Below are 222,914 nucleotides of genomic sequence, written 5' to 3' on the forward strand. Positions count from 1 at the left end.
GCGCTGGACCTGGTCGGCAAGGCCGATGTGCTTGTCGAGGGTTTTCGCCCCGGCGCGATGGAACGGCTCGATCTCGGCCCCGACCGGCTGACCAGCCTCAACCAGCGGCTGATCTACGCGCGCATGACCGGCTGGGGCCAGACCGGCCCGCTGGCGCACAAGGCAGGCCATGACATCAACTATCTCTCCCTGACCGGCGGGCTCTATCTGATGGGGCCGCATGACGGCCCGCCCGTGCCGCCGATCAACCTCGCCGCCAATTTCGGCGGCGGCGGCATGATGATGCTGTCGGGGATATTGGCGGCGCTGGTCGAGCGGTCGACCAGCGGACGCGGCCAGGTGGTCGATGCGGCGATGCTGGACGGGGCCTCGCTGCTGCTGACGCAGATCTTCGCCTGGTCGCGCATGGGCCGCTGGCATGAAGGGCGCGGCGGCAATGTGCTCGACGGCAGTGCCTATTTCTACCGCTGCTACGAGACCGCCGATGGTGGTTTCATCGCGGTCGGCGCGCTCGAACCCCAATTTCACGCGGCCTTCGTGACCGGCCTGGGCTTCGACCCTGCCGAGTTCGGCGACCATCTGAATCCCTCGCATTGGGCCGAACGTGCCGCGCGGATCGAACCCATCGTGCGTGCGCGTAGCCGCGATCAGTGGGTAGCGCATTTCGACGGGCTCGATGCTTGCGTGACCCCCGTGTTGAGCCCCGAAGAAGCGCTGGAGCACCCGGCCAATGTCGAGCGGCAGGTGCATGTCGCGGTCGACGGCGAGTTGCAGCCGGCGCCCGCCCCGCGTCTCAGCCGTACGCCGGCGGAGATTTCCTCGGCACCCGGCCTGCCGGGCGAAGGCGGGGAGGCTCGACTGAAGGCCTGGGGTGTGGATCGCACGAGCGGCACAGGGCTCGCCCAGGCGTCCTGAGCAGCGGCCGCATCACGCGACCGCCCAATTCGTTACAGCAGACCGGTCAGTACCGGACGAAAGCCCTTCCCGTCGCGCACGACACGCGCCGCGTGGCTGCCTGCGAAGTGCGCCGGAACCAGCAAGGCTTCCTCACGCGCGGCTTCCTCGAGCAGGGTCCGCCGCGTCTCGCGCGCCTGGTCCTGGTCCTCGCAGAAGATGCTGTTCCAGTCGGGACGATAGACCTGCGCAGGATGGTGCACGATGTCGCCGACGAACATAGCCTTCTCGCCATCGGAGGCGACGTGCAGCGACATGCTACCCGGCGTGTGGCCCGGGCGACAGCGCAGGATCATGCCGGGCACGACCTCGAAACCCTCGTCGGCCCATTCGGCGCGTCCGGCATCGAGGATCGGCCGCACGCTGTCCTCGAACATATTGGCGTTGACCAGCGCGCCGATGCCCTGCGGTCCGGCGCCGTCGATCAGCGGATCCCAATAGTCGCGGTCGCGGATCGGCAGGACATAGCGGGCATTGCGGAAGGTCGGCTCCCAGCGCCCGTCGACGAGCCGGGTGTTCCAGCCGACATGGTCGACATGGATGTGCGAGCAGACGACGATGTCGATATCCCCGGGCTGATAGCCCGCCCGTGCGAGGCGCCCCAGGAAATCGGTCTGGAGATTGCCGAAGATCGGCAGATTGGGGCGGTCCTTATCGTTCCCCGCGCCGGTATCGAACAGGATGCGGACGCTGCCGGTGTCGATCACCCAGCTCTGCAGGCAGCCGAAGACCTTGCCGCTGTCGACATCGTAATAATCGGGGGTGAACTCCGGGCGCTGGCGTTCCCAGCTCGCTTCCTCATAGCCCGCGAAAAGTTCGGATGGCGGCGCGAAGGGGCCCGCCCATTCCTCGATCCGGTGCACCTGGATCTTGCCGATCGCGAAGCTGTCCATCCTGCCGCCCGTTCTCTTCCGTAAGAAAAAGGGGCGAACCTTTCGATTCGCCCCTCTTGGTTCAGAAGTTGAAGCCGAGTGTCGCACCATAGGTGCGCGGCGGCATCAGCGATCCGACCCGCGGATAGGCGTAGGTCGCCGCCGCGATGATGTTGTTGGCGATGATGAACTTGTTGGTCAGGTTCCTCACCCAGCCGGTCAGCGTCCACTGGTCGTTCGGTGAATGATAGGCGGCGCTGGCGTTGAACAGGACATAGGAGCCCTGCACCGCGTCGCGGTTGTTGAATTCGCTGAAGAAGACCTTCGACTGGTACTTCATGTCGCCGCCGAGGCTGATCTTGGCCTCGCCCATCGGGATGTCCCAGTTGAACCCGCTGCCGAACGAATAGCGCGGCGCGTTGGGGAGACGGTTTCCGCTGAGGTCGACCAGGCCGGCCTGGCCGGGGCACGGCGCATAGGAGATGCCCGGACGCGCCGGGAAGGCCGCGCCATAATAAGCGTTGCAGAATTTGGTGAACTTGGCGTTGAGGTAGGAGGCGTTGGCGTTGACCGAGAATTGCGGCGTGACCTTCGCTTCCAGTTCGAGCTCGCCGCCATAGTTGCGCGCGGTCGCGGCGTTGATCGTCTGGACGATGCTGTTCGCGTTGACGAAGCTGACCTGCAGGTTGCTGTAGTCATAATAGAAGATCGCACCGCTCAGCATCACGCGATTGCCCGCGAAGCGCTGCTTGAAGCCGCCTTCATAGCTCCAGACCGTTTCCGGGTTGATCGCGGGATCGGCGCTGCCGACATTGATCACGCCCGACTTGAAGCCCTTGGTCACGCTGGCATAGAGCATCGTGGTGTCGGTCGGGCGATATTCCAGCAGCAGCTTCGGCGTGAGCGCCGACCAGCCCTTGGTTTCATCGGTCGGGATGTTGATGCCGATCGCGTCGAAGCGGAAGAAGCCGTCGCCCTTGCGCCGCTCATAATTATAGCGGGCGCCGGCGGTCAGCTTCAGGGTCGGGCTCAGATCGACCGCGCCCTGGAGATAGACGCCAACGGCATCGATCTTGACGACACCATTCTGCTCATAGGCGCCATTGTCGAAAGTGTTGGCCGGCAGGCCGAACAGGACACCCAGATTGGTGGTCGGCACGAGCACCGAGCCCGTCAGTTTCTCATGCAGGTACATCGCGCCACCAAGCAGCGTGAAGCCATTGCCCTGATAGTTGACCGTGAACTCCTGACTGAAGGAGCGGCTCTTCTCGACATAGTCGTTGCGTCCGGCGAGGTTGACCTGCGAACTGTCGAGATCGTCACGCTGGAAGCGGTCGAAGCTGCGATAGGCGGTCGTCGACTTGACCGTCGCCGCGCCCAGATCCCAGTCGAGCAGGCCGGTGAAGCCATATCCGTCGCGCTTGTTGATCGCTTCCTGGTCGGAATAGATGTTGCGCAGGTTCACCTTCTCGCCGCGCGCCTGATAAAATTCGATGATCGTCCGACCACCGATCAGCTTGTGCGGCAGGCCGGTCTCGGGAACGACCGATGGGCCGAAATAGTGGAAGGCATAGTTGTTGTCGTCTTCCTTGAAATGGTCGACGATGACCGTGCCGGTGACCGTCTCCGAGAATTTCGCGATCACGGTACCGCGCAGCGAATAGGCGTCGCGGTCGTCGACCTCGGCGCCGGTGAAGATGTTCTTGCCGTAGCCGTCGCGTTTCTCATATTTGCCGGCCACGCGGACGAGCAGCTTGTCGCCCGACAGGCCACCGCCGACCGCGGCTTCGAGGATCTTGGCGTTGTAATTGCCATAGGTCGCCCGGACATAGCCTTCCAGCTCTTCCTTCGGACGTGCGGTCACCATGTTGATCGCACCGGCGGTCGCGCCGCGACCGTAGAGGATCGACTGCGGACCGCGCAGGACTTCGATCTGCTCGAGATCGAAGAAGCCGCTGAGCTGCTGCGCCGGACGCGGCAGGATCGCGCCATTCTGGAGGAACGCAACGGCACCTTCGCCGCCGACGTCGAAATTGTTGAGGCCGACGCCGCGAATGAAGGTCCGGTTCACGCCGAACTGGTCGCCGATCGAGACGTTGGGGACGACGACCTGCAGATCGCCGATATTCTGCACGCCCCCCGGCGCGATGTCGGCGGCGCGGACCGCGCTGACGGCGGCGGCCACGCGGCTGAGCGCGGTGTTCTGGCGCGTCGCGGTGACGATGATCTCGGCGGCATCCGCCACGGCGTCCTCGGCCGGCGCCTTGGCGGCCGACTGGGCGCTGACGATCGCTGGCCACATGACCAGCATGGCCAGCGACGCATTGCGGACGGTACGAAGATGGATTTTCATCTGGCCTCCCCTAATCGGATGAACCGCTGCCTTACTCTTCAGCGCTGATTCATACTGGTGGGTATATATTCCTTTCACTTGGTACTCAAGCGCTTTCGCGCTGGCACTCGGGCAGCGAAGCCGCCCTTGCCCGAGGGCAAGCGCGGCCGATTTTCAAAGCCTGGAACAAGGGTTTCGGCAGACATATCTGCCGTCGGAGGTAAGGGAGCAGCCGAGCTGCTCCCTCGCCGTCAGTCGAAGTCGCCGAGATCGACGAGCCCGGGGGTAACCCCCGCCAGCTTGATGGCAGAGTCGATGGCACCCGCCCCGCTGCCGGAGAAGAACAGATAGGTGTCGACACCCACGGTAACGGCAACAACCTCGCTGTTGCCGACATTGGCATCGATCGCCCCCTGGGCGGCCGTCAGCGCGGTGGTCAGATCGGCCGCCGTGGCGGTCAGCAGCGCTGCGGGATCGAAATCCAGGTCGATTTCATCGATGCCATGCTGGAAGTCGCCGATGGTCTCGATCCCGCTGCCCGAATAGAGCGCCGAGTCCGACGAATATTTGAAGACATCGGCACCATCGCCGCCAAACAACAGATCGACGCCGAGATCGCCGCGCAATTCGTCCGCGCCGTCTCCGCCGTTCAGCTGGTCGTCCCCCTTGCCGCCGCGCAGGCTGTCATCGCCGACGCCGCCCGACAATGTGTCATTGCCGAGGTTGCCGTTGAGGCGATCATTGCCGGCGTCACCCGAGAGGGAGTCGCTGTCCGCCCCGCCGTTGATCCGGTCGGAGCCGGAACCGCCGACGAGCGTATCCGCCCCGGCATTGCCCTGCAGATAATCGGAGCCGTCCCCGCCCGACAGGCTGTCCGCATCGTCGGCGCCACCACTGGCACTGCGGCCATAGAGATGGTCGTTGCCGCTGCCGCCGATCAGCGTGTCGCGGCCATTGCCGCCATAGAGGGCGTCATGCCCGCTGCCGCCGTCGAGGCGGTCGCCGCCTTCGCCGCCTTCGAGATCGTCGTCGTCGTCGCCGCCGCTCAGATCGTCGTCGCCGTCGTCGCCCCGCAGACGATCGCGGCCGCGCCCACCGCCGAGATTGTCACTGCCGAGGCCACCCGACAGGCTGTCGTCTCCGTCCTCGCCCTCGAGGTCGTCGTCGCCATCATCACCGCCGAGATCGTCGTCACCGCCGCCGCCGAGGATCGAGTCGTCACCGAGGCCGCCATTTTCCACATCGGAATCGTCCGACCCATCGACCACATCGTCATCGGACCCGTCGCCATCGCGGTCGTCGTCGTCGCGATCATCCTCGACATCATCTTGAGGGTCGTCATTGTCCGACCCGCCTTCACTATCATCGCTGCTGCTAAAAAGCGCCGCCTTGGCGACGGCGGACAGCGCGTCGAGTGCGTCCGTCTCGCGATCGATCATAGTCATCAGCAATTCCCCGCTTTGGTCATCATCTCCCCGACCGCTAGATGATCCCCCTGACAGGAAGCTGACGATTACGGTTACTACCTGACCATCGCATCGGGGATAGCGCGCAGCGGAGCGGCCTCCGGCTAGGAAGATCGGCGCTGCGCTTCTAAGGGTCTTCGACAGGAGGCCCTGCCCGATGACCATGACGATTATGGCAGCAACGCTCGACGGTTGCGGTTGTAGTGAAGCGCCCTTCGCGACGTCCCGGCCGCTGCGGCTCGACGCGCTGGACCTCGCCCCGCCCCGTCCCGGCGAGTTGCTCGTCCGGATCGAGGCGGCGGGGCTCTGCCATTCGGACCTGTCGGTCATCAATGGCGACCGCCCGCGTCCCATGCCGATGGCGCTGGGCCATGAGGCCTGCGCGACCGTCGTCGGCCTGGGAGACGCAAGCGATCCCGACTTCCGTATCGGCGACCGGGTGGTCCTCGTGTTCCTGCCGGCCTGCGGGTCCTGCGAGGAATGCGCGTCGGGGCGCGGCTATCTGTGCCCGCGCGGGGCGGCGGCCAATGGTCGCGGCGAGTTGTTGCACGGCGGCAGCCGGCTGTCGCGCGACGGCGAGACGGTCCATCATCATCTCGGCGTGTCGGCCTTCGCCAGCCACGCAGTCGTCGATCGCCGCTCGGCGGTGAAGATCGACGGCGACATCCCGCCCGAGATCGCCGCGCTGTTCGGCTGTGCGGTGCTGACCGGGGTCGGCGCAGTGTGGAACAGCGCGCGGCTCGCGCCCGGCGAGACGGTGACGATCTGGGGCCTCGGCGGGGTCGGTCTCGCTGCGCTGCTGGGTGCGGTGGCGGGCGGCGCGATCGACATCTGCGTCGTCGATCCGTCGCCGGAGAAGCGGGCGCTGGCGCTGGAGTTGGGCGCCGCCCGCGCCTTCGCGCCCGACGATATCGACGCGCTCCCCCGTTCGCAGGTCGTGATCGAAACGGTCGGCAAGGCTGCGGTGCTGGCGCAGGCCTATGCCGGGGCGGCGCGCGGCGGGCGCATCGCGACGGTCGGCCTGCCCAACCCGCAGGAGATGCTGTCGATCCCGGCGATCTCGCTGGTGGCCGAGGGCAAGACGCTGATCGGCAGCTATATGGGCGACGCCATTCCGGCGCGCGACGTTCCCCGCTACATCGCGCTCTGGCGCGCCGGGCGCCTGCCGGTGGAGCGGCTGCTCACATCGGTCAGCCCGCTCGCCGACATCAACATGCTGATGGACCGGCTGGCGGCGGGCGAGGCCATTCGCCAGATCGTCCTGCCCGGCACATCGACCGAGGAAAAGTGATGGACCGCACGCCGCTCTCGCCGCGCCCTGCCTATCGACACTGGACATCCATCCAGACGCTGTGGGCGGACAATGACGTCTATGGTCATGTCAACAACGCCGTGCATTATCGCTGGTTCGACACGGCGGTGAACGCCTGGCTGATCGAGCGCGGGCTGCTCGACATCGAAAAGGGCAATCCGATCGGCCTCGTGGTCGAGACCGCCTGTCGCTACGCAGCCTCGCTCGCCTATCCCGAGATCGTCGAGATCGGCCTGGCGGTGGAGAAGATCGGGACGTCGAGCGTCACCTATCGGCTCGGGGCCTTCGGTGCCGGCAAGGACGAACCGGCCGCACAGGGCCGCTTCACCCATGTCTATGTCGACCGCGCCTCGCGCCGGCCGGTGCCGCTGCCCGAGGATTGGCGCGCTGCGTTCGGGGAGTTGCTGCTCGACTGACAGGCAGGCGGGGCCGACGCACGCAGCGCCGGCCCGGCCGCTCAGAGCATTTCGGCGGGAACGTCCAGGATCGGATCGGCGCCCTCGCGGATCGCGGCGGCCAGGCCGAGCGCCTGCGGCAGGACGCGGCGGACATAATAAGCGCCGACGCCGCGCTTCGCGGCATGGAGCGGTTCGTCGCCGCGTGCGGCATCGACCATGCGCACCCACATCCAGCCCATCGAGACCAGCGCGAACAGGCGGAGATAATCGACCGCCGCAGCGCCCGCCACATCGACCGACGCGCCGCGCACCGACACGGTAATGTCCCGCAGCTCAGCCAGCGCCTCGGCCACGCGCGACGCCATGGCGCGCGCCTCGGCCGTCTCGACCCCGCCAAGCTCCGCCGCGATCAGGTCGAAATAGCCGTCGACCACCGCACCGCCGGCCAGCGTCACCTTGCGGCCGATCAGGTCCATCGCCTGGACCCCGTTGGTGCCCTCGTAGATCTGCGCGATGCGGGCGTCGCGGACGAACTGCTCCATCCCCCATTCGCGGATATAGCCATGGCCGCCGAACACCTGCTGCGCCTGCACCGCCGCCTCGAAGCCGATATCGGTGAAGGACGCCTTGACGACCGGGGTCAGCAGCGCGACCAGCGCATCGGCCTTGGCGCGCTCGCCGCTGTCGGGGTGCGAGGCGGCGCGGTCGAGCTGGAGCGCGGTCCAGCCGGCCAGCGCGCGGCCCGCCTCGACGAAGGAGCGGACGTTGAGCAGCATCCGGCGCACATCGGCATGTTCGACGATCGACACCGGCCCGCGAGCCCCATCGGCGCTACGCCCCTGCAGACGATCGCGCGCATAGGCCACCGCCTGCTGATAGGCGCCGCCGGCAATGCCCAGGCCCTGGATGCCGACCATCAGCCGCTCGGCGTTCATCATCGTGAACATGGCGGCGAGCCCGCGATGCGGCTCACCCACCAGCCAGCCGGTGGCGCCGTCATAATTCATCACGCAGGTCGGCTGGGCGTGGATGCCCATCTTCTTCTCGAGCGCACCGACCGACATGGCGTTGCGGACCGTGAAATTGCCGTCCGTGTCGGGCAGGAATTTCGGCACGAGGAACAGGCTGATCCCCTTCACCCCCGCCGGGGCATCGGGCAGCCGCGCCAGGACGAGGTGGACGATGTTGCCGCCGAAATCATGGTCGCCCGACGAGATGAAGATCTTGGTGCCCTGCACCGCATAGCTGTCGTCGCCATTGGGCGTCGCGCGCGTCTTGAGCAGCGCCAGGTCGGTGCCGGCGCCGCTCTCGGTCAGCGCCATCGCGCCGGTCCATTCGCCGGTGACGAGCGGGGCGAGATAACGCGCCTTGAGTTCCTCGCTCGCATGGGCGGCGATCGCCTCGCAGGCGCCGCGCGTCAGGCCTGGGAACAGGCCGAAGGACAGGTTGGTCGCCGAGATCATCTCGTCGAGCCACAGCTGAAGCACGAAGGGCAGCCCCTGCCCGCCATGCGCGGGATCGCCCGACAGCGAGGCCCAGCCGGCCGCGACGAACTCGCGATAGGCCTCGGCATAGCCCTCGGGCGTGTGGACGACGCCGTCGATCAGGCGGCTGCCCTGCTCGTCGCCTTCGCGGTTGAGCGGCTGGAGCCGTTCGGCGCACATCTTGCCGGCCTCGTCGAGCACGGCGACGGCCAGGTCGGCGTCGACCTCCTTGCCCATCTCGGCCATGGCGCCGTCGAAGCCGAGCACCTCGGTCAACAGGAACTTATAGTCGTCGATCGGCGGGATATAGGTCTGCATCGGACATCCTCTGAATGGCTTTGGCGCCTTATACCAAACATCTGTTACAGTCGCAATGTGCGCGCCCCTGCCCCTTCGGCCACTCAGCCATCCCGGGGCGCTTCGCCCACGTCATGGCGGAACAGCAGCGCCACCTGACGCGCGATGTCGCGCGGGGTCAGCCGGCCCGGCCGGTACCAGTCCGCCGCCGAGTTGAGCTGGACCAGCAGCATGTTGCGATAGACCGAGCGGTCGATATCGGCCGGCAGCGGCAGGCGATCGATCAGGTCGCGGAACAGCGTCTCGAACCGGTCGCGGCGTTCGATCAGCGCGGCACGCACCTCGGCGGGCACCTCGCGAAAGTCGTTCATCATCGGCATGGTCAGCGAATTGGGATCGAGCTGCAGGTCGAGCAGCGCCCCGCACGCCGCCTCCAGCTGCGCCCAGGGATCGCCATACAGCGCCATCTCCCCCGCGATCTTCGCCTCGGCCGCGTCGAGCGCGGCATTGTGCAACTCGACGAACAGCGCGTCCTTCGACTTGATATGATGATAGAGCGAGCCGCCCAGTACCCCCGCCTGCTCGCCGATGTCACGCATCGACGTGCCGCGAAAGCCCTTGCGCGCGAACAGCTGCGCCGCGATCTCCAATATCTGCCGCCGGCGGTCGCTGCCCTTGTCGTCCTGTCGCGTGCCCGACGCCATCCCTGCCCCGCCTGATGAACCTTCGATGGGCTTATAGCCGCCTTCGGGCCCGCGCCAAGCCGGACAGCGCCAAGCCGCGCGGCGACAAGCGGGACAGCGCGGGGGCTCGACGCCGGCCCGGCTTTCGACGACAGCATAGGGCCATAGTCATTCGAGCGAGTCCTTCATGAGCGAATATATCCGCGCCGACCGTGCCGACCGCGTCCTTATCCTGAGCTTCGCGCGGCCCGACAAGAAGAACGCCATCACCCTGGCGATGTACGACGCGCTAACCGCGCATCTGACCGAGGCCGCGCGCGACGCGGCGATCGGCGCCGTCCTGTTTCGCGGTGACGGCACGATGTTCAGCGCGGGCAACGACCTGCTCGACTTCGCCACCGTCGCGGGCGCGGGCAAGGTGCCGGAGAACGCCCCCCGCTTCATCGACGCCATCGCCGCCTTCCCCAAGCCGGCGATCGCCGCCGTCCAGGGCCGTGCCGTGGGCATCGGCACGACGATGCTGCTCCACTGCGATCATGTGCTGCTGGCCGAAGACGCGCTCCTGACGGCGCCCTTCGTCGGGCTGGGCCTGGTCCCCGAAGCCGGCTCCAGCCTGCTCCTCACCGCCCGCCTCGGCCACGCCCGCGCCATGGCGATGTTCGCCCTAGGCGAAGCGATCGACGCGCAGGCGGCGCTGGCGGCAGGCATCGCCAACCGCGTCGTCGCGACCGATGCACTGGACGCCGAGGCGCTGGCGGCGGCGCAGGCCTTCGCGGCGCTGCCGGCCCAGGCCTTCGCCGAAACCAAACGCCTGATGCGCGACGGCGCGGCACTGGCGAGCCGGATCGCGGAGGAGAATAAGGCTTTCGGGGAGCGGCTCCGGTCGACCGAGACGGCGAAGATCGTGGCGGCGCGGATGGGGGCGATTGGGGCGAAGGTTTAGTGGGTTTGGGGGGCATGTTGGATGTCGGAAGTTGTAAACACCATCGAGAGCATCCTAGGCGCCCTTGGACGGCAGTCTCTTGACTGGCATTGGGACATACGGGCCGTTCGCCTAGCAACGGTGGCTGAACGATCAGTTACCGCAACAAGGGCCGGCTCATATTCCCTAGCGGACTGACGTTCATGTCATCCAGATCATCTGCGGCAGCAATGACGGCTTCATCCAGAAATATGGCGAAGCTGCCTTCGGTGACCCACTTAGACTCGATCGGGATGAGCGCTCATGCCCCCAATTTAGAAGGAACAATTTTACAGCGAGCAGCTTCTTGGCGAAGATAGGCAACGCAGCCGAGTATCCAGCGATCAAGTTCAACTACAGTTTGCGGTAGGTGTGCCACGCCACCTCCGGGCGGGCGCCACCAGAGCGCTGCGCTGGCAAGGTGCATGCTTTCCACCGTTAGGCCCATGAGTAGATCTGGCCCATCAATGGATATGGCATTGCTGTCAAATTCGACTGCGGACTGCGAAGTGAATGGTTCATCGAATCGAACTGTAGCCGTGGGAACAATCGACCGAGCACTTTCAAGAACGTCGAGTTGCCAATGTGGATGTCCGGCCACGTCGACAAAGGCCCGACTTCGACGGCCAACCCATTCGCTCCGAAGAATTTGCGGCTTCGTGACATCTCCCTGGCGGCCAAGATGGAGCGTGAAGCCAGCCTCCACGAAGCGAAAGTTCTGCTCAGACCCTTGTTTCTGCCAAGCCTCGCGGTATCCCGTCCAAACAAAAACGTCGTTGCTTAAAGCAGCAAGCGGTACGACTCGATGCGATCTGCCACGGTTGCGAGCGATCATTTCACTAGCCCGGCCCCCGAGCGTCATAGTGGCTACAGTGCTGCTGACTTCAGGTGCAAAGGCGAGATCGCCGGTCGGCAAGCCGATTACACCGCCAAAGTCTACCGCGAGACGCTTACAGCGCTGTAACAACGCTGCAACCGACAGCTGAGGCTCAGGCGCCTCAGATTTCGCCAAGCTCTGGCACTCCATAGAGGTGCGCGACTAAGCGATCGACGTTGATGCCAGGGATCATCTGCCCCGTCTCGGCGGCACGTGAAGCGCGCGCCAGATTGCGCACATGATCGGAATAAAGCGGGCTTTCGGCCTTGTCCCAAAGATCGGGCAGATGAACCGGATTAAGGAAACGACTGCTGAGATCGTATTGGCCGCCGGCGATCGTGACAGAGCGCAAAGCAACCAAACGCATAAAAGCCGTGGAGTTTAACAGCGCCACATAGGCGCGTAGTACCTCCAATGTAGCCGCTTCTCCGACGCCCTCAGCCCAACCCTCATCCACATCCTCGTCGGCCTCCTCTGCGGTTAGCAGAGCGGCTCGCTTGGGCGTCCAGACATGGCCCGTCGAGGGCAGATAGCGCGCCGCCTCGTCAAGGACGAAGCTGCCTTCGCTGCCAAAGAACTTCGAGATGAGGCGTGGCTTATCATCGAGCGCAAACGTGCCGGTACGCGCGTGCATTAGCCCCCACCAATCCTTACGTTTCGCACGGACGATAGATGCACGCGCTTTAAGCACCGCTTCGTTCGGCTTGAGGATTGTTTGATAAAAAATCGGCACCGCTTCCGCGAGCGCCGCTTCATCATCCCCGAACAATGCCCCCCCGCTGCCGTGGGGGAAGAAAAGATGATAAGTCTTTACGATGCGTCCGTGCTCGATCGAATCGGTCATCAGGGCTTCGCGAAAATATCGCTTTTCCCGAGCGGGAAGGTTTAAGCGGCGGAACTGCTCCTCATTAAAAAGGAATAGCTTTAGATTACCCGCCTGCACACCTTGAGAAATATCGAACAAGCTGCCGACTGTGGGAGTTTGAGCGGCTTCCAGCGCGTCAATAATCCGGCGCTGTTCCGGCGTTAGAATCCGCCACGGAAACTTGCGTTCAAGAACCGATGCCGGCGCGGAGAACAAAGTCCATTGTCTATCGCCAATGCTGCGCGACGGTGCCGTGCCGTGCGTCTTGCGCAATTCTCGCAGGGCATCCCCCGTGGCCCCCGGCTCGTTACCCGTTACAAGCGCTGCAAACTCCTGCCGCGGCGAGGAGTCTTTCGCGAGGACCACACAAGCGACGTGTACGAGCGCCTGACTAAACAGGCCGAAATCGCCGATGCGCGCCAGCAACCGAATATCGCCGGCCTCAGCCAAATGTTCGCGCCAAGGTGTTGCAGCTTCATGGGTGAGCAGATTTGCGGGAAATAGTGTTCCCATTGCTCCGCCTTCTGCAATAGAATCGAGCGCGCGGGTAACAAATGCCATACTATAGTCGCCGCGACCCCCAGCCTTTTCGCCAACCACGGAGCGCAATTGAGCCTTCTGTTCGGGTGTTTGGGCGATGACCGAGATGAACGGAGGATTCATAACCGTAACGTCCGAAGCAGGGAACGCCGGCTGCGCCAACGAGTCTTCAACAGCGAGGTCAAGGACGGCACCGCCATTTGGTGTCCAGTCACGCAATGCCAAAGTGAGCGTGAAGCGCGCCATAGCAATGGCCGGAGGTGAAACGTCACGACCAACGATAGTGAGCGCGCCATCAAAGTTAACTCGCTGCAGCCCTCGCAATGCCTCGTGTAGAAACGCTGCCGAACCGCATGCGGGGTCGCTGAGCGTCAGCGTCGGGCGGCTACCGACATCGGTGATTTGAGCCAATGTATAATCAACAATGCTGCGCGCTAACGCTGGAGGCGTGAAGTGTGTTCCGCCGCGCGAAACACGATCCGAAGTGGCAGCGTCAACAAAGCCGAAGAGATCAGGTGGCGGCGCTCGAACTAAGTCAAAATGTGCTTCCTGGAACAACTGACCACCAGCATGCCGAATTGCGAGATTTGGATGAAGCGTCAGCATCGACAAGGTCGCGGGAGCCGTGCGAATTTCACGCAAAGCCTCCTCCAAGGAGTGACCAGCTATTCGCCTACGCAACTCTTCGGCATCTTCGGGTAACCCGAACTCGGCGGGCTGGGCAGGAGCTGCCTCGCCAGCAATGAGATCGCCCAACACAGTCACAAAAGCATCGATGGCGCGCGCGTCCGGCAGGCGCGCATGCGCAACGAGCGCTCGCACTCGGCCGAAAAGCGTGATCAGGTGCTGTACAACTGTTCGGTTGGAGCGCAATCGATCACGGCAAAGATACCGATAGAATCCATCAAGGTCGCGAGACACTGAATCCAATGAATAGACCTGTGCGTCACGCGCAGCATCCCAGCGTACGACCTGCACCTCTTTTTGCGTGACGGTAACATGATGCGGCAAGTCACTAGACCAGGCCCAGCCAGCGGCTTCCGCGGGTGCTCCCAGTTCTTCGACGACTGATAGACCGAATGAACCGTAGCCGCCGTCGAGCAGCACATCATGCTCCCCTTCCGGCCCATAATGTTCGAATGCGAACATCGGGGAACGTGCAAGGCCAAAGCGCTCGCTCCACTCTGCCCCCAGTGATTTTTCGGTCATCGCAAGGTCCCCACCTGCGTGACGAGTGGCAACTGCCCCTGTAACTCCTCGGGCGTGGCGCGACTGGAGATGACTGTTAGATGCGGATCAAGCGGGACGAACAGCGCAGCGCTGCTTGATGGCAGGGCAGATAACATGCTCAGGTACGCAGAGTTCTGATTCGGAAAGACCACGCCCCGCCCCCACAAATTAGGAAAAAATTGGCCGCCCAAGCAGCTCCGCAGCTCCCCAATGCCAGTCGCCAACTGCTTGCTCGTCCACCAAACACCTGAAATATCTCTCTAAACACTCGAAGTGCTATCAAATCCTGCCAAGAATATAGCGCCACCCGGCCAGGCCCACGCGCCGGGGTGGTCGGTTGGAATAGCCCACGTTTGCCACACCACTCCCTGAGCTGACTTTCTGACAGCTCGGTCAAGCGCATCGCATCTGAGAATTGGACAGGCTCCATGCCGAGTGGGTATTATACCCTCTTGCATTGGTCAAGCAGGGCGCCGGATGCCCCGGCATCGGGTGCTCAACCCAACCTCACAGCGGTTAGTTTTAGGCGCGGAAGGGCAAGGTTAGAGAAAATGCCTGCCGTTCACGTCGACTACATTGAGCAGATACAATTTTCTCAAGTAACGATCCCCAATCCGTTACATCTCCCCCTCACACCGGCAACGCCGTCACATGCTTCGTCAGCGACAGCGCGAAATGCGAGGAGGCCGTCGCCACCGAGGGATGGTTGAGCAGCGTCCGCATCAGGAAGGCCTCATAATCCGCCACGTCGCGCGCGACGACGCGGAGGAGGTAGTCCCATTCGCCGGACATGGAGAAGCATTCCAGGATTTCGGGCCGCGAGCGGACGAAGCTTTCGAAGCTGGCGCGGTCTTCGGCGCTGTGGCTGCGGACGCGGATGTTGCAGATCACGTTGACGCCATAGCCGAGCCGCGCGGCGTCGACGGTGCGGACCGCGCCCTTCAGCAGGCCCGCCGTCTCCATCGCGCGGATGCGGCGCCAGACCGAGGCGGAGGAGCTGCCTACGCGCTGGGCCAGATCGGCGTGGCTGATCGCGGCGTCGGTCTGGAGCTCGGATAGGATGCGGCGGTCGATCGCATCGATGTGAACGATATCATTCATATCCGGCTCCATAGCGATATGGTATTTCACCAAATCGCCGAAAGCCGATCACTTTGAAAGGCTTTTTCGCCGATCCTCTGCAATGATCGCGTCATGACCACCAACGCCTCCACCCCGCCCGCCGGGGCCGCCGCCGACTGGACGATCCCGCAGGGCTGGGAGCGCTACACCGCTGCCGAACATGCGATGTGGGACAGGCTGTTCGCGCGGCAGGCGACGCTGTTGCAGGGGCGCGCCGCGCCGGAGTTTCTCGCCGGGCTCGACGTGCTGCGGATGGAGCGGCCGGGCATCCCCAATTTCGAGGAGCTGTCGGAGCGGCTGATGGCGCTGACCGGCTGGCAGGTGCTGGCGGTCCCCGGCCTCGTCCCCGACGACGTTTTCTTCGACCATCTGGCGAACCGCCGCTTCGTGGCGGGCAATTTCATCCGCACGCCCGAACAGCTCGATTATCTGCAGGAGCCCGACGTCTTCCACGACGTGTTCGGCCATGTCCCGCTGCTCGCCGATCCGGTGTTCGCCGATTATATGCAGGCCTATGGCCGGGGCGGGCAGCGCGCCGGGGCGCTCGGCGCGATCGAGCGGCTGTCGAGGCTCTACTGGTACACGGTCGAGTTCGGGCTGGTGCGGCAGGCGGACGGCCTGCGCATCTATGGCGCGGGGATCGTCTCCTCCCACGCGGAATCGCTGTTCGCGCTCGACGATCCCTCGCCCAACCGGATCGGCTTCGACCTGCGCCGGGTGATGCGGACCGAGTATCGGATCGACGATTATCAGCAGAATTATTTCGTGATCGACAGCTTCGAGGATCTGCTGCGGCAGACGCTGGAGACCGATTTCGGTCCGGTCTATGCGCAGCTGGCGCTGGAGAGCGACATTCCGATCGCGACGATCCTGCCGGGCGACGACGTCATTACGCGCGGCACGCAGGCGCATGCGCTGGCCGCGAGCGGGGCTCCGGCCGCGTAAGGGGCGCCGGGCCTCCGAGCATTTTCAAGTTGACCGTACACGGTCAACGGCTCGGAAAATGCGGCATCGAAAAACTACAAGGTCCAGCGGCGGACGCTCTCCGGGGTCGCCACGTCGCGCCACATACCCTTGAGGTCGGCGAGCAGGCCGTCGGGCTTGAGCAGCGCCGCCAGCCGGTCGGCGGGCATCGCGGCATAGTCGCTGTGCGACACCGCGCCGATCACGACGTCATAGCTGCCCGACAGCGCGTCGCCGGCCAGTTCGACCCCATATTCGTGCCGCGCCTCGGCCGCGTCGGCGAGCGGGTCGTGGATCACCACCTCATGCCGCAGCCATTCGAGCCGGCGGACGACGTCGATCACGCGCGAGTTGCGCAGGTCGGGGACATTCTCCTTGAAGGTGAGCCCCAGGACGAGGACGCGCGCGCCGCTGCCGATGCGCTCGTGGATCTGGTCGGCGATCCAGCCGCCCATGCCGTCGTTGATGCCGCGCCCGGCCAGGATCACGCGCGGATAATGGCCAAGCTGCTGCGCCAGATGGCTGAGATAATAGGGATCGACGCCGATGCAGTGGCCGCCCACCAGCCCCGGCACGAAACGGAGGAAGTTCCACTTGGTTCCCGCCGCCGCCAGCACGTCCCACACCGAAATGCCGACCTTGCCGAAGATCTGGGTGATCTCGTTGATGAAGGCGATGTTGATGTCGCGCTGGGCATTTTCGATCACCTTCGCCGCCTCGGCGACCTTGATCGAGGCCGCACGGAAGGTGCCGCCGGTGGTGACCGCGCCATAGACGGCGCACAGCCGGTCGAGCACCTGCGGGTTCTCGCCCGCCACCACCTTGGTGATGCGGTCGACCGTATGCTCGCGGTCGCCGGGGTTGATCCGCTCGGGACTGTAGCCGAGGAAGAAGTCGACGCCGCGCTTGAGGCCCGACAGGCGCTCGATCTCGGGCCCGCACATATCCTCGGTAACGCCCGGATAGACGGTGCTTTCATAGACGACGATCGTGCCGCGACCCGGCTTCAATATGCCCGCCAGCGCGCGCGTCGCCGACATGACCGGGCGCAGATCGGGGTCGTTCGCCTGATCGACCGGGGTGGGCACGGTGACGATGATGACGTCGGCATCGGCGCCCGCCGCAATGTCGGTGGCGTATTCCAGCGGGGAGGCGGTGAGCGTCGGCCCGTCGATCTCGTTGGTGCGGTCATGGCCGGCGCGCAGCTCGGCGACCCGGGCCTGATCGATATCGATGCCGACAGTCGGGAAGTGGCGGGCCAGCGCCACCGCCAGCGGCAATCCGACATAGCCCAGACCGACCACCGCGATCCGGCTTTCTTCCACCCGCTTATCGATGCTCACGAACGACGCCCCCAATCACTCTGGCCCACTTACCCCGAAACCGAACGGCTCTATTGGCCCACCTTGGCGTTCCCGCAATACCAAGGCAATGCCTCGCGCAGCCCTTCGCCCAGACTGTGCGTCGGCGCATAGCCGATCGCGGTCTGCGCGGCGCCGATATCGGCGAGCGAATGGCGCACATCGCCCGCGCGAAAATCGGCATGGGTCGCAGCCCGGTCATAGCGATGGCCGAGCGGGCCCAGCCCGTCGCGCAACAGGCCGAACAGCTGGTTGAGCGTGGTCCGCTCGCCATAAGCGACGTTGAGGAAGCGCGCCTCGCCCACCGGGGGCGACAGGGCCGCGCGCAGATTGGCCTGCACCGCATTGGCGACATAGCAGAAGTCCCGGCTCGTCTCGCCATCGCCGTTGATCACGACCTCCTCGCCCGCGATCATCGCGGCGGTCCAGCGCGGGATCACCGCCGCATAGGCGCCTTCCGGGTCCTGCCGGGGACCGAAGACGTTGAAATAGCGCAGGCCGGTCGAGGCGAAGCCATAGCTGCGTGCATAGATGCCCGCGACCAGCTCGTTATGCAGCTTCGACAGCGCATAGGGCGACAGCACCCGCCCCACCCGGCCCTCGACCTTGGGCAGGGTCGGCTCGTCGCCATAGACCGAGCTCGACGAGGCGAAGACGAAGCTGCCGACCCCTGCGAGCCGCGCGGCGTCGATCATGTTGGCGAAGCCGGTGGCGTTGACGTCATGCGTCGTCAGCGGATCGGCGATCGAGCGCGGCACCGAGCCGAGCGCCGCCTGGTGCAGGACATGGTCGATGCCCTCGACGGCGGCGGCGCAGGTCGCCCGGTCACGAATGTCGCCCTCGATGAACGCGAAGCCGGCCCACGCCGCTTCGCCGACCCACGCGCGGATGTCGTCGAGATTGTGGCGGTGGCCGGTGGCGAAATTGTCGAGCCCGCGCACGCGCTGCCCGGCCCGGAGCAGCGTCTCGACCAGATGCGAACCGATGAAGCCCGCCGCCCCCGTGACCAGCCAGTGTGCGCGGCGCTCCGAAAGCAGCGTGTCGAGATCGTTCATGCCCGCTGCCTAGCCCAGAAATCGGCGCGCGGGAATCGGCTATCGCCGCGCCCTGCCCTCCCATCGGCGATTCCCCACTTTGAACCGTCACGCCGCATCGCTATCTGCGCGGGCATGAACAACTATCGCCAGCCCGCCGAATGGGCGCCGCACGACGCCGTATGGATCGGCTTTCCCAGTCATCCCGAGCTGTGGGAGGACGATCTCCAACCCGCCCAGGCAGAGGTCGTCGCCTTCGCACGCGCGGTCCATGCCGGTGGCAAGGGCGAGCGCGTCATCCTCGTCGCCGCCGATGAGGCGTCCGCCGAGCAGGCGCGCGCGCTGGCGGGCGACGCCGCCGAGGTAATCGTCGAGGCGTTCGGCGACATCTGGCTGCGCGACAGCGCGCCGATCATCGTGCGTTCGGATGCCGGCCTCGCCGCGACCGATTTCGACTTCAACTGGTGGGGTGGCAAATATGAGCTGCCCGGCGACGAGAGCATCGGCGCCCGCCTCGCCGCGCGCACCGGCTTCCCGACCCGCCGGCAGGAGTGGGTGTTCGAGGGCGGCGCGATCGACGTCGACGGCAGCGGCATCGCGGTGACCACCGAGCAATGCCTGCTCAACCCGAACCGCAACCCCGATCTCGACCGCGCGGCGATCGAAGCGCGGCTGGCGTATGGGCTGGGCGTCGAGCGGCTGCTGTGGCTCGGCGACGGGCTGCTCAACGACCATACCGACGGCCATGTCGACAATCTCGCGCGCTTCGTGGCGCCGGGCGTGATCGCCATTCCCGAGCCGGCCGGCGCGGACGACCCCAATGCCGGGGTCTTCGCCGATGCCCGCGCCCGCGCGGAGGCCTTCGGGCTGAAAGTGGTCGCGATCCCCTCCCCCGGCGCGGTGGAAAGCGACGGGGAGATCATCCCCGCCTCTTATATGAACTTTTACATCGGCAACGCCGCCGTGGTCGTCCCGCTCTATGGCGCCGCCAATGACGAGGCCGCCGTGGCCGCGATCGCCGCGCTGTTTCCGGGCCGGACGGTGACGGGCTTCCGCGCCGACCATATATTGACCGGCGGGGGCAGCTTCCACTGCATCAGCCAGCAGATCCCGGCGGCGTAAGGAGAAGACGAAGATGAGCAAGATCAAGGTCGCGGCGCTCCAGCTCGCTTTCTCCGACGACATCGACGAGAATATCGCCGAGGTGTCGAAGCTCGTCCGCGAGGCGGCGGGCAAGGGCGCGCAGGTGATCCTGCCGCCCGAGCTGTTCGAGGGCCATTATTTCTGCCGGGTCGAAGACGAAGGCCTGTTCGCGCGCGCCAAGCCGACGAGCGAGCACAAGGCCGTGACCGCAATGCAGGCGCTGGCCGCCGAGCTGAAAGTCCATATCCCGACCAGCTTCTTCGAAGCGGACGGGCCGCACCATTATAACAGCCTGGCGATGATCGATCCCGACGGGCGCGTCCAGGGCGTCTATCGCAAGAGCCACATTCCCGACGGCCCCGGCTATGAAGAGAAATTCTACTTCCGGCCCGGCAATACCGGCTTCAAGGTCTGGCCGGCCGAGGACACGACCGTCGGCGTCGGCATTTGCTGGGACCAATGGTATCCGGAAACGGCGCGCGCGATGATGCTGATGGGCGCGCAGATCCTCTTCTACCCGACCGCGATCGGCAATGAGCCGCATGACCCCGATCTCGACACCAGCCGCCTGTGGCGGCGCGCGATGATCGGCCATGCGGTGTCGAACGTCGTGCCCGTCGTCGCCGCCAACCGGATCGGGACCGAAGACGGCCAGACCTTCTACGGCCACAGCTTCATCTGCGACGAGCGCGGCGACCTGCTGGCGGAGTTCGGCGCGACCGAGACGGGCGTTCTCGTCGCCGAACTGGACATCGACCTGGCAAAGCGCCACCGTGCGGCCTTCGGCTTCTTCCGCGACCGGCGCCCCGAACTCTACGGCCGGCTCGCGCAGGATATCTGACAAACGGCCGCTGAGGAGAGGGACGATGACGATCGCCAGGGTCTATACGATGCACGCCAAGGAAGGCATGTCCGGAGAGATGGAGGCCGCGCTCAACCATCTGATCGACGGCGTGACGGCGATCGACGGCTCGCACGGCGCCGAACTGCTCCGCGACGCGGGCAATGACCGGCGCTTCATCCTGATCGAGAAATGGGAGAGCATCGAGGCGCACAAGGCCGGCGCCGAGGCGTTCAAGAAGGTCGACATGTCCGCGCTGATGGCGGCGATCGACGGCCCACCCGACAGCGCCTATTTCGATTATCTCGTCCGGCAATAAGTCGGGCGGACATCCCGAAAAAGATCGAGCCCCTCGACCGGCGGTCGGGGGGCTCTTTCATGTCGGCGTTCAGGGCGCGTGGGCCGGTTCGATCTCGGCGGGTTCGATCACGTCGAGATGCTTGGTCTCCCACTTGGCCACGACGACGCTGGCGACGGCATTGCCGACGACATTGGTGGCCGAGCGGCCCATGTCGAGGAAATGGTCGACCGCGAGGATCAGCAGCAACCCTGCCTCAGGGATATCGAAGAAGGCCAGCGTCGACGAGATGATGACGAGGCTGGCGCGCGGCACGCCCGCGATCCCCTTTGAGGTCACCATCAGGATCAGCAGCATCGTGAACTGGTGCCCGAGGGTCAGCTCGACGCCATAAGCCTGCGCGATGAACATCGTCGCGAAGGTGCAGTAGATCATCGATCCGTCGAGGTTGAACGAATAGCCGAGCGGCAGGACGAAGCTGGCGATGCGCGGCGGCACGCCGAAGCGGTCGAGCGCCTCGAGCGTGCGGGGGAAGGCCGCTTCCGACGAGGCGGTGCTGAAGGCGAGCAGGATCGGCTCGCGGATGTAGCGGATGAGCAGGCCGGTGCGCGAACCGACGACCAGAAAGCAGAGGGTGAGGAGCACGCCCCACAGCACGAGCATCGACAGATAGAAGCTGCCCATGAACTTGCCGAAGCTGATCAGGATCGTCGGCCCCTGCTCCGCCAGCGCCGTCGTGACCGCGGCGAAGACGGCGAAGGGGGCGAAGCGCATCACATAGTCGGTGATCTGGAGCATGACCTGCGCCAGCGCCTCGATGCCGCGGACCAGCGGCGCGGCTTTCTCGCCGATCGCGGTCACCGCGACACCGGTGAAGACCGAAAAGACCAGGATCTGCAGGATCTCGTTGGTCGCCATCGCCTCGAAGAAGCTCTTGGGGACGAGATGGGTGATGAACTGCTTGAGCGAGAAATCGCCCTGTGACAGGCCCGCGCTCGCGCCTTCGGGCGGCAGGACGAGGTCCGCGCCGACGCCGGGCTGCAGCAGGTTGACCATGACCAGGCCGAGGGTCAGCGACAGGAGACTTGCGCCGAGGAACCAGGCGATCGCCCGCCCACCGACGCGGCCCAGCGCCGCCGTGTCGCCCATGTGCGAGATGCCGACGACGAGCGTGGCGAACACCAGCGGCGCGATGATCATCTTGATCAGGCGCAGGAATATCTCGGTCAGGATCGAGATATAGCCGGTGATCTCCTTGAGCGTCGCCGGGTCGGCGACCGTCTTGTTGAGCGTGATGCCGAGGATGATCCCGAGGAACATCGCGATCAGAATGTACATCGTGAGGCGCTTGGCCACGGGCGTCTCCGGAATATGTAAAGCATGTTGGTCGTCGCAAAGCGGGCTGCGGTCAAGGGCAAGCCTGTCGAAAAGGGCGGCTTTCCGGGCGGCGCATCGCTTGGCGGGACGACTCTGCCCCTTCCCACCCCGCGCGGCCTCGCTATGCTGGTACTATGAACAGCATATCGGGGGACGGCGGCGAGACCGCCGGGGACAAGGGCATCATCGCGGCGATCCGGCCCTATATGGAGCCGGCACCGCTCGCCGCGCTGTTTCTGGGGATAAGCTCGGGCTTTCCCTTCGCGATGATCGGCGCGACCCTCACTACGCGCCTCGCGCAGGACGGGATCGACAAGAAGGCAGTGACGGCCTTCACCCTCGCCTTCCTCGTCTATAATCTGAAATTCCTGTGGGCCTGGGTCGTGGACGGCGTCCGCCTGCCGCTCCTCGGTCGGCTGGGGCAGCGCGTATCCTGGATGCTGGTGATCGGCCTGCTGGTGATAGCAGCGGTGTTCCATCTGGCGCTGGTCGACCCCAAGGCCGGGCTGATGCAGACCGCCGTCGCAGCGATCCTTGTGGGGGCAGCGGGCGCGACCTTCGACATCATCATCGACGCCTATCGGATCGAACTGCTCGAAGCACGGCAGTTGGGCGTGGGCGCGGGCATGTCCCAATATGGCTGGCGGATCGGCTCGGCGACCGCTGGCGCAGTGGCGCTGGTGCTGGCCGGGCGCTTCGGCTGGGAAGTCGCCTATGCCGCCTGCGCCGCCTTCGCCCTGCCCGCGATGATCACCGCGCTGGTGATGGGCGAACCGGAACGCCACCGCGAGCCGACCGGTCGTCGCAGCGGCGGCGAGGTCTGGGCTTCGATCGCCGGGCCGCTGCTCGAATTCTTCCGGCGGCGCGGCGCGATGCTCGTGCTGCTGTTCATCCTGCTGCACAAGATCGGCGACACCCTCGCCAACCTGACCTTCCGGCTGCTGTTCGACGATCTCGGCTACACCAATGACGAGATCGCGATCTACGATGTCGGGCTCGGCTTCTGGGCCTATCTGATCGGCATCTTCGTCGGCGGCATCCTCTACTCGCGGCTGGGCATGAAGCGATCGGTGCTGATCAGCCTGATCCTCATGGCCGTCTCCAACCTCAGCTTCGCCGGGCTGGCCGCCAGCGGCCATGATAACTGGGCGATGGCCGGCGCGATCGGGTTCGAGAATATCGCCAGCGGCATTGGCGGGGTCTGCGTCGTCGCCTATTTCTCGGCGCTGTGCGACCTGCGCTTCACCGCCGCGCAATATGCGCTGATCTCGGCGGCGGCCAGCGTGGTCGGGCGGATCATGACGGGCACCACCGCCGGCGCGATGATCGAGGCGGTCGGCTATGTGAATTTCTACCTGCTCACCACGCTCGCCGCGCTGCCGGGCATCCTGCTCTTCTGGTTGATGATGCGCGCGGGTCTTATCGACCAGTCGATCGGCAGCGCGGGCGAGGACGAGACGGCGCCAGGGGCCTGAGCCGCCGCCCTATCCCTCGCTCTCGCGGGCCAGCAGGCGGCGCTTGCGGTCGGGTCCCCAGCGATAGCCGGTGATCGACCCGTCAGACCGCAGCACCCGGTGGCAAGGCACCGCGACCGCGATGGCGTTGGCGGCACAGGCGGCGGCCACGGCGCGCGACGCGCGCGGCTCCCCGATCGCCTGCGCGACCTCGGCATAGCTGCGCGTCTCGCCCGACGGGATCGCCCGCAGCGCCTGCCACACCCGTTGCTGGAAGGCCGTTCCTCTGATGTCGAGCGGCAGCGACAGGCCGTTGCCCGGCTCCTCGATCAGATCGACGACAGCAGCGACCGTTTCGCAGAAGGCATCGGCCCCCTCGCTGATCGCGGCGTTCGGAAATCGGCGATGGAGGTCGGCGATCATCGCCGCGTCCTCGTCGCCCATCAGGATCGCGCAGATCCCGCGCTCGCTCGACGCCGCCAGCACACGTCCGAGCGAGCAGGCAGCGACGGCGTAGCGGATCGCCATTGCCTGCCCACCCCGGCGATAGGCCGCAGGGGGCATGCCGAGCGCCGCATCGGCGGCGGCGTAGAAGCGCCCGCTCGATCCGAACCCGGCTTCGTAGAGCGCCCGCGTCACCTGTTCGCCGGCCTCCAGCGCCGAGCGGAGCCGGCCGGACCGATGCGCGACCGCATAGCCTTTCGGCGTCAGCCCGGTGACCGCCTTGAACAGGCGGTGGAAATGATAGGGGCTCACCCCCGCCGCATCGGCAAGTTCGCCGAGCGAAGGCGGCTCCTCGGCCGCCTCGATCCGGCGACAGGCTTGGGCGACCAGGGCCGCCTGTCGCTCGGCGCGCGGCGCCTCGTTCGGGCGGCACCGCTTGCAGGGGCGAAAGCCGGCCGCCTCGGCTTCGGCTGGCCCGGCATGGAAGCGGACATTGCCAGGCTTCGGCGTGCGCGCACCGCAGCTTGGGCGGCAATAGACGCCGGTCGACGCAACCGAATAGACGAAGCTGCCATCGGCGGCGGCCGACCGCGCGACCAACTGGCTCCAGCGGGGATCTTCGACGATGGGGTCCATCAGCATATCATAGCTCCTTCGACCGATATTGTGTCGACAGGATCATGCTGCTGCTCGCCGGCGGCTGCTCCCCGGCTCTTGCTTTCGAATTGCCGGACGGGCGTTCAGGCCGCCGCGCGACGCTCCGCCTCGCGTTCGCAATCCGGACAGGGGCCGATATGCGGATAGGGATGCGCCGCCTCGTGCCAGTGGGACACGGCCGCCTCGAAGATGTCGATGCCCTCGCCATAGCCGAGGCCGCGCAGCACATCGTTGGTCAGGATGTCGAGCGCGCGATGCGCCTCGTGCCCGCTCATCGTCGCGACGATCTCGCGCGCGAGACGGGCGAATTCCTCTGCCGGGATCAGGGGTGCAGGCTTGGTCATCCGCGCGCCCCTAGACCCGAAAACCGGCCTTTTCAAGGCTTGGGCGCGGCCTCCGCAGGGGCCGGAACGGCGGCGGCCCCTGCGACGGGCGCCGGGCCATCCTCCCGGCAGAAACCCTCGCCTTGCTGGATCATCAAGCAATTCTGCTTGCCAGCCAGCCATTTGAGACCGGTCTGGTCGCCGGTCGCGGCGCGGACGCTCTCCGGCCGACCGTTGCGGGTGAAGCGGATCAGATCGCCATCGGCGGTGCCTTCATAGCTTTTGGTACCGTCGAGCAGCGTAACCGACAGCACGTAACGCCCGCGCTCGCCGGCAGGCTGAACGTCGAGCACCAGCCCCTCGACACCGATCCATTTACCCACCCAGGCATCGGTCGGCAGCGGCGACGCGGCATTGTCGGCGGGCGTCTCCGCATCGAGCGTATCGACCGCAGCCTGGTCGACGACCGAGACATTCTCGATCGGCTGTGCATCCTCGCCCCGCGCGCAGGCGCCGAGAAGCGCGAGGGCCGCGAGACCGGAAAAGGTAAGGCTCTTCATCGAACTATGCTCCGCGAACGACATGTGATTTCGTGATGCGCCACCTTGAACGGGATGAACCCCGCGCCGGTCAACCGAAAAGCGATCGGCGGAACAGTCCCCCCGCGCCTGCATCGCTTCCCCTTTGTCATGGCTTCGCGGCATTGCAGCGCAGCGCTTTGATCCCTAGAGGGTGCCGCAACCCGACTCGTAAATCACTGGACAGGATATGGCCGAGACCATCGCCATCGCATCCGATCATGCCGCATTCGACATGAAAGCCGCGCTGGCCGACTGGCTCCGCGAAGAAGGCCATGAGGTCGTCGACCTCGGCCCCGACAGCACTGCCTCGGTCGACTATCCCGATTATGGCTACAAGCTCGCCCAGGCGATTGCCGATGGCCGCGCCACCAAGGGCATCGCACTGTGCGGCTCGGGCATCGGCATCTCGATCGCGGTCAACCGGCACCCGGCCGCGCGCTGCGCATTGGTGTCGGAGGAGCTTTCCGCCCGTCTGTGCCGCGAGCATAACGATGCCAATGTCATTGCCATGGGCGCTCGCCTGATCGGTATCGAGCAGGCCCGCGCCTGCGCCGCCGCCTTCCTGTCGACGGACTTTGCCGGGGATCGCCATCTCCGCCGCGTCGACAAGCTCTCCAACCCCGCCTTCGACAAGGAACCCGCATGAGCAGCAACCCCGCAGCCACCCTGTCCCAGGTCCAGCCGGACGGCTTCTTCTCGCGCGGTCTGGCCGATGCCGATCCTGCGGTCTTCGCCGGTCTCCAGCAGGAAATCTCACGCGAAAAGAAGCAGATCGAGCTGATCGCATCGGAGAATATCGTCTCGAAGGCGGTGCTCGAGGCACAGGGTTCGGTATTCACCAACAAATATGCCGAGGGCTATCCGGGCAAGCGCTATTATCAGGGCTGCCACCCGTCCGACGTCGTCGAGCAGCTGGCGATCGACCGCGCCAAGGAATTGTTCGGCTGCGGCTTCGCCAATGTCCAGCCGCACTCCGGCGCACAGGCGAACGGCGCCGTCATGCTGGCGCTGACCAAGCCCGGCGACACGATCATGGGCCTCAGCCTCGACGCGGGCGGCCACCTTACCCACGGCGCGAAGGCCGCGCTGTCGGGCAAGTGGTACAACGCCATCCAATATGGCGTCCGTCCCGACGATCACCTGATCGACTTCGACCAGGTCGAGGCGCTGGCGCGCGAGCACAAGCCGACCCTGATCATCACCGGCGGCTCGGCCTATCCGCGCCAGATCGACTTCGCCCGCTTCCGCGCGATCGCGGACGAGGTCGGCGCGCTGTTCATGGTCGACATGGCCCATTTCGCGGGTCTCGTCGCGGGCGGCGTCCATCCGAGCCCGTTCGGCCATGCCCATGTCGTCACCACCACGACGCACAAGACGCTGCGCGGCCCGCGTGGCGGCATGATCATGACCAATGACGAGGCGATCGCGAAGAAGATCAACTCGGCGGTCTTCCCCGGCCTGCAGGGCGGCCCGCTGATGCATGTCATCGCCGCCAAGGCAGTCGCCTTCGGCGAAGCGCTGCAGCCCGAATTCAAATCCTACGCCGCCGCCGTGGTCGAGAATGCCAAGGTTCTCGCCGCGCGCCTGAAAGAGCGTGGCGCCGACCTCGTCTCGGGCGGCACCGACACGCATCTGGCGCTGGTCGACCTGCGCCCGATCGGCGTGACCGGCCGCGACGCCGACGAGGCGCTGGAGCGCGCGGGCATCACCTGCAACAAGAATGGCGTGCCCAATGATCCGCTGCCCCCGGTCAAGACCTCGGGCATCCGTGTGGGTTCGCCCGCCGGCACCACCCGCGGCTTCGGCCCGGCCGAGTTCCGCGAGATCGCCGACATGATCGCCGACGTGCTCGACGGGCTCGCCAAAGACGGCCCCGAAGGCAATGGCCAGACCGAAGCGCATGTGCGCGCCCGCGTCGAGGCGCTGTGCGACCGCTTCCCGATCTATCCGGAGCTCTAATTGCGCTGCCCCTTCTGCTCGCATGAAGACAGCCAGGTGAAGGACAGCCGCCCCACCGACGACGGGGCGGCGATCCGGCGCAGGCGCCAGTGCGAGGGCTGCGGCGCGCGCTTCACGACCTTCGAACGCATCCAGCTGCGCGAGATGACGGTGGTGAAGAGCGACGGTCGGCGCGAACCGTTCGATCGCTCGAAGCTCGAACGCTCGATTGCGGTTGCCTGCCGCAAGCGCCCGGTCGATCCGGCCCGGATCGAACGCCTGGCGACCGCGATCCAGCGCCAGATCGAGACGACCGGCGACAGCGAAATCGCGGCCAATGCGGTCGGCGAGATGGTGATGGACGGGCTGAAGGCGCTCGACAGCGTCGCCTATATCCGCTTTGCCAGCGTGTATAAGGACTTCACCGAAGCCAAGGACTTCGAGGATTTCGCCGGCGCCGTCAGCGAGGCGGGGCGCGAGTGAGCGGTACTAGCACCCCGCAACCCGCGATCGTCCTCGTCCGTCCCCAGCTGGGCGAGAATATCGGCAAGGCCGCCCGCGCCATGCTGAACTTCGGCATGACCGACATGCGGCTGGTGTCGCCCCGCGACGGCTGGCCCAATCCACAGGCCGGTCCGGCGGCTTCCGGTGCCGACATCGTGCTGGAAAAGGCCCGTGTCTATGACAGTGTGGCAGAAGCGATAGCCGACTGCACCCATGTCTTCGCCACCACCGTGCGCAAGCGCGGCGTGACCAAGCCGGTGATGACGCCCGAGGAGGCCGCCGGCGCGATCCGGAGCGAGCCGGGCCGTTCGGCCATATTGTTCGGTGCCGAGCGCTCTGGCCTGGAAACCGACGACGTGGCGATCGCGCGAACGATCCTGACGGTCCCGATCAATCCCGAGTTCGGCAGCCTGAACCTGGCACAGGCGGTAATTCTGGTCGCCTATGAATGGTCGAAGGGCGAAGCGCTCGTCTCGCCCACCGCAACCGATCTCGATCCGCCGGCCTCGCAGGACGAGCTCGACGGCCTGATCGACCATCTCGACCGGATGCTCGACGAATCGGGATATTTTTTTCCGCCCGACCGGGTGCCGACCACCAAGCGAATGCTGCGCGGACTGCTCACCAAGCCGGCCTGGAATGCGCAGGAGGTGCGGACGATGCGGGGCGTTTTGACTGCGTTGCAGCGACCCCGGCCACGGTAAATCCGGGAACTTCCCGGAACTTGAACGGTTAACAGCCTATCATAGCAATTGTAAATTGGATGTAAACCGCAAAAAACTGCGGAATCTTGCATTTACCAATTGTATACTGTAGATCACCTTATATGCGTACTGTGTATCGGGGGCCTTGGTTGGATGCGTAACAAGCTCGTCGCGCTGCTAGCTGTGCTTGCTGCTTGCCTGTCGGCGGCCCAGGCCCATGCGGCAAATCTGCTCGTCAATGGCGGGTTTGAAACCACATCCTTCTTCTACCTCGATGGCGGGGGCAATGCCATCTATCCCGGCACATCCTGGGGTCCCTATTTCCCGGCCCAGACGGTGCAGGGCTGGGACAATGCCGGCTATAACTTCATCTTCAACGCCGACCTGTCGGCTTCCGCCTCGGGAAGCCCGACGACGCCCGCCTATCTGCAGCTATGGGGCATGCCGGGCACGGGCGTGAGCAATGGCATCACGGCCAGCCCTGTCGGCGGCAATTTCGTGGCGGCCGACGGCGCCTATCTGAACGCGCCGCTGTCGCAGACTTTGACCGGCCTCACCGTTGGCGCGCAATATTCGGTAGCCTTCTGGTGGGCGGCAGGCCAACAATTTCCCTTCAACGGCGCCACCGCGAGCGGCTGGAACATCTGCTTCGGCACTTGCGCCTATACGACCAGCTACGACGCCAATGGCGATGGCTATGCGACCTTCACGGGAGTCGACAGCCAGATCATCAGCACGGGCATGGTGACGGTGCCAGAGCATGGCTTCGTGCCCTGGCGCTATGAATATCTGACCTTCACCGCGACCTCGTCCACCCAGACGCTATCGCTGCTGGCCTATGGCACCCCGCTCGGCCAGCCGCCCTTCTCCCTGATCGACGGCATCAGCCTCCAGTCGGTTCCCGAACCGACCACCTGGGCCATGATGCTGGTCGGTTTCGGCCTGATCGGCGGCGTGATGCGCGGCCGTCGTCAATCGCCATTCCGTCACAATCCGGCACACGCACAGATCGTCTGATCCGCCCTCGCTACCACGCCCTGGCCCGACGGCCGGGTGACGCACGCAGCGTTAACAGGTAGGATAAGGCATGACGCCCGATCTCGATCATTTTCTCCGGACCGCACTCAGCCTGTTCGTGTGGCTTGCGCTGCTGATCGCGATCTTCGTGCCGATCGAACGACTGGCCGGGCGCCAGCGTCAATCGACGCTGCGGCCGCAGATGCTCGCCGATCTTGGCTATTTCTTCATGACCGGGTTCATTCCGACCTTCGTCCTTGCCATGCCGATGGCAGTGATGGGCGCAACGGGGCGAGCGCTTCTTCCCGAAGGCTATTTGCTGTGGATCATAGGTCTGCCGATCTGGATCCAGATCCTCATGGCCCTGGTGGTCGGCGAGTTCGGCTTCTACTGGGGCCACCGGCTGATGCACGAGGTCCCCTGGCTCTGGCGGTTCCACGCGACGCACCATGAACCGCAGCGGATGGACTGGCTGATCAACACGCGCGCGCATCCGGTCGACATCATCTTCACGCGCATGTTCGGGCTGACCCTGGTCAACATCGCGGGCTTCGGTTCACCCGGCGCGGGCTCGGGCAGCCTCGTGCCGGTGATCGTGCTGATCATCGGCACCTTCTGGGGCTTCTTCATCCACGCCAATCTGAACGTCAACCTGCCCTGGTTCGAGCAGTTGCTGTCGACGCCTCGCTTCCACCATTGGCATCATTCGCGCGATGAGCATGTGAACCGAAATTACGCCTCGGTACTGCCGATCTACGACCGGCTGTTCGGAACTCTTCACCTGCCGGCAAAGGCCTGGCCGCCCAGCTATGGCATAGCGCCGCAGAATCGGCCGGAAGTGCTGCTCGATCCGGACGGACACATGTCTCTGCCAGCCGACAGCCCCTCCGAAGCGAACAGACCCGCCTGAGATCAGTCCTTGCGAAGTTCGTCGAACCGGTCGAGCTCGTGCGCGATCGAGCCTTCGACAAGCATGTCGTACAGTCGATAGGCCAATTTGGGGGGAAAGCCGCGATCGTCGGCGACCTTGACCGCATGGGCGATGACCTGGGCCTTGCGGACCTCGTCACGCACCGCGCCGCGATCGGGCTTAATCCGGGCAGCCGCCTCGATATAGCGCATGCGTTCGGCCAGCAGGCTCACGATCAGCGTGTCGAGACTGTCTATGGCGGCCCGCACCTCGTGCATTTCGGTACATTCGGCGGCGGGCAGGATCGTCTTTTCAGCAGGCTCTGTCATGCGCGCGCCCTTAGACCATAATGCGGCGCGGTTGAACCGCCCTAAGGGGCTTTTGTGAGGACGAAGGCCGGGGTGCCTGCTAGGAGGCGCGCAGGGGGACAAGATGACCGGATCGCGCAACTGGAAAGCTCTGGCGAGTCACCCGCTCGCGCTCATCTGCCTCGTCGCCTTCGCGCTCCGGCTGGCAAGCGCCTATCTGCTGCCCAACATCACCCATCCCGACGAGACCTTCCAATATGGCGAGCAGGCCTATCGCGCCGTCACCGGACGGGGACTGGTGCCTTGGGAATATGCGGTGGGCGCGCGCAGCTGGCTGCTGGCCGGTATGCAGATTCCTGTCGTCGCCACAGTCCGGCTGGTCGCTCACGATCCTGCGCTGCTGCGTCTGGCTCTGGCGGCGGCCATGTCTCTGTTCGCGCTGGCGAGCGTCTGGGCATCCTATCGGATCGGCCGCGATCTGGGCGGCAGCCGCGAAGCCGCGATCCTGTCGGCGCTGCTGGCCGCCTTCTGGTGCGAGTTCGTCTATTTTTCGCCCCACTTCCTGGCGGATACCGTATCCGCCGTCTTTCTGCTCCTCGGCGTGGCCTTCGCTGTCGGTTGGCGCCGCGCTGTCGAGCGGTCCGACCTGAAACCGGCGCCCCGCAAGCTCCTCGCTGCAGGCATCATGCTCGGCTTTGCCGTCGCCTTTCGGCCACAACTGGGCCCGGCAGCAATCATCCTCGGGCTTTGGACGGTCGGGGTCCGCCCGACCGCGCGCTGGCTATGGCTGCTGGTGGGGGGCCTGGTTCCGATCCTCGCCATGGGTGCGGTCGACTGGATCAGCTGGGGCAGCCCTTTCCATTCGGTCTTCACCTATGTCCGCGCCAATTCTGGCGGCATCGCCAATATCTTCGGGGTCGAGCCGGGCCATTATTATCTCGCGCGCGAGCTTGCCGTCTGGGGGGTGGCGACACCCCTGATCGTCGGAACCGCCATTCTCGGCGCGCGCCGGGCGGCCATATTGGCGATCCTCAGCCTGACCATTTTCATCACCTTCTCGGCGGTGCCGCACAAGGAATGGCGCTTCGTCTATCCGGCGCTGCCACCCCTCTTCTGCCTCTGCGCGATCGGATCGGCCGAGGTGCTGGCCATTGTGAGAAGGCGGCTGCCCGCCGTGAAGGGGGCGGCGATCCTTGGGGCGATCATCCTTGCGTGGCTGGCCCTGTCCCTGCTGAGTGGTGTGCGCGGCGCGATGCGGCCGGTGTGGATGCAGGGGTCCGAAAGCATCCTGGCGCTGGAGCAGGCGAGCCGCGACCCGAAGGCCTGTGGGCTGGGCGTCGAGCCGCCCGACCGCTGGATGCGGACCGGTCTGTCGCGGCTGCGCTCGGACATCGGCCTCTACCCGGCCCGCAGCGGCCAGGACGGCCTCTACAATTATGCCATAAGCTTCGAAGCCTCACGCAGCCGGTTCGCGCGGGGCGACGCCGGATTCGTCGAAGTGGGCTGCTATCGCGCCGGCACCTGCCTCTACCGTCGACCCGGCGGATGCACCGGCCAGGGTCCCCCGCTGCGCGCCGACCCCGAACCTGCGGTCCGCGACATGCTCGATCGCCTCGGCCTGCATGCTATCGACAGACCCGCCCGCTGACCGTCCCGCCCACACTTGACTCGCGAAGTCCACCACGTCATAGGCGCGCCTTCGCAATCGGCCCCGCACCCCGGTGAAGCGGTGGCCCCGATGTCCGAATGGACAAAAGGAGCGAGTACCGGGATCGACCCTGCTCCGCTTCGCGGCCGCAGGCAACGTAACAGCGATTGAAGGACGACATCATGTCGAAGCGCAACAGCGCCAAGTATAAGCTCGACCGCCGGATGGGCGAAAACATCTGGGGTCGCCCGAAGAGCCCGGTCAACAAGCGTGAATATGGCCCCGGCCAGCACGGTCAGCGCCGCAAGGGCAAGATGTCCGACTACGGCATCCAGCTGAAGGCGAAGCAGAAGCTCAAGGGCTATTACGGCGACGTCACCGAGAAGCAGTTCAAGAAGAACTACACCGAAGCGTCGCGCATGAAGGGCGACACCTCGCAGAACCTGATCGGCCTCCTCGAGCGCCGCCTGGACGCAGTCGTCTATCGCGCCAAGTTCGCACCGACCATCTTCGCTGCTCGCCAGCTGGTCAGCCATGGCCACATCCGCGTCAATGGCGTGAAGTGCAATATCGCCTCGCGTCAGGTGAAGCCGGGCGACGAGATCTCGCTGGGCAGCAAGGCGCAGGAAATGGCGCTGGTCATCGAAGCGCAGGGCCTCTCCGAGCGCGACGTTCCCGAATATATCGCGCAGGACGGTGGCGCGAAGGTTACCTTCGTCCGCGTTCCGACGCTCGACGAGGTGCCCTACCCCGTCAAGATGGAACCGAATCTGGTCGTCGAGTTCTACTCGCGCTGATCCGGACATCATTGCAGACACAGGAAAGGGCGGCCCTCGGGTCGCCCTTTCTTTTGTCATCGTCAGTTGACAAGCCGTGCCTGCACGACGATCACTTCAGCGCGGCATTTCAGCGGGCGAGCTAACCTGGCCTTGCCGCGTGTTGGGGGAGTGGCTTTTGGACAAGACGGGTCAGCCGAACAATATCGGCTTCCTGCGCCTGGTCTTTGCAAGTGGGGTGATCCTCACCCATGCGCACGAGCAATGGGGCCAGGCCCCCGCCGGGCGCGACCTGCTCCAGACGATGACGGGTAACGGCCTGACGGTAGCCGCGCTGTGCGTCGATGCCTTCTTCCTGATCAGCGGCTATCTGATCGTGCAGTCGATGCACCATTCGCGCGACATCGGCAGCTATTTCGCCAAGCGCGCGCTGCGCATCTATCCGGGCTTCCTCGTCGCCTTTCTGCTCAGCGCGCTGCTCGTCCCCCTGCTCTACGACCATATGCCCGACCTGGGTCAGTTCTGGCGCATGGCCATCCTTCAGCGGCCGGAACCATTTGCGATCGCCACGGCCATGATCGAGCCGAACACGCCGATGTGGACGATCTCCTACGAGTTTCGCTGCTATGTGCTGGTGGCGCTGCTCGCAGCCTTCGGACAGCTGGAACGGCGGACGATGCTGCTCAAGGCTACCGCTATCGCTTTCGCGCTGTTCTGCTTCTGCAATATCCCAGGTGTCTATTGGCGGGTCGAGCAGTTCCGCTTCCTTCCGCTCGTCGACATGACCCTCGGTGCGCCCTACCCCGCACTGCGCTTCCTGTCCGCTTTCGGGCTCGGCGGCTGCGCCTATCTCTACCGTGCCGAACTGCAGGCTCTGACCGGCCGTTTCGCCGCCGTAGCCGGCCTTATTGCCCTCGCCGCGCTCTTTTATCGCCCGATCGCGCAACCCTCTGCAATCCTCGCAGGCGGACTGCTGCTCTACTGGGCAGCATTCCGCGCGAACTTCGGTCCGCTGCAACGCATCAATGACCGCTTCGACATCAGTTACGGGACCTATCTCTACGGCTATCCACTCGGCATCCTGTGGAGCTTCGCCGCCCTGTCCTTCCCGCTCTTCGTGGCGGCAACCTTGCTGTCCGCCTGGGCCATGGGCGCGTTGAGCTGGGTGTTGATCGAACGCCCGGCCCAGCGCTGGAAGAAGCGCCTCGACGGCAAGGCCGCTGCCCTAGCTACCTGACCGATGTTCAGGCCGGGACGGGGCCGTAGAGTTGCATGAAGGTTGCCATGGTCCTGTCGGCATCCGCGGCGATAATCTCGGGCGACGCTTCTTCCATCAGCCCCAGCATCAACTGTTGATGGCACCCCGCCATGTTCAGCATGACGATCAGGTGCGCAGCGCTCTCGGCATCGCCGGAACGCAGCCTGCCTCGATCCATCATCGACTGCATGAAATCGGCCAGAACACGTTCGGTCGCGCGCGGCGCGCGTTCGTAGAAAATCCGGCCAATCTCCGGAAAGCGACCGCATTCGGCCATGATCAGCCGGTGCAGCGCGATCGCGTCGGGCGCCGTTACCCGTTCGATGAACCCCTGACAGAAGTTGCGCAGGCTCTGCTCCGCATCGCCGCACGAATCGAGAAGGAGCAGCAGCTTCTGCCTGAACTCGCTCGTCGCCTTTTCCAGGCCCGCTTCGAACAAAGCCTCCTTAGATGGGAAATAGCTCCAGAGCGTCGCCTTCGATCCACCGATCTCGGCCGCGATCGCCGACATGCTCGCTGCGGCATAGCCATGCTCAAGAAAGAAGCGCATGGCGACTTCGATGATCGCCTCACGCCGGTCCTGCCGCCGCGCTTCACGGCGGCTGAGCGGTGCCTTCTCCTGTGTCATTTTCATTACCGTACTATACGGTACAGATTTTCATTGACAAGGGCCTTCGTCGAGCGCAGAGCAAAACAATACGACACAGTACGGTTTTCTATGATCCCGAATCACCGAACAGCTCTCCGCAACGTGACGCCGCTCGCCCTGGCGATCGCCTTATCTGCGTGCGCATCCGTCCCCGATCTGGGCAACAGCCCCACGCCGCGCACTCCCGCCGCGATCGCATCCCAACAGAGCCTCGCGGCCAGCAGCGCCGGACAGTGGCCCGGTGACGGATGGTGGCAGGCGTTCGGCGATCCGCAGCTCGATGCCTTGATCACGGAGGGCCTCGCCGGATCGCCCGACGCCGCCGCCGCCGCCGCTCGGTTGCGCCGGGCCGAGGCCGCCGTTCAGTCGGCCGGAGGCGCTCTGCTGCCGTCTCTCGACGTCGCCGGCGAGGGAGGCTGGCAGAAGCAGAGCTATAATGTCGGTTTCCCCAAGGAGTTCGTCCCCAAGGGCTGGAAGCAGCGCGGTCAGGCGAGCGCCGATCTGTCCTTCGATCTCGATTTGTGGGGCAAGAACCGGGCAACGCTCGCCGCCGCCACCTCCGAGGCCGAAGCCGCCAGGATTGAAACTGCACAGGCCCGCCTAACCCTCGCGACGTCGATCGCGGCGGCCTATGCCGATCTCGCGCGCCTCTACGCCGATCGCGACGTGCTCGTGGCTGCACTCGACCTGCGGATCGCGACGCAGAAGCTGGTCGCCAACCGCGTCGCCACGGGGCTCGACACGCGGGCCGAGTTGAAGCAGGCCGATGCGGCGGTGCCGGCGGCACGCGCCGATCTGGTCGCGATCGATGACATGATCTCCGCCACCCGCCACCAACTCGCGGAGCTGCTCGGCGCGGGCCCCGATCGCGGCCTCGCCATCGCCCGACCGGCGCTCGCCCGGCTTCTCACGCCAGGCGTGCCGGCGCAGACGACCACCGAGTTGATCGGCCGTCGTCCGGACATTGCCGCAGCCCGTGCCCGCGCCGAAGCCGCCGCCAGCCGGATCAAGGTCGCCCGCGCCGATTTCTACCCGGCCGTGAGCCTGAGCGCGCTGGTCGGCGTGCAGTCGCTGGGCTTCGACAATCTGGTCAGGAAGGACTCGATCTTCGGCAATGTCGGCCCGGCAATCAGCCTGCCGATCTTTCGAGGCGGCAGCCTGGCCGGACAATATCGCGGCGCCCGCGCGACCTATGACGAGGCGGTGGCCGACTATGACCGCACGATCCTCGCCGCCTATCGCGAGGTCGCCGACGCCGTCACGAGCCAGCGCTCGATCGCCGAGCAACTGACACAGTCGCGCCAGGCGCTGGCCGATTCCGAGGAAGCCTATGCGATTGCGCGCAAGCGCTACGAGGGCGGCCTTTCCACCTATCTCGATGTGTTGACGGCGGAAGAGAGAGTGCTGCAGGCGCGCCGTGCCGCAGCCGAGCTCGATGCCCGGCGGTTCGGCATCGACATCACGCTCGTCCGCGCGCTGGGCGGCGGCTTTGCTGCGCCCGCCACCGTTTCGTCCAAGGAAGACCAGAATGGCTGAAGCCGATCAGAAGCCCCAGACCGCCCCAAGCCAGCCGGCCGGCGAAAGCCCCGAAGCCAAGGAAGCGCGCCTGCAGAAACGCAAGACCTGGCTGATCCGCTTCGCGATCCTGGTTGCGGCCGTCGCGCTGCTCTATGGCGCCTGGTATCTGCTGGTCGGGCGCAACCATGTCAGCACCGACAACGCTTATGTGAACGCCGAAGTGGCGCAGGTCACCCCGCTGGTCAGCGCACAGGTGGTCGAGGTGCTGGTCAGCGACACCCAGCCGGTAAAGAAGGGCGATATTCTGGTCCGGCTCGACGACAGCAATATGCGGATCGCGTATGCCCAGGCCGAGGCTGAGCTGGCGCGCGCCAAGCGGATGTTCCGCCAGAGCAGTGCGACGAGCGAGGCGCTCGCGGCCCAAGTGACGGCGCGAGGCGCCGATATCGCCAGCGCCGAAGCGGATTATCAGAAGGCGAAGGTCGACCTCGATCGCCGGCTCGCGCTGCAACCCTCGGGTGCCGTCTCGGGCGACGAACTGACCGCCGCGCGCAAGGCTTTCGCGGCCGCGCAGGCGAAGCTGGCGCAGGCCCGCGCCAACCAGGGCGCGGCCTCGGGCGAACTCGCCGCCAACCAGGCGCTGGTGTCGGGCTCCACCGTCGAGACCGACCCCGCCGTCCTCGCCGCCAAGGCGAAGCTCGAGGCCGCCAAGCTGGACCTCGACCGCGCGGTCATCCGCGCCCCGATTGACGGCGTCGTCACCCGCCGGCAGGTGCAGGTCGGCCAGCGGGTCGCGGTTGGCAATGCGATCATGATGATCGTCCCGGTGTCGAAGGTCTATGTCGATGCCAATTTCAAGGAGCGCCAGTTGCGCCGCGTCCGCCCCGGCCAGGCAGCGACGCTGACCGCGGACCTTTATGGCAGCGACGTCGTCTATCACGGCAAGGTCGTCGGCTTCTCGGGCGGCACCGGTTCGGCCTTCGCGCTGATCCCCGCCCAGAACGCCACCGGCAATTGGATCAAGGTCGTTCAGCGCGTGCCCGTACGGATCGAGCTCGACCCCAAGGAGCTGGCGGAACACCCGCTGCGCGTGGGCTTGTCGATGGAAGCCGAAGTGGACGTTACCGATCGCTGATCCGATGACGTCCGTCGATCCCTCTTCGCTATTGACCGGTCGCAAGCGCGCCCTCGCTGGCGCTGCGCTTGCGGCCGCCAATCTCATGGTCGTGCTCGACATGACCATCGCCAATGTGTCGGTGCCGCACATCTCGGGCAATCTCGGCATTTCGGCGAGCCAGGGCACCTGGGTCATCACCTCCTATGCGGTGGCCGAGGCGATCTGCCTGCCGCTGACCGGGTGGCTGTCGCAGCGCATCGGTACCGTCCGCCTGTTCATCCTTTCGGTGCTGGGCTTCGGGCTGTTCTCCATCCTGTGCGGCCTGTCGCCCACATTGGGCATGCTGGTCGTCGCGCGGATCGGCCAGGGCATTTGCGGCGGCCCGCTCGTTCCGCTCACCCAGACCCTTCTGATGCGGATCTATCCGCCGGAGAAGCGCCCGCAGGCGATGGGCATATGGGCGATCACGACACTGACCGGCCCAGCTCTGGGCCCGATCATGGGCGGATTCATCAGCGACAATTGGAGCTGGCACTGGATCTTCTTCATCAACATGCCGGTCGTCGCCTTCTGCGCCGGCATCAGCTACGCGATGCTCCGTCCTGCCGAGACGGAGGTGGTGCGCGTTCCGATCGACAAGATCGGCATCGCCCTGCTCGTCCTGTGGATCGGCTGCCTGCAGATCATGCTCGACATCGGCCGCGAGCATGACTGGTTCGCCGACCCGTTCGTGCTCGGCCTCGGCATCGCTGCGGCGATCTTCTTCATATTGTTCATCGTCTGGGAGCTGACCGACGAGCACCCGGTCGTCGACCTGCGCATCTTCCGCTATCGCGGTTTCACCCTGAGCGCGTTCACGCTGGCGCTGGGCTTCGGTGCCTATTTCGCCGGCATCGTCGTCATCCCCCAATGGATGCAGCTATCGCTCGGCTACACCGCGACGCAGGCCGGATTCGCCACAGCCTTCACCGCCATCGCCGCCCTGTTCGTGGCCCGCTTCCCGCCGCTGCTGATGGGCAAGATGGATGCGCGCTTCGTCCTCAGCTTCGGCCTGATCTGGCTGGGCGGATCGACCTTGTTGCGGACCAACTGGACCAGCGGCGCCGACTTCTGGTCGCTCGCCATGCCGCAGTTCATCATGGGCATCGGCATGCCCTTCTTCTTCGTGACGGTGACCTCGATCTCGCTGAGTTCGGTGCCGCCGCAGATGGTGACGTCGGCGGCGAGCCTGCAGAATCTCCTGCGGACGATCGCGCTCGCCTTCTCGACCTCGGTGGTGGTGACCTTCTGGAACGATCAGGCGCGGATGTTCGGCAGCGACCTGTCGGGCAACGTCAATCCCGACAGCATGACGGCGACGCTGACCGAGCGGGGCTTTTCGAGCGAGCAGATCCGCACGCTGATAGCGCAGCTGGTCGACAAGGAGGCGCTGACGCTGGCGACCGACAAGGTTTTCCTGGTGACGGGCACCCTGCTGATCGCGATCACCGCGCTCGTATGGCTGGCGCCGCGCCCCAGGATCAGCGGCCCGCCCAGCGCCGGGCATTGAGGCGATCTTCCGAACCGCCTGTCACGCATGTGCTAGGCCTGAGCCGCGCGACAGGCCTATGATCGGCAGATGACCGCACCCGCCAGCTTCGCCCGCCAGCCGCTTCCCGACGCCCTGATCAAGGACATGCGCGCCCTTCTGGGCAACCGCCTCCATCTCGGCGAGGCGATGCGCCGGCAACATGGATCGAGCGAGGCACATTTCGATGCAGTTCTGCCCGATGCCGTCGCCTTCCCGCATTCGACCGAGGAGGTCGCGGCTCTCGTGCGGCTGTGCGTGGCGGCCGGCATCCCGATCGTCCCCTTCGGCGCCGGGACATCGCTGGAAGGCAACGCCACGCCGGTGCGCGGTGGCGTCACCATCGACCTGAGCGAGATGAACCGCATCGTGGCGGTCAATCCGGAGGACCTCGACTGCACGGTCGAAGCCGGCGTCCGCCGCGAGCAGCTGAACGCGCATCTGCGCGACCAGGGGTTGTTCTTCCCAATCGACCCCGGCGCCAACGCCACGATCGGGGGCATGGCCTCGACCCGCGCATCGGGCACCAACGCGGTCCGCTACGGCACGATGCGTGAGGCGGTGCTGTCGCTGACCGTGATCACGCCCAACGGCACGATCGTCCGCACCGCACGGCGGGCGCGCAAGTCGGCCGCCGGCTATGATCTGACCCGTCTGATGATCGGCGCCGAGGGTACGCTGGGCATCATCACCGAAATCTGCCTGCGCCTGCACGGCATCCCCGAGGCGATCTCCTCTGCCGTCTGCCCATTCGACACACTGGCGGGGGCGGTGGACACGGTCGTGCAGGCGATCCAGCTGGGTGTGCCGATGGCGCGCATCGAACTGCTCGACGCGGCGCAGATGCGCGCCTGCAACGCCTATTCGAAACTCGACTATCCCGAGCAGACAACCCTGCTGTTCGAATTTCACGGCTCCGAACGGCATGTCGAAGAACAGGTCGCGACGGTCCGCGACCTGGCAGCTGCCAATGGCGGGGGGCCATTTCTATGGTCCAACCTGCCCGAGGAGCGCACGCGACTGTGGAAGGCCCGGCACGAGGCCTATTATGCGGCGATGAACCAGCGCCCCGGCGCGGTCGGGCTGACCACCGACGTCTGCGTGCCGATCAGCCGGCTCGCCGACTGCATATTGGAGACGCGACGGGACCTCGACGGCTGCGCGGTGCCCGCGACCATCGTCGGCCATGTCGGCGACGGCAATTTCCACGTCGTCTTCGCGATCGACCCGAAGGCTCCCGAGGAGATGCACGAAGTCGAGGCGCTCAACGCGCGCCTCGTCGCGCGCGCGCTGTCGATGGACGGCAGCTGCACCGGCGAGCATGGCATCGGCCTGGGCAAACAGGACTTCCTCGTCGACGAACTCGGCGAGGCGGTAGAGATGATGCGGACGATAAAGCGCGCGCTCGATCCGAAAGACCTGTTCAATCCCGGCAAGATATTCCAGCTGTGATCCAAGGCGCGGAATCGCGCGCGTACCGGGCAGGAGAGAGAAGCGGATGAGCAGTCGTCACCTTGTCGATGCGGAGATCGTACCGCTGATCGACATCTTCGCCGAAATGGCCTTCACCCCGGAAGCGCTGCCCGCGCTGCGCGAGGCGCCGATGACCGCGCCGTCGCCGCCCGACGACCGGGTACGGCACGAATGCGTGACGGTGCCGGGACCGGCCGGCGCACCGGACATCGACCTGCACATTTTGACCCCGGTCGCGGCGAAGGGGCCCTTGCCCCTGATCTACCACATCCATGGAGGCGGATATATCGTCGGCAAGGCGTCCGAAATGGTGCTGCGGCATCAGGGCCTCGTGGCCGAACTGGGCTGCGCGCTGGCGTCGGTCGAATATCGCCTGGCCCCAGAGACAGTCTTTCCGGGCGCGATCGAGGATTGCTATGCGGGCCTTGGCTGGATGTTCGACCATGCGGCCGAGCGCGGGATAGATCCGGAGCGGATCGGTGTGATGGGCGAGAGCGCGGGCGGCGGCTTCGCGGCGGCGCTGGCCCTGCTCGCGCGCGACCGCGGCGACTATCGGCTCGCCTTTCAACATCTCGTCTATCCGATGCTCGACGATCGCACGGGCACGCTATCCGAGCCGCATCCTTATGTCGGCGAATATGTCTGGACCGCCTCCAGCAATCGCTTCGGCTGGTCGGCGCTGCTGGGGCATGAGCCGGGGAGAGACGATGTCTCGCCTTATGCCGCTCCGGCGCGCGCGACCGATCTCACCGGACTGCCGCCCGCCTTCATCTATACCGGGGCGCTCGATCTCTTCCTGGACGAGGATCTCGACTATGCACGGCGGCTGGCGCGTGCCGGCGTCCCCGTCGAGTTCCACCTGTTCCCCGGCGCCTTTCACGGCTTCGAGCTGGCGGCGGACTCGCATCTGGCGAAGGAGGCGAGCCGGCTGAGCCTTTCCGCCCTGCGCCGCTTCATGCGTCTGTAAGGGGCATTGCGCCAGCCGGCAGTCAGGCTGGCACGCGCTCCATCCGCACCATTGCCGATGCCATGCTGCGCAAAGCCTCGGCCATCCTGGTCGAGAAGTCCGCATCCAGTCCATGGGCCGCGCAGTGCTCGCCGATCGCACGCTCCATCGCGTCGGCCCATTGCTGGGCCGTCTGCGCGTTCACGGCGATCGCCCCGTGCAGCGACATCACGCATTTGCCGGGATTGTCGACGAACCAGTCCCTCGGGCCGCCGAGCCAGGCGGTGAGGAAGCCGCTGAGCGAGTAGCGCATCGGATCGAGATCGCCGGCATGGAGCGCACGAAGTTCGCCATAGCCGGCGTCCTCGTCCATCAGATCGTAGAAACGATCGACGATGGCCCGCACGGCGGGCTCTCCCCCGACCATGTCGAACGGCATCATCCTGTTCATCGCGCGGGCCTCCTCCCAGATATGATCCCGCATTGATGAAGGCTGCGCGGCTTAGGCGCCTTGACCTTGGTCAAAGAAACATGAGCGATCGTTAATCCGGGAACCAGATCAGGATCGACTTTTTAGATTTAGAAACAGATATTAAATTACGGTGACAGTGCATTTAACTCTGCCTGCAGGCAGTTGCCTGTGCCGTTCGCTTTCGGCCCGCGCTTGCCCGGCTCTGGATCGCGCCGCGTCGTTGCTCCGATATGATCAAGGAAGCGCCATCTAGCTAGCGGCCGACGCTCTCTAAACGGCGCGATTCGGTCGAGAGGATTAATGCACTGTCACCGATACCGATGACCTCGCCGTCGCAGGACGAAAGGATAGCATGATGTTGAAGACAGCCCTTCGCTTTACTGCCCTGACCGTCGCGATTGCGGGGCTCGGCACCACGCTCGTCATGGGGGCGGCCAACGCACAGACCCCGACCGGCGACGTCCCGCTCTGCTCGCGGACGATCATCGACAAATGCATGAACCCCTCGCAGGCGCCGGGCCGGCATGTCGCGCACATGACGCACAAGGCGCATCATGTACGCCACGCCCAGGCGACAAAAGCCAAGGCGACCACCGCCGGCTGATATCCGAACACCCGACCGAAGCGATCAAGGGAGTAGCCGCCGGCCGCTCCCTTTTCGCATGAGCGCGGCGCTCATAGTATCGCCGTATCGCTGCGGACGTCTTCCTATGGTGCTTATATTCAAAAGCGGCCAATCGGCTAACGACCCAATAGCGAACGGTAGCGACCGCCCTACTTCCTGTTGCGACGCCGAAAGGTTGCCCACGTCAAGAAAGCCCAAATTCCTCCAACGGGAAGAAGGCCGCGTGTTGCAAAGAACCACGGCACCACTTCGGCACAGGGCCTTGGGTCTTCAGGGCTTTCGCATGGAAAACTGAGCAGGTTGGCCGACACCCAGAGAAGGCCGAGCAACACAAAGCAGGCGGCGGTGAACGCCACATAGACAGAGATGGCGAGGATACGTTTGCCGGTCATTCCGACACAATGGCATGTGCCACCGCCGGTGTCATGAGGGGGCTTTAAGCACTCGCTGAATGTCCGCTTTCCACCCAGTCCCGCATTGCGGTGGCATTGCGGTGACAGTGCAGTTAACTTGGCTGCACACTGGTTCCTGGTTCCTGTCTTCGCTTTCTGCCCGCGCTTGCCCGGCTCTGGATCGCGCTACGTCATTGCTCCGATATCATCAAGGAACGCGCCATCTAGCTGGCGGCCGACGCTCTCTAAACGGCGCGATTCGGTCGAGAGCGCCCGATTTAATGCACTGTCACCGTAACCCCGCTCATGACGCGCTTCCAAATCAGCCGATCATCCAGCCGCTATTCGGACATCCTTCCTAAAAACTATACTCTACCCCGATCGCCCCACTCCATTGATCGGCGTCGCCGATATCCTCCACCAGCGGCGAGCGGCGGTAGGCGCCGAGGATGTGCTGATAGCCGACCGTGGCGAACAGGCCTATGCCATGGGTGAGCATGCCCGCCACGCTGTGCACGGCCGTCGCGCTGAGATTCCAGTCCTTCCAGCCCGCCCGTTCGGCCCCGTCATAGGGGCGCAGGCCGCTGGCCGCCGCCTCGTCTGCGCCGATATCATAATAATAGCTGCCGAAGCCGCGCCCGACATAATCGGCCGATGCGGAGACGCTGACGAAGCTCGTTTCCGACAGCGGCGTGTCATAGTCGAGTTCGGGGCTGACCACATAGGACCCATGGGCCCCGGCCACGTCCCGCTGCCAGGAGACGCTGGCCGAGAGCGTGTCATAGGGGCTCGTCACCACGCCCGTGCGCTGGATGCCGACCGAGACGCCCGGCTCGACCGCGATCCGGCGATTGTCGAGCGCGTCGACCCGGCGGTCGCCGACATGGCCGTGCCGGTCGAGGCGCACCGCGAGCAACGGCCCGAAGACGGGCTTCCATCCGGTGCCGCCTTTCGAGCGTATGAGATCGAGATAGAAGGCGGTGCCCGAACTGTTGAAGGCATAGCCGTCCTTCTGGCCCTGGATCGCCAGGGTCGGCAGCACACGGCTGCGCGACGATCCGATATAGGTCGGGGTGGAGGACAGGCCGAGACCGATCGAGATCCGGTCCCCGCCGATCTTCACATCGTCCGGAACGCCGGAAACGTCCTGCGCGACCGCCGCCGTCGAGCCGAGCGACACCGCACAGAACAGGAGAAGGGAGAGCGCCCTGGTGCGGCCACGGCTCATGCGCGCGGCTTCGCTTGGGCGAGCACCGCATCCAGTTCGGACGTTATCGTCCGGAACAGGCGATCGGCGTCGCGGTGCAGGGGATGACCACCGGGCAGCGCGATCCGCCGGGCGTTGGGCTGCGTCAGCAGCGGACAGAGGCTGTCCTTCTCTTCCTGACCCTGGATGCACAGCAGCGGAACGCCCGTCACGGTGCGGCCCGTATCGATCGCCGCAGCATCGGGCCTGACGAGGTCGAGCGTCTCGGCGGGGGAAACGCGATAGATCACCGTGTCGGTCGGCACGACGAGAACGACCATCGCGAGCCGCTTCTTGAGATCGGCAGGCAGACCCGCAAAGCCGACATGGACCATGTCGGCGCCATAGGACTGGCCGATCAGCACCAAGCGATCGGCATGGCCGTAGCGAAGTCCGCGCTGTACGGCCTGCTCGAGCAGGTCCGTGGCCTCTTCCGCCGTTCTGCGATGGCGAAAATAGACCAGCGAGTCGACGCCGAGGACCGGTATCCCGCTGGCCGACAGCCGTTGGGCGATCCGACGCCCCATACCGACCCTGAGCCCCATGTCGCCCGACAGGAGCACCGCTGCGACACCCCGATGTACCGGACTTGCAGTGGCCTGCGCCGGAAAGCCGACATAGAGATCGCGGCCGCCGAAATAGCCCAGCCATGCGCCATACCCAATGAGGCCGGCGAGGATGAAGGCCACGACGGCCAGAAACCCACGGCGTACGCTGCACATCAGAGGAGCCCTTTCAGGACGGTCGCGGCGAGAGCGTCATCATTGCCGCCGAAATGATGGCCGCCCGCCAGCACGACCTGATCGACCAGCCCCGTCGGGAGCGACAGGCATCCGCTGCCGTCCTCATCGGCACCGCGCACGCACTGCATCGGCGTTCCGCGCAGCGCTTCCACGGCCGGACGGGTCGGCAGCGCGCCCTGGCCCGCCACGTCGAGCCAGGAGGCGAGGTGGAACTGGAAGTCTGCGGTCCCGCTGAGGCCTAGCATGCTGACCCGCGCGACCGCAGGGCGCAGCTCTGCGGGCAGCCCGCCGACGATATAGGGAAGATCGTCCGCACCGAAGGAATAGCCAAGGAACAGGACGCGCTTGCGGTGCAGTGCCGGCGCGAAATGCTCGACGATCCGGGCTGCATCGGCCGATGCCTGGGCCGGCGTCCGCGCGGTCCAGAAATAGCGCAGGCTGTCGACGCCGACCACCGGCACCCCGCGTGCGGCGAGGCTAGCAGCGAGATCACGGTCGATCCCTGCCCAGCCTCCGTCACCCGAGTAAAGAACGGCCATCAGGTCGGTTTGAGGCGCGCCGGGGTCGCGGACGACGGTAAGCGGAAGATCGGCGACGCTCGCTTCGCCCTGGGCGGAGCCTGGCGTCTCGGACGTCAGCAGCTGTTCGATCGCGTCGCGAAATTGCGGCATCCAGTTCCGCTGAACCGAAAAGCCATGGCCCACCTTCGGCAGTTCGATCAGCCGTCCCTGCGGCACGGCGGCCACGAAACGCCGCGCGGCATCCGCACTCACGACCTGATCGGCAGCCCCCTGCAGCACGATCCAGGGGCCGGGAAGATGGGCGGCCGGGCCGAAGAGCCAGCCATGTTCGGGCTTGGTGATCCGCGAGACGCTCACGCCGGGGATCGTGCACCAGGGTTTTTCCCCGCCGATATCGGGGCCGAAGCCGAGCGAAATCGCCGCCTTCCACGTACCCGCCGGAGCTTGGGCCAGCGCGGCATAGGCGATCGTCGCGCCCGACGAATAGCCGATCAGCATCGGCTGGACATAGGCCGGCAGACCGAGCCGATGTTCATAGTCCTGTGCCAGCGCCTGAAGGACGAAATTGGGATTGACGCAATGGCCAGCGCTGTGTTCCAGCTGCTTCTGGAAGGCAGGTACCGACAATCCCGCTACCGCCACGCCGCGCGCGGCGAGCGCCTGCGCCATGTCGACGACACCGAGGTTCCAGCCGCCGTCGCCCGACAGAAAGATCGCGACGCCCGGGATCGGCCCCTGCGGGCGATAGGAAGCTATATCGAGGCCCTGGCTGGTGAAGGCCGCGCTGTCGACGGCGACGTCCGCCGGCGGCGGCTCGACCGTGGCGACCGGGGCCGGCGCGCTGGCGACGACGGGGGTCGACGTCGAGGAGAGCGATGCGAGCAGCAGCGCGGCCGCACCGGCGATGATCGAAAATGCTGCGAACAGTCTGCGCACCGGACATCTCCTGAGCGGATCGATATCCGGTGCTAGCTCCTGGCTCCCTGTCGCAGCGTGGGGACGACGTTAAACATCGGTAATCCGCTCAAACAACCTTGCCGCGTTCCTCGACATGCAGGCGCAGATCGACGCGCAGACCGGGCGCATTGTCGCCCAATTCCAGCCGTCCGCCATGCAGATGTGCCACAGCCGCAGCCAAAGCGAGACCGAGCCCCGCGCCGGCCTTGCTGCGCGCCGCATCGAGCCTTCCGAAGCGACGCAGAGCCTCGGTCCGCTGCGTCTCGGCGATGCCGCTACCTTGGTCGGTCACCGATATGGTCGCCTCATCGACCGCGCGCCGCGCCGAGACGGTGATGCGGCCGGCGCCATATTTCATCGCATTGTCGATCAGATTGGCCAGCGCCTGCCCCAGCAATTCGCGATGCACATGGGCGGGGACCGGCCCCGCGATGTCGGCCACGATCTCGAACCCGTTATCCTCGGCCAGCGGGCCGTAGACCTCGACCAGATCCTCGACCATCACCGCCAGATCGATCGCGACGAACTGGTCGCGGCCCAGTCCCGCCTCTGCCCGGCTTATCCGCAAGGCGGTATCGAGCATGGCGAGCAACCGGTCGCCCTCGTCGATCGCCCGCGCGACCGAGCCGCGCGCCTCGTCGGACTCGCTGGCCTCGAGCGCACGTTCCAGCGTCGACCGCAGACGGGTGAGCGGCGAGCGAAGATCATGGGCCAGACCGTCCGTCGCGATCTTGAGCTCGGTCATCAGCGCATCGATCCGATCGAGCATCTGGTTGATCGTGACCCCCAGCGCGTCGAACACATCCTCGCTATGGTCGACAGGAACGCGCCGGGCGAGATCGCCCGCCGTCACCGCGCGGGCGGTATCGACGGTCGCTGCCAGCCGCCGGTGGATCAGCCGCGCAGCAGCCCAGGCGGCGAAAGCAGCCAGAGCGATCGCGACCGCGACGCCGCCGAGCATCGCCTCTTCGAGGATCAGCGTGAAGCGCAACTCGCTTTCGACGACATGGCCGACGAGCAGCCTCGCGCCATCGTCGAGAGACACGGCGGACGCATAGATGCGTTCCGATTCGTCGCGACCAACGCGGAAGAGCTCGAGTGTTGCCGGCGAACCACCCGGCGCAAGCGACGGCGGCCATTCGGCGAGATTCCCGGCGAGGACCTGCCCTCTGCCGTCGACAAGCAGCAGGACCCTGCCCTGCGCACGCGCCGGCGAGAGCGCCTGTCCGACCTCAGCCGCCAGCGTCGGCAGGCCAGCACGGCGATAATCGTCGATCAGCGCGCCACGCAGATCGTCGGCTTGAGCCTCGGCCTCGGCGGTGATCTGATGATGGGTGAGCAGGCGGACGGTACCGAGCAGCAAGCCCGCCCCCGCGAGCTGCAACAGGAACACGAGCGCGGCGAAGCGGAATATCGTCGACCGCGCGAGCGCCATGGCTCAGCCTTCGACGCCGAGACGATAGCCCGAACCGCGCACCGTATGCAGAAGCGGCCGGGCATGGCCCTCGTCGATCTTCTTGCGCAGCCGGCTGACATGGACATCGATCACGTTCGTGCCGGGGTCGAAATGATAATCCCACACCCCTTCCAGCAACATGGTGCGCGTGACGACCTGGTCGACATGGCGGAGCATGAATTCCAGCAGGCGGAACTCGCGCGGCTGCAGGTCGACGCTCTGCCCGGCCCGCTTCACCTTGCGCGACAGCAGGTCCATTTCGAGATCGGCGCAGAACAGGCGCGTCTCGGGCGCGGCGCCGGTGCCATTGCCGGCGCGGCGGATCAGCAACCGCACGCGTGCGAGCAGTTCGGCGAAGGCGAAGGGCTTGGTCAGATAGTCGTCCGATCCGCCCTCCAGTCCCTTCACCCGGTCCTCCGCGGATCCCAGCGCCGACAGGATGATCACGGGCGTCTCGATCCCGGCGGCCCGCAGCGCTCCGAGCACCGCCATGCCCTCCATGCCGGGCAGCATCCGGTCGAGGATGATGCAGTCATAGCTGCCGTCGGTCGCGTGGAAGAGCCCATCGCGGCCATTGTTCGCCTTGTCGACCACGAAGCCATGCTCGATCAGCCCGGCGGCGACGAAATCGGCGGTCGTGGCGTCATCCTCGACGACGAGGATCTTGTGACTCATTGGCTTTCCCCTGACCCGCGCGGGACCCCGATCTCCATCAGCTGCCCGTTACGCCTAACCTGAAGATGGACGATCGCAAAGCTGCCTGCGGCCACGTCGCGATTGAGTGCGGACATCGTCGGCGCCGGCCGGCCATCGACCGTCTCGATCGCATCGCCCACGCGCAAGCCGGCACGCTGTGCCGGGCCGTCCGACCGCAGGCTGGTGACGACCAGACGCGGCTGCCCCTCGGTATCGATCGTCGCCAGCGTCGCGCCGGTCGAGCGCCACCGTCCGGCAACGATATCGTGCCGCAAAGACCGATCCGACAGCTGCAGCGCGATCACGGTGATCGCCAGCAGCGCACAGATCAGCGCGACCCATCCCATCCAGGCCGGCGAGCGAGCCACGTCACTGCCCTCCCTGCTGCTGCCGTTCTCCAACCAGAACGGTCAGCCGCTCGATCATCTCGTGCAGCCGCAATATCTCCAGTTCGGCGCGCAGGTTGACCTCATAGTCGAGGCTGGCGGCCAGCCGGTCCTTTGCGGCCTGCCGGTTCTGGCTCATCATGATGATCGGTGCCTGGACGGCGGCGAGCGTCGACAGGATCAGGTTGAGGAAGATGTAGGGATAGGGGTCGAAGGTGAGGCCCCAGTGGCGGAGCACGCCCGTGTTCAGCAGCATCCAGCCGGCCAGCGCGAAGGCGAAGCCGATGATGAAGGCCCAGCTGCCCCCGACCGCAGCGACGCGGTCGGACAGCCGTTCGCCGAAGGTCGCCTGTGCGTCGGCGACGTCGGCGACATCCTGCGCGATCGGCTGGCGCGTCAGGATCTTGGCGAGGACATTCGCCTCTTCGGGATCGAGCGGCCGGTCACCGAGATAGCGGCCGGCCAGTGTATCGGGGGCGTTGCTTGCCATATCCGGCTCCTTTCACGAACGACATAGGGGACGGCATCATACCCCCGGATGGGCGGCACATTACGAATAGTTCAGTTGCCCCCCACAGCGCCGCCATCCCCGCAGGCCTAGGTCGGCGCCATGATCAAGCGGGGCTCATCGATGCGAAAACTCATCCTTCTTATCACAGGCCTTGCGACAGCCTGCGTCACCGGACCGGCCTCGGCGCAGAGCACCGTCGATGGCCTGTGGCTCAATCCCCACGGCACCGTTGCCGTGCGCACCGGGCCATGCGGCGACAAGCTGTGCGGCTGGATCGTCTGGGCCAGCCCGCAGGCGCGCACCGACGCCAAGGACAGCGGGGTCGACAAGCTCGACGGGCTCGAACTGCTCGAAGATTATCGTCCCGATGGCGAGGGCGGCTGGGAAGGGACGGTCTACGTCCCCGACATGGGACACCGCTTCTCTTCCACCATCACCCAGCCCGATGCCCGGAGCCTGCGCGTGAAGGGCTGCCTGATCGGCGGCTTCCTGTGCAAGTCGCAGGTCTGGCAGCGCATCGAAAGCCTGCCGCAATGAACCGCGTCATCGCCTGTGTTCGCGCCCGCCGGGCGCCTCTCTCCGCGCTGCTCGTGATCCTGCTGATCGGGTTGGGTTTCCTGGCACTCCACGATCTGACCCGAGAGATCGGGCTGCGCGACGTCAAGAGCGCCTATCATCTGATCGACCGCCGCCAGATCGCGGCCGCACTGGCACTGACCGCCGCGAGCTATCTCGCGCTTACGCTTTACGACGTGCTGGCGCTGCGCACGATCGGACGCCCGCTGCCGTGGCGGACGGCGGCGCTCGCCTCCTTCACCAGCTACACGATCAGCCACAATCTGGGGCTGGGCCTGATCACCGGCGGCTCGGCGCGGTTCCGGATCTATACGCGCGCCGGCCTCTCGCCGGGCGACGTGGTCCGCGTGGTGGCGATCGCCTCGGGCACCTTCTGGCTGGGTGTGTTCGCCGTTACGGGCACGGCGCTCCTGCTCGGCGGCGCGAGCGAGGCGACCGCGATGCTGGGCCTGCCCGGCGGCAGCGGACACATGGTGGGTGCGATAGTGTCGGCGGCGATCGCCGGGCTGTTCCTGATCCGCATCCTCGGCCCGCGCACGATCCGCCTGTTCGGCTGGACGGTCCCGCTGCCTTCCCCGGCGCTGCTGACAGGCCAGTTGATCGTCGCCGCGATCGATCTCGCCACGGCGGCGGCTGCACTGTTCGTGCTCGTACCTTCGGCCGCCCCCGCGATGATGCCGGCCTTCTTCGTCGCTTATGCACTGGCGATGATCGCGGCGCTGATCACCCATGTGCCCGGCGGCCTCGGTATCTTCGAGGCGGTGATCCTGGCGACGCTACCAGTCGACAAGGCCGGCCTTGTCGCCGCACTGATCGCCTACCGGTTGATCTACTATATCCTGCCCCTCGCGCTCGGTGTCCTGTTGCTGACCCTGCAGGAAGGCCGCGATCGGCGCCTGGGCCGGCTGCTGTCGCAGGCACAGAAGATGGCGAGCGGCGTCGCCCCCATGCTGATGAGCGTATCGAGCTTCCTCGGCGGCACGCTGCTGCTGCTGTCGGGATCGACCCCCGCCGTGCCCGGCCGTCTTCACGATCTGCACGCCGTGGTACCGCTCCCCTTCATCGAGGCATCGCACTTCGCCGCGAGCCTGTCAGGCACAGGCCTGCTGCTGCTGGCGCCGGCCCTGTACCGGCGGCTGGACGGGGCGTTCGTCGCGGCCCGCGCGCTCCTGCTCGCGGGAGCGGTCTTCTCGCTGACCAAGGGCATCGATTATGAGGAGGCGCTGGTCTGCCTCGCCATTGCCGGCCTGCTGCAGTGGACCCGCCCCGCCTTCTATCGATCGACAACGCTCGTATCGGGGATCTTCACCCCGGCCTGGATCGCCTGCGTGGGCGCGGTAGGCGCGCTGACCCTCTGGGTCGGGCTCTTCTCCTACAAGCATGTTCCCTATGAAAACGGCCTGTGGTGGGATTTCGCGCTGCACGGCGATGCGTCGCGCTATCTGCGCGCCAGCCTGGGCGCGACGATGCTGCTCGCCGCCGTCGCCTTCTGGCGCCTGTTCGCGCCAGCTTCGCCCCACCGCGCCCCGACCGGACTGCCCGACATCGTGCCGACCCTGTTGGCGGAAGCGGACCGGACCGACGCGATGCTCGCCTTGACCGGCGACAAGCGCTTCCTCTTCTCCTCGGACGGCGACGCCATGCTGATGTACCAGATCCGCGGTGCAAGCTGGATCGTGATGGGCGACCCGGTCGGGCCGCGCCACGCCTGGACCGAACTGCTCTGGCAGATCCGCTCTATGGCGCACGCCGCGCAGGGCCGCCTGATGCTCTATCAGATCAGCAGCGAGATGCTCGAACTGGCGATCGCGCTCGGCCTGCAGATCATCAAATATGGCGAGGAGGCGATCGTCGATGTCCCCCCCTTCTCGCTCGAAGGATCGCGGATGCGCTCGATCCGGCAGACCGTCCGCCGCGCCCAACGCGAAGGCGCGCAGTTCGAAGTCGTGCCGGCCGAAAACGTGCCCGCGCTGCTGCCCGAACTGGCGCGGATTTCCGACGATTGGCTCGAAAACAAGGGACAACGAGAAAAGGGCTTCAGTCTCGGTCGCTTCGATGCCGACTATCTGGCGCAGTTCGACTGTGCGCTGGTGCGGGTCGAAGGTCGGATCGTCGCCTTCGCCAATATCTGGCGGACGGCCAACCGGCGGGAATTGTCGGTCGACCTGATGCGACATAGCCATGACGCACCCACCGGCACGATGGACTTCCTGTTCGCGCAGCTGATGCGCTGGGGACAGGAGCAGGGCTATGCCCGCTTCTCGCTCGGCCTCGCGCCGCTGTCGGGTATCGATTCCCATCGCCTGTCGCCGCTCTGGGCCAAGGCGGCCGCAGTCATCTTCCGGCATGGCGAGCGGCTGTACGGCTTCCGCGGCCTGCGCGCTTATAAGGAAAAATTCGCGCCCCGCTGGGAGCCCCGCTACATCGCGGCGCCCGGCGGCGCGGGTCTCATCCTGGCGATGCGCGACCTCAATCGGCTGATCGGCAGCCCGATGCCGAGCCCTGCCGGGCGCCGCAACGCCCCCACGCCACGCATGGCGCTCGACGCTCCTGTCGCACCCATGACCGCGCTCGTCCCGGCGGAGTGAGGCCATGGCCAAGATGAACGGAATTTCACGCGGGGGTCACCCCGACACAAGGGGCGAAGCGGCATTCAACGGGGAACAGGAGGACCCCATGACCGTCGAAACCCTGATCGAAACCAAGCCCCGCCGCGTCCGCCCGTCAAAGCGCCGCACGATCGGCGCCATCACCCGCGCCTGCCGCGAAGGCCAGCATGTGCCCGAAGCGAGCTTTACCGTCGACGAACAGGGCATGCAGCACAGCCGCTGCCGTCATTGCGGCTGCTCGCTGGCGCGGGTGCCCGTCCTGCGCCGCTGGTTCCGGACGGGGCCCATGGGCTGAGCCCTGCAGCGGTCCGAGCGCTGACCTGTCAGCCCGGCAGAGACAGGGTTATGCTGGCGCCGGTAATCGTGCCGGCATCCGCCGACAGGAGGAAGGCGATCGCCTTGGCGGCGCCCGCCGGAGTCACCCAGCCCGACCGATCGGCATCGGGCATGTCGGCGCGGTTGGTCGGCGTGTCGATGATCGTCGGCAGCACCGCATTGACGCGGATCGACCGACTCTTGAGCTCGTCCGCGAAGCTCTCGGTAAAGGCCTTTATGCCCGCTTTCGACGCCGCATAGGGCGCCATGCCCATCGCCGCATTGCCGGCTGCCGCCGCCCCGATGTTCACGATCGCACCGCCGGCCTGCATGTGCGCTGCGGCTGCCCGCGACGAGATCACCGCGGTGCGCAGGTTCAGGCGATACATGCGGTCCCAGCTGTCGAGGCTGCCGTCCGCCACCGTCTCCCACAGGAAGCCGCCCGCGACGTTCACCAGTCCGTCGATCCCGCCCAGCCGCTCGGCGATCGTGACATAAGCGGCCTGCACCGCCGCCTCGTCGGTCAGGTCGACACCGCCCAGGGTCAGGGCACCCTGCGTCTCGCCCGAAGGCGTCGCCACGTCGACCACCGCGACCTCATGGCCCCGCGCGGCGAGTTCCGCCACCACGGCCCGCCCCAGCGCCCCAAGTCCTCCGGTAACGATGATCTTCATGCGATGTCGGTCCTCTTCCTGATGCCTGCGGCATTTTCCGGCCGACCGTGCACTTCGCGGGGAGGGGGTGCAAGACGACGATCGGCATCGGCGGACCGGTTGACCGGCATGGCTGCCGAGGCGATGCCGGATGGATCATCTGATGCACCTTCGGATCGCCCAGAACCCATTCGAACGTCCGGCGTCAGGGTGCGCGCCGTTCAGCTTCCCGACAGTTTGGACGCGAATCACTTTGATGCCTCCGCACCGTCGAAGCTGCGCCAGAAGCGCCCCGTAAAGTTACGGTAGCGTGCCGAATCCTGCGCTGCAGCGCCATTTTCCGGGCTTTTCCTGACAGGCTTGAAAGTCGCTGTCACAGTTGAAGAAGCTGCCACGGAACGGTAATAATCGAGGCATAAACACCGCGCCACTGGAGCACGGCCGGTGACGGACAGCGGTAGAACCGCCCGTGATGCTTGTGCGCCGCACAAAGCCATTTTTGGCGTCCAAAGGGGACATTTGGAATGCGTAATTTCTCGCTCGGCTGCGCGGTGGGCGCGCTTGCCATCGCCATGGTCGCGTCCGCGCCGGCCCATGCGCAGGAAACCACCTCCTCGATCTCGGGCACCGTGACGTCGAACGGAGCTCCCGTCGCCGGCGCGACGGTGACGATCCTGCACGTGCCGTCGGGCACAAAGTCGACGCTGACCACGGACGCTTCGGGCAATTTCAACGCCAACGGTCTCCGCATCGGCGGTCCGTTCAGCGTGTCGGTCTCGGCCAGCGGCTACACCAACGCCCAGGTCACCGACATCAACACCTTCATCGGCCAGCCCTACACGCTGCCGATCGAACTGACCGAAGTCGGCGGCCAGGAGATCGTCGTCACCGCCAGCAGCATCAAGAATGCGCGCACCGTCTCGCAGGGTCCGGCGACCGTGCTGACCTCGTCCGACGTCGCCAAGATCGCGACGATCAACCGTGATATCCGCGACCTCATGCGCCGCGATCCGTTCGCCCGTCTCGACGACACCCCGTCGGGCGGCCGCGCGGTCTCCTTCGCCGGCCAGAATGCACGCTTCAACCGCTTCACCGTCGACGGCGTGCCGATCACCGACAATTTCGGCCTGAACCCCGACGGCCTTCCCAGCCGCCGTTCGCCGATTCCGCTGGACGCCGTCGGTCAGTTCCAGACCAAGGTCGCGCCCTATGATGTGCGCGAAGGCAATTTCCAAGGCGGCGTGATCAACATCGTGCTGCGCTCGGGCACCAACGACTTCCAGGGCACCGGCTTCTACGCTTATTCGTCCGACGAACTGAGCGGCAAGAAGACCAAGGCTGGCCCCGGCGTGCCGACCGGCCGCGTGACCCTGCCAAACTTCAAGTACAAGAATTATGGCGCGGAACTTTCCGGCCCGATCATCAAGGACAAGCTGTTCTTCATGATCGCGGGCGAGCGCATCCGCGCACCGCGCCCGATCGCCGAAGGCTCGCTCGAGAACAACGCCGGCACCGCGATCCCGAACCTGACCCAGGCCTTGGTCGACCAGGTCGTCTCGACTGCCAAGAGCCGCTATAATTATGACGCGGGTGGGATCGTCAACAACACCGGCGACAAGGACGACCGCCTGGTCGCCAAGATCGACGCCAACCTGTCCGAAACGCAGCGCCTCTCCTTCACCTACGCCTATGCGAAGGACGAGATCGTTCTGACGAACAACACCAACAGCGGCAATGTGCAGCCGGCGCTGGGCCTTTCGTCCAACGCCTATGTCCAAGGCAACAAGCTGCAGATCGGCGTTGTCCAGATCAACTCCGACTGGTCGGATGACTTCTCGACCGAGGCGCGCGGCTTCTACAAGAAATATGTGCGCCTGCAGGATCCGCTGCTCGGCCGCGGCTTCGCCCAGTTCCGCGTCTGCACTGCGCCGACCTCGGATCGCGGCACCGGCACTGCCACCGGCACGACCGAAGCGACCAACTGCCCGAACGGCGTTCCGGTCGTCTCGATCGGCCCGGACAATTCGCGCCAGTCGAACGCGCTCAACACTGAGACCTTTGGCGGTTCGTTCCTCGCCCGCCTGAACCGCGGCGATCACGACATCCGCGCCTTCGTCGACTTCTCGGACGTGAAAATCTTCAACCTGTTCCTGCAGAACACTGCAGGTAACTATTATTTCGACTCGCTCGCCGATTTTTCGGCCGGCAATGCGCAGCAGCTGATCTATCAGAACGCCATTCCGTCGCTCGATCCGAACGACGCGGCGGCGCGCTTCCGCTATCAGTCCTATGCCTTCGGTCTGCAGGACACTTGGCGCCCGGATCCGACCTTCAGCCTGTCCTACGGCCTGCGCTATGATCTCTATGGCGGCAGCAGCCGTCCGACGGTCAACCCGAACTTCGTCGCGCGCTATGGCTTCAACAACGCCGCCTTTCTCAGCGGTCGCGGCCTTCTTCAGCCGCGCCTCGGCTTCGACTGGAAGCCCAGCCCGCGCCTCTCGGTCCGCGGTGGCGGCGGTATCTTCGGCGGTGGCGCACCGGACGTCTATTTCTCGAACAGCTTCTCCAACACCGGCGTGCTGTCGAACAACCAGACGATCCGCATGCTCAACAATGGCGGCTTCAGCGTCCCGGGCCTGACCGGCGCTGCAGCGACCGCAGTCGGCACGGCGGCGCTGATCAACGTGGCGGGCAATTCGATCCCCGGCGCGGTGAACCAGTATATCGCCAATGGCAGTATCGTCGCGAACTCGTCGACGAACGCGGTTGATCCCTCGTTCAAGATCCCGTCGCAGTGGCGCGCCACGCTGTCGACCGACTATCGCGCGGATCTCGGCTTTCTGGGTGACGACTGGCAGTTCGGCGTAGACCTCCTCTATTCCAAGGTCCGCAATCAGGTGTTCTTCACCGACATCCGTTCGGTGCCGATCGTCGGATCGCTGACCCCGGATGGTCGCCAACGCTACACCAGCATCACCTCGCTGGGCTTCGCCGACAACAACTCGGACCTCTTCCTGACCAACACCAAGAAGGGCCGCAGCTACGTCGCGGTGGCGCGCGTCGACAAGTCGTGGGACTTCGGTCTTTCGGCAGGCCTGCGCTTTACCTGGCAGGACATCAAGGACCAGACGCCGGCAACCTCGACGACCGCTTCGTCCAACTATGGCAATGGCGCCTTCTTCGACGCCAATGGCGCGGCCTATGGCACCTCCAACGACCAGGTGAAGTACAATATCAAGTACAACCTGTCGTTCGAGCGTGAGTTCTTCGGGGACAACAAGACTACCATTGCGCTGTTCGGCGAAACCCGTATCGGTCGGCCCTATAGCTACACGATGTTCGATCCGGCGTCGGGTCGCAGCCCGGTGTTCGGTACGACCGGCAGCGGATCGCGCTACCTGCTCTATGTTCCGACGATCGGCGGCGACCCGCGCGTTTCCTATGACTCGGCAGCGACGCAGGCTGCGTTCGAGAACTTCATCCGCAACTCGGGCCTGAACAAATATCAGGGCAAGGTTGCACCGCGTAACGGCTTCAACTCGAAGTGGTTCACGCGTTTCGACCTTCACCTGTCGCAAGAGGTTCCGACCGGCCTGGGGGACTCGAAGGTCACCTTCTTCGCCGACATCGAGAACTTCACGAACCTGATCAACAAGAAGTGGGGTCAGATCCGCGAGTATATTTTCCCGTACAACGTCTCGCCGGTCCGCGTGGCCTGCCTGACCACCGCGGGCAATGCAAACGGCCAGGGAACGCGGGCGACCAGCTCGTCACAGCCCTGCGCCCAGTACCAATATTCGCAGTTCACCAACCCGACCGACACGATCTATGCGAGCCAGTCGCTCTACGCGATCCGCGTCGGCGTCCGCTTCTCCTTCTGATCCGAAGGACAATCCGGCCATCGAAGGGCTCCGCTTTGCGGGGCCCTTCTTTTTTGTGGGCGGGCTGGTCTGAATCCCCTTTTTCCGCCACGGATAAACGATGATGTTCGTGCGCTTTTTCCGTTCCGTTCTCGCCGCCGGCCTTGCCCTGTTCGGCATGGAGGCGGCACAGGCGACCGGGCCGATCACCTTGTGCGAAGGCGTCTGGGTCGACCCCGGCCGCGAGCGCCCCATCCCCATCCGCATCCGCATGCCTGCCGGCGCCGAGAAGGTGGGCGTGATCCTCTACAGCCATGGCCTCGGCGGATCGCTCGATGCGGGGACGATCTGGGCCAATGCCTGGGCCGAGGCGGGCTATGCCGTCATCAACCTCCAGCATCGCGGCAGCGACAGCGCGATCTTCGGCAAGCCCGGCTTCCGGGCTGCGCTGGGCAGCCAGCAGTTGATCGCCCGGGCGCGCGACATGCGCTTCGTGATCCGCGAACTGGGCATCCGGCAGGAAGAGGGCATTTGCGATCTTCGACGGATCGACCAGCGCCGGATCGGCATTGCCGGGCACAGCTTCGGCGCGCAGACCGTTCAGGCGGTGGCGGGGCAGATCTTTCCCTTCCCCATCCAGCCACCACTGGTCGACCTGAAGGTCCGCGCCGCGCTGGCGCTGAGCCCCTCTCCGCCGCTGGTCGGATCGCCCGAGGTCGCCTTCTCGCGCATCCACATCCCGTTCCTGTCGATCACGGGGACCGAGGATGCCGTACCCTTCGTCATCCCGATTACCGCGCAGCAGCGGCAAGAGCCGTTCCGGCTGATGCCCGCCGGCGACAAATTCCTGCTCGTTCTGAAAGGCGCCACGCATGAGATGTTCGCCGGGCAGACCTTCGCCTCGATGCTCAACGGAGAGCCGCCCGCGCATATCCGCAATACGGTAATCGCCACGAGCATCGCCTTCTGGCGTGCGACGCTCGACGATGATGTCCAGGCGATCGAGTGGCTGCACGGCATCGACGGGCTGCGCGCGGGCCTGAAGGACGGCGATTTCTTCGAAAGCCGCTGAGCCGGTTTCAGGCGCCGCGCGCCGCGCGCACGGGTCGCAGCGACACAATCGCATCCGGCTCGAAGCGGCGGTTCAGGGCGACGGCGCAAACCGCCATTGCAGCCAGCAAGAACATGCTGCCCGCATAGGCGCGGTTGTCATAGGGCGTAGCGTCGGTAAGCCAGCGCATCGCAGCGAGCGACCAGACTCCGGTGATCACGCCCAGCGACAGGGTCAGTTGCTGGACGGTCGAATAGAAGCCTGTCGCGGCCGCCATGCGCTCCGCCGGCACCTCGACATAGGCGGCCGGGCCGATCACCAGCATCGCCAGCGCGAGGCCGAAGCCCTGCCCGAAGATCAGCAGATAGAAGAGCGGGATCGGCAGGTCCGAGTGCAGGAAGGCCGTGCCGAGCAGCGACAGCGCAAACACCGCCCCACCCCCGACCGCGACGCTCCTGGGATGCGACCGGGCGATCAGCGGTCCTCCGACGAACCGGCTGACCAGCACGCCGACCGTGCCCGCCGCAAGCATCACGCCCGTTTTGGCCGCCTCGAACCCCATCGCCAGCTGGAACCAGAGCGGCAGCAGGAAGGCATGGGCACCGAACAGGCAGCGGATCAGCGTGCCGGACAGCATCGACAGCCGGAAGCTGGGGATCGCCCAGAGCGTCAGATCGATGATCGGCGCCGCCGCTCGGCGATGATGGCGCAGGTAGAGCAGAGCGGAAACGGCCGAGAGGAGCAGCATGGCGACGGTGAGCGGTGGGCTGACCTGACCGGTGACCCCGCTCAGGCCGATCACCAGCGAGACGATCAGAATGGCGACGATCGCCGTGCCCGGCGCGTCGAAACTCTCGCCCTCTGCGTCGCGCCGGTCGGGGACGAGCCACAGGCTCATCACCACCCCGAGCAGCGCCATCGGCAGGTTGACGAGGAAGATCATGTGCCAGGACGCATAGCTGACGAGGAACCCGCCCAGCGCCGGCCCGATCAACGGCCCGACAATGCCGGGGATGACGAGCCAGTTCATGGCGCTGATCAGCTCGTGCCGTTCGGCCGATCGCAGGACGAGCAGCCGCGAAACCGGGATCATGATCGCACCGCCCACCCCCTGCAGCGCGCGTGCCGCAACGAGCGTCCCGAGCGACCAGGCCATCGCGCTGGCGACCGCGCCGACCATGAACAGCAGCAGCGAGGCGATGAAGGCGTTGCGCGCGCCGATGCGGTTGGCAAGCACGCCGCCGAGCGGAATGAACACCACGAGGGCCAGCTGATAGGCGAGGATCGCGACGTTGAGGTCGATCGGCGCGACGCGCAGGTCGGCCGCGATCGCGGGCAACGCGGTGTTGATCGCAGTGGCGTCCAGATATTGCATGAACACGGGGATCGATGCGGTCAGTGCGATGGCCCGATAGCCGCTCATCCGTCCCCCTTCTGCTAGCCGGGCGCCGATCTGCCAAAGCCACCCGGCGCCGCAAAGCGCTAAGTGGCGATGCCGCCCTGCCTTGCCGAAATGCGATGGATCAGTGAAAGTCGCGCGAGCGCGGCAGGATGCGGACGTCACGGGGGTGGCTGCCGCGCGGAACAGTGTGGCGCGGCATCTGCGGATGCTCGAACACATCGGCCCGCGACAGTTCAATCTCGGTGCGATGATCCTCGGACAGCCGATCGAGCTCGGCGCTGCGATCATGGACGATCGCGCCCATCAGGTGCACCACACCCTCGGGGCTGCGCTGGATCTCGCCTTCGACCAGCATCAGCCGGGATGCCATCACCTGTCGCCGCTGCACTTCGAAGGTCCGCGCCCACAGCAGGACATTGGTGACGCCGGTCTCGTCCTCCAGCGTGACGAAGATCGCCTTGCCCTCGCCGGGGCGCTGGCGGACCAGCACGACGCCTGCGACCTTCGCCCGCGATCCGTTGCGCGCCGCCGACGCCTCGGCACAGCTGAGCACCCCTTCGCGCCGGAACAGCTCGCGCAGGAACTGCATCGGGTGGCCCTTCAGCGACAGGCGGGTCAGCTGATAATCCGCCGCCACATGCTCGGACAGCGGCATGGCGGGCAGTTGCGCATCGGGCTCCTTGCCCAGCTCGCGAGCGCGCGCCGCCGCAAACAGCGGCAATTCGCCATCGGGCGTCCGGCGCGCTTCCCACAGCGCCGCGCGGCGGTCGAGGCCGATCGACCGGAAGGCGTCGGCATCGGCCAGAAGGCGCAGCGCGCGGCGCGGCAGATCGGCGCGGCGGGCCAGTTCCTCAATGCTCGCGAACGCCCCCTGCCCCCGCGCGGCGACGATCGCCTCTGCCCAGGCCTCGCGAAAGCCGTCGACCTGGCGCAGGCCGATGCGGAGCGCCAGCCGGTCGGGGGGCCCTTCGAGGCTGTTGTCCCAGCCACTGCGGTTGACGTCGATCGCCCGGATCTCGACGCCATGCTCGCGCGCGTCGCGGACGATCTGCGCGGGCGCATAGAAGCCCATCGGCTGGGCATTGAGCAGCGCGCAGGCGAACACCGCCGGATAGCGGCACTTGAGATAGGAGGAGGCATAGACGAGCAGCGCGAAGGACTGGGCGTGGCTTTCCGGAAAGCCATAGCTGCCGAAGCCCTTGATCTGCTCGAAGCAGCGTTCGGCGAAATCGCGCGGATATCCGCGATCGACCATGCCCCCGACCATCTTGCGCTCGAAGGTCGGCATGGTGCCGACATTGCGGAAGGTCGCCATCGCCCGGCGCAGCCGGTTCGCTTCGGCATCGCTGAACCCAGCCGCGACGATCGCCAGCTTCATCGCCTGTTCCTGGAACAGCGGCACGCCCAGCGTCTTGCCGAGCACCTCGCGCAGTTCGTCCGGATCATGGGGCGGCGCCGGCGAAGGAAAGACGACCGGCTCCAGCTTCTGCCGCCGCCGCAGATAGGGATGGACCATGCCCCCCTGGATCGGCCCCGGCCGCACGATCGCCACCTGGATGACGAGATCGTACAGCTCGCGCGGGCGCAGGCGCGGCAGCATGTTGATCTGCGCGCGGCTCTCCACCTGGAAGACGCCGATGCTGTCGCCCGTGCACAGCATGTCATAGACGTCGGGCTGGTCGGGCGGGATCGTCGCCAGCGCATAGTGGCGCCCGATATGGGTCTCGATCAGCGCGAAGGCCTTGCGGATGCAGGTCAGCATGCCCAGCGCCAGGATATCGACCTTCATCAGCTTCAGCGCGTCGATATCGTCCTTGTCCCATTCGATGAAGGTACGGTCGTCCATCGCCGCATTGTGGATCGGGACGGTCTCGTCGAGCCGGTCCTCGGTCAGGATGAAGCCGCCGACATGCTGCGACAGATGGCGCGGGAAGGTCAGCAGCTGCCCGACCAGCATGTTGAGCCGGCCGATCTCGACATTGGCGGGATCGAAGCCGGTCTCATGGAAGCGCTTCTCCTCCATGCTCGACGAGAAGCTGCCCCAGATGGTCGAGGTCAGGCGGGTCGCGATATCCTCGCTGAGGCCCAGCACCTTGGCGATCTCGCGCACCGCGCTGCGCGGCCGGTAATGGATGACGGTCGCGGCGATGCCGGCGCGGTCGCGGCCATAGCGGCCATAGATATATTGCATCACCTCCTCGCGCCGCTCATGCTCGAAGTCGACGTCGATGTCGGGCGGCTCCTTGCGGTCCTCGGAGATGAAGCGCGAGAAGAGCAGCTTGTTCGCGACCGGATCGACCTCGGTGATACCGAGGACGTAACAGATCACCGAATTGGCCGCCGACCCGCGCCCCTGGCACAGGATCTTCCGCCCGCGCGCGAAGCGGACGATGTCGTGCACCGTCAGGAAATAATAGGCATATTGCTCCTTGCGGACGAGCTTCAGCTCGGTCTCGACGAGGTCCAGCACCTTCTGGCCGGGCGCGTCGCCATAGCGCCAGCGCACCCCGTCGGCGACGAGCTTCTCGAGCCAGGCCTGCGGGGTCCAGCCCTCGGGCACCGGCTCGTGCGGATAGACATAACTGAGCTGTCCGAGGTCGAAACCGACCCGCTCGAGCAGACGTGCGCCTTCGCCCACCGCCTGCGGATGATCGACGAAAAGCCGCGCCATTTCGCGACCGGGCTTGAGGTGACGCTCGGCATTGACCGCGAGCCGCGTCCCCGCCTCCTCGATCTTCAGGCCCAGCCGGATGCAGGTGACGATGTCGTGCAGCTGGCGTTGCGCCGGGGTGGCGTAGAGCGCGTCGTTGGTCGCGAGCAGCGGGACCGACAATTCGCCCGCGAGCCGCGCCAGCCCGGCGATGCGGCGACGGTCGCGCCCCGCATAGCGCATGGTGACGCCGAGCCAGAGCCGGTCGGGCGCCGCGCGGTTCAGAAGGGCCAGCACCTGCCGCAACCGGTCCTGCCGTCCGTCCGCAGGAGGCACGGTCGATGGTGCGAGCCTGACCCCGTCGACCGTCGCAAGCGCCAGAGGAGGCCGCCCTTCGCTGCTCTCCTCCACGGATTGCGTGGTCGCCTCGGGATGGAGTCCCTGCCAGCTCGGGTGTGGCCGGGCGCCCTCCCCTCCCAGCACCAGCCCTTCGCCATCGGGGATCACCACCAGCAGCAGATCATCGAGATGGCCGAGCAGGTCGGCGAGGAACAGGATGCAGTCGCCCTTGATCGCGCGCCGGTTGCCGACCGTGAGCAGGCGGGTCAGCCGCCCCCAGCCATGGCGGGTCGCGGGATAGGCGACGATGTCGGGGGTGCCGTCGACAAAGACGAGGCGCGCCCCGGTGGCCAGCTTGAAGGGGAAATCCGGAAGGCCCTCTTCGGCAGCCTTCTCGCGCGCGTCACGCAGCGCCTTCCACGCGCGGACCACGCCGGCGACGCTGTTGCGGTCGGCAATGCCGAGGCCGGCATGGCCGGCGGCAAGCGCGGCTGCAACCATGTCCTCGGCAGGCGAAGCCCCGCGCAGGAAGCTGTAATTGCTCGCCGCCACCATCTCGGCAAAGGCCGGATCGGGTCGGCGTCTCATGCGAACAGGCCATGGATATACCAGGCGGGGCTGTTCGCCTCGCGCTCGTAAAGGCCCAGGCGGAACAGCCAGAAGCGCCGCCCCTTGCCGTCTTCCACGCGGTAATAATCGCGACTGAGCCCGGCATTGTCGGCGCGCTTCCACCACAGCGAACCGATCCGCTCGGGCCCTTCGGCCAGCGTCACCTCGTGCAGCTCGCGCCGCCAGCGGAAGCGCTGGGGCGGCCCGTCGGGAACGCCCGCCACCACCTCGATCGGCTGGGGCGGGTCAAAAAGATAGGTCGGGCGCAGCGGCGGCTCGCCCCGCTCAGGCTCGGGCCAGGGGCCGGCGGGCCCGGCCTCGATGGCAGGAAAGGCGAAGGCCGCCTGTTCGGGAATGTGGCTGTCGCGCGGTGCCAGCCGCCTGACCCGGTTGCGGCCGAGCCGGGTGGAGAGGCGGTCGAGCAGTTGCGCCAGTTCGCCCTCGGCCAGCGCCCCGCCCTCGAGCGGCAGCTGGATCGGGGCCATCGCTTCGAACACAGGCACCGCCAGACGCACCAGATCGAAGCCGAAGCCCGGATCGACCGGATCGGCCAGCGCGGCAAGGCGTTCGTCGAACAGCCGCATGATCGTCGCGGGATCGCGCACCGGCAGGCCGGTTTCGACGCGCAGCCGCCGGACGAGGCCATCGGTGCGATAGAGCTGCGCCTCGAAGCGGCGCCCGCCGCGATGCGCCTCCTCCATCCGCCGCGCGGCCCCTGCCATCAACTCGCCGATCGCGGCGAGCGCCGCCTCGGTGCGGCCGATCGGCTCGGCGAAGCGGCGTTCGAGCTGCAAGGCCGGCTCTGGACGGCGCGGGGTAATGCGCAGGTCGCGGCCACCGGCGACGCGGGCCAGCCGGTCGGCGGCGGCCTCGCCGAAGCGCGCGGACAGCAATTGCGAGGGCCGCGCGCGCAGGTCGCCGATCCGCTTGAGCCCGGCGCGGCGCAAGGCGACCGCCTCCTCTCCGCCAAGCTCGAGCGCTTCGACCGGCAGGCTTTCGATGGGCGCCTCCCCCGACCGCGCGTGGCGGGCCAGCGCATGGGCGGCGTCGGGGGTGTCCGCCAGCGCGCTGCGCGTGGTCAGCCCCAGCCGCTCCAGCCGCGCGCGCAGGTCTGCGAGCAAGCCCTCCTCGCCGCCGAACAGATGCGCGCAGCCGCTGATGTCGAGCAATAGGCCGTCGGGCGGGCCGATCGCCACCATCGGCGTATAGCGGTCGCACCCGTCGGCGATCGCCTCGATCAGGCGCGCATCCTCGGCCGGATCGGCATCGACGACGCCCAGATCGGGATGACGCGCGCGGGCATCGGCGAGCGACAGGCCGGGCACCAGCCCCAGGTCGAGCGCGGCCCGGCTCGACGCGACGAGCCGGATCGCGCCTTTCTGCTTTTCGACGAGGACGAAGGGCGCATCAGGCGGAAAGCCGGGCCGCGCCTGTCCGCTCCGGATCGCCCGCGCCAGCCGCTCGCTCGCCAGCAGCGGGAAGACCAGCGCCAGATAGCGGCGCTTCGCGGAAATGGTGTTCGTCACGATTCCACTCCAGCAACATGCGCATGCCTTCCAGCCCTCCGCGATGGCGCAACAATTCGATTTCGATGGCGGGATGGCCAGGCGCCCCCGCCTCCAGCGGCGCCGAGGCCGAGGAGCGGACCCGCCAGCGGCTATAGGCCGCGCTCGGCACCGGCTCCCCCTCCGCCCGCAGCAGCAGCACGGTCACCCCCGATTTCTCCGCCGCGACCGCCAGCCGCCTTGTGGCGGTCAGATCCAGCCCCCGCGCCGCCTTCCATGGCTCGATCAAGAGGACCGACAGCTGTGCGCAGCGCACCGCGTCCCCCGCCGCGCGGAGCAACGCCGCCTCGTCGGGTGCGACGATCTCGATCAGGCGCGCCGGATCGAAGCCCAGTTCGGCCAGCCCCGGACCATAAAGGCATCCCCCTGCCCGCACCGCCCCGTCCTGCCGCAGCCACAGCAGCGGCCCCGTCCCCGCGCGCATCGCCAGCATCAGCCCCGCACCGGCGAGCGCCGCGCGGTCGTCCGGCTCGGCGGCGAAGAGTTCGTGCAACCGGCCCTTCGGCAGGCCCCCACCCAGCTGCACGTCGAGGGAAACGCTACCCAGGGGGAAGAGCACGCTTTCGACGGGCTTCGGGCCCTCGATCGCGGCAATGCGCGCCCGAAGGTCGGCCAGGAAGGGGGACGACTCGCTCATGATATTTGTTCTTGTTATGTTCTTATCCTCCTTCTCCCGACAGCGAGTCAAGCCGGGTTGGAGGATCAGGCGGTGGGGATAACCGCAAAAGCCAGCAGCAGCGCATCGGACAGCGCCAGCAGGCCGAGGATGCTGCGGGCGGCGATCAGTTCGAGGGTCGGCATCGGGCTGTGCTCCATAAGGATGCCCCCTCCTGCCACGCCGGTCTTGCGCCCTGTCGTCAGAGCCGAAATCTTTTGAAACCGCCTGTAACGAAGCGCCGCTTCAATCCCCGAACGCCGCCAGGATCGGACAAGGGCCCGCCTCCCCGGCGGCACATTCACGCTCAGCCGCTCATCTTACTGGCGGGAATCAGGGGGCCGTCACAGATCCGCTTGAGCAGGTCGGCCTGTTTCGGCTCCAGTTCGACCAGCAGCGCCAGGACATTGAGCACATTGATCAGCTCGCTGGTATATTCGGGCAGCCAGCGATCGGGCTGGATCTCGCCCAGCGGAGACGGCGGGCGCCTGTCACCGATCACTGGGCGTTCGCGGTTCTTGCGGCGATAGCTGAACCACTGACGCAACACCTGCTTACCCGACACCTCATAGTCCCAAACGGCGGGCGGCACATTGTCGATGAAGCCGGTGCCGACGAGCAGGCGGCGCTTTGCCGCATCATAGTCGATCGTGTCGGGAAATCCCTCGGTCGTCGAGGGGATCGCCCCCTCCTTGGGCAGGGTCGGGCCACCCTCCGCGACACGCGGGGGCCGGGGCGGGTCTTCGGTGGCGAAGCGTTCGCCGAAGCTGTGCAGCCGGATCACCTCGCGACCCAGTATCGCGGCCTCGGCGAACAGCGTTGCATCGGCGGTCAGGGGCACGCGCAGGCCCGGGCGGACAAGGTCCTCGGCGAAGCTGGCGGTATAGGCCGGATGCGCGAGCAGCGCCGCGACATAGGCAAAGACATCGACCGGATCGACCGGCGCACCGAACGCCTTGGACAGGTGCGCGACGACTGCCGGAGAGACATTGGATTCGGTCGCGGCGGCGTTCTTCCAGAGGGCGAAGACGCGACCGCCGAATGAGCCCATATATTGATGGAGATCCGGTATCAACGCGGTAGCTGAGATGGCAGGCCCCGACTTCGGGCTGTGCGCCATCAGCGCCGAGAGATAGATCTGCTGATCGCTATAATTATCCCACAACCCTGGATTTGGCTGATTTATCACCCGCGCATCCGGCAGAATATACTGCCGGTCGAACGAGCGGAAACCATATCGAACCGGCGCCTCTCCGGCGAGGGCGCGACGCGCCAAAAGCCGGAGCTTCTCATTTTCATCATCGATCTGCTTCGGCGCATCTTCGATGGCGGTCAGCACTTCGCGTTGAGGCCACCAAAGCGCCTTCCCCGATTTGCCGATATGCCGGTCACCGGGTTTCCCATCGCGCATATGGGGCTGGAAGAGCATGGCGCGCTTCTCAGCATTCGGTTCGTCGATCAGTCCTGCCCAACGTCGCTTCAGCGACGCCTCATCCGGCGCGATGATCCATGTACGGCCCGGCATCACCCCCGAGCCGCAATCGCCGATCACGGCATCGAGCGGAGCGAACGCGCCCCAGCCTTCACGCAGTTCAGGCAGGAACGGCGAGCGAGGATCGAAGGCGCAATCACTCCACCCCTTGCCGCCCAGCGTGATGGTCTTCAGCTCCTCGAATTTTCGCTCACGATGCCCTTTGGCAAGTGCGCGATACCGTACCCGCCCGGCCCCCTCGCCCGGCGAGCGCGAGCGACTGGCGAGCACGATGCAGACCGGGTGCTGCACGCCCTGAAAAATGCGCGTCGGCACGTCGGGCTGATGGCCTTCGGGCGAACAGTCGATCACCCAGATATCGTCGCACTGGCTACGGAGATCGGCGCGCATTTTCTGGAAACCGGGTCCGTTGAGGAAACCCGACACGGTGATGTAGCAGACCATCCCGGCGAGCTTTTCTTCGACCGGCGGCTGCTTGTCGCGCCCGCCTGCGCCCTGCTCGAACACCTTCCACGCCGCCCAGCGCCAGAAATAGATGTAGAGATTGCGCAAATGCTTGGCGTGAGTCCCAACTTTCCAGGCCTTTGGCGGCTGCCAGTCGGCGAGTGGCGCAACCTTGTTGTTAGTGCCGCTTTCGACCCATGCCCCCTTGCCCTTGGCCTTTTCCTTATAGGGCGGGTTGCCGATCACCACGGTGATCGGTTCGCTGCGCTTGACCTTGTTCGCCTCGGTCCGCGATTTCGAAATCTCGCGATAGATGCCCTGACCCGTTTCGAGATCGGCAAAGGGATCGCCCAGCGTATCGGTCACGAACAGGCGCGGGGTCGCGTCTGCGCCGATCTCCAACATCTCCGCCAGCAGCCGCAACTGCGCCACGGCGAAGGCGCCGAATTGCAGTTCGAAGCCGATCAGCCGCTCGGCAATTTCGGTCATGGACGCCGCGACATTGCCTTCGCCGTCGCGCGCCGCAACGGTCTCCTTGATCCGCTCGATCAGGCCGAGCAGGAAAGTGCCCGATCCGGTGGCGGGATCGACGATATGGACGTCCTTGCCGGCCAGCCCGTCGGCGATTCCGAAACGCGGGCTTTTCAGCGCCTCGTCGCACAGCCGCACCATGGTGCGCACCACCTCGGGCGGGGTGTAATAGCTGCCGGTCAGCTTGCGCAGCTTATTGTCGTAAACCTCAAGGAAATTCTCGTAAAAATAGAGCCAGGCCTCGGGATCGCCCTTGGACACCTTCGCCCAGGACACCTCGTCCAGAACGCGGGTCAGCGTGTCGAGCGCGGGGCCGAGATTCAGGTCCTGCTCGGTCAGCAGCCGGAGCGCCGTGCCGATCAGCGTATTGGCCTTGCCCAATTCCTTCGCGACATGATCGAGCCCGCCGGTCAGCGCCATGTCTTTCGACTTCGCCATCAGCAGGCCGAAGGTGACCGCCTGCGCATAGCCATCGGCGAACTTGTCGTCGTCGGCATCGGGGAAGAGCAGCGCCTTCCAGTCGTCCTTCAGGTCCGTCAGCTTAGGATTCTTTTGCGAGGTGCCGAGCTGTTCCAGCACCTCGTCGCGCAGGAACCGGCACAGCCGCGCCGAGACGCGGGCCAGTTCGTTCGCGCTTTTGGGAGCGATGGGATTCCAGGTGAGGAAATCATTGAGCAGCGGCAGGAATGTCTGCGGCGCGGCGAGCTTCGCGCCGGCATGCTCGACCCCGCCGTCGAGATGGACGATCTGCCCGACCAGCGCCCCATCACGCCACAGCGAGAAGCTGTCGCCGTCGGTGTAGAGCAGGTTGGGCAGCGCCTTGAGCTTGTCCCATTGCTCCTTGTCGTGGCCGGTCTTCCACTTGCGCGGATCGGCTCCCTTGCCGGGTGCCTTCACCTCGATGAAGCCGACCAACGCATTGTTGACCTTGACCGCATAATCGGGCCGGGTGCGCATCTCGGCGAGCGAGGTTTCCCCGATCATCACGAGATTGTGGACGGCAGGATGCAGGATCGCCGCGACGTCGGCGAAGAGCGTTTCGAGCGGAGCGCGCAGCTGGTCTTCCGGCTGACCGTCCCCGCCCGCCAGCTTGGCCCTGGCCGAGGCGCCGAAATCTCCCACTGTTTTTTCGATGGTTTTGGCTTGCGTCATCCGATGCCCCCCGTTCATATTCTGTCGCACAGGGCGCGCGATGCCCGCAACGGCTTTGGACAGGTAAATGGCGGAAAACTCTGGCGATCTGTTCGGTGGTGCGGCCCAGCTGGGCTTCGACCTCGGCGACTCGGCGGCTGCGCCCTCCTATGAGCCGGATCGCGACGAAATCCGCCGTGAGTTGCAGGACCTTTTGAACGAGGCGAGAAGCGCTCAAAGTGAATGTCCGTGGGACGAGCGGACGTTCAAATATCACAAGGTCGTTTTCCCGCAGATGGCGAACTGGTTGCCCGAGGATGAGCGCGACCAGCTGCGGTTCGAGTTCGCCAGGGAAGTCGAACGGATCGAGTTGCTGCTGGCGGCGTGACCTTGCGGATGGTCGGCCGCCGCGCTTCGGTACCCGATGTCTAAACGACCGGCTTGCGGCGCTCTATCATCGGCCAGAGCGTGTTTAACGCCAGCCCCCCGATCACGAGCGCAGCCGCGCCGATCTTCCAGCCGGGCAGCGCCTCGCCCAGCACCAGCGCCGAGGTGCCCATGCCGAAGATCGGCACGAGCAAGGCGGTCGGCGAGATGCTGGCCGCCGGATGGCGCGACAGCAGCCAGCCCCAGGCGGCATAGCCGAACAGCGTGTTGCCGACCGACTGCCACAGCACCGCCGCCCAGGCGCCGCTACCGGCGTGGGAGATCGCCTGCGTCATGGCGGGCCAGCCTTCCATCACCAGCGAGGCAGCGAACAGCGGTGGGATCGAGAAAAGGCTCGCCCAAACGACGAACCCCAGCATGTCGCTGGTACCGCTCGCCTTGGCGATATGGTTGCCGCAGCCCCAGCTGAGCGAGGCGATGAGCGTCAGGAGCAAGCCGAGCGGGGTCGCGCTGGCATCGCCGTGCAGGATGATAAGCGCGATGCCGCTGGTCGCGATCAGCAGCGCCAGCCCCTGATAAGCGCGCATCCGTTCGCGGTTGACCAGCATCGCCAGCCCGATGGTGAAGAAGACCTGGCTCTGCACCACCAGCGAGGCGAGCCCCGGCGAGATATGCCCACGCATCGCGATATAGAGCAGGCCGAACTGGCCGAAGCCGATCAGCACGCCATAGGCCGCAAGCGAGCGCCAGCGCACCGCCGGGCGGCGGATGAAGAAGGCGGCCGGCAGGAAGGCGAAGGTGAAGCGCAGCGTTGCGAACAGCAGCGGCGGCAGTTCGTCGAGCGCCAGCCGGATCACCACGAAATTGGTGCCCCACACCGCGACGATCGCCAAAGCGAGCAGCAGATGCGAAGCGGGCAGATGATGGCCGGTGCGATCCATGGGACCGCTGTCTAGGGCGTCCGGCCGCACCGGAACATCCCTACAATCCGACTATATTGTCACGGGAACGATGCCGCCCGCCATGGTCGGGTGGACGGCATCGCAATCGTCATTCGGGCAGGAAGTCGGGCACCGACAGATAGCGCTCGCCGGTGTCGTAGTTGAAACCGAGCACGCGCTTGCCCGGAAATTCCTTCAGCTTCTGCGCAATGGCGGCGAGCGTCGCACCCGAACTGATCCCGACGAGCATGCCTTCCTCGCGCGCCGAGCGGCGGGCATAGTCTTTGGCATGGGCGGGATCGACCTGGACCACGCCGTCGAGCAGCTGGGTGTGGAGATTGGCGGGAACGAAGCCGGCGCCGATGCCCTGGATCGGGTGCGGACCGGGCTGGCCGCCCGAGATGACCGGCGAGAGGGTCGGCTCGACCGCGAACACCTTGAGGTCGGGCCAGCGCGCCTTGAGCACCTGGGCTGCGCCGGTGATGTGACCGCCCGTGCCGACGCCGGTGATCATGAGGTCGATCGGCTCATCCTTGAAATCGGCGTAGATTTCCTCTGCGGTGGTGCGGACATGCACCTCGATATTGGCCGGGTTCTCGAACTGCTGCGGGATCCAGGCGCCCGGCGTCTCCGCCTGCAGTTCCAGCGCGCGCTCGATCGCGCCCTTCATGCCCTTTTCGCGCGGGGTCAGGTCGAAGCTCGCGCCATAGGCGAGCATCAGCCGGCGGCGTTCGAGCGACATGCTCTCCGGCATGACGAGGACGAGCTTGTAGCCCTTGACCGCCGCGACGAGCGCGAGGCCGATGCCGGTGTTGCCGCTGGTCGGCTCGATGATCGTGCCGCCGGGCTTGAGCTTGCCGCTGCGCTCGGCATCCTCGATCATCGCCAGCGCGATGCGGTCCTTGATCGAGCCGCCGGGGTTGCTCCGCTCGGACTTGATCCACACTTCGGCGTCGCCGAACAGCCGGTTGACGCGAACGTGCGGGGTTCCGCCGATCGTTTCCAAGATCGATGCAAATCTGGTCATGCTGCCTTCTCCTGGCCTGGAACATCATCTAACGATGCGGGCGCATCGAGGGTCCTTGCCCGCAATATCTCGGGAAAGAGGCGCGCCCACAAGGCCGCCACGAGGATCGTGCCGATCCCTCCAGCGACAACCGCTGCGACCGGGCCGACGAGCGCAGCGAGGAAACCCGATTCCGCTTCGCCCAGCTCGTTCGAACCGGAAATGAACAGGGTCGACACCGCGCCCACCCGCCCGCGCATCGCGTCGGGCGTGTAGAGCTGGATCAGCGACTGGCGCACATAGACCGACACCATGTCGGCGGCACCGAGCAGGGCGAGACAGGCCAGCGCGACGGCCATCGGATCGGTTGCGCGATAGGACAGACCGAAGGCGATCGTGCCGACGCCGAAGACGGCGACCGCGATCAGCAGCTTAAGCCCGACATTGCTGCGCAGCGGGAACCGTCCCAGCCAGAAGGCGGTGAGCGCCGCGCCGACCGCAGGGGCCGCCCGCAGATGGCCGAGCCCCGACGATCCGATGTGCAATATGTCGCGCGCATAGATAGGCAGCATCGCGGTGGCGCCCCCGAGCAGCACCGCGAACAGGTCGAGCGAGATCGCGCCGAGCACCAGCCGGTTGCGCCGCAGATAGGAGAAGCCCTCGAGCATCTGCTCCCAGGGCTTGCCCCCGCGCGCGAGCACCGTGCGCGGCACGGGGCCGATCAGGAACAGCATCAGCGTAGCAAAACCGAGCAACACCGCCGCCACCGCATAAGCGAGCGGTGGATCGATCGCATAGAGATAGCCGCCGACGGGCGGCCCGGCGATGGCACCGACCTGCCACGCAAAGGAACTCATCGCGATCGCCTGGGGCAGCAGCGGGCGCGGCACCAGATTGGGCGACAGCGCCTGGAGCGCCGGCGCGGCGAAGGCCCGCGCGACGCCGAGCAGCGCGGCGATCGTGAACAAAGCCGGCAGGCTGATCCGGTCGGTCCAGGTCAGATAGCCGAGCGCGACCGCGCAGACGAGTTCGAGGGCCGTCGTTGCGCGGGCGATCCAGCGACGGTCGAAGCGGTCGGCGGCAAGCCCGGTCACCAGCGTCAGCAACATCAGCGGCAGGAACTGCGCGACGCCGATCAGGCCGAGCTGGAGCGCCGCCTCTCGCGGAGCCATCGTTCGCCGGGCGACGTCATAGACCTGCCAGCCGATGATCACGACCATGCCGTTGAGCGCGATCGTCGAGGTGAAGCGGGCCAGCCAAAAATGGCGGTAGGCCGGAATGGAGAAGGGAGACTCGCGCATGGCCATGGCTCTCTCTAGGCGCTGGGATCGATCGACCGCAACAGGCTCGGGCGGCGGCGCATGCAATTTCTACTGATATGCTAGAAATTATTTCTCGGCCGGCGAAACGAAGCTGTCGAGCACCCGCTTGCGGCCCGAATGCTCGAAGTCGATCTCCAGCTTGTTGCCCTCGATCTCGACCACCACGCCATAGCCGAACTTCGTGTGGAACACGCGCTGGCCGAGCGCGATGTCCTTGCGCGCCGGCTGGGCGAAGCTGACCGCCGAGGCGCGCGCCTCGACCACCCGCGCACCCGTCTGCGGAGCGCCGAGCCCGCCGGCGGCGGTTGCCCGCTGCCATCCGGGGCCCCTGCCCTGGCTGCGCCCAACATGCGCGAAGGGATCGGCATGTTCGGACCACTGCGCCCGCCACAGCGATTCCCCGCCCGACATGGTCGTCTCGGATTCGAGATGCGCCGCCGGCAGTTCGGCGATGAAGCGCGACGGGATCGACGAGGTCCATTGCCCGTAGATTCGCCGGTTCGCGGCGTGGAGGATCGTGCAGCGCCGCCGCGCGCGGGTGATCGCGACATAGCCGAGCCGCCGCTCTTCCTCGAGACTGGCGAGCCCGCCTTCGTCGAGCGAACGCTGCGACGGGAACACCCCCTCCTCCCATCCGGGCAGGAAGACCGTGTCGAACTCCAGCCCTTTGGCGGCGTGGATCGTCATGATCGTCACCTTCGCGCTGTCGGCGTCGGCGTCATTGTCCATGACGAGGCTGACATGTTCGAGGAAATCGCCGAGCGTGGCATAATCCTCCATCGCCCGCGTGAGTTCGCTCAGATTTTCGAGCCGACCCTCGGCCTCGGTCGACTTCTCGTTCTGCAGCATCGCGACATAGCCAGACTCCTCCAGCACCTGCCGGGTCAGTTCGGCATGCGGCAGCTGCGACAGCAGATCGCGCCAGCGGGCGATGTCGCCGACCAGATTGCCGAGCGCGCGCCGCGCCTGCGGGGTCAATTCGTCGGTGCCGAGGATGCGCGCGGCGGCGAGCGTCATCGGGATGCCCTCGATCCGCGCCAGCTGGTGGACCTTGGCGACCGCCTTGTCCCCCAATCCGCGCTTGGGCGTGTTGACGATCCGTTCGAACGCAAGATCGTCGGCCGGCTGGCTGATCACCCGCAGATAGGCGAGCGCATCGCGGATTTCGGCACGCTCGTAGAAGCGGAAGCCGCCGACGATGCGATAGGGCAAGCCGATCGCAATGAAGCGGTCCTCGAACTCGCGCGTCTGGAACTGGGCGCGGACGAGGATGGCGACCTGGTCGAGCCCGCGTCCCGATCGCTCATGTGCCTCGATCTCGTCGCCGACGCGCCGCGCCTCTTCGGGGCCGTCCCAGATACCGATCACGCGGACCTTTTCGCCATCGGCTTCCTCGGTCCACAGCGTCTTGCCGAGCCGCCCGCCATTGTTCGCAATCAGCCCGCTCGCCGCTGCCAGGATATGCGGCGTCGACCGGTAATTCTGTTCGAGGCGGATGACTGCCGCACCGGGAAAGTCCCGCTCGAAGCGCAGGATGTTGGCGACCTCGGCGCCGCGCCAGGAATAGATCGACTGATCGTCGTCGCCGACGCAGCAGATATTCTTGCGCTCCTGCGCAAGCAGCCGGAGCCACAAATATTGGGAGCTGTTGGTGTCCTGATATTCGTCGACCATCACATAGCGGAACCGGTCCTGGTAAAAGGCCAGGACATCGCGGTGCGTCTTCAATATGGTCAGCATGTGCAGCAGCAGGTCGCCGAAGTCGCAGGCGTTCACCGCGCGCAACCGCTCCTGATATTGCTCGTACAGCTCGCCGCCGCGCCCGTTCGCGAACTGCTCGGCCTCGCCGGCGTCGATGTCGGACGGCGTCAGCCCGCGATTCTTCCAGCGATCGATCAGCCCGGCCAGTTGCCGCGCGGGCCAGCGCTTCTCGTCGAGGTCCGCCGCCGCCAGCAGCTGTTTGAGCAGCCGCAGCTGGTCGTCGGTGTCGAGGATGGTGAAGCTGGAGGTCAGGCCGACAAGCTCGGCATGTCGGCGCAGCATCCGCGCAGCGACTGCGTGGAAAGTGCCGAGCCAGGGCATTCCCTCGACCGCCTCGCCGAGCATGCGTCCGACCCGATCGCGCATCTCGCGCGCAGCCTTGTTGGTGAAGGTGACCGCCAATATCTCCGACGGGAAGGCCCGACGGGTGGCGACGAGATGGGCAAGCCGTGCGGTCAGCGCGGCGGTCTTGCCGGTCCCCGCCCCGGCCAGGACCAGGACGGGCCCTTCGGTGGTGAGAACGGCCTCGCGCTGCGGCTCGTTGAGACCGCGCAGATAGGGCGGCTCCAAAGCGGGGGAATCCTGGGTCACCCGCGAACAGTTAGGGAACGAAAAGCGGAGGAGCAAGGCCCCTCCGCCTCCGGTCGTACCGCTGCCCAGGGTTTCCCCGGCCGGCAGATACGCACCGGCCGGGGCAGCGGAAGCTCAGAAAAGAAGAAGGCTCAGGACGCCTTCATGTTGTTGCTGACGTTGGTGAAGGTCGTGGTCAGCTGGTTGCCCAGCGCCGACATCGCCGTGATCGCCGCAACCGCGATCAGCGCCGCGATCAGACCATATTCGATCGCCGTGGCGCCGCGATTGTCCCGCGCAAGCTTGAAGATTTTCCGCATTCTCTATTCCCTTCCGACCCGATCGTGATGAGGATTAGCGCGGAGCCCTTAAACGCCTGTAACGGGCTAGGGTTAAGCGCCCGACAACCAAGAGAAAGGCAAAAAGGGAAGAAGAGGTGTCGCCGACATCGGTAGCGTCGGCGGGCTGCGAATTCGATTGCGGATATCACGAGCACGGCGTTCCAAACGGCCATGACCGGACGGCATGCCGGGGTTCGATGGCGCGTCGCGCCGATATGCTCTGGGAAAAATCTGGTGGGTCCGCCGGGATTCGAACCCGGGACCTCTCGATTAAAAGTCGCTTGCTCTACCGACTGAGCTACGGACCCACCGAAGCCGCCTCCCTATGAGCCGCGCGCCTCCGGGTCAACCAGAACGTCAGCTCAGGCTATAGCGGTTCAGACGATGCCGCGCGTGGCGAACTGTGCGGGCCGATCGGCCCACCCGCCACCCCGGCACGATATGTTCGAGCGGACGCAGGACGAAATCGCGGCGCTCGATTTCGCGGTGGGGAATGTGCAGCGCCCGCCCGCGTTTGCGACTCCAGCGGCCACCCGACCAGAGCAATATGTCGAGGTCGATCACACGGCTTCCCCAGCGACGCCCCCGACGCCGGCCGAACCGGACCTCAACATCTTTCAGCAGGTCGAGCAGGGCTGAAGGATCGAGCGGTGTGCGGACGAGGATCGCGGCATTGGCGAAGCGGCGGGCGGAAGGGCCCAGCGGCGGGGTGGCCAGGATCGCGGAGCGGGCCTCGATCGACAGTCCGGCAGCGGCCAGCGCAGCGATCGCGCCACGCAGCACGTCGGATGGCGCGCCGAACCGCCCATGCCACCGGTTCGATCCCAGTCCGATCGCATAGAGATGAAGCACCATGGCCGAGCCTATAGGCGCGTCGCCGAAACCATTCCATCGGCGTGGCGGGACAAGCTGCCATGTCCTGTCGACAAGCCCGACCACCACCACTCGTAGCCATCGAACCCATTCCACGCCTGCACCCACCACATCTTGTGTAAGTACGGTTCAACCACCGCCTGCACGGACTGTCGCGCCCGCCTCGGCTCGACGAAATTTGCCATGGAATCAGGGCGAAACGACACGAAAAAGGCTTGATCCGGGGACTCAGAGGTGATTCTGTCTTTGGATGAATCGCGCGCCCCTCATCCAGGCTGCACGCAGCGCCGCACTGCCGGCGGTGGCGATTCTCATCATCGGCTATTTCGCCGGTTCGGCGCTGGTCGGTCCCAATGGACTGCTTGCGCTCGGCGGTTATCGGTCGGAGCTCGCGCGCAAGTCTCAGGAACTCCACCGGATGGAGACGGTCAGGGCGAAGCTGAGCCATCATGCCCGCCTGCTCGACCCCTCGCGCGTGGACCCTGATTTCGGCGAGGAACTCGTGCGCAAATCCACCGGTCAGGTCCGCCCCGACGAGATCATCATTCCGCGCAACTGACCTTCGCCGATAGCCGCCGCAATCCATAGCGGCAGGCAATTTGATTGCGGGAGGCGACAATATTTTAACGTGCCTGCCGTTCGATTGCGTTGAAATCGCAGCGCGCGCGGGCCTATATGCGCGGAGTCACCCCTCCCCGGGACACCAAGGAGCCATAAGCTTGGCGAAACCAGCACAGCCCCGCGCCGCCGCGAAGAAGACGACGGCGCGCGCCCCCGCATCCTCCACCGCCAAGGCCGCTGCGGCCATGCCGCCGGTGCCTAATCGCGAACGACCGGCCGAACCGGAGCGCTATGAAGCGACCAAGGAGGAGATGCTCGAATTCTACCGGCAGATGTTGCTTATCCGTCGCTTCGAGGAAAAGGCGGGCCAGCTCTACGGCCTCGGCCTGATCGGTGGCTTCTGCCACCTCTATATCGGCCAGGAAGCGGTCGCCGTCGGGCTCCAGTCGGCGCTCGAAGTTGGCAAGGACTCGGTGATCACCGGCTATCGAGACCATGGACATATGCTTGCCTATGGCATCGATCCGAAGGTGATCATGGCCGAGCTTACCGGACGCGCCGCCGGCATCAGCCGCGGCAAGGGCGGTTCGATGCACATGTTCTCGGTCGAGCACCGTTTCTATGGCGGCCACGGTATCGTCGGCGCGCAGGTCAGCCTGGGTGCCGGCCTCGCCTTCAAGCATAAATATTCGGGCGATGGCGGCGTTGCCATGGCCTATTTCGGCGACGGTGCCGCGAACCAGGGCCAGGTCTACGAAAGCTTCAACATGGCCGAGCTGTGGAAGCTCCCGATCATCTTCGTGATCGAGAACAACCAGTACGCCATGGGCACCAGCGTCAACCGCGCCTCGTCGGAAGACCAGCTCTATCGCCGCGGCGAGAGCTTCCGCATTCCCGGCATCCAGGTCGACGGCATGGACGTGCTCGCCGTGCGCGGCGCGGCGGAGGAAGCCGTGAAGTGGGTCCGCGACGGGAAGGGCCCGATCCTGCTCGAGCTCAAGACCTACCGCTATCGCGGCCATTCCATGTCCGACCCGGCCAAATATCGCTCGCGCGAGGAAGTCCAGTCGGTGCGAGACAAGTCCGATCCGATCGACCATCTCAAGAAGGAGCTGGAAGCGCTCGGCGTCACCGAGGACGATCTGCGCAAGCTGGAGAAGGACATCCGGGCAATCGTGACCGAGGCGGCGGATTTCGCCGAGCAGTCGCCCGAACCCGAGCTCGACGAGCTCCATACAGACGTGCTGGTGGGACAATATTGATGGCTGTCGACCTTAAGATGCCCGCGCTTTCCCCGACGATGGAGGAAGGCACCCTCGCCAAATGGATGGTGAAGGAAGGCGATGTCGTCAGATCGGGCGACATCCTGGCCGAAATCGAGACCGACAAGGCGACGATGGAATTCGAAGCGGTCGACGAAGGCACGGTTGCCGAAATCGTGATCGCCGCAGGCACCGAAGGGGTGAAGGTCGGCACCGTGATCGCCCGTATCGCGGGCGACGATGAGGACGCAACCCCTCAGGCGAAGCCTGCCCCCGCCGCAGCCCCGGCACCGAAGGCCGCCGAACCCAAGGCCGACAAGCCGAAGACCGAAACCGGCACCGCGCAGCTGGTGACCGGTGCCGCCCCGGCCGTGGCCGATCCCGAAGTCCCCGAGGGCACCGAGATGGTCAAGACGACCGTTCGCGAAGCGCTCCGCGACGCCATGGCCGAGGAAATGCGCGCCGATGGCGACGTGTTCGTGATGGGCGAGGAAGTGGCGCAATATCAGGGTGCCTATAAGGTGACCCAGGGGCTGCTCGACGAATTCGGCGACAAGCGCGTCATCGACACGCCGATCACCGAATATGGCTTTGCCGGCATCGGCACGGGCGCGGCGATGGGCGGACTGAAGCCGATCGTCGAGTTCATGACGTTCAACTTCGCGATGCAGGCGATCGACCACATCATCAATTCGGCCGCCAAGACCAATTATATGTCGGGCGGACAGATGCGCTGCCCGGTCGTGTTCCGTGGCCCGAACGGCGCCGCCGCGCGCGTCGCCGCGCAGCACAGCCAGAATTTCGCGCCATGGTATGCGTCGGTCCCCGGCCTGATCGTCATCTCGCCCTATTCGGCGGCAGATGCGAAGGGCCTGTTGAAGGCAGCGATCCGTTGCCCCGATCCGGTCGTCTTCCTCGAGAACGAACTGCTTTACGGTCAGAGCTTCGACGTGCCCAAGCTCGACGACTATGTCCTGCCGATCGGCAAGGCCCGGATCGCCCGCCCCGGCAAGGACGTGACGATCGTCAGCTATTCGATCGGCGTCGGCGTTGCGCTGGACGCTGCAGCGAAGCTGGAAGCCGAGGGTATCGATGCGGAGGTGATCGACCTGCGCACGCTGCGCCCGCTCGACAAGAAGACGGTGCTCGAAAGCCTGAAGAAGACCAACCGCATGGTCGTGGTCGAGGAAGGTTGGCCGGTCTGCTCGATCGCGTCCGAACTCAGCGCGATCGCCATGGAAGAGGCGTTCGACGATCTCGACGCGCCCGTCCGCCGTGTCACCAACCTGGACATCCCGATGCCCTATGCCGCCAATCTGGAAAAGGCGGCGCTGCTCAAGGCGTCGGATGTGGTGGAGGCCGTAAAGGCTGTGACCTATCGCGGCTGACTGCCCGAAAAGCCATAACCGTCCCGCATATTGCGGGGAGGCCGATCGCGCACATGTGTTACACTGCTCCCGAGTCGCGTACTCGGGAGCGGTCACATGCCTGATGACCTTAAGTATAAGGCCGAGGACATACCCCTGATCTTGCGGGAAGCCACGCACTCTCCACGGCTGCTCTACGTCGAGGATATGGTCGAGATCGCCGAGGTTACCTGCCTGATGCTGGAGGACCTTGGCCTCGACATCACTGTCGTCAACTCGGCTGAGGAAGCCCTCGCCCTGACGGAACCCGAGACCGCCCATTTCGACATCGTCCTGACCGACGTCGTTCTGCCGGGGTTGAGCGGGATCCACCTGGCGCGCCGGCTCAACCGCCGCTGGCCGGACCTGCCGATCATCCTTGTCAGCGGCTATAGCGAGGAACTGGCACTCGGCTATGCCAACCAATATGAACTCATTCGCAAACCGTTCAGCCGGGGCACCCTGATCGATGCGCTCCAGCGCCATCTCGACGCCAGCGTCCATCCCCGCACCTGACATATTCTCGCTCGCCGACCCTGAAAGAGCGCTGGCCCTCAGCCACGCCGTCGCCGACCGCCGCTCGGCGCTGGCCACGCTGTGGGCACTCGACGAGCGCATGGGGGCGATCGTCGCAGCGGCCCGCGATCCGCTGATCGGATCGATGCGGCTCGTCTGGTGGCGCGATGCCCTCGAAGCGCTCGACGATCAGAACGCCAAAGTTCCGGCCGAACCGCTATTGCAGGCGCTGGCGGCCTCGCTTCTGCCTGCAGGACTGCGCGGAGGCGAGATGGCAGCCCTGGAGGAAGGCTGGGCCGCGCTCCTCGAAGGCGAAGCGATTGCGCCGGACCAGATCGGCGCCCATGGAGCCGGCCGCGGCGCGCCGCTGTTCCGGCTGTCCGCACGTCTGCTCGGGCAAGAGCCGGGGGATATAGATGCTGCGGGCGCCGGCTGGGCGCTGGCCGATCTCGGCCACCGCCTCCAGTCGTTCGAGAGCCGCGAACTGGCGAGAGCGGCGGCCCGGGACCGCCTCGCGCGGGTCGATATCGGCCGCTGGCCACGCAGTCTCCGCCCGCTCGGCCTGCTGGTGGTGCTCGCGCGGCAAGATGCCGAACTGCCGGCCGGACAGCGCCGTCGACAGGCTTCTCCAAAACGGTTGTTTCGCAGTCTCGCCTACGCGCTGCTCGGACGATAGACTGGTCCCCGGAGACGGGATTGCGGGGAGAGCGAGCGATGTGGCGCTATCTGGCGGTTGGAGCGGCGGGCCTCATGCTGGCAGGCGGCGGCCTGATGCTGTGGCGGAGCGACGCGGCGGGCCCCGAGATCCCGCCACCGGCTCAAACCGCCGCCGCCAGCGACGCGCCCATGTCCGTCCCGCCGGCAGCCAGCGAGAAGACCCGCGAGGAAAAGCGCTTCGGCCGTTATGACAAGGACAAGGACGGCAAGATCAGCCGCAACGAATATCTGGCGAGCCGCCAGAAGGCCTATGCGAAGCTCGACGCAAATGGCGACGGGCGGCTGAGCTTCGAGGAATGGTCCGCCAAGACGAGCGAACGCTTCGCCAAGGCCGATGCCGATCGCAGCAATATCCTGACCCCGGAGGAATTTGCGACCACCAAGGTTCAGCGCAAGTCGGCCCGCCCCGTCCCCTGCATTCCCGAAGCCGAGAGCTGACGGGGAGGCGTGGCGACCTCATGCTATACGGCAGGCACAGGCCTAAGGTGACCGAGGAACCATGACCACAGCTGCCGAACTTTCCATCCGCGTGCGCCGCGCCGCGTTCAACCGCGCGATCGCCGAAGGTGATCTCGCCGCAATCCAGCCGCTGCTTGCACCCGACGTCGTCATGGTAACGGGCAGCGACAGCGCGGTGATTGGGGGTCGCAAAGCCCAGCTGGCGGTGTGGAAGCGGGAATTCGCCCAGCAGGGACGCGAAATCTATGTGCGCACTTCTGAGAGCATAGTCATCTCGGCCGTCGAACCGCTCGCGCTGGAGACGGGCCAATGGGACTCGATCGCTCCCGGCGGCGGGACGCCGTCCTGCGGCGGCAGCTATAGCGCGAAGTGGCGCGAGGTCGGCGACCATTGGGTACTCGAAGCGGAGATATTCGTCACCCTGCGCTGATTTGCGAATGCATGAGGCTATGCGGAAACGCAGGCTTCGAGGTGAGCGATCTGGTTGAAGCAGAACGCGGTCGACCCGCCTTCGTGCCCAAGGGAATAGACAAAGGTCTTACCGACCGCCCCTTCAGAGAAATTCGTCTAATAATCAATCTGATATTCAGAACGTGAAATTGCCCTCACGAAGTTTCCGCAGCTTTGCGAGCGAGCTTGGGTAACCCGATTTTCACCCCCTTGTGATGGAATGGCCGCTGTCGCCAACCGAACCGAAAGGGTGAGCCATGAAAGCCAATCAAAGCCCTTCAACGTGGGCAGGGCGGACGGAAGTCCTGTCCGCTGCTCCGTCCATTCCCCTCGAGATGGCAGCAGCGATTATGCATGGGGAAACTGCCGCAGATCCGTTGGCAACCAGGTTTCTGAACGCATGGCCTCCCGGAGCCGGGATTGAAATCGGGGTCGGCATCCCAGGTAGGGCCGAAGCGATCTTTGCCTGACCGAAGCCAATAATGCGGTCGCGTCCGGCTGGTGCAATCTAGACAGGGTAAACTTCATGCTGCTTCGGAAGCCTTCGAAGAGCGGTATCGAATGCCGTATTTCAAGACTCGCGCTGTTCCCGTCGCTGGTCGCGGCGATCGCATGGCCAGCACCTTCGGCTGCCATATTGCTGGCGGGCAGACCAAAGTCCGACCAGTTCAGCTGGTCGAACGACCTCGCAACACGATTTGACACGGTCGGCGAGATCCAATGCCATGATCCAGCCAATCCCAGCGTCGCCAAGTCGGCAACGGGCTGGATCGTAGGCAGTAGCGACACAGTCGTAACGGCCGCCCACCTGTTTTTCCAGCGATCACGCGCAGGCGGCAGAGGGAGCAACACCCTGTCGCCCAGGCAATGCACCTTCCGCCTCTATGACGGCCAAGGCGCGTTGCGCGACGTTATCGGCTTTCGGTACGGACTGTCGGAATGGGCGGATGCGCGCCATCGCTATGACAGCTCCTATGATGTGGCAGTGCTCAAGCTTGAACGCCGGGTTGCCGTCAGATCGATTCCCGCCGTCAAGATTTTGAACCGCCTCTCCACGCCGACGGTCAAACTGGCCGCATTTCATGGTGGACCCCTGAGGAGAGAGCATCCCTGGCTGACGAGCGGCCAGACCAAGCTGTTCCCCAGCAACGTCGTCGTCGACCATGACTATGACATGCGGATCAGCGACACGTGGCGCATGTTGGCGGCGTCGGCGGATTCAACACCAGGCTCGTCTGGCGGAATGTATTTCGACTCAGCCCAGAATGCAGCCATCGGCATTCATGTCGGGTCACTCTGCGCCCAGGGTCAAACTCGCTATGATCCGGCAAGTTGCTTCAACTACGGACTTCGCTTTGATGCGCAAATTCTCAAAATGATCGACAGCGTCGCGACCGACAACCCGCCGATGGCGCAGGTCATCGTACCGAACCGAGATCCCTAGAGAATCAACCGCTTCATGCGCCCGTGAAGCCAGCTGCCGGCGGCCAGGATGGGGACACCAGCGCGAGCGCGCGGAACAGGGTGCCCATCTCCTCGTCCGCTGTCAGCCGGTGCAGCGCCATCCCGATCTCCTCGGTCCGCTCGGGATGTGCGCGGGAGAGCGACGCCGCGCGGGCGGTGATACCCAGCGTGTTCAGGAAGAAGCTCTGCGATACCGGTCCCTGCACGCGCGCGCCGCCAAGCTTGCCGACCCGCGCCATTGCGGTGAAATCGACATGCGCCGTGAGATCATTGGCCCCGGGATTGCTGAAGACATCGGCATAGGCATGGGCGTTGAGCGCCTGCAGCGTATCGCCGGCATTGTAATTCTCATGGCCATAGTCGATCGCCAGCATTGCCCCGCCCTGACGCGCCACCTGCCCCGCCAAGGCGCGGGCGATCGCGAGACCAGCTGGGCATGTCTCATAGATACTCCCCGCGATGGCATCATGCAGGCGCTCCGGCACCTTCTTCTCCGCAGGCTTGTCACCGGGAACCGAGCGGAAGCCTTCGTCGTCGAGGGCGACCATGCGTTCGCGCCATCCCGAGTAGGTCTTGATATATTGGTGATAGGGCAGCGCGTCGAAGAACTCGTTGGCGATGATCAGCAAGGGCGCATCGCTGGGAAGCGTTTCGATGGCATTGTGCCAGGTGGCATGGGGCAGACGCTGCCGCTGCTCGGCCCGCAGCACCGGACTCGTCTCGACGAAGTGGACATGGGGATGCCTGCGCTGCGACGCCAGCGCGCGCAAAGCGTCGACGGCCAGCGTTCCCCGGCCCGGCCCCAGTTCCACATAGTGGACCGTCTCGGCCCCCGAACGCGCCCACAGATCGGCGCACCACAGGCCGATCATCTCGCCGAACATCTGGCTGATCTCGGGCGAGGTGATGAAATCCCCCTTGGCGCCAAGGGGGTCGTGCGATGCGTAATAATGCGCGTTGCACGCTTCCATATAGTCGGCGACGCTTATCTTTCCCTGCTCCGAGATCCTCTGACTCAGCGTCTCGGAGAAGTTCGCTTCACTCTGCATCGGCCTGCTTCTGCGCCATTCAAATCACAGCACCATAATAAGATATGGTTAGAGAAGCTTTACCCTTGTGCGTCGATCGACCGCCGCTTCCCGGCCGTTGCGATCAGATAGACGCCTCCGGCCAGCATGGGGAGGGTCAGCGTCTGCCCCATGGTCAGCCCCCAGCTCAACGTGCCGAGCTGCACGTCGGGCTCACGGAAGAACTCGACCAAGAAGCGGCTCAGACCATAGCCGAGCAGGAAGATGCCGACGAGCTTGCCCGGCTGGTTGCGCGCGTTGGTCCGCCAGAAGAAGAAGGCGAGGATCAGTCCCAGCAGCAGGCCCTCGAGCCCCGCTTCGTAAAGCTGGCTCGGGTGGCGGGGAAGCCCGTCCGGTGCAGACGGAAAGATGATCGCCCAGGGCACATCGGTGGGTCGGCCCCACAACTCCCCATTCACGAAATTGGCGAGCCGCCCGAAGAACAGGCCGAAGGGCGTGCAGCAGGCGATATAATCGTGAATACGCAGCCAGCTGAGCCCGTCGCGCCGCGCCATGTAGAATATGCCGACCGATACGCCGAGCGCCCCGCCGTGGAACGACATGCCGCCCTGCCACAGCTTGAACACATCGAGCGGGTGCATCAGGATTTCGGGCTGATAGAAAAACACATAGGCGAGCCGCCCGCCGATCAGGATGCCGAGCGTCGCATAGAAGACGAAGTCATCGGCATGGCGCCGCTGCATCGGGGCATTGGGCTGCGCGATCAGCCGGGTCAGATAATACCAACCGAGCAGGATGCCCGCGATATAGGCCAGCGAATACCAGTGTATCTGCAGAATCCCGAGATCGAGCGCGATCGGGTCGAGCCCCAGATCGCTGAAATGAATGGCCGCAGAAGCGGCGGTACCGGACAGTTGCAATGTCATTCCCCGTCAGCGGACAGGCGCCTGCCATAGCCCCTGCTCCGGATCAGCGAAAGGGCCACCGCAAGCGCTCCGTAACATGAGCCGGGACCGTGCCGGGCTTCATGCCGCCCGCAGGCGGAACGTCAGTTCGTTGCGGCCCGCTGTCCGGCGATAGTCGAGGATATCGGTCCATTGCCGGACCAGATCGAGCCCCGCCCCGCCCCCCCGCTCGGGAACCCTGTCGGCGGCGACGTGCGACCGCGGGTCGTGGGGCGTGCCCGGATCGGTCAGGGTCACCACGAGTCCCTCGGGCCCATCCGCAAGTGTCAGGTGGATCGGCTGGTCCTCCGCCACGCCACCATGTTCGCGGGCATTGATCACCAGTTCCTCGACCAGGATGGCGAGGCGCGCCGCCTGCGCCGGTGCGAGGCATCGGTCGGAGGCGAAGCGCCTTGCCGCTTCGGTCAGCATGCCGACGGCCATAGCCCCATTGCAACCTATGGTTACGCGCGCCGATTTCGAGTCCCGGTCAGCCATTAATGCGCTATGTCACGACTTGCTGGTCATGGGGATGGCGAGAATCATGAAACGGGCTTTGCTTATCCTTTCGGGCGTGCTTCTGGCAGCTCAACCTGCCTGGGCGGAGATCGCCCGCATCAAGCGCGCCACCGGCGTCACCTCGATCGAACGCGGCGCCAACCGGATGACGCCGGCCCCCGGCTTCCAATTGCAGCCGGGCGACGTGCTCGTGACGGGCAAGGACGGACAGCTGAGCCTGACCTTCATCGACGATACCCGCTTCTCGGTGGGGCCGAACAGCCGCATCGCGGTCGACCAGTTCGACTATAATCGCACGACGCAGACCGGCGCCTTCGTCACACGCGTCGATCGCGGTTCGCTCGCGGTCGTCTCGGGCCAGATCGCCAAGTCGAAGCGCGATGCGATGAAAGTGCGGACCCCAACCTCGCTTCTGGGCGTTCGAGGTACCCGGTTCATCGTGGAGGTACCCAAATGACCCGCCGGTCGATCCCGCCCCTGATGCTGGTCGCCTGTCTGAGCGCCTGCGCGACCGGACCGACCCTCACCCTCCTGCCGAGCGAAGAGGGCAAGCAGGGCGCGGTCGCGGTCGCGGTTCTGGAGGAGAATGGCAAGCCGGTCGACTATGTCGTTACCGAGCTCAACAGCAGCACCAATCTTTCAGGCCGCCCCAAGACCCGCTCGATCAACCCCGACAAGCTGAACGCCCGACGGCTGGCCCTCCTGCAGGCACTTCCGCCGCCGCCCGTCCGTCTGCGGCTCTATTTCCAGCAGGGCACGACGCGCCTTACCCCGGAATCGCAGCCCGGCCTCGACTTTCTGAAGAAGGAAGTGGCGGAACGCCCCGGTGCAGAGGTGCAGGTCACCGGCCACACCGATACCGTGGGCAAGCTCGAAGATAATGACGTCCTGTCCGAGCGCCGTGCCGAAGAAGTGGTCAAGGCACTCGCCGAGCTGGGCATCGAGCCTGTGCTGCTGACGGCGGTAGGCCGCGGCGAGCGCGATCCACTCGAGGACAAGGGCGACAATGCCCCGTCGCAGGCCAATCGCCGCGTCGAGGTCATCGTCCGCTAAACGGCTGGCGATATTTTCCCGGCATCCTGCCCGAGATAGCGCAGGGCAAGGATCGTCAGATCGTCGCTCGGCTCGCTGCCATTCTCAAAGATGCGCACCGCATCGCGCAGACCATCGGCCATCGCCGTTGCGCCTGAAAAGCCGGCGAGCGCCTGCGTCAGTCGCTCATGGCCGAACAGCTGGCCGTCTCGATCCTGCGCCTCACTGACGCCGTCCGAGATCAGCACCAGCGTCTCACCCGGTTCGAGCGTCAGTTGCTCCTCGGGATAGGGGAAATCGACGATGCAGAAGGGCGGCCCGCCGTCGAGCTTGTGCACCGCCACCTTGCCGGCCGCATCGATGTGAAGCGGGTCTTCATGGCCGGCGTTCACCAGCAGCACCCGGCCATCGGTCAGGTCGATGACGCCGACGATCATTGTGACGTTCATCGCCTCGCCATTGTCGCGCATCAACTCCTCATTGAGCACCCAGGCGACCTCGCCCAGATCGGGCAGTCCGCGCAGCGCGACGCTCTTCGCGAGTGCTTTGGAGAGCGCCATGAAGAGAGCGGCGGGTACGCCCTTTCCCGTCACGTCGCCGAGCAGAAAGGCGATGCGATCCGCATCCAGGCGGATGACGTCGTAGAGATCGCCGCCGATCGACCGGGCGGGTTCGAGCACCGCGTCGACGTCGAGCCTCGGATCGGTCCGCGCCAGCTGGTCGCGCGGGGGCAGCATCCCGATCTGGATCGACCGAGCCGCCTGCAGTTCGCCCTCGGTCGCCGCCGCCGCGAGCCTTTCCTGCAGCAGCGCCTCGCGCAAGCGTTCGCGTTCGCGCCGGGCCTCGACGAACAGCCCCGCCGCCACGCCAAGCGACGAGCCGCCAGCCAGCATCAACGGCCGGACGGGGTCGAGCAGCATTGCGAGCTGATCGAAGGCGAACCAGCACGCCAATCCGATCAGGACCAGGACCGGCAGCGGCGCCCAGCGCCAGCGGGAGCGAACAGGCAGAAAAGCGATGCACGACAGCGCCAGCCCGATACCCAGCACCCATTCGATCGGGCCGGCCCAGACCGGGCGCCCCAGCCAGCCGCCACGCATGATGGCATCCACCGCCTGCGCCTGGACGAGCGTGCCGAAGCCCTCCGCCGCCATCGGGGTCGCGACGATATCGGCGGTGCCCTCGGCCGACAGGCCGATCAGAACGATGCGACCGGCAAAGGCGTCGGCGGGGAAGCCCTGCCGCATCACATCGGCTGCCGAAACGATGTGCGTCGGCGGCACATGGCCGAAGCGGATTACCATCGCGCCGCGTTCGTCGTTGGGGATGCGGCGGTCGCCGAGCGCGACCTGCCCCGGTGCGAGCGAGAGCGCCTCCTTATCCGCAGCGACCCGCGCCAGTTCCATCGCAAAGCCGGGCATCGGCCGCGCGCCGACGCGCATCAGCAGCGGCACCGACCGCACCCGGCCGTCGGGATCGGGCGGGCCGTTGAGCAGGCCATGGCCGAGCGCCGCCTGTTCCAGCGGATCGATATTGACGACCGCGCGCGGCTGAGCGGACAGGCCGGACGGGAGCGGACCATCTATGACCGGATCGACGATCAGACCCGCAGGATCGCCGCCGGGGCCGTCCGTGGCCGCCCTTCCCAGCACCACCCGCGCTCCCGCGATCACCTGCCCGAACAGGCGATCCATCGACGGCAGAGCCAGCACCTCGTCACGTGTCGCGCCGCTGAGCTCTGGATAAAAGGCGGCGAAAATGTCCGGGCGGATGCGGTCGGGCTCCGGAAAGATCATGTCGAGACCGATCGCGGCAGGCTTGCGCGCCGCAATCTCCTCCACCAGCCGCGCGACATGGTAGCGCGGCCAGGGCCAGGGCCCGACCGCCTTCAGGCTTTCGGAATCGATCATCACGATCCGCACCGGCGAAGCGGCCAGGTCGCGGGGGGCCATGCGCTGCCACAGATCGAACAGCGAGGTGCGCAGCCCAGCGCCTGCGAGCAGCGTGAACAGGGCCGCGAGCAGCAGGCCGGACAGCCCCCCAAGCCAGACCCGGCTGCGGGCCTTCGCGATCAGAGCTTCACCTCGAGCCCGTCATAAGCGCACAGCACTTCGAGTTCGTGATCGCGGCGGGTGAGTACCTCGTAGCGGATGCTCTCCTTGTGCATCCGCTCGATGTCGGCGTCGCTGTAAACGGGCTCATGATGGAACAGCGCCAACCGGCGGGCTTCGGCCTGATGACAGATGTCGATCGCGACGATGTTCGAACTGTGTCCCCAGTCCTCCTTCATCGAGACAGCGTCGGCAAGCGAGTACATCGTGTCGCAGATCACCAGATCGGCCTGGCAGAAGAAGCGGGCGACGGCGTCCTCATCCTCCATGCTGTCGATCTTGTGCTCGCTGTCGGTGGAGAAAACCGCCGTCTTTCCGGCCGCGTCGGTGAAGCGATAGCCGAAGCTCCTGTGGCTGTGGTTCTGCTCCATGATCTCTACCGCCACGCCGCCGATCGCATAAGTCTCGCCCGGCACCAGCGTACGGAACTCGATCTTCGCGCGCAGCCAGTCGAAGGCGACGGGAAAGCTGATCTCCTCCTGCTGGCGGCGGAAGGCCTGTTCGGCATCGGCGTGGCCCGAATGGATCACGATCCGGGAATGGGGATCGAAGGCGGGACCGAAGAAAGGAAAGCCGCCGATATGGTCCCAATGAAGATGGGACATGAAGATGTTGAACTCGCGGCTATGGCCGGCCGCCATGCGCCCGAAGGCGCTGATCCCGAACTCGCGGGCGCCTGTCCCGAAGTCGCACAACAGGAATGAGCCATCCCCGGCATCGGTCTCGATCTCGACGCAGGTTGTGGCGCCGCCATAGGTGGCGCCCGCCGCAAAATCGAGCTCGCCCTCGACGAAGGCCAAGGCCTCTGCCTTGTCGGCGAAACGCCGTCCCTCTGCTGCGACCAGAGCGCCTGCGATCTTGTCACGAACCGACGTGGCGGTCTGCGCCACCGCCAGCGAACCCCGCGTGCCCCAGAAACGAACCAGCATCGCATCCCCCAGGATGACAGGTCAGGCGGTCAGGGCCGCCTCGACCGTGTCGGTGACCCCGAACAATTTATCATAGCGGCTGATCGCCAATATCTCGCGGACGATCTCATTGGGTTGTGCCAGCAGAATGCGGACACCGGCCGCGTCGGCCTTGCGCTTGGCCAAGGTCAGTGCCCGCAGGCCCCGAGACGACATATAGTCGACGCCGGCGAAGTCGACGATCAGCCGTGCCCCAGCCGCCGCGCTCAGTTCCACCGCCTGCTCGAGATGCGTACCGAAGGCCGCAGCGGTTGTCTCATCCACCCGGCCGGCGGGTGCTGCTACGACCGCGCCGTCCTGCGCCTCTTCCGTCCACTGCATTCGTCGCCCTCCCGAATGGGCGTCTATCTACCCGCGAATGGGGGCCTGAGGAAGTTAGGCAAATGTTACAAATCTACACGCGCCAGCCAGTCCGCGATCATGCGCCGGCCAGCCTCCACCGCCCTGCTGCCATGGCGGTCATGGTCGTCGCGCAACGCATCCACATTCGTCCCTGCGGCAGCAATATAGGGTTCATCCTGCAGCCAGGCATCGAAGCGCGGATCCTCGCCCATTTCGGGATGGCATTGCAGGGCAAGGATGTTGCTGCCCCGGCGGAAAGCCTGATGCGCATATTTGTCCGACGAGGCCAGCAGTTCCGCCCCCTTTGGCAGATCGAACGTGTCGCCATGCCAGTGCAGGACCGGCACGTCCGCGATGTGCCGCAGGGGGGACGACAGCCCCGCATCGCTGATCGAGACCGGCGCGAAACCGACTTCCTTGACGGGGCCCGCATAGACGCGCGCGCCCATGGCGGCGGCGATCATCTGGCTGCCGAGGCATACGCCCAGGGTCGGACGGTCGAGCATGATGCGCCGCGCCAGCCGGGCGATCTCGCACCCGATCCACGGATGGCGGTCGGTCTCGTACACGCCCATGGGCCCGCCCATCATCACAACCAGATCCGGGCTGTCGAAATCGACGTTCGGAAATTCGGGGTCGGTCACGTCGATGCGGTCGATGACATAACCCGCCGCTTCGACGGGCGCGCGAAAGCCGGCAATGCCCTCATAGGGCACATGACGAATGACAAGGGCAGTCTTCATGCAGCGATCTTATCCGGATCGCCGCCGATTCGAAGCCCAGCCATTCTTAGGCGCAGGAAAGTTTATCTCTATCCGCCCGGTTGAATAACCGGACGAACAGGCTCAGTCGCCGGTCAGGATGCGGTCGACCAGCTGCTTCACCGTGGGCACGAAGCCGTTGGAATAGAAGGGATCCTGATTGAACTTGTACGCGGCATGGCCGGCGAACATCAGGTTCTGCTCGATCGGACCGCCATGGGCGATGTCCTGCAGCGTCTTTTGAATGCAGAAGCTGCGCGGATCGGCGAGGCGGCCGGTCGAGTTGTTCTCATTGTCCGCCCAGGACGAAAAGGCGCACTGGCTGAGACAGCCCATGCAGTCGGCCTGGTCCTTGCGGATGATCTTCATCTCTTCGGTCGTGACGAAGACGAGCGTGTTGTCGGGAGTCTTGAGCGCGTTGGTAAAGCCCAGGCCATACCATTCGCGCGCACGGTGCAGATCGCCCAGCGTGACCCAGAAGCTCTTGCCCTTCACGCCGACGTCCAGCTGATACTGATGGTCGCCGGCTGCCTCCATCGAGAAGGCGATCTGGCGCTCCGAACGGGCCTCGAGGTTGCGCAGGAAGGGATTGCGCACCGCCGAGGAATAGAAACCCGTCGGCGAGAAACGGTGGAGCAGCACGTCACCCGGCTCCAGCTTGGTAAGTTCGTCCTTCCACCCCTGCGGGATCGGGCTTTCCTTGGTCAGCAGCGGTCGCGTGCCGAACTGGAAGGCGATCTGCCCCAACTCGGGATTGTCGATCCAGTCGTTCCAGTCGCGCAGATACCAGACACCGCCCGCCATGATGATCGGGACATCGTCCGAAATGCCACCCTGGCGCATCGTGTCGCGCAGCGCCTTGACGCGCGGATAGGGATCCTGCGGCGCGCGGGGGTCTTCCGCGTTCGACAGGCCATTATGCCCGCCGGCCAGCCAGGGGTCTTCGTAGACGACCGCCGCGAGCCATTCGGCCGCCTTGGAGTAAGCGCGCTTCCACAGTGCGCTGAAGGCACGGCCGGACGAGACGATCGGCAGATAATGGACGCCATAGGACGCTGCGATCTCGCTGAGCTTGTAGGGCATGCCCGCACCGCAGGTCACACCCGCAACCATGCCGCGGGTGCGTTCGAGCACGCCGTGCAGCACGCGCTGGGCGCCGCCCATTTCCCACAGGACGTTGATGTTTATCGCGCCCTTGCCGCCGGCGATCTCGAAGGCGCGCTTGACCTGCTCGACCGCACCGTCGATCGCATAGGCGACCAGTTCCTCGTGCCGGTCGCGACGCGTCAGCGCACGATATACCTGCGGCACGATCTTGCCTTCGGCATCATAGCTGTCTGCATTGACCGCCGATACCGTGCCGATACCGCCCGCTGCGGCCCACGCTCCCGAACTCGCATGATTGGTTGCCGCGACACCCTTGCCACCTTCGATAAGGGGCCAGACTTCGCGCCCACCATAGACGATCGGCCGCAGACCTTTGAACAACGAGACCTCCAAAAAACCACGAACAACAGGATTGGGAATCCGCGCCCTATAGGGCGAATGGCAAAAAAAAGCGCGCAAAATCTCCGCTGCGGTGTTTGCCGCAAGCTAGGGGCCTGGCCGAAGCCGCATCGCCTCCCAATAGAGCGAGCGATAGCGTGCGATCATCGCCTGCTCATCATAACGCTCGAGCGCGGCATGGCGGTTGGCGGCACCGATCGTCCGCCGCACCCCCGCATCGCCGGCGAGCGCCCGCAGGGCCGCCGCCAGCGCCTCCTCATCACCGACCGGGATCACATAGGGGCGGTTTTCCGCCGCGACCATATCGGCAATATCGCCCACATCCGTCGTGACCGCAGGCAGGCCGCAGGCCATCGCCTCGATCAGCGAGATGGGAAATTGCTCGCTGTCCGACGACAGCAGAAAGATGTCGAAGCCCGACAGATAGCGAACGGGATCGCGGACGAACCCCGGAAGGATCACCCGATCCGCGACCGAGAGCCGCTCGGCCTCGTTCAGGATCGCCGGTTTGTCCGGCCCGCCGCCCAGAATGACGAGCCGGGCGTCGCCGGGGGCGCCGGCGGCGAACATCCGCACCATGCGCGCGAGATTCTTGACCGGACGGAGACCTGCGACCGTACCGATCACAAGGCCTCTGCCCGGCGGGCAGCCCTCTATCGGCAACGGCGCGGCCAGTTGGCTCTGCGACGGCAGGGCGATGCCATTGGCGATACGGACGACGCGATCGGCAGGCTGCCACCAGTCGCCACGCGCAATACGCTCGAGCCTCCGGGACGGCACGACCAGCCGATGGGCAGCACCGAGCGCCAGCCTGCGAAACCACAGGCGCGCCGGCTTTTGCCGCACGACTTCATCCTGGTTGAAGCCATCCTCATGGTGGATCAGTGGCGGGAACCGTCCGGCACCGAACAGGCGCCGTGCACCGACCACGTCCATCGCCCCCCAATTATAGCTGAGGACGAGGTCGAACCCCGCCATGTACCGCGCCAACCGCTGGTAGCGGCGGATCCCCGGCAGCCCCTGCAACGACGGCGCAGCATCGCCGGGGAAGGCGACCTTGATCGCTGGGTCCAGCGCGTCGCGCGCCGCCAGAGCGCCCGGAACTGCGGTCAGCACGACATGCTCCGCCGCCTCGCCGAAGGCGTTCATCAGCCGGACCGCGCGCGCCTCCTTGCCACCCAGCAGAAAGGTCGAATGGCAATGGAGGATGCGTGCCGGACGGGCCATGCGATCAGGCCGACACGGCCTCGGCCGCCTCGATCCGTTCGAGCAGTCGATCTATCGCCGCAGCGCATTCGGGCTCGAACAGGGTCGGCGCATGGCCGACGCGGGCGATGTCGATCCGTTCCATCAGCGGCAGGGTCTCCACCATCCGGTCGGCGGTTTCCGCAGACAATATGTCGGAAATTGCGCCGCGGACGAGCAGCGACGGGATAGGCTTCATCGCCTCCGCCAGCGGCCAGAGGTCGCCCGGGGCTTCATTGCCGGGAACGCGGAAGGGCTCGGCGAGGCTCGCATCATAGTCGGCGACGATCCGCCCGGCCCCGGTCAGCTTGAACAGCCGCTTGGCCATGTCGAGCCAGTCGTCGAGGCCATAATCTGGATAGGCCTGCTGATGGACTTCGGCGAGGCCTCGCGCGGCGTGGAGCCAGGTCTGATAGCTGCTGCCCTTGCCGACATAATTGCGAATGCGGATCAGACCTGTAGGGTCGATCGCGGGCCCGATGTCGTTGAGCAATAGCCCCGCGACCTTGCCGGGCTGGGTCGCGGTGATCAGCATCGACATGATTCCGCCGAGCGAGGTGCCGAACAGGATGAAGCGGTCGAGGCCGGCCTGCTCGATCAACGCGGCCAGGTCCTCGAGATAAGTCGCGGGGACGTAGGTCATGGGATCCTTCGCCCGCTCGCTTTCCCCCCGCCCGCGCAGTTCGACGCAAAGCAGGCGCCAGCGATCGGCGAGACGATCGGCAACCGCTGCGAAATCGCGGGCGTTTCGCGTCAGGCCGGGGATGCAGATGATCGGTGGACGTCCCGCTCCATCGGCCGGCCCATAATCCCGATAATGGAGCCGCAGGCCGTCTTTCGACGTCCAATGACCGTCCGTCCAATCCGCCATGCTTGCACCTCACCATATCCAGCCCCCATATTGCCGCATGACCATTGCCCCGCAAGCCGCCGCCTATCGTCCAGATCCGCAAATCGCCAAATTGGCCGACAGATTGGCCGATCCGGTCCGCGCGGCCGACTTTCCGCAGACGATCCTGCGCTTCCGCAATCGGCGCTGGGATGGGGCGGTGGGGCTCGACAGCCTCAGCGACGAGCAATGGGTGCGGCATTTCGGCCGGTTCGAACCGCTGCCAGGCAATCTGCCGCAGCCGCTGGCACTGCGTTACCACGGGCACCAGTTCCGCCATTATAATCCCGATATAGGCGACGGCCGTGGTTTCCTGTTTGCACAGCTGCGCGACGGATCGTCTGACCAGCCGGGCGGACGGCTGCTCGACCTGGGCACCAAGGGATCGGGGCAGACGCCCTATAGCCGCTTCGGCGACGGGCGACTGACGCTCAAGGGCGGCGTCCGCGAAATATTGGCGACCGAGATGCTCGAGGCGCTCGGCGTCGAGACCTCCAAGACTTTCTCGCTGATCGAGACCGGCGAAGCTCTCCAGCGCAACGACGAGCCATCCCCCACCCGATCGGCGGTGCTCGTGCGGCTCAGCCATGGCCATGTCCGCATCGGCACCTTCCAGAGGCTGGCGACGCTCGACGAACCGGACGCGATGCGCGACCTCATCGGCTACACGCTGACGAACTTGTACGGCGAAGAACCGGGCAATGCGGCGGCCGGGCAGTTGCTCGATCTCGCCTGTCGCCGGACCGCGCGGCTGGCCGCAAGCTATATGGCGGCCGGCTTCGTCCATGGCGTGCTCAACAGCGACAATATCAACGTCACCGGCGAGAGCTTCGACTATGGCCCATGGCGGTTCAATCCGACCTGGGACCCGGCATTCACGGCGGCCTATTTCGATCAGCAGGGCCTCTACGCCTTCGGGCGGCAGGCGCATGCGATCCACTGGGATGTGGTCCAGCTCGCAAAATCGCTGCGCCTGGTGGCCGAAGCCGAAGAACTGGCGCCCGCACTCGACTCCTGGCCCAGCTATTATGAGGGCGAGGTCGCGACGGCCCTATGCGCCCGGCTGGGCGTTGCGCCACGGGGCGATCAACCCGACCTCGAGCTGATCCAGGCGATGGATGTGGCCCTGCAGACCAGCAAAGCGTCGATCGACCGCTTCTTCTTCGACTGGCGCGGGGGGCGGCGTCGAGGGCCGTCTCCGGCCGATGCCCTTTACGATGGCGATGCCTTTGCTGCGTTTCGCGAGATTATCTCGCGATATGAGGGCGTCGTTTCCCTCGATCACCCCTATTGGTCGGACACCGAGCCCTGTGCGATGCTGATCGACGAGGTCGAAGCGATCTGGTCGGCCATCGACGAGAGCGACGATTGGGCACCGCTGCACGCCAAGGTTGCCGCGATCCGGCGCATGGGCGAAGCGCTACGCTCCTGAAGTCCGCCGGATCGAGGCACGCAACAGCTCCATCGGCTCCTGCGAAACCTGGATGGTGCCGCTGACCGAGCGTTCCAGATCGAAGATCATGGTCAGCGCGAGTGCGAGCAGGAGAAGAAGAAGCAGAGCCGCGAGCCTGTGGCGGGTTCCCGATGCGCCGATCGTGTAACCCAGCATGAGTGCCGCCAGCGCGGCACTGAAGCAGAGTATCTCCAGTACCGCCGCTGGAATATGGGCGCTGCGCGCCGCCGTGCGCGCCGCTGCCAGATCAAAGCTCTCGTTGACGGCATCCATCAGTCCGCGTGTCAGCTGCTGCGATGGATCGGACCGAACCGCGCGACCGACTTCCGCCCAAATGCGCTGCTGCAACGCAGCCTGGCGAGGATCGTCGGCGCCGGCTGCGGACCGCAGTGACCAGCCCACGCGCATATCGACATAGGCGGAGAGCAGAAGGTTCATCCGATCCCGCGCCGGCGCCTCGAGCAGTTGTGAGCGTAGATAGGCCGTTCCCAAGGCATTGGCTTCGGCCACCACCAAGGCGCGGCGATCTTCGTAGCGGTTCAACGCGAGCGAGAAGGTAAAGCCAAGCAGGAGCGCCAGAAGGCCCAGCATGGCGGTCAGAAGGTGATCGGGAACGGGCCCGGCATCGCTCTCGCTGTGAGAACGCCTGGAAAGAAGACCCTGCCATCGCCTGCCCGCCTCCATAGCCAGCGCCAGCACAGCCAGAAGCGCCAGACCGATGAAAGACAGTGAGAGCGATCCCATCGTTCACAACCTCCAAGTGAAGAGAAAACACTGCGATTCGCGCCGCTGCTTCACCTCTATCTTGAGATGAACAGTAAATGAATGTCTGCTTGTTTCAGTATCGGCAATATGAACAGAACAGCAGGATTGCTTTATTCATTCCGTCCATCGGTCAATTGGGTCATTTCGTCGCCAGAGTGGAACCCGTTTTGAACCCAGGGCCGTTTGTCTGGTCATGAGGTACGCAATCAACCCCGTTCGCCCCGGCCTGGCTGCGATTGCCGCAGTTCTGGCCCTGTCCGCAACCCCGTCCTTTGCGCAGGAAGCGCCGTCGCTCGATATAGCGACGCCTGCCATAGCGCCGGACACTGCAGCAGCTTCGAGCACGGCAGAAGCCAGTGCACCGACCGTCGATGAAGCTGCCCCGATGCTCCAGCAGTCGCCGGGCGATGCCTCTACCGCTTCGACCGCAGCACCGATTTCCGTGCAGTCCCCCACACCTACGGCTTCGGCCACCACCAGCACGCCTGTCATCGCCCTTCCCGCACCTGCCACAATGGTCGACGCGCCGCCGCCGCCTGCCGCGCGTACGGTCACCAAAGCTTCGTCGTCGCGCAGCGTCGCATCGAGCCGAGCGGCAACTGGCCCGGCCTCCGCAAATGTGCAGGCGGGTCCGGCAAATAGTGGCATTTCGTCTGATCTTTCCGCTGCGCCGTCGGCCAATAGTGTCGCGTCGAGTGATGCAACCCCTGCTGCTGCCGCAGCATCGGCTCCGCAGGTCCCGACCTCGGTCGCGGCTAATGACGACGATGACATGCTGCCGATCGCAGGCGCAGCGGGCGCCGCACTCCTTCTGCTGGGAGGAGGCATCTATGCCGCCACCCGCCGCCGTCGCGCAGCGGGGGAGCCCGCTGAAGTCGTGTATGAGACCTCTTCCGGCGAGATGGTGACGCCGCCTTTGACTGCGGCTCCGGTGATGGCGGCTCCCGTGATTGCTCCGGCAATGGCCCGGACCGATCCCAGGCCGCCCGCCGCCGCTTCGTCGCTGCCTGCGGACTTCGACCTGTCGCGCTTCGGCCGCCACACCCAGGCCGCCTATCGCGGACCGACGCCGGAAAATCCGTTCCTGTCGCTGCGTCGACGCCTGAAGCGGGCCAGCTTCCTGGACGCCCGCGAGCGTGTTGCGGCGGCGCCAGTCGCGGCCAGTGTTGCTGCACCGCAGGGCGCGCCCGCAGCCGCAACCGCGCCGGTCCGTCAGGCCGGTCTGGTGACGATGAAGGTCCGCCTGCCCCAGCGTCCGGGCTTCCGTCCGGCCTTTCAGGGCTGATCGACAAGCCCAAAAAAATTGTCCCGCTGCAACCTCGTTGCGGCGGGACAATTTCATACATGCTCCGATGAATACGCCGCAGGTCAGTCAAGACTTTGAGGGCGGCAGATCGGGATTACTCGGTCAGATCTTCCCACATGCCCTTGAGCCGCGAGAAAAATCCCGCCGATTGGGGACTTTCCTCGCCGGTTTCGGTCGCCCGGAACTCCTCGAGCAGTTCCTTCTGTCGCGCGGTCAGCCGCGTCGGCGTCTCGACCTCGATCTGGATCACCAGATCGCCATGCCCGCGCCCGTTGAGCACCGGCATGCCGGCCCCGCGCTGGCGGATCTGTTTGCCCGACTGGATGCCGGCCGGAATGCGGATCTCATGCTTCTGCTTGTCGAGACCGGGCACTTCGATGCTGCCACCAAGTGCCGCCGTGGTGAAGCTGATCGGCGCCCGCGCGAACAGGGTCGTTCCATCGCGCTGGAAGATCCTGTGCTCGGCAAGGTGGATGAAGATGTAGAGATCGCCCGGCGGGCCACCACGGGCTCCTGCCTCGCCTTCGCCCGTCAGGCGAATGCGCGTTCCCTCGTCGACGCCGGCAGGGATGCCCACGTCGAGCGTCTTGGTCTTCTCGATCCGGCCTTCGCCATGACAATCAGGGCAAGGGTCGGAGATGACCTCGCCCGCGCCATGGCAGGCCGGGCAGGTCCGCTCGACAACGAAAAAGCCCTGCTGCGCACGCACCTTGCCGTGGCCGCCGCAGGTCTTGCAATGCTGGGTGCCCGTGCCGGGCTTGGCACCGCGCCCGTCGCAGGTGTCGCACTGCGCCGCCACGTCGACCGTGATACTGGCCTGCTTGCCGGCATAGGCATCCTCAAGCGTGATCTCGAGGTCGTAACGCAGGTCGGCGCCGCGCCGGACGCTGGAGCGCTGCCCGCCGCCCCGGCCACCGCCGCCCATGAACTCGCCGAAGATATTCTCGAAAATGTCCGAGAAGCCTTCGAATCCACCACCGCCGCCGAAACCGCCGCCGCCCGGACCGCCATTCTGGAACGCGGCCTTGCCGAACCGGTCATAGGCGGCGCGCTTCTGCGGGTCCTTCAGGCAGTCATAGGCCTCGTTGATGGCCCTGAACCGGGCTTCCGCCTCCTGATCGCCCGGATTGCGATCCGGGTGATATTGCATTGCGAGGCGCCGAAAGGCCGTCTTGATGACCTTGTCGTCGGCAGTGCGCTCGACCTGCAGAAGTTCGTAATAGTCCGTTTCCGTGCTCATCGCACCCCGCAACCCAGCTTGCTGTCCGCCGCCTGCTACGGCCCCCGGCGAAAAATACCGGTCGATCCATGGCAGACATTACACGGCCCCGCCAGCATGGACGGGGCCGGTAACGTCGCGCTTCCGAAGAAGCTTACTTCTTGCTGTCGTCGACTTCCGAGAATTCGGCGTCGACCACATCGTCATTCTTCGGCGCCTCGTCCGAAGCAGCACCGGCCGAAGCCTGCTCCTTCTCGTAGATCGCCTGGCCGAGCTTCATCGCCACCTGGGCGAGGGCCTGAGCCTTCTCGGTCATCGCATCGGGCTCGCCGCCCTCGACCGCAGTCTTCGCCTCGGCGATGGCTGCCTCGATCTCGGACTTCAGCGCGCCATCGACCTTGTCGCCATGCTCCTGCAGCTGACGCTCGGTCGTGTGGATCAGGCTCTCGGCGTTGTTCTTCGCTTCAGCCGCCGCACGGCGCTTCTTGTCCTCGTCGGCGAACTTCTCCGCATCGCGGACCATGGCGTCGATGTCGGCGTCGGACAGACCACCAGATGCCTGGATCTTGATCTGCTGCTCCTTGCCGGTGCCCTTGTCCTTGGCCGACACGTTGACGATGCCATTGGCGTCGATGTCGAAAGTGACCTCGATCTGTGGCACGCCGCGCGGCGCCGGCGGAATGCCGACCAGATCGAACTGGCCGAGCATCTTGTTGTCCGCCGCCATCTCGCGCTCACCCTGGAAGACCCGGATGGTCACCGCGTTCTGGTTGTCATCTGCCGTCGAATAGACCTGCGACTTGCGCGTCGGAATGGTCGTATTGCGGTCGATCATGCGGGTGAACACGCCGCCCAGCGTCTCGATGCCCAGCGACAGCGGCGTCACGTCGAGCAGCAGCACGTCCTTGACGTCGCCCTGCAGCACGCCGGCCTGGATCGCCGCACCCATGGCGACAACCTCGTCCGGATTGACGCCCGTGTGCGGTTCCTTGCCGAAGTAGCTCTTAACCACTTCGCGGACCTTGGGCATGCGGGTCATGCCGCCGACCAGAACGACCTCGTCGATGTCGCCGGCCTTGAGGCCCGCATCGGCAAGCGCCTTCTTCACCGGCTCGATCGAACGCTGGATCAGCGGCTCGACCAGACGCTCGAGATCGGCGCGGGTGAGCGACTTGACCAGATGCTTCGGGCCGGTAGCGTCGGCGGTGATGAAGGGCAGGTTGACCTCGGTCGTCTGCGCCGAAGACAGCTCGATCTTCGCCTTCTCGGCCGCTTCCTTCAGACGCTGAAGCGCAAGCCGGTCCTTGGTCAGGTCGATGCCTTCGGCCTTCTGGAAATCGCTGGCGAAATATTCGACGAGCTTGGCGTCGAAGTCTTCACCGCCCAGGAAGGTATCGCCGTTGGTCGACTTCACCTCGAACACGCCATCGCCGATCTCGAGAATCGAGATGTCGAAAGTGCCGCCGCCAAGGTCATAGACCGCGATCGTCTTGCCGTCGTTCTTCTCAAGGCCATAAGCGAGCGCTGCCGCCGTCGGCTCGTTGATGATGCGAAGCACCTCGAGGCCGGCGATCTTGCCGGCATCCTTGGTCGCCTGGCGCTGCGCGTCGTTGAAATAGGCCGGGACGGTGATCACGGCCTGAGTGACGGTCTCGCCCAGATAGCTCTCGGCGGTTTCCTTCATCTTCTGCAGCGTGAAGGCCGAGATCTGCGACGGCGAATAATCCTCGCCACCTGCCTTGACCCAGGCGTCGCCATTCGGTCCCTTGACGATGTGATAGGGCACCAGTTCGGTGTCCTTCTTCGTCACGGGATCGTCGAAGCGACGACCGATCAGGCGCTTGACCGCGAAGATCGTGTTGTCCGGGTTGGTCACCGCCTGGCGCTTCGCCGGCTGGCCGATGAGACGCTCGCCATCCTTGGAGAAGGCGACGATAGACGGCGTGGTGCGCGCACCTTCCGCATTTTCGATAACCTTCGGCTTGCCGCCTTCCATCACGGCGACGCAGCTGTTGGTCGTGCCGAGGTCGATACCGATTACCTTTGCCATTCCAGTCCTTTCAAACCCCCATAGCGCGATCCCGGCATGCCCCCAGATAACGAGGCGAACATGCGGCCGATCACAATGAACGGGGGCGATATAGGTGGGGATTCGATTGCTGCAAGTCGCGAGACCGCCTAATTGCCGAGGATGTTGAAGGAGTTTTCGATGCGCCGCTCGCCGTTCGCCCTTTTTGCCTGTGCCGCCCTTGCCGCCTGCGGCCCGCGCGGCGGCGACCGTCCCGTCGTGGAAGATGTGCGGGTGCGGCTCTCGGCGGTCGCAGAGGCCCCGTCGGCCGGCTATTTCACACTGAAGGGCAGCAGATCCGACGATCGCCTGCTGCGGATCGACAGCGCGGTGGTCCAGAAGATAGAGATGCACGAGTCGACCATGGACGGGGGTGTAATGACGATGCGGCCATTGCAGGAGGTGCCTATACCCGCAGGCGCCACCGTCAGCTTCGCGCCGGCCGGCAGCCATGCCATGCTGTTCGGCATCGACAAGCGCATCACGCCCGGCACCGGCATACCGATGCTGTTCACCTTCGCGAGCGGCGCGAAGGTCGAGGTCGAAGCCAAGACGATGGCACCGGGCACGCACGACATGGACGGCATGCAGCACTGATGGCCTCCGCGCCGCTTCCTCCGCCGACCCTGCTTGTCGCACCGGCCTTTTCGGGGACCCGGGCGCTGCGCCACATCCTGTCCGCGCATCCGGCGATCAACATCGCGCCCGAGCTGGACGTGCTTGTCGACGCGATCACCCCCGACGGGCGCTTCATGAAGCGCGACGCCTTCCTGCGCTCGGTCGAATATGATGTCCGGTTCAAGCGGCTCGGCCTCGCCATCCCGACGGGGGAGAATTTCGCCGGCATCGCGCGCAGCCTGTACGAGCAGATCGCCGCAGCGCGCCCCGACGCGTCGGTACATGGTTTCACGCTGGAGCAGGATTTCGATCGCATCCTGTGGCTCTGGCCGGACGCGCGGTTCATCCACCTTGTCCGCGACGGTCGCGACGTGGCCGTAGGCAATGTGCGTGCCCACCGCGCCGGCGATCTGTGGCACGGCATCGCCGACTGGGCCGCGTCCGAAGCGCTGTGGGACCGGATGTCGCACAAGCTGCCCGCAGACCGGCAGTTTGCCCTTCGCTTCGAGATGCTGGTCAACGAGCCCGATTATGAGCTGCAGCGGCTCTGCGCTTTTCTGGGCTTGCCGATGGTCCCGGCCATCTTTCAACAGGCACCGGTCCTGTTGCAGGAGGCGCAAGGTCTGTGGCGAAAGGCGGATACGAAGGAAGTTTCCGCCGCCGAGCATCGTGCGGCGCGATGGCTGCTGCAGAACAGCTATTTCCTGAGCGGTACGGTCAGACCGCCGTCGATCATCCGTCGCACCCTGCTGAACCTTAGCAACCGGCTCGCCGTCACGAACCATCGCCGCCGGCTGCTGGGAACCGGTCTGTGGTTGAAAAGCAAGATCGTGGGAAAGCTGGGCACGCGCAAGGCAAAGGCCCGGATCAGACGTCGACAGTTCGACATCATGAGCCGCCAGCCGGATTGAGGCGTCCACCACGCCTCATGCGGCGCGGTGGACGAAAGCGTCAGGCGTCGGGTGCCTTGGCAACCGCGACCAGAGCCGGCCGCAGCAGCCGATCCTTGATCATGTAGCCGCCCTGCATTTCCTGAACGACGGTGCCCGGCTCGGCATCGGCGGAGGGGATCTCCAGCATCGCCTGGTGACGGTTGGGATCGAGCTTCTCGCCGACCGCCTCGATCTTGGTGATACCGTTGCGCTGGAACACATTGTCCAGCTCCTTGGCGGTCATGTCGATGCCGGTCAGCAGCGACTTGACGCGCTCGTCCTCGCGCAGGTCGGCGGGAATGGCTGCGAGCGCACGCGCCAGATTGTCGGCCACCGACAGCATGTCCCGCGCGAAACCCGTCGCCGCATAAGCGGACGCGTCGATCTTTTCCTTTTCAAGACGGCGGCGCACATTCTGGGTCTCGGCCTGCGCGTACAGCACGTCGTTGCGAAGCTTCTCCAGCTCGTCCTGCAGCTTGGCGAGCGGGTTTTCGGCCGGAGCCTCCGCCTGCTCGGTCACCGCCGGATTTTCCACCTCGTTCGCGTCGATCTCTTCTGCGCTCATGCTTTCTTCCGGTTGTCTTGCGGGCGATATCCGCCCTCGTTCCGTGCGCTGATATAGTGAAAGACAGGCGCTCGACCAGTGCCCTGCATGATTTTCGTGCTCCTTCCCCTTCGACCGGTGGCACGTAAAGCGCTTCCCCCTCGCCCGTTCAGGCTCTAGGGGCGCAGTCCATGTCCATTCTCGATTCCCATCGGGAGGCACTGTCCCTCTTGGCGCGACGGTCGCGCACCCGCCGCCTGATCCCGCGCGGCGGCCTCGATTTCGCTTCCAACGACTATCTGGGCCTCTCCCACGCGCCCGAACTGCGCGATGCGGTGGCCGCAGCGCTGGAACGGGGAGTCGCGATCGGCGCGGGCGGGTCGCGCCTGCTACGTGGCAACGACCCCGAACATGAGGCGCTGGAGGAGGACGCCGCACGCTTCTTCGGCAGCGAGGCCAGCCTGTTCTTCTCGTCGGGCTTCGCCGCCAACAGCGCGATCTTCTCGACCTTGCCGGCGGGGCGCGACCTGATCGTCCACGACGCGCTGATCCACGCCAGCGCGCATGAGGGCATGCGCCTCGGCCGGGCCGCGACGGCGGAGGCCGACCATAATGATGTCGACGCCTTCGCCGATCGCATCACCCAATGGCGCGCGGCAGGCAATGCCGGCCGCGTCTGGATCGCGGTGGAGAGCGTCTACAGCATGGACGGAGACGTCGCTCCGCTGGCCGACCTTGCCGCGCTCGCCGATCGCGAAGATGCCTTTCTGGTCATCGACGAAGCCCATGGCACGGGCGTCTTCGGTCGCGACGGACGCGGGCTTGCCGACGGGCTCGACGGTCGGGACAATGTCATCACGCTGCGCACCTGCGGCAAGGCGCTCGGCTGCGAAGGCGCGCTGGTCTGCGCCCCGCGCGTCCTCACCGACATATTGGTCAACAAGGCGCGCGGCTTCATCTTTTCGACCGCCCCCTCCCCGCTCGCTGCCGCAGCTGTGCGCGCAAGCCTGAACCTGCTTCTTAAGCAGCCCGAGCGGCGGCAGAGGCTGCACGATCTGATCGCGTTCGCACGTACGCGGCTGCCCGTCCGGAACTCGCAGATCATTCCCTACATCATCGGCGAAGACGCCCGCACCATGGCGATCGCCGGCGCGCTCCAACAGCGGGGTTTCGACGTTCGCGGTATCAGGCCGCCGACCGTCGCACGGGGCACGTCGCGGCTGCGCATATCGCTTACGCTCAATGTCGACGAGGACGCGGTGCGCGATCTTGCCGACGCCATCGAGGAGTTGATGCAATGACCCACAGGATCGTGGTGACCGCCACCGACACCGACGTCGGCAAGACGATCTTCTCGTCCGCGCTCGTTGGCGCGCTCGACGGCATCTACTGGAAACCCGTCCAGGCAGGCATAGACGGCGGCACCGACAGCGAAACGGTGCGCCGCCTGTCCGGCCTGTCACCCGACCGGATATTGCCCGAAGCCTATCGGCTGGAAACCCCGGCCTCGCCCCACCTGGCAGCGGCAATCGACGGAGTGACGATCGACCATGAGCGCCTTGAACCGCCCTCGGTCGATCGGCCTCTGGTGATCGAAGGCGCGGGCGGACTGCTCGTCCCGCTGACCCCCGACTATCTGACCGCCGACCTGTTCGCGCGCTGGAAGCTGCCCACCGTCCTCGTCTGCCGGACGTCGCTCGGCACGATCAACCACAGCCTGCTGTCGATCGAAGCCCTGCGCGCACGCGGCATACCGATCATCGGCGTCGCCTTCGTCGGCGATGCGCATGAGGAGAATGAGCGCATCATTCCCGCACTCGGCAAGGTCCGCGGATTGGGCCGCCTCCCGCGTCTCGACCCGCTGGACGCGCCGACGCTCGCAGCCGCCTTCCGGCAGGCGTTCGACATCGCGGACTTTGCCGTATGAGTTCGCCCGTCTGGCACCCCTTCACCCAGCACGGCCTGAACGAGCCCATTCCGCAGGTCGCGCGGATGGAGGGGGCGAGCATCCACACGGTCGATGGTGAGCGCTATGTCGATGCGATCTCGTCCTGGTGGGTCACGACGCATGGCCATTGCCACCCGCGCATCATGGCCGCAATTAGCGCACAGACCGAGACGCTCGACCAGCTGATCTTCGCCGGCTGGACACACGAACCGGCCGAACGGCTGGCCCGCGGGCTGATCGAGATCGCGCCGAAGCCCCTCGCCCACGTCTTCTTCTCCGACAGCGGATCGACCAGCGTCGAGGTCGCGCTGAAAATGGCGCTCGGCTATTGGCTCAACCGGGGCGAGCCGCGCCATCGCATCATCGTGATGGAGCACAGCTATCATGGCGACACGATCGGCGCGATGTCGGTCGGCGAGCGCGGGGTTTACAACCGCGCCTATCAGCCGCTGCTGTTCGACGTCGACACCCTGCCCTTCCCGAGCGACGATGGCGCGAACACGCTCGAGGCGCTCGAAACCTTGTGCCGACAGGGTCCGCCGCCCGCCGCGCTGATCGTCGAACCGCTTATTCTCGGCGCGGGCGGCATGCTGATCTATCCCGCCCATGTCCTCGCCGCTATGCGCGAGATCTGCCGCGCCCATGGCGTGCTGTTCATTGCCGACGAGGTGATGACCGGCTGGGGCCGGACGGGCATGCTGTTCGCCTGCCAGCACGCTGGCGTGGCCCCGGACATCATGTGCCTGTCCAAGGGGCTGACCGGTGGCGCGATCCCGCTGGCGGTCACTCTGGCCACGCGGGAAATATTCGACGCGCATCTGTCGGAGGACAGGGGACGGATGTTCTTCCATTCGTCGAGCTACACCGCCAATCCGATCGCCTGCGCTGCCGCCAACGCCAATCTGGACATCTGGCGCGAAGAGCCGGTGATGGACCGGATCACCAGCCTGGCGCGCCGTCAGGCGGACCGGCTCGACCGGCTGGACAGCCCGCAGATCGTCCAGCGTCGACAGCTGGGCACGATCACGGCGATGGAATTCGTCGATCCCTATGGCGACTATCTGTCCGCGCTGGGCCCGCTGCTCAACCGCTTCTTCCGCGCGCGGGGGTTGCTGCTGCGGCCAATGGGAAACACCGTCTATGTGATGCCCCCCTATTGCATCGACGACGAGGATCTCGATCGGATCTACGGCGCGATCGCCGAAGCCGCGATCGAGATTGCGCGATGAAGCGGGAAATCATCGCCCTTCTGCTGCTGTCGCTGCTGCTGCTCCCGATGTTTGCCGGGGTCCGCCGGCTCAAGTCGCTTCCGAAACAGCGGGCACCGGAAGACGCGACCCCACCCGCGCTACCGCGCGACGCGGATGAAGGCGAGGTGCAGGAAAAGGGTCGATAGGAACGAGCCGATGATCGCAGCCCAACCCATCCCTTCCGGCCCGAAGCGCGGAACCAGGGCGAAGATCAGGCCGAGATAGCAGCCCGTCGCCAGGCTGCGCGCCGCAAAGGCGGTCCATGGCCGGCCGGCCGCCACGAGAGTCGGTTCCAGACCGAAGCCTGCAAGCGTCACGGCCGAAGCCGTCGTAAGGAGCAGCAACACCGGATAGGCCTCGACATAAGATGCCCCTCCGATCAGCCCGAGAGCTGCCTTGCCGGCAAGGGCGACGACGAGGAGCGCGATCAGCCCGCAGGCTGCGGTGCCGCCGACGATGCGGGCGAGCATGGGTCGCAAGGCGGCCGGCGAGCCGCCCTTGACTGCGATGACCAGCTCCGGAAACAGCGCGCGAGCCAGCGCAGTGACCGGTTTGGTGAGCGCGGTGCCGAGTTGCGCCGCCAGCCGATATATCCCGGCCCCCGCTGGACCGCTGAACAACCCGACGGCCAGCGTCGGCAATTGCTGCCAGACGAGGCCAACCGAGGCAGCCGCGCTTGTGGCGAACAGAAAGCGCAACAGCCCTAGATTCTCGACCAGGACGGGCGCCGGGGCGAGACCTGCCTCCGGCGTCTCCGGCAAGCCGCGAAACATCAGCCAGGCGGCGCCCCACACCATGAGGCTGCATCCCGCTTCCGCCAGCATCCAGGCCAGCAGAAACGCGCCCACTCCGCCTCCGGAGAGATAGGCGATGACGGCGCCGATCAACCTGAACACCGGCAGGGAGACCTCGGCCAGCGCGGCGTGGTCGAAGCGACCCGCCATGCGCAACAGGCCGAGGGGCGTCCCACGTTGCGCCAGCAAGAGCGATAGCAGGAAAAGCGCTGCCAGACGCTGCGTATCTCCCGCCCATCCCATCGCCGGCCCGGCCCAGACCAGCACGCCGAGCGCGACGAGGATGCCGACGGAAGCGGCACCGAGATCGGCCGTCGCGGTGAAACGGAGCAGCCGGCCCAGCCGGGTCCGGCGATGGGACGCGATGTGCGGCATGCCGAAGCGGACCACCGCCTGCCAGGACTGGAAGCTGGCAAGATTGGCAAAAGCCTGCCCATAAGCCTGGATCGTTGCGAATATTCCGAACTCGACCAGCCCCAGTCCCCGCGCCGCGAGCGCCAGATAGGCGAGGCTGAGCAAGCCTCCGGCCCCCTTGCCCCCGAGCAGCCAGGTCGCATTGCGAAGCGCGCGGGCGACAGAGGGCGTGTCGTCGATCGTGAGAGCAGGTTGGGCAGCCATGTTCTCATCGATCGGGCCGCGATGTCACCGGCGTGTTTCAGCGTCTGAAACAATGGCGCTACGCGCCGAAATCCGAGCGTTACGAGCCCCCTGCAGCATGGCCTAACCCCGCTCGGAGTTGCCCATGATGCTGCACGACAGTTCCCCCTTCGAAGACCGGTCTCAACCGCTTGGCGCAGCAAGCCGACTGCGCATCTGCTTCCCGCTCAACGCCCAGCTTCACCAGGCCCTTCACGCCCTGCCCATCGCGATGGAACTCGCACGCTATCCCGACCTATCGGTCGATATAGTGGCGGCAAGCGAGGAGCATCTGCGGCTGGCATCGCGCCTTGCGAACGCTGCGCAGACCGGCCCGATCGGCCATTATCTGTCGACGGGGCCCCTTCTTGCCGCGCTTGCCCGTGCGGGCGGGCGCAGCATTCCGCCCAAGCTCCTGACCCTGTGCGCCCAGGCCCGGCGCCTGAACCGCTACGACGCCATCGTGCTGCCCGAAAGAACCTCGCTTCTCCTCCGCCGGCTCGGCGTCGGCCGTCCCCTGTTCATCCATAGCGCGCATGGCGCGGGCGACCGCGCGGTGGGCTATGATCCACGCATTGCGCGCTTCGACTTCGCGCTGGTGGCCGGGGTCAAGCAGCGCGAGCGCCTGCTCGGCTCGGGCCTGATCCGCCGAGACGAGCACGCCGTGGTCGGCTATCCGAAGTTCGACGCCGTGCGCTGGTTGTCGCCGGAAGCGCCCGACATCTTTCCCGAGCGCAGGCCGATCATCCTCTACAACCCGCATTGCGATCGGCGCCTTTCATCGTGGGCGCACTTCGGCGAGCCGCTGATCAGGCGCCTCGCTGCGGACAAGCGCTACAATCTGATCGTTGCCCCCCACATCAAGGCCTTCGACCACAAGGAGCGCAAGCGCATCGAGCAACAGCTGGCGCCGTTCGCTGCCCTGCCCAATATCCATATCGATCTGGGGAGCATGCGGTCCTGCGACATGAGCTATACGCGGATCGCCGACCTCTATGTCGGCGACGTCAGCAGCCAGATCTACGAATACATCGCCCAGCCGCGACCGTGCCTGCTCCTCGACGGCCATGGCCCCGCCTGGCGCGACGATCCATCCTATCGCTGCTGGCATTATGGCCCGGTAGAAAGCGATCCGGGGCGGCTCACATACGCAATCGACGAAGCTTTCGCGACCCATGGACGCTATCTGCCCGCACAGCTTGCCGGTGTCCGCGACACCTTCGCTCAGCAGGGTCAGCCCGGCTCCGTCCGAGCGGCGCGCGCGATCAGGGCCTTTGCCCTGGAAAGGGCCGGCCGTGGCTGAGCAGGACATCATCTGGCTCGTCTCGCGCGTCTTCCCGCCCGACGAAGGCGGCGTACAGACCTACGCCGAGCAGGTCGCCGAGGCCTATCGCAGCAACGGGTACAGAGTGCGCGCCTTCGTCAAATCGTCGGCGGGTCCGCGCCGGATAACGCATGGCAAGCTGGACATCGTCGATGTCGGACCGGGATCGAAGATGGTCACCTATGTCAGGCTTTTCCGGGCCATAAGCCAGGTCTGGCGCACGGGGGAGCGACCCGCTGCGATCCATGCCTGCACCTGGCGTGCCGCGCTGGCCGCCCTGCCTTTCCCCGCGCCACTGGTCATCACGGTCCACGGCCGCGAATTCGGCCGGCCGCAGGGGGCGGCGTTCCGCCTGATGCGGCGGGTGCTGTACCGTGCGCAGCGAGTCGTCGCCGTCAGCCAGACATCGCGCACCATGTTGCTGGAACGAATTCCCGAGCTTGCCGCGCGCTGCATCACCGCCTGGAATGGCACGGGCACGCGCGCCGCCGCCTTCCAAGCCGGCGCGACCAGCGCAGTCGCGGACCGTCCGCAAATCCTCACCGTCTGCCGGCTGGTACCTCGCAAGAACGTCGCCGCCGCAATCGCTGCGGCCGCATCGCTGCTCCGGCTCGGCTATCGCTTCGACTATCGAATCGTCGGCCGCGGCGAAGATCTGCTCGATCTTCAGGCCTTGATCGATGGGCTCGGCGCCGCGGCATCGATCCGGCTGCTCGGCTATGTCCCGGACCGGGAGTTGCGGCAGCTTTATGCCGCATCGGATATCTTCCTCCATCCCCAGATCGCGCTCGAGGACGGCGCCGAGTTCGAAGGCTTCGGGATCAGCGTTGCCGATGCCATGGCCAATGGACTTGCTTGCATCGTCGGGAAGGACGGCGGCCCGTCCGAACTCGTCCGCGACAACGACACCGGCCTGATCGTCGACGGTCGCTCGGTCGACGCGATCGAAGCCGCCGTAGAGATGCTGCTCCGGGACGTCGAACTCCGACTATCGATCGGGCTGCGCGCGATGGACTGGGCAACCCGCGTGCTGGATTGGCAACGCCATTGCCAGCAGGCGCTCGGATCGCTGGCGCACGAGAAGGTGGCAGGCGAAGGCGTCGCGCGCAAAACAAAGGCCCGGGCATGATCGCACCGCTCTTCCACATCGGCTATCACAAGACCGCTACGACCTGGTTTCAGCGAGCCCTCTATCCCCACGTCCGCAACCGTCGCTATGTGCCGCAGGCGCAGGTCCGGCATGCGCTGATTACACCCAACGCACTGCATTTCGATCCCGCGATCGCCCGGCAGATCGTGAGCAGCGAGGGTGGCATTCCCATCTGTTGCGAGGAGAATCTGACGGGCGGGCTCCACAGCGGCGGCCTTGCCGGATGCCAGTCCAAGGACATCGCCCACCGAATTCACGCCAGTTTCCCGGACGCGCACATCGTCATTTTCGTCCGAGACCAGGTCGACGCCATCGCCGCCGCCTATGTCCAATATGTGAAAGGCGGTGGCACCCATGGTGTCGACCGCTATCTGTTCGGTGCTGCGCGCCTCGGCCCCCGCGCTCCCGAGCGCGACGAGATTCCGCGCTTCCAGTTCGAGCATTTCGCCTATGACCGGCTGATTGCCCAGTATGACGCGTTGTTCGGCGAAGCGCGGGTTCACGTCTATCGCTACGAGCATTTCCGCGCCGACCGCCGAGCATTCATGGCGCACTTTGCCCGACATCACGACCTCGACATCGCGCTCGACAAGGTCGACTTCAGCGTCGCCAATCCCGGGCTCAGCGTTCGCCTGCTGCGAGCGATGCGAGTGGCGAACCGTTTCACGCGCCGCGCGGTCGCGGACAAGAGCCACCTCGTCCACCTGCCCGGCTGGTACAAGCTGAGCCGGCGAGCGATGCGCCAGATTGCGGCGAGCGGCTGGAACGGCAGGTCCGCAAAGGCGTCCGACATCCTGCCGACCTCCCTTATCCAGTCGATCCGCCATCGGTTCCGGGCGAGCAATGCGTGGCTGGACGAACGAATGGCCCGACAGGATCGGCGCCTGGCTGCGAGACCGGAGCCTGAGGCGATGGCAGCGGGCCGGGCCGACTTCGACCTTTGTCTCAGCACGGCGGAAACCTTTCGTTAACCATCATCAGCGACAATTAAGGGATGTTAAGGGGACGCCGCCCATGACCTGGCCAACCATCGGCAGCCGCGCGACGCGAGACGCCAACGGCGTGCGCGACGCGATCGGGCGCGCAGCCCAGCGCGTCGGCGTCGACTTCACCTATCTGCTCAACCAGGCGAAATCGGAAAGCGGCCTCAATCCGCAGGCCAAGGCGCAGTCGAGCTCGGCCGGCGGCCTGTTCCAGTTCATCGACCAGAGCTGGCTGGGTGCGGTAAAAACCTATGGCGCCAGACATGGTCTCGGCTGGGCCGCCGACGCGATCCGCCGCCGGTCCGACGGCAGCTGGGCGGTCGATTCCGACATGCGCCAGCAGGTCATGGGCCTGAAGAACGATCCCGAAGCCTCCTCGCTGATGGCAGCGGAGTTCGCCAGCGACAATGCGCAGGGGCTGGAAAATGCCCTCGGCCGCCAGCCCCGCTCCGCCGATCTCTATTTCGCGCATTTCCTGGGTCTCGAAGGCGCGACGCGCTTCCTCAAGGCCGCCGATGCGCAGCCCGGCGCGTCTGCCGCCGCGCTGTTCCCGCGCGAGGCGCGCGCGAACCGCTCGATCTTCTACGATACGGGCGGGCAAGCAAGGTCGCTGTCCGAAGTCTATGCCCTGATGGCACGGAAGATCGATGACCAGGGCAGGCCTCTGACCACCGACCCGACGGGACCAGGCTCGGCAGAAGCGCTCCGCCTCGCTTATGCGAGCGAGGTTTTCGAAGGCGATGGCAAGACGACACCTGCCACCGACACCGCCGAGCTGCTGGCGATGCTGGAACAGGGGCAGCGGGTCAATCTGCTCAAGCCGAACCCGTCCAATGCCCGGCTCGCCTATCTCATGCTCGCCTCCGGCGGCGACGCGACCATTTACGACAGCAGCCGGGACGCCTGACGCTCAAACGCGCCAGCGCATCCCCCGACCATCAGTGCGGTGCCTTCGCTGCCAGCTGCGCTTTCGCGGCTGCGGGCATCGCCGTCGGATCATCGGCTCCGCTGGTCGCCATCAGATCGACCGGTCCTTGGGTAGCCGGCGCATCGCCAAAGCCTGGCTGCATGTCCGACCACGCCAGCGTGATCGACATGCGGCGGTTGCGCGGGTCGTACGGATCCTCAGCGGTATAGGGCTCACGATCGGCCACGCCCTCGATCCGCAGGAAGCGGCTGTCCGCCACGCCGAAACCGGACAGCGCCTTGCGCGTCGCCTCGGCTCGCGCCGCCGACAGCGTCCAGTTGTTGACCGTGCGGCCCTTGGAATAGGGCATGGCATCGGTGTGCCCGCGCACGATCACCGAATTGTCGGCGAAGTTGGTCACCTCGGCGACCTGGCGCATCAGATCGAGCGCCTTGGCGGAGAGCTGGTCGGTACCCGATTTGAACATCGCGAAGTCGGCCTGGTCGACCAGGTCGATGCGAAGGCCCTCGCGGGTCTCGACCATCCTTACGCTCTTCGCCAACTGCCCCATGCCGGGGGTCTTCGCCATCTTCTGCTCGAGCGCTTGCTTTAGCTTCTCGAACGCGGCCCGATCACGCGACCGGATCGACGAGCCGCCTTCCGATTCGCCACCGGTTGCATCCTTGGGAATGGTGATCGACTTCGACCCGGTCTGCGCCGCGCGGTGCGGATAATTGTCGCGGTCGACGATCGACTCGCCACCGAACAGCCCGTTGGCGCCAGCGCTCTTTTCCTTGAGCTGGACCAGCGTCGGGGTGAAATAGTCGGCGATGCCCTTGCGCTGCTTCTCGGTCGTGGCGCCGAGGATCCACATCAGCAGGAAGAAGGCCATCATCGCCGTCACGAAGTCGGCATAAGCCACCTTCCACGCGCCGCCATGGTGTCCACCATGACCTTCGGCGATGATCTTCTTGATGATGATCGGTCTGGGTTCGGGCTCGTTCTTGCCACGCTTCGAGGGCGACTGGGCCATGGATCGCTATATCCCTGTGTCGGACCGGATCAGCGGCCGCGCATGCCGTCGAACACGTCGGCGAAGGCCGGCTGGTTCTCGTGCGAGATGCCCGAGCGGGCAGCCTCGATCACCAGCGGCAGCGGGTGGCCGTGGAGCGAAGCGATGATGATCTGCTTGACCACCCCATAGATGGCGGCGTCGGCCTCGATCACCTGACGACACCGGCCCGCGAAGGGCGCGACGATACCGTAAGCGAGCAGAATTCCGAGGAAGGTACCGACGAGCGCCGAACCGATCATGGCGCCAAGAATGGCTGGCGGCTGGTCGATCGAGCCCATCGTCTTCACCACGCCGAGAACCGCCGCGACGATGCCCAGCGCCGGCAGCGAGTCCGCCAGGTTCTGCATCATGTCGGCGGGCTTGATCGCATCGTGGTGGTGGGTCTTGAGCGCATTGTCCATCACGTCCTCGACCGCCATCGGATCGAGCGTGCCCGACGAGATCACCACCAGCCGCAGCGTGTCGGTGATCATGTGGATCAACGTGCCGTCCTTCAGCAGCTTGGGATATTCGGCGAACAGGGTCGACGCCTTCGGATCCTCGATATGCGGTTCCAGCGCGACCGGTCCCTCGGTGCGGAGCTTCTTCATCAGCGTGGAGACGAGGAAGATGACGTCGAGATAGTCCTTCTTGGCGTAGGTCGGCCCCTTGAACACCTTGCCGAAGCCACCGCCGAAGGCCTTGAGTTCCTTCATCGAGTTACCGGCGATGATCGCGCCGACGGCGGCGCCGCCGATGATGAGCATTTCGTGCGGGATCGCGTGCATGACGGGTCCCAGGTCGCCCCCGGTGATGGCGAAGCCACCGAACACCATGGCCATGAGGACAACGAGACCAATACCTGCGAACATGCGCGATCACTCCCACGCGAAACCATCGAAATGCGGCGCGCTCAGGCACCTGCTCCCTCGATCATCGTTAACGGCCGGCTAAGCGTCTTTTTTACCGTCCACGGCCGTAAAATTAGCGGAGATAGTCGAACAAAGTGTTACTGTTGACCTTGGCAAAAGCCATCTGTGCCGCCTGCAGGCTCAGCGTTCGGGCATTCAGCTTCATCACCGTTGCGGCGACGTCAGTATCCTCGAGCGAGCTGCGCTCCTCGGCCAGCTGCGTCGCGGCCGCCTCGACCGTGTCCGCCGCCGTATCGAGCTGCGCCATGCGCACGCCCTGCGCCGCGCGCTGGTTGGTCACATGGCTGATCGCCGTGTCGATGTTGGCGAGGCTCGCATCGGACAGCGTCCGGCGCGCGGCCACATCGTCGGTAGATATTGCGTCGATCGCAGCCCCGATCGCCCAGTCGAGCGACGCGGTTCCCTGCGTGTAGACCAGGCCGTCGAACATGGTCGAGCGCTGGGTCGTTGCCGGCAGGCGCTGCGTGGCCGAGGTCGACACCAGCAGCGGTGCGTCGACGGGAAACAGCGCCTGGCCGGTCGCTGTCGTCTCGATCTGCAGGTTGTTCAGCTGCGTGCGCAGCGAACTCATTTCCTGCACCATCGCCTGCCGGTCGATAGAGGACACCGATTCGCTGGCGCCCGCCAGGGTCAGCTCCTTCACCCGGTTGAAAATGTCGTAGGCCGTGCCCATCGCGGTATCGACTTGGGCAGCTACGGACTTTGCGGTCTGGATATTGCGCGACCAGACGTTCTGGTCGGCCTGCGCGCGCCGGATTTCGGCGATGCGAGCGGCTGCGATCGGATCGTCGGAAGGCTTGTCGATCCGCTTGCCGGACGAAATGGCGGCCTGGGCCTTGGCGATTTCCTCGCCAAGCTGAGACTGCCGGTTGATCTCGACCTGTGCGCGATAGCGTGTTGCGGTGATCACGGATGTCTTCCCTTAAAACAGACCCAGAATGTCCTGCAGCATTTCCTTCGCGACCTGGATGATCCGCGCGGAACCGCTATAGGCTTGTTGATATCGCAGCAGCTGCGCCGCCTCGACGTCGAGATCGATGCCGGTGATCTCGTCCAGAGACTGCATCGCACCGTCCCGGTAATTGGACGCAGCAGTCTTCTCGGCATTGGCGGAAGACACGCTCTGCGAATGGATCGAGACCAGCAGCGACCATTTCGCCTCGGGGCCGGACGAACTGCGGGTGGTCTTCAGGTCGAGCGCATTGCCGTTTGCGACGCCCGATGTGGATGCTGCGGCGATCTTGGACAGGTCGCTGACGACGACGCTCAGATCCGCAGCGGTCGTACCGCTGAGGAGCGCCGCACCGGCATCGCCATTGCGGTCGATGCCCGCCTCGTTCCACGTGTTGAGCGTGTCGGCGAAGCTGGCGGCGATGGCATCCAGAGCTTCGCGCCGCGACGCGATCGCACCGGCGGCCTCCACGAGACCGCTGAGCGCACCCGACTGCGCAGTGATGCTGACCTGCGTCTGGAGCCCCGAGGCCACCAGCGACAAGCGACCGTCGCTCGCCCGGACGACGCCCACGAGACCGGGATAGGGCTCGCTCGAATCGACCAGCTTGATGACGCTGTTGCCGAGCAGCCGGACATCGGCGCGACCGTCATCCTCGAAGCGGACCTCGACGCCGATCGCATCGGAAATGCCCTTGAGCGTGGCGTCGCGCTGGTCGAGCAGCAATGCCTGGCCGGCCGAACCTGGCGAGGCGCGCAACAAGCCGACGTTGATCTTCACCAGATTGGCGAGGTCTGAATTGAGCTTGCTGACAGACGAATCCGCAACCGAACCCAGTCCATCCGACACCGCCTTGAGCGAGCCTGCCGTGTTGTTGAACTGGTTGCTCACCTCGGTGAGCGCGGTCAGCATCGTGCGACGATTGGTGTCGCTAGACACATCGGTGCTCAGCTCTTCCGCTGCGGTAAACACCGACGCCATCTTGACCCCCAGACCGACCTGGGAGTCGTCGAGAGCCCCTTCCGCCGTGTTGAGCCAGCTCGCCCTGGCCTCGGCCTTGGCGGCCTCCGAATTGGCAAAGCGCGCATAGGAACTGCGATAATTGTCGTAGACGCGCTGGACGGCGGCCACGGTCACCCCGCCGAACACGGCCGAGGAGCGATATTGATAGTTGTTCGACGTCGCCACGGCGGACTCGCCCAGCCGGACGGTCCGGCGGGTATAGCCCTCGGTCTCAGCGTTGGAGACGTTTTCGCCAACCGTCGATAGCGCCGCCCGATAGGCGACGATGCCCGAGCGGCCAATGGCGAGGAGATCGCTCACTCAGCCCCTCCCGGCGAGGATGTCGAGAAGCCGGCCTTCGACGATGGCGCGCTGCCCGTCGCCACGGTTGTCGCACCGTCGGAGTCAGCCGACGGTGCCTTTTTCGACACGCGGGCCTCGAACTGCTTCACCAGCATCTCGGCGATACCGAGCGCGCCCTTGTCGGCGAGATCGGTGGCGAAGTTCGAGTCCTGCATCTCGCGGAACTGGTCGGTCGCTTCGCTGCCGAACAGATCATCCTCGTTGAGTTTCGCTTCGCGCATCGACTTGAGCATCTGGCGCGTGAAGATCGCCTCGAACTGCTTCGAAGCGGCCTTCAGCTTGTCGAGTTCGCTCGCCTTGGTGTCGCTGAGCGCGCCGGTGCGGATGGAAACGCCGTCGATCATAGGACCACGAGCTCCGCCTTCATCGCGCCCGCCTGCTTGAGCGCTTCCAATATCGCGACCAGATCGGCCGGCGACGCGCCGATCGCGTTGACGGCCTTGACGATGTCGGCAAGCGACGCGCCAGGCTGGAACTCGAACATCGGGCGCGCTTCTTCCTGAACATTGATCGCGCTCGACTGCTGGACGGCGGTCTCGCCCTTGGAGAAGGGAGCCGGTTGAATGACCTGGGGCTTCTCGTCGACCTGGACGGTCATCTTGCCATGGGTGACCGCAACCGGCGCGATGCGGACCGCCCCATTGATGACGACGGTGCCGGTGCGGGCATTGACCACGACGCGGGCTGGCGCATCGGCCGTGTCGACCTCCAGATTTTCGATCCTGCTCATCAGCGCGGTGCGAAGCTCGGCACCGGGCGCGGCATCGATGGTGATGGTGGTGGCGTCGATCGACCGGGCGACCGGCTGTCCGATGGCGCTATTGATTCGCGCGGCAACCCGCTGCGAGGTGGTCAGGTCACCCTCGGCCAGATCGAACCGCAGCTGGGGCGAGGTCGCGAAGCCGGCGTCGACGCTGCGCTCCACCGTCGCACCGCCTGGGATGCGGCCGGCCGTGGGAACGTTGATCGTCAGCTTGGATCCGTCTGCCGCATCGATACCGAGGCCGCCGACGGCGAGGTTGCCCTGCGCCATCGCGTAAATCTGTCCGTCGGCGCCCATCAGCGGGGCCATGATCAGCGTACCGCCGCGCAGCGACTTGGCCTTGCCAAGGGCGGAAATGGTCACGTCGAGCCGCTGGCCGGGCTTGGCGAAGGCCGGAAGTTCGGCGGTCAGCATGACGGCTGCTGCGTTCTTCAGCGCGGGATTGACGCCGGCCGGCAGCTGCAGGCCGAAGCGCGATGCGACGCCCTTCATACCCAGCGTCGCATAATCGAGGCTGTCGTCACCCGTCCCGGCAAGGCCGACGACGATGCCGTAGCCGGTCAGCTGGTTGGCTCGCAGCCCGGCGAAAGCGCCGATGTCCTTGATCCGCTCCGCCTGCGCGGGAAGCGACGGCACGAGTCCGGCGATGCAGAGCAGGGCAGTGAGCAGAAAGCGGAACATTAACGGCAGATCCTCAAAATTCTTAAGTCAGAATGGACTCAACATGGAAAAGAAACGGTTAAGCCATCCCTGCCGCGAGCCCCGGGCGATCTCGCCCTTGCCCGAGTAGATGATCTTGGCGTCGGCCACGCGGGTCGAGGGGACCCGGTTGTCCGGGCCGATATCGGCGGCGCGAATGAAGCCGACGATCCCGATATTCTCGTCGCCGCGATTGAGCGTGAGAAATTTCTCGCCGCGCACCATCATCGTGCCGTTCGGATAGACCCGCGCGATGGTGACGCTGATCTCGCCGTTCAGCTGGTTGGACTGGGCGGCGTTGCCCTTGCCGGCGAAGGTGCCGCCGCCGCTGATGGCGGCATCGGTCGCACCGAACAACGAAAGCGGCCCGGTCGTCGGCGGCGTGATCCCGACCTCGCCCGACCGGTCGGTCGACGCGCTGTTCGATTTCACCGCCTGCGTCCGTTCGACGAGCGTGATCGTGACGATGTCGCCGACCATCGCCGCGCGGGCGCCATTGGTCAGCGCCGAATAGCCATTCGCCGCCTGGAAAATGGCGCCGTTCGCCTCGGGCGGGCGCGGCTCGACCGCGAAGCTCGGCATATAGTCCGGATCGCGGAACTTCTGCTTCGCCTCTGCGCGATCGAACGCGATACCGCCGATCAGCATCGCGACCATGGCGAGGGTTCCGATCGCCTTCATGTCGCTATCAGAGGTTCTGGTTGACATTTTGCAGCATTTGGTCGGTCGACTGGATCATCTTGCTGTTCACTTCATAGGCACGCTGCGTCTCGATCATGTCGACCAGTTCCTGGACGATGTTGACGTTCGAGGATTCGAGCGCGCCCTGCCGGACGCTGCCGCGCCCGTCGATCGCGCCGGGGCCGACCTGCGGCTGCCCCGATGCGGAGGTTTCGGTCAGGACGTTGTTGCCCTCGGCTTGAAGACCGGCGGGATTTGTAAAGCGGGCGATTTCGATCGTGCCCACCTGCGACGCCTCGGTCTGTCCCTGCAGCGTCACGCTGACCGCGCCATTGGCCGCGATCGTGATGTTGGCGGCGCCATCGGGGATCTGGATCTGCGGCAGGACCTGATAGCCGTCGCTGTTCACCATGGTCCCCTCGGACGACAGGTGGAAGCTGCCATCGCGCGTGTAGCCGATGCGACCGTCGGGCAACTGGATCTGGAAGAAGCCGGAACCTTCGACCGCGAGGTCGAGAGCATTGTCGGTCGTCTGCAGCGATCCCTGCGTTTCGATCTTGGCGGTGCCGTTGATCTGCACGCCCGAGCCGAGATTGGTGCCGGTCGCGAAGCGGGTCGATTCCGACGAGGCGGCGCCGGGCGCGGTCATCGCCTGATAGGCGAGCGTCTCGAAGCTGGCCCGGTCGCGCTTGAAGCCGGTGGTGTTCACGTTCGCCAGATTGTTGGCGATCACCTGCATCCGCATATTCTGGGCATCGAGGCCCGTGCGGGCGACGTGCAATGCTGCGTTGGTCATCGTGACTTCTCCGTTCTAGTTCAGTCGAAGCGCATCAGTTCGCTGGACGACTTGTCGATGTCCTGCGCTGCGCTCATCATCTTCACCTGCATGTCCCAGCCGCGGCTGGCCTCGATCATGTCGATCAGGGTCGAGGACACATTGACATTCGATCCTTCCAGCGCGCCCTGTCGGACCTTCGCGTCGGGATCGGAGGGAAGCGTCCCCCCGTTGCGCGGGCGAAACAGCCCATCGAGGCCCTTCACGACCTGCATGCCGCTGGTCCCGGCCAGCTTGAGCCGGTCCACCGTCTGCACCTGAGACGGATCGCCCCCCTGGGGCACGATCGAGATCGTACCGTCGGCCGCGATCGTCAGCTTGTCGAAAGGCGGCAGGGTGATGGGACCGGCATCACCGAGCACCGGCAAGCCATCGCCGGTCGTCAACAGCCCGCTGTCGCTCAGTTGCAGATCGCCGCGACGCGTATAGGCCTCGTCGCCCTCGCGGCTCTGCACCGCCAGCAACGCGTCCTTGGTATCGAGCGCAACATCGAGCATCCGCCCAGTCTCGCTGATGGTACCCGCCGTCATGTCGGCCGAGTTCACCTCGCCGGAATTGGCGACGCGGCTGTCGAACCCGTCCCCCTTCACCCACAGCGCGGCGCTCGAGCTCATTTCCGCACGGAAACCCGCCGTGTTTGCGTTGGCGAGGTTGTTGGCGGTCGTCGTCTGACGCGCCATCGCCGAACGCATCGCCGACAATGAGCTGTAGATCAGCTTGTCCATAGCGGGGCTCCGTCAACCGGTCTCAGGATCAGGCGCGCAGGTTCACGATGGTCTGGGTCATCGTGTTTGCGGCCTCGATCGCTTTGGCGTTGGCCGAGAAGTTGCGCTGCGCCTGGATCAGCGCCACCAGTTCCTCGGTGATGTCGACATTGGCCTGCTCGAGTGCGCCCGACTGGATCAGACCGGTGCCGTTGGCGTTCGCTTCGCTGATCATCGGTTCGCCCGAGATACCGGTCGAACCCCATTTGCTGTCGCCGAGCTGACGCAACCCTTCCGGGTTGGAGAAGGTCGCGAGGATGATCTTGCCCAGCGCCTGGCTGTCGCCGTTCGAGAAGGTCGCGACGACCAGGCCCTGTGCGTCGACCGAGACGTTGTCGAGCTGGCCGGCCGCATAGCCGTCCTGGGTAAAGCTCGTCAGCGTGAACGGAGCCGAGGCCTGGCGGGTGTTCGAGCCATAGGTCAGCGCGAAGCCGATCGGGCCGGTGGCGCCCGACGGACTGACCTGGTTGGTGGTCAGCGTTCCGGGCGATGCGCCGTTGATCGTGCTCAGCGTACCGAAGCTGTCGAATACGAGCGTGGCAGGGGTCGCAGGCGTGCTCACCGCGGAATCCATGCTGATCTCCTGGTCGCCGATGAAGGTGCGTGCGGTCCAGGTCGTCGTGGTCGTCGTCGCGTTGGGGACGTTCTCGCGGATATAATAGGTCGTCATCGGAAAGGAGGTTCCCGACGCGTCATAGACGGTCGTCGTCGTCGACTGGTTGTAGCTATTCGCGTCGAACCGGTCGAAGGCATAGGGATTCTGCGTCGTGTAGACCGAGCGGTTCGAGGGCACGTCGGCATCCGCCGGGAAGGTGATCGAGAGATCGACCGTCTGGGTCGCGCTGGACGTGCCCGAGGTCAGCGGCAGCTGCAGCGACCGGGTCGAGCTGAGGCCGGTCGCGGTCAGGGTACCACGCGAGTCGGTCGGCAGGACCTGCAGATAGGCGCCCGAACTGTCGACCACATAGCGCTGGGAGTCGACGCGGAAGGAGCCGTTGCGCGTGTAGGAGACCTGCGAGTTCGACGTCGTCGAGCGGGTCACGAAGAAGCCCTGGCCAGAGATTGCGAGGTCGAGCGATCGCTCCGAGTTCTCGAAGCCGCCCTGGGTGAACTGCTGGGCGATGCCGCGCAGACGCGTACCCTGGCCGGCCGTGGTCGAGCTTTGCAGCGGCGCGGAGGAGACGATGTCGCCGAACTCGGCCGCGCTTTTCTTGAAGCCGGTGGTGCCGACATTGGCGACGTTGTTGGAGATGACCGCGAGTTCGGTCTGCGAAGCCTTGAGGCCGGAAAGAGCGGTATAGAAGGACATGGTCTAGAGAGCTCCGTTACCGAAAATCAGGAAATCTGAAGGGCCGCCGCCGGATCGATCGATCCGAGCGGGGTGACGAGCTTGGTCGTGCCGCTCGCCGGCGAGCGGACGCCGGAGACGGTCGTCCAGCTGCTGGTCGACGAGGCCAGCTGCTGCGCGGAACTATCCTTGGCGTTGACCGAGATGGTGAGCGGGCCTTCGACGGCCTTGCCCTCGGCATCCTTGCCATCCCAGTAGAAGGGGATATCGCCCGCCTTCACGTCGGTCGCACTGCCGTTGTAGACGACCTTGCCGGTTGCATCGACCAGGCTGATGTCGACACGCGACGCATCCTTCTCGATCGTCACATTGCCGGCATAGGCACCGTCGGACAGGGCGGTGGCGGACTTGGATTCGACCAGCACGGCCTTGCCGATCCAGCTCGCGGCGTCCCCGACGCGCGAGGACGAGAGCGTCTCGGCGATCCCCTTCAAAGACTGGTTCATCTCGGCGATGCCGGTCGTCGACGAGAATTGCGCCATCTGCGCGACCATCTGGGTGTTGTCGACCGGGTTGAACGGATCCTGCGTCTGCATCTGCGTGGTCAGCAGCTTCAGGAATGACGCCTGATCGAGCGTCCCGTTCGACTTCTTGGTCGTGGTCGTCGAGGACGAGCCCGTATTGCCGAGACTGTCGAGATAAGAGCTTCCGGTGGATATCGTCATTTGCCAAGCCTCAGCGTGTCGAGGGTGAGCGTCTTTGCGGTCTGCATGACCTGGACGTTGTTCTGGTACTGGCGTGCGGTCTCCATCATCTCGACCAGCTCCTGCGCCTGATCGACGCCCGCCTCCCAGACATTGCCGTCCTTGTCGGCCTTGGGATGGTTCGGATCGTAGCGCTTGATCGGTTCGATGTTGGAGGCGACGACCTGATCGACCTTGACGGTCGCCACGCCCGGCGCGTCAGTGACCGACGAGAAGACCGGCTTGATCGCGCGGAAGGCCTCGGCCTTGCTGCTCGCAACCGAACCTGCATTGGCGAGGTTCGAGGCCGAGGTGTTGAGGCGCACCATCTGCGCCGACATGGCGCGGCCGGCGATGTCGAAGACGGAGAGATTCCCGGCCATCGTCACTCGCCCTTCAGCGCTTGCATGATGGTGCCGACTCGGCCTTCGAGGAAGGACAGCGTCGCCTTGTAGTGCAATGCGTTCTCGGCGAACTGGTTCTGCTCGGTGGACAGTTCGACCGTGTTGCCGTCGAGCGAGGTTTCCAGCGGAACCCGGTAGCCCAGATTGCGGTCGGCCGCCTGACTGGCGGAAAGGCCTCCGGTCGCGTCCGAAAGCGCCTTCTGAAAGTCGATGTCGCGCGCCTTGTAGTTCGGCGTGGCGGCGTTCGCGATGTTCGAGGCGAGCAGCGACAGGCGCTGCGACCGCAGTTCCAGTGCCTTCCCGTGTATCCCGAAGAGCGGATCAGCCATTTTTCGCTCTACCTTCTAAAAGTGCTGGCTATCCGGTCGTTAACCCTCACGGGACTTGTCTGCGGATGCCTTCGGTATCGCTAATGCAACTGCCGTGCCAAACGTGGTTAACGGGCTCTTCAACCCGATTTCACCTCGCAAATGGTGGCGGAGCGGCAGCGGCTTGCCGGCGGCGGCAATTTCTTGCCGGTCCCCCTTGCCGCTCGCGTTAGCCATATCCGGCAACGCTCTGTTGACCGGTCGGGGAGATAAGGGGGACATGATGATCGCGCTCGAAGGCATTGCCCGATACATCGACCCGGTCGCCCTTTTGATCGTGATCGGAGGCACTCTCCTCGTCACGATCTTCCGGTCTCCACTCCGCGACATCGGCGCAGCATTTCGGGCGCTCGCGCTGATCGGGCGCGCCGACCCAGCCGCCGACGCCTCGGCCGCCCGGGTCTGCGTCAGCCGCATCCGCGAACTGGCCGAATTGCGTAGCCTGTCCTGCGTCGATCGGGTCGAGACCGCGCAGCGTTTCCTGTTGCGGGCGGCCCGAACCCTGTCCGACGCCCGGAGCGCTGCCGACTTCGCACGCTGGGCCGAAACCGAAATCGAGGCGCGCCGGCAGCGCCATCAGGCCGGCATCTCGGTCTGGCGGGGCATGGCGGAGGCGGCTCCAGCGATGGGCATGATCGGGACCATCATCGGCCTCGTCCAGATGTTCGCGCGGATGGACGATCCGGCGCAGCTCGGTCCTGCGATGGCGATCGCCATGCTCACGACCCTCTATGGCGTCATCCTCTCGTCGGGGATCGCGGCGCCCGTCGCAGGACGGCTGGAGAGCCTTTCCGAAGCCGAACTGGCCTGGCAGGCAAGCGCCTGTCGCCAGCTCGAGCACATCGCGCGCGATGAGCTGGACCGTGCACCACCGCCTGCCCCCGCCGCGCGCCCGCGCCTGCGGACCGTTCCATGAAGCGGGAGATCTCTCAGCGCTGGGTGCTGAGCTTCGCCGACCTCGCGCTTCTCCTCCTGTCCTTTTTCGTCCTGATGCAGGCGCAGGTCGCGGACCGCATCAAATTGGCCACCGGACTGCGCGAAGCCTTTGGCGGCGGACCGTCGACAGGCGCCCAACATCATGATCTGGGCACGACGCTCGTTGCGGGCGCGCTGTTCGAACCCGGCGAAGCCGTTTTCCGCGCGGGTCAGATCGATCGACTCCGCCGCATCGGTGCCGACGCCGCGCGCGCGGGCAAGCGGGTGCTGGTGGCAAGCGAGGGCCGCGACGGCGCCAATGCGCGTCTGGACGCCTGGGAGTTGTCGGCCGCGCGAACCACGGCGGTTGCGCGTGCGATACGGGGCGGCGGCCTGCCCGACGCAATGATCGATATCGCCATCCCCCCGACCCGCCAGGATGACCCCGCTCGCGGCCAACGCATCGCCGTTCGCCTGCGGCCCGTCCGGGACTGAGCGAAAGCACGGCGGCCAAAGACAAATGCGGCGTTAACCAAATCTTTGCGATCGCCGCTCTATCGTCGCGCCATGAACCGGAAAACCACCGCTTCCCGCACGCTGCACCGCCTGGCCCTGGCCTTGGCCTGCGCCGTTGCATCTGCCGCAGCCGGAGCGCAGACCGCATTGCCGCCTGCGCAGAATCTCGACACGCTCGAGCGGATGGTTGTCGCGGCACTCGGCGCCGACGTCGGCCAGGTCGGTGGTCCGCTGGCTCCTCTCGACCGGCGGATGCGGCTCGCCGACTGCGGTGCGGCCGTTCAGATCGATCCGCCGAGCATCGGCGCAGTCACCGTCCGCTGCCCGGCATTGGGCTGGCGGCTGCGCGTTCCTCTCGCCCGCTCGGTGACGGCCGTCGCGCCTCGGGCCGGTGCGCAGACCGCCCAGACCGCATCGCTCCCGTCCAGCGCCGTCCGGCGCGGAGACCCCGTCAAGCTGCTGGCAGTGGGTGAGAGCTATTCGATCAGCATCGACGCCACGGCGATGGAAGACGCCGATATCGGTGGCAGGGTAAGGGTTTCGACGGCAGCCAAGGGATCGACCTTGTTCGCCGAGGTGATCGACGTCGGTCGCGTTCGCTTGCTCGGATTTAAATAATTTGGAAACCTGTCGTTATACTGGACAGAGGTGAAATCCCGGGCATCGCGCCCTGAGTGAAAGGACAAGTCATGATCAATGGGGTAGGACCGGCCAGCCCGACCCGCATCGGTCAGGTCAAGGACGACAAGGTCGCATCGGTATCGCCGACGCAGCCGACGGCTCCCGTCGCCAGCACGCCGGACATGGCGCCATCGCTGGTGAAGGCGCTTGCGGAAGCCGGCCCGCCGATCAACAGCGAGAAGATCCAGGCTATTCGTCAGGCTATCGCCAACGGGCAATATCCGATCGACGCGAAAGCCATCGCTGCCAAGATGATCGCACTCGACCTGCCCAAAGGCGTGGCGTGAGCCAAGCCCTCGTCGATGCTCTTGCCGCATCGAGCGCCGCCCTGGTTGCGGCGCTCGATGCGCAGGATGTCGACGCCATCGAAAAGACTTTGCCCGATCTCACCGCCCGTGTGGCGGAAATGAAAGCGCGGGGCGCGTGGGCCCCCTCGCCGCGCCTCAAGCAGAGCCTGCTCGCCGCTCTGCAGATCGTGGACGGCGCCCGCTTCAGGGTGCGCTATCTCGCCGACCGCAACCAGCAGCATATCGATATGCTCGCCGAGGCCGCCGGCCGCTTCGACTGCACGCCAGCCACCTACAGCCGCAACCCGCGCTAGACTGCGCGCCGGAATCGGTCCGCTGCCGTGGGATGGGTCCCGGCCAGCACCGTGTCGAAATGGCGTTCGACCAGCCCGTTGCACTGGCAGGCCAATCCCTCCAGCCGTTCCGCATCGATCACCTTGATCACGCCGCGACGCACCGTGATCAGGTCGAGCGCCTTGAACCGCCCGACCACCCGGCTGACATAGCTCCGCCCCACGCCCATGATCGAGGCGAGTTGCTCCTGCGTCATCGTGATCTCGTTGCTGCCGGTTCGGGCAACCGCCGCACAGAGCCACTTCGCCGCCCGCTGCTCGATCATGTGGTTCGCGTTGCACGCTACCGACTGAAAGACCTGAGCCAGCAGACAATCGGCATAGCGCGCGAACAGCCGGCTGATCGATGGGGAGCGATCCTTGGCCCGTTCGAGATCGCTGGTCGAAATCGACAGAAAGGGTCCGCCGTGCAGTACCCCGGTGCGCGCGAATGCCGGCAGATGGCCACTGCTCACGATCCCGCCGACCGCGCCTTCCCGGCCGATCATGGCAGTTTCCACCGCATTGCCGTCTTCGAGCATCACCATGAAGGATGCGACCGAGGACCCGCAGGGAAAATAGCAGCGCTGGATGACGTCGCCGGGTTCGTAGAGGACATGCCCGGTGCGCAGGATGCACTCGCTAAGGCTCTCGGCAAGCAGCTGTCGGTCAACAGACTGCAGATTCATCAATAGGTTGCTTCCGTCGAGCAGCATAGATCCTCGTTACGCACAGGATTTCACTTTTTGTCGGAACCCGCACCCCCGCAGGAAAGTTCCTCCTATGTGCACTTGTGGGCAGACAGACGTTTCGGTCATGCTATGCTATAATTCGAGACAAGCTGCCTTGGGCAATCGCCTCGCACATTGCACAAGGTAGCGTTCGCATGTTCCGTAAAGTCAATTCGTGAGGGCGCCATCTGTCGGCGTTGGGCCGAAACTTAGTCAGGGGTTGCGTGAATATTTGCGGGATGGTTCCCGGGATGCTCATGCAGCTGTGGACGCCACCTTCGGCTTGCTCGATCTGAGCCGACGCGACGATTATCGGAGGTTCCTCGCGGCGCATTACATGGCCGCCTTGTCCCTCCAACCGCTCCTGGCCGGCTTTGCGGAGCGGCACTTGAAGATGACAGCGCCGGACTATTCGGCGCTTCTGGAAGACGATCTGGCAGGACTTGGGGTGAAGCCGGAGCAGCTTCCGCACCTCACCCTCGACATGCCTGACGAGCCCGCAGCCAGTTATGTGCTCATTGGCTCCCGCCTCGGCATGTCGATGATCAGGCGGCAAGGTTATTGGGGCGCGGCCACAGGTCGGCCCTCCGCCTATATGGAGGATGATAGGGGTATCGTCGTCTGGCGGCGACTACTGACGTGGTTTGCGGAGCAACGCATGAACCCGGAAGTTGCCGCCGAGACGCTCGAGGCAGCACGACGCTGCTTCGATCTTTTTAGAAGCGCCTTTGCCATGAGCGAGGGCGTGAAGGGCTGATTTATGGCTACGGCGATCTCTCAACAGGAACTGGACCTTGCCTATTGCAACCGCGAGCCGATCCAGTTCATCGGCCGGATTCAGAGCTTTGGCTGGCTGATCGCCTTTTCGAGCGACTGGATCATCACCCATGCCTCGGCCAACTCCCGCATCCTGACCGGTGCGGAGGCGCTCGACATGGTCGGGCGTCCGGCGAGCGAGTATATCGATCCGCGCGCGCTTCACGACGTCAGGGGGCGGCTGCAGATCCTGGCCAGCGCCGAGTCCGTGGACCGGCTGTTCGAGGTCGATCTGGTCGGAGACGGCCGGACCTTCGACATCGCGGTCTATCGATCCGACCGATCGTTCGTGCTCGAAATCGAGCCCAGCGAATCCGGACGGCTTCGGGATCTGGTCAGCTATGTGCGGCCGATGGTCGCCCGGATGCGCCAGTCGAAGACGATCGAGGAACTGTGCCAGTCGGGCGCACGCCATCTGCGCGCCCTCACCGGCTTCGACCGCGTCAAGGTCTATCGTTTCGACCAGAACAAGAGCGGCCAGGTCATCGCCGAGTGGCGCGCCCCCGGCATGGACAGCTATCTGGGTCTGCGCTTCCCGGCGACGGACATCCCCTCCCAGGCACGGGCGCTCTACGCCAAGAACATGCTCCGCATCATCGTCGATGTCGATGACAGGACGGTCGAGGTCCTTCCGGAAATCAGCCCCGAAGGCAATCCGCTCGACCTGACGATGAGCGGCATCCGCGCCGTTTCGCCGATCCATATCGAATATCTCAAGAATATGGGCGTCAAGGCGTCGATGTCGGTATCGATCATGAAGCGGGGAGAATTGTGGGGGCTGTTTGCCTGCCACCACTACAAGCCGCTCCGCCTGCCCTATTCGGTCCGGACCGCCGCCGAGCTCTTCGGCGAGTTCTTCTCTTATATCCTCGAACAGAGCGAGAGCGATGCCGTCCACGTCCGACAGACGCGCGCGCGCCAGATCCACGACGAGATCATGGCCCGCGTCGCGCGCGGCCATTCGCTGGGCGACACGCTCAACGACTTTGCGACGACGATCGCGGAGGTCATTCCCTATGACGGCATGGCGGCCTGGATCGACGGCGAATATCGCTCTGTCGGTATCGCGCCCACGCGCGAGGAATTCGAGCCCCTGTCGCGCTTCCTCAACACGGCGGCATCGAGCACGATCTGGTCGACCGACAAGCTCTCGGCCGCATTCCCGCCAGCAGCAGCCTATGTCGACCGTTGTTCGGGCCTGCTTGCCTTGCCGGTCTCCCGCGTGCCGCGCGACTATATCGTCCTGTTCCGCCGGGAGCATGTCCACGAAGTGAACTGGGCGGGCAATCCGGAGAAGGCGGCGGAGCTCGTCGATGGCGACAGCCGCATCCATCCGCGCAAGAGCTTTGACCTGTGGAAGCAGGAACGGCGCGGCCATTCGCGCCCTTGGGAAGAGGATGAGATCGCGATCGCGCAGAGCCTGCGGGTCACGCTGCTCGAAGTCGTGCTCCAGCTGGCGGACGCCGCGCATCGCGACCGCGCACAGGCTCAGAAGCGCCAGGAATTCCTGATCGCCGAACTGAACCACCGCGTTCGCAACATCCTCAATCTCGTCCGCGGCCTGGTCACCCAGAGCGCGTCGGGCAGCGACTCGATCGAAGACTTTGCCGAGATCGTCGGCAAACGCATCTACGCGCTCGCCAGGGCGCATGATCAGGTCACGCAGGCCAACTGGTCTCCCGCCTCGCTCTACGCGCTGATCCGTACCGAATGCCGCGCCTATGCCGATGGCGATGCCGAACGCGTCTTCCTGCGCGGACCCGACGCGATGCTGACGCCGAGCGCCTTCACCTCGCTGGCTCTGGTCGTCCACGAGCTGATGACCAACAGCTCCAAATATGGGGCATTGAGCAATGAGGAGGGCCGCGTCGAGATCGCCATGTCGCGCTCGGCCGACGACAGCCTGACGATGAACTGGGTCGAACGCGGCGGTCCGACGGTCGTACCTCCCACACGGAGCGGGTTCGGGTCGACGATCATCGCGCACACCGTGCCCCATGAGCTGGGCGGCACGGCAGAGATCGACTTCCGGCCCGAAGGCTTCGTGGCGCGCTTTTCGCTGCCGCGTGGCGCTATCGCCGAGTTCGCTCACCCGCAGGCTGCAGCGCCCTGCGCGACCGTCACGCAGCTTCACCCACGATCGCAGGCCGAAAAGCAGGCCGAAAAGCAGGCTCTGGGGATCGCGATGGTGGTCGAGGACAATGTGGTGATCGCGCTCGAAGCCGAGCAGATGCTGCTCGATCTTGGCTTCTCGGCGGTCCACGTCTGCGGCTCAGCCCGGCAGGCATTGGCGATATTGGAGGAGGGCGAGGTCGCGTTCGCCTTGCTCGACGTCCATCTGGGCGAGGGCGAGACCAGCGAGCCGATCGCGGCCCTGCTCGCGCGGCGAAGCGTTCCTTATGCGATCGTCAGCGGCCTCGGCGAGCAATCGGCGATTGCAGACGGCTTTGCCGGAGCACCGCTGGTGACGAAGCCCTATCTTCGGTCCGACATCGAGCGGCTGCTAGGTTCGGTGATCCTGCGCTGACACGCACTACCGTCAGCCAGAGCATTTTCAAGTTGACCGGATTCGGTCAACGGCTCGGAAAATCCGCGCATCAGAAGACAAGAGCTTATTCACCCACCGTGAACACGCTCCTGGCGGCGGGAATCTCGGGCCGATTGCGGGGCCGCTAGCCTGCGGGCTCACCCGATAGCGGCCATCTGGTCGGCCAGCGTTCCGTTGGCACGACGCCCGCAATGCTCGCACCCCACGGCGCGGCGACGGTCCAGCAAGGCAGTGGACAAGGTCCGTACGTCCCGGACTATCGGCGTGACACGCAAAGATCCGGCAGGGCAGGCAGCAAGATCGCCCCGTGGCGCAGTGCCACAGGCAGCAGCCTGTCGCGTTCCCCCAGAACCATGATCGAGCCCGCCATCCGGCCAAGGCCGACGATGCGGACGTCGTCGCGATGACCGAGCCAGATCAAGGGCGACGCACTGCCCAGCGGCACCACCAGCATCGGGCCGGATGCCGGTGGGGACAGTGCTAGCGCCACCACAGCGGCGACGACCGCGATACATTGCAGGACCAGAGCGACAACCGACGTTTCGCTGCGTTTGATCGATTCGGACATCGGGTTCTCGGATTTTGCCCGCCCCTTCTGACCCTAAAGCTTTGTAATCGGGTTAATGCGCGGGCGTCTGGCGCAACAATCACCATATGTCGGCCTGCTGCCGCTGCGGACAACACCTGTCGCGGGGCAAAAGCCGGCAGCGGGGAATCGTGCCTAACGCTAAATTAACCATGTTGGCCGCACTGATCGCCTTGCATTCCCGCGAAGGCGATTGAGAGTCCCATGGCGAACGACAGGAAAACCGCCGAAAATCAGAGCAACGGGCGCCGATTCCGTGCCGGGGACCGCTGAGTCATGGCGGGTGCCACTCCGATGACGCGCAAGCTGTGGGCGATGACGGGACGCAATGCGATCCTGCCCATGGCGACGCTCATGCTCGTCGGGCTGATGGTCATTCCGGTGCCGGCCTTCGTCCTCGACATCGGCTTCATCGCCAACATCATGATCTCGCTGGCGGTACTGATGGTGGCGTTGAACGCCGCCAAGCCGCTCGACTTCTCCGCGTTCCCGACGGTCCTACTGTTCGCGACGCTGTTCCGCCTGTCGCTGAACGTCGCATCGACCCGCGTCGTCCTCGTCGACGGCCATAACGGCCCGGCGGCAGCCGGACATGTGATCGAGAGCTTCGGCAACTTCCTGATCGGCGGCGACTATGCCGTCGGTCTGTTCGTGTTCGGCATCCTGATGGTGATCAACCTGGTCGTCATCACCAAGGGCGCCGGCCGCGTGTCCGAAGTGTCGGCCCGCTTCACCCTCGACGCGATGCCCGGCAAGCAGATGGCGATCGACGCCGACCTCAATGCCGGCCTGCTGACTCCCGAAGAAGCGAAGGCGCGCCGCCAGGAAGTCGCCACCGAGGCCGACTTCTATGGCTCGATGGACGGCGCGTCCAAGTTCGTGAAGGGCGACGCCGTCGCCGGCGTGCTGATCCTCGTGATCAACATCTTGGGCGGGCTGATCCTCGGCACGCTGAGCCACGACCTCTCGCTGTCGGACGCCGCCTCGACCTATATCATCCTGGCGATCGGCGACGCGCTCGTCGCGCAGGTGCCGGCGCTGCTGCTCTCGATCGCAGCCGCCGCCATCGTCACCCGCGTGTCCTCGCCGCTCGACCTGCCGGGCCAGATCAGCAGCCAGTTCGGCTCCGCCCGCGCCTGGGCACCGGTCGCCGCGATCCTGACCATCCTGGGTGTCGTTCCCGGCATGCCCCACTTCATGCTGCTCGCCGCCGCCGGGCTCGCAGGCTTCGCCGCCTGGAAGCTCTCCAAGGCGAAGAAGGTCCAGGAAGCCCGCGAGACGGCCGTTGCAGAAGCCGCCAAGGCCCCTGCCCCGCTCGCGCCGAACAGCATCGACTGGAACGAGATTTCGGACGGCTCCGCGCTGGGCCTCGAAATGGGGTACGGCCTGGTCGGCCTGGTCGACGAGCGCAAGGGCGCGCCGCTGATGAGCCGGATCACGGGCATCCGCCGCCAGTTGTCGCGCGAACTCGGCTTCGTCGTGCCGCTCGTCCGCGTCCGCGACAATCTCAACCTGCCGCCCAACACCTACCGCATCACCGTTGCCGGCGTGATCGTCGGCGAAGACGAATGCTATCCCGACCAGCTGCTCGCACTCGACAGCGGTGATCTCGACGGCCGCGTCGAGGGCCGCGAGTGCCGCGATCCGAGCTTCGGGCTCGAGGCGGTCTGGATCGCGCCGGACAAGCGCAGCGAAGCGATCGTCGCGGGCTATACCGTCGTCGACCCCGCCACCGTCATCGCCACCCATCTCAACCAGATGATCATGGCGACCTGTGCCGACCTGTTCGGCATGGACGAGGCCCAGCATCTGCTCGACACGCTCAAGGACTCCGCACCGCAGCTCGTGGCCGGCCTGACCCCGCAGCCGCTGACGTTGTCGCAGATCGCCGCCGCCGGCCGCGCGCTGCTCGCGGAAGGCGTGCCGCTGCGCGACTTCCGCCGCATCGCCGAGGCGATGGTGGACGCCGCCGGCCAGTCGAACGACGGCATCGCGCTGGTCGAGAATATCCGGTCACGGATAGGTGCGCTGATCGTGCAGACGCTCGTGCCGGTGAAGATGCCGCTGCCGGTCATCACTCTCGATGCCGGCCTGGAATCCTTGCTGGCACAGGCCGTGCGCACCTCGCCGGGCGCAACCCACCCATTCGAACCCGCACTCGCCAACCGGATCGTCGGCGCAGTATCGGAGGCGGCCCAGCCGCTCGTCAACGGCGCCGTCCGCTTCGCCATCGTAACCTCCCCCATCGCGCGCCGCGCGCTGGCGAGACTTCTCAAGCCGCATCTGCCCGAGACCCCCGTCATGTCCTTTCTGGAGATCCCGGACGGCAAGGCGGTCGAAGTCGCCGCGGTGGTCGGCGGTGGACCCGCTAACAACAGCAGTGCCGGTGCCCTGAGCGCCCGGCCCATGGAGACAGCCGAATGAGCTTCACCTGGCCCCGAGTGTCGGACCTCCCCGGCTCCGCCGCACATGCGCGCAGCGCCCGGGTGATCAGCATCGCCTGCGGCCGCAGCGGTGTCGGCAAGACCACGATCGCGGCGAACCTCGCTTTGTCGCTGTCCAAGATGCACCGCCGCGCGATGCTGGTCGACTGCGACCCCGGCCCGACCGACGCGACCCGCACGATGGGCTTCAACCCGCGCGAGTCGATCGACGACGTGATCGGCGGTCGCCTGACGATCGACGAGATCGTCGTCGACGGCCCAGAGGCGCTGTTCGTCGTTCCTGCCGGCCCCACCGATCGCGCCGGCCGGGTCGACCTCGCTGCCCGGCTCAAGCTCGCCGACGCTTTCCGCCCCCATCGCCGCTCGCTCGACTTCGTGATCGTCGACACGCCGGGCAGCGCCGACCCCGACACGCTCGACATGATCGCCTCGGCGGATCTGCCGATCGTCGTTCTGGCGCCGGACTCGGACCGCTTCATGGACGCCTATGGCACCGTCAAGCTGCTCGCGACCGACCATGGCGTGCGAGACATCGCGGTCGTCACCAACCGCATCACCGACGAGGCGATGGGCCGCGAGCTGTTCCGCCGCTTCCGTGCGGTCGCCGGGCGCTTCCTCGATCGCACCACGCTGAGCTATCTCGGCGGCATCCCGACCGACGAACGCGTGCTTACCGCCGCTGCCCGCCGTCGTCTCGTCGTCGATCAATATCCGCACGCCCGCGCATCGCAGGCGATGGGCCATCTGTCGCGGACGATCGACACGCTGGATATCCCCGCAATGGCCGGGGGCGACAGCTTCTTCGGGATGGAGGCCGTGCTTCGTGGGGGCTGAACCTGCCATCAACGAGATGCAAGTCTATGGGCGCGTCCCCAAGAAGACGCGTCAGGAGGACCTTGTCCGGTCCCATATGCAGCTCGTCCGCAAGATCGCCTGGCATGTCCATGGCCGGGTTTCCTCGGCGATCGACGTCGAGGATCTGATCCAGATCGGGATGATCGCTCTGGTCGAGGCGGCCAACGGCTATGAGGATCGCGGCCACGCCTTCTCGACCTATGCGTCGATGCGCGTCCGCGGGGCGATGATCGATCACCTTCGCCGTCATGCGTCGATGAGCCGTTCGGCCATGGTCAAGCGGCGCGAGATGCTCAAGGCCAAGGCCGATTTCGAAAAGAGCCACGGCCGCAGCCCCAGCGAGTCCGAACTCGCCCAGGCGATGGGCCTCGACGGCGCGGCGCTGCGCGCATTGATCGACGAGACCGCCGCGACCTATCAGGAGACGATCGACGAAGTCTATTCGGACCAGTCGATGTGGTTCGCCGATGTCGAGGAGCGCGTCGACCAGTCGATCGAGCGCGAGGAACTTGCGGCCGCCCTGGCCGAACACATCTCCGCGCTGCCCGAGCGCGAGGCCAGCGTGCTGCAGCTCTATTTCGTTGAGGAGATGAACCTCGAGGAAATCGGGCAAACGCTCGGCATCGGTGCCGCCCGCGTCTGCCAGATCAAGAAGGCCGCGCTCGACAAGCTGCGCTCCTCGCTCCGAGAATGGCGCTGAGCCTCAGCCCTGGGGCCTGAGCCCCGCCGCTGCGATCCCCGCCATCGCGGCAAGCTCGTCACTGTCGGACGTATCGCCGGTCACGCCGACCGCGCCGATCGGCAGCCCTGCACCGTCGACCACGATCACGCCGCCGGCTGCGGGTACCATTCCCTGGGACGCCATAGACGCCAGACTGGCCACGAAGGTTGGCCGTTCGACCGCCATAGTCCCCACCACCCGCGAAGACACACCCAGCGCGAGGGCGCCGGCCGCCTTGCCGATCGCGATCTGTGCGCGCATATTCGATGCACCGTCCGCACGGGCGAAACTGATCAGATGGCCACCCGCATAGAGCACTGCCACGCTGAGCGGTTTCAGGCCCAGTTCGCCGCCCTTCGCCATCGCGCCGGCGATGATCCTGCTGGCATGTTCGAGGGAAATCCGGCTCATCGGGCAACTCCATTGGAGGACTGTTCGCGCGTCGGACTAGTCCTGGCGCGCGACGTCGTCCAGCCGGCGGCTCAATGGGCCTGGCGTGCGGCCATCGCCTCGATCCGTTCGAGCTTCATGCCGACTTCCTGGAAGCGGCTGTTGGTCGCCATCTGGCTCTCGCGCACCGCCTGAACGAACTCGCGAACCGGATCGCGCTGGATCAGACCGGCCTGAAGCGCCTCCATCCGGTGCTGCAGTTCCTCGCTGGTCACCGGGGCGCTCGCCAACTGGGCCTGCTGCGCCTTGAGCAGCTCGATCTGCTTGTCACGGACGAGCTGGAGATCGGCGATCAGCTTGTTGGCCTGCTCCAGCTGATGCTGCCGCTCCCGCGCATCGGCAACGACAAGGCTCGCCGAAGACACGACCCGCTCGGCTATGATCAGGCCAGCCGCCGACACGACGCTCGACAGCAGGCCAAGGCCGATCGCCACTTTGGTCCACAGTCCAGCTCGAGCGCCCGCGCGGACGGGCGGGGCAGCTTCGGCTTGGCCGTCGGCAGGCGCTGGCATCGTGACGGGTGGCGCGATCGGCGGCAGTTGGGTCACCAGCGCGTCGATATCGGGCAAGGCGTCCACCGCCATGGTCGGCGAGCGCTCCTCCTCCGCAAAGGCTATGCCGGGAGAAACGACCAGCGCAGGCGAAACGAAGCTCGGACCCGGCACCGGTGCCGCATCGACCGGCGCCACTACGGCCGCTGCGGCAGGCGGGACCACCGGCTCGGCGGCAACGGCGGCCGATGCCATGCTTTCCGCCACAAGCTGGTCGAGGTCGATACCACCCAGGTCGGCAGGCGCAGCATTGGCGGCGTTGTCTTCCTGGCTCTGGCTGATGCTGGTTTCCAGATCCTCGAGCGCCTTGAGCGCTGCGTCGAAGCCGTTGTCGCTGGAAGAGGAAGTGGCGTCCATCGATCGATGTCCCGTGGCGAAGGCCTGAGAAAGAAGAAGGCCCCCGGCGCGGGGAAAATTGCGCCGGGGGCCCGCTGAGACGGCCGGAGGTGTTTAGGCCGTCCCGAACTTAACGCAGGAGGCTCAGAACGCTCTGGCCGCTCTGGTTCGCCTGAGCGAGCATCGCGGTCGAGGCCTGCTGCAGAATCTGCGACTTGGCGAGCGCGGCCGATTCCGTGGAGTAGTCGGTATCCTCGATCCGCGAGCGGGCCTCGGACATGTTGTTGACGTTCGCGGTCAGCACGTTGACGGCGGCGTCGAGACGGCTCTGGATCGCACCAATGCCGGCACGGACCGTGTTGACCTGGATGAGGGCATCATCGGCCTTCGTGATCGCTGCGGATGCATTCGTCGCGGTGTCGACCTTGACGGTGCTGACATAGGCCGCTGCCACCTTGTCGAGGCCGCTGATCGAGATCGACGTGGTGTCGCCCGAATTCACGCCGGTCTGGATCGAGAAGCTGGTCGCCGTCGAGGTGGCCGAGAACAGCGTGTTGCCGTTGAACTTGGTCTTGGTGACGACATCGGTGATCTGCGACTGGAGCGCGGCGACTTCGGTCTGCAGATTGTCACGGTCGCTCGACTGGTAGGTGCCGTTCGAGCCCTGAACCGCAAGCTCGCGGACACGCTGCAGCATGTTGCTGACTTCGCCCAGCGCACCTTCGGCGGTCTGCGCCAGCGAGATGCCGTCATTGGCGTTGCGGATCGCGACGGACATGCCGCGGATCGTCGAGGTCATGGACGAAGCGATCGCCATGCCGGCGGCGTCGTCGCGAGCGGTGTTGATACGCTTGCCGCTCGACAGACGGTCCATTGCCGTCGCCTGCTGCTGAGCCGCGAGACGACCGGCGTTCTGCGCCCGCAGAGACGAAGAGTTGGTGTTGATGACAGCCATTGAGTTAATCCTTCCGCTACTACTCGGCGTGCCGGTCTACTGCACCGTCCTCGCCACGATCGGAATAACGACCCACCAAAACCTTGCTTAAGGAACAAAGATGGTTAAGCTAGATTAACCCTAATTTTTCTGATTAAGCTCGGATTATTCAAATTGACCGATACAATAATACTTGTCCGATCGAGAAAGAACGTCGAAGTCACATCCTATTTTGAAGCGATCGACATCGAGAACGCGCTATTTGGCGCGATGATTAGCGCCGGACTTACCCGAGACTGTGCCAGGACGATGAGCGGCCAGCCACTCCTGCGCGCCGGTGCAGAGTATCTCGACGTCAGCCGGACGCGCTGAATGCCAAAGCGCCCCCCGCTGCTTTCGCAACGGGGGGCGCCTCGGCCAGCAACTTATAGGAAGCTGTTACTTGAGCAGGCTGAGCACGTTCTGCTGGCTCTGATTGGCCTGGGCCAGCATCGCCGTGGAAGCCTGCGAGAGGATCTGGGACTTGGCGAGGGCCGCCGATTCCACCGAGAAGTCGGTGTCCTCGATCCGCGAGCGGGCTTCGGACAGGTTGTTGACGTTCGCGGTCAGCACGTTGACGCTCGCCTCGAGGCGGTTCTGGCTCGCACCGAGGCTCGCCCGGACCGTGTTGATCTGCGCCAGCGCCTCGTCGGTCTTCGTGATCGTCGTGCCGGCGTTGGCGGCGGTGTCGACCTTGACCGTGCTGACATAGGCCGCAGCCACCTTGTCGAGGCCACCGACCGAGATCGAGGTGGTGTCGCCCGAGTTCACGCCGGTCTGGATGGCGAAGCTGGTCGCCGTCGAGGTGGCCGAGAACAACGTGTTGCCGTTGAACTTGGTCTTGGTGACGACGTCCGTGATCTGCGACTGGAGCGAGGCGACTTCGGTCTGGATGTTGTCGCGGTCACCCGACTGGTAAGTGCCGTTCGCTGCCTGCACCGCCAGTTCGCGGATGCGCTGCAGCATGTTGTTGACCTCGCCCAGCGCACCTTCGGCGGTCTGCGCCAGAGAGATGCCGTCATTGGCGTTGCGGATGGCGACGCCCATGCCGCGGATCGAGGATGTCATCGAGGAAGCGATGGCGAGACCGGCTGCGTCGTCCTTGGCCGAGTTGATGCGCTTGCCGCTCGACAGCCGCTCCATCGCGGTAGCCTGCATCTGAGCAGCCATGCGACCGGCGTTCTGAGCACGAAGCGAAGAGATGTTGGTGTTGATGACGGTCATTGGATCAGTCCTTATCCTGGTCAAAGGGGCGATGATCCGGTGCTGGCCGTTCTCGCCTCGATCCCATTAACGGCCGTGCTTACCCCCACTTTAACCAGGAAAGTTCACCACACTCGATTTTTGCCCAAGATCGAACCTATCTATCTGATATAGAACGATATAAATTTTGCACTTTTCGCCTTAAGCCGCTCTCGACCCGCCCGCCGTCGCGGGAAAGGGCATCGGAGCAGGGTAAATCACCCGGCAGCTCCACGGCAATTTCTTGCCGCACTAGACCAAAGGCTTATGCCGGCTTCGGCTTCAAATTTTCTCATTTTATATCAGTGATTTAGACAACCCCTTACGCGGGAGCATACGGGCGCGGAAGCGGGCGCGCGCCGGCCCGTACGCGGGTGCGCGCAGTCTATTAAGACTTTCGTAGTTAATTCAGCGGTAATCATCGTCCTCAAGGAACTGGTGTGGCTGGCACGCTAGATCCGACGAAGGACGGCGACGATGAACATCGGCATCTCCGAGAAGGCCCAGGGCTCCCATCCGACGCTAACCGCGTGGCTTGCAGGCGCGGGCATCGACTGGCTGCTGATCGATCCTGCCGACGCGACGGTCCGCCAGGCCCAGCGCATCCTGCACGTCACCGAGATCGGCCTCGCCCGCCAGCACGACATCCTCATCGATTTTGCCGATGGCACGCCGGTGCTCCGCCGCGCCAAGATCGGCCGCCCCACCACCCTCGTCTTCGGCTTCGAGGACATGGCCTTCGGGCACGCCCTGATCGCCGAGCTGATCCGTCCCGCCGTCATGCCGGCCTGCGGCGAACCCGACAGCGCCAAGTTCCTCCAGCTCGCCGCGCGGATCGCGCGCAGCGAGGCCAGCATCCTCCTGCTCGGCCAGACCGGCACCGGCAAGGAAGGCGTCGCACGCTTCATTCACGCCGCCTCGGGCCGCGCCGAACGCCCGTTCGTCGCGGTCAACTGCGCCGCGCTCCCCGAAACCATGCTCGAAGCCATGCTCTTCGGCCACCAGAAGGGCGCGTTCACCGGCGCCAACATGTCCAGCGAGGGGCTGTTCCGTGCCGCCGACGGCGGCACGCTGCTGCTCGACGAAGTGGCCGAACTGCCGCTCTCGCTGCAGCCCAAGCTGCTCCGCGCGCTGCAGGAACGCGAAGTCCTCCCCGTCGGCGCCACCACCCCGGTCCCCGTCGACGTCCGTATCGTCGCCGCAGGCAACCGCGATCTGGCCGCCGAGGTCGAGGCAGGCCGCTTCCGCGCCGACCTCTACTGGCGGCTCAACGTCATGCCGCTGTCCCTCAAGCCGCTCGCCGAGCGCCGGCAGGACATCCGCGCGATCGCCGCCGCTTTGCTGTTGCGCCATGCCGGCCAGCATGAGGAGCTGCCATGGCCGACCGCAGCAGCACTCGATCGCCTGATGGCGCACGACTGGCCCGGCAATGTCCGCGAGCTCGAAAATGTCCTCCAGCGCGCGATGCTGATGCGTGAGGGCAACCGTATCGACACAGCCGATCTCATCATCGATCGCGCGCCCGGCCTGCCGACGCACGAAGGCTCGGCCACGGCCGCTCAGGAAGACACCGCGCTCAGCCTCGCCGAAGCGCGCCGCCTCAGCCAGGCGCGCGCGATCGAGGAAGCGCTCGCCGCCACGGGCGGGCATCGTCTCCGCGCGGCCCAGCGGCTCGGAATCTCCGAACGCACGCTCCGTTATCGGCTCGCCGATATGCGCGCGGCCGCTTGAGGAGGGTTGAATGACCACCATCAACACCAGCAACATCCTCGCGATGCGGCAGGCGATCCTGCAGCAGAACAGCGCGCTGCAGAAGGCCGCCGCCGCACCGACGCCGCTGGACGGTGTTCAACAGGTCGGCAGTGCCACCAGCGCGCCGGAGGGCAGCTTCGCCTCGACGCTGCGCGGCGCTCTGACCGAGGTCAACGGCCTCCAGGCCAAGGCCACTGCGGCGACCGAAAGCTACGAGCGCGGCGAGACCACCGACATCGCGGCGGTCATGCTTCAGCGCGAACAGTCGAGCATCGGCTTCCAGGCCACCTTGCAGGTCCGCAACAAACTCCTGTCCGCCTACAAGGACATCATGAGCATGCCGGTATAATCCATGGCAGACATCGTCCCCACCGCCCCGACCGCTTCGGCCCTCGCCACCACCGCCCCGGCTTCGGTCGGCACTTCGGCCGTGCTCGAACGCATCCGCGACTTCGCGGCCCAGCCTGCCATCCAGCGCAGCCTGCCGATGATGGGGCTGATCGGCCTGCTTGGTGCCGCAGCGCTGCTGTGGGCGACGATGTCGGGCGCACCGCAGCGCGACCTGTTCGCGGGCATGAGCGACGGCGACAAGGCCGCCGTGGCCGATGCCCTGAAGGCCGCCAACATTCCCTATGAGATCAACCGCGACACCGGCGCCATCACCGTTCCGGAAACGGCCTTCTATCAGGCGAAGATGCTGCTCGCCCAGCAGGGCCTGCCCAAGGCCGCTCCCGACGGAGACGCGATGATCTCGTCGCTGCCGCTGGGCGCCAGCCGTGCGGTCGAAGGCGAGAAGCTCCGCTCGGCCCGCGAAATGGATCTGGCGCGCACGATCGAGGCGATCGACGCGGTCGATACCGCGAAGGTCCACATCGCGGCGGGACAGCCGACCGTCTTCCTGCGCGACGAGAGCAAGCCCCAGGCATCGGTCATGTTGCGTATGCGCGCCGGTCGCACCCTGTCGGACTCGCAGGTTCAGGCGATCGTCCATCTGGTCGCCTCCTCGGTTCCGGATCTGTCGCCCGACAGCGTATCGGTAGTCGATCAGGCAGGCCGGTTGCTGTCCAGCTCGGGCAGTGATCCGCTCAGCCAGGCATCGGCTCGCCAGGTCGACATCCAGACCAAGATGGAGCAGCGCTATCTCGAAGCGCTCAACAAGATCCTGACGCCGATCGTGGGTGCCGGCAATTTCACCGCAGAGGTGCATGCCGACGTCGACTTCACCGAGACCCAGGCGACGCGCGAGAGCTATCCCAAGGACACCGCCGTGGTCCGTCAGGAACAGGGCAGCTGGACCGGCGACAAGCCCGCCGAGGCCGGTGGCATCCCCGGCGCGCTGTCGAACCAGGCGCCGGCGGCCAGCCAGGTTGCCGCCGCGCCGAACCAGACCCTGCCCGTTCCGCCTGCGGCCGGCACGACGGCTGCGGCCAATGGCGCCAAGACGTCCGAGAATTACAACCGCACCTATGAACTTGGCCGCGAGGTCTCCGTCACCCGCGCCCCGATCGGCACGGTCAAGCGCCTGTCGGTCGCCGTGGCGCTGCGTGAAGGCAGCCGCAAGTTCAGCCGGGCCGAGCTGGCGTCGATCGAGACATTGGTGCGTGGCGCCGTCGGCGCGGACGCCAATCGCGGCGACGTGGTAGCCCTGTCGGCCCGCAGCTTCGCAATGGCCGAAGAGGCCGAGGTCAAGCCGAACTGGTGGGAAGCCCCCTGGGTGTCCACCCTCGCCCGCAACCTGTCCGCGCTGCTGGTCGTCGCCCTGCTCGTCTTCGGGGTCGCAAAGCCCCTGCTCAAGCGCCGCGCGGCGCTGGCCGAGGAGAAGCAGACCATGGCGATGGCCATGGCCGATCCTGCAGCCCGCATCCCGGAGAACACCAACCCCGCGATCCGCGCCGAGATCGCGACCGTTCTGGCCCAGCAGGCGCTGCAGGATCCGAACAAGCCGGTGACGCTCGACATGATCGAGGCAACGCCCGGCTATGCCAACCGCGCCGAACTGATCCGCAATTTCGTCCGGCAGGACCCCGACCGCGCGGCTCTTGTCGTCCGCGACCTGATTCGCGCCGACATGCCCAGGGGCGAATGATCCATGGCTGACGAAACCCCGATCGACACCGACGACGCCAACCCGCTCCCCGGCGGGAGCCAGGCCGCCGCGATCCTGATGATGCTGCTCGGCGAAGAGGAAGCCGCGACCGTGCTCGCCCGTCTCGACCCGGCAGAGGTGCAGCATCTCGGCGGTGCGATGTTCAACGTCGCCAACGTCTCCGAGGAAGCGATCGACGGCGTGTTCGACGTGTTCGTCGACCGCGCCAAGGCCCGCACCACGCTGGGTTTCGGGGTCGAGCGCCAGATCAAGGGAATCATGCACAAGGCCCTCGGCCAGGAGAAAGCCGACCAGGTCCTGCAGCGCATCACGCCCGTCCAGCACACCACGGCGCTCGAAAATCTGAAGTGGATGGACGCACGCCAGATCGCCAATCTGATCGAGTTCGAGCATCCGCAGATCGCCGCGATCGTGCTTGCCTTTCTCGACGCGCAACGAGCCGCAGATGTTCTCGCGCTCCTGCCAGAGGACATGCAGGCGGGCCTCGTCTATCGCGTCGCCACAATGGGACCGGTCACCGAAGCGGCGCTGGTCGAGCTCGACGACTTGCTCAACCGCCCCGTCGCCGGCCAGAGCAACGGCGCGATCACCCGGCGCGGCGGTGCCGGCGAGGCCGCCAAAATCGTCAACTCGTCGCGCAAGGCGGCCGAGCAGCGGATCATCAAGGCCCTGCAAAAGCTGGACAAGTCGGTCGCCCGCAATGTCGAGGAAGAGATGTTCATCTTCGACAATCTGATGGCGCTTTCCGAAAAGGATCTCGGCACCCTGCTGCGCGCCGTCGACAACGACATTCTCGTCGTCTCGCTCAAGGGCGCAGACGAAAAGCTTCGCGGCAAGATCTTCGGCTGCATGTCCAGCCGCGCGGCACAGTCGGTACAGGACGAGATCGCCGATCGCGGCCCGATGCGTCTGGCCGATGTGCAGGAAGCGCAGAAGGCAATGCTCGCCATAGCGCGCAAGCTGGCGGCCGAAGGCACGATCAGCCTGGGCGGAAAGGGCGACGATTTTGTCTGAGATCTGGACGCAAGACATTGGCGATGCCGCCACGCGCGTCGAAGCCTGGGCCCGCCCGGCGTCCGGCACGCAATTCACCCCCTGGGGCGGCTCGCCCCCGCGCCGTCGTGCCAGCGACTTCGCCCCGCGCTCGCCCAGCCCCGCCTCGGACGCGGGGCCGGCTGCACCCGTGGACATCGAGGCCGTGCAGGCAGAAGCCTTCGCCGCGGGTTTCGAGCAAGGACGTCAGGCGACCATCCTGGAGTTCGCCCGCGAGCGCGAGGCCCTGGCCCAGCTCGTCCGCGCAGCCGAGGCGCTCCAGCCGGAAGCGCAGGGGCCGCTCGCCGCAGTCCTTGCCGAAACCGTCACCCGCATGGTCCGCCAGATCGTCGGCGAGGTTAAGATCGATCCGGCCCTGCTCGAGCAGCGCGCCACCGCGATCGCCGAACTCGTAACCGCCGAATGCGGCCCGGCGCGCCTGCGCCTCCATCCGGACGATATCGCGCTGCTCGACGGCGTCGATCTCGGCCTGCCCCTTGCTCCGGACCACCATCTCGCCTCGGGCACGATCGTGCTCGAAACGGGCGAAGGCTGGATCGAAGACGGTCCACAGGTCCGCCTGGCCCGCCTGCGTACCCAGCTCGACGCCATGGGGCTGCCGCGATGAGCCTGGCCCTGCTCGCCCGGACCATGCTCGATGGGGTCGAACCCGATCAGGGCGGACCGCGCCGCATCGGCCGGCTGGCCTCCTATGACGGCCTGATGCTCGAAGCGACCGGCTTTCCCATGCCGGTGGGCTCGAACGCCCGCGTCATCGACGCCGACGGGCACGCCGCCCTCGCCGAGGTCGTCGGTTTCCGTGGCAGCCGCACCCTGCTGATGGCGCTCGACGCCGATGCGCCCCACAGCGCCGGCGCACGCGTCGAACCCGATCGGCGCGGCGGATCGGTGGATGTCGGGGAAACGCTGCTCGGCCGTGTGATGGACGCACTCGGCAACCCCATCGACGGGCTCGGTCCGATCGCGACCGCGGAACGCTGGCCGCTCGCGGGCCGCCGAGGCAATCCACTCGACCGCGCGCGCGTCACCGAGCCGTTCGACATGGGCGTCCGCGCGATCAACGCCATGCTCACCGCCGGCGTCGGCCAGCGCATCGCCATCGCCGCCGGATCGGGCGTCGGCAAGTCGGTCCTGATGGGGCAGATGATCGCGGGCGCCGAAGCCGACGTCATCGTCGTCGGCCTGGTCGGCGAGCGCAGCCGCGAAGTCTCCGACTTCCTCGCGACCAAACTCGCCGGGCCGGTGCGCCAGAAGAGCGTCGTCGTGGCGGTTCCCGCCGATCACCCGCCGGTGCTGCGCCTGCGCGCGGCGATGCGGGCCACCGCCATCGCCGAGTATTTCCGCGCGCAGGGCAAGCGCGTCCTGCTGCTGATCGACAGCCTCACCCGCGTCGCCCATGCGCAGCGCGAGATCGGACTGTCGCTGGGCGAGCCGCCGACGATGAAGGGCTATCCCCCGTCGGCACTCGGCCTGATCCCGCGCCTCATCGAACGCGCCGGTGTCGACGTCCATTCGGGCGGCTCGATCACCGCGCTCTACACCGTGCTTGCCGACGGCGACGATACCGACGATCCGATCGTCGACACCGCCCGGGCAATCGTCGACGGCCATATCATCCTGTCGCGCGGGCTCGCCGAACAAGGCGTGTTCCCGGCGATCGACATCGGCAAGTCGCTGAGCCGCGTGATGAGCGACATCGTCTCGCCCGAGCATCTGCGCGCCTCGCAGATCTTCCGCCGGCTCTGGGCTGTCTATGAGGAAAATCGCGACCTGATCCTGATGGGTGCCTATCGCCAGGGCAGCGACCCGATCGTCGACATCGCGATCGCGCGGCACGACGACATCCTCGGCTTCATCAGTCAGGGCCAGAAAGAGCGCGTCGACTATGCGCAGTCGGCCCAGGCCCTGCTTGAGGCGTTCGGCGGATGAAGTCGATCGTCGCCAGGCGCGCCCGCATCACGCGGGTCCGGAGCGTGCAGCATCTGCTGGCGGCCTCGGCTGCGGCACAGGCCGAAGCGCAACTCGACACGCTCCGGAACAACCAGGAGAAGCTTGCCATGCTGCGCGACAGCCTGTCGGTGCCGGCCGGCATGACCAGCGGCGCGGTGCTTCAGAATCGCGGCCAGCTCGCGCAGCGGCTCGACACGGCACGCAACGGCCTCGCCGACGCCATCGTCTCGGCAAGAGCACAGGTCGAGGCCAAGGGCGCCGAGCGCCTTGAGGCCCGGCAGCGCCAGGAGAGCGCAGCGAAACTGGACCAGCGGGCCGCACAGGCCCTTACCGAGTGGACCGAAGCGCGGCTTGCCGCGTCCTTCCGTCCCCGTTCCAACCGATCATCCGAGCAGAAGGACAACTGACATGGCGGTAGCCGCGCTTTCCAATGCCGCGCTTGCCCTGACGGGGAGCGTCGCGCCCCAGCCCAGCGGACCTGCCCCCGCTGCCGGATCGGCGCCAGAATCGGCCCAGAATTTCGCCAAGCTCGTTTCGCGCCAGTCGGACCAGAAGACCACGCCCGACGGCGAGCACGCCCAGCCCGACGGCAAGCTGCCGGCCGATGCTGCCATCGCATCGTCCGAAGATCCTGCCGCCTCGACCGAGGGAGATGCCACAGCCGACGCCGAGACCGGCGAAAAGCCTGAAACCCTTCTGGCAGACATCGAAGCCATGGTCGCCGCCGCAGCACTGCTCGGCAACGGCCAGCCGGTGATGCCCGTCATCACGATACCGTCCGCCCCGGCGCCCGTCACCGATGGTGCCAGCGTCGATACCGCGCAGCCGACCGTCGCGGCCCTGCTGCTGGCAGGCACGAGCCTTCCGTCGCAGACGCCCGCCGCGGATGGCGCCGCGGCGAATGGGACCGCCGCGCCCGCGCCGGCCTTCGCTACGGCCCTGTCGACGGCTTCTGGCCAGAATGCCCAGGCGCAGACCGCCACGGCGGGCGAGCCAATCGCAACTGATCCCGCCATAACGGCCGGAGGGGATGTCGCGCCGCCCACCACGGTGGCTGCCGCGCCCACCACGACGACGGGAGAGCTACGTCAGGCCACCCCTGAGCTGACCCATATCGCCAGCCTCATCGCTTCGCTGCGACAGGCTTTCGCTCCGGCGGGCACGGCGCAGACTGCCGGCCCGCTGAAAAGCGATGGCTCCCCAGCTCCGACCGCGATCGATCCGCACAGTACAGCTACCGTGGCAGCGGAACAGGCCGAGGTCGCGATACCCACGATCCTGCGCGCGCCGGTGGTGACCATCGGCGACGACGACACGAGCGAAAGCGAAACGTCGGAAGCGCCGTCGGTCGATGGCGAAGCGATCACCGCGCCGACGCTTCCATTGGCCAGTAGCGCGAAGACGCCTGTCGCACAGGTGGTGGCGCCGAAACTCTCCAACGAAGAGCTTTCGGCTGACACGGTCAGCACACCCGTGACGATCGACGATGACCAGATTTCGGGTCTCGACGGTGCAGATCCTTCGGTCGTGACCGAGGCCTTTCCGAAAGCGCCGGAACTGCCGCCCGTCGACACGGACGAGACGCAGTCGACCGCAGCTACCGTGCCGACGCCTGCTGCCCCTGCGCCTGCGACGGCGGCCGACACCGGGATGCAAGTCGGTGATGCCGGCGTCGCCGACGGCAACAGCGTGCAGCAGCAGACGATCGATCGCCATCTGGACCTCGCCCGCGACACCCAGTGGCTCGACCGTCTCGCCCGCGACATCAGCCGCGTGGCGGACCACCAGGGCCATCTGAAGTTCCAGCTCAACCCCGAACATCTGGGTGCCCTTACCGTCGAGATCGTCAACAGCGCCGCCGGCACCGCGATCCGCATGAGCACCGATACCGATCAGGCGCGCCAGATCATCGCCGATGCCCAGCCGCGCCTCATCGCCGAGGTTCGCGCGCAGGGGCTGCGCGTCGCGGAATCGCATGTCGACCTCAACAATCAGCAGAGCGGCGGCGGCACCGGTTCGACCGGAGCCCAGGCGCAGCAAGGCCAGCAGGGTCAATCGCGTCAGCCGTCAGAAGATAATAAACCTTTTTCGCTTAATCAGTCTGCCGTGCGTGACGAAGCCGTCGATTCGACGGATCGTGACGACCGCGACCTTTACGCATGATCAATGGGATTTGACCGATGAGCAGTGCCGCCGCCGCTCCCGCGCCTGACGCCCCCGCCCCCAAGAAGAAGGGCAAGATGAAGGGCATCCTCGTGATGCTCGTCGTCGCCCTGCTGTTCGCCGGCATCGGCGTGGGCGCCGGCCTCTATGCGGCCGGTTCCGGCCTGGTTGGCGGCAAGCACAAGGCAGAGGAAGAGCATCCCGAGGACCCCAACGCGCCCAAGCTCGTCAAAAAAGAGGGCGCGGACGATGGCCATGGGGCGGAAAAGCAGACGCTGCCGATCGGGCTGGAGACCGACAAGTCTCCCGACCCGACCAAGTACAAGGCGTCCTATTACGCCTTCGAGCAGCCCTTCACTGCCAATCTGCGCGATTCCGACGGTTTCACCCAGATCGGGCTGGGCGTCTCGACCTTCTACGACCAGAAGGTGCTCGACAATCTGAAGGACAATGACATGCCGATCCGCTCGGCCATCCTGATGGTATTGTCGCAGCAGGACAGCTTCTCTATCGGCACGCCCGAGGGCAAGCTGAAGCTGCAGAAGGAACTGAAGGACGCCATCAACACGGTCCTCAAGCAGCGCACCGACTTCGGTGGGATCGACAACGTCTATTTCACCAGCATCGTCGTTCAGTAAGGGCTGCAGCTTTGGGGGCCTTTGGCCCTCATTTCCCCGAAGGCGGGCTTGGCCTTCCGGCAACCGCTGCTAAACAGCCGGCATGACCGCAAGAACCCGCCGCCGCTTTCTGCGGGATGCCGCCCTGACCGGCTCGGCCGCCGCCTGCGCACACTGGCTTCCAGCCTGGGCCGCTGCGCCGTCCTCACAGGGACAGGCGATTCTTCATGGCCCGCATATCGCGCTCACCATCGACCATCTGACGATGACGGTCGACGGGCGGACAACCCACGCCGTCGGCGTCAACGGCACGGCCCCCGGCCCGCTGATCCGCCTGCGCGAAGGACAGACCGCGCGCATCTCGGTCACCAACCGGCTGCACGAGGACAGCTCGATCCACTGGCATGGCATCCTCCTGCCCTTCCAGATGGACGGCGTTCCGGGGATCAGCTTTCCCGGCATCCGGCCGGGCGAGACCTTCGTCTATGAATTCCCGGTTCTGCAGAACGGCACCTACTGGTATCACAGCCACAGCAATCTGCAGGAACAGATGGGCCATTATGGCCCGCTGGTCGTCGACCCGGCCGACGGCTCCACGCCAGACCATGATCGCGATCATGTGATCCTGCTGTCGGACCATGCCCGGCTGCACCCGCATGAGATATTCCGCCGGTTGAAGGTCGATCCGGGCGGCTTCAACCGGCAGCGCCAGACCCTGGGCGGGCTGCTCGCGGGCAAGGACCAGCCGCTCAAGGACCGGCTCGAATGGGCTGCGATGCGGATGGATCCGACCGACGTGTCGGACGCTACCGGCAACATCTACACCTATCTGGTCAACGGCCATGGGCCGGCCGATAACTGGACCGCCCTGTTCCAACCGGGCGAGCGGGTGCGCCTCCGCGTGATCAACGCCTCGGCAATGACCAATTTCAATGTTCGCATTCCCGGCCTGCCGCTCGAGATCGTCGCGGCGGACGGCCTTCCCGTCCGCCCGTTGACGGTCGACGAGTTCCAGATCGCCGTCGCGGAAACCTATGACGTCATCGTCCGCCCTGGCGATGCGGCCTATACACTGGTCGGCGAGGCTATCGACCGTTCGGGCATCGCCCGCGCGACGCTCGCGCCACGCATGGGCATGGTCGCCCCCGTCCCGCCGCTGCGTCGCCGCCCGATCGTGACGATGCGCGACATGGGTATGGACATGGGCGACATGGATATGGGCGGCATGGACCATGGCGGGCATGGCATGGACATGAGCATGCGCAGCGGCGCCAATGCCCCGCAGGTGGAAATGGGGCCGGGCGTGCAGACCATCTCGCCCATGCCGGTCGACCGGACGGGCGAGCCGCCGCAGGGACTGGAGGATGTCGGGCATCGCGTACTCGTCTATCGCGATCTCGTCGCCGTCGATCGCAACCCCGACACGCGCACGCCATCGCGCAGCCTGGAACTGCATCTGACCGGCAATATGGAACGCTATATGTGGTCGTTCGACGGGGTGAAGATGAGCGACGTCAAGGCGCCCATCCCCTTCACCAAGGGCGAGCGCGTTCGCGTCACGCTGGTCAACGACACCATGATGAACCACCCCATCCACCTGCACGGCCATTATTTCGAGCTGGTAACCGGCCATGGCGACCATGCGCCGCGCAAGCATACGGTCAACGTCGCACCGGGGGGCAAGGTGACCTTCGACCTGACCGCCGATGCCGAGGGCGACTGGGCCTTCCACTGCCACATGCTCTATCACATGCATGCGGGCATGTTCGAGATCGTCACGGTGCGCGCGGCATGAAGCGCCTGATCCTCGCGGGCCTGATCCTCGCCGGCTCCGCCCAGGCGCAGACCACCGCGCCGGCTGATCCGCATGCAGGCCACAGCATGCCTGCGGCTGGCGCTCATGCAGGGCACGCCATGCCCATGGGCGATCCCAACGCCGGCCACGACGCCGCGGCGGCTGATCCGCATGCCGGACACGAAATGCCTGCGGCCGATCCACACGCCGGGCATCAGATGCCGACGGACCCCCATGCGGCCCATGACGCGAGACCCGCTGCGGTCGAGATCGGCAATGCTCCAGCCCCGCCACCACCCACCGACCGCGCGGCGGACCGCTTCTTCCCAGCCGCCACCATGGCCGCCGCGCGCGAGGCGCTCGTGCGCGAGCATGGCGGCATGACCGTCAGTCAGCTGATGATCGACCTTGCCGAGGTTCGTCCGGGCAAGGGCGCCGACGGCTATGCCTGGAATGGCGAGGCCTGGATCGGGGGCGACATCGATCGGCTCGCCCTCAAGAGCGAGGGCGAAGGCGACGATATACTCGGTCAGGCGGAGGTCCAGGCGCTGTGGAGCCATGCGCTTGACGCCTACTGGAACTTTCAGCTCGGCGTCCGACAGGACATCCGCCCGCGTCCCGGCCGCAGCTATGCCGTGGTCGGGATCGAGGGCCTTGCACCTTATTGGTTCGAGGTCGACGCCAATCTCTTCCTGTCGAACAAGGGCGATCTCTCCGCGCGGATCGAGGCTTATTATGACCAGCGCCTCACCCAGCGACTGATCCTCCAACCGCGCATCGAACTCGACTTCGCCTTCGCGGACGATCGCCGGAGCGGCGTGGGCAGCGGGCTCGGGACGACCGAAGCAGGCTTCCGGCTGCGTTATGAGTTCAGCCGCCGCTTCGCACCTTATGTCGGCCTGGTCCACGAGCGACGCTTCGGCGAAACCGGCCGGCTGGCGATCGCCATGGGGGAGTCCCGGCGTGAGACGCGGGCGGTGCTCGGGGTCAGGGCCTGGTTCTGACGGCCGGCCGGGTCGCCACCGGCACCCTATGAAAAAAGCCACCCCGCGGTCTGCGGGATGGCCCTTTTCTTATCACCAAGCCGGCTTCGATCAGATGTGGATCGGCTTGCCCGTCACCGCCATGGCGGCTTCCTTAAGCGCTTCCGAATGGGTCGGGTGCGCATGGCAGGTATAGGCGATGTCCTCGCTGGTCGCGCCGAACTCCATTGCCTGGGCGGCCTGCGCGATCATCGTGCCGCCGACCGAGGCGATGATGTGGACGCCCAGCACCTTGTCGGTCTTCGCGTCGGCGATCACCTTCACGAAGCCATCGGGCTCATGATTGGTCTTGGCGCGCGAATTGGCGAGCATCGGGAACTTGCCGACCTTGATCTCGCCGCGGGCCTTCGCCTCTTCCTCGGTCAGGCCCACGCCGGCGAACTCGGGCATGGTGTATACGACGCCGGGAATCACATCGTGATTCACGATGCCGGTCAGGCCCGCGATATTCTCGGCGACGGCAATGCCCTCGTCCTCGGCCTTGTGGGCGAGCATCGGGCCGGGCACGACGTCGCCGATCGCCCAGATGCCCGGAACGCCGGTCGCGAAGTCATGATCGATCTCGATCTGCCCGCGCTTGTTGGTGGCGAGGCCGGCACGCTCGAGCGCGAGCCCTTCGGTGTTCGGGCGCCGCCCGATCGACACCAGCACCACATCGGCCTCCAGCGTCTCGGCAGCGCCGCCGGCCGCCGGTTCGACCGTGACGGTCGCCTTCTCGCCCTTCACGGCGACACCTGTCACCTTGGTGGAGAGCTTGAACTCCATGCCCTGCTTCTTGAAGATCTTGGCGGCTTCCTTGCGGATGTCGCCATCCATGCCCGGCAACAGCTGATCGAGATATTCGACCACCGTGACCTTGGCGCCGAGCCGCTTCCAGACCGAGCCGAGCTCGAGTCCGATAACGCCGCCGCCGATCACGACCATATGACCGGGGACCTTGGGCAGTTCGAGCGCGCCAGTGGAGGACACCACGATCTTCTCGTCGATCTCGACGCCCGGCAGCGGGGTGACGCTGGAGCCCGTCGCGATCACGATGTTCTTCGCACGATAGGTCTTGCCCGCGATCTCGACGCTGTCCTTGCCGGCGAAAGACGCCCGGCCCTTCAGCCACTCGACCTTGTTCTTCTTGAACAGATATTCGATGCCGCCGGTGAGGCTCTTGACCGCTTCGCGGCGCTGGGCGTGCATCGTGTCGAGATCGAGTTCGACCTGGGTCTTGATGCCGAGCTTGGCCAGCTTGCCGCTGGCGGCTTCCTCATACAGTTCGGAGGCGTGCAGCATCGCCTTGGACGGGATGCAGCCGACGTTGAGGCAGGTGCCGCCGAGCGTCTCGCGGCTCTCGGCGCAAGCTGTCTTGAGGCCGAGCTGGGCCGCACGGATCGCCGCGACATAGCCGCCGGGGCCGGCGCCAATGACGATCACGTCGAAATCATAATCGGACATTGTCATTTCCTTATTCGCCGCGCCGGCCTCCCCCCGCCCATTGGGCAGGAAGAGGCCCCGGCCTCACGGCCGGGGCGACGATGACGCTTAGAGGTCGATCAGCAGACGGGTCGGATCCTCGATCGCGTTCTTGAGCGCGACGAGAAAAGTGACCGCCTCGCGACCGTCGATCAGGCGATGATCATAGCTGAGCGCGAGATACATCATCGGACGAGCGACGATCTGACCGTCACGGACGACCGGCCGATCCTCGATCCGGTGCAGGCCGAGCACGCCCGACTGCGGCGGATTGATGATCGGGGTCGACATCAGCGAGCCGAAGACGCCACCATTGGAAATGGTGAAGGTACCGCCCTTCATCTCTTCCAGCTTCAGCGTGCCGGCCTTTGCGCGGGTGCCGAAGTCGCCGATGGTCTTCTCGATCTCCGCCACCGACAGGGTCTGCGCGTCGCGGATCACCGGAACGACCAGACCGTTCGGCGCCGACACGGCGACCGACACGTCGACATAATCGCGATAGACGATCTCGTCGCCCTCGATCGAAGCGTTGACGGCGGGCACGTCGCGCAGCGCCATGCAGGCGGCCTTCACGAAGAAGCCCATGAAGCCCAGGCGAACGCCGTGCTTCTTCTCGAACAGGTCCTTGTACTTGGCGCGCGCCTCGATCACCGCCGTCATGTCGACGTCGTTGAAGGTGGTCAGCATCGCCGCCGTGTTCTGCGCTTCCTTCAGACGGCTCGCGACCGTCTGGCGCAGGCGGGTCATGCGGACGCGCTCTTCCTTGCGGCCACCAGCCGACGAGACAGCAACAGCGGCGACCGGCGCCGGGGCGACGGGGGCGGCCTTGGGCTGGCTCTTCGCGGCGGCGACGACATCGTCCTTGGTCAGGCGGCCATCTTTGCCGGTGCCCCTGATCTTGGTCGGGTCGACGCCATATTCGAGCACGGCGCGGCGAACCGACGGCGACAGCGTCACCGGATCGCCCGGTTCCTCGTCGGCCGGGGCCGCAGCGGGCTCCGCCGGGGCAGCCGCCTCGGCCTTGCCGACCGCAGTCTGATCTTCGACCGCCGGGGTTGCGGCCGTCGCGGCGGTGGCGCCTTCAACGACCCGCGCGATGACCGCGCCGACATTGACCGTGTCGCCCTCGGCGACGACCAGTTCGCCCATAACGCCCGCGACGGGCGACGGCACTTCGACCGCGACCTTATCGGTCTCGAGGCTCGCAATCGGTTCGTCGGCCTTCACCACCTCGCCCGGCTTCTTGAGCCACTGGCCCAGCGTCGCCTCGGTGATCGATTCACCGAGCGTCGGAACAACCACATCGGTAGCCATCTTACTTACCCTTCGATTCGTGGCCGAGCGCGTCGGCGATCAGTGCCGCCTGCTGGACGGCATGGTTGCGGGCGAGGCCGGTCGCCGTCGCTGCGGCGGCCTTGCGGCCCGCATAGACGGGACGCTTCGGTACGCCCCCATTTTCGATGAGAACCTTCTCGATATAATGCTCGACGAAGGTCCAGGCGCCCTGGTTCTTCGGCTCTTCCTGTGCCCACACCACGGTTTCGAGGTTGGGCATCCGGCTGAAGAAGCTGATCAGCGCATCCGCCGGGAACGGATAGAGCTGCTCGAGGCGCAGGATCATCGTGTTCTTGTCGCCCGCTGCATCGCGCGCTTCGGCCAGCTCATAATAGAGCTTGCCCGACACGAGCACGACCCGACGCACGTCGGCATCGGCCGGCGGGTTGGCATCGCGCAAAACGCGCTGGAACCGGCTCTCGCCCATCATCTCCTCGACCGTCGACACCGCCGACTTGTGGCGGAGCAGGGACTTCGGCGTCATGATGATCAGCGGCTTGCGGAACTGGCGAACCATCTGCCGGCGCAGAATATGGAAATAATTGGCCGGCGTGGTGCAGTTGGCGACCTGCATATTGTCTTCCGCGCACAGCTGCAGATAGCGCTCGAGGCGTGCTGAGCTGTGCTCCGGCCCCTGCCCTTCATAGCCGTGCGGCAGCAGCATCACGAGGCCGTTCACGCGCAGCCACTTCGCCTCACCGGACGAGATGAACTGATCGATGATGACCTGCGCGCCATTGGCGAAGTCGCCGAACTGCGCCTCCCACATGACCAGCGTGTTCGGCGCCGCCGATGCATAGCCATATTCGAAGCCCAGCACGCCGAATTCCGACAGCGGGCTGTCGAGCACCTGGAAACGCCGGTCCATCGCGGACAGCGGGATATACTTGTGCCCATCCTTCTGGTCGACCCAGACGGCGTGACGGTGGCTGAACGTACCACGGCCCGAATCCTGGCCCGACAGACGCACGCCATAACCGTCGCGCAGCAACGAGCCGAAAGCGAGCGCCTCCGCCGTCGCCCAGTCGAAGCCCTTGCCGGACTCGAACATTTCCTTCTTGGCATCGAGGATGCGCGCCAGCGTCTTGTGGATCGACAATCCCTCGGGAACAGTGGTCAGCTGCTTGGCCAGTTCGCCGATCCTGTCGGCGCTGATACCGGTCACCGCGGCGCGACGCTCGGTGATTGCTTCGCGCGGCTCCGCGAAGCCGGTCCAGTCGCCCTCGAACCAGTCGGCCTTGTTGACCTTGTAGCTCTTGCCCGCCTCGAACTCGGCCTCGAGCTGAGCGACGAACTCTCCCTCGGTCTGCGGCGTCCAGTCGGCGTCGATCACGCCTTCTTCCACCAGACGCGCGCTGTAAAGCGCGCTGACCGGCGGATGCTTGCGGATCTCCTCATACATCAGTGGCTGGGTGAAGCCCGGCTCGTCGCCTTCGTTATGGCCGAAGCGGCGGTAGCACCACATGTCGATCACGACGTCGCGCTTGAAGGTCTGGCGGAACTCGGTCGCTACCTTGCAGGCCCAGGTCACGGCTTCGGGATCGTCGCCATTGACGTGGAGGATCGGCGCCTGGACCATCTTGGCGATGTCCGACGGATAAGGCGACGAGCGGGCGAACTGCGGCGAGGTGGTGAAGCCCACCTGGTTGTTGATCACGAAGTGGATCGTGCCGCCGGTGTTGTAGCCGCGCAGGCCGGAGAAGCCGAAGCACTCCATGATGATGCCCTGACCCGCGAAGGCGGCATCGCCGTGCAGCAGGATCGGCAGGACCCGCGAACGCTCGAGATCGTCGACCTTGGTCTGTTTGGCGCGCGCCTTGCCCAGAACGACCGGATTGACACACTCCAGGTGGGACGGGTTCGGCGCCAGGCTCAGGTGGACCTTGTTGCCGTCGAACTCGCGGTCGGTCGATGTCCCGAGGTGATATTTGACGTCGCCCGAGCCGCCGACATCGGCGGGGTTGGACGAACCACCGGCAAATTCGTTGAAGATCGCGCGATAGGGCTTCTCCATGACGTTGGAGAGCACATTCAGACGGCCGCGATGGGCCATGCCGATCACGACCTCGTTCACGCCGTAAGCGCCGGCATATTTGATCACCGCTTCGAGCGCGGGGATCATCGACTCACCGCCATCGAGGCCGAAGCGCTTCGTGCCGACATATTTGCGGCCGAGGAACTTCTCCCACTGCTCGGCATGGATCACCTTGTTGAGAATCGCCTTCTTGCCCTCGGGCGTGAAGCTGATCTCGGCGTCCTTGCCTTCGATGCGAGCCTGCAGGAAGCGACGCTCTTCGACGTCGCTGATGTGCATATATTCGATGCCGACATTGCCGCAGTAATTCTTGCGGAGAATGGCGATCAGCTCGCGGACGGTCACGCGCTCAAGCCCCAGGAAGCCGGCGATATAGACCTCGCGGTCCATGTCGGCTTCGGTGAAGCCATGCCAGGCCGGACTCAGATCCTCGGTCTCCTCGCGCTGCGAGAGGCCGAGCGGATCGAGATTGGCGAGCAGATGGCCGCGCACGCGATAAGTGCGGATCAGCATGATGGCGCGGATCGAGTCGAGCGTACGCCGTTCGATCTCGGCCTGGCTGAGCCCCGGCGAAACCGGCGCCGCGACCGGGGCCGGGGCGCCCTTGGCGGGCTTCGGCGGCACGGTCATCTGGGTCGGATCGAGCGCTGCGGTCAGCGAGTCGGTCGTCGACGGAGGCCAGTTGGACCGGGCCCAGCTGGGACCCGACACATCGGCTTCCACTGTCGCGAAATATGCCTGCCAGTCTGGCTGCACGCTTGCCTTGTCGGCGCGATACTGCCGATAGAGCGATTCTACGAAGGAAGCACTGACTCCCTCCGGTCCGTCGAAACCGACGCCTTCGATACCCATCTCACCATCCTTGTCTGCACCCACCCCGGGACTTAGGCCCGAAGCACAGCAATGTGGGTTGATACTGTCGTTAAATGAACGAGGCGTGAAACGCCTCCCCCGCCCGAAGGCGGAGGCAGTCCTATATTAGCCCTTGAGCACTTCCGCCAGGGTCGTGCCCAGTTCGGACGGGCTGGCCGCGACCTTGATCCCGGCCGCTTCCATGGCCGCGATCTTGTCCTCGGCGCCGCCCTGGCCGCCCGAGACGATCGCACCGGCATGGCCCATGCGACGGCCCGGAGGCGCGGTGCGACCCGCGATGAAGCCAGCCATCGGCTTCTTGCGACCGCGCTTGGCCTCGTCACGCAGGAACTGCGCGGCTTCTTCTTCGGCGGAACCGCCGATTTCGCCGATCATGATGATCGACTTGGTTTCGTCGTCGGCCAGGAACAGCTCCAGGACGTCGATGAAATTGGTGCCGTTGACCGGGTCGCCGCCGATGCCGACCGCAGTGGTCTGGCCCAGGCCGATGGCCGAGGTCTGGAACACCGCTTCATAGGTCAGCGTGCCCGAGCGCGACACCACTCCGACGGAGCCCTTCTTGAAGATCGAGCCCGGCATGATGCCGATCTTGCACTCGTCAGGGGTCAGGACGCCCGGGCAGTTCGGACCGATCAGGCGCGACTTGGAACCCTGCAGGGCACGCTTCACCCGGATCATGTCGATCACGGGAATGCCCTCGGTGATGCAGACGATCAGCGGAACTTCCGCGTCGATCGCCTCGAGGATCGAGTCGGCGGCGAAGGGCGGCGGCACGTAGATGACACTGGCGTCGGCGCCGGTGGCCGCGACAGCCTCATGCACGGTGTCGAAGTTCGGCAGGCCGATATGGGTGGTGCCACCCTTGCCCGGCGTCACGCCGCCGACCATCTGCGTGCCATAGGCCAGCGCCTGCTCGGTGTGGAACGTGCCGGTGTTGCCGGTCATGCCCTGCGTGATGACCTTGGTATTCTTGTTGACCAGGATACTCATGTGCCTGTCGAACCTTCCTTATGCCTTGGGGAGGCGTGTCCCTGAAATCGATTAGGCGAGCGAGCTGTCGATGCCCTTGCAGGCGACCAGCAGTTCCTTCACCGCGTCGACCGACACCTGCAGATTGGCCTTTGCCTCGTCCGACAGATCGATTTCGACGATCTTCTCGACGCCGTTGGCGCCGATGATCACCGGAACGCCGACATAGAGGTCGTCGACGCCATATTGGCCGGTCAGATAGGCGGCGCACGGCAGGACGCGCTTCTTGTCCTTCAGATAGCTCTCGGCCATCGCGATCGCCGAGGTGGCGGGCGCATAGAAGGCCGAACCGGTCTTCAGCAGGGCGACGATCTCGCCGCCGCCGCTGCGGGTGCGCTGCACGATCGCGTCGATGCGCTCCTTGGTCGACCAGCCCATCTTGATCAGATCGGGGATCGGGATACCGGCAACGGTCGAATATTCGACGACCGGGACCATCGTGTCGCCATGACCGCCCAGCACGAAGGTGGTGACGTCCTGCACCGACACGTCGAACTCTTCGGCGAGGAAATGGGCGAAGCGCGCCGAATCGAGCACGCCGGCCATGCCGACGACCTTGTTGTGCGGCAGGCCGGAGAATTCGCGCAGCGCCCACACCATCGCATCGAGCGGGTTGGTGATGCAGATGACGAAAGCGTCGGGCGCGTTGGCCTTGATGCCCTCGCCGACGGCCTTCATGACCTTCAGGTTGATGCCGAGAAGATCGTCGCGGCTCATGCCCGGCTTGCGGGCGACACCGGCGGTGACGATGATGACGTCGGCGCCGGCGATGTCGGCATAATCGTTGGTGCCCTTGAGCTTCGCGTCGAAGCCTTCGACCGGAGCGCACTGCGACAGATCGAGCGCCTTGCCCTGGGGAACGCCTTCGACCACGTCGAACAGCACGACGTCGCCGAGTTCCTTGGAAGCGGCGAGGTGAGCGAGCGTACCGCCGATATTGCCGGCACCGATCAACGCAATTTTAGTACGAGCCATCCGACTCCTCCGACATGAAGATCGTTTAGGGAGGCGGCCGCGCGCACGCGGACGCCCGAAGTGCGACGCCCGCTTAGCTCCGTGATCCCGAAGGGGCAACTATTGCATGGGCATGGCGGACAAGTTTTTTGGAGAGGCGACAAAGCTGCGTTTGGGCGCTCGGTGGTGCCACCGCTGGAGTACCCGCCTTCAAGAGAGGAGCCCGTGCACCGGCGCTCGGGCGCGCCACTGCATCGGTGCCGTGGCGGGAGACTCATCCTGCCAATTGAAGTAGATATCCCTAGGGGAAACGGGGGAGTGGACCATGCGTGCTTATATGCTGCTGGCGGCAGTCGCGAGTCTGTCGGCGGCCATGCTTGCTCCGGAGCGAGCCGGCTCGACGATCGCGAAGCCGTCGGCGGATACCCCGTCGATCGCTCAAAAGGCGAAGCTCGACCGCATGAAGAAGGCGGCTGACGACCTCGACGAGGGCGCCGATCCAGCCGCCTACCGCAAAGCATGGGAAGAGGTGCTCGCCTATGGCGCCACCCTCTACCCGCCGGGTCATCCCGAGCTCGCATGGATCGAAGGCGAACTGGTCACCGCCGATTATCTGCAGGGCGACATCAAGGGCGCCCTCGCGCGCGCTGAGCGCCTGGGCACATTGCTCGACGCCGGTGGTGCTGCCTATCGCGACAGGCGGATGGAACTCGCCAATGGGCAGGTCGTCATTCTCATGACGCTGAGCGAGCATGACAAGGCGCGCAAGCTGGCGGCAGAGGTGCTGGAATGGCGCATCGCGACAAGTCGGGGCGAACCGAGCAGCAATGTCGCCGCCGCTTATTCCAACCTCGCCAATGCCGAGTTCGAGTTCGGCAATTTCGACAGGGCGATCGAGCTGGTCCGCAAGGCCAATGCGGAAGACCGACGCCACGCGAAAATCCCGGTCAACGCAGCGCCGCGCTTCTCCAACCTGCCGACCTATCTGCTCCAGTCGGGCCGCTTGGAAGAGGCCGTCGAGCAGGCACGCATCACGCAGGAAACGCTCGAAGCGATTCTGCCCCCGGGACACCCCTATCTCGCGATCAATCTCAACACGCTTGCCCGTATCCTGCTCGCCCTGGGCCGCCCCGCAGAGGCGGAGGCAATCGCGCGGAAGGCGGTGGATATCGCTGTCGCCCGCTTCGGCCAGAGCCAGCAGGCCGTCAGCTATATGGCGATGGTGTCGCAGGCCCTGACAGCGCAGGGGAAGGCGCGGGAGGCGACCGCTATCGCGCGCCAGGCGAGTGAAATCCTGACCAAGGCGCTGGGTCCCGATGCGCAGCGCACGCTGGTCGCGCGCGAGGGCGAAGCCGACGCCGTCGCTGCGTCCGGCGACCTCCAGCAGGCGGTCGCGATGGAGCGGGCAGTCGTCGCGGCGCGAGACGCCAAGCTGCCTCCTTTCCACCGCGACCGGATCATCGGCCGCGACCGGCTGGCAAGCTTGCTGTTCCGCCAGGGCGACATGGCAGCAGCGACCGCGGCCCAGCGCGAGGCGCAACATCTGCGCGCCACGACCTTCCCTGCGGACGACATTGCCACTCTGTCCGGCGAGGCGAGGCTCGCCGCGATAGAGATACGCAGCGGCGACCGCGCCGGCGGGCTGCGGCGGGTCGAGGCGACCGGCCAGATGCTCGACGAACGCCTCGCCCGCCTGCGCGCGACCGGCGCCCGCCGTTCGGGGCTCGAACTCGAAATCCGCGCCGCTTATGGCTGGGCGCTCGAGGCGGCGGTCGCGGCCGGCGACGAGGCGCTCGCCTTCCGTTTCGCCCAACGTCTGCTCGACAGCTCGGCGGGGCGGGCGGTGCGTGACGAGCTGGCCCGATCGGCAGCCGGCGACCCGCGCCTCGGCGAGTTGCTGCGCCAGCGGCAGGATGCGGCGATCGAACTGGAAGCGCTGCTCGACCGACAACTGCGCCTCGCCGGGCGGGGTGCCGACAAGGCGCTGATCGACGAGGTCGCGCTCCAGCGCAAGGCGGCGGCCGGGCGGCTGGCGGAGAGCAGCGCGGCGCTGGCGGCCCAGGCACCGGAGCTGGCGGCGCCGGCCAGCGCGGTTCCCCTCGCGCTCGAACAGGCGCGCGGGGCTCTGCAACGCGACGAGGCGTTGCTGCTCGCGGCAGCGGGAGAACGCGGGCTGACCCTGCTTGCGATCAGCAGCGACGGCGTGGCGATGACCACCTCCCCCACGACGACGCAGGAGATTGCCGGCCTCGTCGCACGGTTGCGTGGCGGACTGGGCGGCCTTGCGGCGCAGACTCGCGCGGCGCTCGCCGATAGCCGGCCGACCAGCGCCTTCGACTTCGAGGCGTCCGCGCGTCTCCACGAAATTCTGTTTCCCGTCTCGATCCGGAAGGTCGTGGCCGGCAAGCACCGCCTGCTGATGGCGAGCAATGCCAGCCTGACCACCCTGCCCTTCGCGCTGCTCGCGCCGCGCCAGGACGCTCCCTCGCTCGCCCGCGCCCGCTGGCTGGTCCGCGATCATGTGCTGGTTACGCTGCCGTCGCTCCACAGCCTGACCGCGCCGCGCCGGGATGCGCGCCCGCGCGAACTGCGCGGCTTCGTCGCGGTCGGAGCCCCCGATCTGGCGCCCAGCGGCACCGCGATGGCCTATCGTTCGGCCGAGATGGCGCGCAGGGTCCGCGACTTGCCTTCGCTGCCCGCGACCGAACCCGAACTGCGCACGGTGGCGCTCGCGCTCGCCGCGCCGGAACAGTCGATTCTGACCGGCAAGCTCGCGACCGAAGCGGCGGTGCGCGAAGCCGATCTGAGCCGCGCCAGCGTGCTCGCCTTCGCCACCCACGGGCTCATGGCGGGCGACCTCGACGGGCTCGACGAACCCGCGCTGGTGATGACGCCCGCCGCGCCCGACGACGGGCTGCTGACCGCGAGCGAGATCATGCGCCTGCGGCTATCGGCGGACTGGGTGATCCTGTCGGCATGCAACACCGCAGCCGGCGGCGGCAGCGACGACAGCGGCCTCGCCGGCATTGCCCGCGCCTTCCTCTACGCCGGCGGGCGCAACCTGCTCGCCTCGCACTGGGCGGTCCGCGACGATGCGGCGGCCTATCTGTCGGTCGAGACGGTCAAGCGCTATGGACGTGGCGCCGATCCGGCGGGGGCGCTGCGCAAGGCGATGTTGCGGATGATCGATGGCAAGCCGTTCGACGGCGCAGACCAGCCGGTCAACTGGGCACCCTTCGTCTTCGTCGGGCGCTGAGAGCCTCTAGCCGGTGGCCTGCTCGTCGAGGCCGTGGCCGGCGGCGAGATAATCCTCGCTCTGCATCTCCATCAGCCGCGAGACGGTTCGCTCGAACTCGAACGCGCCGTCGCCATCGGGATAGAGCGCCTCGGGCTCGGCCGCAGCGGTCGCCAGCAGCTTCACCTTATGCTCGTAGAGCGCATCGATCAGCACCTTGAAGCGCGCCGCCTCGTTGCGGTTCTCCGGAGTCATCAGCGGGATGCCGACGATGATCACCGTGTGATAGTGGCGCGCGATCGCCAGATAGTCGGCCGCCCCCCGCGCCTCGGCGCAGAGCCGCTTGAACGAGAAGACCGCAACGCCCTTCAGGCTCTTCGGCACGTGCAGCGTCCGCCCGCCCTGCACCGCGATGTCGGCCGTCGGGACATGCGCCTTGTCCTCGGGCGGGTAATCGGTGAGGCGGAAGAAGGCGTCCGCGACCGCCTTGGTCGCCTCCGGCCCAACGGGCGCATACCAGACCGGAAAGCCGCCCAGCCGCTCGAGCCGGTAGTCGGTCGGCCCGTTGAGCGAGAGGACGTCGAGCCGCTGCTCGATCAGGTCGATGAAGGGCAGAAACAGCTGACGGTTGAGCCCGTCCTTGTAGAGGTCGCTCGGCGGGCGGTTCGAGGTCGTGACCACCGTTACGCCCGCATCGACGATCAGCCCGGTGAACAGCCGGCTGAGGATCGCCGCATCGGCCATGTTGTTGACGACCATCTCGTCGAAGGCGAGCAGCTTCGCCTCGGCCGCGATCGCCTCGACGACGGGCGGGATCGGATCGCCCTTTTCCTTGGCGCGCTCGCCCCGCAGACGATCATGCACTTCGAGCATGAACTCGTGGAAGTGGACGCGCCGCTTGGAGCCGACCCGGACGCAATCGAAGAACAGGTCCATCATCATGGACTTGCCGCGCCCCACCCCGCCCCACATGTAGAGGCCGCGCACCGGCGTCGGTGCCTTGCGCAGCATCCGCCACAGCAGGCTGCCCTTCGCCGGCCGCTCCTCCAGCGCGCGGGCGAGCGCATCGAGGCGGACGATCGTCTCACGCTGGTCGGGGTCGGCGCGCAATTCGCCCGCCGCCAGCATCTCCTCGTAGCGCGCAAGGACAGAGGTCATCGGGCCTTGCGCACCGTGGCGATGAAGCTGGCGATCATGTCGCCCTCCTGATCGATGACCCCGCGCAGGAACTTCATCCGCCCCGTCTCGCGCACCGTTTCGAGCAGCAGGTCGATCGGGCGGGCCAGGTCGGCGCCGCCCACAAACTGGGTCGACAGGTCGACGGTCACCCCGCCGAGCGCCTTGTCGTCGCCGCAGGCGAGCGGGCCGACGAACAAAGCGACGTCGATGAAGGTCAGCAGAGCGCCGCCGTGCAAACCGCCGATCATGTTCGACAGCTGCTGCTGCGGCTGCATGCGCAGGCGGACACGCCCGTCGCCCTCGCAGCGGACCGCGAGTTCGCCCAGCAAGGTGTTGAAGCGGACGGCATCATGGCTGCGCCACAGATGCCATCCTTCGAGCTCGGGATGGGGCCGGACGCTGAAGGCGCTTGTCTCGTTCACCATCAGCGTGCGGCGATCCCGGCAGCCGTCGTCAGAGCCGCGGGCGTCAGAGCTGGCGCTCGACGACCATCTTCTTGATCTCGCCGATCGCCTTGGCCGGGCTCAGGCCCTTGGGGCAGACATTGGCGCAGTTCATGATCGTGTGGCAGCGATAGAGGCGGAACGGATCCTCGAGCTCGTCGAGGCGCTCGCCGGTCATCTCGTCGCGGCTATCGGCCAGCCAGCGATAGGCCTGGAGCAGGATCGCCGGACCGAGGAACTTGTCGCTGTTCCACCAGTAGCTCGGGCACGAGGTCGAGCAGCATGCGCACAGAATGCACTCGTAGAGGCCGTCGAGCTTCGCCCGATCCTCCGGCGACTGCAGCCGCTCCTTGCCCGACGGGTTCGGCGTGACCGTCTTCAGCCAGGGCTGGATCGACGCATATTGCGCATAGAAATGGGTGAAGTCGGGGACGAGATCCTTGATCACGTCCATGTGCGGCAGCGGGGTGATGCGGACCTCGCCCTTGCAATCCTCGATCGCGGTCGTGCAGGCGAGGCCGTTCTTGCCGTTCATGTTCATCGAGCAGGACCCGCAAATGCCCTCGCGGCACGAGCGACGGAAGGTCAGCGAGGGGTCCAGCTCGCTCTTCATCTTGATGAGCGCGTCGAGCACCATCGGGCCGCACTCGTCGAGATCGATCTCGAACGTGTCGTAACGCGGGTTCTCGCCGCTGTCCGGATCGTAGCGATAGACCTTGAACGATTTGACGTCCTTGGCTCCGGGGGCGGCCTTGTGAACCTTGCCGCTCTTCTGGATCTTGCTGTTCTTCGGGAGAGAGAACTCAGCCATGACTCGAAACCCCTGCCTTGATTGGGTTGCGCGATAGCGAATTGATCCGCGCTGCTCAACGCCCAAGCTAAACAAATATGACCGAAAGCCGCCATCTTCCCCTTGGGGCGGGTGCAGCATGGCTCTCCCCTGTCGCCCGAAAACGCCACGAACCCGGCCTTGAACGGGTCGGGCGAACCGCTACAAGCCCGCAATGTCCACCGACGCCGCGCCCGATCTGCCCCCAGGCTCCCGCCAGGTCGCCAAGGGCGCCGGCACCGCCCTGCTCGCCCGCGCGGGCGGGGTGGTCGAGATCATCTCGCAGCCTCTCTATGTGTGGCTGTTCGGCCTGCCCACCTATGGCCTCTACATGGTGCTATGGTCGGCGGTGAACCTGATCGAGAATTTCGCCGACCTCGGCATGACCAGCGCGCTGCAGCGCGTCGTGCCCCAGGCTAAGGACGATGCCGAGCGCGCGGGCCTGTTGCGCAAGGCGATGCTGCTGGGCCTCATCCCCTGCCTGCTGATCGCGCTGGGCGCGAGTCTTGCCGCGCAGCACATCGCCGAGTTGATGAACGTCGCCGCCAAGGACCGCGACAAGCTGGCGACCGGCATCGCGCTGTTCGCCTGGGCGCTGCCGCTCTGGGCCTATCTGGAGATCGCCACCTCGGCCCTGCGCGCGCGCAAAGCCTTCGGGCCGGAAATCCGCCTGCGCGTGATGTGGGAACAGGTGATGCGGATGGTCGCGGCCACCGCCTTCTGCCTGCTCGGCGCCGACACGCTGGGCCTGTTGATGGCGCATCTCTGCTCGCTCGCGCTGACCTGCCTCTTCTCGACCCGGCTGCTCGCGCGCTATTATCGCCTCGATCTGGTCGTGAAGGGCGGCGGCAAGCGCGATCCCGAAATGACCATGCGGACGCTGCTCGCGGGTCTTGCCGTGCTGCCCAGCAATATCGTCAGCCGCCTGTTCGCCGATGCCCCCCCGCTGATCCTCAACGCGATCATCCCCGGCGCGGGCGGGGCGAGCGCGGCCGGCCTGTTCGCCATCGCGCGCAAGCTGGCCAGCGGCGTCCAGCTGATCCGCCAGGCCTTTTCCTATGTGATGGCTCCGCTCGCCTCGGAAGCCGCGCGGCACGACCGCCGCCACATCCTCGAAATCTACGGCTTCGCCACCCGGCTGACGATCGCGGTGGCGACCCCGGTCGTCTGCACCATCGCCGGCGGCGGCCGCGCGCTGCTCGCCTTGTTCGGCTCGGCCGCCCAGCCCGCCTTCTTCGCGCTGGCCCTGCTCACCTTCACCCGCCTGATCGAGGCCGTCGCCGGACAGGCCGCCGCGATCCAGTCGGTTATCAGCCGCTACCACCATCCCCTGATCGGCAGCGCGATCGGCCTCGCAGCGGCGCTGGCCGTCGGCGCGCTGCTGCTGCCGCAGGGCGGGATGAACGGCATGGCGATCGCGGTCTCGACGGGCATCGCCATCTCGGTGTTGGCACCCATGGCCCAACTCTGGATCCACGACCGCCTCCACCCCTTCGCCCCGCCCTTCCTGCGGACGGCGGGCGTGTCGATCCTGGTCGGCGCGGGGATATTGGCCCTGTCGCAGGCGCTGTCGCCGTTCCACCATCTGGTGCGGATCGGGGTCGGAGTCCTGCTGCTGGCCGGCGGGATATGGCTGTCGGGCAGGCTCGGGCTGGGGCGCGAGGACAAGCTGGCGCTGGGGAAGACGGCGGAGCGGTTAAGGCTGGTGTGAGGGATTAGGAAGAGAGTAAGCTTGATGTTGATCTGATGCTTGAAATAGATTCCGGCTTCGCTCTGGTATCAGTCGTTCCCGCGTCAGCGGGAAAACGGACACCTTCCTCAAGCATCTGTCCCAGCCAATGACGGCTTCGAAAATAGCGCATGGCGAAGTTCGATCTGTGAGCCAGTGCGTCGATTGTGCCTTGTTCGAAAGCGCTTAGTAGCGTCGATCGGCGCAAGGGGTGTGGGTCCCTCCGCGAGCGCGAGAGGAACATGACTGCTGATAGCGACTTCGATCCGAGAACGAGCGAAGGTTACGTCGCCGTCGAGAACGTAACCGAGCATGCACCCCACAGGCAGCTGCTCGGCATACTGCTCGGTGAGAAAACGCATCATTCCCTGGGTGACGTACACGGTAGCCAGGGAACTGCGGCTTCCGCCGTTGATCACATTGAGCCGCTTGCACTCATAGGCCAAGTAGCGCTCCCGATCCCAGTCGAAGAGTACGGCGATGTCTATGATGCCCTTGCTGTATTTCGATCCGTCAACCGCTAGGCCGAACGGCTCGAACTGATACTCGACCCAATGGCATAACCGACGCACCACTGCATCCTTGGTCAGGCGATCGACGAGGTTGATAGTGATGTCATCTTCCCCTGGCTGTTCGGGAAGAACCGCCACGCACTCTGGCCACGCTGCCGCGATCCTCTCGATGAAGCGATCGTCGAACGAGACGAAATTGTCGACCCATCCCTGCACATCGCCGATCAGCATCAAGCCGCGCCCCGCTGCTGGGGCGCGGTGGCAGCTTGCTGGAGGTCGAGCGCTATTCCATCGGCGTCGGCGAGCGCCGTGGAGCGCAGCCAAAAACGCGTTTGCATAGGCTTGATGAGGTAGAGGCAATTACCGACGAAAACGCGCAGGTCGGGCATGAGCTGGAAATTGCCGTTGAGGGGCCTGTGGATGTGGGCGGCAAGCTGCTCGAGAACGTCGCTGAGCTCGCCGGCCGCCTCTTCGGCATAGTCTTCATGACCGCCTAGTTGGAGGCGCAGGATCGCCAGGTCGGCGCCGCGCGCGACAAGGCGCGCACCGATCTTCTTGCCTTTGAACCAGTCCGCGAGGCTCGCCGACAAGGTTTGAGCGTATTGCGCGCGTTGCGGTTCGTCAGGCGCGCCCCAGAGTTTCGGGAAGTGGCCTTCATGGGGCTGAAGCGCAGGAAGGATCGCGTCGACGGTATCGTCGATTAGCGCGATCTCATCGGGCGACAGGCAAAAATATTGGTACGCTAGCCGGTCGATCGTCCGAAGGATCTCGCTGTCCTCGACCTGCATCGGGAACGGCTCGCTGGAGCGTTCGCGTGCGCCGTCCACAATCGCGATCAACTCAATGGCCGCCTCGGCTGCTGCGGCTCGATCCGGGACATCGTCGGGCGATGGGAACGGCAAGCGGAGCAGGTCGGCCTGCTGGACTTCGGGTCGATCCGACCCGAACGAAGCAGTGCCGTGAAAAGCGTACCACACCGCGATGCGACTGTTAAGTATCGCGGTCAGGAGCTTGGCCCGGTCGCTCTCGCCCTCCGGCACCACGATCGCCTGGAAGATATGCTGGAAGGTCAGAGGCTGATCGCAGTAGGCGGCGCGAAGACGGTTCTGCGACGTCTCAACCCCACGCGGGATGAGTATCCGCGAGCCATCAAACCCGGCCTCGAACCCGCGACGACGAACCATTGACGATGCGGCCGGCATTAAGCCTTCAACAGTCTGGGCTAGCCGTGAATAGTCCGCAATAGGGAGGTCCGGCAGTCGGCCGACATACGCGCTTTCGAGTGGCGGCGCATCGCTAACGCTGTCTTCATTGAATGGCTGATAGCCTTGCCCGATTACCCAGCGATCACCCGGCTCTTCGCGGCGACGGCTCAGGCCACCAAAATCATAGACGAAGCCCTCTAGCTTTGGAAGTCGAGCGAGGTAGCCGAACAGTTTGGCGTCCGGTTCGCGCATCCAAAGGCGCTGCTTGAAGATGAGAGGGTTATCGAGAACCGCGCCGACTCCGAGCGACGCCTTGTCCGCGCTGCTAAGCGTGATCACACGCTTAATACGAAGGTTAAGGTCGGCCTTCGGCGCCCAGTAATCGAAGCGATACGGGAAATTACCCGCATTCGCGCTGCCGTAGATGATCAGAGCTGTGGGACGATGGGCTTTTTCAAAAAGCTGAAAGCGAAGGTCGGCGAAGTTGATGACGCGACGGACTTGGGATTTCCGGAAGAACGCATCACGCGCTTCGACCGTCTTTTGGGCATGGTTATGCAAAAATCCCATCGCCGGCAGCAGGAACGCGATCAGCCCGCCGTCAGCGAGATGCGACAGCGCTTTCCAGCTGAATGCCCAGGCGTCCTCGCCGCCGGGCATGGGATGGCCGGCTTTTTTACTCCACTGCACAGACGAACGGGCCGAACCGCGGCGGCTGGTCCATGGCGGATTGCCAATAATGACCTCGTATCGGGCGCCGTCGGGTGACACTTCGAAGAAGTCGCGGCAGACGAGGTTCTTGCCCCAAAGTTCGGGGAGGAGTTTCCCTCGAGTGATGAGCTTGCGGATGTCGCGTGGCGAGACTTCTTCCAGCAAAGCTACGTAGAGCGAAAACACCGCGACCCGAACGGCGCCGCCATTCAAATCCCAGCCATGGATTTGGCTTAGCAAGGACAGCAGCGTTTTCCAGGAGATCGTCTGAGTCTTGTGCTTGGCGCGCCAGTATTCGCAGAGCCGCTGGAACGATCGAACGAGGAAAACGCCTGAACCGCAGGCAGGGTCAAGGAAGCTTCCTGTCGTCCTCGTCGTATCCGATAACATCTCCCATGCTTGGGAAACGACAGTGTCGGCGAGAAACATGGGCGTGTAGTAGGCGCCGTTGGCGCGGCGTTCAGCCTCGCGTTCACCCAGGAACCGATCGTAGACCGCGCTGACGAGTTCGATCGGGATGTACCGGAAGTCATAGCCCCAGAACCGTTGCTGCCCGGAACGCGCCATTTCTTCGCGGCCTGACCGGAACCGCGCAACGATTGCGAGATGGGCCTCAGTGACTTCTGGCGCCTCGCCCGTGGCCTCGAATGAACAAGGTGCGACAAACAGATCACCATTGAAATCCGCGTGGAGGGTCCGGAAAAAGGAACGGAAGAGATTAACGTCGCCGGTTTCCAGCAGCGCCGAGAAACTCTCCGCCCTCTTCTCGGAGACGGCAGCAAAATAAGCGGGGGTTACAATCTCCCGGTCCTCAAGGTAGGCGATAAACATCGCTTGCATGAGCAGCGCCTGGGCCGCATCGGGAGCGAGCGCGGATTTCTGTAGAAGGTCATGAGACGCATTCAGATTGTCGAGAAGTACCTGATCGATGCGTTCTTTGGGAGGAAAATACTCGCCGTAGTCGTTCCAGAGGCGTCCAGATTCCACGCCATAAATAAGATTTTGAAACTGCAGCGCGTCGGTCGTCAGGCTGAGGCTATCAATAAGGCAGCGGGTTTCGAAGGCGTCACCTGGATCGCTTAACGGAGTACGGGCAAGCGAAAACGCTCTAAGCGTATCGTCGGCGATAACTAGCAACAGGCTGGCTAGGCCCTGATTCCAGAGTGCACCGTGAAGATTGATAATAGCGGCGCGGTCGTAGTGATCGGCTTCCAAGATCGCGACGGTCGGGACCCCTTGGACACAGAAGATCGCGGATACGCCCATTTCGGTGAGGGCGGCTCGGATAGCCGGCGCATGCGGCACGTCGCTAATGGCCTCGGCTGACTCGTAGAGTTCAGGCGAGCGCCGGTGTGTGAGCCCCAAGAGATCTTTCCACTCCGGCGCTAATGAGGATGCCCTAGTGGTCGTCACGCTCGTATTCCACGTCGTTCGGTTTGCGGGCTGATCGCTGTGGGGGGGAACTTCACATATCCTTGAACGAAATCGGCCTCGGCAGCCGTAAGAGCCGACCGCAAGCGCGACACGATGGGTGCGCAAGGAATGCATAGGGTGGAGGCGTCAGGCGACGAACGCGCAGCCGTACCAGCGCCAACGAGACGGACGCTATCAGCTTGGATTAGGGCAACGCAGTTTTCCAGCGAGACCCAAGATTTGCCGTGACATTCCCTGAACAGTTCATCGAAACGGTCGCCAATCGTGCTAACGCGGACACCAAAATCTCTGACCAGTTCAGCCACGATCGCAATCGCGACGACGTCCCCCGCTGTGAAACTCGGAGCGTGCCCCTTACGTGCAGCCAGAGCCGGGATGGCAGCCCGCCACGTCCGCAAGGCATCAACTGAAATTGACAGTAACTCCCGAACCTGACCTTGAGTATAGCGCATACGACCAAACTAGCTTGGAAGAGCTCCCGGATCAACACGGGGCCACCCCCCTTTTCGTTCTTTTTTTGTTCGCATACCCCCCTCACCGCCCCCTTAAAATCCCCTCCGCCATCGCGTGGTCGGAAACCTTGTCCACATCGATGCACGCCTCCGCCTGCGGCAGCAGCACAGCTGTCGCCCGCAACCCGAAACGCTTGCCGACGCGAGTGATCGCCTGACCCAGGGTCAGGATGCGCAGCGCGATCAGGAGGGCGAGGCCGGGGCCGAAGGCGTTCAGGATGGCGCGGGCCTTTTTGCGTTGCTGCTCGACATGCCGCCACACCGCGACGATCTCCAGCGCCTTGGGGCTGCCCAGCCAGAACAAATTGGTGCCCGAATAGGCGCCCCCGCGAAAGGGGAGCCAGGTGCGGCGGTTGCCGGGATAGGCGGCTTCCAGCGTGCGGCGCTCGACCAGGCCGACGGCCATATCGCTGCCCGCCGCGCCCACCAGGAAGCGGTCGAGAATCGCGTCGGTCAGCAGAACATTGTCGGCGGTGGTGACCAGGAAGGGGTAGCCGCGCGGCATAGCGCCCAGCGTGTCGGCGATCGCCTCGGCGATCGAGCCGCCTGCGTCGCGGGTCACCACCTTAGCCTCGTCGCGCAGCCAGCGCGTCCCCGGATGGTCGAGCAGCGCGTCGGCATTCTGCGCGACGATCACCACCCGGCCGACATCGGCGCGCGCCACCAGCACGCTCGCGACCCAGGCGAGCATCGGCTGCCCGGCAATTTCGATGAGCGCCTTGAACGCTTCGTCGAAATGTTCGGCCAGGGGGTCGACACCGGGCCGCTGCCCTGCAAGTAGGATTACAGTATATAACATTTTGGTCATGTTCTCGCCTTGCCAGCCACCGATGCGATGGGCAAGGAACAGACCTATTCATTGCAATTTATGGAAGACATGACCAGCAACGCGCCGCTTAGCGTCCGCTCGATCGGGACGAATCCGACACGCATCTGGGGAATGACCAGCGAGGAGCGGCTGCGGCGCATCGCCCGGTCGCAGAAGCTCTCGACCCGGAACCGGGAGGGTGGCCCGGTTCTGCTCGTCGCGGCCAGCCATGTGTTCGAGCCGGCCTGGCTGAAGTTCATGGCCGACCGCCCCGGCCAGGTGCTGACCCTGAACGGGGAGCAGGTGATCGCCCATGTGCCCGGCGGCGACAGCGGCGGCGATGGCGATGGCTTTCCCGAGGGGCTGGAGGAGGTCCGCGCCGAGGATCACCGCGTCTTCTACAACGTCGTCTTGCGCAAGCGCGAAGAGCCGGTGATCGAAAAGCTGACGCGCGACAGCGTGAAGCGGATCGAGCGGGCGACCTATTTCGGTGCCTATAAGGGCGTGACCGACGTCCTCACCAAATATCTGTGGCCCGAATGGGCGCTGGTGCTGACGCGGATCGCCGCGCGGATCCGCATGTCGCCCAATATGGTGACGACGATCGGCGCGATCCTGTGCGTCGCGGCGACCTATTATTTCTGGCATGGCCAGTACTGGACCGGCATGGGGCTGGGCCTCATCTTCATGGTGCTCGACACGGTCGACGGGAAGCTCGCCCGCTGCACGATCACGTCGAGCAAATGGGGCGACATCTTCGACCATGGCATAGACCTGGTCCATCCGCCCTTCTGGTGGTGGGCCTGGGGTGTGGGGCTGGCGAGCTGGGGGCTGGCCTTCACCCATCTGGAATTCGCGCTGGTGATGATCGCGATCGTCGCCGGCTATGTCGTCCAGCGGCTGATCGAGGGCGCCTTCATCCAGCGCTTCGCCGGCATGCACATCCATGTGTGGGAAAAGATCGACAGCGATTTCCGTCTGATCACAGCGCGGCGCAATCCGAACATGGTGATCCTGTTCGTCGCCATGATCTTCAAGCGCCCCGATATCGGCCTGATCGCGGTGGCGGTGTGGACGGTGCTCAGCTGCGTCTTCCACGCGGTGCGGCTGGTGCAGGCGTTGCGCCGCCGCAAGAAGGGCATCAAGATCCGCAGCTGGTTGCAGGTCTGAGGACGGGGCGGAGATGACGAACGCGACGATCGAGAAGTTCGGCTTCCCCGCGACGCTGATCCACGACTATCGCCACTGGGTGGTGCTGCTGCGCCCCGCCCAGCCGACGCTGGGATCGCTGGTGGTGGCGGCGAAATCCGACGCGACCGCCTTCGGGGACCTGCCGGCCAAGGCCCATGCCGAGCTGGCGGCCGTGACCCGCGACCTCGAACATGCGCTGCGTGGCGCTCTGGCGTTCGAGAAGATCAACTATCTGATGCTGATGATGGTCGACCCCCACGTCCATTTCCACGTCATCCCCCGCTATGAGGGCGAACGCGAATGGGCCGGCGTGTCGGTCACCGACGCCGGCTGGCCGGGACAGCCGGTGCTCGGCCAGGCCGTGACGCTGACGGCGGAGCAGGTCGAGGCGCTGAGCCTGTGGCTCAAGGAGCTGTGGCCGGTTTGAGGGGGGAGCTTCGGTCCAGATGACGAAGATCGATCTTCAACCCACGCTGACCGATGGCGACATCAGGCTGCGACCCTTGCAACCCGACGACTGGCAGGCGCTGTTTGCGGTAGCGTCGGACCCGCTGATCTGGGCCGCGCATCCGGCGCATGACCGATGGCAGGAGCCCGTCTTCCGGGCCTTCTTCGATCAGGCATTGCGGAGCGGCGGCGCTCTGGCCATCACGCGGACCGGGACCGGCGAGATCATCGGCTCCTCCCGCTTCGATCGGACACGGGCCGACGAAGGCGAAGTCGAGATCGGATGGACCTTCCTTGCACGCGCGGCATGGGGCGGGCCAACCAATTTCACGGTCAAACGGCTCATGGTCGGCCATGCACTCCGCTACTTCAAGCGGGTGATCTTCGTCATCGGCAAAGACAATATCCGCTCGCGCCGGGCGGTGGAGAAGATCGGAGCCCGGCTGACCGATCGCATGCTGGACGTGCCGATGGCCGGCGCCATCGCTGCGCATGTGGTCTATGCCATCGATCGGCAGGATTTCGCTTCGGGACCGCTCAGCGCCTGAAGCGTGCGGCGGCCCTGCCCGAGAAGCTGCCGACCTATCGGTCGGTCGCCCAGCTCTCCGTCAGCGCGCGCGCGATCGGCAGGTCTTCGGGGAAGTCGACTTCGGCCCAGCGCAGGCCCTCGATCGATACCGTGCCGACGACGCCCGAGGGCGCCAGCGCGTGGATCGCCTTGAGGTACCAGTTGAGCACGCCTTCGGTCGTGCGCATCATCGCCTCGACCTGGCGGCGGAAGATCGCCGGGCCTTCGCCCCTGAAGGCGAGCATGCCGATCGATTCCGCGTTGGTCTCGGCCGGCTCCAGCCGCTTGCCGATCTGCAGCAGGCGATCGCCATCGCGCTGCACCTTCATGTCGTCGAGGTCGTAGCTGTCCTTGACGTCGATCGTGACCGTGATCGGCGCGGTGGCGCCTGCGATCAGCCGGCCCACGATCTCGGGCGAGACCAAGGTGTCACCGTTGAGGATGATGAAGTCCTGGTCCATCTCCTCGCGCACGATCCAGCAGGAGCCGAGATTGTCGGCGACCTTGTAGAAGGGGTTGAAGCGCGTGGTGATCGTGACGCCCGGCAGCGCCAGCGCGGCAAGCGCGGCCTCCAGCTTCTCGTCGCGGAAGCCCGTGACCACCACGATCTGATCGATCCCGTTCGCGACCAGCGACGCGATCTGCCAGGCGATCAGGCTGCGGCCCGAAAAGTCGATCAGGCATTTGGGCTGGTCGGCCGTCAGCGGCAGCAGGCGCGATCCCTGACCAGCGGAAAGAATGATGGCTTTCTTCATGGGGGTGCGTGCCTAGGCACCAAATGCGGCAGGATGATGAAGCGGTCGGGGCAGGATCGCCCTGCCCCGACGCCTGTCGCTTACCGATCCTCGACCAGCAGGTCGCGGAAGCGGCGCGGCTGGCTGCGCAGATATTGCGGCGGCACCTTCACCTGCGCCCCGAAATGCGCGGCGGCGTGCCAGGGCCAGCGCGGATCGTAGAGTACCGTACGCGCCAGCCCGATCAGATCGGCGTCGCCGGTCGCCAGAATCGCCTCGGCCTGTTCGAACTCGGTGATCAGGCCGACCGCGACGACCGGGATCGACACCGCTTCGCGCACCGCACGGGCCAAGGGCACCTGATAATTGGGACCGACCGGGATCGCCTGGCGCGGATCGAGGCCGCCGCTCGAGACGTGGATCGCGGCGGCGCCGCGCGCCTCCAGCGCCTTTGAAAAGGCGATCGTCTGCTCGATGTCCCAGCCGCCCTCGACCCAGTCGGTACCAGACAGGCGGACAGTGACCGGGCGATCGGCCGGGAAGGCCGCGCGGACCGCGTCGAAGACTTCGAGCGGGAAGCGCATCCGGTTCTCCAGGCTGCCGCCATAGTCATCCTCGCGGCGGTTGGAGAGCGGCGAGAGGAATTCGTGGAGCAGATAGCCATGCGCGCCGTGGATCTGGATCGCGTCGAGGCCCAGCCGCGCAGAGCGGCGCGCAGCATCGGCAAAGGCATCGCGGATGCGGTCGAGGCCGGCCCGATCGAGCGCGGTCGGCGCATTCTCCGACTCCTCGAACGGCAGCGCCGAGGGGGCGACGGTCTGCCAGCCATGCTCATGATCCGGCGCCAGCTGCGCACCACCGCGCCAGGGCAGGTCGGTCGACGCCTTGCGCCCGGCATGGGCCAGCTGGATCGCGATCGGCATCGTCGAATGGCGGCGCACCGCCTCCAGCACGCGGGCCATCGCCGCTTCGGTGCGGTCATCCCACAGGCCGACATCGGCATAGCTGATCCGCCCTTCGGGCTCGACCGCCGTCGCTTCGATCGTCAGCAGGCCCGCGCCCGACGCGGCAAGCCCGCCCAGATGCTGGATATGCCAGTCGGTCATCGCGCCGTCCTCGGCCGAATATTGGCACATGGGGGCGATGACGATGCGGTTGGCGAGGGTCAGGCCGCCGACGGTGAGCGGCTGGAAGAGCTTGGCAGCGGGCACGAATATCTCCTGATCTCTATGATCGGTACGGAGCCGAGATAGGCATCGGTTCGCATAAACGCCTCAAAGCATCTCGCGGGTCATCCATAAGATATGTTATGTATAGACCATGCAGCTTCAGCAGCTCCGCACCTTCGTCGAGGTCTATCGCCGCCGTTCGATCAGCGAGGCCGCACGCGTGCTGGGCCTGACCCAGCCAGCCGTCTCGCAACATGTCGCCTCGCTCGAGAGCCAGCTGGGCCGACCCTTGTTCGAACGCCATGCGCGCGGGGTACGGCCGACGACGATCGCAGAGGAACTGGCGGCCAGCCTCGGCAATTCGCTGGACAGCGCCGAGGCCGCGCTCGCCTCGATGCGCGCGCGTTCGGCCGAACTGGGCGGGGTCGTCCACATCGCGGCTCCGTCCGACTATATGGCGGAAAGCGTCGCGCCCCGCCTCGACGGGCTGCTCCGTGCGGGTCTGGAGTTGCGCCTCCATGTCGGCGGACGCGATCTGTTGTTCGACATGCTGCTCAACGGCCGCGCCGACCTCGCCTTCATCGTGTCGAAGCCCGAAGATCCCCGGCTCGCCTTCCAGCCGCTGGGGTTCGAGAAGCTCCACGCCTGCGCCTCGCCCGCGCTGGCGCAGGCGATTGCGGATCGCGGCGACATCGCCGCCGCGCTCGCGGAGACGCCGCACCTCGCTTATGATCTCGATCGCCCGCTGGTCCGCACCTGGCTGCGCGCCAACGACCTGCCCCTGCCGACGACGATGCCCGTCGTGACCGCCCCGGATCTGCGCGTCCTGCGGATGATGTTGTGCAACGGTGCGGGCTGGACGGTGATGCCCGACTATCTCTGTGCCGCCTCGGTCGCGCGTGGCACGCTGGCGATCATTCCTCCGCCCGTCGCGACGCCGGAGAACCGCTTCCACCTTGCCTGGACGCCCAGCGCGCTGCGCCAGCCGCGCGTCGCCTTCGCCCGCTCCCTGCTGATTGAAGCGCTGAGCGGGGCGACGGCCGAGCCCCGTTAGCCTTGTCTTAACCATATAAGTCTAAGCCGGACGCCGATATTCCCAGCATCGGATGCCCAGCATGATCCCAGCGCGCTTCATCGACCCCGACTTCAGCCTGGCCGAGCTTGCGGAACCGAACGAGAAGCTGGGTTGCCCGGTCTTCTCCGGGGGCCGCGCGATCCAGGCTGGCGAAACCCTGCTCAGCCGCAACCGCATCTTCGACGAGATCTGGCAGCGCTGGAACGACACGCCGCTCGCCTGTGAGGACCAGTGCTCGGCACGCTATTATTTCGACCTCGTCCAGACGCTGCGCGACTTCAACGGCGAGTTCGACCATGTCGTAGAAGTCGGCTGCTATATGGGCGGCGCGACCTCGATCCTCGCCGGCTGCATGGACCGGTTCGACTTCACGCTCGACATCGTCGACCTCAGCGCCAGCTATCTGCGCTACGCTTATGAGCGGGCGCGGCGGATGTATCCCGAGGCCGCCGGCCGCATTCGCCTGTTCCACGGCGACCTGCCGGCCTATGTCCGCCACGTGATGCTCGCCGAGGCGCCCCGCCGCACGGTCGTCCACCATGACGGTGCGCATCATTTCGAGATCGTGGTCAAGGACCTCGCCGCCCTGTCCTTCGCGCGCGAGCAGCTGCACGCGATCATCGCGCAGGACACGCATTTGCGCGGAACCGCCAAATATATGAACTTCGTCGACATGGCGCTCTATGCCGTGTTCGGCACGGACCTCAGCTATGCGCCGATCGGCTCGGTCTATGACGAGTATGACCCGGTGACCCAGCCCAACATGTACCAGGGCAATTATTTCATGCCGGGCGCTGCCGAGGGCTTCGTGCTGCCAATGAACTGCAACGAATTCCGCTATCCGCACCCGTTGCTGTCGATCGACGATTTCCTTCCCGCTCCGCACGACGAAGCGGCACCGCTCGACCAGGCGGCCTGACGCAAATCACAGTGACGAGACACAAAAAAGGGGGCTGCGAGGCCCCCTTTTCTGTTCCGAAGCTATCGGCTGCGATCAGTAAACGCGCGCCTTCGGCTTGATATACTCGACCTCGTCGGTGAGCGTGTACTCGTGCACCGGACGGTAATCGATGCTCACCTTGCCCTGGTCGAACCAGGAAATGGTGTGCTTCATGAAATTCTCGTCGTCGCGGTTCGGGAAGTCCTCGTGCATATGCGCGCCGCGGCTTTCCTTGCGATTTTCCGCCGAGTGCATCGTCACGACCGCCTGGGGGAGCATGTTGTCCAGCTCCAGCGTCTCGATCAGGTCGGTGTTGAACACCAGCGACCGGTCGATGATGCCGACATCGGCAATCGTCTTGTAGACGTCGTCGATCAGCGTCAGGCCCTCGCTCAGCAGTTCGCTGTCGCGGAACACCGCGCAGTGCTTCTGCATCGTGCGCTGCATCTTCAGGCGGATTTGCGCGGTCGGCGTGCCGCCCTTGGCGTTGCGATAATGATCGAGACGGCCGAGCGCCTTGTCGTCGGCTTCCTTGTTGACCGTGCCGTGCTTGCTGTTCGGCTTGATCAGCTCCGCCAGGCGGAAACCGGTCGCGCGGCCGAAAACGACGAGATCGATCAGCGAGTTGGAGCCGAGGCGGTTAGCGCCGTGCACCGACACGCAAGCTGCTTCGCCGACGGCGAACAGGCCGGGGACGACCGCATCCGGGTTGCCGTCCTTCAGCGTGACGACTTCGCCATGATAGTTACAGGGAATGCCGCCCATGTTGTAGTGGACGGTCGGCGTGACCGGCAGCGGCTGGCGCGTCAGGTCGACGCCGGCGAAGATCTTGCCGGTCTCGGTGATGCCGGGCAGGCGCTCCGCCAGCACCTTGGGATCGATGTGATCGAGGTGGAGGTAGATATAGTCGCCATTCTTGCCGACGCCGCGACCTTCGCGGATCTCCATCGCCATCGAGCGCGACACGACGTCGCGGCTGGCGAGATCCTTGGCCGACGGAGCATAGCGCTCCATGAAGCGCTCACCCTGCGAGTTGGTCAGATAACCGCCCTCGCCGCGCGCGCCTTCGGTGATCAGCACGCCCGCACCGTAGATGCCGGTCGGGTGGAACTGGACGAACTCCATGTCCTGCAGCGGCAGGCCCGCGCGCAGCACCATGCCGCCGCCGTCACCCGTGCAGGTGTGCGCCGAGGTCGCGGAGAAATAGGTACGGCCCGAGCCGCCCGTCGCCAGCACGACCGCATGGCTGCGGAAGCGGTGGATCGAGCCGTCTTCCATGCAGAGCGCGATGACGCCCTTGCACTCGCCATTTTCCATGATCAGGTCGAGCGCGAAATACTCGATATAGAAGTCGGCGTCGTACTTCAGGCTCTGCTGATAGAGCGCATGAAGCATGGCGTGACCGGTGCGGTCGGCCGCAGCACAGGTGCGCTGCACGGGCGGGCCGGCACCCATATTCTGCATGTGGCCGCCGAACGGACGCTGATAGATCTTGCCCTCGTCGGTGCGGCTGAACGGAACACCGGCATGTTCGAGCTCGATCACTGCTGCCGGCGCTTCGCGCACCATATATTCGATCGCATCCTGATCCCCCAGCCAGTCCGACCCCTTGACGGTGTCGTACATGTGCCAGGTCCAGTGGTCCGGCCCCATATTGCCGAGGGAGGCGGCGATGCCGCCCTGCGCCGCGACGGTGTGGCTGCGGGTCGGGAAGACCTTGGTGATGCAGGCCGTCTTCAGACCGGCACCGGCCGCGCCCATCGTAGCGCGAAGACCGGAACCGCCGGCGCCGACGACGACCGCGTCGTACAGATGGTCGACGATCTTATAGGCCTCGGACATCAGGCAGACACTCCCGCGAAGGCGATCTTGAGGATCGAGAAGATCGCGAGTGCCGCGCCCCCGATCGCATAGAAGTTGAGAAGCAGCAGGAAGAAGACCTTGCCGGCCTCCTCATGCACATAGTCCTCGACCACGACCTGGAGGCCCAGGCGCATGTGGTAGAAGATCGAAATCGTCAGCAGCACCAGCGGCACCGCCACCATCGGCGAGCCAACCCACTGCACCACCGCCTCGTGCGACAGGCTGGGAAGGCGGAACATCGAGATGACGAACCAGGTTGCGAGCAGCAGGTTGCTGACTGCGGTAACGCGCTGGCGCCACCAGTGCATCGCGCCATGTTTGGCCGAGCCGAGACCGCGGACGCGACCGATACCGGTACCGCTACCCATTATTGAGCTCCCTTGCTGGCGGCGCGCAGCAGGATCGGCGCCCAGATAGCCAGAGTGACGAGCAGCGAAGAGGCCATGGTCACCAGCGCCGCAGTGCGGTTGATCTTCAGTTCATAGCCCGCGCCGATATCGAGCACGAAATGGCGGAGACCCGAGAACATGTGCTGGAAGAACGCCCAGGTCAGCCCGATCGCGAACAGATAGCCGAAGCCGGACGTGGCAACGGCCAGAAAGGTCGCATAAGCTTCGGGACCGGTCGCTGCAGCGACGAGCCACCAGACGAAGCCGATGCCGGCGGCCACGGCCAAACCCACGCCAGTGGCACGATGCAGGATCGACACAAGCATGTGCGGTCCCCATCTCCAGATGGTCAGGTGCGGCGAAAGCGGACGCCCTGGATTTCGCGACATAAAGCCCTCCTGCTGTCGTGGCGCCGTTCTTAGACGAGTCGCCGCGCCGTGCAAGGTGCAAGGAAGGGAAGTGGCTCGGAAATCCGCCCTATCTAAAGGACCTGTTTACCATCTCCTCGTACTTCTCACCGCATATCGGAATCAAATGTTACGGTGCAGGAGCCCAGGATGAACGGTCTGAACGTGGAGACGATCGGCCTCACGGATCAGGAAATTCGGCGCAAGCTGGCAATCTACGATCGCGCGGGCGATCTGAACGCCCGGTTGCGCGCCATATGGGACCGCGGCGGCGACGATCTGCTCGCCAAGCTGCGCGATATCTATGTGAGCGGGTTCGAGCGCCGGGCGGTCGAATATCCTGTGCACGGCGAATCGCGCGCCGGTGAATCGACCATGGATCAAGGCATGCGGCTGTGGCGGAACATGCTGCGCGACGGCGCTCATGTCGAAGAGATCCGCGCCTTTGCCCAGACCACGCTGACCAACGTTGCCGCGGGTGGCGACCATAGCATGATCGCCGAACAGACCGCCGCCGGCATCGCCGCCTTCTGCAGCCTTATCATCCGCACCTATCCGGACGATGCAGCCTTCGTCAGTGCCAGTTGCCAGGCTTTGATGACGCTCAATGCGATCTATTTCGACGTCACCTTCACCATCGTCGGTGCGCAGCACCGCGCCGCCGAACATCGCGGGCTGAGCGACAGGAGCCAGGCGTTCCGGACGAACATCTCCGAAGCACTCTCCCGCGCGCTCGACGATTCGCGCGGCCTGCGTGAGAAGACCGGCCACACCTCAAGCGCAGCACGCGGCATGCTGGGCAAGACCTCCGAAGTCGCGGCCGCAGCGGAACAGTCGGCGCTGGCGATGCGCGAAGCGGCGCACACCGCAGCCGGTCTGATCCGCGCGATCGAGGAGAGCCGCGCCGAAGTCGAGGTCGCGGCGCAGATCGCGACCCGCGCCGCCGAACGCTCGGGTCACGCCGTGGCGATCTCCGAAGTCCTTTCGGACCATGCTCAGGCGATCGAATCGATCCTGGGCCTGATCCGCGACATTGCCGGCCAGACCAATTTGCTCGCTCTCAACGCCACGATCGAGGCGGCCCGCGCGGGCGACGCGGGACGCGGCTTCGCGGTGGTCGCGCAAGAAGTGAAAAGCCTCGCCAGCCAGACGGCGCGGGCGACGGACGACATTGCGGCGAAGATCGCGGCAATCCAGGCGGCCACCCGCCAGACAGTCGACGCCAACGGATCGATCCGCGACATCGTCGGCGAGGTCCAGACATCGGCCGAGCGCATCCGCTCGACGATGGAAGCGCAGGCACAGACCGTGACCATGATCACGGCAGCCGTCGACGAGACGGCACTGGCCGCCGACTCCATGTCCTCCACCATCTCCGCGATCCGCTCGGACACCGAGAGCGTGGCGGGCGAGATCGATCACCTCGAAGCCGGCTTCCGCCGGGTCGACAGCGAATTGTCGCGTCTCGAAACGATCACCGGAGAGTTTGTGAGCCGCATCGCGGCCTGACGCGATGGGGAGCCGGCACGCCCGGCTCCTGCGATGGCGGCGAACGGCGGCGCTTGAGGCGGGCGCACAAACCCCCTATCCCGCGCCGCATGGCCATTCACATCTTCGCGACCGGCACCAGCCGGGGTATCGGCAACGCCATTCTCGACCGCTTCGGGCGGGAGGATGTCAGGATCGTCGGGCATCGTTCGAGCCCCGCCGAAGGCGACGCGAGCGTCGCCGCCGACCTTTCCGATCCGACGGCGCCGAGGCGCGCCTGGGATCAGGCGCTCGAGGCGCTCGACGGGCGGATCGACGTGCTCATCAACAATGCCGGCATCTTCGAGGCGGTGTCGATCGACGCGCCCGATGCCGCCTGGACCGACGCCTGGTCGCGGACGATGCAGATCAACCTGCAGGCGTCGGCCGATCTCTGCCGGCTCGCCATCCTCCACTTCCGGCGCCACGGCGGCGGGCGCATCGTCAATGTCGCGAGCCGCGCCGCCTATCGCGGCGACAGCCCCGCCCACTGGCATTATGCCGCATCCAAGGCCGGCATGATCGGCATGACCAAGTCGATCGCTCGCGGCTATGCGATCGAGAATATCCTGGCCTTCGCCGTTTGCCCCGGCTTCACCATGACGGGGATGGCCGACGACTATCTGGCGAGCCGGGGCGGCGACAAGCTGCTGGCGGACATTCCGCTCGGCCGCGTCGCGCACCCCGACGAGATCGCCGAGACGGTCAAATTCCTCGCGCTCGACGCTCCGCCGTCGATGACCGGCGCGGTTCTGGACATCAATGGAGCTTCCTATGTCCGCTAAGCGCAGGAGCGAACCGAAGGGCGATGGCATCACCGGCTTTCCGTTCGACGCCCCCCGGCAGGGCAGCTGGAAGATCACCCTCCCCTGCACCAAGGAGGAAGGGCAGATCCTCGACGAGGATCTCGGCGAATTGCTGATGCTCGATCCGCCGCCAACGGTGATGACGAGCGAACCCGATCCCTGCCGCCCCGATGACTGGCAGCTCGACGTCTATGTCGAGGCCAAGCCGAGCAAGGCGCTGCTGGCGCAGATCGTCGCGCTGGTGCCTAGCGCGCGCAAGGTGAAGCCGGTGGTCTCTCACATTCCCGAGGAAGACTGGGTCACCCTGTCGCAATCCGGACTCGAGCCGATCCGCGCCGGCCGCTTCTTCGTCCACACGCCTTATAATGCCGATCGCGCGCCCGACGGGATGACCGGCTTCGTGATCGACGCCGGGCGGGCATTCGGCACCGGCCATCATGAGACGACCACCGGCTGCCTGATGATGCTCGATCGGCTGCGTCGCTCGGGCCTCCGCTTCGACGACATCGCCGATGTCGGCACCGGAACCGGGCTTCTGGCCTTCGCGGCCCGGGCGCTGTGGCCGGCGGCGAAGGTGATCGCTTCCGACATCGATCCCGTATCGATCGAGGTCACCGCCGAGAACGCTGCCGTCAACGATATCCCGGTCGGGCGCGGGCGCGGGCAGGTCGAACTGGTCGTCGCCGCAGGTCTGGCCCATCGGCGCCTGAAAGCGCGCCTGCCCTATGACCTGCTGATCGCCAACATCCTTGCCGGTCCGTTGATCGAACTGGCGCCGGTCTTCGGCAATGCGGTGTTGCCGGGCGGATCGCTGATTCTGGCGGGGTTGCTCGACACGCAGGCGGACGCGGTCGCGCAGGCCTATCGGCGGCAAGGCTTCTATCTGGCAGAAACGATTCAGCGCGGCGATTGGCCGACACTACGACTCGTCAAGCGCCGGCGGCACTTTCTGTAAGGGCAAGGTCGGACCGCGACCTGTTCCGGGACAGCATATTGCGAAAGCCACGCTTCTCCTCTGTCATGGCAGGGATAATCTGATATGATCGCCTCCGAAATTATTTCGGGGCGGCAACAGCTTGAGGCGGATTTCGGGGTGGCGATCCCTCGCTTGGCAGACCGTTCTGGCGGCCTTCGCGATCACGGCTTTTGTCACCTCTGCTATGGCAGCCGGAGGGACGGACGCGCGCTGGTCGCAACTCGTCACCACGATCTTCCACAATTATGGCCGCGACAACGGCCTGCCGCACCCCGTGCCGACCGCGCTGGCCCAGGATCGCAACGGCTTTCTCTGGATCGGGACGCAGGGCGGACTTGCCCGCTGGGACGGCTACCGTTTCCGCACCTATCGCGCCGATCCGGAACGGCCCGGCAGCCTGCAGGACGACTGGATCGAGGCGCTTCATGTCGACGCGCGCGGCCGGCTCTGGGTCGGCGGCGGCGCAGGTGGCCTTTCCTATTATGATCCCCAGCGTGACCGGTTCGTGCCCGTCCGCGTGGAGCGCACGTCCGGGCGCGTTCATATTGCCGAGATCATCGATGATGGACGATCGGGGCTGTGGGTCGCGACCGATACCGGTCTGCACCATATCAGCCCCTATGGCCGCAACGGCTTCCGCTTCCCCTCCGCCCTGATCGAAAAACAACCGGTCCGGGCGCTGCTGCGGCAGCGCGACGGAGCGCTGTGGATCGGTACGACCGAGGGGCTCTCGCGCTCCCCTGCCGACCTGAGCCGCCGTGTCGCCGTCCCCCTGCCCGGCGTCACGCCATCGATCAGCGCATTGTTCGAGGACGAACAGGGCCGGGTCTGGATCGGCACCGCCCGCCACGGCCTGTTCGTGGTGGATGCCGGCAGCACGGCGCCGCGACGGGTGAACGACATGCCGGTGCTGCGGACCAGCTGGGTATCGTCGATCATCTCCTCCGCGCCCGGCGAAGTCTGGGCTGCGCTGCGCGGGACCGGCATCGCCGCGATCGACACTGGCACCGGCCGGACGCGGATGATCACCCACGACCGCGCCGTCCCCGGCAGCCTGGCGCATAATGACGTCTGGGCGCTGCTGCGCGACAAGGCCGGCTCGCTCTGGGCCGGCAGCACGGGCGGCCTCAGCTATCGGCCACAGACCGCCGGCCTGATTTCCACCGTCGTCAGTTCGCCGCAAAACCCCAAGGGCCTGAGCGCACCAGATGCCTTCGCCCTGCTGGCTGCGCGCAACGGGCGGATCTGGCTCGGCTATGTCGAAGGCGGTGTCGACGTGATCGATCCGCTCGCGGGCCGCGTCGCCGCGATCCGCCCCAGCCGCTCCGGCTCGCACGAGATGCTGCCGCCCGACGTGGTCTTCGGCCTCGCCGAATCCGCGATAGGACGTGTCTATGTGGGCACGCGGCGGGGTCTCTATTTCATCGATCCCGGCAGCTGGCGCGTGCGGCACGTCCAGGTGCCCGGCGAAAGTCCCGAACTGTCGATCAACGCGGTGCGCTTCGATGGCGATATGTTGTGGATCGGCACGGATGAGCGCGGCCTGATCGGCTTCGTTCCCGACAAGAGCGGCACCAGCGGCCAAGTCGCCTTCGGGGGCGATCGAACGGCGCGCCTCGCCGATGGGGGCATCAACGCCATTTTGCGCGGCGCTGGCACGGCGCTGTGGGTCGGCGCGCGCAACGGCCTCTACCGGATCGACGTTCGCAGCCACGCGATCGAGCATGTGATGGCGGCGCCCACCGATCCGGGCGGACTGCCTGCGCGCTTCGTCGTCACGCTGCTGATCGACCGCCGAGGGAAGCTCTGGGTCGGCACCTTCGGCGGCGGGTTGGCGATGGTGACCGGGCGCGATGCCGCCGGTCGGCTCCGCTTCCGCCGGATCGGCGTGGCGCAGGGACTGCCCCATGCCAATGTCGATACGCTGCAGATGGACGGGGACGGCACCATCTGGGCAGGCACCGACGATGGCCTCGCGCGGATCGATGCGCGCAATTTTACCGCCCGTTCGCTGCGGCAGGCGGACGGGTCGGCGCTGATCGACTATTTCGCCGGGTCCGGGGCGACCACGCCGCAGGGCGAGGCGCTGTTCGGCGCCAAGGGTGGGATGACCATCGTCCGCCCCGGCAATCTGCCTCCCTGGACGCTTCAGCCGGCGCTGGTCGTGACCGATCTGCGAGTGGGCGGTGCCCCCCTGCCCATCGTGCGGGTCAATGCACGAGGGCAGCAGAAAGCCATCCTGGTTCAGCCCGACGCGAACAGCATCGCCGTCGAGTTCGCGGCGCTCGACTTCTCCGCTCCCGAACGCAACCGCTATGCCTACCGGCTGGAAGGCTTCGATCAGAAATGGACCGAGACCGACGGCGAACGCCGGCTCGCCATCTACACCAATCTGCCGCCGGGCGATTTCGTCCTTCGCATCCGCGGCACGAACCGCGCCGGCCTGTGGAGCGAGCATGAACTGGCCCTGCCCGTCCGCGTCTTGCCGACCTGGTATCAGCGCTGGTGGGCGAAGCTCGGCGCAGCCCTTCTGCTCGGTGCGCTGCTGGTGATGATCGTGCGCTGGCGCACCCACTATCTGCAGAAGCGGCAGAGGGCGCTCGAACATCAGATCGCCGAACGGACGGCGGACCTGAGCGCGGCGAACGAGAGCCTGGCGCGCATGGCGATGACCGACCCGCTGACCGGATGCGCCAACCGCCGCCACTTCATGTCGGTGGCCGAGGATTATGTGGACAACGCCAAACGCGAGGGGACGCCGCTCAGCCTGATCGTCATCGACCTCGACGAGTTCAAGGCACTCAACGATCGCCTCGGCCATCCCGGCGGCGATGCCGTGCTCGGCATGATCGGCGCGTTGCTGCTGCGGCAGATGGAGCCGGGCGACGTGGCCGGGCGGATCGGCGGCGAGGAGTTTGCCGTCCTGCTGCCGAACAGCACGGTCGAACAGGCCACGGCCCGCGCCGAGCGTATCCGCAATGCGATCCGCGAAGCGAGGACGCCGTTCAGGGAAAGCGAGGTGGCGGTCACCGCCAGCCTCGGCGTGAGCGGCTTCGGCGCGGACGACGACTTTTACTCGCTCTACATGAAAGCGGACGCCGCGCTGTACGCAGCCAAGGGCGGTGGACGCGACCGGGTGCGGCAGGACGAGATCATCGGCTAAGCGCTGCCGTCAGGCTTGGTTCTCCGCCAGCCCCAATATCGTCGCCCATTCCTCGTCGCTCACGGGAGAGACCGACAGTCGGCTCTGACGCAGCATCGCCATGCCCGTGAGTGCCGCCTCGGCCTTCATCTCAGCCAGCGTAACGGCCCGCGACAGTGCACGGACGGGAGCGATCTCGACCGCCACGAAGCGGCCTGCAGGATCGCTGGCGTCGGGAAAAGCCTCGCGCACCACCCGGGCGATGCCGACCACGGCCAGCCCCTCCTGGCTGTGATAGACGAACAGTTCGTCGCCTTCGCGCATCGCCTTCAGGTGCAGGGCGGCGGCATTGTTCCGGACGCCATCCCAGATGGTGCGACCGTCGCGTTCGAGGTCGGCATAGGAATAGCTGTTGGGTTCCGACTTCACGAGCCAATGCGCCATATCGCGTCTCCTGCCTTGCGTCGCTCCGGCGTTCTAGCGGTCACCGCTTCCACGCGCCAGCGACGGCCACTGGCGACAGGCGCCGATCAGACGACCAGACGATAGCCCACGCCCGGTTCGTTGCGCAGCAGCAGCGGCGCAGCCGGATCATCCTCCAGCTTCAGCCGCAGCCCGCGCATCGCGACGCGCAGATATTCGATATCGTCGACATGCGCCTCGCCCCATGCCGCGCGCAACAGATGGGCATGGGTCAGCACCCGGTCGGGATGGCGGGCGAGTTCGGCCAGCACCGCATATTCCTTGCGCGTGAGCTTGATCTCCTCGCCCGCGCGCAGCACCCGCCGCGCGGCGAGATCGATCGAGACGGCCCCTGCGACCACTGCCGCCGATGCTCCCGCAGTCCCGGCACGGTGACGCAGCGCCGCCCGGATGCGCGCCAGCAATTCTTCGCTGTCGAACGGCTTGACCACATAATCGTCGGCGCCGAGATCGAGCGCTGCCACCTTCTCGGCCGTCGCATCGCGCGCGGTGAGCACGATCACGGCGCGGTCCATCGCCTTCATCAGCGGCACCAGTTCGAGCCCGTCCCGGTCGGGCAGGCCCAGGTCGAGCAGAACCAGATCACAGCCCTCGCGCCGCGCCGCCGTCAGCCCCTCGGCGCCGGTCGCGGCTTCGCTCGCCGCATAGCCTGCCCGATCGAGCGCGGCGCGGACGAGGCGCCGGATCGCGGGCTCGTCGTCGACGATGACGATGGCGTGGCTCATCGCTGCTCCGCTCCGCTTCCCAGCCGCCTGACGGCGGATGCCGGCCAGGCCAGTTCAAACGCCGCGCCGCCTTCGCGGCGATTACGCGCCACGACACCCAGCCCCATGGCATCGGCAAAGCCCTTCACTATCGCCAGTCCGAGGCCGGTACCACCGGTCCGGTCGTCGCCGACGACGCGGATAAAGCGATCGAACAACTGCTGCTCGCGACCTTCGGGCAATCCCGGCCCCTCGTCCTGCACCGCGAGCGTAAGCCCGTCGGCCTGACGGCGCGCCTCCACGCGGATCGCGGTTTCGGGCGGCGCGAATTTCGCTGCATTGCCGAGCAGGTTGATCAGGATGTGGTGCAGCATCCGGGGGTCGGCCTCGACCAACGGCAGCGTCGGCGGAACGTCGAGGACCAGCCGATGGCGCGACAATTCGGCGCGCAGATCCTGTGCGGCGGCAGCGACGGCATCGGTCAGGTCGGTCGCCTCCCGCCGTACGACCAGCGCCCCGGCCTCGATCCGCGTCATTTCGACCAGATCGTCGAACACCCGGCGAAGCCGCCGTGCTTCGCTCTTCAACAGGATCGTGGTCGGGGTCTCTCCGCTTTCGGCGGCCAGTTCGTCGGCAGCAGCCACCACCGCCGTCAGCGGCGTCTTCAGGTCGTGGCCCAGCGACGACAACAGGGTCGCACGCAGATCGTCGCGCTGTTTGAGCGCGTTCACCTCGCGCGCCTGCGCCTCCAGCGTCAGCCGCTCATGGGCGAGCGATGCCTGGCCCACCAGCGTCGTGAACAGGATGCGCTTGTCCGTCGGTATGGGATCGCCCCCGCCCGGCCGCGCGACGCCGAGAACGGCGAGGATGCCCAGCGCGGTTTTCAGCGGATGGAATTGCCAATCGCTCGCGGTGAGCGTGCCGCTGTCCCGGCCTGCCACCTCACCGCGTTCATAGGCCCATTCATAAGCGGCGACGTCGATGGGCCCCAAGGTCGGCCGCTCGGGATTGGCCCCGATCATCGCTAGACGCTTGCCATCATTGGCCAGAAGCACCGTCGATACGTCGAGCAAATGGGCGACCTCTTCGCAGACTGCTGCGGCTGTTCCGGCTTCGTCGGATACCGCCGCGAGCCGCTGACCGAAGGCCGCCAGCGCGGCATTTTCGCTCGCTGTCCGCGCGCCGATCGTCGCCTCGCGCCGCAATCGCCCGGCGAGCTGGCTGGCGACGACCGCCACCGTCATCAGGACGAGCAGCGTCACCACATTTTGCGGGTCGGCGATGGTGAAATTGTAGAGCGGTGGCAGGAAGAAGAAGTTGTACGCAAGCGCACCCGCGACGCTGGCGACGAGCGACGGCCGAAGCCCCAGCAAGGTGGAGGTCGCGATCACCGGCAGCAGATAGAGCAGATCGATCGACTGCGGCCCGACCCAGGGTTGGGCGACCTTCGCGATCAGGGTGGTCATGGCGACGAAGACGAGGCCGACCGCAGAACCCCGCAACGCAGACCGGCCGAACAGGCGCAGCGGCCCCTCGCGCGCCGGGCCTACCGCGACCGGCACCACATGGACGGCGACCCCGTCCAGGGTCCGCACCAGCCGATCGACCACCGAACCGTGGCGAAGCTCGAACCACCAGCTGCGCCGCGACTTGCCCAAGACCACGGCGGTCGCGCGCGATTGCAGGACATGGTCGCGAAGCCCCTCGAACACCGACCGGGCCGGAACGGTCGCGATGGTCGCGCCCAGGGTGGCGGCAAGCTTCAGGGCTTCGGCCGTGCGATCGCGCGCCGGGGCGCCAAGATGGGCGTTGCGCGGCGTTTCGACGCTCACCACCGTCCAGGATGCGTGCAGCGCGTCGGCAAGCCGCTTCGCCGTGCGGATCAGCGTCTCGCCGCCGGGTCCGTCGCCGATGCCGACGATGATGCGCTCGCCCGCCCCCCACACGCCGTCCTCGCCGACGCTGTCGACATGGTCCAGCAGATGCCGGTCGACCGACTGCGCCGCCCGGCGCAGAGCAAGTTCGCGCAGAGCGGACAGGTTCGCCTTGGAAAAGAAATGCGCCAGCGCCCGGCTGGCTTCCTGCGGCACATAGACCTTGCCCGCCTTCAGCCGTTCGATCAGTTCGTCGGGCGGCAGGTCGACGATCTCGAGTTCGGCATCGTCCAGAATGCGGTCGGGCACCGTTTCCCGAACGCGGACACGGGTGAGGCTGGCGACGAGATCGTTGAGGCTCTCGACATGCTGAACGTTCAGCGTGGTCAGCACGTCGATGCCGGCGTCGCGCAACTCCTCTATGTCCTGCCAACGCTTGGGATGCCGGCTGCCCGGCGCGTTGCTGTGCGCCAGTTCGTCGACCAGCGCGACCTGCGGTCGACGCTCGAGCATGGCGTCGAGGTCGAACTCGCTCAGTTCGTGGGCGCCGTGCCGCACCGACCGCCGAGGCAATATCTCGAGCCCGGTAGCGAGGCGCTGCGTCTCGGCCCGGCCATGGGTTTCGAGTATGCCGACGACGACATCGGTGCCATTGCGCAAATGCTCCGCGCCTTCGCGCAGCATCTCGAAGGTCTTGCCCACCCCGGGGGCCGCACCGAGGAATATCTTGAGCCGGCCGCGCGCCTCCCGACGCGCGGCCCGCAGAAGAAGCTCGGGTGAGGGGCGCGTGGGCTCGACCATCAGCGTTTGATAGGCGCGATCCGGTCCAGCTGTCGATTGAGCAGCAGCACATTGACGCGCGGTTCGCCGATTATCCCGAGCAGAGGACGCTCGACCTGTTCTGCGACCAGCGAGCGGAGCCGCCCCTCGTCGATCGCACGCGCGGCGGCAACCCGCTTGATCTGGGAAAGAGCCGCCTCGGGGCTGAGATCGGGATCCAGCCCCGAGGCGGAGGTGGTGACCAGGTCAGGAGGAACAAGATCCCCGGTCAGTCCCTGAGCGCGCGCTTCGGTCACGCGCGCTGCAATTGCATCGCGCAGGGCCTGGGAGCCCGGTGCGAGATTGGTACCGGCCGATGCGCTGGCGTCATAGCCCTGCCCCGCTGCCGAGGGGCGCGAGTGGAAATAGGCAGGGCCGGCGAAACCTTGGGCGATCAGTTCCGAACCGATGATCCGGTCGCCTTCGCGGATCAGGCTGCCATTGGCAGCGCCCGGCATGGTGACCTGGGCGATCCCGGTCACCACAGCCGGGAAGACGAGGCCGGTCAGCAGGGCGAGGGTCGCCAACAGGATGACGGCCGGGCGCAGCGCGCCGCGAATTTCGGTGAACATAGTCTGTCCCTCAGGCGAGATGGAGGCCGGTCACGGCAAGGTCGATCAGCTTGATGCCCAGGAAGGGCGCGACGAGCCCACCGACGCCGTAGATGCCCAGGTTGCGCGCAAGCAGGTCGCCAGCGGGCGCCGGGCGGTAGCGAACGCCCTTCAGCGCGAGCGGAACGAGCGCGGGAATGATCAGAGCGTTGAAGATGATCGCCGACAGGATCGCGCTCTGCGGACTGTGGAGACCCATGATATTGAGCGCGGCGAGGCCCGGATAGAGCACCACGAAGATCGCGGGCAGGATCGCGAAATATTTGGCGACGTCGTTCGAGATCGAGAAAGTGGTCAGGGCACCGCGTGTCATCAGCATCTGCTTGCCCAGCCCGACAATCTCGATCAGCTTGGTCGGGTCGCTGTCGAGGTCGACCATGTTCCCCGCCTCGCGTGCCGCCTGGGTGCCCGTGTTCATCGCGACGCCCACGTCGCTCTGCGCCAGCGCGGGGGCGTCGTTGGTGCCGTCGCCGCACATCGCGACGAGCTTGCCGCCCTGCTGCTCGCGCCGGATCAGCGCCAGCTTGTCCTCGGGGGTCGCCTCGGCGAGGAAGTCGTCGACACCGCTCTCCGCCGCGATGCTGGCCGCCGTCAGCGGGTTGTCGCCAGTGATCATCACGGTCCGGATGCCCATCCGGCGCAGTTCGCCGAAACGCTCACGGATGCCCGCCTTGACGATATCCTTGAGCTGCACGACCCCCAGCAACCGCTTGCCGTCGGCGACCGCGAGCGGCGTCGCACCATGGCGCGCGACGTCGTCGGCGATCGCCCGCAGCCGGTCGGCCCCGGAAACGTCTCCGACCCGCCGGAGCACGGCATCGACCGCGCCCTTGATCAATTCCCGCTCACCGATGCGCAGCCCCGACACCCGGGTCTGCGAGGTAAAGGCGATCGGCTCGGCCCCTTCGGGCAGTCCCTCGCCCTCACCCGCCAGTACCACGATCGACCGGCCCTCGGGCGTCTGGTCGGCCAGGCTGGACAGCCGGGCGGCGGCGGCGAGTTCGGCCTCGCTCACGCCCGGGACCGGAAGGAAGGCCGTTGCCTGCCTGTCGCCGATGGTGATGGTGCCGGTCTTGTCGAGCAGAAGCGTGTCGATGTCGCCTGCCGCCTCCACCGCACGCCCGGACTTGGCGAGCACGTTGAAGCGGACCAGCCGGTCCATCCCGGCAATGCCGATCGCCGACAGCAGCGCGGAGATCGTCGTGGGGATCAGCGTGACGAACAGCGCCACCAGCACCGGCACCGCGAGGCTGCCGCCCGCATAGGCCGCAAAGGCGGGTAGCGTACCGACCGCGATCAGGAAGATCAGGGTGAGGCCGGCCAGCAATATGGTCAGCGCGATCTCGTTCGGGGTCTTCTGGCGGCTCGCGCCTTCGACCAGAGCGATCATGCGATCGAGAAAGCCCTGTCCTGCCGCCGCCGTGACGCGGACGATAATGCTGTCCGAAATCACGCGCGTGCCGGCTGTGACGGCCGAGCGGTCGCCGCCTGCCTCCCGGATCACCGGTGCGCTCTCGCCGGTGATCGCAGCCTCGTTGACCGAGGCCACGCCTTCGACGACCTCGCCATCGGCCGGGATCAGATCACCCGTTTCGACGATCACCAGATCGCCGAGAGACAGGCCGCTGGCGTCGACAAGATCCCAGCCGCCGTCGCGACCGCGCAGTCGCTTGGCGCGCAATTCGGCCTTGGTCGCGCGCAGGCTGGCGGCCTGCGCCTTGCCGCGCCCCTCCGCGAGCGCCTCGGCGAAGTTGCCGAAGAGCACGGTGAGCCAAAGCCAGAGCACCAATTGTGCTTCGAACAGCGGATTGCCGGTGCCCGTCGCAATCCCCTTGACCAGCAGGGCTGTCGAGAGAGCGGCGACGAGAGCGGTCACGAACATCACGGGATTGCGGATGAGGACCCGGGGGTCGAGTTTCAAAACGGCGTCGCGCGCAGCGGAGGCCATCAACGGCCCGGTGAAGAGCGAAGTGGGAGCAGACATGGTCATGCCTTTCGAGGAAGCGAGCCGGTCAGAGGAGCGTGCCGGCCGCGATCTGGGCCTGGTCGGCGATCGGTCCGAGCGCGAGGCTCGGCAGGAAGGTGAGGCCGCCCACGATCAGGATGATCGCCACGAGCAGGCCGATCCACAGCGCACCGGTGGTCGGGAAGGAACCGCTTCCGGCAGGCACGCTGCGCTTGGCGGCCAGGCCTCCGGCAATCGCCAGCACCGGCAGGATCACGCCGAAGCGACCCACCGCCATGCCGAGAGCGAGCAGCAGATTGTAGAAGGGCGTGTTGCCCGACAGGCCGCCGAAAGCCGAGCCATTGTTCCCGACCGCGCTGGAGAAAGCATAGAGTATCTCGCTGAAACCGTGCGCGCCCTTGGCAAGCGGGCCTGCCAGGCCCGCAGCGGTGACGCTCGCCACGGCGGTCAGGCCCAGGATCGCCAGCGGCGGCAGGGCGATGGCGACGACCGCGAGCTTCATCTCGCGCGCCTCGATCTTCTTGCCGATATATTCGGGGGTGCGTCCGACCATCAGCCCGGCCACGAACACCGCGAGAATGGCATAGACGAGCATGCCGTAGAGCCCCGCGCCCACGCCGCCGATCACGATCTCGCCGAGCTGGATGTTGAACATCGCGACCAGCCCGCCGAGCGGCATGAAACTGTCGTGCATGCCGATGACGGCACCGCAGGAGGCGGCGGTCGTAACAGCAGCGAACAGCGCGGTGGCCGCAATGCCGAAGCGGACCTCCTTGCCCTCCATATTGCCGCCGGCAAGGCCGAGCGCCTGATGGAGCGGATTGCCGGCCGCTTCCGCGCCATAGGCGACGGCGGTACCGAGAAGGAACAGGATCGTCATCGCCGCAAGCAGCGCCCAGCCCTGCCGGACATTGCCCACCGCCTTGCCGAAGGTCAGCGTCAGCCCTGCGCCGAGCACGAAGATCGACACCATCTGGATGAAGTTGCAGAGCGCCGAGGGGTTTTCGAAGGGGTGCGCGGAATTGGCGTTGAAGAAGCCGCCGCCATTGGTGCCGAGCATCTTGATCGCCAGCTGCGATGCCACCGGGCCCAGCGCGATCGTCTGCCGGGCGCCCTCCATCGTGGTCGCGACAACCGAGCCGGTAAAGGTCTGCGGCACGCCGAGTGCCACATAGACGAGCGCAAGCAGAAGGCTGAGCGGCAGCAGCAGGTAGAGCGTGACCCGCGTCACATCGACCCAGAAATTGCCGATGCCTTGCGCTTCCTTCCGGGCGAAGCCGCGAATAACGGCGAAGGCGACGGCAATGCCGGTCGCTGCCGACAGGAAATTCTGCACGGTCAGGCCCAGCATCTGCGACAGATGCGACATCGTCGCCTCGCCGCCATAATTCTGCCAGTTGGTGTTGGTGACGAAACTGACTGCCGTGTTGAAGGCGAGCAGGGTCTCGACGCTGCCGAAGCCCTGCGGGTTCAGCGGCAGCACATGCTGCAATTTCAGGATCGCGAACAGGAATGCCAGACCCGCGAGGTTGAAGGCCAGCAGCGACATGGCATAGCCGACCCAGCTCTGGTTGGCGTCAGGATCGACGCCACCAATGCGATAGAGGAAGCGCTCGATACCGCCTCCGGGCAGATTGGCGCGGGAATAGAGGGCGTGCATCCAGTCGCCCGCCGGCTTGGCCAGCAGGACGAAGGACAAGGTGAAGAGCAGGATCATGCTCCAGCCGGCAAACGTCATGGCCCGCCTCGCTCAGAAACGCTCTGGCGTGGCGAGCACTGCCAGCAGATAGACAAGCACGGCGCACGCGACGGCCGCGCCCAGAAACAGATCGAAATTCATCGGGCCACCTCCAGCCAGGGTGGCCGACCAGATGGCACCGAACGGCGTTAAGCCGCGCGGGGCATGTTCATCGCGCTGCGTAAAGCGCGCATAAATTTCTGAGGAAGCGGTGCCCCCTCGCTCTCAGGAAAACAACAGATCAGCAGCGCGCAACACTCAATAGGTCAGCGGCTTCGCCGCCGGGCCACGGGGCTGCCGCAGCGGATTGTCGAACAAGGCCCGCTCGGCGAGCGCGGTGTCGAAGAAGGCGTGCATCTCGATGATCTTGCCGTCCTGGAAGCGGAAGATCTCGCAATAGGTCTGGTCATAGCGGTCGCCGGCCCTCGTCGGGCCGCCCCCCTCCATGATCGCGACCACCCGCTCGTCATCGGCGCACATCACCTTCCAGCGGCGGGCGAACTGCATCTCTTCGGGCACCATCGCGGCATGGACCTGCGCCGCGACGAGATCGTCGGTCATCGCCGCCTTGCCCTCGATACGCCCGGATGCGGGCGTGGTTCCCGCCATGTGGTTGACGATGTCGTCATGGTACATCGCCTCGACCGTGGCCCAGTCATTGTCATGCATCGCCTGAAAATAGCGGTTCACGAGATCGATATTCTGCTGCCGGCTCATCGCCCTCTCCTCACATCCCGCCGACATCAGACGCCGCTATGCGCGTCCGGCTCGACGGCATAGCGCGCGATCAGCTCCGCTATCGACTGACCCCGGATCAGTTCGTCGATCATCCGATGGAAATGGTCGATCCGCCGCTCGTCAGAACTCAAAATGCCCTCGTCGAAGCTTTGCGATCGCTGGCCGCGCTGCACGAACTCGACCAGACCGACATCCTCGTCGAGCACCTGGTTGACGATCGGATGGCTGCGCTTGCCCCATTGCAGCACGTCGGCGACCCGCTCGGCGCCCCCGCGCACCACCCGATGCTCGTAGAGCGGCACCGTCTCCCCCTCTTCGAGCGCAGCGCACATGATGAAGTCGAAATACATCTTCTCGGGATCGCCGCCCGGATGCGGGCGATAGCGCATCGCCACATAGAATTCAGGGAAGAGATTGAAGTGGGTGCTGGGGAACAGCATGTAATGATAGGCGTCGGTCAGTTGGCCATCGGTCAACGTCGCATAGGGGAAGGTCTCGTCGCCCATCGCCTGCCGCGCGCGCTTCGTGTCACGGATCGCGGCGCGCACGTCGCCGGCCTTGCCGGGGAAGGTCGCGGGGTCGATACCATTGGCCTGAAGCAGCGCCTGCAGCGAGGGATTCACGCTGTCCTGATCGGGATACATCCGCGACGGGCGGCCATATTCGTTGACCATATAGCTGTGAATGTTGAGCAGGGTGATCGGCGCATCCTCATTGCCCCAGCTCAATATGTCCGAATGCAGCGTCTGGAAATGGTAGCTCTCGTTGAAGGCGTCGAACACGGTCTTCCAATTGGCGCCGAATTCGAAGGTCTTGTAATCGACGATGCGGGCCTTCTCGAGCTGGTAAGGTGCCAGACGCGGGCCGATCGGACCAAGATAGGTGGCAAGGTCGGGCGCCTGATCGTAGAGCGTGAACCAGTACCAGCCGGCGAACTGCTCCACGCGGAAACGGGCGAGCGCGGTCCGCGTCTCGTCGGCCAGAACTGCAGGGTCGAAACGCTCGCGATAGGGAAGCTCTCCGAGCTTGCCCGAAAGGTCGAAGCACCAGCCGTGAAAGGCGCATTTGAACTGCGTCGCATAAGCCGGGCCGTCCTCGCTGAGCAGCAGACGGTTGCCGCGATGGCGGCAGACGTTGAACAGCCCGCGAACCTCGCCGTCGTCGCCATGGACGAACAACAGGCTCTCGCGCCCCAGGCTGTGGACATAGACGTCGCCCGGCTCGGAGACTTCCTCCACACGCGGCCCCATGTGCCAGAGCTTCGACCAGACATGCTCCCATTCGAGCCCGGCCCGTTCCCTCGACCAATACCAGTCCGGATCGATCCGAAAGCCTTCGCGCGCCTGGTTCATGCCTGTCTCGTTCCTCTCTGTCGGGAGAGTATCACGAAGCCGGCAGCAATCTGCTAGCCAATAGGGCAGCCGCGAGGCGGTTACGATCGCCGATGTGATGAAGGCGGCAGGCCTGACGCATGGCGGCTTTTATGGCCATTTCGCGTCGAAGGACGCGCTGATCGCCGCCGTGGTGGCCCAGAGCCTGTCGGCGAATGTCCCCGAGACGGTCGACATCGACGCCTGGATCGAAGCCTATCTCTCGCCGCGCCACCGTGATGCACCCGAACAGGGCTGTCCGACGGCGAGCCTCGCCGGCCTCATGCAGCAGCAGACGCCCGAGGCGCAGGCCGCGATGGCCGAGGGAATAGACGCGCAGATCGTCCGCTTGGCGGACGCCTTGCCGAGCGGCACCGACGCCGAGCGACGCCGCGCCGCCATCGGCCGATGGTCGGCTCTGGTGGGGGCGCTCATCCTGTCAAGGGCGGTCGGCACCGCACCGCTCTCCGACGAGATCCTGTCCGAAACCCGCTCCTGGATCGGCAGCCTGAGGAAAGAAGTCGCATGAACGTGACACAGGATCTGGCGGATCTGGACGGTCATGACCAGCTCGCCGCGATGATGGCCGCTGGACGGAATCCACCGATCGGCGAGACGCTGGAGTTTCGGCTGGTCGAACTGAAACGCGGCCGCGTGGTGTTCGAAGGATCGCCGACGAGCCGCATGTTCAACCCGATCGGCTCGGTCCATGGCGGCTATGCCGCCACCTTGCTCGACAGCGCTTGCAGCTGCGCGGTCCATTCGAGCCTGCCCGCCGGGCAGGGCTATACGGCGCTCGAACTCAAGGTATCCTCCCATCGCGCGCTGAGCGAGACGAGCGGTCCGGTCCGCGCCGAAGGTAAGCTCGTTTCACTGGGCCGCCGCGTCGGCTTCTCCGAAGCCCGCCTCCTCGACGCACAAGGCCGCCTCTGCGCCTCGGCGACGTCGACCCTCCTGGTGTTTCCGATCGCTGGAAAGGACGGATAGTTCGGACAGCTCCGGAGATTACCCTGTCTCCGATCACGAGCGGCGAGAGATGGGGGCAAAGACTTCACTGGAATTCTCGAAAGGAACGCGCCATATGACCATCTACATGGTCAGGAGCGTGATATGGATGCGATCAGTCTGGCAGAAGCCAAAGCCCATCTGAGCGAACTGATCGATCGCGTCGAGGCAGGCGGCTCGATCGATATCACGCGGCGCGGCAAGCCCGTCGCCCGCCTTACCGGCGCAGCCCAGCCCCGCACGCCGGTTTCCCTCACCTTGCTGCAATCTCTGACCGCCACGCTCCCACCACAGCCACAGGGCGCTGCGGATCTGGTCCGCTCGATGCGCGATGGCGACCGCTATTGACGGTCTATCTCGACACGTCGCTGATCGTCACGGCGCTTTCCAATGAGGCGCTGACGCCGGAGGTTCAGACCTGGCTGGCCGAGCAGGACCCAGCTGAGCTTCTTATCAGCGACTGGACCGTCACGGAATTTTCCTCGGCTATGGCCATCAAGCTTCGGACGGGTCACATCGGCCTCGAACAGCGCGCAAACATCCTCGCTTTGTTCAACAGGTTCATAGCGGAGAGCTTCACGCTGTTGCCGGTAACCGGTGTGCAGTTCCGGATGGCCGCAAGATTTACAGACCAGCATGTCCTGGGACTACGCGCCGGCGATGCTCTGCATCTCGCGATTGCGGCGGATCATGGAGCAACGGTTCAGACGCTCGACCGGCGGATGGCCGATGCAGGCCCGGCGCTGGGCGTTCCGACACAGATGCTTGCATGAGCGCCTGCGTTCGCCTCTGACTTCACAGCGAAGGATCAGGGCTCTAGCATCATCAAGACACCGCCACGATCTGCCCCTTCCGGCGCGCGTAGAGTTGCGGCGTGAGCAGGTTGAAGTCCTCCTCGATGGTGATCTCGATCAGGCGACGCGCCACCGGCTCGCTCTTCGGGTCGTCGTCGAAGATGAAGAGTTGATCCTTGCGCGGGAGGGCGATCAGGACGTCGCCGGGGAAGCGATCGGCGATCGATTGCCAGAATTCATCGAGAAGCAGAAGGCTCGGCGACAGCATCGGATTGTCGTCGACATAATAGAGCATGCCGGCGCCCAGACCGTCGTCCTGAACGACCTTGGGCAGCGACTTGCGCAGATTCCCGAGGGCCGTCTTCCGGACGTTTTCCAACGCTCTGCCCGGCAGATCCTTGAGACCGATCGGCGCCATGGAGTCGGGCCGGTCCGCCATATAGATGGTGACGAGATCAGCGCCGAACGGCTCATGGAGCAGCGTCTGCCCCGTGCGATCCGCTTCCTTCACATAGTCGCGGGTGCGAATGACCGGCACGATCATAGCGTCGCTGATCGCCTTGCTCCGGCTCTCGACCATAGAGCGTACGAAGCGCGCTATCGCTTCATCGGGCTTCTCGTCCGGGTAGGCCGAGAGATAGCCGAACAGGTTGGTCACGTCCGACGTCACGGCATCGCCGTCGATCGTCGAGGTGAACTGCGCCGCATTGTCGGGATCGGCGACGACCTGCGTGACACCGGGAGCGGTCCGCGCCGATGCCATCACGGCCTCGCGCAGTTCGCTGACGCTGCCGAAGCTTCGGGCCGTGGCGCGCGTTGAAGCGAACCATGCGACTATGGAGCCGATGATGCCCGATAGGATAAGCTGCCGCCGGCCTAGGAATCGCATGCGCCCCTCCCCTTTTTTGGTGGGAGGAAGCTTAGCTCATTCCCACTCGATTGTCTGAATTTCGCATAAGTCTCTGAAAACTCTATGGTAAGCGCCCATTCTGACGGCGATTCTCCGACTGTGAGGCCGTCAAAATGCTACGCTTTTGATTTCATTGAGAAAATTGCCAGAAAAAATATTTTCGCGGTTCCGGCATCTATCGGCTTCGATTGCCTCTCCGGGCACCTCCTCGGGCCAAAAGCGGCATCGGTACAGACCCCTCGAAAGTACCGTCAGCTGCATAGCAAAGTTCCTCCTCATGCGCGAGAATCTACTCGACGGACTTCTCGATGAACCCGAGCGTATTGGCGTTTTCGACTAACGTCCGCACCTTCGCCCGGTCGAGCCCCGATGGAACTTCGGCGTCGATCTCTAGCTTCAGCTTCACCGAACTCCCAGGCAGCGTCGTGAGCTGCTCGACGATCGCTTCGACAATCTGATGGATTTCGCGGGCTGGTCGTTCCAAAGAGATCATCACGGTACCCGTGAACCGAGTTGGCTTCTTTTCAGTAGCTGGAGGCTGCGGCGTGCCACCCGTCGGCTGTGTCCCGGTCTCAGGCGTCTTCTCACCGGGAACCTCCGTGCCCCCGCCACTTCCGGGCTGTACCGGAGCCGGTCGATGGGCCTCGGCCACGGCAGGTTTCACGATGACGCTGTCGCTGTCGATCACGACTGCCGCGTTAGCGGCCCGCTCGATGGCTAGGCCCAGATAGATGTCCGACTTCTCGTCCCATCGCTCGGCATAGGCGAAGGGCCCCGGGATCATCCCGCCTGCTGAGGCCTGCACGGCCTTGATCAGAACCTCCTGGTTCTTCAAACGCGGCAGATAGATGTAGCGATTGAGATACTCCCGCAGATCCTTGAGCGAGAGATGCGGCTTGCCGTTCCAGATGTACTTCTGGAGATCGCGATCAAGGCGCGTCGGCTCCAGTTCCGTGAGCAACCCTTCTTCGGCCACGAGCTTCTTGCTGGCCCGCGCCAGCAGCCCGTCCTGAGCGGGGATCTTGCCCGAGACCCACTCGACGTCGGCCTGTGCGCTCTCCTGCGCCGGATAGTGAAGATAGCACCACGCCTCTTTCAGGCGTGTCTTCATCGTCTCGTTCGATTCAGCCAACTTGGCCTTGGCCAGCGCGCTGTCGCTCTGCGTGAGGTTCAGCCGCTCGGTGTCGCGGACGATCTCGCCCCAGGCGAGGGACGCTCGCACTGCATCTTTCAGATTGTCGAGCTGCCGGGAATCTGCGGCGATGAAGACCAGCATGTTGCGATAGACACGCGGCGTGCTGCCACGCTGCATCAGGATGTCCTTGGCTTCGACCAACGCCTCGGATCCCTCGCGGCCATTGTGCGGATGCGCAACGCCCAGCACGACTGCCCGCACGCCTCCAGCTTCGTCCGGTACTTCTGCAGACGAGGCCGGCGCCACCTGAACGGCGTCGAAGTGCCCGCGATCAGCGAGGCTGTTCACAGACTTGCTCAGCTCGCTGTCGATCGTCATCAGGACGAGCGCCGTCTCGATCTGCGCTGCCTTGTCGGCTGCGATGTGATTGAGGCTCGCCGACATCGAGTACCAGTAGCGCCCGAGATCGGCGTGCATGAACTTGGCCTGGTTGGTCAGCCGCCGCAGCGCGTCACCTGATGGCGCGGACAAGCGCGAGGCCGCGTTCGCGCGCCGCCTCGATCGCCTGTCGCGCCAGGTCCAGCGCTTGGAGCGCGACCTCGGCGTCACCGCAGAGACACTGGCCCTGTTCGTCCGGTTCTGGCTGACCATCACGCCGCCCGTGCCGAACGATGCGCAGGGGTCAGCTCAAGCCAAAGGGCGGGAGCGCTACGAAGGCTTTATCGAAACGCTGGGGAGGCGCCTGCAGAAGGGGCAGAGCTTCTTGCGGGAGATTCCGGACGATATCGCTGAAACGAAGCAACCAGACGAACAAGCCGACGGACCGGCTTCCGGCCAGACCATCGTCACGTGATGGCGTCGCCCTCATAGTCGGCCCAGAATGTCGTCCGATACGTATCGGGAGGACGCCAGAGTGTCGCCCGCCCGAGGTCGATCCTCACATCGTCGGCGAATGGAACGCCTTCGTGCCGAAGGAGGGCGATCTGAAGCGCCGTTCGTGATGAGGATTTCCTGCCGCCGGAGAATACGCCATTCCTTGGTACCACCCGATGCCAGGGACATAAGTCGGTCTCGTCGATAGAGAGGCGCGACAGGATGTATGCCGCATGGCGGGCCGGGATGTTGAGGGCGCCCGCTATCGCCTGTACCTCTACGACAGCGGCAAAAGGAATGGCCTGGACATAGGCCAGCAATGCGCGCCGCATATTGTCGAAAGCGACCGAACGCTCAGCCATTCGCGGCGCGCCGCCGCGCACCTTCTATGAAGCGTGCAGTCTGCGCGGGGAGCCCGCCCGCATGCTTCCGTCCGACGAGGAGGCCCCACAGGCGGGCAAGCGGACCAATGATCTCGATATCGATCCTGATCCTGGTGCCTTCGGATGCGGGGATCAACGTGTGGCGCGTATGCATCGTGGCAAACGGCATCTTGCACACGTCGCTATAGCGTGATGGCGGCTCGAATTCGCCGATCACGAAATTCAGCCTCGGGCCGCCCTTCGGTTTCAATATGAAAGGCACGCCCGGACCGGGCGGACTTTCGATAATCAGGTACTCGATGTTGTGATCGCTCTCAGGCCAACGCGCGACCTCGGCCAGGACTGGCCAAAGTGCCTCACAGGCGAGCGGGGTCGATTCCTCATAGCGATGATGCCACATTGAAGCCTCGGCAGGATCGTATTATCTTGATGATCAAGATTTATCAGAGGGCATGGCTGTGTCAACCGCACATCGGCGACGGTGTTGATGAATGATCGCTGCTTCTGCGAAGCGGATCGGCAACGCTAAGGAGGGCAACATCGAAATCCAGAGCAACATGTTGGACGCGCGAGCGATCCTGATGGCGACTCGTCGGCTCTATGAGGCGATGTTCCGGTTCGATGCCCAAGCCGCCGGAGAGCTCGGGCTACACGTGACAGACTTGCGCTGTGTGAACGCGCTCGAAGGTGGGCCGCTCACGGCGGGCGAGATTGGAACGCGTCTTTCCCTGACAAGCGGATCGGTAACGGCGCTGATCAACCGACTTGTGAAGGCGGGCTTTGCGGAACGGCTCGAGGACCTCGATGACCGTCGTCGCGCCACGATCGCCCTACTGCCGAGGTTCCGGGTTGAGGCGGATCGAATCTATGCGCGTCTCGGCAAGTCCATCGAGGCGGAGTTTGCGCATGCAGATGAGCTGGAGCGTCAGCTTGCCGTGAAGGTCATCGATCGGCTGACATCGGGTTTCGCCACGTTGCCTGCCAGCGGATGATACGCGCAAGGATGGCCCGATGAGGGCATAGCCCCGATTGTCGGCCTTGAGCTGTAGGCGCTCACTGGAGGGCCCGGGCCACCGTTGATGCGCAGTGCTCAGCACGGTCGCGGATCAGTTTGGCAAATTGCTCGATGGCCGTTCGGTCCAACCCGGGACGCGAAAGCTCCTCGGCGACGGCGGTTGCCTTCTCGCGGACGCTTCTGCTGACCTCCGCGACCCGCCTGCGTATCAGCGGCAAGCCGATACCCGCGTCCGCTGCGAACGCTGCCCACCCCTTCGCGTCAAGTTCGGTAAGCGTCGCCCGTTTCCCGATCTTCATAGCAAATTTCGGCGAGAGATCGGGATAGGCAACTGTCGCAAGCAGGTCATACAGCGGGGCAAGGCGTGGGCCTTCGGCGTCATAGAGGATCGAAAAATTCTTGCCGTGTGCGTCGGCGTTCCCGGCGATCACATTGAAGATCACCGCATCGAGAAGCTTCAGCACATCGACCGCGGGCCTTGCGGCGCTGCGGCGGAGCAGCGCGAAGCAATCCCTGAAGGTCGGGCCGCCTTCGCTGGCATATTTGGTCTCCGGTGGCACGCCGAGCGCCTGGCAGAAATCCTCCTGATGGATCCGGCGCACAATGCCATCGTCGCCAATGGCGCGGTCATAGCGTTGGACCAGCAGAAATGTTCGATCCTGAACGATGCGCGCTTCCACCGGCGCAACGTCGAGGCCAATTGCGGCCGCAAGGCGCATGACAAAGGCCTCGTTCTCGGTCGTGGCCGTGAAACGCGATATCGGCGGCTTGAGAATATGCGTCGTCGGCTGGCCCGGAGCAGGCAAGGCCACCGCCCCGTCCACCAGCACCACCGGCACCTTAGATTGCGCGCCGGCGAGCGAGAGGCGCAATCCTTCCTCGCCCGCAAGCAGCGGGCGGACGGGCAGCGCGTCCAGCACCTGGATCAGGCCCGCATCGTCAAGCGGGGTTGGCCGTTGATCGGGGGCAAGAGTAGCCGGTACTTCGCCGGGCGGCAGAAGCTGGAGCGCGCCCGCGACATCGCCGCCGAGGCGATCGAGAAGGGCGAAATCATTGGCGCGCGACACGCCGAGTGCCTGAGCCGCGGCGTCGCGCTGGCTTTCCTCCGGCAGGAGACCGCCGAAAAACGGGCGACACTCGCGGCGACTGAACGGTTCCGCCCGCTTGGGCAGCGAAGCGGACAAGGGCTGCGCCTGCTCATCGTCAAGCCAAGCCGGCGCATAGGCAAAGCCGAGTTCCCCGTGCTTGTCCTGCGTCAACTGGCCCACCAGGCGCCCATCCCACCAGATATCGAGGGTGCGCGTCATGGCTTCTGAGGATCTTTCGGCCGCATTCCTTTGGTGTCGGGCGGCGGCGTGATATCAAGCGAACATCCGAGCGCTGCCAGGACCTGAAGCGTCTTGCCGATTTGCGCGGTTGGCTTGCCGGCCTCGAGATCAACGATGAAGCGCAGGCCGACGCCCGCTGCACCCGCAAGCTCGTCCTGCCGCAGGCTAGCAGCCTTGCGGGTGGTTCGGACGATGTCGCCGATCTCGGCGGTAGTGAGGTTGCGTCTGGCCATGATATTTACCGAACGGGAAAGTATCATGGATTTCAGAAGAATGTCTATCGGAATTTCCCGCTCGGGAAAGCTTGTGCCTCGGGGTAGCTCCCTAGCCTGAGTTTTTCCCGCTCGGGAAATCGCCCAAATCTGTAGGCCCAGACGCTGCGATGGCTCGACGCGGGTCCGCCGATCACCTGTCTTTCTTCGCCACAGTACGATGACCCCCTGAGCGTTGTTGCAACGCCCCAATTCCTGCCTTTCTTACTCATCCCCGATCCAGGGCCGCGCGTCGCGCGGGCCCGCAAGCGAACGGGGACGACGTGGCGGTCAACCATCAGCAATCGGAAGCAGCCTCACGCGGCGCACGCATGTTGCGCACCGCGTTGGGGCCTGCGATTGCCCGATTCCTGGAAGACCCTGCAGTCGTCGAGGTCATGCTTAACCCGGATGGGCGGCTCTGGGTCGACCGGCTCTCTGACGGCCTGTCCGATACGGGGGAACGACTTTCGGCCGCCGATGGCGAACGCATCGTCCGCCTCGTCGCCCATCATGTCGGTGCCGAGGTGCATGACCGTCGACCGCGTGTCTCGGCCGAGCTCCCCGAAACCGGCGAGCGCTTCGAGGGCCTGCTGCCGCCGGTCGTGACGGCTCCGGTCTTCGCGATCCGCAAGCCTGCCGTCGCCGTCTTCACGCTCGACGACTATGTCGCGGCCGGCATCATGACGGCAGACCAGGCCGCCATTCTCCGGCAGGCGGTCGCATCGCGCGCCAACATCCTCGTGGCCGGCGGAACCAGCACCGGCAAGACCACCCTGACCAATGCTCTCCTGGCCGAGGTCGCGAAGACGACCGACCGCGTCATCGTCATCGAAGACACCCGCGAGCTGCAATGCCTGGCGCAGAACATCGTCGCCATGCGCACCAAGGACGGTGTCGCGACGCTGTCCGACCTGGTGCGCTCCTCACTGCGGCTGCGGCCGGATCGGATCCCGATCGGCGAGGTGCGTGGGTCTGAGGCGCTCGATCTCCTGAAGGCCTGGGGCACCGGCCATCCCGGCGGGATTGGCACGATACACGCCGGCACCGCGCTCGGCGCGCTGCGATACCTCGAGCAGCTCATCCAGGAAGCCGTCGTCACCGTCCCCCGGGCGCTGATCGCGGAGACCATCGACCTCGTAGCGGTGCTGTCCGGTCGTGGCGCTGCGCGGCGTCTCGCCGAACTCACCCGCGTCGAAGGGCTCGGGACGGACACCGATTACCGCCTTTCCCCCGCAACCCCGCCTCCCGCCCCACAAGGAGAACCCGCATGATCCGACATATCGCGCGCAGCCATCAGCGCCTCGCGACCGCCGCCACCGCGCTGACCCTGAGCTTTCTTCTGGCGCCTGCCGCCCACGCATCCGGCTCTTCGATGCCCTGGGAAGCGCCGCTGCAGTCCATCCTTCAGTCGATCGAGGGGCCGGTCGCCAAGATTATCGCAGTGATCATCATCATCGTCACCGGCCTGACGCTCGCGTTCGGCGATACGAGCGGGGGGTTTCGGCGCCTCATCCAGATCGTCTTCGGCCTGTCGATTGCCTTCGCGGCGTCCAGCTTCTTCCTGTCGTTCTTCTCGTTCGGCGGCGGAGCGCTCGTCTGATGGCGGGCCTCCTGCATCATCCCGATGAGGTCGCGGGCTTTTCGGTTCCGGTCCACCGCGCGCTGACCGAGCATATCCTGCTGGGCGGCGCACCACGCAGCATCGCCATCATGAATGGCACGCTCGCCGGCGCTGTCGGTCTCGGATTGCGGCTATGGCTGGTTGGTCTCCTCATCTGGGCGATCGGCCATTTCGCCGCCGTTTGGGCAGCAAAGCGCGATCCGCTCTTCGTGGAGGTAGGCCGCCGGCATCTGCGCATTCCGGGTCATCTCGCGGTCTGAGGCGTGGCCATGATGAACCTCGCCGAATATCGCCGCACCGCGACCCGCCTCGCGGATTTCCTGCCCTGGGCGGCCTTGGTCGACGAAGGGGTCGTGCTCAACAAGGATGGCAGCTTCCAGCGCACCGCGCGCTTTCGTGGTCCCGATCTCGACTCAGCTGTGGCCGCCGAACTGGTGGCCGTCGCCAGTCGCCTCAACAACGCCTTCCGGCGTCTGGGCTCGGGCTGGGCGATCTTCGTCGAAGCGCAGCGTCACGAAGCCGCCTCCTATCCGGCAAGCCGCTTCGCGGACGCCGCCTCCGCCCTCGTTGATGCAGAGCGCAAGGCCGATTTCGAGGAAGCGGACGCGCAAAGCCAATCCATCGCGCGCAGCATCCGGACGTCACCAAGCGCAAGTCCCGCCCGGTCAAAGGGCAGGATCGATCGCGATAGGCGGCATGACTGTCGGCAACAGCGTCGGAACATGTTTCCGGCCCTCGACCCAGGCATCGACGGTGTCAGCCCATTCCTGCATCATGTGGCGCTGCTGAACTTCGTACTCGGCCTTGTTATAGACGCCGCGCGATGAACGCCCATCCTCGTGCGCCAGGCACTTCTCGATCCAGTCGCGGTTGAAGCCCAGCTCGTTGAGCAGCGTCGACCCCGTGCGCCGAAGATCATGGACGGTGAACGGCTCCAGCGGCAGCCCCTCCTTCTTGGCCTGTTCGACGACAGCGTAGGTGACCCGGTTGAAGGTCGCCCGCGACATCGGCGCATCCGCATCGTAGCGGGACGGCAGCAGATACCGGGAATTACCGGCGCAGGTCTTCAGCGCGATCATGATGTCGAGGGTCTGCCGGCACAGATAGACGTTGTGCGCCTTCGATCGCTTCATGCGCTCCTTCGGGATCGTCCAGACGGCATTTTCGAAATCAATCTCGTCCCAGACCGCGTCCTGCAGCTCGCTCTTCCGGACCATCGTGAGAAGATAGAGCTTCATGCCGAGGCGGATCGTCGGCAGCGTTGCCACATGCTCGAGTTGCTTGAGCATGATGCGAATCTCGGTCGGCGACAGCGCCCGGTCCTTGGGCGTGAAGGTGGCGATCGAAGCAGGACCGACGTCAGCAGCCGGGTTCGCGATCTTCTCGCCGTGGAGAATGGCGAAGCCATAGATCTGCTTCAGGATATCCCGCACATGGATGGCCGTCGCCGGCGCGCCGCGTTCCACGATCTTGGCGCAGTGTGCGCGCAGGTCATCAGGCGTGATCTCGGTCAGCAACCGGTTCCGCCAAATGGGCTTGAGTTCGCGCTCGAAGATGGCGCGGCGCATGGCGCGCGTGCTGTCCGCCATGGGCGCGCCCGTCGGCCACTTCTCGCCGAACTCACCGAAGCTCTTGGCCTCCTTGATCCGCCGCTTCTCCCGCTGCTTCTCGATGGCGGGAGACCGCCCCTCGGCGATCATCCGTTTCGCGTCCAGGCACAGTTCACGCGCCCGGGCGAGCGAGATCCCATCTCGGGCGTACTTGCCCAGATGGACGGTCTCGCGCCTGCCATTCAGCCGGTAGTCGAGCCTGAACGAGATGCCGCCTGTGGGTGCGACGCGCACATACATGCCGTCACGATCAGTCACCTTGTACATTTTGGCTCTTGGTTTCAGACACTTGAGTGCCGCATCCGTCAACATTCTGGGCCTCCTCGCGCAAAAAGACCGTCACGCGGTTTTTGGAGGCTCCGACGAATTTTTCCATTTATGTTCAGCGCGTTAGGCTGAAAAAAGTACCGTCACGAGCCTCTGTCGCTCTGGCGGCACTTTCGATTTTCAGGATGATCAACGGGAGTGCGGTCCATCAGCGGGCACGACAGACGCGTTCCATGCCCACCGATAGACATCGATAGGCTGTGGCTTGATTACTTTTTTTTTCAGTGGGTTAGAGCGTATTCTGGCGTAGTTTTGGATACCCTCGGACGGGCATGAATTATTCCCACTCGATCGTGCCAGGCGGTTTCGAGGTATAGTCGTAAACCACCCGGTTGATGCCCTGGACCTCGTTGACGATGCGGGTCGCGACGCGGCTGAGGAAGGCGCTGTCGAAGGGGTAGACGTCGGCGGTCATGCCGTCGGTCGAGGTCACGGCACGCAGCGCGCAGACCGAATCATAGGTGCGGCCGTCGCCCATCACGCCGACGGTGCGGACCGGCAGCAGGACCGCGAAGGCCTGCCAGATCGCGTCGTAGAGACCCGCGCGGCGGATCTCGTCGAGATAAACGGCATCGGCCTTGCGCAGGATGTCGCAGCGCTCCTTGGTCACCTCGCCCGGGATACGGATCGCCAGACCCGGACCCGGGAAGGGGTGCCGTCCGACGAAAATCTCGGGCAGGCCGAGTTCGCGGCCGAGCGCGCGGACCTCGTCCTTGAACAGCTCGCGCAGCGGCTCGACGAGCTTCATGTTCATGCGCTCGGGCAGGCCGCCGACATTGTGGTGGCTCTTGATCGTCACCGACGGACCGCCGGTGAAGCTGACGCTCTCGATCACGTCGGGATAGAGCGTGCCCTGCGCGAGGAAGCCGGCGCCGCCGATCTTCTTCGCCTCGGCCTCGAACACGTCGATGAAGGTCTTGCCGATGAACTTGCGCTTGGCCTCGGGGTCGGTGACGCCCTTGAGGCCGTTGAGGAACAGCGTCTCAGCGTTCACATGGACGAGCGGGATGCCATAATGTTCGCGGAACAGGCTGACGACCTGATCGGCCTCGCCCATGCGCATCAGGCCATGGTCGACGAACACGCAGGTCAGCTGGTCGCCGATCGCCTCGTGGATCAGAACCGCCGCCACCGCGCTGTCGACGCCGCCCGACAGGCCGCAGATAACCTTGCCGTCGCCGACCTGCGCGCGGATCTCGGCGATCTTGGTCGCGCGGAACTCGGCCATCGTCCAGTCGCCGGCAAGGCCGCAGACATGGCGCGCGAAATTGGCGATCAGCTTGCCGCCATCGGGAGTGTGGACGACCTCCGGGTGGAACTGGACGCCGTAGAAGCGGCGCTTCTCGTCCGAGGTGACGGCGAAGGGCGCGCCTTCCGACACCGCGACCGGAGAGAAGCCGGGCGGGAGCGCGTCGACCTTGTCGCCATGGCTCATCCACACCTGATGCTGCTCGCCTTCCTTCCACAGGCCGTCGAACAGCGCCGAGCGGCTCTTCACCTCGATGAAGGCGCGGCCAAATTCGCGGCTGTCATGGCTGGGAGTGACCGAACCGCCGAGTTGCTGGCACATCGTCTGCTGCCCATAGCAGATGCCCAGGATCGGAATGCCCGCCTCGAAGAAGCGCTGCGGCGCGCGCGGGCTGCCCATGTCGGCGACCGAGGCCGGCCCACCCGACAGGATGATGCCCTTCGGCTTCAACCGGTCGAAGGCGGCGTCGGCGCTGCTGAAAGGAGCGATTTCGCTATAGACGCCCGCCTCGCGCACACGCCGCGCGATGAGCTGGGTCACCTGGCTGCCGAAATCGACGATCAGGATCGACTCGGAAGGCTGCGAGCCGATGCCATGGGCGGATGCGGTGGGAAGCTGGGCTGTCATGGGGAGCCGATAATGGCAGGCGGCGCGCCTGTCCAGCCGGCTTGACCGCCCTGCCCCCTATCGACCGATCGCAGGACGCATCAGCGCGCGGCGAGGCGCTCGCGCAGCTGGATATTCTCGACCATGCCCTCGCGGACGTCGCAGAGAAACTCGCGGTCGCCGCGCTCGCCGCGCACCACGCCGTCGACGCGCCAGCCATCGGGGCCTTCGCGCCCGACCGAGTCGACCGACGACACCGGACCGCGCGCCATAGTCTCGACCGCCTCGGTGCAGATCGACGATACCTCGCGGGCATCGTCGCCGTCGCGGCGCAAATCGTCGCGCTGGTCGTCGCCGCTGCGCGAGGGGACCGACTTGTTCTTCTTCGACGCCGAGGAGGCGACCGCGAAGATGCCGCCGCCGATGATGGCACCGAGCAGGATATTGCCGAAGGTGTCGCCACCACCGCCACCGCGATGATGGCGCGGGCCCCAATAGGGGCGGGCCTGCGCGGCCGGGGCGATCACGCCCGCGAGGAGCGCCGCTGCGGCTGCCGATGCGATGAACTTCCTGATCATGAAAACGCCCCGCCCGATCGAGTGACTCCGTTTCACTGCGATTAGGCGGGGCGAGCTTGCGGCAAGCTGAATGAGCAGGCCGCCGCCCGGTCAACCCAAGTCGATCATTTGGCCGGTGCGAACACCATCAGCAGATTGCCGGGCATATGCGCGTACATGCCGTAACCCGAATTGATCACCACATGCCCGTCGACGACCAGCGCGCCGGGGCCGCTCATCGAGCCGCCATGGCCCTCTGCCCCGGTGATGGTCTTCACGGTCTTGGTCGTGTCGGTTTCCCAGAGCAGCTTGCCCGTCGCCCCGTCATAGGCGCGGAACATGCCGTCGAGGTGCCCCGCGAAAACCACGCCGGGAATGGCCGTCACCGCCGCCGACACACCCGGATCGCAGAATTTGCGGTCCTTGCAGTCGGTCGCCGCCTTCGCATTCCACAGGACCTTGCCGGTCGCGGCGTCGATCGCGTGAAGCCCCGCGCCCCGGATCGCGGCGTCATAGACGCGCGCGTCGCCGGTATCGGCCATGTCGTTGATCGGCACGTAAACGCGGGTGCCTTCGGCTGCCATGCCGAAATGGACGCCGCCCTGGGTGCCGCCATGGCCGAGGCGCTCCTGCCAGACGATCTTGCCGCTGTCCGGATCGATGCCCCAGGCCTCGCCCGACTTCTGGCCGACGACGAGGATATTGCGATCCCCGTCGACCGGGATCAGCAGCGGCGAGGCGGCGACGTCATGGTCGGGGCCATCTTCCTTCGGGCAGCTGTCATTGCCCAGCATGCAGCCGACATTCCAGGCGTCGCCCTTGGTCAGCTGCGTATGCCACAGCCGCTTGCCGGTGACGGCGTCGACCGCGAACACCGCGTCGCTGTTGTCGTCGGCGGGTGAGGAATAATTCTCGCCCGATCCGAAATAGATGCGCCTGGTGCGCGCGTCATAGGTCGGGCTGTTCCACACCGGCGCGCCCGACGGGCCGATGATCGGGGTGCCGACCTTGGTCTTGCCATGCTCGACCGGTTCCTCGACCACCGTGTAGGCGCGCCAATGCGGCTTGCCTGTTGCCGGATCGAGCGCGACGACCGAACCGCGGAAGGTGCAGCACGGATATTTGGGATCGCCGGCCTGCGCGACCTCGAGCGAGGACACCGGCACATAGAGCATCCCGCCGCCCAGCGTGGGCGTGCCGGTGATCGTCGCGTCGGGATGGTCGTCAAGCTTCTCCTGCCACAGGATCTTGCCCGTCTTGGCGTCGAGCGCATAGGCGCGGCCCAGAAGGTCGCCGAAATAGAGGCGCTTGTTGGCGGCGTCGGGGACGATCGCGGTGCGGACTTCGGCGGAGACGCGCTGCGTCCATTTGGTGCAGCCGCTGTCGAGATCGAAGGCATAGACGGTGCCGTCCTGGCTGCCGACGAACATCGTGCCCCAGGCATAGGCCGGCTGCGACCGGGCGCGCAGCGCGGCCGGGAAGGCAAAGGCCCATTTGAGCTTGAGATTGCCGACGGCTTGCGGAGACAGCTTCGCCATGTCGGCCGGGATGAAGCGGCGATTGTCCTGGCCCCAGCCCACCGGGCGCGGCGCGTCGTTCATGTCGAGCGCCAGCTTCGGCCCCTTGCAGACGGGCGGCGGCACCGGCTTCGCTTCGGCGGTCAGCTTGCGCTTGGTGATATATTCGGCGACCTCGACGCGCTGCTGCGGGGTCAGGGCGGCCCCTTGCGCCTTCATCACGCCACTGGTCAGCGCGGCGACGATCGTGTCGCCGGGCAGGAGCGTCAGGAAGGTCGGCGACGGCGCGCGCGGCACCCGGCCCTCATGGCAGGCGGCGCAATTGTCGGCGTAGATTGTGCGGCCCGGCGCGGTGGCGGGGTCGATCGCGTTGCGGTCCTTGCTCTGCAGCTCGTCCTGCGAGCGGATCCGCTTCTTCTCCATCGCCTGGCTTTCGCTGACCGGCTGCCCGGTCACGCTGGCGGCGCCCGCCACGATCAGCGCCAACGCTGCCCCGACGGCAGCCACCTTCCGCTTGTTCACCCGCATTCCTCTCCCTCCGCACGCATCGCGACCGCCGAGTTCGAGTCGACCGCATCAGGCGCGCGCCGCTAGAAACAGCAGGAGGGGCGAGGCTGGCAAGAAAAAACAATCATGCCTGCATGTTTGTGTAGGGTGGGGTTGGGTTGGAGGGGGATGCACGATGCGCGCGGAGGCTTTGGCTTCGCGGAGACATTGCCTGAAAGACAAAGCCTGCCGCACCCAAAGCCGCGAAGGCCTGACTAATGGATGCCGGGTCTCCCGCACCTTCTTTCAGGCACAAGCTCCGACCGACTGCAGAGCAGGAATCGAGTGGGACGCAGCCGTTGACCCCGTCTTCCAGTCGGATAACTTCGTCGCATGAAAATGACTGCCACACTTTTGGCCCTGTTAATCGCGGCCTCCGCTGCTTCTGCGGCTGTTCGCGAGCGGGTGACGCCGCAGGAACTGGCCTCTGCGATCAACAAGGCGCCTTTGGCATTTGTGCCTTATCGGACGACAAAACTATCGCCGGATGACGTTCGTGCTGTGCGCTGCATTGCTCCGGATGAGGAACCTACTGAGTTCCAGTGCAAATGGCAGCACCGTTTCAGAGGTGGCTGGGTGAAAAGAACCACGTGGCTGACGATTGACGCAAAAGGATGGCGCGTGATGGATGCCTAGAATCCGCTTCGTCAGCAAAAGATATGGGGACACAATACTCAACTCATTGAGTTCACACGCACAGCAAGCTCTTTTGGGAAGACCGGCAATAAATGGGTATAGTGTTGTCCCCGAGATTTCCGAGATTGTAGTGTCCTGGAGATTGATAGGACACGACCCGCGCTATGCTTCCCCATAGCCGCAAGCGAGTAACAAAGCGTCGCGTCTGATCTCGACATTGAAGTAGCCATCGGGCGTCGTGTGTCGCAGCGACAGATAGGCCGTCGCGCCAGAAAATTCGTGATCATCCAGGATGATGCCCTGTAACGCGTTTGGTTCTCGGCAGCCAAACCGGAACGGCTCAGGGGTGTCACGCGCCACATGGTTAGCGTTCACCCATCCCCACCCGTATATTGGTTTTACATAGCGGAAGTGGCTGAACATTGTTGGTGAATGCCTGATCTACCAAATGTCCGCAACGGGGTCGCTTCCGGTCCGTCCGCTCCATAACGACAGCCCCTATTTCGGCAATTTCAGCCCCGTCCAATGGCCGAGGAACGCCCACAGATCGGCATATTCGTCGATGACCTTGTCGGTCGGCTTGCCAGAGCCATGGCCGGCGCGCGTTTCGATGCGGATCAGGTGGGGGCGAGGGCCGATCGCCGCCGCCTGCAGCGCGGCCGCATATTTGAAGCTGTGGCCCGGCACGACGCGATCGTCGGTGTCGGCGGTCGTCACGAGGATGGCGGGATAGTCCACGCCGTCGCGGATGTTGTGATAGGGCGAATAGCCGCGCAGGACGTGGAAATCCTCTTCCTTGGCCGGATCGCCATAGTCGTCGATCCAGTAGCGGCCGGCGGTGAATTTGGTGAAGCGGAGCATATCCATCACGCCGACCGCCGGATTGGCGGCGGCGAACAGGTCGGGGCGCTGGTTGACGACCGCGCCGACGAGGAGCCCGCCATTGGATCGTCCCATCGCGGCCAGCTTGCCCTTGGCGCTGATGCCGCTCGCGATCAGATATTCGCCGGCCGCAATGAAGTCGTCGAACACATTCTGCTTGCGGTCGAGCCGCCCGGCGTCGTGCCACGCCTTGCCATATTCGCCGCCACCGCGAAGGTTCGCCACGGCATAGACGCCGCCCATCTCCATCCAGTCGAGGATCGCCGGGGAGAAGGTCGGCGTCATCGCCACGTTGAAACCGCCATAGCCGTAGAGCAAAGCCGGCGCGCCCGGCGGGGTCGATTTCTTGCGGGCGACGAACATCGGGATCTCGGTGCCGTCGCGCGACCGGAAGAATTTCTGGTCGACGTCGAACTCGTCGGGGTCGAAGCTGAGCCGGGGCTTGATGAAGGGCTCCATTTTCCCGGTCGACGTGTCGAAGCGATAGATGGTCGAGGGCGTGGCGAAGCTGGAGAAGCTGAAGAAGGTTTCCGGGTCCCCTGCCCGCCCGCCGAAGCCGGCACCCGTCCCGATATCGGGCAGCTTGATCGGCCCGACCGGGCGGCCGTCCAGTTCGTACAACAGCGCCTCGGTCTTGGCGTCGCCGAGATAGGCGAGGATCAGCCGGCTGCCGACGAGCGACGCCCCGACGAGCGTGTCGACCGACTGGGGGACGACCTCGACCGGGCGCGGCCGGGGCTGCGCCACGTCGAGCATGACCAGACGTTGCCGGGTCGCCTGGAAATTGGTCCGGAAATAGAGCCGGTCGCCGATGCTGCCCGCCAGCGCCCATTCATTGGTGAAGCCGCGCACGAGCCGCCGGGGTTTGAGCTCGGGATCGTTCAGGTCGAACAGCGTGAGTTCATAGCGCTCGTCGGTCCCCTCGCTCGACGTAACGAGCAGATAGCGCCCATCCTGCGTCGTCTCGGCATGGTGGTTCAAACGCGGCCGGTTGCGTGTGGCGTAGATCAGGCGATCCTCGGACTGCGCCGTGCCGAGGCGATGATAATAGATCTGGTGGTGGAGATTGAGCTGCTGGAAGGCAGCGCCCTTCTTGGGCTCCGGAAAGCGCGAGTAGAAGAAGCCCTCGGCGCGGCCGTCCCAGGCGAGGGTCGAGAATTTTACCCAGCGGACCTCGTCGGGCAGAACCTGCCCGCTGGTCGCATCGATCACCCGCAGGGTGCGCCAGTCGCTGCCGCCGTCCTGCACCGAATAGAGGACGAAGCGCCCATCGTTGGAGGGGCGCCATTCGTCGAGCGCGGTCGCCCCGTCCTTCGACCAGCCATTGGGGTCGAGCAGCAGCCGGGGGCCGGCTTTCAGATCGTCGCGCACCACCAGCACCGACTGGTTCTGCAGCCCGCTATTATAGGTGTGGAAATAGCGGCCGCCGCGCTTGCGGGGCACGCCGCTGCGCTCATAGTCCCACAGCTGCTTCAGCCGCGCGCGCAGCGCATCGCGGCCTTTGAGCGATCCGAGATAGGCCTGGGTGGTCGCATTCTGCGCCTCCACCCAGTCGGCCACTTCGGAGTCCGTGCGGACGTCGCGTTCCAGCCAGCGATAGGGATCGGCGATCTTCTCGCCGAACATGTCCTCGACGATCGGCTGGCGGCGCGTTTCGGGATAGGTCACGCTGGGCTCCGCAGCGGCGACGAGACGGGCTGGTCCGGACAGGCAGAGAAGGAGCCCCGCTGCAGCCAGCGACGCCCGCACGATCCTCGACACCATCCGGAAACGCCCTCTCCGCACATAAAGAAAAAGAGCCGCAAGCGTAACGCCCGCGGCTCTCTTTTCAATGCGATAGTTCGGCCTCCCGGGGGAGGTCGCCCTGGATCAGGCCGCGTCGGCCATGTCCTCGTCGCCCGCGACCGGACCGGAGTCCTGGCCCTTGGCGGCGACGTCACGATCGACGAACTCGATGATCGCCATCGGGGCGGCGTCCGAAGCGCGGATGCCGGCCTTGATGATCCGGGTATAGCCGCCGTTGCGCGACGCATAACGCTCGGCCAGAACCTCGAACAGCTTCTTCAGCTGCGCGTCGTCCTGAAGACGGGCATGGGCGAGACGACGGTTGGCCAGGCCACCCTTCTTCGCGAGCGTGACCAGCTTCTCGACATAGGGGCGAAGTTCCTTCGCCTTGGCGAGGGTGGTCATGATCTGCTCATGCTTGATGAGGGCCGCCGACTGGTTGCGGAACAGGGCGAGACGATGCGATCCGGTCCGCTGAAGCTTACGACCGCCTACGCGATGGCGCATGATATTTTCCTTCGTTTGTCAGGGGGCCGTTCAAGGTACCCCAAGCCAGGCGGCAATTTCCAAGGGCGCCGCCCCTTCCCCTATCGATGAATGGGGAGGTCGCCCTCCCCATCGCATCAGAATTCCTGTTCGAGCTTCTTGGCCATTTCCTCGATATTCTCAGGCGGCCAGCCCGGGATTTCCATGCCCAGGCGGAGCCCCATCGAAGCGAGGACTTCCTTGATCTCGTTGAGCGACTTGCGGCCGAAATTCGGCGTGCGCAGCATCTCGGCTTCGGTCTTCTGAACCAGATCGCCGATGTAGATGATGTTGTCGTTCTTGAGGCAGTTGGCCGAACGGACGCTGAGCTCCAGCTCGTCGACCTTCTTGAGAAGGTAGCGGTTGAGCTGGTTGGCGTCGCCCTCGGGCTCGCCAGCGGCGCTGCCGGCGGTCGAGCCGCCTGCGGCCGGAGCCGTGATCGCCATGCCATCGTCGAAGTGGACGAACAGCTGCAGCTGATCCTGGAGGATGCGGGCCGAATAGGCGAGCGCGTCTTCCGGGGTCACCGTGCCGTCGGTCTCGATCGTCAGCGTGAGCTTGTCATAGTCGAGCTCCTGCCCGACGCGGGTGTTCTCGACCTTGTACGCGACCTGACGGACCGGCGAGTAGAGCGCGTCGACCGGGATCAGACCGATCGGGGCGTCGACCGGACGGTTCGCCGCTGCGGTAACATAGCCCTTACCGATGTCGGCGGTCAGCTCCATGTTGAGCGTCGCGCCATCGTCGAGGTGGCAGATGACCAGATCGGGGTTCATCACCTCGATGTCGCCGGGGGTCGCGATCATGCCCGCGGTGACTTCGGCCGGGCCGGTCGCCGAGAGCTGAAGACGACGCGCGCCGTCGCCCTGCATACGCAGCGCGATCTGCTTCACGTTCAGCACGATGTCGGTCACGTCCTCACGCACGCCAGCAAGGCTGGAGAATTCGTGAAGGACATTTTCGATCTTTATCGAGGTCACCGCCGCGCCCTGCAGCGAGGACAGCAGCACGCGACGCAGCGAGTTGCCCAGCGTCAGACCAAAGCCGCGCTCCAGCGGCTCGGCAACGAAGGTCGCCTTGCGCTTGCCGTCGCCGCCCGACTTCTTTTCGAGGCCGTTCGGCTTCTTGAGTTCCTGCCAGTTCTTTGCGTTGACAGCCACTGTGTTCCCCTCAGGGTATGGCAGGCGACGGAAGGCAGCCTGCCGGAAAAGACGGAGAGCGGAGGCCGAAGCCTCCGCGCCGGATCAGACGCGGCGACGCTTCGAAGGACGGACGCCGTTGTGCGGGATCGGCGTCACGTCACGGATCGACGTGATGTGGAAGCCGACCGCCTGCAGGGCGCGCAGAGCCGATTCACGACCCGAGCCGGGACCCTTGACCTCGACCTCGAGGGTGCGGACGCCATGCTCGGCGGCCTTCTTGCCGGCGTCCTCGGCCGCAACCTGCGCGGCATAAGGGGTCGACTTGCGGCTGCCCTTGAAGCCCATCATGCCGGCCGACGACCAGGCAATCGCATTGCCCTGCGCGTCCGTGATGGTGATCATGGTGTTGTTGAAGCTGGCGTTCACATGCGCGACGCCGGCGGTGATGTTCTTGCGCTCGCGGCGGCGAATGCGCTGAGGTTCACGTGCCATCTTATCCGTTTCCTACATGAAGGAGCGAGCGCCGGGACCCGATGGTCCGGCACTCAAGCCCATTACTTCTTCTTGCCAGCGATCGGCTTGGCCTTGCCCTTGCGGGTGCGCGCATTGGTGTGCGTGCGCTGGCCGCGGACCGGAAGACCCTTGCGGTGACGAAGGCCGCGATAGCAGGCCAGGTCCATCAGACGCTTGATGTTCATCGCCACCTGACGGCGAAGATCGCCCTCGACGGTGTAGCCGGCGTCGATCGCTTCGCGGATCTGCAGGACTTCCTGATCGCTCAGGTCCTGCACGCGACGCTGCGGCTCGATGCCCAGCTTGGTGGTGATCTCCTGGGCTTTGGCCGGGCCAATGCCGTGAATGTAGGTCAGCGCGATAACGACGCGCTTGTTGGTCGGGATATTGACACCCGCAATACGTGCCACTGTGCTATTCTCCTGCTCCACGGGGCGGCTGGCAATCCGCCCCATCTCGACGCTCTCCCCGTCGGACCGGGGCCGCCTCCCACAACGCAGCACGGACGGCACGCGCGCGGAGCGGTGCCGGTCGGGACGGTATGGGAGCGAGGGTCACTAAAGGCGACTCGGCGCCCTGTCAACCGGGCGGAGGCGATTCTGGAAACAGGAACCGGACTCAAGGTGCATGGTCTTGCCCCGTCCGGCAAGGGCAGGCACGACCCGCAAGCGGGGGAGCGTTCGGAAGGATGGACAGGATGCTGATACCGGCGGGACGGGAAGCGCTCGATCGAAACAATTTCGACGCGATCCGCCTCGCCATGGCATTCCTCGTCCTGTTTTCGCATTGCTTCGCGTTGCGCTTCGGCAGCGAGGCGATGGAGCCGTTCTCGCTCCTCACCAACGGCTATTACAACAGCGGCAATGTCGGCGTCTGGGCCTTCTTCGTCATCAGCGGTTTCCTGGTCGCGCGCAGCTTCGATATGTCCCCAAGCATCGGCCGGTTCGCCCTGCGGAGGGTGCGACGAATCCTTCCCGGCTATCTGGTCGCCACTTCGCTCTGCGCTTTCGCCGTCACCCCTTTTTTCGCGCCAGCAGGATTCGCAATCTCGACGGGCGATGTCGTAGCGACGCTCGTCGGCAATCTGACGCTGGGCAATCACTTCCCGATCCCGGACCTGTTCCGTGACAACCCTGTCACCGCGATCAATGGTTCGCTGTGGAGCATTCGCTTCGAAGCGCTCTGCTATGTCGGGCTGGCGCTGTTGTCGCTGACCTTCCGCCACTGGCTGCGCCCAGCCTTGCTAGTCGCCTATGCCGGCGTGGTGATCCTGTGGTGCTGGGCCGATCTGACCGGTCGCAAGCCGGGCGGATCGCCGGCGCTGATCGCGGCGATCGGCTGGCCCTATCTCTGGATGATGGTCCTGCCCAATTTTCTGGCGGGCATGATCGTCTATCATTGGCGCGACCGGCTGCCCCGGTCGACGTCCTTGCTGGTCGGCCTGGCCGGCGCCTGCCTGCTGATCTTCCACGTCGGCGAGCGCGGGACTTGGGGGATCGTCGGAGCACATCTGCTGGGGCCGCCTACCCTCGCTTATGCCGTATTCTGGCTGGCCTATCATCCGCGCATCGACCTGCGCGGCACAGCGCGCCATGGCGACTTTTCCTATGGCGTCTATCTCTATGCCTTCGTCATCCAGCAGATGCTGGTCGCGCGCACCGCCCTGCCCTTCCCCGTCTTCGTCATCGCCTCGGCGCTGCTCTCGCTTGCGGCGGGGATCGCCAGCTGGTGGCTGGTGGAGCGGCCTTGTCTCGGCCGGCGACGACGGGCCCGCCTCCGGGCCGTCAAAGACGAAGGGCGCCCGCTCCTTTCGGAACGGACGCCCTCTTCAACCCATGACGATCGCGATCAGACGACGCCGTAGGCGAGCATCGCGTCGGCGACCTTCTTGAAGCCCGCAATGTTCGCGCCCTTCACATAGTCGATATGATCGCTGCCGGCGGTGCCGCCATATTCGACGCAGCGCGAGTGGATGCCCTGCATGATGTCGAGCAGCAGGCGCTGCAGCTCCTCTTCCTTCCACGAGATGCGCGCGGAGTTCTGGCTCATCTCGAGGCCGGACACGGCAACGCCGCCGGCATTGGCCGCCTTGCCCGGAGCGAACAGCGTCTGCGCCTTCTTGAAGACATGCGTGCCTTCCAGCGTGGTCGGCATGTTGGCGCCTTCGGACACCGCGAAGCAGCCGTTGCGGACCAACGTCTCGGCTTCCTTCTCGTTCAGCTCATTCTGCGTCGCACAGGGAATCGCGACGTCGCAGGGGACGCTCCACGGCCGCGCGCCGTCACCGAAGAACTGCGCGCCGTTGAACTCCTTCACATATTCGGAGATGCGCCCGCGCCGCTTGTTCTTGAGCTCCTTGATCCAGTTGACCTTGTCCTGGGTGATGCCATCCGGATCGTAGATATAGCCCTCGGAATCCGACAGGGTGAGGACCTTGCCGCCCAGCTGGTTGACCTTCTCGGCGGCGTGGGTCGCGACATTGCCCGAACCCGAGATCACCGCGTTGAGGCCGACCAGATCCTTGCCCTTGGTCTTGAGCATTTCGTGCAGGAAATAGACCGCGCCGTAGCCGGTCGCTTCGGTCCGGATCAGCGAGCCGCCATATTCGAGGCCCTTGCCGGTCAGCACGCCGGTGAACTCGTTGGTGAGGCGCTTATACTGGCCGAACATATAGCCGATCTCACGCGCGCCGACGCCGATGTCACCCGCCGGCACGTCCACGTCCGCGCCGATGTGGCGATAGAGCTCGTTCATGAAGCTCTGGCAGAAGCGCATCACTTCATTGGCGCTCTTGCCGCGCGGGTTGAAATTGGCGCCGCCCTTGCCGCCGCCCATCGGCAGGCCGGTCAGGGCATTCTTGAAGGTCTGTTCGAAGGCGAGGAACTTCAGCACGCTCTCGGTCACCGACGGGTGGAAGCGGATGCCGCCCTTATAAGGCCCGATCGAATTGTTGTTCTGAACACGCCAACCGCGCTGGACGCGGATATTGCCGTTGTCGTCTTCCCAGCAGACTCGGAAGCTGATCACGCGATCCGGCTCGGCGATGCGCCGCAGGATCTGATATTTGTGATATTGTTCCTTGTCCTCGATAAACTCGTAAATGTCCTGCGCCACCTCGGTCACCGCCTGAACGAACTCGGGCTGACCGGGATTGCGCTTCTTCACCCCCTCGATGAACGTCGAGAGATCGACATGGTCCGAAACCGCCATAAGATTTTCCCCTGCTCCCCGGGCCCGAGCAGCATCCCTCGTGACTCGACGCCCGCAGGCCTAGGCATCCCGCGAATTCAGCCGGTGGGCAAGGACTTTCCGTTGCGGAAGGGGAAGCGAGAGCTCGGCGCGCGCTGCCGCGCTCACCAGTGGCCCCAGACACTCACCAATTTCTCGAACGGCATGAAGGGAGCGCCCAGCCCGAGAATGAGGATCACCGAGACCACGAACAGCAGCAGCGCCCAATGATAGGCGCGGTTGAGCAGGCTGCCGAAATAGGTCAGCCATGCGATGAACTCGTTCCGCGCCTTGGCGGAACGGCGTCGCTTGCGTCTGCGCCGGACCGGTTGCTGTTCCATCGTCATGAATATGCACCATCTCCGGGTCTGACCAAAGCCGCGAAATACCCAACCTTGCCCGTAATGAAAAAAGCCGACCCGACTGTATCGGATCGGCCACGCCTTGCTGGCGAAAGATCAGGGCTGAACGGGGGATCGCTCCCCCGCCCTCCAGATATCAGGCGTCCAGGATTGCCGCGATCTGCGCCGAGACGGCGCCCATGTCCGCCATCCCATCGACCCGCTGGACCAGTCCGCGCGCCTCGTAGAGCGGCAGGATCGGTGCGGTCTTGGCGCGATATTCGGCCATGCGGGTGCGCACGGTCTCTTCATTGTCGTCGGGGCGACGCTTGAACTCGCCGCTGCCGCAGACGTCGCAGACACCCTCGACCTTGGGCTGTTTGAAGACGTCGTGATAGCCTTCGCCGCACTGGCCGCAGGTGAAGCGGCCGGTAATGCGCTCGACCAGCGCGTCCTCGTTGACCTCGAGCTCGATCACCCGATCGAGCTTGCGGCCACGGCTGACCAGGATCTCGTCGAGCGAAACCGCCTGGGCCTCGGTGCGCGGATAGCCGTCGAAGATGGCGCCTTCGTCGGCGCCCATCGAATCCAGCTTCTCACCGATCAGACCGGACACGATCTCGTCGGACACC

209 protein-coding genes, 1 tRNA gene and 2 pseudogenes (2 of these 212 cut by a window edge) are annotated in these 222,914 nt (G+C 65.6%); 96 read left to right on the forward strand and 116 right to left on the reverse strand.

Going from position 1 to position 222,914, the window contains the following annotated elements:
• Positions 1 to 915, forward strand: partial view of a CaiB/BaiF CoA transferase family protein gene (locus ACNI3R_RS11165; protein WP_426183248.1) — the 3' portion only. The gene continues 219 nt to the left of window position 1, outside the view; only the last 915 of its 1,134 coding nucleotides appear in the window; the start codon falls outside the window, past its left edge; it ends in the stop codon at positions 913 to 915.
• 32 nt (positions 916 to 947) lie between these two features.
• Here ACNI3R_RS11165 and ACNI3R_RS11170 read toward each other — a convergent pair whose 3' ends face one another.
• The 3 genes from ACNI3R_RS11170 to ACNI3R_RS11180 all read right to left on the reverse strand — a co-directional run bounded on the left by ACNI3R_RS11170 (position 948) and on the right by ACNI3R_RS11180 (position 5,603).
• Positions 948 to 1,847 (reverse strand): MBL fold metallo-hydrolase, encoded by a 900-nt coding sequence (locus ACNI3R_RS11170; RefSeq protein WP_426183250.1) that lies wholly within the window; start codon positions 1,845 to 1,847, stop codon positions 948 to 950.
• 61 nt (positions 1,848 to 1,908) lie between these two features.
• Positions 1,909 to 4,179: a TonB-dependent receptor gene (locus tag ACNI3R_RS11175; RefSeq protein ID WP_426183252.1), complete on the reverse strand. Its 2,271-nt coding sequence runs from the start codon at positions 4,177 to 4,179 to the stop codon at positions 1,909 to 1,911.
• Positions 4,180 to 4,409: 230 nt separating this feature from the next.
• The gene (locus ACNI3R_RS11180) at positions 4,410 to 5,603 is read right to left on the reverse strand and encodes a calcium-binding protein (protein WP_426183254.1); all 1,194 of its coding nucleotides are present in this window, start codon (positions 5,601 to 5,603) and stop codon (positions 4,410 to 4,412) included.
• Positions 5,604 to 5,781: 178 nt separating this feature from the next.
• Here ACNI3R_RS11180 and ACNI3R_RS11185 point away from each other — a divergent pair, with 178 nt between their 5' ends.
• Together ACNI3R_RS11185 and ACNI3R_RS11190 are read left to right on the forward strand one after the other, a co-directional pair.
• A complete protein-coding gene (locus ACNI3R_RS11185; protein WP_426183256.1) occupies positions 5,782 to 6,915 on the forward strand; it encodes an alcohol dehydrogenase catalytic domain-containing protein in 1,134 nt (377 codons plus the stop codon).
• Positions 6,915 to 7,352, forward strand: a complete 438-nt coding sequence (locus tag ACNI3R_RS11190; RefSeq protein ID WP_426183258.1) for an acyl-CoA thioesterase — start codon at positions 6,915 to 6,917, stop codon at positions 7,350 to 7,352. Before ACNI3R_RS11185 ends, ACNI3R_RS11190 begins: the two co-directional genes overlap by 1 nt.
• Before the next feature lie 41 nt (positions 7,353 to 7,393).
• On the opposite strand, the gene ACNI3R_RS11195 is transcribed toward ACNI3R_RS11190, so the two are convergent.
• Together ACNI3R_RS11195 and ACNI3R_RS11200 are read right to left on the reverse strand one after the other, a co-directional pair.
• A complete protein-coding gene (locus tag ACNI3R_RS11195) occupies positions 7,394 to 9,136 on the reverse strand; it encodes an acyl-CoA dehydrogenase family protein (protein WP_426183260.1) in 1,743 nt (580 codons plus the stop codon).
• Between the two features lie 83 nt (positions 9,137 to 9,219).
• Positions 9,220 to 9,819, reverse strand: coding sequence for a TetR/AcrR family transcriptional regulator (locus ACNI3R_RS11200; protein ID WP_426183262.1), 600 nt, complete (start codon positions 9,817 to 9,819; stop codon positions 9,220 to 9,222).
• A 166-nt stretch (positions 9,820 to 9,985) separates the two neighbouring features.
• Here ACNI3R_RS11200 and ACNI3R_RS11205 point away from each other — a divergent pair, with 166 nt between their 5' ends.
• Entirely contained in the window at positions 9,986 to 10,741 is a 756-nt protein-coding gene (locus ACNI3R_RS11205) for an enoyl-CoA hydratase-related protein (RefSeq protein ID WP_426183264.1), read from the forward strand.
• A 280-nt stretch (positions 10,742 to 11,021) separates the two neighbouring features.
• Here the strand turns inward: ACNI3R_RS11205 and ACNI3R_RS11210 are convergent, their stop codons facing one another.
• From ACNI3R_RS11210 to ACNI3R_RS11220, 3 genes are all read right to left on the reverse strand, one after another.
• Positions 11,022 to 11,771 (reverse strand): hypothetical protein, encoded by a 750-nt coding sequence (locus tag ACNI3R_RS11210; RefSeq protein ID WP_426183266.1) that lies wholly within the window; start codon positions 11,769 to 11,771, stop codon positions 11,022 to 11,024.
• Positions 11,758 to 14,250: an N-6 DNA methylase gene (locus ACNI3R_RS11215; protein ID WP_426183268.1), complete on the reverse strand. Its 2,493-nt coding sequence runs from the start codon at positions 14,248 to 14,250 to the stop codon at positions 11,758 to 11,760. The genes ACNI3R_RS11210 and ACNI3R_RS11215 overlap by 14 nt, the downstream gene beginning before the upstream one ends.
• Positions 14,251 to 14,901: 651 nt before the next feature.
• A complete protein-coding gene (locus tag ACNI3R_RS11220; protein ID WP_426183270.1) occupies positions 14,902 to 15,372 on the reverse strand; it encodes an Lrp/AsnC family transcriptional regulator in 471 nt (156 codons plus the stop codon).
• Positions 15,373 to 15,465: 93 nt separating this feature from the next.
• Here ACNI3R_RS11220 and phhA point away from each other — a divergent pair, with 93 nt between their 5' ends.
• Entirely contained in the window at positions 15,466 to 16,338 is an 873-nt protein-coding gene (gene phhA / locus ACNI3R_RS11225) for a phenylalanine 4-monooxygenase (protein WP_426183272.1), read from the forward strand.
• Positions 16,339 to 16,412: 74 nt separating this feature from the next.
• Here phhA and ACNI3R_RS11230 read toward each other — a convergent pair whose 3' ends face one another.
• Both ACNI3R_RS11230 and ACNI3R_RS11235 read right to left on the reverse strand, forming a co-directional pair.
• The gene (locus ACNI3R_RS11230) at positions 16,413 to 17,699 is read right to left on the reverse strand and encodes a nucleotide sugar dehydrogenase (protein ID WP_426183274.1); all 1,287 of its coding nucleotides are present in this window, start codon (positions 17,697 to 17,699) and stop codon (positions 16,413 to 16,415) included.
• A 50-nt stretch (positions 17,700 to 17,749) separates the two neighbouring features.
• Complete coding sequence (locus ACNI3R_RS11235; RefSeq protein WP_426183276.1) at positions 17,750 to 18,772, reverse strand: SDR family oxidoreductase; 1,023 nt, start codon at positions 18,770 to 18,772, stop codon at positions 17,750 to 17,752.
• Positions 18,773 to 18,886: 114 nt separating this feature from the next.
• Here ACNI3R_RS11235 and ACNI3R_RS11240 point away from each other — a divergent pair, with 114 nt between their 5' ends.
• From ACNI3R_RS11240 to ACNI3R_RS11250, 3 genes are read left to right on the forward strand one after another with little or no spacing between them, the layout of a single operon-like run.
• The gene (locus ACNI3R_RS11240; RefSeq protein WP_426183278.1) at positions 18,887 to 19,873 is read left to right on the forward strand and encodes an agmatine deiminase family protein; all 987 of its coding nucleotides are present in this window, start codon (positions 18,887 to 18,889) and stop codon (positions 19,871 to 19,873) included.
• A 13-nt stretch (positions 19,874 to 19,886) separates the two neighbouring features.
• Positions 19,887 to 20,735: an N-carbamoylputrescine amidase gene (gene aguB, locus ACNI3R_RS11245; RefSeq protein ID WP_426183280.1), complete on the forward strand. Its 849-nt coding sequence runs from the start codon at positions 19,887 to 19,889 to the stop codon at positions 20,733 to 20,735.
• A gap of 25 nt (positions 20,736 to 20,760) precedes the next feature.
• Positions 20,761 to 21,054 (forward strand): putative quinol monooxygenase, encoded by a 294-nt coding sequence (locus ACNI3R_RS11250; RefSeq protein ID WP_426183282.1) that lies wholly within the window; start codon positions 20,761 to 20,763, stop codon positions 21,052 to 21,054.
• Positions 21,055 to 21,123: 69 nt separating this feature from the next.
• Here ACNI3R_RS11250 and ACNI3R_RS11255 read toward each other — a convergent pair whose 3' ends face one another.
• Positions 21,124 to 22,389, reverse strand: coding sequence for a dicarboxylate/amino acid:cation symporter (locus tag ACNI3R_RS11255; protein WP_426183284.1), 1,266 nt, complete (start codon positions 22,387 to 22,389; stop codon positions 21,124 to 21,126).
• A 24-nt stretch (positions 22,390 to 22,413) separates the two neighbouring features.
• Between ACNI3R_RS11255 and ACNI3R_RS11260 the strand changes: the two genes are divergently transcribed.
• Together ACNI3R_RS11260 and ACNI3R_RS11265 are read left to right on the forward strand one after the other, a co-directional pair.
• Positions 22,414 to 22,548: a hypothetical protein gene (locus tag ACNI3R_RS11260; RefSeq protein WP_426183286.1), complete on the forward strand. Its 135-nt coding sequence runs from the start codon at positions 22,414 to 22,416 to the stop codon at positions 22,546 to 22,548.
• A gap of 68 nt (positions 22,549 to 22,616) precedes the next feature.
• Entirely contained in the window at positions 22,617 to 23,885 is a 1,269-nt protein-coding gene (locus ACNI3R_RS11265) for an AmpG family muropeptide MFS transporter (RefSeq protein WP_426183683.1), read from the forward strand.
• 9 nt (positions 23,886 to 23,894) lie between these two features.
• On the opposite strand, the gene ada is transcribed toward ACNI3R_RS11265, so the two are convergent.
• From ada to ACNI3R_RS11280, 3 genes are all read right to left on the reverse strand, one after another.
• Entirely contained in the window at positions 23,895 to 24,950 is a 1,056-nt protein-coding gene (gene ada / locus ACNI3R_RS11270) for a bifunctional DNA-binding transcriptional regulator/O6-methylguanine-DNA methyltransferase Ada (protein ID WP_426183288.1), read from the reverse strand.
• Between the two features lie 98 nt (positions 24,951 to 25,048).
• The gene (locus tag ACNI3R_RS11275) at positions 25,049 to 25,309 is read right to left on the reverse strand and encodes a hypothetical protein (RefSeq protein ID WP_426183290.1); all 261 of its coding nucleotides are present in this window, start codon (positions 25,307 to 25,309) and stop codon (positions 25,049 to 25,051) included.
• 32 nt (positions 25,310 to 25,341) lie between these two features.
• Positions 25,342 to 25,848 carry a hypothetical protein gene (locus ACNI3R_RS11280; protein ID WP_426183292.1) on the reverse strand — a complete coding sequence of 169 codons (507 nt, stop codon included), beginning with the start codon at positions 25,846 to 25,848 and terminating at the stop codon, positions 25,342 to 25,344.
• A 208-nt stretch (positions 25,849 to 26,056) separates the two neighbouring features.
• On the opposite strand from ACNI3R_RS11280, the gene rpiB reads away from it, so the two are divergent.
• The 6 genes from rpiB (at position 26,057) to ACNI3R_RS11310 (ending at position 30,942) form a co-directional block, all read left to right on the forward strand.
• Positions 26,057 to 26,515 carry a ribose 5-phosphate isomerase B gene (gene rpiB / locus ACNI3R_RS11285; protein WP_426183294.1) on the forward strand — a complete coding sequence of 153 codons (459 nt, stop codon included), beginning with the start codon at positions 26,057 to 26,059 and terminating at the stop codon, positions 26,513 to 26,515.
• Positions 26,512 to 27,828 (forward strand): serine hydroxymethyltransferase, encoded by a 1,317-nt coding sequence (glyA, locus tag ACNI3R_RS11290; RefSeq protein ID WP_426183296.1) that lies wholly within the window; start codon positions 26,512 to 26,514, stop codon positions 27,826 to 27,828. The genes rpiB and glyA overlap by 4 nt, the downstream gene beginning before the upstream one ends.
• A complete protein-coding gene (nrdR, locus tag ACNI3R_RS11295) occupies positions 27,829 to 28,290 on the forward strand; it encodes a transcriptional regulator NrdR (protein ID WP_165324642.1) in 462 nt (153 codons plus the stop codon).
• Positions 28,287 to 29,015, forward strand: coding sequence for an RNA methyltransferase (locus tag ACNI3R_RS11300; RefSeq protein WP_426183298.1), 729 nt, complete (start codon positions 28,287 to 28,289; stop codon positions 29,013 to 29,015). Before nrdR ends, ACNI3R_RS11300 begins: the two co-directional genes overlap by 4 nt.
• A gap of 153 nt (positions 29,016 to 29,168) precedes the next feature.
• Complete coding sequence (locus ACNI3R_RS11305) at positions 29,169 to 30,032, forward strand: PEPxxWA-CTERM sorting domain-containing protein (RefSeq protein ID WP_426183300.1); 864 nt, start codon at positions 29,169 to 29,171, stop codon at positions 30,030 to 30,032.
• A 70-nt stretch (positions 30,033 to 30,102) separates the two neighbouring features.
• Positions 30,103 to 30,942: a sterol desaturase family protein gene (locus ACNI3R_RS11310; protein ID WP_426183302.1), complete on the forward strand. Its 840-nt coding sequence runs from the start codon at positions 30,103 to 30,105 to the stop codon at positions 30,940 to 30,942.
• A gap of 2 nt (positions 30,943 to 30,944) precedes the next feature.
• Here ACNI3R_RS11310 and ACNI3R_RS11315 read toward each other — a convergent pair whose 3' ends face one another.
• A complete protein-coding gene (locus ACNI3R_RS11315) occupies positions 30,945 to 31,271 on the reverse strand; it encodes a chorismate mutase (protein WP_426183304.1) in 327 nt (108 codons plus the stop codon).
• A gap of 103 nt (positions 31,272 to 31,374) precedes the next feature.
• Between ACNI3R_RS11315 and ACNI3R_RS11320 the strand changes: the two genes are divergently transcribed.
• The 3 genes from ACNI3R_RS11320 (at position 31,375) to ACNI3R_RS11330 (ending at position 34,911) form a co-directional block, all read left to right on the forward strand.
• Positions 31,375 to 32,898: a glycosyltransferase family protein gene (locus ACNI3R_RS11320; protein ID WP_426183306.1), complete on the forward strand. Its 1,524-nt coding sequence runs from the start codon at positions 31,375 to 31,377 to the stop codon at positions 32,896 to 32,898.
• A gap of 182 nt (positions 32,899 to 33,080) precedes the next feature.
• The gene (rpsD, locus tag ACNI3R_RS11325; protein ID WP_426183308.1) at positions 33,081 to 33,695 is read left to right on the forward strand and encodes a 30S ribosomal protein S4; all 615 of its coding nucleotides are present in this window, start codon (positions 33,081 to 33,083) and stop codon (positions 33,693 to 33,695) included.
• A gap of 157 nt (positions 33,696 to 33,852) precedes the next feature.
• Positions 33,853 to 34,911, forward strand: coding sequence for an acyltransferase family protein (locus ACNI3R_RS11330; RefSeq protein ID WP_426183310.1), 1,059 nt, complete (start codon positions 33,853 to 33,855; stop codon positions 34,909 to 34,911).
• A gap of 7 nt (positions 34,912 to 34,918) precedes the next feature.
• On the opposite strand, the gene ACNI3R_RS11335 is transcribed toward ACNI3R_RS11330, so the two are convergent.
• Positions 34,919 to 35,560: a TetR/AcrR family transcriptional regulator gene (locus ACNI3R_RS11335; protein ID WP_426183312.1), complete on the reverse strand. Its 642-nt coding sequence runs from the start codon at positions 35,558 to 35,560 to the stop codon at positions 34,919 to 34,921.
• A 90-nt stretch (positions 35,561 to 35,650) separates the two neighbouring features.
• Here ACNI3R_RS11335 and ACNI3R_RS11340 point away from each other — a divergent pair, with 90 nt between their 5' ends.
• From ACNI3R_RS11340 to ACNI3R_RS11360, 5 genes are all read left to right on the forward strand, one after another.
• Positions 35,651 to 37,117, forward strand: coding sequence for an efflux transporter outer membrane subunit (locus ACNI3R_RS11340; protein ID WP_426183314.1), 1,467 nt, complete (start codon positions 35,651 to 35,653; stop codon positions 37,115 to 37,117).
• Positions 37,110 to 38,234 (forward strand): EmrA/EmrK family multidrug efflux transporter periplasmic adaptor subunit, encoded by a 1,125-nt coding sequence (locus ACNI3R_RS11345; RefSeq protein ID WP_426183316.1) that lies wholly within the window; start codon positions 37,110 to 37,112, stop codon positions 38,232 to 38,234. The genes ACNI3R_RS11340 and ACNI3R_RS11345 overlap by 8 nt, the downstream gene beginning before the upstream one ends.
• A gap of 4 nt (positions 38,235 to 38,238) precedes the next feature.
• On the forward strand, positions 38,239 to 39,765 hold the full coding sequence (locus tag ACNI3R_RS11350) for a DHA2 family efflux MFS transporter permease subunit (protein WP_426183318.1): 1,527 nt from the start codon (positions 38,239 to 38,241) through the stop codon (positions 39,763 to 39,765).
• 69 nt (positions 39,766 to 39,834) lie between these two features.
• Complete coding sequence (locus ACNI3R_RS11355; RefSeq protein ID WP_426183320.1) at positions 39,835 to 41,235, forward strand: FAD-binding oxidoreductase; 1,401 nt, start codon at positions 39,835 to 39,837, stop codon at positions 41,233 to 41,235.
• Between the two features lie 46 nt (positions 41,236 to 41,281).
• A complete protein-coding gene (locus ACNI3R_RS11360) occupies positions 41,282 to 42,223 on the forward strand; it encodes an alpha/beta hydrolase (RefSeq protein ID WP_426183321.1) in 942 nt (313 codons plus the stop codon).
• Positions 42,224 to 42,245: 22 nt separating this feature from the next.
• Here ACNI3R_RS11360 and ACNI3R_RS11365 read toward each other — a convergent pair whose 3' ends face one another.
• Positions 42,246 to 42,653, reverse strand: coding sequence for a globin domain-containing protein (locus ACNI3R_RS11365; RefSeq protein ID WP_426183323.1), 408 nt, complete (start codon positions 42,651 to 42,653; stop codon positions 42,246 to 42,248).
• Positions 42,654 to 43,026: 373 nt separating this feature from the next.
• Between ACNI3R_RS11365 and ACNI3R_RS11370 the strand changes: the two genes are divergently transcribed.
• The gene (locus ACNI3R_RS11370) at positions 43,027 to 43,278 is read left to right on the forward strand and encodes a hypothetical protein (RefSeq protein ID WP_426183325.1); all 252 of its coding nucleotides are present in this window, start codon (positions 43,027 to 43,029) and stop codon (positions 43,276 to 43,278) included.
• Positions 43,279 to 44,049: 771 nt separating this feature from the next.
• Here ACNI3R_RS11370 and ACNI3R_RS11375 read toward each other — a convergent pair.
• The 7 genes from ACNI3R_RS11375 to ACNI3R_RS11405 form a co-directional block, all read right to left on the reverse strand.
• Positions 44,050 to 44,919 (reverse strand): MipA/OmpV family protein, encoded by an 870-nt coding sequence (locus ACNI3R_RS11375; protein ID WP_426183327.1) that lies wholly within the window; start codon positions 44,917 to 44,919, stop codon positions 44,050 to 44,052.
• Positions 44,916 to 45,659, reverse strand: coding sequence for an AcvB/VirJ family lysyl-phosphatidylglycerol hydrolase (locus tag ACNI3R_RS11380; RefSeq protein WP_426183329.1), 744 nt, complete (start codon positions 45,657 to 45,659; stop codon positions 44,916 to 44,918). Before ACNI3R_RS11380 ends, ACNI3R_RS11375 begins: the two co-directional genes overlap by 4 nt.
• Complete coding sequence (locus ACNI3R_RS11385; RefSeq protein WP_426183331.1) at positions 45,659 to 47,137, reverse strand: AcvB/VirJ family lysyl-phosphatidylglycerol hydrolase; 1,479 nt, start codon at positions 47,135 to 47,137, stop codon at positions 45,659 to 45,661. Before ACNI3R_RS11385 ends, ACNI3R_RS11380 begins: the two co-directional genes overlap by 1 nt.
• Positions 47,138 to 47,225: 88 nt before the next feature.
• Positions 47,226 to 48,593, reverse strand: a complete 1,368-nt coding sequence (locus tag ACNI3R_RS11390; protein ID WP_426183333.1) for a sensor histidine kinase — start codon at positions 48,591 to 48,593, stop codon at positions 47,226 to 47,228.
• Positions 48,594 to 48,596: 3 nt separating this feature from the next.
• A complete protein-coding gene (locus ACNI3R_RS11395) occupies positions 48,597 to 49,289 on the reverse strand; it encodes a winged helix-turn-helix domain-containing protein (protein WP_426183335.1) in 693 nt (230 codons plus the stop codon).
• Positions 49,286 to 49,678: a PDZ domain-containing protein gene (locus tag ACNI3R_RS11400; RefSeq protein WP_426183337.1), complete on the reverse strand. Its 393-nt coding sequence runs from the start codon at positions 49,676 to 49,678 to the stop codon at positions 49,286 to 49,288. The genes ACNI3R_RS11395 and ACNI3R_RS11400 overlap by 4 nt, the downstream gene beginning before the upstream one ends.
• A 1-nt stretch (position 49,679) precedes the next feature.
• Positions 49,680 to 50,186 (reverse strand): DUF1003 domain-containing protein, encoded by a 507-nt coding sequence (locus ACNI3R_RS11405; protein WP_426183339.1) that lies wholly within the window; start codon positions 50,184 to 50,186, stop codon positions 49,680 to 49,682.
• 141 nt (positions 50,187 to 50,327) lie between these two features.
• On the opposite strand from ACNI3R_RS11405, the gene ACNI3R_RS11410 reads away from it, so the two are divergent.
• The 3 genes from ACNI3R_RS11410 (at position 50,328) to ACNI3R_RS11420 (ending at position 53,687) form a co-directional block, all read left to right on the forward strand.
• Complete coding sequence (locus tag ACNI3R_RS11410) at positions 50,328 to 50,744, forward strand: DUF2147 domain-containing protein (RefSeq protein WP_426183341.1); 417 nt, start codon at positions 50,328 to 50,330, stop codon at positions 50,742 to 50,744.
• A complete protein-coding gene (gene mprF, locus ACNI3R_RS11415) occupies positions 50,741 to 53,371 on the forward strand; it encodes a bifunctional lysylphosphatidylglycerol flippase/synthetase MprF (protein ID WP_426183343.1) in 2,631 nt (876 codons plus the stop codon). Before ACNI3R_RS11410 ends, mprF begins: the two co-directional genes overlap by 4 nt.
• An 88-nt stretch (positions 53,372 to 53,459) precedes the next feature.
• Positions 53,460 to 53,687 (forward strand): hypothetical protein, encoded by a 228-nt coding sequence (locus ACNI3R_RS11420; RefSeq protein ID WP_426183345.1) that lies wholly within the window; start codon positions 53,460 to 53,462, stop codon positions 53,685 to 53,687.
• A gap of 28 nt (positions 53,688 to 53,715) precedes the next feature.
• On the opposite strand, the gene ACNI3R_RS11425 is transcribed toward ACNI3R_RS11420, so the two are convergent.
• Complete coding sequence (locus ACNI3R_RS11425; protein WP_426183347.1) at positions 53,716 to 54,381, reverse strand: SDR family NAD(P)-dependent oxidoreductase; 666 nt, start codon at positions 54,379 to 54,381, stop codon at positions 53,716 to 53,718.
• 503 nt (positions 54,382 to 54,884) lie between these two features.
• Between ACNI3R_RS11425 and ACNI3R_RS11430 the strand changes: the two genes are divergently transcribed.
• Positions 54,885 to 58,241 carry a TonB-dependent receptor gene (locus ACNI3R_RS11430; RefSeq protein WP_426183349.1) on the forward strand — a complete coding sequence of 1,119 codons (3,357 nt, stop codon included), beginning with the start codon at positions 54,885 to 54,887 and terminating at the stop codon, positions 58,239 to 58,241.
• 100 nt (positions 58,242 to 58,341) lie between these two features.
• Positions 58,342 to 59,292 carry an alpha/beta hydrolase family protein gene (locus tag ACNI3R_RS11435; protein ID WP_426183351.1) on the forward strand — a complete coding sequence of 317 codons (951 nt, stop codon included), beginning with the start codon at positions 58,342 to 58,344 and terminating at the stop codon, positions 59,290 to 59,292.
• 7 nt (positions 59,293 to 59,299) lie between these two features.
• Here ACNI3R_RS11435 and ACNI3R_RS11440 read toward each other — a convergent pair whose 3' ends face one another.
• The 5 genes from ACNI3R_RS11440 to ACNI3R_RS11460 all read right to left on the reverse strand — a co-directional run bounded on the left by ACNI3R_RS11440 (position 59,300) and on the right by ACNI3R_RS11460 (position 70,110).
• Positions 59,300 to 60,694, reverse strand: a complete 1,395-nt coding sequence (locus ACNI3R_RS11440; RefSeq protein WP_426183353.1) for an MFS transporter — start codon at positions 60,692 to 60,694, stop codon at positions 59,300 to 59,302.
• A gap of 100 nt (positions 60,695 to 60,794) precedes the next feature.
• Positions 60,795 to 64,250: an error-prone DNA polymerase gene (locus ACNI3R_RS11445; RefSeq protein WP_426183355.1), complete on the reverse strand. Its 3,456-nt coding sequence runs from the start codon at positions 64,248 to 64,250 to the stop codon at positions 60,795 to 60,797.
• Positions 64,247 to 65,797 (reverse strand): Y-family DNA polymerase, encoded by a 1,551-nt coding sequence (locus tag ACNI3R_RS11450; protein ID WP_426183357.1) that lies wholly within the window; start codon positions 65,795 to 65,797, stop codon positions 64,247 to 64,249. The genes ACNI3R_RS11445 and ACNI3R_RS11450 overlap by 4 nt, the downstream gene beginning before the upstream one ends.
• Entirely contained in the window at positions 65,679 to 66,473 is a 795-nt protein-coding gene (locus tag ACNI3R_RS11455) for an ImuA family protein (RefSeq protein WP_426183359.1), read from the reverse strand. The genes ACNI3R_RS11450 and ACNI3R_RS11455 overlap by 119 nt, the downstream gene beginning before the upstream one ends.
• Before the next feature lie 325 nt (positions 66,474 to 66,798).
• A complete protein-coding gene (locus ACNI3R_RS11460; protein ID WP_426183361.1) occupies positions 66,799 to 70,110 on the reverse strand; it encodes a type ISP restriction/modification enzyme in 3,312 nt (1,103 codons plus the stop codon).
• Between the two features lie 67 nt (positions 70,111 to 70,177).
• Here ACNI3R_RS11460 and ACNI3R_RS11465 point away from each other — a divergent pair, with 67 nt between their 5' ends.
• Positions 70,178 to 70,477 (forward strand): hypothetical protein, encoded by a 300-nt coding sequence (locus ACNI3R_RS11465; RefSeq protein ID WP_426183363.1) that lies wholly within the window; start codon positions 70,178 to 70,180, stop codon positions 70,475 to 70,477.
• A gap of 40 nt (positions 70,478 to 70,517) precedes the next feature.
• Here ACNI3R_RS11465 and ACNI3R_RS11470 read toward each other — a convergent pair whose 3' ends face one another.
• From ACNI3R_RS11470 to folK, 7 genes are all read right to left on the reverse strand, one after another.
• Entirely contained in the window at positions 70,518 to 71,417 is a 900-nt protein-coding gene (locus ACNI3R_RS11470; protein WP_426183365.1) for an EamA family transporter, read from the reverse strand.
• Positions 71,418 to 71,526: 109 nt separating this feature from the next.
• A complete protein-coding gene (cysK, locus tag ACNI3R_RS11475) occupies positions 71,527 to 72,444 on the reverse strand; it encodes a cysteine synthase A (RefSeq protein ID WP_426183367.1) in 918 nt (305 codons plus the stop codon).
• Positions 72,441 to 73,730 (reverse strand): MFS transporter, encoded by a 1,290-nt coding sequence (locus tag ACNI3R_RS11480; protein ID WP_426183369.1) that lies wholly within the window; start codon positions 73,728 to 73,730, stop codon positions 72,441 to 72,443. Before ACNI3R_RS11480 ends, cysK begins: the two co-directional genes overlap by 4 nt.
• A gap of 81 nt (positions 73,731 to 73,811) precedes the next feature.
• Entirely contained in the window at positions 73,812 to 76,076 is a 2,265-nt protein-coding gene (locus ACNI3R_RS11485; protein ID WP_426183371.1) for an ATP-dependent helicase, read from the reverse strand.
• A gap of 152 nt (positions 76,077 to 76,228) precedes the next feature.
• Positions 76,229 to 76,396: a Flp family type IVb pilin gene (locus ACNI3R_RS11490; RefSeq protein WP_426183373.1), complete on the reverse strand. Its 168-nt coding sequence runs from the start codon at positions 76,394 to 76,396 to the stop codon at positions 76,229 to 76,231.
• Positions 76,397 to 76,649: 253 nt separating this feature from the next.
• Positions 76,650 to 76,725: transfer RNA gene (locus ACNI3R_RS11495), tRNA-Lys, on the reverse strand.
• Between the two features lie 49 nt (positions 76,726 to 76,774).
• Positions 76,775 to 77,272: a 2-amino-4-hydroxy-6-hydroxymethyldihydropteridine diphosphokinase gene (gene folK / locus ACNI3R_RS11500; protein ID WP_426183375.1), complete on the reverse strand. Its 498-nt coding sequence runs from the start codon at positions 77,270 to 77,272 to the stop codon at positions 76,775 to 76,777.
• A gap of 268 nt (positions 77,273 to 77,540) precedes the next feature.
• On the opposite strand from folK, the gene ACNI3R_RS11505 reads away from it, so the two are divergent.
• The 8 genes from ACNI3R_RS11505 to ACNI3R_RS11540 all read left to right on the forward strand — a co-directional run bounded on the left by ACNI3R_RS11505 (position 77,541) and on the right by ACNI3R_RS11540 (position 84,105).
• A complete protein-coding gene (locus tag ACNI3R_RS11505; protein ID WP_426183377.1) occupies positions 77,541 to 77,849 on the forward strand; it encodes an FtsB family cell division protein in 309 nt (102 codons plus the stop codon).
• Between the two features lie 160 nt (positions 77,850 to 78,009).
• Positions 78,010 to 79,113 carry a pyruvate dehydrogenase (acetyl-transferring) E1 component subunit alpha gene (pdhA, locus tag ACNI3R_RS11510; RefSeq protein ID WP_426183379.1) on the forward strand — a complete coding sequence of 368 codons (1,104 nt, stop codon included), beginning with the start codon at positions 78,010 to 78,012 and terminating at the stop codon, positions 79,111 to 79,113.
• The gene (locus ACNI3R_RS11515) at positions 79,113 to 80,501 is read left to right on the forward strand and encodes a pyruvate dehydrogenase complex E1 component subunit beta (protein WP_426183381.1); all 1,389 of its coding nucleotides are present in this window, start codon (positions 79,113 to 79,115) and stop codon (positions 80,499 to 80,501) included. Before pdhA ends, ACNI3R_RS11515 begins: the two co-directional genes overlap by 1 nt.
• A gap of 96 nt (positions 80,502 to 80,597) precedes the next feature.
• On the forward strand, positions 80,598 to 81,035 hold the full coding sequence (locus tag ACNI3R_RS11520; protein WP_426183383.1) for a response regulator: 438 nt from the start codon (positions 80,598 to 80,600) through the stop codon (positions 81,033 to 81,035).
• Positions 80,989 to 81,711 carry a squalene/phytoene synthase family protein gene (locus ACNI3R_RS11525; RefSeq protein ID WP_426183385.1) on the forward strand — a complete coding sequence of 241 codons (723 nt, stop codon included), beginning with the start codon at positions 80,989 to 80,991 and terminating at the stop codon, positions 81,709 to 81,711. The genes ACNI3R_RS11520 and ACNI3R_RS11525 overlap by 47 nt, the downstream gene beginning before the upstream one ends.
• 38 nt (positions 81,712 to 81,749) lie before the next feature.
• Positions 81,750 to 82,190 (forward strand): EF-hand domain-containing protein, encoded by a 441-nt coding sequence (locus ACNI3R_RS11530; RefSeq protein WP_426183387.1) that lies wholly within the window; start codon positions 81,750 to 81,752, stop codon positions 82,188 to 82,190.
• 61 nt (positions 82,191 to 82,251) lie between these two features.
• The gene (locus ACNI3R_RS11535; RefSeq protein WP_426183389.1) at positions 82,252 to 82,641 is read left to right on the forward strand and encodes a nuclear transport factor 2 family protein; all 390 of its coding nucleotides are present in this window, start codon (positions 82,252 to 82,254) and stop codon (positions 82,639 to 82,641) included.
• 546 nt (positions 82,642 to 83,187) lie between these two features.
• Entirely contained in the window at positions 83,188 to 84,105 is a 918-nt protein-coding gene (locus tag ACNI3R_RS11540; protein ID WP_426183391.1) for a trypsin-like serine peptidase, read from the forward strand.
• 13 nt (positions 84,106 to 84,118) lie between these two features.
• Here the strand turns inward: ACNI3R_RS11540 and ACNI3R_RS11545 are convergent, their stop codons facing one another.
• From ACNI3R_RS11545 to ACNI3R_RS11555, 3 genes are all read right to left on the reverse strand, one after another.
• Positions 84,119 to 85,174, reverse strand: coding sequence for a class I SAM-dependent methyltransferase (locus tag ACNI3R_RS11545; RefSeq protein WP_426183393.1), 1,056 nt, complete (start codon positions 85,172 to 85,174; stop codon positions 84,119 to 84,121).
• A 59-nt stretch (positions 85,175 to 85,233) separates the two neighbouring features.
• Entirely contained in the window at positions 85,234 to 86,079 is an 846-nt protein-coding gene (gene lgt, locus ACNI3R_RS11550) for a prolipoprotein diacylglyceryl transferase (RefSeq protein ID WP_426183395.1), read from the reverse strand.
• Positions 86,080 to 86,178: 99 nt separating this feature from the next.
• Positions 86,179 to 86,541 (reverse strand): ATP-binding protein, encoded by a 363-nt coding sequence (locus ACNI3R_RS11555; RefSeq protein ID WP_426183396.1) that lies wholly within the window; start codon positions 86,539 to 86,541, stop codon positions 86,179 to 86,181.
• Positions 86,542 to 86,641: 100 nt separating this feature from the next.
• Here ACNI3R_RS11555 and ACNI3R_RS11560 point away from each other — a divergent pair, with 100 nt between their 5' ends.
• Both ACNI3R_RS11560 and ACNI3R_RS11565 read left to right on the forward strand, forming a co-directional pair.
• A complete protein-coding gene (locus ACNI3R_RS11560; RefSeq protein WP_426183398.1) occupies positions 86,642 to 87,073 on the forward strand; it encodes a FecR family protein in 432 nt (143 codons plus the stop codon).
• The gene (locus tag ACNI3R_RS11565; protein ID WP_426183400.1) at positions 87,070 to 87,669 is read left to right on the forward strand and encodes an OmpA family protein; all 600 of its coding nucleotides are present in this window, start codon (positions 87,070 to 87,072) and stop codon (positions 87,667 to 87,669) included. The genes ACNI3R_RS11560 and ACNI3R_RS11565 overlap by 4 nt, the downstream gene beginning before the upstream one ends.
• Here the strand turns inward: ACNI3R_RS11565 and ACNI3R_RS11570 are convergent.
• The 7 genes from ACNI3R_RS11570 to ACNI3R_RS11600 form a co-directional block, all read right to left on the reverse strand.
• Positions 87,666 to 89,723 carry a CHASE2 domain-containing protein gene (locus ACNI3R_RS11570; protein WP_426183685.1) on the reverse strand — a complete coding sequence of 686 codons (2,058 nt, stop codon included), beginning with the start codon at positions 89,721 to 89,723 and terminating at the stop codon, positions 87,666 to 87,668. The two genes, ACNI3R_RS11565 and ACNI3R_RS11570, sit on opposite strands and share 4 nt — an antisense overlap.
• Positions 89,720 to 90,688, reverse strand: a complete 969-nt coding sequence (locus ACNI3R_RS11575) for an MBL fold metallo-hydrolase (protein ID WP_426183402.1) — start codon at positions 90,686 to 90,688, stop codon at positions 89,720 to 89,722. The genes ACNI3R_RS11570 and ACNI3R_RS11575 overlap by 4 nt, the downstream gene beginning before the upstream one ends.
• A gap of 21 nt (positions 90,689 to 90,709) precedes the next feature.
• Positions 90,710 to 91,048: an STAS domain-containing protein gene (locus ACNI3R_RS11580; RefSeq protein WP_426183404.1), complete on the reverse strand. Its 339-nt coding sequence runs from the start codon at positions 91,046 to 91,048 to the stop codon at positions 90,710 to 90,712.
• Between the two features lie 65 nt (positions 91,049 to 91,113).
• Entirely contained in the window at positions 91,114 to 91,812 is a 699-nt protein-coding gene (locus ACNI3R_RS11585; protein ID WP_426183406.1) for a glutamine amidotransferase, read from the reverse strand.
• Positions 91,813 to 91,914: 102 nt separating this feature from the next.
• Positions 91,915 to 93,318: an NAD(P)H-dependent flavin oxidoreductase gene (locus ACNI3R_RS11590; RefSeq protein WP_426183408.1), complete on the reverse strand. Its 1,404-nt coding sequence runs from the start codon at positions 93,316 to 93,318 to the stop codon at positions 91,915 to 91,917.
• 105 nt (positions 93,319 to 93,423) lie between these two features.
• Positions 93,424 to 94,563 (reverse strand): glycosyltransferase, encoded by a 1,140-nt coding sequence (locus ACNI3R_RS11595; protein ID WP_426183410.1) that lies wholly within the window; start codon positions 94,561 to 94,563, stop codon positions 93,424 to 93,426.
• A gap of 4 nt (positions 94,564 to 94,567) precedes the next feature.
• The gene (locus ACNI3R_RS11600; protein WP_426183412.1) at positions 94,568 to 95,452 is read right to left on the reverse strand and encodes an alpha/beta fold hydrolase; all 885 of its coding nucleotides are present in this window, start codon (positions 95,450 to 95,452) and stop codon (positions 94,568 to 94,570) included.
• A gap of 37 nt (positions 95,453 to 95,489) precedes the next feature.
• Between ACNI3R_RS11600 and ACNI3R_RS11605 the strand changes: the two genes are divergently transcribed.
• A complete protein-coding gene (locus ACNI3R_RS11605; protein ID WP_426183414.1) occupies positions 95,490 to 96,902 on the forward strand; it encodes a protein adenylyltransferase SelO family protein in 1,413 nt (470 codons plus the stop codon).
• Here ACNI3R_RS11605 and ACNI3R_RS11610 read toward each other — a convergent pair.
• Positions 96,891 to 97,667: a bestrophin-like domain gene (locus ACNI3R_RS11610; protein ID WP_426183416.1), complete on the reverse strand. Its 777-nt coding sequence runs from the start codon at positions 97,665 to 97,667 to the stop codon at positions 96,891 to 96,893. The two genes, ACNI3R_RS11605 and ACNI3R_RS11610, sit on opposite strands and share 12 nt — an antisense overlap.
• A 135-nt stretch (positions 97,668 to 97,802) precedes the next feature.
• A complete protein-coding gene (locus tag ACNI3R_RS11615; RefSeq protein ID WP_426183418.1) occupies positions 97,803 to 98,336 on the reverse strand; it encodes a hypothetical protein in 534 nt (177 codons plus the stop codon).
• Positions 98,337 to 98,460: 124 nt separating this feature from the next.
• On the opposite strand from ACNI3R_RS11615, the gene ACNI3R_RS11620 reads away from it, so the two are divergent.
• The gene (locus ACNI3R_RS11620; protein ID WP_426183420.1) at positions 98,461 to 98,973 is read left to right on the forward strand and encodes a hypothetical protein; all 513 of its coding nucleotides are present in this window, start codon (positions 98,461 to 98,463) and stop codon (positions 98,971 to 98,973) included.
• Between the two features lie 115 nt (positions 98,974 to 99,088).
• Here ACNI3R_RS11620 and dnaJ read toward each other — a convergent pair whose 3' ends face one another.
• Positions 99,089 to 100,234 carry a molecular chaperone DnaJ gene (gene dnaJ / locus ACNI3R_RS11625; protein ID WP_426183422.1) on the reverse strand — a complete coding sequence of 382 codons (1,146 nt, stop codon included), beginning with the start codon at positions 100,232 to 100,234 and terminating at the stop codon, positions 99,089 to 99,091.
• A gap of 133 nt (positions 100,235 to 100,367) precedes the next feature.
• Positions 100,368 to 102,263: a molecular chaperone DnaK gene (gene dnaK / locus ACNI3R_RS11630; protein ID WP_426183424.1), complete on the reverse strand. Its 1,896-nt coding sequence runs from the start codon at positions 102,261 to 102,263 to the stop codon at positions 100,368 to 100,370.
• A gap of 159 nt (positions 102,264 to 102,422) precedes the next feature.
• On the opposite strand from dnaK, the gene ACNI3R_RS11635 reads away from it, so the two are divergent.
• Together ACNI3R_RS11635 and ACNI3R_RS11640 are read left to right on the forward strand one after the other, a co-directional pair.
• Positions 102,423 to 102,878 carry a copper chaperone PCu(A)C gene (locus ACNI3R_RS11635; RefSeq protein ID WP_426183426.1) on the forward strand — a complete coding sequence of 152 codons (456 nt, stop codon included), beginning with the start codon at positions 102,423 to 102,425 and terminating at the stop codon, positions 102,876 to 102,878.
• Positions 102,878 to 103,810: a sulfotransferase family protein gene (locus ACNI3R_RS11640; protein ID WP_426183428.1), complete on the forward strand. Its 933-nt coding sequence runs from the start codon at positions 102,878 to 102,880 to the stop codon at positions 103,808 to 103,810. The genes ACNI3R_RS11635 and ACNI3R_RS11640 overlap by 1 nt, the downstream gene beginning before the upstream one ends.
• A gap of 40 nt (positions 103,811 to 103,850) precedes the next feature.
• On the opposite strand, the gene grpE is transcribed toward ACNI3R_RS11640, so the two are convergent.
• On the reverse strand, positions 103,851 to 104,396 hold the full coding sequence (grpE, locus tag ACNI3R_RS11645) for a nucleotide exchange factor GrpE (RefSeq protein ID WP_426183430.1): 546 nt from the start codon (positions 104,394 to 104,396) through the stop codon (positions 103,851 to 103,853).
• A 170-nt stretch (positions 104,397 to 104,566) separates the two neighbouring features.
• Here grpE and ACNI3R_RS11650 point away from each other — a divergent pair, with 170 nt between their 5' ends.
• Genes ACNI3R_RS11650 through ACNI3R_RS11660 form a run of 3 tightly spaced genes read left to right on the forward strand, consistent with a single transcriptional unit; the run spans position 104,567 to position 107,552 of the window.
• Positions 104,567 to 105,676 carry an 8-amino-7-oxononanoate synthase gene (locus ACNI3R_RS11650; RefSeq protein ID WP_426183432.1) on the forward strand — a complete coding sequence of 370 codons (1,110 nt, stop codon included), beginning with the start codon at positions 104,567 to 104,569 and terminating at the stop codon, positions 105,674 to 105,676.
• Positions 105,673 to 106,302 carry a dethiobiotin synthase gene (gene bioD / locus ACNI3R_RS11655; protein ID WP_426183434.1) on the forward strand — a complete coding sequence of 210 codons (630 nt, stop codon included), beginning with the start codon at positions 105,673 to 105,675 and terminating at the stop codon, positions 106,300 to 106,302. The genes ACNI3R_RS11650 and bioD overlap by 4 nt, the downstream gene beginning before the upstream one ends.
• Positions 106,299 to 107,552, forward strand: coding sequence for an adenosylmethionine--8-amino-7-oxononanoate transaminase (locus ACNI3R_RS11660; RefSeq protein WP_426183436.1), 1,254 nt, complete (start codon positions 106,299 to 106,301; stop codon positions 107,550 to 107,552). Before bioD ends, ACNI3R_RS11660 begins: the two co-directional genes overlap by 4 nt.
• A gap of 119 nt (positions 107,553 to 107,671) precedes the next feature.
• Here the strand turns inward: ACNI3R_RS11660 and ACNI3R_RS11665 are convergent, their stop codons facing one another.
• Positions 107,672 to 108,985 (reverse strand): lipopolysaccharide biosynthesis protein, encoded by a 1,314-nt coding sequence (locus ACNI3R_RS11665; protein ID WP_426183438.1) that lies wholly within the window; start codon positions 108,983 to 108,985, stop codon positions 107,672 to 107,674.
• A 124-nt stretch (positions 108,986 to 109,109) separates the two neighbouring features.
• Between ACNI3R_RS11665 and ACNI3R_RS11670 the strand changes: the two genes are divergently transcribed.
• The 4 genes from ACNI3R_RS11670 to ACNI3R_RS11685 are packed head-to-tail and all read left to right on the forward strand — an operon-like array spanning position 109,110 to position 113,367.
• Positions 109,110 to 110,306 carry a glycosyl transferase gene (locus ACNI3R_RS11670; RefSeq protein ID WP_426183439.1) on the forward strand — a complete coding sequence of 399 codons (1,197 nt, stop codon included), beginning with the start codon at positions 109,110 to 109,112 and terminating at the stop codon, positions 110,304 to 110,306.
• Complete coding sequence (locus tag ACNI3R_RS11675) at positions 110,299 to 111,456, forward strand: glycosyltransferase family 4 protein (RefSeq protein WP_426183441.1); 1,158 nt, start codon at positions 110,299 to 110,301, stop codon at positions 111,454 to 111,456. Before ACNI3R_RS11670 ends, ACNI3R_RS11675 begins: the two co-directional genes overlap by 8 nt.
• Positions 111,453 to 112,448 (forward strand): sulfotransferase, encoded by a 996-nt coding sequence (locus ACNI3R_RS11680; protein WP_426183443.1) that lies wholly within the window; start codon positions 111,453 to 111,455, stop codon positions 112,446 to 112,448. Before ACNI3R_RS11675 ends, ACNI3R_RS11680 begins: the two co-directional genes overlap by 4 nt.
• A gap of 43 nt (positions 112,449 to 112,491) precedes the next feature.
• On the forward strand, positions 112,492 to 113,367 hold the full coding sequence (locus ACNI3R_RS11685; RefSeq protein ID WP_426183445.1) for a hypothetical protein: 876 nt from the start codon (positions 112,492 to 112,494) through the stop codon (positions 113,365 to 113,367).
• A gap of 31 nt (positions 113,368 to 113,398) precedes the next feature.
• On the opposite strand, the gene ACNI3R_RS11690 is transcribed toward ACNI3R_RS11685, so the two are convergent.
• From ACNI3R_RS11690 to flgB, 13 genes are all read right to left on the reverse strand, one after another.
• Entirely contained in the window at positions 113,399 to 114,400 is a 1,002-nt protein-coding gene (locus ACNI3R_RS11690) for a flagellar motor protein MotB (protein WP_426183447.1), read from the reverse strand.
• 29 nt (positions 114,401 to 114,429) lie between these two features.
• Positions 114,430 to 115,293, reverse strand: a complete 864-nt coding sequence (gene motA / locus ACNI3R_RS11695) for a flagellar motor stator protein MotA (RefSeq protein WP_426183449.1) — start codon at positions 115,291 to 115,293, stop codon at positions 114,430 to 114,432.
• Positions 115,294 to 115,405: 112 nt separating this feature from the next.
• Complete coding sequence (locus ACNI3R_RS11700) at positions 115,406 to 116,263, reverse strand: flagellin (protein ID WP_426183451.1); 858 nt, start codon at positions 116,261 to 116,263, stop codon at positions 115,406 to 115,408.
• 12 nt (positions 116,264 to 116,275) lie between these two features.
• Positions 116,276 to 117,628 (reverse strand): flagellar hook-associated protein FlgK, encoded by a 1,353-nt coding sequence (flgK, locus tag ACNI3R_RS11705; RefSeq protein ID WP_426183453.1) that lies wholly within the window; start codon positions 117,626 to 117,628, stop codon positions 116,276 to 116,278.
• A complete protein-coding gene (locus tag ACNI3R_RS11710) occupies positions 117,625 to 118,014 on the reverse strand; it encodes a rod-binding protein (protein ID WP_426183455.1) in 390 nt (129 codons plus the stop codon). Before ACNI3R_RS11710 ends, flgK begins: the two co-directional genes overlap by 4 nt.
• Positions 118,011 to 119,114, reverse strand: coding sequence for a flagellar basal body P-ring protein FlgI (locus ACNI3R_RS11715; RefSeq protein WP_426183457.1), 1,104 nt, complete (start codon positions 119,112 to 119,114; stop codon positions 118,011 to 118,013). The genes ACNI3R_RS11710 and ACNI3R_RS11715 overlap by 4 nt, the downstream gene beginning before the upstream one ends.
• Positions 119,115 to 119,141: 27 nt before the next feature.
• Entirely contained in the window at positions 119,142 to 119,813 is a 672-nt protein-coding gene (locus tag ACNI3R_RS11720) for a flagellar basal body L-ring protein FlgH (protein ID WP_426183459.1), read from the reverse strand.
• A 7-nt stretch (positions 119,814 to 119,820) separates the two neighbouring features.
• Entirely contained in the window at positions 119,821 to 120,609 is a 789-nt protein-coding gene (gene flgG, locus ACNI3R_RS11725; protein ID WP_426183461.1) for a flagellar basal-body rod protein FlgG, read from the reverse strand.
• Positions 120,610 to 120,629: 20 nt separating this feature from the next.
• Positions 120,630 to 121,373, reverse strand: coding sequence for a flagellar basal body rod protein FlgF (locus ACNI3R_RS11730; RefSeq protein WP_426183463.1), 744 nt, complete (start codon positions 121,371 to 121,373; stop codon positions 120,630 to 120,632).
• Positions 121,374 to 121,401: 28 nt separating this feature from the next.
• Positions 121,402 to 122,721, reverse strand: a complete 1,320-nt coding sequence (locus ACNI3R_RS11735; RefSeq protein WP_426183465.1) for a flagellar hook protein FlgE — start codon at positions 122,719 to 122,721, stop codon at positions 121,402 to 121,404.
• A gap of 26 nt (positions 122,722 to 122,747) precedes the next feature.
• Positions 122,748 to 123,425, reverse strand: coding sequence for a flagellar hook assembly protein FlgD (locus ACNI3R_RS11740; protein ID WP_426183467.1), 678 nt, complete (start codon positions 123,423 to 123,425; stop codon positions 122,748 to 122,750).
• Positions 123,422 to 123,826, reverse strand: a complete 405-nt coding sequence (gene flgC / locus ACNI3R_RS11745; RefSeq protein WP_426183469.1) for a flagellar basal body rod protein FlgC — start codon at positions 123,824 to 123,826, stop codon at positions 123,422 to 123,424. The genes ACNI3R_RS11740 and flgC overlap by 4 nt, the downstream gene beginning before the upstream one ends.
• Positions 123,827 to 123,828: 2 nt before the next feature.
• The gene (gene flgB, locus ACNI3R_RS11750) at positions 123,829 to 124,176 is read right to left on the reverse strand and encodes a flagellar basal body rod protein FlgB (RefSeq protein ID WP_426183471.1); all 348 of its coding nucleotides are present in this window, start codon (positions 124,174 to 124,176) and stop codon (positions 123,829 to 123,831) included.
• 259 nt (positions 124,177 to 124,435) lie between these two features.
• Here flgB and ACNI3R_RS11755 point away from each other — a divergent pair, with 259 nt between their 5' ends.
• The 5 genes from ACNI3R_RS11755 to ACNI3R_RS11775 all read left to right on the forward strand — a co-directional run bounded on the left by ACNI3R_RS11755 (position 124,436) and on the right by ACNI3R_RS11775 (position 126,928).
• On the forward strand, positions 124,436 to 125,131 hold the full coding sequence (locus ACNI3R_RS11755) for a motility protein A (RefSeq protein WP_426183473.1): 696 nt from the start codon (positions 124,436 to 124,438) through the stop codon (positions 125,129 to 125,131).
• Positions 125,128 to 125,625, forward strand: a complete 498-nt coding sequence (locus tag ACNI3R_RS11760) for a flagellar motor protein MotB (protein WP_426183475.1) — start codon at positions 125,128 to 125,130, stop codon at positions 125,623 to 125,625. Before ACNI3R_RS11755 ends, ACNI3R_RS11760 begins: the two co-directional genes overlap by 4 nt.
• Positions 125,626 to 125,697: 72 nt before the next feature.
• Positions 125,698 to 126,264 (forward strand): flagella basal body P-ring formation protein FlgA, encoded by a 567-nt coding sequence (locus ACNI3R_RS11765; protein WP_426183477.1) that lies wholly within the window; start codon positions 125,698 to 125,700, stop codon positions 126,262 to 126,264.
• A 71-nt stretch (positions 126,265 to 126,335) separates the two neighbouring features.
• Positions 126,336 to 126,614, forward strand: a complete 279-nt coding sequence (flgM, locus tag ACNI3R_RS11770; protein WP_426183479.1) for a flagellar biosynthesis anti-sigma factor FlgM — start codon at positions 126,336 to 126,338, stop codon at positions 126,612 to 126,614.
• Complete coding sequence (locus tag ACNI3R_RS11775; RefSeq protein ID WP_426183481.1) at positions 126,611 to 126,928, forward strand: hypothetical protein; 318 nt, start codon at positions 126,611 to 126,613, stop codon at positions 126,926 to 126,928. The genes flgM and ACNI3R_RS11775 overlap by 4 nt, the downstream gene beginning before the upstream one ends.
• Here the strand turns inward: ACNI3R_RS11775 and ACNI3R_RS11780 are convergent.
• Positions 126,925 to 127,635 (reverse strand): Crp/Fnr family transcriptional regulator, encoded by a 711-nt coding sequence (locus ACNI3R_RS11780; protein ID WP_426183483.1) that lies wholly within the window; start codon positions 127,633 to 127,635, stop codon positions 126,925 to 126,927. The genes ACNI3R_RS11775 and ACNI3R_RS11780 overlap by 4 nt on opposite strands.
• Before the next feature lie 307 nt (positions 127,636 to 127,942).
• On the opposite strand from ACNI3R_RS11780, the gene ACNI3R_RS11785 reads away from it, so the two are divergent.
• Positions 127,943 to 128,434 (forward strand): biliverdin-producing heme oxygenase, encoded by a 492-nt coding sequence (locus ACNI3R_RS11785; protein WP_426183485.1) that lies wholly within the window; start codon positions 127,943 to 127,945, stop codon positions 128,432 to 128,434.
• A 3-nt stretch (positions 128,435 to 128,437) separates the two neighbouring features.
• Positions 128,438 to 131,020: an HWE histidine kinase domain-containing protein gene (locus ACNI3R_RS11790; RefSeq protein WP_426183487.1), complete on the forward strand. Its 2,583-nt coding sequence runs from the start codon at positions 128,438 to 128,440 to the stop codon at positions 131,018 to 131,020.
• Positions 131,021 to 131,297: 277 nt separating this feature from the next.
• On the opposite strand, the gene ACNI3R_RS11795 is transcribed toward ACNI3R_RS11790, so the two are convergent.
• Positions 131,298 to 131,609: a hypothetical protein gene (locus ACNI3R_RS11795; protein WP_426183489.1), complete on the reverse strand. Its 312-nt coding sequence runs from the start codon at positions 131,607 to 131,609 to the stop codon at positions 131,298 to 131,300.
• A 294-nt stretch (positions 131,610 to 131,903) separates the two neighbouring features.
• On the opposite strand from ACNI3R_RS11795, the gene flhA reads away from it, so the two are divergent.
• The 3 genes from flhA to ACNI3R_RS11810 are packed head-to-tail and all read left to right on the forward strand — an operon-like array spanning position 131,904 to position 135,626.
• A complete protein-coding gene (gene flhA / locus ACNI3R_RS11800; RefSeq protein WP_426183491.1) occupies positions 131,904 to 134,051 on the forward strand; it encodes a flagellar biosynthesis protein FlhA in 2,148 nt (715 codons plus the stop codon).
• Entirely contained in the window at positions 134,048 to 134,905 is an 858-nt protein-coding gene (locus ACNI3R_RS11805) for a MinD/ParA family ATP-binding protein (RefSeq protein ID WP_426183493.1), read from the forward strand. Before flhA ends, ACNI3R_RS11805 begins: the two co-directional genes overlap by 4 nt.
• Positions 134,906 to 134,921: 16 nt before the next feature.
• Complete coding sequence (locus ACNI3R_RS11810; protein WP_426183687.1) at positions 134,922 to 135,626, forward strand: sigma-70 family RNA polymerase sigma factor; 705 nt, start codon at positions 134,922 to 134,924, stop codon at positions 135,624 to 135,626.
• A 3-nt stretch (positions 135,627 to 135,629) separates the two neighbouring features.
• On the opposite strand, the gene ACNI3R_RS11815 is transcribed toward ACNI3R_RS11810, so the two are convergent.
• The 4 genes from ACNI3R_RS11815 to ACNI3R_RS11830 all read right to left on the reverse strand — a co-directional run bounded on the left by ACNI3R_RS11815 (position 135,630) and on the right by ACNI3R_RS11830 (position 139,181).
• On the reverse strand, positions 135,630 to 136,058 hold the full coding sequence (locus ACNI3R_RS11815) for a GlcG/HbpS family heme-binding protein (protein ID WP_426183495.1): 429 nt from the start codon (positions 136,056 to 136,058) through the stop codon (positions 135,630 to 135,632).
• A gap of 71 nt (positions 136,059 to 136,129) precedes the next feature.
• Positions 136,130 to 137,005: a hypothetical protein gene (locus ACNI3R_RS11820; RefSeq protein ID WP_426183497.1), complete on the reverse strand. Its 876-nt coding sequence runs from the start codon at positions 137,003 to 137,005 to the stop codon at positions 136,130 to 136,132.
• Positions 137,006 to 137,114: 109 nt separating this feature from the next.
• A complete protein-coding gene (locus tag ACNI3R_RS11825) occupies positions 137,115 to 137,939 on the reverse strand; it encodes a flagellin N-terminal helical domain-containing protein (protein WP_426183499.1) in 825 nt (274 codons plus the stop codon).
• Positions 137,940 to 138,356: 417 nt separating this feature from the next.
• Positions 138,357 to 139,181 (reverse strand): flagellin N-terminal helical domain-containing protein, encoded by an 825-nt coding sequence (locus tag ACNI3R_RS11830; protein ID WP_426183501.1) that lies wholly within the window; start codon positions 139,179 to 139,181, stop codon positions 138,357 to 138,359.
• Between the two features lie 495 nt (positions 139,182 to 139,676).
• On the opposite strand from ACNI3R_RS11830, the gene ACNI3R_RS11835 reads away from it, so the two are divergent.
• The 10 genes from ACNI3R_RS11835 to ACNI3R_RS11880 all read left to right on the forward strand — a co-directional run bounded on the left by ACNI3R_RS11835 (position 139,677) and on the right by ACNI3R_RS11880 (position 150,636).
• The gene (locus ACNI3R_RS11835) at positions 139,677 to 140,930 is read left to right on the forward strand and encodes a sigma-54 interaction domain-containing protein (RefSeq protein ID WP_426183503.1); all 1,254 of its coding nucleotides are present in this window, start codon (positions 139,677 to 139,679) and stop codon (positions 140,928 to 140,930) included.
• 10 nt (positions 140,931 to 140,940) lie between these two features.
• Entirely contained in the window at positions 140,941 to 141,300 is a 360-nt protein-coding gene (gene fliE / locus ACNI3R_RS11840; protein ID WP_426183505.1) for a flagellar hook-basal body complex protein FliE, read from the forward strand.
• Positions 141,301 to 141,303: 3 nt separating this feature from the next.
• Positions 141,304 to 143,037 (forward strand): flagellar basal-body MS-ring/collar protein FliF, encoded by a 1,734-nt coding sequence (fliF, locus tag ACNI3R_RS11845; RefSeq protein WP_426183507.1) that lies wholly within the window; start codon positions 141,304 to 141,306, stop codon positions 143,035 to 143,037.
• Between the two features lie 3 nt (positions 143,038 to 143,040).
• The gene (fliG, locus tag ACNI3R_RS11850) at positions 143,041 to 144,072 is read left to right on the forward strand and encodes a flagellar motor switch protein FliG (protein WP_426183509.1); all 1,032 of its coding nucleotides are present in this window, start codon (positions 143,041 to 143,043) and stop codon (positions 144,070 to 144,072) included.
• The gene (locus tag ACNI3R_RS11855; RefSeq protein ID WP_426183511.1) at positions 144,065 to 144,718 is read left to right on the forward strand and encodes a FliH/SctL family protein; all 654 of its coding nucleotides are present in this window, start codon (positions 144,065 to 144,067) and stop codon (positions 144,716 to 144,718) included. Before fliG ends, ACNI3R_RS11855 begins: the two co-directional genes overlap by 8 nt.
• Positions 144,715 to 146,040, forward strand: coding sequence for a FliI/YscN family ATPase (locus tag ACNI3R_RS11860; protein ID WP_426183513.1), 1,326 nt, complete (start codon positions 144,715 to 144,717; stop codon positions 146,038 to 146,040). The genes ACNI3R_RS11855 and ACNI3R_RS11860 overlap by 4 nt, the downstream gene beginning before the upstream one ends.
• On the forward strand, positions 146,037 to 146,468 hold the full coding sequence (locus tag ACNI3R_RS11865; protein WP_426183515.1) for a hypothetical protein: 432 nt from the start codon (positions 146,037 to 146,039) through the stop codon (positions 146,466 to 146,468). Before ACNI3R_RS11860 ends, ACNI3R_RS11865 begins: the two co-directional genes overlap by 4 nt.
• Position 146,469: 1 nt before the next feature.
• Complete coding sequence (locus ACNI3R_RS11870) at positions 146,470 to 148,224, forward strand: flagellar hook-length control protein FliK (RefSeq protein ID WP_426183517.1); 1,755 nt, start codon at positions 146,470 to 146,472, stop codon at positions 148,222 to 148,224.
• 17 nt (positions 148,225 to 148,241) lie between these two features.
• Positions 148,242 to 148,862, forward strand: a complete 621-nt coding sequence (locus ACNI3R_RS11875) for a flagellar basal body-associated FliL family protein (protein ID WP_426183519.1) — start codon at positions 148,242 to 148,244, stop codon at positions 148,860 to 148,862.
• 82 nt (positions 148,863 to 148,944) lie between these two features.
• Positions 148,945 to 150,636, forward strand: a complete 1,692-nt coding sequence (locus tag ACNI3R_RS11880) for a copper resistance system multicopper oxidase (RefSeq protein ID WP_426183521.1) — start codon at positions 148,945 to 148,947, stop codon at positions 150,634 to 150,636.
• On the opposite strand, the gene ACNI3R_RS11885 is transcribed toward ACNI3R_RS11880, so the two are convergent.
• Positions 150,588 to 151,010, reverse strand: a complete 423-nt coding sequence (locus ACNI3R_RS11885) for a hypothetical protein (RefSeq protein ID WP_426183523.1) — start codon at positions 151,008 to 151,010, stop codon at positions 150,588 to 150,590. The two genes, ACNI3R_RS11880 and ACNI3R_RS11885, sit on opposite strands and share 49 nt — an antisense overlap.
• A gap of 6 nt (positions 151,011 to 151,016) precedes the next feature.
• Between ACNI3R_RS11885 and ACNI3R_RS11890 the strand changes: the two genes are divergently transcribed.
• On the forward strand, positions 151,017 to 151,640 hold the full coding sequence (locus ACNI3R_RS11890; protein ID WP_426183525.1) for a copper resistance protein B: 624 nt from the start codon (positions 151,017 to 151,019) through the stop codon (positions 151,638 to 151,640).
• Positions 151,641 to 151,730: 90 nt separating this feature from the next.
• Here the strand turns inward: ACNI3R_RS11890 and lpdA are convergent, their stop codons facing one another.
• From lpdA to mdh, 5 genes are all read right to left on the reverse strand, one after another.
• Positions 151,731 to 153,122, reverse strand: a complete 1,392-nt coding sequence (lpdA, locus tag ACNI3R_RS11895) for a dihydrolipoyl dehydrogenase (protein ID WP_426183527.1) — start codon at positions 153,120 to 153,122, stop codon at positions 151,731 to 151,733.
• An 87-nt stretch (positions 153,123 to 153,209) separates the two neighbouring features.
• Positions 153,210 to 154,454 carry a 2-oxoglutarate dehydrogenase complex dihydrolipoyllysine-residue succinyltransferase gene (gene odhB, locus ACNI3R_RS11900; protein ID WP_426183529.1) on the reverse strand — a complete coding sequence of 415 codons (1,245 nt, stop codon included), beginning with the start codon at positions 154,452 to 154,454 and terminating at the stop codon, positions 153,210 to 153,212.
• Between the two features lies 1 nt (position 154,455).
• A complete protein-coding gene (locus tag ACNI3R_RS11905) occupies positions 154,456 to 157,362 on the reverse strand; it encodes a 2-oxoglutarate dehydrogenase E1 component (RefSeq protein ID WP_426183530.1) in 2,907 nt (968 codons plus the stop codon).
• A gap of 126 nt (positions 157,363 to 157,488) precedes the next feature.
• On the reverse strand, positions 157,489 to 158,373 hold the full coding sequence (gene sucD, locus ACNI3R_RS11910) for a succinate--CoA ligase subunit alpha (protein WP_426183531.1): 885 nt from the start codon (positions 158,371 to 158,373) through the stop codon (positions 157,489 to 157,491).
• A gap of 51 nt (positions 158,374 to 158,424) precedes the next feature.
• Positions 158,425 to 159,387, reverse strand: coding sequence for a malate dehydrogenase (mdh, locus tag ACNI3R_RS11915; RefSeq protein WP_165324523.1), 963 nt, complete (start codon positions 159,385 to 159,387; stop codon positions 158,425 to 158,427).
• Between the two features lie 304 nt (positions 159,388 to 159,691).
• Here mdh and ACNI3R_RS11920 point away from each other — a divergent pair, with 304 nt between their 5' ends.
• Positions 159,692 to 162,622 (forward strand): CHAT domain-containing tetratricopeptide repeat protein, encoded by a 2,931-nt coding sequence (locus tag ACNI3R_RS11920; protein ID WP_426183533.1) that lies wholly within the window; start codon positions 159,692 to 159,694, stop codon positions 162,620 to 162,622.
• Positions 162,623 to 162,628: 6 nt separating this feature from the next.
• Here ACNI3R_RS11920 and zapE read toward each other — a convergent pair whose 3' ends face one another.
• Genes zapE through ACNI3R_RS11935 form a run of 3 tightly spaced genes read right to left on the reverse strand, consistent with a single transcriptional unit; the run spans position 162,629 to position 165,034 of the window.
• A complete protein-coding gene (gene zapE, locus ACNI3R_RS11925; protein WP_426183535.1) occupies positions 162,629 to 163,759 on the reverse strand; it encodes a cell division protein ZapE in 1,131 nt (376 codons plus the stop codon).
• Positions 163,756 to 164,205: a PaaI family thioesterase gene (locus ACNI3R_RS11930; protein WP_426183537.1), complete on the reverse strand. Its 450-nt coding sequence runs from the start codon at positions 164,203 to 164,205 to the stop codon at positions 163,756 to 163,758. Before ACNI3R_RS11930 ends, zapE begins: the two co-directional genes overlap by 4 nt.
• Positions 164,206 to 164,248: 43 nt before the next feature.
• Positions 164,249 to 165,034 (reverse strand): succinate dehydrogenase iron-sulfur subunit, encoded by a 786-nt coding sequence (locus ACNI3R_RS11935; RefSeq protein WP_426183539.1) that lies wholly within the window; start codon positions 165,032 to 165,034, stop codon positions 164,249 to 164,251.
• 193 nt (positions 165,035 to 165,227) lie between these two features.
• Here ACNI3R_RS11935 and ACNI3R_RS11940 point away from each other — a divergent pair, with 193 nt between their 5' ends.
• A complete protein-coding gene (locus tag ACNI3R_RS11940; RefSeq protein ID WP_426183541.1) occupies positions 165,228 to 166,763 on the forward strand; it encodes a lipopolysaccharide biosynthesis protein in 1,536 nt (511 codons plus the stop codon).
• A 107-nt stretch (positions 166,764 to 166,870) separates the two neighbouring features.
• Here the strand turns inward: ACNI3R_RS11940 and ACNI3R_RS11945 are convergent, their stop codons facing one another.
• The 3 genes from ACNI3R_RS11945 to ACNI3R_RS11955 form a co-directional block, all read right to left on the reverse strand.
• Positions 166,871 to 167,524 carry a hypothetical protein gene (locus tag ACNI3R_RS11945; RefSeq protein ID WP_426183543.1) on the reverse strand — a complete coding sequence of 218 codons (654 nt, stop codon included), beginning with the start codon at positions 167,522 to 167,524 and terminating at the stop codon, positions 166,871 to 166,873.
• Positions 167,524 to 170,622, reverse strand: coding sequence for an HsdM family class I SAM-dependent methyltransferase (locus tag ACNI3R_RS11950; protein WP_426183545.1), 3,099 nt, complete (start codon positions 170,620 to 170,622; stop codon positions 167,524 to 167,526). Before ACNI3R_RS11950 ends, ACNI3R_RS11945 begins: the two co-directional genes overlap by 1 nt.
• A 555-nt stretch (positions 170,623 to 171,177) precedes the next feature.
• The gene (locus ACNI3R_RS11955) at positions 171,178 to 171,963 is read right to left on the reverse strand and encodes an NTP transferase domain-containing protein (protein ID WP_426183547.1); all 786 of its coding nucleotides are present in this window, start codon (positions 171,961 to 171,963) and stop codon (positions 171,178 to 171,180) included.
• Positions 171,964 to 172,032: 69 nt separating this feature from the next.
• Here ACNI3R_RS11955 and ACNI3R_RS11960 point away from each other — a divergent pair, with 69 nt between their 5' ends.
• The 3 genes from ACNI3R_RS11960 to ACNI3R_RS11970 are packed head-to-tail and all read left to right on the forward strand — an operon-like array spanning position 172,033 to position 174,149.
• Positions 172,033 to 173,133: a CDP-alcohol phosphatidyltransferase family protein gene (locus ACNI3R_RS11960; RefSeq protein WP_426183549.1), complete on the forward strand. Its 1,101-nt coding sequence runs from the start codon at positions 172,033 to 172,035 to the stop codon at positions 173,131 to 173,133.
• Between the two features lie 13 nt (positions 173,134 to 173,146).
• The gene (locus ACNI3R_RS11965) at positions 173,147 to 173,581 is read left to right on the forward strand and encodes an HIT family protein (protein WP_426183551.1); all 435 of its coding nucleotides are present in this window, start codon (positions 173,147 to 173,149) and stop codon (positions 173,579 to 173,581) included.
• A 19-nt stretch (positions 173,582 to 173,600) separates the two neighbouring features.
• Positions 173,601 to 174,149, forward strand: a complete 549-nt coding sequence (locus tag ACNI3R_RS11970; protein ID WP_426183553.1) for a GNAT family N-acetyltransferase — start codon at positions 173,601 to 173,603, stop codon at positions 174,147 to 174,149.
• 34 nt (positions 174,150 to 174,183) lie between these two features.
• On the opposite strand, the gene ACNI3R_RS11975 is transcribed toward ACNI3R_RS11970, so the two are convergent.
• Both ACNI3R_RS11975 and ACNI3R_RS11980 read right to left on the reverse strand, forming a co-directional pair.
• On the reverse strand, positions 174,184 to 174,924 hold the full coding sequence (locus ACNI3R_RS11975; RefSeq protein WP_426183555.1) for a phosphocholine cytidylyltransferase family protein: 741 nt from the start codon (positions 174,922 to 174,924) through the stop codon (positions 174,184 to 174,186).
• 80 nt (positions 174,925 to 175,004) lie between these two features.
• Positions 175,005 to 176,114, reverse strand: a complete 1,110-nt coding sequence (locus tag ACNI3R_RS11980; protein ID WP_426183557.1) for an NADH:flavin oxidoreductase/NADH oxidase — start codon at positions 176,112 to 176,114, stop codon at positions 175,005 to 175,007.
• 109 nt (positions 176,115 to 176,223) lie between these two features.
• Between ACNI3R_RS11980 and ACNI3R_RS11985 the strand changes: the two genes are divergently transcribed.
• Positions 176,224 to 177,126 carry a LysR family transcriptional regulator gene (locus ACNI3R_RS11985; RefSeq protein ID WP_426183559.1) on the forward strand — a complete coding sequence of 301 codons (903 nt, stop codon included), beginning with the start codon at positions 176,224 to 176,226 and terminating at the stop codon, positions 177,124 to 177,126.
• Between the two features lie 61 nt (positions 177,127 to 177,187).
• The gene (locus tag ACNI3R_RS11990) at positions 177,188 to 178,066 is read left to right on the forward strand and encodes a class I SAM-dependent methyltransferase (RefSeq protein ID WP_426183561.1); all 879 of its coding nucleotides are present in this window, start codon (positions 177,188 to 177,190) and stop codon (positions 178,064 to 178,066) included.
• A 75-nt stretch (positions 178,067 to 178,141) separates the two neighbouring features.
• Here ACNI3R_RS11990 and sdhA read toward each other — a convergent pair whose 3' ends face one another.
• From sdhA to sdhC, 3 genes are read right to left on the reverse strand one after another with little or no spacing between them, the layout of a single operon-like run.
• A complete protein-coding gene (sdhA, locus tag ACNI3R_RS11995) occupies positions 178,142 to 179,929 on the reverse strand; it encodes a succinate dehydrogenase flavoprotein subunit (RefSeq protein WP_426183563.1) in 1,788 nt (595 codons plus the stop codon).
• Positions 179,929 to 180,318 carry a succinate dehydrogenase, hydrophobic membrane anchor protein gene (sdhD, locus tag ACNI3R_RS12000; protein ID WP_426183565.1) on the reverse strand — a complete coding sequence of 130 codons (390 nt, stop codon included), beginning with the start codon at positions 180,316 to 180,318 and terminating at the stop codon, positions 179,929 to 179,931. The genes sdhA and sdhD overlap by 1 nt, the downstream gene beginning before the upstream one ends.
• A complete protein-coding gene (gene sdhC, locus ACNI3R_RS12005) occupies positions 180,318 to 180,728 on the reverse strand; it encodes a succinate dehydrogenase, cytochrome b556 subunit (RefSeq protein ID WP_426183567.1) in 411 nt (136 codons plus the stop codon). The genes sdhD and sdhC overlap by 1 nt, the downstream gene beginning before the upstream one ends.
• A 168-nt stretch (positions 180,729 to 180,896) precedes the next feature.
• On the opposite strand from sdhC, the gene ACNI3R_RS12010 reads away from it, so the two are divergent.
• The 4 genes from ACNI3R_RS12010 to ACNI3R_RS12025 all read left to right on the forward strand — a co-directional run bounded on the left by ACNI3R_RS12010 (position 180,897) and on the right by ACNI3R_RS12025 (position 187,218).
• Positions 180,897 to 182,255 carry a methyl-accepting chemotaxis protein gene (locus ACNI3R_RS12010; RefSeq protein WP_426183569.1) on the forward strand — a complete coding sequence of 453 codons (1,359 nt, stop codon included), beginning with the start codon at positions 180,897 to 180,899 and terminating at the stop codon, positions 182,253 to 182,255.
• A gap of 89 nt (positions 182,256 to 182,344) precedes the next feature.
• Positions 182,345 to 183,058 (forward strand): SDR family NAD(P)-dependent oxidoreductase, encoded by a 714-nt coding sequence (locus ACNI3R_RS12015; protein WP_426183571.1) that lies wholly within the window; start codon positions 182,345 to 182,347, stop codon positions 183,056 to 183,058.
• Entirely contained in the window at positions 183,048 to 184,034 is a 987-nt protein-coding gene (locus tag ACNI3R_RS12020; RefSeq protein WP_426183573.1) for a 50S ribosomal protein L11 methyltransferase, read from the forward strand. Before ACNI3R_RS12015 ends, ACNI3R_RS12020 begins: the two co-directional genes overlap by 11 nt.
• A 205-nt stretch (positions 184,035 to 184,239) precedes the next feature.
• A complete protein-coding gene (locus ACNI3R_RS12025; RefSeq protein ID WP_426183575.1) occupies positions 184,240 to 187,218 on the forward strand; it encodes a diguanylate cyclase in 2,979 nt (992 codons plus the stop codon).
• A gap of 9 nt (positions 187,219 to 187,227) precedes the next feature.
• Here ACNI3R_RS12025 and ACNI3R_RS12030 read toward each other — a convergent pair whose 3' ends face one another.
• From ACNI3R_RS12030 to ACNI3R_RS12070, 9 genes are all read right to left on the reverse strand, one after another.
• Complete coding sequence (locus ACNI3R_RS12030; protein ID WP_426183577.1) at positions 187,228 to 187,641, reverse strand: EVE domain-containing protein; 414 nt, start codon at positions 187,639 to 187,641, stop codon at positions 187,228 to 187,230.
• 86 nt (positions 187,642 to 187,727) lie between these two features.
• A complete protein-coding gene (locus ACNI3R_RS12035) occupies positions 187,728 to 188,405 on the reverse strand; it encodes a response regulator transcription factor (RefSeq protein WP_426183579.1) in 678 nt (225 codons plus the stop codon).
• Positions 188,402 to 191,059 carry a DUF4118 domain-containing protein gene (locus ACNI3R_RS12040; protein ID WP_426183581.1) on the reverse strand — a complete coding sequence of 886 codons (2,658 nt, stop codon included), beginning with the start codon at positions 191,057 to 191,059 and terminating at the stop codon, positions 188,402 to 188,404. Before ACNI3R_RS12040 ends, ACNI3R_RS12035 begins: the two co-directional genes overlap by 4 nt.
• Positions 191,059 to 191,649: a potassium-transporting ATPase subunit KdpC gene (gene kdpC / locus ACNI3R_RS12045; RefSeq protein WP_426183583.1), complete on the reverse strand. Its 591-nt coding sequence runs from the start codon at positions 191,647 to 191,649 to the stop codon at positions 191,059 to 191,061. Before kdpC ends, ACNI3R_RS12040 begins: the two co-directional genes overlap by 1 nt.
• A 10-nt stretch (positions 191,650 to 191,659) precedes the next feature.
• Positions 191,660 to 193,672, reverse strand: coding sequence for a potassium-transporting ATPase subunit KdpB (kdpB, locus tag ACNI3R_RS12050; protein WP_426183585.1), 2,013 nt, complete (start codon positions 193,670 to 193,672; stop codon positions 191,660 to 191,662).
• Positions 193,673 to 193,700: 28 nt separating this feature from the next.
• A complete protein-coding gene (kdpA, locus tag ACNI3R_RS12055; RefSeq protein WP_426183587.1) occupies positions 193,701 to 195,392 on the reverse strand; it encodes a potassium-transporting ATPase subunit KdpA in 1,692 nt (563 codons plus the stop codon).
• A 12-nt stretch (positions 195,393 to 195,404) separates the two neighbouring features.
• On the reverse strand, positions 195,405 to 195,494 hold the full coding sequence (locus ACNI3R_RS12060) for a K(+)-transporting ATPase subunit F (protein ID WP_426183589.1): 90 nt from the start codon (positions 195,492 to 195,494) through the stop codon (positions 195,405 to 195,407).
• 156 nt (positions 195,495 to 195,650) lie between these two features.
• A complete protein-coding gene (locus tag ACNI3R_RS12065; protein ID WP_426183591.1) occupies positions 195,651 to 196,109 on the reverse strand; it encodes a nuclear transport factor 2 family protein in 459 nt (152 codons plus the stop codon).
• 26 nt (positions 196,110 to 196,135) lie between these two features.
• Positions 196,136 to 197,482, reverse strand: coding sequence for an aromatic ring-hydroxylating oxygenase subunit alpha (locus ACNI3R_RS12070; RefSeq protein WP_426183593.1), 1,347 nt, complete (start codon positions 197,480 to 197,482; stop codon positions 196,136 to 196,138).
• Positions 197,483 to 197,579: 97 nt separating this feature from the next.
• Between ACNI3R_RS12070 and ACNI3R_RS12075 the strand changes: the two genes are divergently transcribed.
• The 4 genes from ACNI3R_RS12075 (at position 197,580) to ACNI3R_RS12090 (ending at position 199,278) form a co-directional block, all read left to right on the forward strand.
• Positions 197,580 to 198,029 carry a TetR/AcrR family transcriptional regulator gene (locus ACNI3R_RS12075; protein ID WP_426183689.1) on the forward strand — a complete coding sequence of 150 codons (450 nt, stop codon included), beginning with the start codon at positions 197,580 to 197,582 and terminating at the stop codon, positions 198,027 to 198,029.
• On the forward strand, positions 198,026 to 198,487 hold the full coding sequence (locus ACNI3R_RS12080; RefSeq protein ID WP_426183595.1) for a PaaI family thioesterase: 462 nt from the start codon (positions 198,026 to 198,028) through the stop codon (positions 198,485 to 198,487). The genes ACNI3R_RS12075 and ACNI3R_RS12080 overlap by 4 nt, the downstream gene beginning before the upstream one ends.
• A 123-nt stretch (positions 198,488 to 198,610) precedes the next feature.
• Complete coding sequence (locus ACNI3R_RS12085) at positions 198,611 to 198,853, forward strand: type II toxin-antitoxin system Phd/YefM family antitoxin (protein ID WP_426183597.1); 243 nt, start codon at positions 198,611 to 198,613, stop codon at positions 198,851 to 198,853.
• Complete coding sequence (locus tag ACNI3R_RS12090; protein WP_426183599.1) at positions 198,850 to 199,278, forward strand: type II toxin-antitoxin system VapC family toxin; 429 nt, start codon at positions 198,850 to 198,852, stop codon at positions 199,276 to 199,278. Before ACNI3R_RS12085 ends, ACNI3R_RS12090 begins: the two co-directional genes overlap by 4 nt.
• A gap of 52 nt (positions 199,279 to 199,330) precedes the next feature.
• Here the strand turns inward: ACNI3R_RS12090 and ACNI3R_RS12095 are convergent, their stop codons facing one another.
• Both ACNI3R_RS12095 and ACNI3R_RS12100 read right to left on the reverse strand, forming a co-directional pair.
• Positions 199,331 to 200,188 (reverse strand): DUF1444 family protein, encoded by an 858-nt coding sequence (locus tag ACNI3R_RS12095; protein ID WP_426183601.1) that lies wholly within the window; start codon positions 200,186 to 200,188, stop codon positions 199,331 to 199,333.
• Positions 200,189 to 200,498: 310 nt separating this feature from the next.
• Positions 200,499 to 201,869, reverse strand: a pseudogene (locus tag ACNI3R_RS12100) (DUF499 domain-containing protein); the annotation flags it as partial.
• On the opposite strand from ACNI3R_RS12100, the gene ACNI3R_RS12105 reads away from it, so the two are divergent.
• Positions 201,820 to 202,197, forward strand: coding sequence for a CopG family transcriptional regulator (locus ACNI3R_RS12105; RefSeq protein WP_426183603.1), 378 nt, complete (start codon positions 201,820 to 201,822; stop codon positions 202,195 to 202,197). The pseudogene ACNI3R_RS12100 and the gene ACNI3R_RS12105 sit on opposite strands and share 50 nt — an antisense overlap.
• Here ACNI3R_RS12105 and ACNI3R_RS12110 read toward each other — a convergent pair.
• Both ACNI3R_RS12110 and ACNI3R_RS12115 read right to left on the reverse strand, forming a co-directional pair.
• The gene (locus tag ACNI3R_RS12110) at positions 202,190 to 202,579 is read right to left on the reverse strand and encodes an MGMT family protein (RefSeq protein ID WP_426183605.1); all 390 of its coding nucleotides are present in this window, start codon (positions 202,577 to 202,579) and stop codon (positions 202,190 to 202,192) included. The genes ACNI3R_RS12105 and ACNI3R_RS12110 overlap by 8 nt on opposite strands.
• On the reverse strand, positions 202,572 to 203,000 hold the full coding sequence (locus ACNI3R_RS12115; protein ID WP_426183607.1) for an SRPBCC family protein: 429 nt from the start codon (positions 202,998 to 203,000) through the stop codon (positions 202,572 to 202,574). The genes ACNI3R_RS12110 and ACNI3R_RS12115 overlap by 8 nt, the downstream gene beginning before the upstream one ends.
• Positions 203,001 to 203,091: 91 nt before the next feature.
• On the opposite strand from ACNI3R_RS12115, the gene ACNI3R_RS12120 reads away from it, so the two are divergent.
• Positions 203,092 to 203,592: a MarR family winged helix-turn-helix transcriptional regulator gene (locus tag ACNI3R_RS12120; protein ID WP_426183609.1), complete on the forward strand. Its 501-nt coding sequence runs from the start codon at positions 203,092 to 203,094 to the stop codon at positions 203,590 to 203,592.
• Between the two features lie 61 nt (positions 203,593 to 203,653).
• On the opposite strand, the gene ACNI3R_RS12125 is transcribed toward ACNI3R_RS12120, so the two are convergent.
• Positions 203,654 to 204,922, reverse strand: coding sequence for a type II toxin-antitoxin system HipA family toxin (locus ACNI3R_RS12125; protein WP_426183611.1), 1,269 nt, complete (start codon positions 204,920 to 204,922; stop codon positions 203,654 to 203,656).
• Positions 204,919 to 205,176, reverse strand: coding sequence for a helix-turn-helix transcriptional regulator (locus ACNI3R_RS12130; RefSeq protein WP_426183612.1), 258 nt, complete (start codon positions 205,174 to 205,176; stop codon positions 204,919 to 204,921). The genes ACNI3R_RS12125 and ACNI3R_RS12130 overlap by 4 nt, the downstream gene beginning before the upstream one ends.
• Before the next feature lie 350 nt (positions 205,177 to 205,526).
• On the opposite strand from ACNI3R_RS12130, the gene trbB reads away from it, so the two are divergent.
• The 4 genes and pseudogenes from trbB to ACNI3R_RS12150 form a co-directional block, all read left to right on the forward strand.
• Entirely contained in the window at positions 205,527 to 206,468 is a 942-nt protein-coding gene (gene trbB, locus ACNI3R_RS12135; protein WP_426183691.1) for a P-type conjugative transfer ATPase TrbB, read from the forward strand.
• Positions 206,465 to 206,797: a TrbC/VirB2 family type IV secretion system protein gene (locus ACNI3R_RS12140; RefSeq protein ID WP_426183614.1), complete on the forward strand. Its 333-nt coding sequence runs from the start codon at positions 206,465 to 206,467 to the stop codon at positions 206,795 to 206,797. Before trbB ends, ACNI3R_RS12140 begins: the two co-directional genes overlap by 4 nt.
• Positions 206,797 to 207,078: a VirB3 family type IV secretion system protein gene (locus tag ACNI3R_RS12145; protein WP_204993715.1), complete on the forward strand. Its 282-nt coding sequence runs from the start codon at positions 206,797 to 206,799 to the stop codon at positions 207,076 to 207,078. Before ACNI3R_RS12140 ends, ACNI3R_RS12145 begins: the two co-directional genes overlap by 1 nt.
• Positions 207,079 to 207,087: 9 nt before the next feature.
• Positions 207,088 to 207,426: pseudogene (locus tag ACNI3R_RS12150) on the forward strand (conjugal transfer protein TrbE); the annotation flags it as partial.
• A gap of 57 nt (positions 207,427 to 207,483) precedes the next feature.
• Here the strand turns inward: ACNI3R_RS12150 and ACNI3R_RS12155 are convergent.
• The 4 genes from ACNI3R_RS12155 to ACNI3R_RS12170 form a co-directional block, all read right to left on the reverse strand.
• On the reverse strand, positions 207,484 to 208,740 hold the full coding sequence (locus tag ACNI3R_RS12155) for a tyrosine-type recombinase/integrase (protein ID WP_426183617.1): 1,257 nt from the start codon (positions 208,738 to 208,740) through the stop codon (positions 207,484 to 207,486).
• Between the two features lie 292 nt (positions 208,741 to 209,032).
• Positions 209,033 to 210,631 carry a glutamine-hydrolyzing GMP synthase gene (gene guaA, locus ACNI3R_RS12160; RefSeq protein ID WP_426183619.1) on the reverse strand — a complete coding sequence of 533 codons (1,599 nt, stop codon included), beginning with the start codon at positions 210,629 to 210,631 and terminating at the stop codon, positions 209,033 to 209,035.
• An 80-nt stretch (positions 210,632 to 210,711) separates the two neighbouring features.
• Complete coding sequence (locus tag ACNI3R_RS12165; protein ID WP_426183621.1) at positions 210,712 to 211,188, reverse strand: hypothetical protein; 477 nt, start codon at positions 211,186 to 211,188, stop codon at positions 210,712 to 210,714.
• A gap of 104 nt (positions 211,189 to 211,292) precedes the next feature.
• Positions 211,293 to 213,206, reverse strand: a complete 1,914-nt coding sequence (locus ACNI3R_RS12170) for an outer membrane protein assembly factor BamB family protein (protein WP_426183622.1) — start codon at positions 213,204 to 213,206, stop codon at positions 211,293 to 211,295.
• Between the two features lie 357 nt (positions 213,207 to 213,563).
• Between ACNI3R_RS12170 and ACNI3R_RS12175 the strand changes: the two genes are divergently transcribed.
• The gene (locus ACNI3R_RS12175) at positions 213,564 to 213,866 is read left to right on the forward strand and encodes a hypothetical protein (RefSeq protein WP_426183624.1); all 303 of its coding nucleotides are present in this window, start codon (positions 213,564 to 213,566) and stop codon (positions 213,864 to 213,866) included.
• 498 nt (positions 213,867 to 214,364) lie between these two features.
• On the opposite strand, the gene ACNI3R_RS12180 is transcribed toward ACNI3R_RS12175, so the two are convergent.
• From ACNI3R_RS12180 to rpsM, 5 genes are all read right to left on the reverse strand, one after another.
• Positions 214,365 to 216,512 carry a prolyl oligopeptidase family serine peptidase gene (locus ACNI3R_RS12180; protein WP_426183626.1) on the reverse strand — a complete coding sequence of 716 codons (2,148 nt, stop codon included), beginning with the start codon at positions 216,510 to 216,512 and terminating at the stop codon, positions 214,365 to 214,367.
• Positions 216,513 to 216,617: 105 nt separating this feature from the next.
• The gene (gene rplQ, locus ACNI3R_RS12185; RefSeq protein ID WP_426183628.1) at positions 216,618 to 217,040 is read right to left on the reverse strand and encodes a 50S ribosomal protein L17; all 423 of its coding nucleotides are present in this window, start codon (positions 217,038 to 217,040) and stop codon (positions 216,618 to 216,620) included.
• A 116-nt stretch (positions 217,041 to 217,156) separates the two neighbouring features.
• The gene (locus ACNI3R_RS12190; RefSeq protein WP_426183630.1) at positions 217,157 to 218,218 is read right to left on the reverse strand and encodes a DNA-directed RNA polymerase subunit alpha; all 1,062 of its coding nucleotides are present in this window, start codon (positions 218,216 to 218,218) and stop codon (positions 217,157 to 217,159) included.
• 84 nt (positions 218,219 to 218,302) lie between these two features.
• Positions 218,303 to 218,692 (reverse strand): 30S ribosomal protein S11, encoded by a 390-nt coding sequence (gene rpsK / locus ACNI3R_RS12195; RefSeq protein WP_011952170.1) that lies wholly within the window; start codon positions 218,690 to 218,692, stop codon positions 218,303 to 218,305.
• Positions 218,693 to 218,754: 62 nt separating this feature from the next.
• Positions 218,755 to 219,123, reverse strand: coding sequence for a 30S ribosomal protein S13 (gene rpsM, locus ACNI3R_RS12200; protein ID WP_296624306.1), 369 nt, complete (start codon positions 219,121 to 219,123; stop codon positions 218,755 to 218,757).
• A gap of 287 nt (positions 219,124 to 219,410) precedes the next feature.
• Here rpsM and ACNI3R_RS12205 point away from each other — a divergent pair, with 287 nt between their 5' ends.
• Complete coding sequence (locus tag ACNI3R_RS12205) at positions 219,411 to 220,577, forward strand: acyltransferase family protein (protein ID WP_426183633.1); 1,167 nt, start codon at positions 219,411 to 219,413, stop codon at positions 220,575 to 220,577.
• Here ACNI3R_RS12205 and gdhA read toward each other — a convergent pair.
• The 3 genes from gdhA to ACNI3R_RS12220 form a co-directional block, all read right to left on the reverse strand.
• Positions 220,562 to 221,923, reverse strand: coding sequence for an NADP-specific glutamate dehydrogenase (gene gdhA, locus ACNI3R_RS12210; protein WP_426183635.1), 1,362 nt, complete (start codon positions 221,921 to 221,923; stop codon positions 220,562 to 220,564). The genes ACNI3R_RS12205 and gdhA overlap by 16 nt on opposite strands.
• A gap of 143 nt (positions 221,924 to 222,066) precedes the next feature.
• Positions 222,067 to 222,288, reverse strand: a complete 222-nt coding sequence (locus ACNI3R_RS12215; RefSeq protein ID WP_426183637.1) for a hypothetical protein — start codon at positions 222,286 to 222,288, stop codon at positions 222,067 to 222,069.
• A gap of 151 nt (positions 222,289 to 222,439) precedes the next feature.
• Positions 222,440 to 222,914 carry the 3' portion of an adenylate kinase gene (locus tag ACNI3R_RS12220; RefSeq protein ID WP_426183639.1) on the reverse strand. Its footprint extends 173 nt past the window's final position, so the window shows 475 of its 648 coding nt (coding positions 174–648); its start codon lies off the right edge, out of view — the gene reads right to left on this strand; the stop codon is at positions 222,440 to 222,442.

Origin of the sequence: Rhizorhabdus antheiae (genome assembly GCF_049889055.1) — a bacterium.
GTDB lineage: Bacteria > Pseudomonadota > Alphaproteobacteria > Sphingomonadales > Sphingomonadaceae > Rhizorhabdus.

Excerpts from the sequence above, each read along its gene's own strand:
- ACNI3R_RS11170 (WP_426183250.1), bottom strand. The coding sequence starts at position 1,847 with ATGGACAGCTTCGCGATCGGCAAGATCCAGGTGCACCGGATCGAGGAA.
- ACNI3R_RS11175 (WP_426183252.1), bottom strand. The coding sequence starts at position 4,179 with ATGAAAATCCATCTTCGTACCGTCCGCAATGCGTCGCTGGCCATGCTG.
- ACNI3R_RS11180 (WP_426183254.1), bottom strand. The coding sequence starts at position 5,603 with ATGACTATGATCGATCGCGAGACGGACGCACTCGACGCGCTGTCCGCC.
- ACNI3R_RS11185 (WP_426183256.1), top strand. The coding sequence starts at position 5,782 with ATGACCATGACGATTATGGCAGCAACGCTCGACGGTTGCGGTTGTAGT.
- ACNI3R_RS11190 (WP_426183258.1), top strand. The coding sequence starts at position 6,915 with ATGGACCGCACGCCGCTCTCGCCGCGCCCTGCCTATCGACACTGGACA.
- ACNI3R_RS11195 (WP_426183260.1), bottom strand. The coding sequence starts at position 9,136 with ATGCAGACCTATATCCCGCCGATCGACGACTATAAGTTCCTGTTGACC.
- ACNI3R_RS11200 (WP_426183262.1), bottom strand. The coding sequence starts at position 9,819 with ATGGCGTCGGGCACGCGACAGGACGACAAGGGCAGCGACCGCCGGCGG.
- ACNI3R_RS11205 (WP_426183264.1), top strand. The coding sequence starts at position 9,986 with ATGAGCGAATATATCCGCGCCGACCGTGCCGACCGCGTCCTTATCCTG.
- ACNI3R_RS11215 (WP_426183268.1), bottom strand. The coding sequence starts at position 14,250 with ATGACCGAAAAATCACTGGGGGCAGAGTGGAGCGAGCGCTTTGGCCTT.
- ACNI3R_RS11220 (WP_426183270.1), bottom strand. The coding sequence starts at position 15,372 with ATGAATGATATCGTTCACATCGATGCGATCGACCGCCGCATCCTATCC.
- phhA (WP_426183272.1), top strand. The coding sequence starts at position 15,466 with ATGACCACCAACGCCTCCACCCCGCCCGCCGGGGCCGCCGCCGACTGG.
- ACNI3R_RS11235 (WP_426183276.1), bottom strand. The coding sequence starts at position 18,772 with ATGAACGATCTCGACACGCTGCTTTCGGAGCGCCGCGCACACTGGCTG.
- ACNI3R_RS11240 (WP_426183278.1), top strand. The coding sequence starts at position 18,887 with ATGAACAACTATCGCCAGCCCGCCGAATGGGCGCCGCACGACGCCGTA.
- aguB (WP_426183280.1), top strand. The coding sequence starts at position 19,887 with ATGAGCAAGATCAAGGTCGCGGCGCTCCAGCTCGCTTTCTCCGACGAC.
- ACNI3R_RS11250 (WP_426183282.1), top strand. The coding sequence starts at position 20,761 with ATGACGATCGCCAGGGTCTATACGATGCACGCCAAGGAAGGCATGTCC.
- ACNI3R_RS11260 (WP_426183286.1), top strand. The coding sequence starts at position 22,414 with ATGTTGGTCGTCGCAAAGCGGGCTGCGGTCAAGGGCAAGCCTGTCGAA.
- ACNI3R_RS11265 (WP_426183683.1), top strand. The coding sequence starts at position 22,617 with ATGGAGCCGGCACCGCTCGCCGCGCTGTTTCTGGGGATAAGCTCGGGC.
- ada (WP_426183288.1), bottom strand. The coding sequence starts at position 24,950 with ATGCTGATGGACCCCATCGTCGAAGATCCCCGCTGGAGCCAGTTGGTC.
- ACNI3R_RS11275 (WP_426183290.1), bottom strand. The coding sequence starts at position 25,309 with ATGACCAAGCCTGCACCCCTGATCCCGGCAGAGGAATTCGCCCGTCTC.
- ACNI3R_RS11280 (WP_426183292.1), bottom strand. The coding sequence starts at position 25,848 with ATGAAGAGCCTTACCTTTTCCGGTCTCGCGGCCCTCGCGCTTCTCGGC.
- rpiB (WP_426183294.1), top strand. The coding sequence starts at position 26,057 with ATGGCCGAGACCATCGCCATCGCATCCGATCATGCCGCATTCGACATG.
- glyA (WP_426183296.1), top strand. The coding sequence starts at position 26,512 with ATGAGCAGCAACCCCGCAGCCACCCTGTCCCAGGTCCAGCCGGACGGC.
- ACNI3R_RS11305 (WP_426183300.1), top strand. The coding sequence starts at position 29,169 with ATGCGTAACAAGCTCGTCGCGCTGCTAGCTGTGCTTGCTGCTTGCCTG.
- ACNI3R_RS11310 (WP_426183302.1), top strand. The coding sequence starts at position 30,103 with ATGACGCCCGATCTCGATCATTTTCTCCGGACCGCACTCAGCCTGTTC.
- ACNI3R_RS11315 (WP_426183304.1), bottom strand. The coding sequence starts at position 31,271 with ATGACAGAGCCTGCTGAAAAGACGATCCTGCCCGCCGCCGAATGTACC.
- ACNI3R_RS11320 (WP_426183306.1), top strand. The coding sequence starts at position 31,375 with ATGACCGGATCGCGCAACTGGAAAGCTCTGGCGAGTCACCCGCTCGCG.
- rpsD (WP_426183308.1), top strand. The coding sequence starts at position 33,081 with ATGTCGAAGCGCAACAGCGCCAAGTATAAGCTCGACCGCCGGATGGGC.
- ACNI3R_RS11335 (WP_426183312.1), bottom strand. The coding sequence starts at position 35,560 with ATGACACAGGAGAAGGCACCGCTCAGCCGCCGTGAAGCGCGGCGGCAG.
- ACNI3R_RS11340 (WP_426183314.1), top strand. The coding sequence starts at position 35,651 with ATGATCCCGAATCACCGAACAGCTCTCCGCAACGTGACGCCGCTCGCC.
- ACNI3R_RS11345 (WP_426183316.1), top strand. The coding sequence starts at position 37,110 with ATGGCTGAAGCCGATCAGAAGCCCCAGACCGCCCCAAGCCAGCCGGCC.
- ACNI3R_RS11350 (WP_426183318.1), top strand. The coding sequence starts at position 38,239 with ATGACGTCCGTCGATCCCTCTTCGCTATTGACCGGTCGCAAGCGCGCC.
- ACNI3R_RS11355 (WP_426183320.1), top strand. The coding sequence starts at position 39,835 with ATGACCGCACCCGCCAGCTTCGCCCGCCAGCCGCTTCCCGACGCCCTG.
- ACNI3R_RS11360 (WP_426183321.1), top strand. The coding sequence starts at position 41,282 with ATGAGCAGTCGTCACCTTGTCGATGCGGAGATCGTACCGCTGATCGAC.
- ACNI3R_RS11365 (WP_426183323.1), bottom strand. The coding sequence starts at position 42,653 with ATGAACAGGATGATGCCGTTCGACATGGTCGGGGGAGAGCCCGCCGTG.
- ACNI3R_RS11370 (WP_426183325.1), top strand. The coding sequence starts at position 43,027 with ATGATGTTGAAGACAGCCCTTCGCTTTACTGCCCTGACCGTCGCGATT.
- ACNI3R_RS11375 (WP_426183327.1), bottom strand. The coding sequence starts at position 44,919 with ATGAGCCGTGGCCGCACCAGGGCGCTCTCCCTTCTCCTGTTCTGTGCG.
- ACNI3R_RS11380 (WP_426183329.1), bottom strand. The coding sequence starts at position 45,659 with ATGTGCAGCGTACGCCGTGGGTTTCTGGCCGTCGTGGCCTTCATCCTC.
- ACNI3R_RS11390 (WP_426183333.1), bottom strand. The coding sequence starts at position 48,593 with ATGGCGCTCGCGCGGTCGACGATATTCCGCTTCGCCGCGCTCGTGTTC.
- ACNI3R_RS11395 (WP_426183335.1), bottom strand. The coding sequence starts at position 49,289 with ATGAGTCACAAGATCCTCGTCGTCGAGGATGACGCCACGACCGCCGAT.
- ACNI3R_RS11405 (WP_426183339.1), bottom strand. The coding sequence starts at position 50,186 with ATGGCAAGCAACGCCCCCGATACACTGGCCGGCCGCTATCTCGGTGAC.
- ACNI3R_RS11410 (WP_426183341.1), top strand. The coding sequence starts at position 50,328 with ATGCGAAAACTCATCCTTCTTATCACAGGCCTTGCGACAGCCTGCGTC.
- mprF (WP_426183343.1), top strand. The coding sequence starts at position 50,741 with ATGAACCGCGTCATCGCCTGTGTTCGCGCCCGCCGGGCGCCTCTCTCC.
- ACNI3R_RS11420 (WP_426183345.1), top strand. The coding sequence starts at position 53,460 with ATGACCGTCGAAACCCTGATCGAAACCAAGCCCCGCCGCGTCCGCCCG.
- ACNI3R_RS11425 (WP_426183347.1), bottom strand. The coding sequence starts at position 54,381 with ATGAAGATCATCGTTACCGGAGGACTTGGGGCGCTGGGGCGGGCCGTG.
- ACNI3R_RS11430 (WP_426183349.1), top strand. The coding sequence starts at position 54,885 with ATGCGTAATTTCTCGCTCGGCTGCGCGGTGGGCGCGCTTGCCATCGCC.
- ACNI3R_RS11435 (WP_426183351.1), top strand. The coding sequence starts at position 58,342 with ATGATGTTCGTGCGCTTTTTCCGTTCCGTTCTCGCCGCCGGCCTTGCC.
- ACNI3R_RS11440 (WP_426183353.1), bottom strand. The coding sequence starts at position 60,694 with ATGAGCGGCTATCGGGCCATCGCACTGACCGCATCGATCCCCGTGTTC.
- ACNI3R_RS11445 (WP_426183355.1), bottom strand. The coding sequence starts at position 64,250 with ATGAGACGCCGACCCGATCCGGCCTTTGCCGAGATGGTGGCGGCGAGC.
- ACNI3R_RS11455 (WP_426183359.1), bottom strand. The coding sequence starts at position 66,473 with ATGAGCGAGTCGTCCCCCTTCCTGGCCGACCTTCGGGCGCGCATTGCC.
- ACNI3R_RS11460 (WP_426183361.1), bottom strand. The coding sequence starts at position 70,110 with ATGACGCAAGCCAAAACCATCGAAAAAACAGTGGGAGATTTCGGCGCC.
- ACNI3R_RS11465 (WP_426183363.1), top strand. The coding sequence starts at position 70,178 with ATGGCGGAAAACTCTGGCGATCTGTTCGGTGGTGCGGCCCAGCTGGGC.
- ACNI3R_RS11470 (WP_426183365.1), bottom strand. The coding sequence starts at position 71,417 with ATGGATCGCACCGGCCATCATCTGCCCGCTTCGCATCTGCTGCTCGCT.
- cysK (WP_426183367.1), bottom strand. The coding sequence starts at position 72,444 with ATGACCAGATTTGCATCGATCTTGGAAACGATCGGCGGAACCCCGCAC.
- ACNI3R_RS11480 (WP_426183369.1), bottom strand. The coding sequence starts at position 73,730 with ATGGCCATGCGCGAGTCTCCCTTCTCCATTCCGGCCTACCGCCATTTT.
- ACNI3R_RS11490 (WP_426183373.1), bottom strand. The coding sequence starts at position 76,396 with ATGCGGAAAATCTTCAAGCTTGCGCGGGACAATCGCGGCGCCACGGCG.
- folK (WP_426183375.1), bottom strand. The coding sequence starts at position 77,272 with ATGGTGCTTCATCTCTATGCGATCGGACTGGGATCGAACCGGTGGCAT.
- ACNI3R_RS11505 (WP_426183377.1), top strand. The coding sequence starts at position 77,541 with ATGAATCGCGCGCCCCTCATCCAGGCTGCACGCAGCGCCGCACTGCCG.
- ACNI3R_RS11515 (WP_426183381.1), top strand. The coding sequence starts at position 79,113 with ATGGCTGTCGACCTTAAGATGCCCGCGCTTTCCCCGACGATGGAGGAA.
- ACNI3R_RS11520 (WP_426183383.1), top strand. The coding sequence starts at position 80,598 with ATGCCTGATGACCTTAAGTATAAGGCCGAGGACATACCCCTGATCTTG.
- ACNI3R_RS11525 (WP_426183385.1), top strand. The coding sequence starts at position 80,989 with ATGCGCTCCAGCGCCATCTCGACGCCAGCGTCCATCCCCGCACCTGAC.
- ACNI3R_RS11530 (WP_426183387.1), top strand. The coding sequence starts at position 81,750 with ATGTGGCGCTATCTGGCGGTTGGAGCGGCGGGCCTCATGCTGGCAGGC.
- ACNI3R_RS11535 (WP_426183389.1), top strand. The coding sequence starts at position 82,252 with ATGACCACAGCTGCCGAACTTTCCATCCGCGTGCGCCGCGCCGCGTTC.
- ACNI3R_RS11540 (WP_426183391.1), top strand. The coding sequence starts at position 83,188 with ATGCTGCTTCGGAAGCCTTCGAAGAGCGGTATCGAATGCCGTATTTCA.
- ACNI3R_RS11545 (WP_426183393.1), bottom strand. The coding sequence starts at position 85,174 with ATGCAGAGTGAAGCGAACTTCTCCGAGACGCTGAGTCAGAGGATCTCG.
- lgt (WP_426183395.1), bottom strand. The coding sequence starts at position 86,079 with ATGACATTGCAACTGTCCGGTACCGCCGCTTCTGCGGCCATTCATTTC.
- ACNI3R_RS11555 (WP_426183396.1), bottom strand. The coding sequence starts at position 86,541 with ATGGCCGTCGGCATGCTGACCGAAGCGGCAAGGCGCTTCGCCTCCGAC.
- ACNI3R_RS11560 (WP_426183398.1), top strand. The coding sequence starts at position 86,642 with ATGAAACGGGCTTTGCTTATCCTTTCGGGCGTGCTTCTGGCAGCTCAA.
- ACNI3R_RS11565 (WP_426183400.1), top strand. The coding sequence starts at position 87,070 with ATGACCCGCCGGTCGATCCCGCCCCTGATGCTGGTCGCCTGTCTGAGC.
- ACNI3R_RS11575 (WP_426183402.1), bottom strand. The coding sequence starts at position 90,688 with ATGCTGGTTCGTTTCTGGGGCACGCGGGGTTCGCTGGCGGTGGCGCAG.
- ACNI3R_RS11580 (WP_426183404.1), bottom strand. The coding sequence starts at position 91,048 with ATGCAGTGGACGGAAGAGGCGCAGGACGGCGCGGTCGTAGCAGCACCC.
- ACNI3R_RS11585 (WP_426183406.1), bottom strand. The coding sequence starts at position 91,812 with ATGAAGACTGCCCTTGTCATTCGTCATGTGCCCTATGAGGGCATTGCC.
- ACNI3R_RS11595 (WP_426183410.1), bottom strand. The coding sequence starts at position 94,563 with ATGGCCCGTCCGGCACGCATCCTCCATTGCCATTCGACCTTTCTGCTG.
- ACNI3R_RS11600 (WP_426183412.1), bottom strand. The coding sequence starts at position 95,452 with ATGGCGGATTGGACGGACGGTCATTGGACGTCGAAAGACGGCCTGCGG.
- ACNI3R_RS11605 (WP_426183414.1), top strand. The coding sequence starts at position 95,490 with ATGACCATTGCCCCGCAAGCCGCCGCCTATCGTCCAGATCCGCAAATC.
- ACNI3R_RS11610 (WP_426183416.1), bottom strand. The coding sequence starts at position 97,667 with ATGGGATCGCTCTCACTGTCTTTCATCGGTCTGGCGCTTCTGGCTGTG.
- ACNI3R_RS11615 (WP_426183418.1), bottom strand. The coding sequence starts at position 98,336 with ATGCCACTATTTGCCGGACCCGCCTGCACATTTGCGGAGGCCGGGCCA.
- ACNI3R_RS11620 (WP_426183420.1), top strand. The coding sequence starts at position 98,461 with ATGCTGCCGATCGCAGGCGCAGCGGGCGCCGCACTCCTTCTGCTGGGA.
- dnaJ (WP_426183422.1), bottom strand. The coding sequence starts at position 100,234 with ATGAGCACGGAAACGGACTATTACGAACTTCTGCAGGTCGAGCGCACT.
- dnaK (WP_426183424.1), bottom strand. The coding sequence starts at position 102,263 with ATGGCAAAGGTAATCGGTATCGACCTCGGCACGACCAACAGCTGCGTC.
- ACNI3R_RS11635 (WP_426183426.1), top strand. The coding sequence starts at position 102,423 with ATGCGCCGCTCGCCGTTCGCCCTTTTTGCCTGTGCCGCCCTTGCCGCC.
- ACNI3R_RS11640 (WP_426183428.1), top strand. The coding sequence starts at position 102,878 with ATGGCCTCCGCGCCGCTTCCTCCGCCGACCCTGCTTGTCGCACCGGCC.
- grpE (WP_426183430.1), bottom strand. The coding sequence starts at position 104,396 with ATGAGCGCAGAAGAGATCGACGCGAACGAGGTGGAAAATCCGGCGGTG.
- ACNI3R_RS11650 (WP_426183432.1), top strand. The coding sequence starts at position 104,567 with ATGTCCATTCTCGATTCCCATCGGGAGGCACTGTCCCTCTTGGCGCGA.
- bioD (WP_426183434.1), top strand. The coding sequence starts at position 105,673 with ATGACCCACAGGATCGTGGTGACCGCCACCGACACCGACGTCGGCAAG.
- ACNI3R_RS11660 (WP_426183436.1), top strand. The coding sequence starts at position 106,299 with ATGAGTTCGCCCGTCTGGCACCCCTTCACCCAGCACGGCCTGAACGAG.
- ACNI3R_RS11665 (WP_426183438.1), bottom strand. The coding sequence starts at position 108,985 with ATGGCTGCCCAACCTGCTCTCACGATCGACGACACGCCCTCTGTCGCC.
- ACNI3R_RS11670 (WP_426183439.1), top strand. The coding sequence starts at position 109,110 with ATGATGCTGCACGACAGTTCCCCCTTCGAAGACCGGTCTCAACCGCTT.
- ACNI3R_RS11680 (WP_426183443.1), top strand. The coding sequence starts at position 111,453 with ATGATCGCACCGCTCTTCCACATCGGCTATCACAAGACCGCTACGACC.
- ACNI3R_RS11685 (WP_426183445.1), top strand. The coding sequence starts at position 112,492 with ATGACCTGGCCAACCATCGGCAGCCGCGCGACGCGAGACGCCAACGGC.
- ACNI3R_RS11690 (WP_426183447.1), bottom strand. The coding sequence starts at position 114,400 with ATGGCCCAGTCGCCCTCGAAGCGTGGCAAGAACGAGCCCGAACCCAGA.
- motA (WP_426183449.1), bottom strand. The coding sequence starts at position 115,293 with ATGTTCGCAGGTATTGGTCTCGTTGTCCTCATGGCCATGGTGTTCGGT.
- ACNI3R_RS11710 (WP_426183455.1), bottom strand. The coding sequence starts at position 118,014 with ATGATCGACGGCGTTTCCATCCGCACCGGCGCGCTCAGCGACACCAAG.
- ACNI3R_RS11715 (WP_426183457.1), bottom strand. The coding sequence starts at position 119,114 with ATGTTCCGCTTTCTGCTCACTGCCCTGCTCTGCATCGCCGGACTCGTG.
- ACNI3R_RS11720 (WP_426183459.1), bottom strand. The coding sequence starts at position 119,813 with ATGAAGGCGATCGGAACCCTCGCCATGGTCGCGATGCTGATCGGCGGT.
- flgG (WP_426183461.1), bottom strand. The coding sequence starts at position 120,609 with ATGACCAACGCAGCATTGCACGTCGCCCGCACGGGCCTCGATGCCCAG.
- ACNI3R_RS11730 (WP_426183463.1), bottom strand. The coding sequence starts at position 121,373 with ATGGACAAGCTGATCTACAGCTCATTGTCGGCGATGCGTTCGGCGATG.
- ACNI3R_RS11735 (WP_426183465.1), bottom strand. The coding sequence starts at position 122,721 with ATGTCCTTCTATACCGCTCTTTCCGGCCTCAAGGCTTCGCAGACCGAA.
- ACNI3R_RS11740 (WP_426183467.1), bottom strand. The coding sequence starts at position 123,425 with ATGACGATATCCACCGGAAGCTCTTATCTCGACAGTCTCGGCAATACG.
- flgC (WP_426183469.1), bottom strand. The coding sequence starts at position 123,826 with ATGGCCGGGAATCTCTCCGTCTTCGACATCGCCGGCCGCGCCATGTCG.
- flgB (WP_426183471.1), bottom strand. The coding sequence starts at position 124,176 with ATGGCTGATCCGCTCTTCGGGATACACGGGAAGGCACTGGAACTGCGG.
- ACNI3R_RS11755 (WP_426183473.1), top strand. The coding sequence starts at position 124,436 with ATGATGATCGCGCTCGAAGGCATTGCCCGATACATCGACCCGGTCGCC.
- ACNI3R_RS11760 (WP_426183475.1), top strand. The coding sequence starts at position 125,128 with ATGAAGCGGGAGATCTCTCAGCGCTGGGTGCTGAGCTTCGCCGACCTC.
- ACNI3R_RS11765 (WP_426183477.1), top strand. The coding sequence starts at position 125,698 with ATGAACCGGAAAACCACCGCTTCCCGCACGCTGCACCGCCTGGCCCTG.
- flgM (WP_426183479.1), top strand. The coding sequence starts at position 126,336 with ATGATCAATGGGGTAGGACCGGCCAGCCCGACCCGCATCGGTCAGGTC.
- ACNI3R_RS11780 (WP_426183483.1), bottom strand. The coding sequence starts at position 127,635 with ATGAATCTGCAGTCTGTTGACCGACAGCTGCTTGCCGAGAGCCTTAGC.
- ACNI3R_RS11790 (WP_426183487.1), top strand. The coding sequence starts at position 128,438 with ATGGCTACGGCGATCTCTCAACAGGAACTGGACCTTGCCTATTGCAAC.
- ACNI3R_RS11795 (WP_426183489.1), bottom strand. The coding sequence starts at position 131,609 with ATGTCCGAATCGATCAAACGCAGCGAAACGTCGGTTGTCGCTCTGGTC.
- flhA (WP_426183491.1), top strand. The coding sequence starts at position 131,904 with ATGGCGGGTGCCACTCCGATGACGCGCAAGCTGTGGGCGATGACGGGA.
- ACNI3R_RS11805 (WP_426183493.1), top strand. The coding sequence starts at position 134,048 with ATGAGCTTCACCTGGCCCCGAGTGTCGGACCTCCCCGGCTCCGCCGCA.
- ACNI3R_RS11810 (WP_426183687.1), top strand. The coding sequence starts at position 134,922 with ATGCAAGTCTATGGGCGCGTCCCCAAGAAGACGCGTCAGGAGGACCTT.
- ACNI3R_RS11815 (WP_426183495.1), bottom strand. The coding sequence starts at position 136,058 with ATGAGCCGGATTTCCCTCGAACATGCCAGCAGGATCATCGCCGGCGCG.
- ACNI3R_RS11820 (WP_426183497.1), bottom strand. The coding sequence starts at position 137,005 with ATGGACGCCACTTCCTCTTCCAGCGACAACGGCTTCGACGCAGCGCTC.
- ACNI3R_RS11825 (WP_426183499.1), bottom strand. The coding sequence starts at position 137,939 with ATGGCTGTCATCAACACCAACTCTTCGTCTCTGCGGGCGCAGAACGCC.
- ACNI3R_RS11830 (WP_426183501.1), bottom strand. The coding sequence starts at position 139,181 with ATGACCGTCATCAACACCAACATCTCTTCGCTTCGTGCTCAGAACGCC.
- ACNI3R_RS11835 (WP_426183503.1), top strand. The coding sequence starts at position 139,677 with ATGAACATCGGCATCTCCGAGAAGGCCCAGGGCTCCCATCCGACGCTA.
- fliE (WP_426183505.1), top strand. The coding sequence starts at position 140,941 with ATGACCACCATCAACACCAGCAACATCCTCGCGATGCGGCAGGCGATC.
- fliF (WP_426183507.1), top strand. The coding sequence starts at position 141,304 with ATGGCAGACATCGTCCCCACCGCCCCGACCGCTTCGGCCCTCGCCACC.
- fliG (WP_426183509.1), top strand. The coding sequence starts at position 143,041 with ATGGCTGACGAAACCCCGATCGACACCGACGACGCCAACCCGCTCCCC.
- ACNI3R_RS11860 (WP_426183513.1), top strand. The coding sequence starts at position 144,715 with ATGAGCCTGGCCCTGCTCGCCCGGACCATGCTCGATGGGGTCGAACCC.
- ACNI3R_RS11865 (WP_426183515.1), top strand. The coding sequence starts at position 146,037 with ATGAAGTCGATCGTCGCCAGGCGCGCCCGCATCACGCGGGTCCGGAGC.
- ACNI3R_RS11870 (WP_426183517.1), top strand. The coding sequence starts at position 146,470 with ATGGCGGTAGCCGCGCTTTCCAATGCCGCGCTTGCCCTGACGGGGAGC.
- ACNI3R_RS11875 (WP_426183519.1), top strand. The coding sequence starts at position 148,242 with ATGAGCAGTGCCGCCGCCGCTCCCGCGCCTGACGCCCCCGCCCCCAAG.
- ACNI3R_RS11880 (WP_426183521.1), top strand. The coding sequence starts at position 148,945 with ATGACCGCAAGAACCCGCCGCCGCTTTCTGCGGGATGCCGCCCTGACC.
- ACNI3R_RS11885 (WP_426183523.1), bottom strand. The coding sequence starts at position 151,010 with ATGCTCGCGCACGAGCGCCTCGCGCGCGGCGGCCATGGTGGCGGCTGG.
- ACNI3R_RS11890 (WP_426183525.1), top strand. The coding sequence starts at position 151,017 with ATGACCGTCAGTCAGCTGATGATCGACCTTGCCGAGGTTCGTCCGGGC.
- lpdA (WP_426183527.1), bottom strand. The coding sequence starts at position 153,122 with ATGTCCGATTATGATTTCGACGTGATCGTCATTGGCGCCGGCCCCGGC.
- odhB (WP_426183529.1), bottom strand. The coding sequence starts at position 154,454 with ATGGCTACCGATGTGGTTGTTCCGACGCTCGGTGAATCGATCACCGAG.
- ACNI3R_RS11905 (WP_426183530.1), bottom strand. The coding sequence starts at position 157,362 with ATGGGTATCGAAGGCGTCGGTTTCGACGGACCGGAGGGAGTCAGTGCT.
- sucD (WP_426183531.1), bottom strand. The coding sequence starts at position 158,373 with ATGAGTATCCTGGTCAACAAGAATACCAAGGTCATCACGCAGGGCATG.
- mdh (WP_165324523.1), bottom strand. The coding sequence starts at position 159,387 with ATGGCTCGTACTAAAATTGCGTTGATCGGTGCCGGCAATATCGGCGGT.
- ACNI3R_RS11920 (WP_426183533.1), top strand. The coding sequence starts at position 159,692 with ATGCGTGCTTATATGCTGCTGGCGGCAGTCGCGAGTCTGTCGGCGGCC.
- zapE (WP_426183535.1), bottom strand. The coding sequence starts at position 163,759 with ATGACCTCTGTCCTTGCGCGCTACGAGGAGATGCTGGCGGCGGGCGAA.
- ACNI3R_RS11930 (WP_426183537.1), bottom strand. The coding sequence starts at position 164,205 with ATGGTGAACGAGACAAGCGCCTTCAGCGTCCGGCCCCATCCCGAGCTC.
- ACNI3R_RS11935 (WP_426183539.1), bottom strand. The coding sequence starts at position 165,034 with ATGGCTGAGTTCTCTCTCCCGAAGAACAGCAAGATCCAGAAGAGCGGC.
- ACNI3R_RS11940 (WP_426183541.1), top strand. The coding sequence starts at position 165,228 with ATGTCCACCGACGCCGCGCCCGATCTGCCCCCAGGCTCCCGCCAGGTC.
- ACNI3R_RS11945 (WP_426183543.1), bottom strand. The coding sequence starts at position 167,524 with ATGCTGATCGGCGATGTGCAGGGATGGGTCGACAATTTCGTCTCGTTC.
- ACNI3R_RS11955 (WP_426183547.1), bottom strand. The coding sequence starts at position 171,963 with ATGACCAAAATGTTATATACTGTAATCCTACTTGCAGGGCAGCGGCCC.
- ACNI3R_RS11960 (WP_426183549.1), top strand. The coding sequence starts at position 172,033 with ATGACCAGCAACGCGCCGCTTAGCGTCCGCTCGATCGGGACGAATCCG.
- ACNI3R_RS11965 (WP_426183551.1), top strand. The coding sequence starts at position 173,147 with ATGACGAACGCGACGATCGAGAAGTTCGGCTTCCCCGCGACGCTGATC.
- ACNI3R_RS11970 (WP_426183553.1), top strand. The coding sequence starts at position 173,601 with ATGACGAAGATCGATCTTCAACCCACGCTGACCGATGGCGACATCAGG.
- ACNI3R_RS11975 (WP_426183555.1), bottom strand. The coding sequence starts at position 174,924 with ATGAAGAAAGCCATCATTCTTTCCGCTGGTCAGGGATCGCGCCTGCTG.
- ACNI3R_RS11985 (WP_426183559.1), top strand. The coding sequence starts at position 176,224 with ATGCAGCTTCAGCAGCTCCGCACCTTCGTCGAGGTCTATCGCCGCCGT.
- ACNI3R_RS11990 (WP_426183561.1), top strand. The coding sequence starts at position 177,188 with ATGATCCCAGCGCGCTTCATCGACCCCGACTTCAGCCTGGCCGAGCTT.
- sdhA (WP_426183563.1), bottom strand. The coding sequence starts at position 179,929 with ATGTCCGAGGCCTATAAGATCGTCGACCATCTGTACGACGCGGTCGTC.
- sdhD (WP_426183565.1), bottom strand. The coding sequence starts at position 180,318 with ATGGGTAGCGGTACCGGTATCGGTCGCGTCCGCGGTCTCGGCTCGGCC.
- sdhC (WP_426183567.1), bottom strand. The coding sequence starts at position 180,728 with ATGTCGCGAAATCCAGGGCGTCCGCTTTCGCCGCACCTGACCATCTGG.
- ACNI3R_RS12010 (WP_426183569.1), top strand. The coding sequence starts at position 180,897 with ATGAACGGTCTGAACGTGGAGACGATCGGCCTCACGGATCAGGAAATT.
- ACNI3R_RS12015 (WP_426183571.1), top strand. The coding sequence starts at position 182,345 with ATGGCCATTCACATCTTCGCGACCGGCACCAGCCGGGGTATCGGCAAC.
- ACNI3R_RS12020 (WP_426183573.1), top strand. The coding sequence starts at position 183,048 with ATGTCCGCTAAGCGCAGGAGCGAACCGAAGGGCGATGGCATCACCGGC.
- ACNI3R_RS12025 (WP_426183575.1), top strand. The coding sequence starts at position 184,240 with ATGGCAGCCGGAGGGACGGACGCGCGCTGGTCGCAACTCGTCACCACG.
- ACNI3R_RS12030 (WP_426183577.1), bottom strand. The coding sequence starts at position 187,641 with ATGGCGCATTGGCTCGTGAAGTCGGAACCCAACAGCTATTCCTATGCC.
- ACNI3R_RS12035 (WP_426183579.1), bottom strand. The coding sequence starts at position 188,405 with ATGAGCCACGCCATCGTCATCGTCGACGACGAGCCCGCGATCCGGCGC.
- ACNI3R_RS12040 (WP_426183581.1), bottom strand. The coding sequence starts at position 191,059 with ATGGTCGAGCCCACGCGCCCCTCACCCGAGCTTCTTCTGCGGGCCGCG.
- kdpC (WP_426183583.1), bottom strand. The coding sequence starts at position 191,649 with ATGTTCACCGAAATTCGCGGCGCGCTGCGCCCGGCCGTCATCCTGTTG.
- kdpB (WP_426183585.1), bottom strand. The coding sequence starts at position 193,672 with ATGTCTGCTCCCACTTCGCTCTTCACCGGGCCGTTGATGGCCTCCGCT.
- kdpA (WP_426183587.1), bottom strand. The coding sequence starts at position 195,392 with ATGACGTTTGCCGGCTGGAGCATGATCCTGCTCTTCACCTTGTCCTTC.
- ACNI3R_RS12060 (WP_426183589.1), bottom strand. The coding sequence starts at position 195,494 with ATGAATTTCGATCTGTTTCTGGGCGCGGCCGTCGCGTGCGCCGTGCTT.
- ACNI3R_RS12065 (WP_426183591.1), bottom strand. The coding sequence starts at position 196,109 with ATGAGCCGGCAGCAGAATATCGATCTCGTGAACCGCTATTTTCAGGCG.
- ACNI3R_RS12070 (WP_426183593.1), bottom strand. The coding sequence starts at position 197,482 with ATGAACCAGGCGCGCGAAGGCTTTCGGATCGATCCGGACTGGTATTGG.
- ACNI3R_RS12075 (WP_426183689.1), top strand. The coding sequence starts at position 197,580 with ATGAAGGCGGCAGGCCTGACGCATGGCGGCTTTTATGGCCATTTCGCG.
- ACNI3R_RS12080 (WP_426183595.1), top strand. The coding sequence starts at position 198,026 with ATGAACGTGACACAGGATCTGGCGGATCTGGACGGTCATGACCAGCTC.
- ACNI3R_RS12085 (WP_426183597.1), top strand. The coding sequence starts at position 198,611 with ATGGATGCGATCAGTCTGGCAGAAGCCAAAGCCCATCTGAGCGAACTG.
- ACNI3R_RS12095 (WP_426183601.1), bottom strand. The coding sequence starts at position 200,188 with ATGCGATTCCTAGGCCGGCGGCAGCTTATCCTATCGGGCATCATCGGC.
- ACNI3R_RS12105 (WP_426183603.1), top strand. The coding sequence starts at position 201,820 with ATGAACTTGGCCTGGTTGGTCAGCCGCCGCAGCGCGTCACCTGATGGC.
- ACNI3R_RS12110 (WP_426183605.1), bottom strand. The coding sequence starts at position 202,579 with ATGGCTGAGCGTTCGGTCGCTTTCGACAATATGCGGCGCGCATTGCTG.
- ACNI3R_RS12115 (WP_426183607.1), bottom strand. The coding sequence starts at position 203,000 with ATGTGGCATCATCGCTATGAGGAATCGACCCCGCTCGCCTGTGAGGCA.
- ACNI3R_RS12120 (WP_426183609.1), top strand. The coding sequence starts at position 203,092 with ATGATCGCTGCTTCTGCGAAGCGGATCGGCAACGCTAAGGAGGGCAAC.
- ACNI3R_RS12125 (WP_426183611.1), bottom strand. The coding sequence starts at position 204,922 with ATGACGCGCACCCTCGATATCTGGTGGGATGGGCGCCTGGTGGGCCAG.
- ACNI3R_RS12130 (WP_426183612.1), bottom strand. The coding sequence starts at position 205,176 with ATGGCCAGACGCAACCTCACTACCGCCGAGATCGGCGACATCGTCCGA.
- trbB (WP_426183691.1), top strand. The coding sequence starts at position 205,527 with ATGTTGCGCACCGCGTTGGGGCCTGCGATTGCCCGATTCCTGGAAGAC.
- ACNI3R_RS12140 (WP_426183614.1), top strand. The coding sequence starts at position 206,465 with ATGATCCGACATATCGCGCGCAGCCATCAGCGCCTCGCGACCGCCGCC.
- ACNI3R_RS12145 (WP_204993715.1), top strand. The coding sequence starts at position 206,797 with ATGGCGGGCCTCCTGCATCATCCCGATGAGGTCGCGGGCTTTTCGGTT.
- ACNI3R_RS12155 (WP_426183617.1), bottom strand. The coding sequence starts at position 208,740 with ATGTTGACGGATGCGGCACTCAAGTGTCTGAAACCAAGAGCCAAAATG.
- guaA (WP_426183619.1), bottom strand. The coding sequence starts at position 210,631 with ATGACAGCCCAGCTTCCCACCGCATCCGCCCATGGCATCGGCTCGCAG.
- ACNI3R_RS12165 (WP_426183621.1), bottom strand. The coding sequence starts at position 211,188 with ATGATCAGGAAGTTCATCGCATCGGCAGCCGCAGCGGCGCTCCTCGCG.
- ACNI3R_RS12175 (WP_426183624.1), top strand. The coding sequence starts at position 213,564 with ATGAAAATGACTGCCACACTTTTGGCCCTGTTAATCGCGGCCTCCGCT.
- ACNI3R_RS12180 (WP_426183626.1), bottom strand. The coding sequence starts at position 216,512 with ATGGTGTCGAGGATCGTGCGGGCGTCGCTGGCTGCAGCGGGGCTCCTT.
- rplQ (WP_426183628.1), bottom strand. The coding sequence starts at position 217,040 with ATGCGCCATCGCGTAGGCGGTCGTAAGCTTCAGCGGACCGGATCGCAT.
- rpsK (WP_011952170.1), bottom strand. The coding sequence starts at position 218,692 with ATGGCACGTGAACCTCAGCGCATTCGCCGCCGCGAGCGCAAGAACATC.
- ACNI3R_RS12205 (WP_426183633.1), top strand. The coding sequence starts at position 219,411 with ATGCTGATACCGGCGGGACGGGAAGCGCTCGATCGAAACAATTTCGAC.
- gdhA (WP_426183635.1), bottom strand. The coding sequence starts at position 221,923 with ATGGCGGTTTCGGACCATGTCGATCTCTCGACGTTCATCGAGGGGGTG.
- ACNI3R_RS12215 (WP_426183637.1), bottom strand. The coding sequence starts at position 222,288 with ATGACGATGGAACAGCAACCGGTCCGGCGCAGACGCAAGCGACGCCGT.